This window comes from Stenotrophomonas sp. WHRI 8082 (genome assembly GCF_040223995.2).
Lineage (GTDB): Bacteria > Pseudomonadota > Gammaproteobacteria > Xanthomonadales > Xanthomonadaceae > Stenotrophomonas.
Genome location: NZ_CP167826.1, coordinates 1,912,672 through 2,143,357, shown reverse-complemented (window position 1 = coordinate 2,143,357; position 230,686 = coordinate 1,912,672). Strand labels below are relative to the sequence as shown.

Annotated in this window: 181 protein-coding genes, 1 pseudogene and 1 riboswitch (2 of these 183 running past the window's edge); of the genes and pseudogenes, 66 read left to right on the top strand and 116 right to left on the bottom strand. The window is 65.6% G+C overall.

All coding sequences use genetic code 11. The annotated features are described in order from the left end of the window. Both ABRP17_RS09330 and ABRP17_RS09325 read left to right on the top strand, forming a co-directional pair. Positions 1 to 237 carry the 3' portion of a 3-dehydroquinate dehydratase gene (locus tag ABRP17_RS09330; RefSeq protein ID WP_349986613.1) on the top strand. It extends 210 nt beyond the left edge of the window, so only the last 237 of its 447 coding nucleotides appear in the window; the start codon falls outside the window, past its left edge; the stop codon is at positions 235 to 237. A 285-nt stretch (positions 238 to 522) separates the two neighbouring features. Continuing rightward, positions 523 to 1,437, top strand: a complete 915-nt coding sequence (locus ABRP17_RS09325; protein WP_349986822.1) for a transposase — start codon at positions 523 to 525, stop codon at positions 1,435 to 1,437. Positions 1,438 to 1,507: 70 nt separating this feature from the next. Here ABRP17_RS09325 and ABRP17_RS09320 read toward each other — a convergent pair whose 3' ends face one another. From ABRP17_RS09320 to arfB, 3 genes are all read right to left on the bottom strand, one after another. Then, a complete protein-coding gene (locus tag ABRP17_RS09320) occupies positions 1,508 to 3,679 on the bottom strand; it encodes a M3 family metallopeptidase (RefSeq protein ID WP_349985711.1) in 2,172 nt (723 codons plus the stop codon). A gap of 114 nt (positions 3,680 to 3,793) precedes the next feature. Further along, positions 3,794 to 4,396, bottom strand: coding sequence for a lysophospholipid acyltransferase family protein (locus ABRP17_RS09315; RefSeq protein ID WP_372486745.1), 603 nt, complete (start codon positions 4,394 to 4,396; stop codon positions 3,794 to 3,796). Positions 4,397 to 4,399: 3 nt separating this feature from the next. After that, entirely contained in the window at positions 4,400 to 4,831 is a 432-nt protein-coding gene (gene arfB / locus ABRP17_RS09310; RefSeq protein WP_188325712.1) for an alternative ribosome rescue aminoacyl-tRNA hydrolase ArfB, read from the bottom strand. Between the two features lie 135 nt (positions 4,832 to 4,966). Here arfB and ABRP17_RS09305 point away from each other — a divergent pair, with 135 nt between their 5' ends. Further along, positions 4,967 to 5,488: a DUF2059 domain-containing protein gene (locus ABRP17_RS09305; RefSeq protein WP_188325711.1), complete on the top strand. Its 522-nt coding sequence runs from the start codon at positions 4,967 to 4,969 to the stop codon at positions 5,486 to 5,488. Positions 5,489 to 5,694: 206 nt separating this feature from the next. On the opposite strand, the gene ABRP17_RS09300 is transcribed toward ABRP17_RS09305, so the two are convergent. Then, on the bottom strand, positions 5,695 to 8,547 hold the full coding sequence (locus ABRP17_RS09300; protein WP_349985710.1) for a pitrilysin family protein: 2,853 nt from the start codon (positions 8,545 to 8,547) through the stop codon (positions 5,695 to 5,697). Positions 8,548 to 8,977: 430 nt separating this feature from the next. Here ABRP17_RS09300 and ABRP17_RS09295 point away from each other — a divergent pair, with 430 nt between their 5' ends. Further along, positions 8,978 to 9,451 (top strand): hypothetical protein, encoded by a 474-nt coding sequence (locus tag ABRP17_RS09295; RefSeq protein ID WP_349985709.1) that lies wholly within the window; start codon positions 8,978 to 8,980, stop codon positions 9,449 to 9,451. Positions 9,452 to 9,572: 121 nt separating this feature from the next. Beyond that, on the top strand, positions 9,573 to 10,052 hold the full coding sequence (locus ABRP17_RS09290) for a tRNA (cytidine(34)-2'-O)-methyltransferase (protein ID WP_192082454.1): 480 nt from the start codon (positions 9,573 to 9,575) through the stop codon (positions 10,050 to 10,052). Positions 10,053 to 10,383: 331 nt separating this feature from the next. Here the strand turns inward: ABRP17_RS09290 and ABRP17_RS09285 are convergent, their stop codons facing one another. Together ABRP17_RS09285 and ABRP17_RS09280 are read right to left on the bottom strand one after the other, a co-directional pair. Further along, positions 10,384 to 11,547 carry an acyl-CoA dehydrogenase family protein gene (locus tag ABRP17_RS09285; protein ID WP_349985708.1) on the bottom strand — a complete coding sequence of 388 codons (1,164 nt, stop codon included), beginning with the start codon at positions 11,545 to 11,547 and terminating at the stop codon, positions 10,384 to 10,386. A 47-nt stretch (positions 11,548 to 11,594) separates the two neighbouring features. After that, a complete protein-coding gene (locus tag ABRP17_RS09280; RefSeq protein WP_349985707.1) occupies positions 11,595 to 12,290 on the bottom strand; it encodes a polymorphic toxin type 15 domain-containing protein in 696 nt (231 codons plus the stop codon). A gap of 340 nt (positions 12,291 to 12,630) precedes the next feature. Here ABRP17_RS09280 and ABRP17_RS09275 point away from each other — a divergent pair, with 340 nt between their 5' ends. Continuing rightward, positions 12,631 to 14,307 (top strand): electron transfer flavoprotein-ubiquinone oxidoreductase, encoded by a 1,677-nt coding sequence (locus ABRP17_RS09275; RefSeq protein WP_188325705.1) that lies wholly within the window; start codon positions 12,631 to 12,633, stop codon positions 14,305 to 14,307. A 48-nt stretch (positions 14,308 to 14,355) separates the two neighbouring features. Beyond that, positions 14,356 to 14,739, top strand: coding sequence for a cytochrome c family protein (locus ABRP17_RS09270; protein ID WP_188325704.1), 384 nt, complete (start codon positions 14,356 to 14,358; stop codon positions 14,737 to 14,739). Between the two features lie 119 nt (positions 14,740 to 14,858). Here ABRP17_RS09270 and ABRP17_RS09265 read toward each other — a convergent pair whose 3' ends face one another. Next, the gene (locus ABRP17_RS09265; RefSeq protein WP_349985706.1) at positions 14,859 to 18,068 is read right to left on the bottom strand and encodes a response regulator; all 3,210 of its coding nucleotides are present in this window, start codon (positions 18,066 to 18,068) and stop codon (positions 14,859 to 14,861) included. Positions 18,069 to 18,185: 117 nt separating this feature from the next. Between ABRP17_RS09265 and ABRP17_RS09260 the strand changes: the two genes are divergently transcribed. Next, the gene (locus ABRP17_RS09260) at positions 18,186 to 18,824 is read left to right on the top strand and encodes a response regulator transcription factor (RefSeq protein WP_188325702.1); all 639 of its coding nucleotides are present in this window, start codon (positions 18,186 to 18,188) and stop codon (positions 18,822 to 18,824) included. 33 nt (positions 18,825 to 18,857) lie between these two features. On the opposite strand, the gene ABRP17_RS09255 is transcribed toward ABRP17_RS09260, so the two are convergent. The 10 genes from ABRP17_RS09255 to ABRP17_RS09210 form a co-directional block, all read right to left on the bottom strand. Then, positions 18,858 to 21,002, bottom strand: a complete 2,145-nt coding sequence (locus ABRP17_RS09255) for a phosphocholine-specific phospholipase C (protein WP_349985705.1) — start codon at positions 21,000 to 21,002, stop codon at positions 18,858 to 18,860. Further along, entirely contained in the window at positions 20,999 to 23,380 is a 2,382-nt protein-coding gene (locus ABRP17_RS09250) for a TonB-dependent receptor domain-containing protein (protein ID WP_349985704.1), read from the bottom strand. The genes ABRP17_RS09255 and ABRP17_RS09250 overlap by 4 nt, the downstream gene beginning before the upstream one ends. Before the next feature lie 81 nt (positions 23,381 to 23,461). Beyond that, positions 23,462 to 23,839 (bottom strand): type IV pilin protein, encoded by a 378-nt coding sequence (locus ABRP17_RS09245; protein WP_349985703.1) that lies wholly within the window; start codon positions 23,837 to 23,839, stop codon positions 23,462 to 23,464. Next, positions 23,836 to 27,537 carry a PilC/PilY family type IV pilus protein gene (locus tag ABRP17_RS09240; RefSeq protein WP_349985702.1) on the bottom strand — a complete coding sequence of 1,234 codons (3,702 nt, stop codon included), beginning with the start codon at positions 27,535 to 27,537 and terminating at the stop codon, positions 23,836 to 23,838. Before ABRP17_RS09240 ends, ABRP17_RS09245 begins: the two co-directional genes overlap by 4 nt. 9 nt (positions 27,538 to 27,546) lie before the next feature. Beyond that, entirely contained in the window at positions 27,547 to 28,110 is a 564-nt protein-coding gene (locus ABRP17_RS09235) for a PilX N-terminal domain-containing pilus assembly protein (RefSeq protein WP_188325698.1), read from the bottom strand. Continuing rightward, positions 28,110 to 29,090, bottom strand: coding sequence for a PilW family protein (locus ABRP17_RS09230; RefSeq protein ID WP_349985701.1), 981 nt, complete (start codon positions 29,088 to 29,090; stop codon positions 28,110 to 28,112). Before ABRP17_RS09230 ends, ABRP17_RS09235 begins: the two co-directional genes overlap by 1 nt. Then, positions 29,087 to 29,560, bottom strand: coding sequence for a type IV pilus modification protein PilV (locus ABRP17_RS09225; RefSeq protein WP_372486744.1), 474 nt, complete (start codon positions 29,558 to 29,560; stop codon positions 29,087 to 29,089). Before ABRP17_RS09225 ends, ABRP17_RS09230 begins: the two co-directional genes overlap by 4 nt. Then, the gene (locus ABRP17_RS09220) at positions 29,551 to 30,024 is read right to left on the bottom strand and encodes a GspH/FimT family pseudopilin (protein WP_372486743.1); all 474 of its coding nucleotides are present in this window, start codon (positions 30,022 to 30,024) and stop codon (positions 29,551 to 29,553) included. The genes ABRP17_RS09225 and ABRP17_RS09220 overlap by 10 nt, the downstream gene beginning before the upstream one ends. A 90-nt stretch (positions 30,025 to 30,114) precedes the next feature. Then, positions 30,115 to 30,453 carry a hypothetical protein gene (locus ABRP17_RS09215; protein ID WP_188325694.1) on the bottom strand — a complete coding sequence of 113 codons (339 nt, stop codon included), beginning with the start codon at positions 30,451 to 30,453 and terminating at the stop codon, positions 30,115 to 30,117. 17 nt (positions 30,454 to 30,470) lie between these two features. After that, a complete protein-coding gene (locus tag ABRP17_RS09210) occupies positions 30,471 to 30,602 on the bottom strand; it encodes a hypothetical protein (RefSeq protein ID WP_372486742.1) in 132 nt (43 codons plus the stop codon). Positions 30,603 to 31,173: 571 nt separating this feature from the next. Here ABRP17_RS09210 and ABRP17_RS09205 point away from each other — a divergent pair. Then, on the top strand, positions 31,174 to 31,782 hold the full coding sequence (locus ABRP17_RS09205; protein WP_349985699.1) for a response regulator transcription factor: 609 nt from the start codon (positions 31,174 to 31,176) through the stop codon (positions 31,780 to 31,782). A gap of 15 nt (positions 31,783 to 31,797) precedes the next feature. Here ABRP17_RS09205 and ABRP17_RS09200 read toward each other — a convergent pair whose 3' ends face one another. The 9 genes from ABRP17_RS09200 to ABRP17_RS09160 form a co-directional block, all read right to left on the bottom strand. Further along, entirely contained in the window at positions 31,798 to 32,469 is a 672-nt protein-coding gene (locus tag ABRP17_RS09200; protein ID WP_349985698.1) for a response regulator transcription factor, read from the bottom strand. Positions 32,470 to 32,580: 111 nt separating this feature from the next. Next, positions 32,581 to 34,965, bottom strand: coding sequence for an ATP-binding protein (locus tag ABRP17_RS09195; RefSeq protein ID WP_349985697.1), 2,385 nt, complete (start codon positions 34,963 to 34,965; stop codon positions 32,581 to 32,583). Between the two features lie 111 nt (positions 34,966 to 35,076). Continuing rightward, positions 35,077 to 35,778 carry a type IV secretion system protein gene (locus tag ABRP17_RS09190; RefSeq protein WP_349985696.1) on the bottom strand — a complete coding sequence of 234 codons (702 nt, stop codon included), beginning with the start codon at positions 35,776 to 35,778 and terminating at the stop codon, positions 35,077 to 35,079. Between the two features lie 51 nt (positions 35,779 to 35,829). Next, complete coding sequence (locus tag ABRP17_RS09185) at positions 35,830 to 39,768, bottom strand: autotransporter outer membrane beta-barrel domain-containing protein (RefSeq protein ID WP_372486741.1); 3,939 nt, start codon at positions 39,766 to 39,768, stop codon at positions 35,830 to 35,832. Between the two features lie 189 nt (positions 39,769 to 39,957). Beyond that, the gene (locus ABRP17_RS09180; protein ID WP_349985694.1) at positions 39,958 to 40,182 is read right to left on the bottom strand and encodes a helix-turn-helix transcriptional regulator; all 225 of its coding nucleotides are present in this window, start codon (positions 40,180 to 40,182) and stop codon (positions 39,958 to 39,960) included. Positions 40,183 to 40,235: 53 nt separating this feature from the next. Continuing rightward, positions 40,236 to 43,991 (bottom strand): autotransporter outer membrane beta-barrel domain-containing protein, encoded by a 3,756-nt coding sequence (locus tag ABRP17_RS09175; RefSeq protein WP_349985693.1) that lies wholly within the window; start codon positions 43,989 to 43,991, stop codon positions 40,236 to 40,238. Between the two features lie 520 nt (positions 43,992 to 44,511). After that, on the bottom strand, positions 44,512 to 44,874 hold the full coding sequence (locus ABRP17_RS09170; RefSeq protein WP_349985692.1) for a helix-turn-helix transcriptional regulator: 363 nt from the start codon (positions 44,872 to 44,874) through the stop codon (positions 44,512 to 44,514). After that, positions 44,793 to 49,271: an autotransporter outer membrane beta-barrel domain-containing protein gene (locus ABRP17_RS09165; RefSeq protein WP_349985691.1), complete on the bottom strand. Its 4,479-nt coding sequence runs from the start codon at positions 49,269 to 49,271 to the stop codon at positions 44,793 to 44,795. Before ABRP17_RS09165 ends, ABRP17_RS09170 begins: the two co-directional genes overlap by 82 nt. Before the next feature lie 702 nt (positions 49,272 to 49,973). Beyond that, positions 49,974 to 50,603 carry a hypothetical protein gene (locus ABRP17_RS09160; protein ID WP_188325684.1) on the bottom strand — a complete coding sequence of 210 codons (630 nt, stop codon included), beginning with the start codon at positions 50,601 to 50,603 and terminating at the stop codon, positions 49,974 to 49,976. Positions 50,604 to 50,990: 387 nt separating this feature from the next. Here ABRP17_RS09160 and ABRP17_RS09155 point away from each other — a divergent pair, with 387 nt between their 5' ends. Beyond that, positions 50,991 to 51,197 (top strand): hypothetical protein, encoded by a 207-nt coding sequence (locus ABRP17_RS09155; protein WP_188325683.1) that lies wholly within the window; start codon positions 50,991 to 50,993, stop codon positions 51,195 to 51,197. Positions 51,198 to 51,418: 221 nt separating this feature from the next. Here ABRP17_RS09155 and ABRP17_RS09150 read toward each other — a convergent pair whose 3' ends face one another. Next, on the bottom strand, positions 51,419 to 52,714 hold the full coding sequence (locus ABRP17_RS09150; RefSeq protein WP_192082445.1) for a chloride channel protein: 1,296 nt from the start codon (positions 52,712 to 52,714) through the stop codon (positions 51,419 to 51,421). A gap of 147 nt (positions 52,715 to 52,861) precedes the next feature. Here ABRP17_RS09150 and ABRP17_RS09145 point away from each other — a divergent pair, with 147 nt between their 5' ends. The 3 genes from ABRP17_RS09145 (at position 52,862) to pnuC (ending at position 56,952) form a co-directional block, all read left to right on the top strand. Then, entirely contained in the window at positions 52,862 to 53,998 is a 1,137-nt protein-coding gene (locus ABRP17_RS09145; protein ID WP_349985690.1) for a phosphotransferase, read from the top strand. 41 nt (positions 53,999 to 54,039) lie between these two features. Continuing rightward, positions 54,040 to 54,135, top strand: a riboswitch (TPP riboswitch). A 67-nt stretch (positions 54,136 to 54,202) separates the two neighbouring features. Continuing rightward, positions 54,203 to 56,374 (top strand): TonB-dependent siderophore receptor, encoded by a 2,172-nt coding sequence (locus ABRP17_RS09140; protein WP_349985689.1) that lies wholly within the window; start codon positions 54,203 to 54,205, stop codon positions 56,372 to 56,374. After that, entirely contained in the window at positions 56,371 to 56,952 is a 582-nt protein-coding gene (pnuC, locus tag ABRP17_RS09135; RefSeq protein ID WP_192096422.1) for a nicotinamide riboside transporter PnuC, read from the top strand. Before ABRP17_RS09140 ends, pnuC begins: the two co-directional genes overlap by 4 nt. Before the next feature lie 49 nt (positions 56,953 to 57,001). Here the strand turns inward: pnuC and ABRP17_RS09130 are convergent, their stop codons facing one another. From ABRP17_RS09130 to ABRP17_RS09120, 3 genes are all read right to left on the bottom strand, one after another. After that, entirely contained in the window at positions 57,002 to 58,357 is a 1,356-nt protein-coding gene (locus tag ABRP17_RS09130; RefSeq protein ID WP_349985688.1) for an EAL domain-containing protein, read from the bottom strand. Positions 58,358 to 58,567: 210 nt separating this feature from the next. Further along, positions 58,568 to 59,170: a mobile mystery protein B gene (locus tag ABRP17_RS09125; RefSeq protein WP_349985687.1), complete on the bottom strand. Its 603-nt coding sequence runs from the start codon at positions 59,168 to 59,170 to the stop codon at positions 58,568 to 58,570. Next, complete coding sequence (locus ABRP17_RS09120) at positions 59,170 to 59,649, bottom strand: mobile mystery protein A (protein ID WP_349985686.1); 480 nt, start codon at positions 59,647 to 59,649, stop codon at positions 59,170 to 59,172. Before ABRP17_RS09120 ends, ABRP17_RS09125 begins: the two co-directional genes overlap by 1 nt. A gap of 542 nt (positions 59,650 to 60,191) precedes the next feature. Here ABRP17_RS09120 and ABRP17_RS09115 point away from each other — a divergent pair. After that, positions 60,192 to 60,764 carry an Ax21 family protein gene (locus ABRP17_RS09115; RefSeq protein ID WP_188327152.1) on the top strand — a complete coding sequence of 191 codons (573 nt, stop codon included), beginning with the start codon at positions 60,192 to 60,194 and terminating at the stop codon, positions 60,762 to 60,764. Between the two features lie 166 nt (positions 60,765 to 60,930). Here ABRP17_RS09115 and ABRP17_RS09110 read toward each other — a convergent pair whose 3' ends face one another. From ABRP17_RS09110 to ABRP17_RS09085, 6 genes are all read right to left on the bottom strand, one after another. Then, the gene (locus ABRP17_RS09110) at positions 60,931 to 61,344 is read right to left on the bottom strand and encodes a hypothetical protein (protein ID WP_192082436.1); all 414 of its coding nucleotides are present in this window, start codon (positions 61,342 to 61,344) and stop codon (positions 60,931 to 60,933) included. Positions 61,345 to 61,864: 520 nt separating this feature from the next. Further along, positions 61,865 to 62,890: an NAD(P)H-dependent glycerol-3-phosphate dehydrogenase gene (locus ABRP17_RS09105; protein ID WP_349985685.1), complete on the bottom strand. Its 1,026-nt coding sequence runs from the start codon at positions 62,888 to 62,890 to the stop codon at positions 61,865 to 61,867. A 20-nt stretch (positions 62,891 to 62,910) separates the two neighbouring features. After that, entirely contained in the window at positions 62,911 to 63,429 is a 519-nt protein-coding gene (gene secB / locus ABRP17_RS09100; RefSeq protein WP_188325666.1) for a protein-export chaperone SecB, read from the bottom strand. A 110-nt stretch (positions 63,430 to 63,539) separates the two neighbouring features. After that, on the bottom strand, positions 63,540 to 63,977 hold the full coding sequence (locus ABRP17_RS09095) for a rhodanese-like domain-containing protein (protein WP_188325665.1): 438 nt from the start codon (positions 63,975 to 63,977) through the stop codon (positions 63,540 to 63,542). A 174-nt stretch (positions 63,978 to 64,151) separates the two neighbouring features. Then, entirely contained in the window at positions 64,152 to 64,580 is a 429-nt protein-coding gene (locus ABRP17_RS09090; protein ID WP_188327151.1) for a hypothetical protein, read from the bottom strand. Positions 64,581 to 64,627: 47 nt separating this feature from the next. Then, the gene (locus ABRP17_RS09085) at positions 64,628 to 65,095 is read right to left on the bottom strand and encodes a YiiD C-terminal domain-containing protein (protein WP_349985684.1); all 468 of its coding nucleotides are present in this window, start codon (positions 65,093 to 65,095) and stop codon (positions 64,628 to 64,630) included. Between the two features lie 35 nt (positions 65,096 to 65,130). Here ABRP17_RS09085 and ABRP17_RS09080 point away from each other — a divergent pair, with 35 nt between their 5' ends. The 3 genes from ABRP17_RS09080 to ABRP17_RS09070 all read left to right on the top strand — a co-directional run bounded on the left by ABRP17_RS09080 (position 65,131) and on the right by ABRP17_RS09070 (position 68,435). Beyond that, positions 65,131 to 65,952: a uroporphyrinogen-III synthase gene (locus tag ABRP17_RS09080; RefSeq protein WP_372486740.1), complete on the top strand. Its 822-nt coding sequence runs from the start codon at positions 65,131 to 65,133 to the stop codon at positions 65,950 to 65,952. 186 nt (positions 65,953 to 66,138) lie between these two features. After that, positions 66,139 to 67,137: a uroporphyrinogen-III C-methyltransferase gene (locus ABRP17_RS09075; RefSeq protein WP_349985682.1), complete on the top strand. Its 999-nt coding sequence runs from the start codon at positions 66,139 to 66,141 to the stop codon at positions 67,135 to 67,137. Then, positions 67,134 to 68,435 carry a heme biosynthesis HemY N-terminal domain-containing protein gene (locus ABRP17_RS09070; RefSeq protein WP_349985681.1) on the top strand — a complete coding sequence of 434 codons (1,302 nt, stop codon included), beginning with the start codon at positions 67,134 to 67,136 and terminating at the stop codon, positions 68,433 to 68,435. The genes ABRP17_RS09075 and ABRP17_RS09070 overlap by 4 nt, the downstream gene beginning before the upstream one ends. Before the next feature lie 125 nt (positions 68,436 to 68,560). On the opposite strand, the gene ABRP17_RS09065 is transcribed toward ABRP17_RS09070, so the two are convergent. Further along, entirely contained in the window at positions 68,561 to 69,856 is a 1,296-nt protein-coding gene (locus ABRP17_RS09065; RefSeq protein WP_349985712.1) for an acetyl-CoA C-acetyltransferase, read from the bottom strand. 93 nt (positions 69,857 to 69,949) lie between these two features. On the opposite strand from ABRP17_RS09065, the gene ABRP17_RS09060 reads away from it, so the two are divergent. Next, a complete protein-coding gene (locus ABRP17_RS09060; protein ID WP_192096434.1) occupies positions 69,950 to 70,837 on the top strand; it encodes a hypothetical protein in 888 nt (295 codons plus the stop codon). A 251-nt stretch (positions 70,838 to 71,088) separates the two neighbouring features. On the opposite strand, the gene ABRP17_RS09055 is transcribed toward ABRP17_RS09060, so the two are convergent. The 11 genes from ABRP17_RS09055 to glnA form a co-directional block, all read right to left on the bottom strand. Next, positions 71,089 to 71,715, bottom strand: coding sequence for a superoxide dismutase family protein (locus ABRP17_RS09055; RefSeq protein WP_188325659.1), 627 nt, complete (start codon positions 71,713 to 71,715; stop codon positions 71,089 to 71,091). A gap of 45 nt (positions 71,716 to 71,760) precedes the next feature. Beyond that, entirely contained in the window at positions 71,761 to 72,330 is a 570-nt protein-coding gene (locus tag ABRP17_RS09050; RefSeq protein ID WP_188325658.1) for a superoxide dismutase family protein, read from the bottom strand. A gap of 91 nt (positions 72,331 to 72,421) precedes the next feature. Further along, positions 72,422 to 73,885, bottom strand: coding sequence for a nitrogen regulation protein NR(I) (gene ntrC, locus ABRP17_RS09045; protein WP_372486739.1), 1,464 nt, complete (start codon positions 73,883 to 73,885; stop codon positions 72,422 to 72,424). Continuing rightward, positions 73,878 to 74,933 carry a nitrogen regulation protein NR(II) gene (locus ABRP17_RS09040; protein ID WP_192096442.1) on the bottom strand — a complete coding sequence of 352 codons (1,056 nt, stop codon included), beginning with the start codon at positions 74,931 to 74,933 and terminating at the stop codon, positions 73,878 to 73,880. Before ABRP17_RS09040 ends, ntrC begins: the two co-directional genes overlap by 8 nt. Before the next feature lie 52 nt (positions 74,934 to 74,985). Continuing rightward, on the bottom strand, positions 74,986 to 77,067 hold the full coding sequence (locus tag ABRP17_RS09035; RefSeq protein ID WP_188325656.1) for a PAS domain-containing sensor histidine kinase: 2,082 nt from the start codon (positions 77,065 to 77,067) through the stop codon (positions 74,986 to 74,988). Then, complete coding sequence (locus tag ABRP17_RS09030; protein WP_349985680.1) at positions 77,051 to 78,541, bottom strand: ATPase domain-containing protein; 1,491 nt, start codon at positions 78,539 to 78,541, stop codon at positions 77,051 to 77,053. Before ABRP17_RS09030 ends, ABRP17_RS09035 begins: the two co-directional genes overlap by 17 nt. A 137-nt stretch (positions 78,542 to 78,678) precedes the next feature. Then, positions 78,679 to 80,256 (bottom strand): metallophosphoesterase, encoded by a 1,578-nt coding sequence (locus ABRP17_RS09025; protein WP_349985679.1) that lies wholly within the window; start codon positions 80,254 to 80,256, stop codon positions 78,679 to 78,681. A 193-nt stretch (positions 80,257 to 80,449) separates the two neighbouring features. Next, on the bottom strand, positions 80,450 to 81,202 hold the full coding sequence (locus tag ABRP17_RS09020; RefSeq protein WP_349985678.1) for an N-acetylmuramoyl-L-alanine amidase: 753 nt from the start codon (positions 81,200 to 81,202) through the stop codon (positions 80,450 to 80,452). Between the two features lie 87 nt (positions 81,203 to 81,289). Continuing rightward, the gene (gene amt, locus ABRP17_RS09015; protein ID WP_192082408.1) at positions 81,290 to 82,720 is read right to left on the bottom strand and encodes an ammonium transporter; all 1,431 of its coding nucleotides are present in this window, start codon (positions 82,718 to 82,720) and stop codon (positions 81,290 to 81,292) included. 19 nt (positions 82,721 to 82,739) lie between these two features. After that, a complete protein-coding gene (locus ABRP17_RS09010) occupies positions 82,740 to 83,078 on the bottom strand; it encodes a P-II family nitrogen regulator (RefSeq protein WP_188325651.1) in 339 nt (112 codons plus the stop codon). Between the two features lie 314 nt (positions 83,079 to 83,392). Continuing rightward, positions 83,393 to 84,802 carry a type I glutamate--ammonia ligase gene (gene glnA, locus ABRP17_RS09005; RefSeq protein ID WP_188325650.1) on the bottom strand — a complete coding sequence of 470 codons (1,410 nt, stop codon included), beginning with the start codon at positions 84,800 to 84,802 and terminating at the stop codon, positions 83,393 to 83,395. 225 nt (positions 84,803 to 85,027) lie between these two features. On the opposite strand from glnA, the gene ABRP17_RS09000 reads away from it, so the two are divergent. After that, entirely contained in the window at positions 85,028 to 85,822 is a 795-nt protein-coding gene (locus ABRP17_RS09000) for an undecaprenyl-diphosphate phosphatase (RefSeq protein WP_188325649.1), read from the top strand. 72 nt (positions 85,823 to 85,894) lie between these two features. Further along, a complete protein-coding gene (locus ABRP17_RS08995; protein ID WP_349985677.1) occupies positions 85,895 to 86,713 on the top strand; it encodes an META and DUF4377 domain-containing protein in 819 nt (272 codons plus the stop codon). Between the two features lie 839 nt (positions 86,714 to 87,552). Here ABRP17_RS08995 and ABRP17_RS08990 read toward each other — a convergent pair. The 9 genes from ABRP17_RS08990 to ABRP17_RS08950 all read right to left on the bottom strand — a co-directional run bounded on the left by ABRP17_RS08990 (position 87,553) and on the right by ABRP17_RS08950 (position 96,874). Then, positions 87,553 to 88,161, bottom strand: coding sequence for a YbhB/YbcL family Raf kinase inhibitor-like protein (locus ABRP17_RS08990; protein ID WP_349985441.1), 609 nt, complete (start codon positions 88,159 to 88,161; stop codon positions 87,553 to 87,555). A gap of 11 nt (positions 88,162 to 88,172) precedes the next feature. Further along, entirely contained in the window at positions 88,173 to 90,242 is a 2,070-nt protein-coding gene (locus tag ABRP17_RS08985; protein ID WP_349985440.1) for a tetratricopeptide repeat protein, read from the bottom strand. 120 nt (positions 90,243 to 90,362) lie between these two features. Then, positions 90,363 to 91,355, bottom strand: coding sequence for a YheT family hydrolase (locus ABRP17_RS08980; RefSeq protein ID WP_372486993.1), 993 nt, complete (start codon positions 91,353 to 91,355; stop codon positions 90,363 to 90,365). Positions 91,356 to 91,413: 58 nt separating this feature from the next. Continuing rightward, positions 91,414 to 92,205 (bottom strand): 1-acyl-sn-glycerol-3-phosphate acyltransferase, encoded by a 792-nt coding sequence (locus ABRP17_RS08975; RefSeq protein WP_188325645.1) that lies wholly within the window; start codon positions 92,203 to 92,205, stop codon positions 91,414 to 91,416. 384 nt (positions 92,206 to 92,589) lie between these two features. After that, positions 92,590 to 93,024, bottom strand: a complete 435-nt coding sequence (locus ABRP17_RS08970) for a hotdog fold thioesterase (RefSeq protein ID WP_188325644.1) — start codon at positions 93,022 to 93,024, stop codon at positions 92,590 to 92,592. Between the two features lie 12 nt (positions 93,025 to 93,036). Further along, complete coding sequence (locus ABRP17_RS08965; protein ID WP_349985439.1) at positions 93,037 to 95,121, bottom strand: phospholipase D family protein; 2,085 nt, start codon at positions 95,119 to 95,121, stop codon at positions 93,037 to 93,039. Beyond that, on the bottom strand, positions 95,118 to 95,687 hold the full coding sequence (locus ABRP17_RS08960) for a YceI family protein (protein WP_372486991.1): 570 nt from the start codon (positions 95,685 to 95,687) through the stop codon (positions 95,118 to 95,120). Before ABRP17_RS08960 ends, ABRP17_RS08965 begins: the two co-directional genes overlap by 4 nt. 40 nt (positions 95,688 to 95,727) lie before the next feature. Next, positions 95,728 to 96,204, bottom strand: a complete 477-nt coding sequence (locus ABRP17_RS08955) for a histidine phosphatase family protein (RefSeq protein ID WP_188325642.1) — start codon at positions 96,202 to 96,204, stop codon at positions 95,728 to 95,730. Positions 96,205 to 96,241: 37 nt separating this feature from the next. After that, positions 96,242 to 96,874: a ParA family protein gene (locus ABRP17_RS08950; protein ID WP_192082798.1), complete on the bottom strand. Its 633-nt coding sequence runs from the start codon at positions 96,872 to 96,874 to the stop codon at positions 96,242 to 96,244. 126 nt (positions 96,875 to 97,000) lie between these two features. Between ABRP17_RS08950 and ABRP17_RS08945 the strand changes: the two genes are divergently transcribed. Next, positions 97,001 to 98,485 carry an AAA family ATPase gene (locus tag ABRP17_RS08945; protein WP_349985438.1) on the top strand — a complete coding sequence of 495 codons (1,485 nt, stop codon included), beginning with the start codon at positions 97,001 to 97,003 and terminating at the stop codon, positions 98,483 to 98,485. Positions 98,486 to 98,524: 39 nt separating this feature from the next. Here the strand turns inward: ABRP17_RS08945 and ABRP17_RS08940 are convergent, their stop codons facing one another. Then, entirely contained in the window at positions 98,525 to 99,160 is a 636-nt protein-coding gene (locus ABRP17_RS08940; RefSeq protein ID WP_349985437.1) for a tetratricopeptide repeat protein, read from the bottom strand. A 163-nt stretch (positions 99,161 to 99,323) separates the two neighbouring features. Here ABRP17_RS08940 and ABRP17_RS08935 point away from each other — a divergent pair, with 163 nt between their 5' ends. From ABRP17_RS08935 to ABRP17_RS08925, 3 genes are all read left to right on the top strand, one after another. Beyond that, positions 99,324 to 103,013, top strand: a complete 3,690-nt coding sequence (locus ABRP17_RS08935; protein ID WP_349985436.1) for an indolepyruvate ferredoxin oxidoreductase family protein — start codon at positions 99,324 to 99,326, stop codon at positions 103,011 to 103,013. Positions 103,014 to 103,251: 238 nt separating this feature from the next. Then, positions 103,252 to 103,467 (top strand): helix-turn-helix transcriptional regulator, encoded by a 216-nt coding sequence (locus ABRP17_RS08930; protein ID WP_249405709.1) that lies wholly within the window; start codon positions 103,252 to 103,254, stop codon positions 103,465 to 103,467. A gap of 2 nt (positions 103,468 to 103,469) precedes the next feature. Further along, positions 103,470 to 104,795, top strand: a complete 1,326-nt coding sequence (locus ABRP17_RS08925; RefSeq protein WP_192095559.1) for a type II toxin-antitoxin system HipA family toxin — start codon at positions 103,470 to 103,472, stop codon at positions 104,793 to 104,795. Here the strand turns inward: ABRP17_RS08925 and ABRP17_RS08920 are convergent, their stop codons facing one another. Beyond that, the gene (locus tag ABRP17_RS08920) at positions 104,796 to 105,413 is read right to left on the bottom strand and encodes a DUF938 domain-containing protein (RefSeq protein WP_349985435.1); all 618 of its coding nucleotides are present in this window, start codon (positions 105,411 to 105,413) and stop codon (positions 104,796 to 104,798) included. Positions 105,414 to 105,537: 124 nt separating this feature from the next. Here ABRP17_RS08920 and ABRP17_RS08915 point away from each other — a divergent pair, with 124 nt between their 5' ends. The 9 genes from ABRP17_RS08915 to ABRP17_RS08875 are packed head-to-tail and all read left to right on the top strand — an operon-like array spanning position 105,538 to position 117,898. Beyond that, positions 105,538 to 107,169 carry a metallopeptidase TldD-related protein gene (locus ABRP17_RS08915; protein ID WP_192082818.1) on the top strand — a complete coding sequence of 544 codons (1,632 nt, stop codon included), beginning with the start codon at positions 105,538 to 105,540 and terminating at the stop codon, positions 107,167 to 107,169. A gap of 33 nt (positions 107,170 to 107,202) precedes the next feature. Beyond that, positions 107,203 to 108,837 carry a TldD/PmbA family protein gene (locus tag ABRP17_RS08910; protein ID WP_192082804.1) on the top strand — a complete coding sequence of 545 codons (1,635 nt, stop codon included), beginning with the start codon at positions 107,203 to 107,205 and terminating at the stop codon, positions 108,835 to 108,837. Between the two features lie 21 nt (positions 108,838 to 108,858). Beyond that, positions 108,859 to 110,193, top strand: coding sequence for a TldD/PmbA family protein (locus tag ABRP17_RS08905; protein WP_192082805.1), 1,335 nt, complete (start codon positions 108,859 to 108,861; stop codon positions 110,191 to 110,193). Further along, entirely contained in the window at positions 110,193 to 110,900 is a 708-nt protein-coding gene (locus ABRP17_RS08900) for a DUF4159 domain-containing protein (RefSeq protein ID WP_192095552.1), read from the top strand. The genes ABRP17_RS08905 and ABRP17_RS08900 overlap by 1 nt, the downstream gene beginning before the upstream one ends. Before the next feature lie 16 nt (positions 110,901 to 110,916). Then, positions 110,917 to 111,900 carry a MoxR family ATPase gene (locus ABRP17_RS08895; protein WP_349985434.1) on the top strand — a complete coding sequence of 328 codons (984 nt, stop codon included), beginning with the start codon at positions 110,917 to 110,919 and terminating at the stop codon, positions 111,898 to 111,900. A gap of 7 nt (positions 111,901 to 111,907) precedes the next feature. Next, positions 111,908 to 112,804, top strand: a complete 897-nt coding sequence (locus ABRP17_RS08890) for a DUF58 domain-containing protein (protein WP_349985433.1) — start codon at positions 111,908 to 111,910, stop codon at positions 112,802 to 112,804. Continuing rightward, positions 112,801 to 113,922, top strand: a complete 1,122-nt coding sequence (locus ABRP17_RS08885) for a BatA domain-containing protein (protein WP_349985432.1) — start codon at positions 112,801 to 112,803, stop codon at positions 113,920 to 113,922. Before ABRP17_RS08890 ends, ABRP17_RS08885 begins: the two co-directional genes overlap by 4 nt. After that, positions 113,919 to 116,084: a hypothetical protein gene (locus ABRP17_RS08880; RefSeq protein WP_349985431.1), complete on the top strand. Its 2,166-nt coding sequence runs from the start codon at positions 113,919 to 113,921 to the stop codon at positions 116,082 to 116,084. The genes ABRP17_RS08885 and ABRP17_RS08880 overlap by 4 nt, the downstream gene beginning before the upstream one ends. Next, positions 116,081 to 117,898, top strand: coding sequence for a hypothetical protein (locus ABRP17_RS08875; RefSeq protein WP_349985430.1), 1,818 nt, complete (start codon positions 116,081 to 116,083; stop codon positions 117,896 to 117,898). The genes ABRP17_RS08880 and ABRP17_RS08875 overlap by 4 nt, the downstream gene beginning before the upstream one ends. A 43-nt stretch (positions 117,899 to 117,941) precedes the next feature. Here ABRP17_RS08875 and ABRP17_RS08870 read toward each other — a convergent pair whose 3' ends face one another. Beyond that, positions 117,942 to 118,424: a hypothetical protein gene (locus tag ABRP17_RS08870; RefSeq protein WP_349985429.1), complete on the bottom strand. Its 483-nt coding sequence runs from the start codon at positions 118,422 to 118,424 to the stop codon at positions 117,942 to 117,944. A 232-nt stretch (positions 118,425 to 118,656) separates the two neighbouring features. On the opposite strand from ABRP17_RS08870, the gene ABRP17_RS08865 reads away from it, so the two are divergent. After that, positions 118,657 to 121,146 carry a DEAD/DEAH box helicase gene (locus ABRP17_RS08865; protein WP_349985428.1) on the top strand — a complete coding sequence of 830 codons (2,490 nt, stop codon included), beginning with the start codon at positions 118,657 to 118,659 and terminating at the stop codon, positions 121,144 to 121,146. Beyond that, entirely contained in the window at positions 121,143 to 122,168 is a 1,026-nt protein-coding gene (locus tag ABRP17_RS08860; protein WP_349985427.1) for a ribonuclease H-like domain-containing protein, read from the top strand. The genes ABRP17_RS08865 and ABRP17_RS08860 overlap by 4 nt, the downstream gene beginning before the upstream one ends. Before the next feature lies 1 nt (position 122,169). Here ABRP17_RS08860 and ABRP17_RS08855 read toward each other — a convergent pair whose 3' ends face one another. Continuing rightward, the gene (locus tag ABRP17_RS08855; RefSeq protein ID WP_349985426.1) at positions 122,170 to 122,667 is read right to left on the bottom strand and encodes a hypothetical protein; all 498 of its coding nucleotides are present in this window, start codon (positions 122,665 to 122,667) and stop codon (positions 122,170 to 122,172) included. Positions 122,668 to 122,967: 300 nt separating this feature from the next. Here ABRP17_RS08855 and ABRP17_RS08850 point away from each other — a divergent pair, with 300 nt between their 5' ends. Continuing rightward, on the top strand, positions 122,968 to 123,222 hold the full coding sequence (locus ABRP17_RS08850) for an I78 family peptidase inhibitor (protein ID WP_223202946.1): 255 nt from the start codon (positions 122,968 to 122,970) through the stop codon (positions 123,220 to 123,222). A 70-nt stretch (positions 123,223 to 123,292) separates the two neighbouring features. Here ABRP17_RS08850 and ABRP17_RS08845 read toward each other — a convergent pair whose 3' ends face one another. The 5 genes from ABRP17_RS08845 to ABRP17_RS08825 form a co-directional block, all read right to left on the bottom strand. Then, a complete protein-coding gene (locus ABRP17_RS08845) occupies positions 123,293 to 125,131 on the bottom strand; it encodes a M56 family metallopeptidase (RefSeq protein WP_349985425.1) in 1,839 nt (612 codons plus the stop codon). A gap of 3 nt (positions 125,132 to 125,134) precedes the next feature. Then, positions 125,135 to 125,521 carry a BlaI/MecI/CopY family transcriptional regulator gene (locus tag ABRP17_RS08840; protein ID WP_188325620.1) on the bottom strand — a complete coding sequence of 129 codons (387 nt, stop codon included), beginning with the start codon at positions 125,519 to 125,521 and terminating at the stop codon, positions 125,135 to 125,137. Positions 125,522 to 125,616: 95 nt separating this feature from the next. Next, complete coding sequence (locus tag ABRP17_RS08835) at positions 125,617 to 125,982, bottom strand: hypothetical protein (protein WP_349985424.1); 366 nt, start codon at positions 125,980 to 125,982, stop codon at positions 125,617 to 125,619. 440 nt (positions 125,983 to 126,422) lie between these two features. Next, positions 126,423 to 127,853, bottom strand: a complete 1,431-nt coding sequence (locus ABRP17_RS08830; protein WP_349985423.1) for an XVIPCD domain-containing protein — start codon at positions 127,851 to 127,853, stop codon at positions 126,423 to 126,425. A 142-nt stretch (positions 127,854 to 127,995) separates the two neighbouring features. Next, positions 127,996 to 129,123 (bottom strand): SDR family oxidoreductase, encoded by a 1,128-nt coding sequence (locus ABRP17_RS08825; protein WP_188325619.1) that lies wholly within the window; start codon positions 129,121 to 129,123, stop codon positions 127,996 to 127,998. Positions 129,124 to 129,346: 223 nt separating this feature from the next. Here ABRP17_RS08825 and ABRP17_RS08820 point away from each other — a divergent pair, with 223 nt between their 5' ends. Next, entirely contained in the window at positions 129,347 to 129,691 is a 345-nt protein-coding gene (locus ABRP17_RS08820) for a hypothetical protein (protein WP_188325618.1), read from the top strand. Here the strand turns inward: ABRP17_RS08820 and ABRP17_RS08815 are convergent. Continuing rightward, positions 129,675 to 130,739 (bottom strand): DNA topoisomerase IB, encoded by a 1,065-nt coding sequence (locus tag ABRP17_RS08815; RefSeq protein ID WP_192095530.1) that lies wholly within the window; start codon positions 130,737 to 130,739, stop codon positions 129,675 to 129,677. The two genes, ABRP17_RS08820 and ABRP17_RS08815, sit on opposite strands and share 17 nt — an antisense overlap. Before the next feature lie 118 nt (positions 130,740 to 130,857). Between ABRP17_RS08815 and ABRP17_RS08810 the strand changes: the two genes are divergently transcribed. The 3 genes from ABRP17_RS08810 (at position 130,858) to ABRP17_RS08800 (ending at position 137,383) form a co-directional block, all read left to right on the top strand. Next, entirely contained in the window at positions 130,858 to 131,244 is a 387-nt protein-coding gene (locus ABRP17_RS08810) for an I78 family peptidase inhibitor (RefSeq protein WP_188325616.1), read from the top strand. 168 nt (positions 131,245 to 131,412) lie between these two features. After that, a complete protein-coding gene (gene gltB / locus ABRP17_RS08805) occupies positions 131,413 to 135,867 on the top strand; it encodes a glutamate synthase large subunit (protein ID WP_192081992.1) in 4,455 nt (1,484 codons plus the stop codon). 70 nt (positions 135,868 to 135,937) lie between these two features. Further along, entirely contained in the window at positions 135,938 to 137,383 is a 1,446-nt protein-coding gene (locus tag ABRP17_RS08800; RefSeq protein WP_192081991.1) for an FAD-dependent oxidoreductase, read from the top strand. A gap of 13 nt (positions 137,384 to 137,396) precedes the next feature. On the opposite strand, the gene ABRP17_RS08795 is transcribed toward ABRP17_RS08800, so the two are convergent. After that, positions 137,397 to 140,174: an ATP-binding protein gene (locus ABRP17_RS08795; protein WP_349985422.1), complete on the bottom strand. Its 2,778-nt coding sequence runs from the start codon at positions 140,172 to 140,174 to the stop codon at positions 137,397 to 137,399. 185 nt (positions 140,175 to 140,359) lie between these two features. Between ABRP17_RS08795 and ABRP17_RS08790 the strand changes: the two genes are divergently transcribed. Beyond that, the gene (locus ABRP17_RS08790) at positions 140,360 to 141,223 is read left to right on the top strand and encodes a methylglyoxal synthase (protein WP_349985421.1); all 864 of its coding nucleotides are present in this window, start codon (positions 140,360 to 140,362) and stop codon (positions 141,221 to 141,223) included. Between the two features lie 475 nt (positions 141,224 to 141,698). Here the strand turns inward: ABRP17_RS08790 and ABRP17_RS08785 are convergent, their stop codons facing one another. From ABRP17_RS08785 to ttcA, 3 genes are read right to left on the bottom strand one after another with little or no spacing between them, the layout of a single operon-like run. Beyond that, the gene (locus ABRP17_RS08785; protein ID WP_349985420.1) at positions 141,699 to 142,478 is read right to left on the bottom strand and encodes a SprT family zinc-dependent metalloprotease; all 780 of its coding nucleotides are present in this window, start codon (positions 142,476 to 142,478) and stop codon (positions 141,699 to 141,701) included. Between the two features lie 58 nt (positions 142,479 to 142,536). Next, on the bottom strand, positions 142,537 to 143,442 hold the full coding sequence (locus ABRP17_RS08780; protein WP_188325610.1) for a recombination-associated protein RdgC: 906 nt from the start codon (positions 143,440 to 143,442) through the stop codon (positions 142,537 to 142,539). 12 nt (positions 143,443 to 143,454) lie between these two features. Further along, on the bottom strand, positions 143,455 to 144,342 hold the full coding sequence (gene ttcA / locus ABRP17_RS08775; protein ID WP_192081988.1) for a tRNA 2-thiocytidine(32) synthetase TtcA: 888 nt from the start codon (positions 144,340 to 144,342) through the stop codon (positions 143,455 to 143,457). Positions 144,343 to 144,432: 90 nt separating this feature from the next. On the opposite strand from ttcA, the gene ABRP17_RS08770 reads away from it, so the two are divergent. After that, a complete protein-coding gene (locus ABRP17_RS08770; protein ID WP_188325608.1) occupies positions 144,433 to 144,636 on the top strand; it encodes a YdcH family protein in 204 nt (67 codons plus the stop codon). A 177-nt stretch (positions 144,637 to 144,813) separates the two neighbouring features. On the opposite strand, the gene plsB is transcribed toward ABRP17_RS08770, so the two are convergent. Continuing rightward, on the bottom strand, positions 144,814 to 147,444 hold the full coding sequence (gene plsB, locus ABRP17_RS08765; RefSeq protein ID WP_192081987.1) for a glycerol-3-phosphate 1-O-acyltransferase PlsB: 2,631 nt from the start codon (positions 147,442 to 147,444) through the stop codon (positions 144,814 to 144,816). Then, positions 147,444 to 148,394: a hypothetical protein gene (locus tag ABRP17_RS08760; RefSeq protein WP_372486941.1), complete on the bottom strand. Its 951-nt coding sequence runs from the start codon at positions 148,392 to 148,394 to the stop codon at positions 147,444 to 147,446. The genes plsB and ABRP17_RS08760 overlap by 1 nt, the downstream gene beginning before the upstream one ends. 496 nt (positions 148,395 to 148,890) lie before the next feature. On the opposite strand from ABRP17_RS08760, the gene ABRP17_RS08755 reads away from it, so the two are divergent. Beyond that, positions 148,891 to 149,691, top strand: a complete 801-nt coding sequence (locus tag ABRP17_RS08755; protein WP_349985418.1) for a serine protease — start codon at positions 148,891 to 148,893, stop codon at positions 149,689 to 149,691. A gap of 35 nt (positions 149,692 to 149,726) precedes the next feature. Next, positions 149,727 to 150,533: a serine protease gene (locus tag ABRP17_RS08750; protein WP_349985417.1), complete on the top strand. Its 807-nt coding sequence runs from the start codon at positions 149,727 to 149,729 to the stop codon at positions 150,531 to 150,533. 46 nt (positions 150,534 to 150,579) lie between these two features. Here the strand turns inward: ABRP17_RS08750 and pyrF are convergent, their stop codons facing one another. Together pyrF and ABRP17_RS08740 are read right to left on the bottom strand one after the other, a co-directional pair. Further along, positions 150,580 to 151,302 carry an orotidine-5'-phosphate decarboxylase gene (gene pyrF, locus ABRP17_RS08745; RefSeq protein WP_349985416.1) on the bottom strand — a complete coding sequence of 241 codons (723 nt, stop codon included), beginning with the start codon at positions 151,300 to 151,302 and terminating at the stop codon, positions 150,580 to 150,582. Further along, the gene (locus ABRP17_RS08740) at positions 151,299 to 152,225 is read right to left on the bottom strand and encodes a 5'-nucleotidase, lipoprotein e(P4) family (RefSeq protein WP_372486939.1); all 927 of its coding nucleotides are present in this window, start codon (positions 152,223 to 152,225) and stop codon (positions 151,299 to 151,301) included. The genes pyrF and ABRP17_RS08740 overlap by 4 nt, the downstream gene beginning before the upstream one ends. An 88-nt stretch (positions 152,226 to 152,313) precedes the next feature. On the opposite strand from ABRP17_RS08740, the gene ABRP17_RS08735 reads away from it, so the two are divergent. Beyond that, positions 152,314 to 152,964, top strand: coding sequence for a YceH family protein (locus tag ABRP17_RS08735; RefSeq protein ID WP_188325601.1), 651 nt, complete (start codon positions 152,314 to 152,316; stop codon positions 152,962 to 152,964). A 188-nt stretch (positions 152,965 to 153,152) separates the two neighbouring features. Here the strand turns inward: ABRP17_RS08735 and ABRP17_RS08730 are convergent, their stop codons facing one another. Beyond that, the gene (locus tag ABRP17_RS08730; protein ID WP_349985415.1) at positions 153,153 to 153,674 is read right to left on the bottom strand and encodes a GNAT family N-acetyltransferase; all 522 of its coding nucleotides are present in this window, start codon (positions 153,672 to 153,674) and stop codon (positions 153,153 to 153,155) included. 40 nt (positions 153,675 to 153,714) lie between these two features. Further along, on the bottom strand, positions 153,715 to 155,691 hold the full coding sequence (locus tag ABRP17_RS08725) for a UvrD-helicase domain-containing protein (protein WP_349985414.1): 1,977 nt from the start codon (positions 155,689 to 155,691) through the stop codon (positions 153,715 to 153,717). A 94-nt stretch (positions 155,692 to 155,785) separates the two neighbouring features. On the opposite strand from ABRP17_RS08725, the gene ABRP17_RS08720 reads away from it, so the two are divergent. After that, complete coding sequence (locus ABRP17_RS08720; protein ID WP_188325597.1) at positions 155,786 to 156,388, top strand: thymidine kinase; 603 nt, start codon at positions 155,786 to 155,788, stop codon at positions 156,386 to 156,388. 133 nt (positions 156,389 to 156,521) lie between these two features. On the opposite strand, the gene ABRP17_RS08715 is transcribed toward ABRP17_RS08720, so the two are convergent. The 5 genes from ABRP17_RS08715 to ABRP17_RS08695 form a co-directional block, all read right to left on the bottom strand. Then, positions 156,522 to 158,123: a glucan biosynthesis protein gene (locus ABRP17_RS08715; protein ID WP_188325596.1), complete on the bottom strand. Its 1,602-nt coding sequence runs from the start codon at positions 158,121 to 158,123 to the stop codon at positions 156,522 to 156,524. A 73-nt stretch (positions 158,124 to 158,196) separates the two neighbouring features. After that, positions 158,197 to 160,644: a serine/threonine-protein kinase gene (locus ABRP17_RS08710; RefSeq protein WP_349985413.1), complete on the bottom strand. Its 2,448-nt coding sequence runs from the start codon at positions 160,642 to 160,644 to the stop codon at positions 158,197 to 158,199. A gap of 17 nt (positions 160,645 to 160,661) precedes the next feature. Continuing rightward, entirely contained in the window at positions 160,662 to 161,225 is a 564-nt protein-coding gene (locus ABRP17_RS08705) for an ECF-type sigma factor (RefSeq protein ID WP_188325594.1), read from the bottom strand. A 68-nt stretch (positions 161,226 to 161,293) separates the two neighbouring features. Then, complete coding sequence (mutM, locus tag ABRP17_RS08700; RefSeq protein ID WP_188325593.1) at positions 161,294 to 162,106, bottom strand: bifunctional DNA-formamidopyrimidine glycosylase/DNA-(apurinic or apyrimidinic site) lyase; 813 nt, start codon at positions 162,104 to 162,106, stop codon at positions 161,294 to 161,296. Positions 162,107 to 162,419: 313 nt separating this feature from the next. Beyond that, positions 162,420 to 162,752: an EF-hand domain-containing protein gene (locus ABRP17_RS08695; RefSeq protein WP_349985412.1), complete on the bottom strand. Its 333-nt coding sequence runs from the start codon at positions 162,750 to 162,752 to the stop codon at positions 162,420 to 162,422. A 215-nt stretch (positions 162,753 to 162,967) separates the two neighbouring features. On the opposite strand from ABRP17_RS08695, the gene ABRP17_RS08690 reads away from it, so the two are divergent. Together ABRP17_RS08690 and ABRP17_RS08685 are read left to right on the top strand one after the other, a co-directional pair. After that, a complete protein-coding gene (locus ABRP17_RS08690; RefSeq protein ID WP_372486989.1) occupies positions 162,968 to 163,753 on the top strand; it encodes an ABC transporter ATP-binding protein in 786 nt (261 codons plus the stop codon). 110 nt (positions 163,754 to 163,863) lie between these two features. Then, entirely contained in the window at positions 163,864 to 164,706 is an 843-nt protein-coding gene (locus tag ABRP17_RS08685) for a phosphatase PAP2 family protein (protein ID WP_349985411.1), read from the top strand. Positions 164,707 to 164,774: 68 nt separating this feature from the next. Here ABRP17_RS08685 and ABRP17_RS08680 read toward each other — a convergent pair whose 3' ends face one another. Beyond that, positions 164,775 to 167,042 carry a TonB-dependent receptor domain-containing protein gene (locus ABRP17_RS08680; protein ID WP_349985410.1) on the bottom strand — a complete coding sequence of 756 codons (2,268 nt, stop codon included), beginning with the start codon at positions 167,040 to 167,042 and terminating at the stop codon, positions 164,775 to 164,777. 156 nt (positions 167,043 to 167,198) lie between these two features. On the opposite strand from ABRP17_RS08680, the gene ABRP17_RS08675 reads away from it, so the two are divergent. Further along, positions 167,199 to 168,224, top strand: a complete 1,026-nt coding sequence (locus tag ABRP17_RS08675; protein WP_349985409.1) for a TIGR00266 family protein — start codon at positions 167,199 to 167,201, stop codon at positions 168,222 to 168,224. A gap of 167 nt (positions 168,225 to 168,391) precedes the next feature. Next, the gene (locus ABRP17_RS08670; RefSeq protein ID WP_188325588.1) at positions 168,392 to 169,378 is read left to right on the top strand and encodes a patatin-like phospholipase family protein; all 987 of its coding nucleotides are present in this window, start codon (positions 168,392 to 168,394) and stop codon (positions 169,376 to 169,378) included. Between the two features lie 160 nt (positions 169,379 to 169,538). Here the strand turns inward: ABRP17_RS08670 and ABRP17_RS08665 are convergent, their stop codons facing one another. Then, positions 169,539 to 171,560, bottom strand: coding sequence for a hypothetical protein (locus ABRP17_RS08665; protein ID WP_349985408.1), 2,022 nt, complete (start codon positions 171,558 to 171,560; stop codon positions 169,539 to 169,541). 537 nt (positions 171,561 to 172,097) lie between these two features. Between ABRP17_RS08665 and ABRP17_RS08660 the strand changes: the two genes are divergently transcribed. After that, a complete protein-coding gene (locus tag ABRP17_RS08660; protein WP_349985407.1) occupies positions 172,098 to 172,502 on the top strand; it encodes a hypothetical protein in 405 nt (134 codons plus the stop codon). Positions 172,503 to 172,572: 70 nt separating this feature from the next. On the opposite strand, the gene ABRP17_RS08655 is transcribed toward ABRP17_RS08660, so the two are convergent. The 3 genes and pseudogenes from ABRP17_RS08655 to ABRP17_RS08645 all read right to left on the bottom strand — a co-directional run bounded on the left by ABRP17_RS08655 (position 172,573) and on the right by ABRP17_RS08645 (position 173,905). Further along, positions 172,573 to 172,884 carry a hypothetical protein gene (locus tag ABRP17_RS08655; RefSeq protein ID WP_372486938.1) on the bottom strand — a complete coding sequence of 104 codons (312 nt, stop codon included), beginning with the start codon at positions 172,882 to 172,884 and terminating at the stop codon, positions 172,573 to 172,575. A 342-nt stretch (positions 172,885 to 173,226) separates the two neighbouring features. After that, positions 173,227 to 173,407 (bottom strand): annotated as a pseudogene (locus ABRP17_RS08650) (transposase); the annotation flags it as partial. Positions 173,408 to 173,422: 15 nt separating this feature from the next. Next, positions 173,423 to 173,905, bottom strand: coding sequence for an Lrp/AsnC family transcriptional regulator (locus ABRP17_RS08645; RefSeq protein WP_188325584.1), 483 nt, complete (start codon positions 173,903 to 173,905; stop codon positions 173,423 to 173,425). 125 nt (positions 173,906 to 174,030) lie between these two features. On the opposite strand from ABRP17_RS08645, the gene phhA reads away from it, so the two are divergent. Then, a complete protein-coding gene (gene phhA / locus ABRP17_RS08640) occupies positions 174,031 to 174,924 on the top strand; it encodes a phenylalanine 4-monooxygenase (protein ID WP_349985405.1) in 894 nt (297 codons plus the stop codon). Between the two features lie 155 nt (positions 174,925 to 175,079). Here the strand turns inward: phhA and ABRP17_RS08635 are convergent, their stop codons facing one another. From ABRP17_RS08635 to ABRP17_RS08595, 9 genes are all read right to left on the bottom strand, one after another. Next, positions 175,080 to 176,183, bottom strand: a complete 1,104-nt coding sequence (locus tag ABRP17_RS08635; RefSeq protein WP_349985404.1) for a GDSL-type esterase/lipase family protein — start codon at positions 176,181 to 176,183, stop codon at positions 175,080 to 175,082. A gap of 213 nt (positions 176,184 to 176,396) precedes the next feature. Continuing rightward, positions 176,397 to 177,152 (bottom strand): 2-dehydro-3-deoxy-D-gluconate 5-dehydrogenase KduD, encoded by a 756-nt coding sequence (gene kduD, locus ABRP17_RS08630; protein ID WP_188325581.1) that lies wholly within the window; start codon positions 177,150 to 177,152, stop codon positions 176,397 to 176,399. An 84-nt stretch (positions 177,153 to 177,236) separates the two neighbouring features. Further along, positions 177,237 to 178,085, bottom strand: coding sequence for a 5-dehydro-4-deoxy-D-glucuronate isomerase (gene kduI, locus ABRP17_RS08625; RefSeq protein WP_123699973.1), 849 nt, complete (start codon positions 178,083 to 178,085; stop codon positions 177,237 to 177,239). 127 nt (positions 178,086 to 178,212) lie between these two features. Next, positions 178,213 to 179,274, bottom strand: a complete 1,062-nt coding sequence (locus ABRP17_RS08620; RefSeq protein ID WP_188325580.1) for a LacI family DNA-binding transcriptional regulator — start codon at positions 179,272 to 179,274, stop codon at positions 178,213 to 178,215. A gap of 39 nt (positions 179,275 to 179,313) precedes the next feature. Further along, positions 179,314 to 180,855, bottom strand: a complete 1,542-nt coding sequence (locus ABRP17_RS08615) for a family 43 glycosylhydrolase (protein WP_349985444.1) — start codon at positions 180,853 to 180,855, stop codon at positions 179,314 to 179,316. Positions 180,856 to 180,974: 119 nt separating this feature from the next. Next, positions 180,975 to 182,258 carry a TRAP transporter large permease gene (locus tag ABRP17_RS08610; protein WP_349985403.1) on the bottom strand — a complete coding sequence of 428 codons (1,284 nt, stop codon included), beginning with the start codon at positions 182,256 to 182,258 and terminating at the stop codon, positions 180,975 to 180,977. Position 182,259: 1 nt separating this feature from the next. Then, positions 182,260 to 182,805 carry a TRAP transporter small permease gene (locus ABRP17_RS08605; protein WP_188325577.1) on the bottom strand — a complete coding sequence of 182 codons (546 nt, stop codon included), beginning with the start codon at positions 182,803 to 182,805 and terminating at the stop codon, positions 182,260 to 182,262. Between the two features lie 10 nt (positions 182,806 to 182,815). Continuing rightward, complete coding sequence (locus tag ABRP17_RS08600; RefSeq protein ID WP_192081966.1) at positions 182,816 to 183,817, bottom strand: TRAP transporter substrate-binding protein; 1,002 nt, start codon at positions 183,815 to 183,817, stop codon at positions 182,816 to 182,818. Between the two features lie 37 nt (positions 183,818 to 183,854). Continuing rightward, positions 183,855 to 184,664, bottom strand: a complete 810-nt coding sequence (locus ABRP17_RS08595) for a 2-keto-4-pentenoate hydratase (protein WP_349985443.1) — start codon at positions 184,662 to 184,664, stop codon at positions 183,855 to 183,857. Between the two features lie 178 nt (positions 184,665 to 184,842). On the opposite strand from ABRP17_RS08595, the gene ABRP17_RS08590 reads away from it, so the two are divergent. The 5 genes from ABRP17_RS08590 to ABRP17_RS08570 all read left to right on the top strand — a co-directional run bounded on the left by ABRP17_RS08590 (position 184,843) and on the right by ABRP17_RS08570 (position 190,094). Continuing rightward, positions 184,843 to 185,841, top strand: a complete 999-nt coding sequence (locus tag ABRP17_RS08590; protein WP_349985402.1) for an alpha/beta hydrolase — start codon at positions 184,843 to 184,845, stop codon at positions 185,839 to 185,841. Beyond that, complete coding sequence (locus ABRP17_RS08585) at positions 185,838 to 187,460, top strand: carboxylesterase family protein (RefSeq protein WP_349985401.1); 1,623 nt, start codon at positions 185,838 to 185,840, stop codon at positions 187,458 to 187,460. The genes ABRP17_RS08590 and ABRP17_RS08585 overlap by 4 nt, the downstream gene beginning before the upstream one ends. A 152-nt stretch (positions 187,461 to 187,612) precedes the next feature. Next, positions 187,613 to 188,461: a rhamnogalacturonan acetylesterase gene (locus tag ABRP17_RS08580; RefSeq protein WP_372486936.1), complete on the top strand. Its 849-nt coding sequence runs from the start codon at positions 187,613 to 187,615 to the stop codon at positions 188,459 to 188,461. Positions 188,462 to 188,588: 127 nt separating this feature from the next. Continuing rightward, the gene (locus tag ABRP17_RS08575) at positions 188,589 to 189,173 is read left to right on the top strand and encodes a cysteine dioxygenase family protein (RefSeq protein WP_188325573.1); all 585 of its coding nucleotides are present in this window, start codon (positions 188,589 to 188,591) and stop codon (positions 189,171 to 189,173) included. Positions 189,174 to 189,275: 102 nt separating this feature from the next. Beyond that, positions 189,276 to 190,094, top strand: coding sequence for a hypothetical protein (locus ABRP17_RS08570; protein ID WP_349985400.1), 819 nt, complete (start codon positions 189,276 to 189,278; stop codon positions 190,092 to 190,094). A gap of 68 nt (positions 190,095 to 190,162) precedes the next feature. On the opposite strand, the gene ABRP17_RS08565 is transcribed toward ABRP17_RS08570, so the two are convergent. From ABRP17_RS08565 to ABRP17_RS08555, 3 genes are all read right to left on the bottom strand, one after another. Continuing rightward, positions 190,163 to 193,978, bottom strand: a complete 3,816-nt coding sequence (locus ABRP17_RS08565) for a LamG-like jellyroll fold domain-containing protein (RefSeq protein WP_349985399.1) — start codon at positions 193,976 to 193,978, stop codon at positions 190,163 to 190,165. Between the two features lie 47 nt (positions 193,979 to 194,025). Beyond that, a complete protein-coding gene (locus ABRP17_RS08560; protein ID WP_349985398.1) occupies positions 194,026 to 197,211 on the bottom strand; it encodes a TonB-dependent receptor in 3,186 nt (1,061 codons plus the stop codon). Between the two features lie 236 nt (positions 197,212 to 197,447). Next, positions 197,448 to 200,174: a TonB-dependent receptor gene (locus ABRP17_RS08555; protein ID WP_192095484.1), complete on the bottom strand. Its 2,727-nt coding sequence runs from the start codon at positions 200,172 to 200,174 to the stop codon at positions 197,448 to 197,450. Positions 200,175 to 200,460: 286 nt separating this feature from the next. Here ABRP17_RS08555 and ABRP17_RS08550 point away from each other — a divergent pair, with 286 nt between their 5' ends. Both ABRP17_RS08550 and eda read left to right on the top strand, forming a co-directional pair. Next, positions 200,461 to 201,480, top strand: coding sequence for a sugar kinase (locus ABRP17_RS08550; protein WP_188325568.1), 1,020 nt, complete (start codon positions 200,461 to 200,463; stop codon positions 201,478 to 201,480). After that, positions 201,467 to 202,105 carry a bifunctional 4-hydroxy-2-oxoglutarate aldolase/2-dehydro-3-deoxy-phosphogluconate aldolase gene (gene eda, locus ABRP17_RS08545; RefSeq protein ID WP_349985397.1) on the top strand — a complete coding sequence of 213 codons (639 nt, stop codon included), beginning with the start codon at positions 201,467 to 201,469 and terminating at the stop codon, positions 202,103 to 202,105. Before ABRP17_RS08550 ends, eda begins: the two co-directional genes overlap by 14 nt. 53 nt (positions 202,106 to 202,158) lie before the next feature. On the opposite strand, the gene ABRP17_RS08540 is transcribed toward eda, so the two are convergent. Further along, a complete protein-coding gene (locus tag ABRP17_RS08540) occupies positions 202,159 to 203,073 on the bottom strand; it encodes a transposase (protein ID WP_349986822.1) in 915 nt (304 codons plus the stop codon). Positions 203,074 to 203,527: 454 nt separating this feature from the next. Here ABRP17_RS08540 and ABRP17_RS08535 point away from each other — a divergent pair, with 454 nt between their 5' ends. From ABRP17_RS08535 to ABRP17_RS08525, 3 genes are all read left to right on the top strand, one after another. Further along, positions 203,528 to 204,013, top strand: coding sequence for a DUF4437 domain-containing protein (locus tag ABRP17_RS08535; protein ID WP_349986771.1), 486 nt, complete (start codon positions 203,528 to 203,530; stop codon positions 204,011 to 204,013). A gap of 59 nt (positions 204,014 to 204,072) precedes the next feature. Then, entirely contained in the window at positions 204,073 to 204,465 is a 393-nt protein-coding gene (locus ABRP17_RS08530) for a hypothetical protein (RefSeq protein ID WP_349986772.1), read from the top strand. Between the two features lie 115 nt (positions 204,466 to 204,580). Next, a complete protein-coding gene (locus ABRP17_RS08525) occupies positions 204,581 to 207,397 on the top strand; it encodes a TonB-dependent receptor (RefSeq protein ID WP_188325565.1) in 2,817 nt (938 codons plus the stop codon). A gap of 246 nt (positions 207,398 to 207,643) precedes the next feature. Here the strand turns inward: ABRP17_RS08525 and ligD are convergent, their stop codons facing one another. From ligD to ABRP17_RS08510, 3 genes are all read right to left on the bottom strand, one after another. Continuing rightward, on the bottom strand, positions 207,644 to 210,136 hold the full coding sequence (ligD, locus tag ABRP17_RS08520; protein WP_349986774.1) for a DNA ligase D: 2,493 nt from the start codon (positions 210,134 to 210,136) through the stop codon (positions 207,644 to 207,646). Between the two features lie 3 nt (positions 210,137 to 210,139). After that, positions 210,140 to 211,105, bottom strand: a complete 966-nt coding sequence (locus tag ABRP17_RS08515) for a Ku protein (RefSeq protein WP_349986775.1) — start codon at positions 211,103 to 211,105, stop codon at positions 210,140 to 210,142. 279 nt (positions 211,106 to 211,384) lie between these two features. Further along, the gene (locus ABRP17_RS08510; protein WP_188325562.1) at positions 211,385 to 211,789 is read right to left on the bottom strand and encodes a hypothetical protein; all 405 of its coding nucleotides are present in this window, start codon (positions 211,787 to 211,789) and stop codon (positions 211,385 to 211,387) included. Positions 211,790 to 211,939: 150 nt separating this feature from the next. On the opposite strand from ABRP17_RS08510, the gene ABRP17_RS08505 reads away from it, so the two are divergent. Further along, positions 211,940 to 212,287 (top strand): hypothetical protein, encoded by a 348-nt coding sequence (locus tag ABRP17_RS08505; RefSeq protein WP_349986778.1) that lies wholly within the window; start codon positions 211,940 to 211,942, stop codon positions 212,285 to 212,287. 60 nt (positions 212,288 to 212,347) lie between these two features. On the opposite strand, the gene ABRP17_RS08500 is transcribed toward ABRP17_RS08505, so the two are convergent. Next, positions 212,348 to 214,483, bottom strand: a complete 2,136-nt coding sequence (locus tag ABRP17_RS08500; protein ID WP_372486986.1) for a TonB-dependent receptor family protein — start codon at positions 214,481 to 214,483, stop codon at positions 212,348 to 212,350. A 158-nt stretch (positions 214,484 to 214,641) separates the two neighbouring features. On the opposite strand from ABRP17_RS08500, the gene ABRP17_RS08495 reads away from it, so the two are divergent. From ABRP17_RS08495 to ABRP17_RS08485, 3 genes are all read left to right on the top strand, one after another. Beyond that, positions 214,642 to 215,844: an amino acid aminotransferase gene (locus tag ABRP17_RS08495; protein ID WP_349986777.1), complete on the top strand. Its 1,203-nt coding sequence runs from the start codon at positions 214,642 to 214,644 to the stop codon at positions 215,842 to 215,844. A 136-nt stretch (positions 215,845 to 215,980) separates the two neighbouring features. Then, complete coding sequence (locus ABRP17_RS08490; protein ID WP_188325559.1) at positions 215,981 to 216,997, top strand: class 1 fructose-bisphosphatase; 1,017 nt, start codon at positions 215,981 to 215,983, stop codon at positions 216,995 to 216,997. Between the two features lie 82 nt (positions 216,998 to 217,079). Next, positions 217,080 to 217,787: a 2OG-Fe(II) oxygenase gene (locus ABRP17_RS08485; protein ID WP_188325558.1), complete on the top strand. Its 708-nt coding sequence runs from the start codon at positions 217,080 to 217,082 to the stop codon at positions 217,785 to 217,787. 1,076 nt (positions 217,788 to 218,863) lie between these two features. On the opposite strand, the gene ABRP17_RS08480 is transcribed toward ABRP17_RS08485, so the two are convergent. The 12 genes from ABRP17_RS08480 to gyrB form a co-directional block, all read right to left on the bottom strand. Continuing rightward, positions 218,864 to 219,433: a DUF6624 domain-containing protein gene (locus ABRP17_RS08480; protein WP_349986505.1), complete on the bottom strand. Its 570-nt coding sequence runs from the start codon at positions 219,431 to 219,433 to the stop codon at positions 218,864 to 218,866. Positions 219,434 to 219,480: 47 nt separating this feature from the next. After that, on the bottom strand, positions 219,481 to 220,596 hold the full coding sequence (locus tag ABRP17_RS08475; RefSeq protein ID WP_188325555.1) for a PA0069 family radical SAM protein: 1,116 nt from the start codon (positions 220,594 to 220,596) through the stop codon (positions 219,481 to 219,483). Positions 220,597 to 220,914: 318 nt separating this feature from the next. Further along, the gene (locus tag ABRP17_RS08470) at positions 220,915 to 221,658 is read right to left on the bottom strand and encodes a pyridoxine 5'-phosphate synthase (protein ID WP_349986507.1); all 744 of its coding nucleotides are present in this window, start codon (positions 221,656 to 221,658) and stop codon (positions 220,915 to 220,917) included. Positions 221,659 to 221,700: 42 nt separating this feature from the next. Continuing rightward, positions 221,701 to 223,161 carry a cardiolipin synthase gene (cls, locus tag ABRP17_RS08465; protein WP_349986509.1) on the bottom strand — a complete coding sequence of 487 codons (1,461 nt, stop codon included), beginning with the start codon at positions 223,159 to 223,161 and terminating at the stop codon, positions 221,701 to 221,703. Between the two features lie 111 nt (positions 223,162 to 223,272). Continuing rightward, entirely contained in the window at positions 223,273 to 223,686 is a 414-nt protein-coding gene (locus tag ABRP17_RS08460; RefSeq protein WP_349986511.1) for a biopolymer transporter ExbD, read from the bottom strand. A 3-nt stretch (positions 223,687 to 223,689) separates the two neighbouring features. After that, positions 223,690 to 224,115, bottom strand: a complete 426-nt coding sequence (locus tag ABRP17_RS08455; protein ID WP_057509019.1) for a biopolymer transporter ExbD — start codon at positions 224,113 to 224,115, stop codon at positions 223,690 to 223,692. 55 nt (positions 224,116 to 224,170) lie between these two features. Then, entirely contained in the window at positions 224,171 to 224,929 is a 759-nt protein-coding gene (exbB, locus tag ABRP17_RS08450) for a TonB-system energizer ExbB (protein ID WP_188325550.1), read from the bottom strand. A gap of 88 nt (positions 224,930 to 225,017) precedes the next feature. Beyond that, complete coding sequence (locus ABRP17_RS08445) at positions 225,018 to 225,575, bottom strand: energy transducer TonB (RefSeq protein ID WP_188325549.1); 558 nt, start codon at positions 225,573 to 225,575, stop codon at positions 225,018 to 225,020. A gap of 255 nt (positions 225,576 to 225,830) precedes the next feature. Next, a complete protein-coding gene (locus ABRP17_RS08440) occupies positions 225,831 to 227,051 on the bottom strand; it encodes a heme biosynthesis protein HemY (protein WP_188325548.1) in 1,221 nt (406 codons plus the stop codon). Positions 227,052 to 227,182: 131 nt separating this feature from the next. Beyond that, positions 227,183 to 227,989, bottom strand: coding sequence for a M48 family metallopeptidase (locus ABRP17_RS08435; protein WP_188325547.1), 807 nt, complete (start codon positions 227,987 to 227,989; stop codon positions 227,183 to 227,185). Between the two features lie 213 nt (positions 227,990 to 228,202). Further along, on the bottom strand, positions 228,203 to 229,057 hold the full coding sequence (locus tag ABRP17_RS08430) for a CPBP family intramembrane glutamic endopeptidase (RefSeq protein WP_188325546.1): 855 nt from the start codon (positions 229,055 to 229,057) through the stop codon (positions 228,203 to 228,205). A gap of 68 nt (positions 229,058 to 229,125) precedes the next feature. After that, positions 229,126 to 230,686: the 3' portion of a DNA topoisomerase (ATP-hydrolyzing) subunit B gene (gene gyrB / locus ABRP17_RS08425; RefSeq protein ID WP_349986515.1), read on the bottom strand. The gene runs 905 nt beyond the window's last position; only the last 1,561 of its 2,466 coding nucleotides appear in the window; the start codon falls outside the window, past its right edge; its stop codon occupies positions 229,126 to 229,128.

Sequence of the window (230,686 nt, the reverse complement as noted above, 5' to 3'; positions counted from 1 at the left end):
CCGGGTTCCTGCGCGGACAGCATGCGTCTGCAGCAGTTGCTCCCGCACCTGCATAACGCCTACGTGGAAGTGCATGACGATGGGGCGGTCGCCGAGCCCTGGTTGCCGGCGGGCATGGGGCAGCGGCTGGGGATAGCCGCAGGCTACGGTGCGCAGAGTTACGTGCTGGCGCTGGACATCGCGCTGGACCACCTGGGATTGGCTGAGCAGGCCAGGCGCGTGCACGTCGGCACGTGAGCGTGCGGAAAGGGTAGAGCCGACTTCAGTCGGCTGCCGTTGCCGTGCGCTGAAGGCAGCCGACTGAAGTCGGCTCTTATCTCTTCGAGATCTGGCACTTTAGGTGCCGAGAGCCCGGCGCGGGCGACCGTTCGGCTCTAGGTCTTCGCGATCGCTTGGTAGCAAGGATCCCCGCGCCGGTCTTCTCCCTGATCCGCCCGAACAGTTGATCGAGTTGGCGCTCGTAATGATAAGACTGGGCAAGCGGGGGGAGCTCTCGACCCTGTCAGCGTACCGGAGATTGCCATGTTTGGGATCGGGATCGACGTAAGTAAGGACCGTCTGGACGTTGCCGTGCACGAGCAGCAGTTCCGCCACTTCAGCAACAGCAAGCGCGGCTTTGAAGCATTGGTTCGCTGGCTGCAGAAGTGGCCGGCCAAGCAGGTCGTGCTTGAAGCGAGCGGAGGTTACGAGCAGGCAGCCCTGGATGCGCTTCATGAGGCCGGCCTGCCAATGGTGCGGATCAATCCAGGCAGGGCGCGCAGCTTCGCCAAAGCCACTGGGCAGCTGGCTAAAACGGACCGGATCGATGCGATGGTGCTGGCGCAGATGGCACACCTGTTGAAGCACACTCGATATACACCAGAAGCGCCATGGCAGCGAAAACTAGCTGAATTTTCACTGCGCCGGCGTCATCTGGTGCAGATGCGTAGCAGTGAAAAGCAGCGCATGCGTGCATTCAGCGAGCCAGCTCTCCAGGTGATGATGCACAGCCAACTGGAGTACTTGGACGAGCAGATCCGCGTGCTGGACAAGGCAATCGCCGAACAGCTCAGGAATCAGCCCAGTTGGAACAGCTTGGTGGAGATGAAAGGCGTGAGCACGGTTGTGATGACCACGCTTGCTTGTGAACTGCCGGAGCTGGGAAAGCTGAGTGGCAAGGCAATATCCGCCTTGGTCGGCGTAGCCCCCATGAACCGCGAGAGCGGCTCCTGGCAGGGGCGTCGACGCATCACGGGCGGCCGCGCGGTCGTACGGCAAGCGCTCTACATGGCCGCCTTGTCAGCCTGCCGGTATGAGCCGCAATTGCGTGACTTCTTTAAATCCCTGAAAGCAAAAGGCAAGCCGGGGAAAGTTGCCCTGGTTGCCGTCATGCGCAAAATGCTGGTCATCCTGAATGCCCGCAAACGCGACGCGGAGGCCATGATGGCCTCCGCCTGACAACACAGTTGCTACCTGACCGGGGGGCGCAACAGCAGAACGGCGGGGTTTCCCCCGCCGTTCGTTCACCTTACTTCAGCCCGCGGAACTCAAGCAGCGGTTCCACCGACGGGTCCTTGCCGCGGAAGTCGCGGTAGAGCTGGCTCAGCTCGACGCTGTTGCCGCGCGACAGCACCTTGTCACGGAACACCTGGCCGTTTTCGGCGGTGAGGCCACCGTGCTCGGTGAACCAGGCGAAGGCATCGTGGTCCAGCACTTCGGCCCAGAAGTAGGCGTAGTAACCGGCCGAGTAGCCACCGCCCCAGATGTGGTCGAAGTAGGTGGTGCGGTAACGCGGCGGCACCTGCGCCAGATCGACGTTGAACTTCTTCAAGGCGGCAGCTTCAAAGGCCGGCACATCCTGCAGCGGGGCGTCGGCCTTCTGCGTGTGCCAGGCCAGGTCAAGCAGCGCGGCCGACAGATACTCGGTCGTCGCGTAGCCCTGGTTGAAGCTGCGTGCCTTGAGGATCTTGTCGACCAGTTCCTGCGGCATCGGCTCGCCGGTCTTGTAGTTCTTCGCATAGTGGGCGAAGACCTTCGGGTCCAGCGCCCAGTGCTCGTTGAACTGCGACGGGAACTCGACGAAATCGCGCGAGGTGGCGGTACCGGCGATGGACGGGTACTTCACGTTGGAGAACATGCCGTGCAGCGCGTGGCCGAACTCATGGAACAGCGTGGTGACGTCGTCGAAGCTCAGCAGCGCAGGCTGGCCAGCAGCTGGCTTGGTGAAGTTGGCCACGTTGTACACCACCGGCTTGGTGCCGGTCAGGCCATCCTGTTCGACGAACACATCCATCCATGCGCCACCGGACTTGCTGTCACGCTTGAAGTAGTCGGTGTAGAACAGCGCCAGCGAGGTGCCGTCCTTGTCGAACACTTCGTACACCTTCATGTCCGCGTGGTAGGTCGGGATGTCGGTGCGCGGCTTGAAGGTGATGCCATACAGCTGGGTGGCGGCATAGAAGACGCCGTTCTGCAGCACGTTGTCCAGTTCGAAGTACGGCTTGATCTGTGATTCGTCCAGGTCGTACTTCGCCTTGCGCACCTGCTCGGCGTAGAAGTCCCAGTCCGATGCGGCCAGCTTGAAGCTGGCGGTCTTCGATGCAGCGCTCTGTTCGTCGATCACCTTCTGGATGTCGGCGGCCTCGGCGCGCGCCTTGGCGGTAGCCGCCGGCACGGTGTCGGTCAGCAGCTTCAAGGCAGCAGCCGGCGTCTTGGCCATCTGGTCGCCCAGGTTGTAATCGGCATACGTGGCGAAGCCGAGCAGCTTGGCCTTCTGCGCACGCAGCTGGGCGAGACGCTGCACGGTCTGCTGGGTGTCGTTGGCATCACCGCGCAGGGCACGGGTTTCCGATGCCTTCAGCACGGCCGCGCGCTCCTCGCGATCACTCAGTGAGCCCAGCACCGGCTGCTGGGTGGTGTTCTGCAACGGCAGCAGGAACTTGCCGTCCAGCTTGCGCGCGGTGGCATCGGCGGCGGCGGTGGCGATCGCATCTTCGCTCAGCCCGGCCAGCTTGGCCTTGTCATCCACCACCACGGCTGCGGCGGCGGTCGCCGCCACCAGGCGGGTGTGGAACTGCGTGGACAGCGTGGTTTCTTCCACGTTGAGCTTGCGCAGGCTGGCCTTGTCGGCGTCGTTGAGCTGCGCACCGGACCGCACCAGGCCATCGTAGTAGTGCTCGACCAGACGCGTCTGCACCGGATCCAGGCCCAGCGTGGCGCGCTGGTCGTACAGCGACTTCACCCGCGCGAACAGCTTCGGATCCAGGTTGATTTCATCCTGGTGGGCAGCCAGCTTGGGCGCCACTTCTTCCTGGATCTTCTGCCGCGCTTCGTTGGTATCGGCCTGTACCAGGCCGAAGAAGATGCGCGAGACGCGGGTCAGCGTTTCGCCGCTGCGTTCCATCGCCACGATGGTGTTGTCGAAGGTCGCCGGTTCGCTCTTGTCGGCGATGGCGCGCACTTCAGCCAGATGCTGGCGCATGCCCTCTTCGAAGGCGGGCAGGTAGTCGCTGTCCTGGATCTTGTCGAACGGCGGTGCCTGGAAGGGCAGCGTGCTGGCGCTCAGCAGCGGGTTGGTGGAGGCATCGGCCGGCTGCTGGGCCGGGGCATTCTGGGCTTCGGACACGGGGGTGGACTCCTTGCCGGAACAGGCGGCCAGCGCCAGGCTGATGGCGGCGGCCAGGATGACGGTACGCGACATGCAAAAGGCTCCTAGAGGGGCGATCAGGACCGACCGCCAGCCTTCCAGCCTACTCCCACGCCGTCGCGCCAGCATGTGCCGGACGTGGCGCGTGCGCTGCCGGGGCGTGGCCGCTCAGACGGTGCCGCGGGTCTTGCCCACCCACGGCCGGTACCACTCGCGGATGCTGGCCATGTCAGCCGCGTCATTACCGGTGGCGCGGAACAACGGCCCGAATCCGATGATCTTGTCCGGGTAGTGGAAATACGCCGCCAGGATCGGCACGTCCGCCATCCGCGCGATCTTCAGGAAGCCGGCCTTCCAGTTCGTCACCTTCTTGCGGGTGCCTTCCGGGGTGATGGCGTACCACATCTTTTCCGAGCGACGGATCACCGCGACGGCCTGTTCCACCGTCCCCTGCGGCGAACTGCGATCGAGCGGGATCACGCCCAGCTTGCGCAGCAACGGGCCCAGCGGCCACCAGAACAGTGAGGCTTTGCCCAGCACGCGCACGTCCAGGCCCAACGCCAGCTTCACCGCCATGCCCCAATACCCATCCCAGTTGGACGAGTGCGGGGCGATGATCATCACCACCTTGGGCACGTCGGGCAGCGTGCCGACCACCCTCCAGCCGCGCAGGCGCAGCGCACTGCGGGCGATCCAGCGGATGAAGGCATTCGGCTTTACCTGCGGCATGTTCGGCGGAACGGGTGGCAGCAGCGGTGAGGGGTGGTTCAAGGCTTACTCCCAGTTGCGGGTTGTGCGGCCGCGCTTGACCTGCGCGCGGCCTTTCTTGGCGTCCAGGCGACGCAGGGTCGACCCGTAGGTAGGTTTGGTGGCTTTACGCGGCTTGGGTACGCTGAGTCCGGCGCGGATGAACTCGGCCAGCCGCTCGCGCGCATCCTCGCGGTTGCGGTCCTGGGTACGGAAACGCTGCGCATCGATGACCAGCACGCCTTCGCCGGTCACGCGTCGGTCGCGGCGCACCAGCAAGCGCGCACGCAACGGTTCCGGCAGCGACGGCGAGCCGGCCAGGTCGAACCGCAGCTCCACCGCGGTCGATACCTTGTTGACGTTTTGGCCTCCTGCGCCACTGGCACGCACGAACCGCTCGACGAGTTCATCGTCGGGGATCACGAGCTGCGCGGAGATGACGACTGGTCCATTACCCATGTGCCCATTGTAGCGGCTGGCGGTGACGGTTGGCTGTCGACATCGCGGGCCGTTCCGCCGCGATCAGGGGCTCAACACGCCGCCTTCGCCAGATAGCCGGGTATGCTGGCCAGATCATCCATCCAGGACGTCCGCATGATCCGCTTCTCCCGCCACCTGCCACGCGCCGCCCTGTTGCTGGCCCTCGCGCTTGCGTCCCTGCCTGCGCTGGCCGCGCCGCCGTCCGATGGCGACATCAACCGCCTGCTTTCAGCCTCGCGTGCGCAGGCCATGCTTGATTCCATGCTGCCGCAGATCGAAGCGATGCAGCGCCAGCAGTTCGATCAGATCACCCAGCAGCGCCAGCTGAGCCCGCAGCAGCAGGAACAGCTGCAGCGCATCCAGGTACGCACCGGGCAGACGTTGAAGCAGGCCCTGTCCTGGCAGCAGCTGCGGCCGATGTACGTGGACCTGTACAAGCAGACCTTCAGCAAGGAAGACGTGCTGGCCATGGCGGAATTCTATGAAAGCTCCGCAGGACAGAGTCTGTTGGACAAGACCCCAGCGCTGATGCAGAACGTGATGGTGGCAATCCAGACCCGCATGCAGCCGCTCTTCGTCGACCTGCAGAAGGACCTGGAAACGATCGTCAACGAGCCGGTGCCGGCAAAGAAATAACCCCGCACGGTGTGTGACCGGTAGAGCCGACTTCAGTCGGCTGCCGCGTTACAGGTAGAGCCGACTTCAGTCGGCTGGGCCTTGAAAGGCAGCCGACTGAAGTCGGCTCTACCGATCCAATCCAACCCGATCCAATCCGATCCGATCCGGTCCGATCCGGTCCCATCCGGAGGCAGGGTGACGACCAAGGTCGCCACCCTGTTGCATTACTTCGCGGACTTCACCGGGTTGCCATCGGCGTCGATCACGCTGACCTCGCCCAGCTTCAGCGCGCGCACGGCCGCCTCGGTCTGCTTCAGGTCACCGACCACCACCCATGTCAGCGCATCCGGCTTGATCGCCGCGGCGGCCTGCTGCACCTGTGCCGGGGTCAGCGATTCGATCTCCGCCTTGCGCTGGAACACGTAATCGTCCGGCCGCTGGAACTGCACCATGCTGCCGATCGTGCCCAGTACCGAGCTCGCCGTTTCATACGCACCCGGCAGGCTCAGGGTCTGGATGTTGCGGATGCGCTGCACTTCAGCGGCGGTCGCCGGCTTGCTGCCATTGGCGAACTCGACGATCTCCTTGCGCATCTCCGCCAGTGCCGGGCCGGTCTTGTCGATCTGCACCGGCGCCATCGCCATCCACGGCCGCTGGCCGACGGTGCTGCTGGCACTGCTGCGCGCGCCGTAGGACCAATGCTTTTCCTCGCGCAGGTTCATGTTCAAGCGCGAGGTGAAGTCACCGCCAAGCACGCCGTTGGCGATATCGAAGCGGATCGAACCCGGGTCCACCGACGACGGCACGACCTGACCGGCGAACAGGTTCGCCTGCACCGCACCGGGCTGGTCGATCAGGAACACACGGGCGGTGCTGGGCAGCGCGACATCCACGGCCGCCTTGACCTTCGGCGCCGGGCCTTCCGCTTTCCAGTCACCCAACTGACGGTTGAGCAGCGGCACGATTTCCTTCAGGGTGGTGTCGCCGACCACGATCAGCGTGCCCTCTTCCGGACGCAGCCAATCGCGGTGGAAGTCCACCAGGTCGTCGCGGGTCAGGCTGGCGATGGCCGCCTCGTCACCGCTGCCGGTGAACGGAATCGCATACGGGTGACCCTTGCCGTACAGCAGCGGCGGCAACACGCGCATCGCCGAGGCGGTCGGGTTGGCCTTTTCCTGCTTGATACCGGCAATCCAGCTGCCCTTGACCCGGTCGATCTCCGACTGGTCGAAGCGCGGCTGGCGCAGCAGCGTGGCATACAAGCCCAGCGACGGTGCCAGGTTTTCCTTCAGTGCGGACAGATCCACCGTGCTGAAGTCCAATCCGGCGGATGCGCCCAGATCCGCACCCAGCGCATCGGCCGCATCGGAGAACGCCAGCGAACCCAGCTTGCCGGCTCCCTCGCTCATCAGGCCCATGGCGAAGTTCGCGGTGCCCGGCTTGCGGTCCTGGTCGGCACTGAACCCACCCGGGAACTGGTAGCTGAACTGCACGACGGGGATTTCATGACGCTCGGCCAGGATGACCCGCGTGCCATTCTTCAACGTAGCGCGCTGCAGGGCCGGGAACTTGAGCTCCGGGAACGTCTTGGTCTGCGGTACGCCCGCACTGCGATCGACCTGCGCGGGCAGCGTGCTGTACTTGGCATCCGCGGCCGGCAGCTCGAACGGCTTGGGGCTCTGCGAGGCGTCTTCTTCCAGCACCACGCGATCGCCGGGCTCGACGATCAGCGTGTGGCTGCCTTTGCCCAGCCACTTGCCACCGACGGTGCGCAGCTGCGCGACCGTGGCGCCGTCGATGTTCTTCAGCGAGTCGCGGAAGCAGCCGGGGTCGCCGGTGTAGACCGTGCATTCGGCCAGGGCGTCCGCCTTGCCACCGAAGCCCCCGATGCGCTCGATGCCGCGGATGAAGCTGGCGCGGAATGCGGTCTTGGCGCGGCTCAGCTCTTCAGCGCTGGGACCCTCGGCCACCAGACGGTCGATCTCTTCGTCGATGATCGCCTCGACCTTGGCCGGGTCCACGCCCTGCTTCACCGTCGCCATGACCATGAAGTTCGAGCCCAGCTGCGAGGCGTACGCGCCGGCGCTGATGTTGTCCACCAGCTTCTCTTCGTGCTCCAGGCGCTTGGCCAGACGCGATGATTTCGCACCGCCCAGCACCTGACCGAGCAGCTGCAGCTGGTCGACGTCGGCGGTACCGACTTCGGCGACGTTCCAGGCGCGGTAGATCCGCACCTGCGGCACCTTGTCGGTCATGGTCTCGCGGGTATCGGCAGGACGCAGGGCGACGTCCACCTGCGGCTGGGCCATCGTCGGGCCGGCCGGGATGCTGCCGAAGTACTTGGCCACCTTCTCTTTGGCGGTGGCCAGATCGATGTCACCGGCCAGCACCAGCACCGCATTGTTCGGGCCGTACCAGGTGCGGAACCAGTTCTTTACGTCATCCAGCGAGGCGGCGTTGAGATCGTTCATCGATCCGATGACGCTGTGGTGGTACGGGTGCCCCTTCGGATACAGCGCACGGTTGAGCTGCGTCCACACCTGTCCATAGGGCTGGTTCTCGCCTTGGCGCTTTTCGTTCTGCACCACGCCACGCTGTTCATCCAGTGCGGCCTGGTCGATGGCCCCCAGCAGGTGACCCATGCGGTCCGATTCCATCCACAGCGCCATATCCAGCGCCGTGGTGGGCACGTTCTCGAAATAGTTGGTGCGGTCGGTATTGGTCGTGCCGTTCTGGCCGGTGGCACCGACCTGCTTGAAGGGCTCGAAGTACTCGCCGTCGTGGTTTTCGCTGCGCTGGAACATCAGATGTTCAAACAGGTGAGCGAAGCCTGTGCGGCCTACCGGCTCGTCCTTGCTGCCCACGTGATACCAAACGTTGACCGCGACGATCGGCGCCTTGCGGTCGGTATGCACCACCACGCGCAGGCCATTGGGCAGGGTGAACTGCTCGAACGGAATGTCGACCTTGGCCACCGCAGCCGGCTTGGCGAACAGCGGGGCGGGCGCCAGCCCACCGAGCGCTGTGGTGAGAGCGACAGCAAGCAGTGCAGTGCGCGGGCGCAGTCGGGATGTCATTCCGGATCCTTGGTCATCTGAGTGAGGGCCGATGCTAGCGCGTTGGGCGCTACCCCGGCATCGGCCAGGCGTCACGTTCCGCTGCGGCTTAGGTAGAGCCGACTTCAGTCGGCTGCGGTGTGGGGTAGAGGCAACCGGTAGAGCCGACTTCAGTCGGCTGCGGTCCAAGGCAATCGGACTGAAGTCCGCTCTACCCGCGGACAGGTGTCCGGACGGCGGACAGCACAGCCACTCGCCAAGCCATTGAACTTAAACAACTAAAACATGGCACGGCGATTGCTGTGCCTTACCTGCACCAAGCCAGCGATCAAACTCAACCTGACTGAACGCTGAACGCAAGAAGAAAAACCCCGATTGTTCTTGCAACCCCAGTTTTGGTGTACTACCTTACTACCACACCACCGCCCACACACACTAAACAGGCCCCGCCATGAACACCAAGATCCTCGCCATCGCCATCGCCCTGATCGCCGGTACGGCTGTTGTTTCTCCGGTGCAGGCTGCTCCCTCCATCGCGACCCTGCAGGCCGTGCAGGTCCGCCCCGACACGGCGCAGCTGGCCCAGCAGGCATGGGAACGCAGCAGCACCATCCCGACGCTCGCTGCCGTGCAGGTGCGCCCCAGTGCTGACCAGCTGGGCGAACAGAATGTCGTGGTGCTGGCCGCAGCGGTCGCCGCGCCGATCACCACGCTGGCTGCCGTCGAAGTGCGCCCGAGCCTGGAGCAGAAGGTCGCCTTGGCCGCCGAGTTGCAGGCCGAGCGTTACACCGTCGCCCTGGCCACGGCGGCCAGCGCGTTTGCCAACAACGTGATCGTCAACCTGCCGGTCGTGCAGGTGCGCCCGAGCCAGAGCGAGCTGCAGGCGCTGGCGATGGAAACCGCGATGGTGCTGGTGCGTCCGTGAGTTCACGCATGATGGCTGTCGCTGCACCTCACCGGTTGTTGATCCCCTGAAAGCCGGGCTCCCTTGACCCGAAAGGACCCGGCCAGCCGCGAAGTTCCGCGCCGCGCATTACACTGCGTCGATGAGCCAGGTCCCAACGTTCCACGTCGTGCTGTTCCAGCCTGAAATACCGCCCAACACGGGCAACATCATCCGTCTTTGCGCCAACACCGGCGCGCAGCTGCACCTGGTCGAGCCCTTGGGTTTCGCACTGGATGACAAGCAGCTCAAGCGCGCCGGCCTGGACTACCACGAGTATTCGCGGCTGCAGGTCCATCCGGATCTGGACACCGCCCTCGCGCGCATCGCCCCGAAGCGCCTGTTTGCCCTGAGCACCCGTGCAAGCGTGCGCTTCGACAGCGTGCCCTTCGCCGATGGGGATGCGTTCCTGTTCGGTCCAGAGAGCCGCGGCCTGCCGCAGGACATTCTGGATGCGCTACCGGACGGGCAACGCCTGCGCCTTCCCATGCGCCCGGACAACCGCAGCCTCAACCTGTCCAACACGGTGGCGGTGGTGATGTACGAGGCGTGGCGGCAGCACGGGTTTGCCGGCGGGGTGTGAGGTCGGTCGAACGGGTGAGACCCCCTCGCGGTGGGCTGCTGCGAAAAGCGGATTACGTGTTGGGGGCCGGGCGGTGGGGCGGAGCGGGGGACGGCAAAAGCCGCTCCTGCGTGCCTCGTTTCGCGCCATCCGTGGCGCTCAACGCCCCCGCCCCGCCCCACCGCCCGGCCCCCTGACAGGTTCCGTGGCCGCCCGCCGCGTATGAAAAAAAGAGAAAAGCGGTAGCGCCGACCCGTGGTCGGTGAGCGCAGCGGGCCGTTGGCGGGAACATTCCGCCGACCATGGGTCGGCGTTGACGCGTCGGGCGCGCGCGAAGCAGCGCGGCTGATGCTCAGAACGCGTTGAGCCCGGTCAGTTCGCGGCCTATCACCAGTTGGTGCACGGTTTCGGTGCCTTCGTAGGTGATCACCGACTCCAGGTTCAAGGCGTGGCGGATGGCGGCGTGCTCGGTGGTGATGCCTGCGGCGCCCAGCAGGTCGCGGCACTCGCGGGCGATGTCGATCGCCATGCGGCAATTGTTCCACTTGGCCAGGCTGACCTGCTGCGGCTGCACGACGCCCGCTTCTTTCAGGCGACCCAGCTGCAGTGCCAGCAGCTGGGCGGTGGTGATCCGCCGCGCCATCTCCGCCAGCTTGATCTGTGCACTCTGGGTAGCCGCCAACGGGCGCCCGAACAGCTCGCGCTCCTTGGCGTAGGCGATGGCTTCGCGCAGGCATGCGATGGCTGCGCCGATCGGCCCCCAGCTGATGCCGTAGCGCGCCTGGTTCAGGCAGCCCAGCGGTCCCTTCAACCCCTTTACCCCAGCCAAGCGGTTGCCGTCCGGCACCCGCACATCATCGAAGAACAGCGCACCGGTCGATGAGGCACGCAGGCTCATCTTGCGCAGGATCTCCTGCACGCTGAAACCGGGCATGCCCTTCTCCAGCACGAAGCCCTGCACACCTTCGTCGGTCTGCGCCCACACGATCGCCAGATCCGCGATCGGCGCGTTGGTGATCCACATCTTGCTTCCCGTCAGGCGCCAGTCGTCGCCATCACGAACCGCACGGGTCTTCATGCTGGAAGGGTCGGATCCGCCATGGGCCTCGGTCAGGCCGAAGCATCCGATCAGCTCAGCGCGCGCCATCGCCGGCAGCCAGCGCTGACGCTGCGCCTCACTGCCGTAGGCGAAGATCGGATACATGCACAGCGAACTCTGCACCGACACGAAGCTGCGCAGCCCCGAGTCGCCACGCTCCAGTTCTTGGCAAATGAGCCCATAGGCCACCGCATCCAGGCCGCCGCCGCCCAGCTCCGTCGGAAGGGTCGCACCGAGCAGGCCGAGGCCAGCGATCTCCGGCACCAGCTCGATCGGGAATCGTGCCGCATCGAAGCAGTCACCGATGATCGGCAGCACCCGCTGGTCGACGAAGCGTGCCACGGCATCCTGCACGGCGCGCTCCTGCTCACTCAGCAGGGAACGGACATCGAACAGATCACACGGATCAAGACTCATCGAGCACACCGGCAGCGTCATGGGAGCAGGCTGCATTCTGCTCGTTATCACGTGTCACGCACCAGCATGCCATTCATGTGCGTCTCGGCCCGGACGGCTTCCGGCACGGACGATGCCGCCGCGTCCAGTTGCTGTACACGGGAGGGCAACCTACCCCGCATCAGGTTCCACTGCCGACCTATGGTCGAGTTCACCTGGCCATCGCCGAAGTCGGCGATGACATCATGGCCACCGGCGATACGATCGGGATTGTGCAGGGCATGCAGCGAGCGCATCTGCTTGTCTGCGTGGGACAGTGCCTGCGCGGTCGCGTCAGCTTCCCCGCACCCCGCATGCGTCAGTGCTTCGCTACGGGCCTGCACCAGTTTGCTGCGCCAGGAAGCGCGCGCGCGGCGGGCCACCTGCGGATCACGACCTGCCGGGCTGAAGCCGGCACGCGCCTGCAGATATTCCGCCACCGTCAATGCGTTCAGGCCTGCCTGCTGGCCAGCCAACTGCCGATCCAGCTCGACAAACTTCGCCGAGGGCAAGCGTTGCGTGGAGAAACGCAGACACGTGCAGGGCATCTGCGATGCGGTCCCACACCGCAGTCGGTCATGCAGGCGCAGCAGCAGACACGCCAGCACGGCGTACACCGATACCCCACGACAGTCCGCCGGCGTATCTGCTGCTGCGAGGAGGGGCGAGGCGATGTGCAGCGCATACGACGGCGATACATCGCGGACAAAGAGCTCCTGAGCCATCGCACGTCCCCCTAATCCCACTGGACATGACCAGCCTAGGAAGGAACGCTGTCGCGAGGGGCGATGCTGTGCTCAAAACGTCTGGGCTTCTGTACAAACGATCAGGTATGACAAATCGAGCCATGCGGCCTATCCCGTGGTCCTGTACGGCGTGGTCCTGTCACCCCGCTCAATCTATTGCGCTGCAGCATTCCCACGCCGACGCGCCCGGCTGGCCGACAGCCGCCACTACCGTTAACCTGATGGATTCAAACACCCGTTTCGCCGTGGCAGCACGCGCGTTTTCCAGGCAACCGTCGCCCCGTGTTGGAGGGCGGCCTACCCAAGAGTCAGGTTATCCATGAGCGCTGAAGCCATCGAACTGCCCGCCCGCGAAGTAATGGAATTCGACGTCGTGATCGTCGGCGCCGGACCGGCGGGATTGGCCACCGCCATCCGCCTGCGCCAGCGTGCCATCGAAGCTGGCAGCGAATTGTCCGTCTGCGTCCTGGAGAAAGGGTCCGAGCCCGGCGCGCACCTGCTGTCCGGCGCGGTGATGGATCCGCGCGCGTTGTCCGAGCTGTTCCCCGACTGGGCCGAGCGCGGCGCGCCGTTGAAGCAGAAAGTCACCCGCGATGAGTTCCTGTTCCTCAGCGAGACCGGTGCCCGCACCACACCCAAGCCGTTGCTGCCGGAATGTTTCCACAACGAAGGCAATTACATCGTCAGCCTGGGCGAAGTGGGCCGCTGGCTGGCGCAGCAGGCCGAAGCGCTGGAAGTGGCCATTTTCCCCGGCTTTGCCGCGGCCGAGGTCCTTTACGGCGATGCCGGTGAAGTGATCGGCGTGGCAACCGGTGACATGGGCATCGAGAAGGATGGCAGCCGGGGTCCGAACTTCGAACGCGGTATGGCGCTGCATGCCAAGTACACGGTCTTTGCCGAGGGGTCGCGCGGCCATCTGGGCCGCCAGCTGATCGCCCGCTACCAGTTGGACCAGGGCAAGGACCCGCAGGCCTACGGCCTGGGCATCAAGGAGCTGTGGCAGATCGATCCGGCCAAGCATGAGCCCGGGCTGGTGGTGCATGCCGCCGGCTGGCCACTGGATGGCAACACCTACGGTGGCGCCTTCCTGTATCACGCCGAGGGCGGCAAGGTCTCCATCGGCTACGTGGTCGGCCTGGATTACAAGAACCCCTGGCTGAGCCCCTTCGAAGAGTTCCAGCGCTTCAAGACCCACCCGGCCATCCGCAAACACCTGGAAGGTGGCAAGCGCATCGGCTACGGCGCCCGCGCGATCACCGCCGGTGGCCTGCTGTCGCTGCCGAAGACGGTGTTCCCCGGCGGTGTGCTGGTCGGTTGCGAGGCCGGGTATCTCAATGCCAGCCGCATCAAGGGCAGCCACGCCGCGCTGAAGACGGGCATGCTGGCCGCGGATGCCGCCTTCGATGCGCTCGCCGCGGGTCGCCAGCACGATGAACTGACTGCCTATCCGCAGGCCTTCGAATCGAGCTGGCTGCACGCCGAACTGCAGCAGTCGAAGAACTTCAAGCAGTGGTTCAAGAAGGGCCAGACCGTGGCCACCTTGATGACCGGTATCGAACAATGGCTGCTGCCCAAGCTGGGCATCCGCAACGCGCCGTGGACGCTGCGCCACAGCACGCCGGACCACGCCTGCCTGGAACCTGCCGCCCAGCACACCCGGATCGATTATCCGAAGCCCGATGGCGTGCTCACCTTCGACCGTCTCAGCTCGGTGTTCCTCAGCAGCACCAATCACGAGGAAGACCAGCCGAGCCATCTGACGCTGAAGGATCCGAGCATTCCGGTGCAGGTGAACCTGGCCGAATACGCAGGGCCGGAAGCACGTTACTGCCCGGCCGGCGTCTATGAATTCGTCGGCGCGCAGGGCCAGGAGCGGCTGCAGATCAACGCGCAGAACTGCGTGCACTGCAAGACCTGCGACATCAAGGACCCCACCCAGAACATCGTATGGGTGACACCGCAGGGCGGCGGTGGCCCCAACTATTCCGGCATGTGATGCAGACCGGGTATGGGTCCCCGCGAGGGGACCCACCCGGATTCCGCCATGCGCACCGTCTTCCTTGCCCCCTTGCTGCTGTCCCTTGCCGCGTGCGGCGCGCCGGTTCCGCAGGATCCTGCACAGGCCGCGGCGCTGGAGCGCGAACGCGCCTTTGCGCTTTGCGCGGGCTGCCATACGGTGCAGGCGGGCGGCATCCATCGCTACGGACCGAACCTGCACGGCGTACTCGGCCGACGCGCTGGCAGCCTGCCCGACTACGCGTATTCCGATGGCATGCGGGCGGCTGACATTGTGTGGAGCGCGGAAACCCTCGACGCATTCCTGCGCTCGCCCAGTACCCGCGTACCCGGTACGCGCATGTACAACGCGTTTCCCGATCCCGAACGGCGTCGGCTGGTCATTGAGTACCTGCAGCACAACGCGCAGTGACCCCGCCGCGTGCCACGTCAACCGGTAGAGCCGACGTGCGTCGGCTGCTGGTCCGGAGTCGCCCTCGGTAGAGCCGACTTCAGTCGGCTGCTGGTCCACGGTGCCGACTGAAGTCGGCACTACCCAGCCGGCACTACCGGGGGCGGGTCGGTGGGGTGCAGCCAGCGCAGCAGGCACTCGCGCAGGTGGGCCAGTGACAGCGGCTTGGTCAGCACTTCATCCATGCCCGCTTCGCGACAGCGGCGCAGGTCCTGCTCCAGCAGGCTGGCGGTCAGCGCCACCACCGGCAGGCGCGCCCCGCCCTGGCGCTGCTCGCGCTCGCGCAGCAGGCGGGTGAACGCGTAGCCATCCATCACCGGCATGCGGCAGTCCGTGATGACCAGATCGAATGCTTCACCCTGTGCGGAGGCAGCCAGCATCTGCAGGGCCTCCCGTCCGTCACTGGCAACGGCATGGGCCACGCCCAGCTGCTCCAGCCGCCAGGCCATCATGGCCTGCGCGGTAGGGTGATCTTCCACCACCAGCACCCGGGCCTGTTGCAGGTTGGCAGGCAACGGCGGCACGCTGTCCGGGCCCGGCAGCGCGGCGGCGATGTCGTCGTCACTGGCCACCGGCAGCTGCAGCAGCACATCCACCTCGGTACCGCTGCCCAGGGTGCTGTGCACCAGCAGGCGGCCGCCCATCAGCTGCACCAGGCGCTGGCACAGGGTCAGTCCCAGCCCCGTCCCGCCCACGTCACGCGTGACCGGCACGTCGCCCGCAGCGAACGGCTGGAACACACCCCGCACCTGACCCTGATCCATTCCCACACCGGTATCGATGACCTGCAGGCGCAGGTCCTGCAGGCTGGGCGAGCTGCCTTCCAGCACCTCCACCCGCAGCAGCACCGTGCCGGTGTCGGTGAACCGGATCGCATTGGCAAGCAGGTTGCCCAGCACCTGACGCAGCCGCAGGCCGTCCACCTCATGGGCGGTGGCCAGGCGCGAGTCGATGTCCAGCCGAAGTGCCAGCCCTTTGCGGGTCGCCGCTTCATCGAACTGCCGCTGCAGCGATTCCAGCAGAGGCTGCAACGGCAACGGCAAGGGATCCAGGCGCAGCGCACCGGCATCGATCTTGGCGTAATCCAGAATGTCATCGAGCATGCGCCGAAGCGACTGCGCGGCCTGCTCGGCCTCGGCCAGATGGACGCGCTGCTGCGGCTGCAGCGGCGAATGGGCCAGGATCTCCAGCATGCCCAGCACGCCGCTCATCGGCGTACGGATCTCATGGCTCATGGTCGCCAGGAAACGCGCCTTGGCATCGGCCGCCTGCTCGGCGGCGGCGTTGGCCTGGGCCAGTGCGTCGGCTTGGCGGTGGGCATCGGTGATATCCACCCAGTACCCGCTCCACGTCACCGTACCGGCATCGGTGGCATACGGCTGCGCCTGGCTGCGCACCCACCGCGAGGGCTCGGCGGTGGTGCGGAACTCCAGCGACAACGGCAGGAAATCGCGCGCCGCGTGGGCAATCGCGGCCTCCACCTGCGGCCGGTCGCGTGCGTCGATGCAGTCCAGCAGCGCCGCAGCCGACGCCATCGCCACCTCCTGCTGGATGCCGAACAAGGCCTGCATGTCGCCGGCCACGTACGGGAATCCCAACGTACCATCGGCGGTGCGGCGCATCTGGTAGACGATGGCCGGCAGGTTGCGGGTGACATCGGCCAAGCGCTGCTCCAATGCACGTCGGCCGGCGACTTCGCGCCGCAGCCGCCAGTAGCCGAGCGCATGCACCAGTAACGCCGTCAGCAGCACCAGTACGATCGGTACCGCCCAACGGGCCGCAGTGCGCCAGTCGGTCCCACTGCGGTATTCCACGGCCAGCCAATCGTTGCGCAGCGCTTCGCGTTCACGCGGGCCCATCTGTTGCAACAGGCGATCGAAGCGCGTCGCCAAGGGGGCGTACTCGCGTTTCACCGCCAGCGAAAGGTGATCGTCGAAACCTGCGGGCGCGGCCACCTGCAGCTGGCCGGGGAAACGCTCACGCAGCAGGCGATCGACGATGGCCAGGTTGCCGATGTACGCCTGCGCCTCACCATCCAGCAGCCGCTGCAGTGCCTGCTCGGCGCTGCGCGCGGCCAGGATGCGGGCCTGCGGTGCCTGCTGCAGTACCTGCGCACGCAGGCGTTCGGGATCGGACAGCAGCACGCGCTTGCCGGCAAGGTCACCCATCTGCAGCACGGTGCCGCTGCCGGGTCCGGTGACGATCACGTTCGGCACGCTGATGAAGGGCTGGCTGAACACCCAGTCGGTGCCGAGGTAATGCGAATCGGTGGGCACCCCCATCACCGCGTCGAGGCGGCCGCGGCGCATCTTCTCGCGCAGGTCGAACCAGTCATGGCTGCCCTCCACGTCCAGCGTGGCACCGGCCTGGCGCAGCCGCTGCAGGTACTCGCTGGCCAGCCCGCTGGGCGCGCCGCTGCCATCGGCGTACGACAACGGCGCGGCATTCGGCGCAAAGCCCAGCCGCAGCGGCGTGGACAGCGCGCGCCGCTCGGCCTGGTTGAGTGCCTGCCGTGCCGGATCGGACCATACCGGTACGCGCAGCCAGCGGGCCGCGCGCTCGGCGCGCAGGGAAACGGGCTCGCGGGCCATCGCCTCGTCCAGCGCTTCCACCAGCGGGGCTTTCGACAGCGGCACGCCGAAGTGCAGCGACTCCACCGGCAGATCACTGGGCCGCAGCAGGGCGACGTTGTCCAACCCATGGGCCTGGATGAGATGACCGGCGACGTAGGAGTTGCCGATGAACACATCGGCCTGGTCCTGCGCTACTTTCCGCAGCGCATCCAGGGTGGTCGGCACCGCCATCAGGCGCGCGCGGGGGAACCGTGAGCGGATCTTTTCCTGGGTCAGGAAGCCCTGCTCACTGACCACGCGCAGACCGGACAAATCCGGGTCGTCGGATGCACGCAGATCACCGGGACGTCCCACCACGGCCAACGGTGCGTCCGCATAGGCACCGGTGTAGGCCAGACAACGCGCCGGGTCACTGCTCGGTGCGACGTTCATCACAATGTCGATCTCACCGCGGCAGGCCGCCTCCAGGACCTGCGCCCAGCTGGGATAATGGCGGTAATGCAACGTCACCCCCAGCCCCGCAGCCAAGGAGGCCAGCACATCCGGTGCAAGGCCACGTACCTGCGCGCCCTCCACATACTCCAGCGGAGGCCAACCGCTGTCGTAGACCCCCACCGAAAGCTGGGGATGCGCTGCGATCCATGCCTGGGTGTCACCACCCGGCGAACGCGGGACGGACCACGCCGACGCCGTCAGCAGTGACAGGACGATGCCCATTCCCCACCGCCTGCCGTGAGCCAGGATCGTCCGCACCAGGTTCGTTCTCCATGAAATAGGGATATCGTCGATGCCTGCTTTCCACCCAACCCATGACACCCGGGGCCATACTAGAGCATGACGCTTCGCATCATCATCGCTGACGACCATCCGGTAGTACGGATCGGCGCCCGCTCGGTCATCCATGACAGCGGCGTCGGTGACGTCATCGCCGAAGCGGCCACCGCCCAGGATCTGCTGACCCATCTGTCGAACCTGCCCTGCGACGTACTGGTCACCGACTACTCGATGCCCGACAGCAGCGTGCCCGATGGCTTCGCCATGATCAGCATGATCCGCAGGCGTTATCCGCAACTGCCGGTGCTGATGCTGAGTGTATCCAGCAACCTGGCGATCCTGCGCATGGTGCGGGACGCCGGCGTGCTGGGACTGGTCGACAAAGGGTCGTCGATGGACGAACTGCCGGTCGCCATCCGCACGGTTCACCGCGGCCTGCCTTACATCAGTCACTCGTTGAAGGAACGCGTGGAAATGACCGGCAGCAGTGCCATGGTGGAAGGCGAGAGTCGCCCTTTGTCACCGCGCGAGGTGGAAGTGCTGCGCCTGCTGGGCAAAGGCATGACCGTGAAAGAGATCGCCAACATGCTCCATCGCAGTGCCAGCACGATCAGCCGGCAGAAGGGCGATGCGATGTTGAAGCTGGGCTTGAACAGCGACGCCGAGCTGTTCGACTACCTGCGCAACGGCCAGCTGTAAGACGCTGACCGCCGCAGGCGGTGACTCCCGGTTTCAACCTGCAGCGAAGCGCATCGGCTCGCTGCCGAATGCGGGATCACTGCTGGCGTGGCGCCCGTTCTCCGCACGCCCGGCCAACCGCTGGCGTGCCCCCTGCTGCTGCAGATGCAGGTCATACCAGCCACCGGTCGTAGTCGCCGCCCAGCGGATCTCTGCCTCTTCACCCACGGCCAGACGCAGCGTGCGCGTGGGCATGAGGTCCGCATACGCACCCCCACGCACATCCAGTGAAATCGTCTGCGGACCCGGGTTGCGCAGCTGCAGAACCATGTCATCTGCGACACGCTCGATGCGGGCTTCCACGGGCATGGCGGCCGCTGCATCACCCTGATAGTGCCGATGGAAGCCATTCGGACCCAGCGCCCACAGGTCATAGCCCTGCACCGCGTGCAGCGGCCAGCTGCCCTGCAGGTCGCGGCCAGGGGCCACGGTATAACGGCGCGGGATCGCCTCCAGCTGCAGACGGTCGTACACATGGATCACCGCCGCCGCGCCTTCGCTGGCCAGCGTCAGCTGCACCTCGGCGGCCACCGCATCGGTCTGGATGGCGATCGCCGGGCGATAGGGCACTGCACGCGAAGGTCTCACGCCGCGCTCCTGCCGCGCGGGCTGCAGGGCCTCGGGCAGCGACGGCAGCGTGCGACCCGGCAAGGCAGCCGCCCGCGAGGCTACCGCTGCGGTGTCGGGCAGCGCGCGTACGAACGGACGCGTATCGGACTGGGTGAAATCGAATGCCTGGGTCAGGTCGCCGCATACCGCGCGCCGCCACGGCGAAAGCTCCGGCGCCGCCACACCGAAGCGGCGCTCGATCAGGCGGATCACCGAGGTGTGGTCGTACACCTGTGAATCCACCCAGCCCCCACGGCTCCACGGCGAGATCACGTACAACGGCACACGCGGACCCAAGCCGTAAGGCCGGCCACGCAGTGCCGGTTCGTCATGCGTTTCGTTGCCCGGCGAAGGATGCCGGTGATACTCACCCACGGTGCTGATCACCGATGCACCGGCCCATCCCCCCTGCTGCGTGGCGTCCGCCGATGGCGGAGCGGGCGGTGGCACATGGTCGAAGAAGCCATCGTTCTCATCGAACATCACCAGCAGCGCGGTGCGGCTCCAGACGGTCGGATCGGCGGTCAATGCGTCCAGCACCTGCGACGTATAGGCCGCGCCCTGAGCGGGACTGGAAGGCCCCGGATGCTCGCTGCCGGCGGCATCGGCAATCAGGAAGCTGACCTGCGGCAGCCGGTTGTCCAGCACGTCCTGCCGCAACTGCGCCAGCCCGCGCGTGCTGACCCCACGTTCGCGCAGCTGCGGGTCGTGGCCCGGTGCGTCCCGCCATGCCGCGCGGAACGCCTGGAAGCCGGCGAGCGGGTTGTCGGTGAAGTTGTCCGCCATGTCCTGGTAGATCCGCCAGTCCACGCCCGCCTGCTGCAGGCGTTCGACATAGGTGGTCCAGGTGTACGACGCCGGGTTGCCGCCCAGCTCGGGGAAGTTGTCGTGCGAGTTGGCCACCGCCGGGCCACCGCCCTGCGCCTGCGGATCGTTGTGGCCGGTCCACAGGAACAGCCGGTTGGGATTGGTGCCCGCCTGCATGGCGCAGTGGTACGCATCGCAGACGGTGAAGGCCTCTGCCAGGGCGAACTGGAACGGCAGGTCGCTGCGGCGGTAATAGCCCATCGCATGGTCCTGCTTCGCCGCGGGCCAATGCGCCATGCGGCCGTGGTCCCATGCCTTCTGCGCATCGGGCCAGGTATGCGGCGTGCCTTCCACCCGCATGTAACCGAAGTGCGCGGCGGTATCCAGCGGGAACGGGGCGATGCCGTGCGTACCGGCCGCATTGGGCTGCAGCCACAGCGTGCGATGCGGCTCGCCGGGCTGCAGGCCGGGGGCCGGCACCACGAAGCGATCACCGAAGCCGCGCACGCCCGGCAGCGTGCCGAAGTAATGATCGAACGATCGGTTTTCCTGCATCAGCACCACGATGTGCTGCAGGTCCTGCAGGCTGCGCGTGCGGGCGTCCGGTGCGATGGCCGCCGCACGCGCGATGCTCGGCATCAACGCGGCGATGCTCGCTGCCACGCCACCCTGCAACAGGCGGCGGCGGCCGATGTCGGAAGGCGGCGTCGGCGCGTGGCTCATAGATCGACCCGCACCGAGAACCCCACCGTGCGCGGCGCGCCGATGAACGCGCTGTCGCTGCCGTCCACACCCGCCAGGTAGCGACGGTCGGTGAGGTTGCTGACGACGAAGCTGGCACCCACGCCCTTCAAGCGGGGCGACAGGTTCTGCAGGTCGAAGCCGATGTTGGCGTTGAAGACGGTGGCGGAGGGCAGCTTGTTGGCGTTGGAGGCATCCAGGTAGCGCGCACCCAGGTAACGGCCTGAAATGCCGGCATTCCAGCTGTCGCCCTGCCAATCCGCCGACACCACCAGGGTGTGGCGCGGTTGGCCGATCACCTGCGCGCCATCCACGATATCCAGCTCGGCGTCACGGGCCGCGTTGCCGCTGCCCAGGTATTCCGAACGGTTATAGGTGTACGCACCATTGACCCGCCAGCCGTTGTCCCAGCCATAGCCCAACGCGGCTTCGACGCCGGTGCTTTCCACGCCGCCGAAGTTCTCGTAGACGCCATCGGTTTCGTCGAGGTAATCGATGCCATCGGCCAACCGCGCCGGCAGATAGACGATGCGGTTGTCGAATTTGATGTTGTACAGGGTGATCGAGCCAGTCAACGGCCAGCGGCTGATGCGCAGGCCCAGCTCGATGTTGTCCGCGGTCTCCGGCTCGACGCGGGCGAAGCGCTGCGCATCGGTCTCGCCCAGCACCCCGGACGGAATGGCGGCGAAGTTCTGCGAATAGCCACCGAACAGCTCCAGCCCTTCCACCGGTAGCGTCCACGTTGCGCCCGCCGACAGCAACGGATCAGACTTCGAATCCGACCGCACGTTCTCGGCCGCACCGATACGGCGTTCCCGCTTCTGGTCGACGAAGAACTGCTTGACGCCCACGCGCGCACTGAATGGACCGAAGCGTGCCACGTCTTCCACGTAGTACATCTGCTCGTCCACGGTGTAGCGGTCTTCGAACTGCACCCAGTACGGCACGTGGTCGAAGCTGATGTCAGTGCCCACGTTGAGCAGGCGATGCCAGTCGCGGCGCACGCTGCGGTCCACGTTTTCCACCCACAGGCCGGCGCGCACGGTGTTGTCGATATCGCCGAAATCCTGCTTCCATTCCACGTCGGCGGTCAGGCCGGCGCGGTCGTTGTCGTAGTGCGAGTGGCGATACGACTGCACGCCCTGCACGCCCTGCACGCCCGCGTCGTAACAGGCCGGATCATAGTCGGCAGTGAAGCCCGCGCGCGGCGTGCAACCCGGACGCACCTGCGCCGCGCTGCCATCGGGATTGACGAAGTAGAACTGGCCCAAGGCCGAGCCGCCGTAAACCGTATCGCCACCGCGGTATTCCGATTCCGGATTGCCCACGCCATCTGCGCGCGCCTGCACCAGATACGGCGGCAGCCAGTCACCGCGGCCCTCCATCCGGTGCGCATAGCCAGCCACCGATGCCTTGAATCCGCTGCCGCCGTCGAATGCCGCACGCAGGTAACCGAACGTGTTTTCGCGCAGCGCGCGCGAGCCGGAACGAAAGTTCTGGTCGAGGTTCGGGATGCCGGTCAGAGTGCCGACCAGACCGTCACGTTCGGGGTTGGTGGCGAAGCTGGCAGGCGAGACGCTGGTGTACTCCGGTTCGTTGGCATCGTTGTACGACGCGTACCCGGTCAACGTCCAGCGGTCCAGCTCGGTGATGAACTTGGCCGCCACGTGGTCGTTGCTGGTCCGGCCACTGCCGTCGATCCAATCGCGCACTTCGGCCGACGAGGCGCTGATCCAGGCGCGGGTGTGCCCGGCCAGCAGGCCAGTGTCGTAGCGGGCGTAATACTTGCGCGCATCGTTATCGCCGCCACCGACGACGAAGCGCACGCGCTGCTCGTGCAGCGGATCACTGGTCAGGAAGTTCAGCGTGCCACCGAGGGCTTCGTTGGAACGCGACGAGATATCCGCCGTGCCTTGGCTGACCTCCACGGTTTCGAGATCCAGCGTGTCGATGTAGCGGTTGGCCAGCGAACCACCGCCGTAGCCCGATCCCCCGTTGGGCAGGCCATCGATGGTGGTGCCGATCTGCTGCGTATCGCGGTTGGTGACAAAGCCGCGCATGCTGATCTGCGTACCCCAGACCGATGAACCGGTGGCGTCTGCTTCACTGACGACCACGCCGGGCAACTCGTTGAGCGCGTTGTTGACGCTGCTCAGGATGGTCTGGCGGTTGAGGGTTTCTTTGCTGACCGTTGTCTTGGCGTAGCTGGTGGCCTGGCCGATCACATGCACCTGGTCGAGGGTACGGGCCTCGTCGGCCGGTGTGGGGGCGGCATCGTTGGCGTACGCATGCAGGGCGGGCAGCAGCATGACGGTGAGCAGAGAAGCACGGGGATAGCGGCTACGTCCGTAAGCGGGCATCGGGTCAGGTCATGGGGTGGGGTCCAGCGGAGTATTGGCGGGGGCGGTGACGTGGCTGTTACATGAAGTGCGATGTGTCCACTACCAGCAAGCGTCTGCCGCGGCCATGCGCTTGCCTGCGCGATCAAGCGTCATGACACCGCAGCGGCTGTCTGCTCGCGCGTCGATGGGCGTGGTACGCACCAGATACCCGCCCGTAGTGGGTACTGTCACGTCCAAGCGGTAGCCGACCAGTTCGCCCGCACAGGCAGGTGTCGGAGGATTCTGGTAGCTGAGCTGCCGGGTGTATAGCCGCTCCAGCACCGAAGCCTGATCCAGCATGCAGTGTTGGGCCAGCACTCGACGGGTTCTGATGATGTATCGGGTGTAGGAGGGAAACGCGATGGACGCCAGGATCGCCACGATCGCGCATACGATCATCAGCTCCAGCAGCGTGATACCCCGGTTGCGGCGCCTCACTGTGGTAGGCCTGCATCACCGCGCCAGCGCAGCTCGCGCCAACTGGCCCGACGCAGCCGGTTGCCGATCGGATTGGTTATCACACCGGACAGGCCACCATCCTCCAGCGACCCGCCCAGCCAGTCACCCAGGAAACCCGGACCGTTGGGGCCCTGTCCAACCAGAAAGCCCGATGACGGCACGGGATGTCCGTCCGCATCAATCAGGTCGCCAGGATTGCCCACCGCGCCATCGCCGTCCATATCGAAGAAGCTGTCGTCCAGTCGCCCGCCGGTAAACGGATCGATGGCCATGAAATAGCCTGACCCTGATGGATTGCAAGGGTTGCTGGCATCGGGAATGCGGGTCGTACCGACCAGCGTCCGGCCGCGGAACTGATTGGGCAACACCATGCGTTCGCCACGCGGCGCAGCGCCGGGTGAAATGAAGTCGATCACCCAACCATCCGCTCCCGGTTGGTCGTTCTTGTCCAGCGCCCGCCCCGTCGACGTTTCCGCAAGGATGCGTGTAGCCACCAGCCCCGAGCGCCCAGCGACGGTCTGTCCGCGGTCGCGGATGCCATACCAGGACTGCACGCCCATGTTGGCCAGATCACGCGTCTCCAGTAGTGCACCCGTACCGAAGAACACCCACGTCATACCGTCTTCCGGATTGCGGCCAACCAAGGGGGTTGCCGTGATGGGTTGCGGTGCGCCGCCGTACTGCGCGGTAAACAGACGCTGTGATTGCGAGCGGACCAGGTCCACGCGGAACAGACCCCCGGCGGCATTGCCCACGTAGGCCGTCTCGGCAAACCCATCACCATCGGCATCCCATGGCCGCGCACCGAACGCGCCACCACCGGCTCGATCCAGCACAGTCGTATGCACCTGCGCCGAATCGAGTGTGATGCTGTAGAGCCGAGACATATCATCGCCACCGTCTGCACCATTGCCCAGCACGACGCGCCAATCCCCATCGGCCACCTGCGCGATCAAAGGCTTGCCGATCACAGCGCCCATGCCTGCGAGGGCCTTGCCATCCAGCTCCCACATCAGACGGACGTCGCCTGGCCGGGTGATGTCGAGCGCGAAGACACCCGGCCCAGCGCGGCCGCGCGTTCCCACCAGGATCGTCTTCCAGCTGCCGCCGACATAGGCGTCCGCGACGGTGAGCTCGCCATCGAGCAGGTAACGGTGCTGGTAGCCTTGCCGGGCATACTGCTGCAGCCCCTCAAACGAAACCGAGCCTGGCATCACCGCGACGTTCTCGTCGCCACTTGCTGCATCGAAGCCATGCAGCATGCCGTCGTTCGCACTCGCGTACAACGCCGGCCTGCGCCCGGACAGCGATTGCACGAAAGCGGCGTAGCGGTCAGCGCCCTGGAAGCGTTTGCCCCAGTAAAGATTGGGATTGGGCGGACCGACGTACACGGGCGAAGAGTTGACGAAATCACCGAGTACGCCTGCACGCAGCCGGAAGTCCTCTTTACCCTCCATGCTGCGGTCTCCCAACAGATACTGCAGCACCCGCTCTTCACCCAATGCACTGCGCTGCTCTGCGCTCAGGGCACTCCAGCTTGCCGTTCCCAGCGCGCCACCCTTTGAGATGAGTATCTTCCGATCACGCCACGGGCGTGCATCCAGCCGCGTCGACGCGCTCCAGACCGCGGTAGTTCCCACCACTCCGGTACGCGCGTCGGCCTCGTATGCGCTGACATCTCCGCGCCAGCTCCCTGTCTGATAGGTCGCACTGTAGATGCGTCCATCGTCCCCGGGCTCACCGCCATTGGTCGAAACGGCAGAGCCGGCGCCCAGCTTGACCTGGGTGATTGCCCTGAAGGCCTGCTCCAGGCTGGCCACCATCCGTGTCGCATCGGAAGCGGCGAAGAAGTTGCGCGGACGACGTTCCCGCCTGTCATTGTTCACGTAGTCAACGCCATTCCACCACCACTCCGGCAGCAGCGGCGGCGCTTTTGGGTTATAGGTCTCGTAGCCACTGGGGACCTCGAAGCCGCCATACTTCGCAGCCAAAACATACTGGTTGTTGGTGAGCTTGTAATCGCCCTTCTCGACCACATCAACCCAATATGTCTGCAGGGTCTGCTTGCCGGGAAAGCCGTTGCGCGCGTCGTCCGGCCGGATGTCCGTCGTGTTGGCCAGATAGGCCAGGGCCGCGATGTAGGCAGAGTTCTGCTGCGCCGCCACACCGTTGTACCAGGGCGCAACCGCACGTGAGCTGGCTTGGGAAGCAGAAAGCCCTTCCATCAACCAGATCTGCTTCAACGCCTTCACCACATCCACCGACGTGTCCGATGAAACCCCTGCAGGTTTAGCAGGCTCTCCCCCCCTGTTGGTTGCTCCGGGCAGGTTCTTGTCGGTCCAGGTGTTGGTATCGCCGATGCCGAGCAGGGTATTGCTCTGGCACTGGTATCGGATCGGATCGTCCCATGCGGCGATGACGGGGAACCCGTCCGCCTGACGGTAGCGCGTCGTGGTGTTCTTCGATAGTTCGCTGAATTCCTTCACGTTACCCAGGCCGCGGATATAGCGCTGCGCGGCGTAGTACAGCTCGCTGACGTTGTCGTAATACTTCGGCGTACGACCCGTCCTCATCTGGCCAAAGCGGTTGAGATAATTGATCACGCCACTGTGCCGAACGCCACCCCCTGTAGAGGACGCGTCGGCCGGATCCGGATTGTCCAGCAGCACCCCCGTGACAGGGTCCCATTCGCGCGCCGGATTGATCGTCGGTGGCGTCAATGGATCGTGGGCAAAGGGACCAATGAACTTCTGCCGGGCCCGCAACACGCCGCCCTCGGCGGCGGTTTCATACCCGCCGGTATCGGCGGCGCCGGGCCCGCCGTTATTGAGATACCCAAAAATGGAGTAACGCAAGCGATCGCTGTTCTTCTGCAGCAGACCCTCTGGCTTGAAGCCGTTGGAGTAGGCCACACAGTTTTCTTCAAGACCAACGGACGGATCGCAGACCTTTACCCTGATGCTGACTTCATAGATGACCCCCTCGTCGCCTGGGTTGCTACCGCGTGGCGGCGAGAGCGTATGCCGCGTGTTGTCTGGATTGTAGGCGACCGATGATGTCGCCGTGTCCAGGTTTCTGGTGGACGAAAAATACATGCGTGCACCCAACCCGTACACACGCGCATAGAACGCCCTGTACTGCGCCGCAGTGGCCGCATTGACCGCGCGCTCGTTGGCAGCCGTGCCACTGGGCAGCCGCCGCGTCTCGAAATTGGCGGCCCGTCCTTGGATGGAGAAGTCGGCTTTCTCAAGCCACGTCTCTGTCGGCGTGTCACGCACCCTGTAGCCGCCGGTCAGGCCCTTGCGGAAGGGATCGATCGTCTGCGTGGCGGCCCAGTTCATGAAGCGGCCATCCCATAGCTTGCCAGCGCAGCCTGCTGCAGGGCGCAGCGATGCGGGTGCGAAATGACGCTGCGCTTCCTGCGCTGCATATACGTAGCGGTAGCACTTGCCAGGATCGAAGTAGCCCACATAAGCGCTGGTCGAATCGTAGTTCCCGAGGTTCGCCGCACTGATCAGCGTCGGAAACTCCACCGACGGCACCAGCACCAGATTGGCGGGCACCTGGATCTCCGCAGTCAGTGGTGTCTGTGCGACTTCCGCGTGCAATCCACCACTGCCCAGCGCCAGTGCCAGGGTCAAGCCCGCTACTGCGGCGGCGTATCCATATCTCAGCATGACTTCACCTCACTCACGTACGACGACGGTCTGCAGCACCACGCGTGCCCGCCCGTTGGCATCCGGGTTCGAGCCACGGGCCAGCACGCGGTAGTATTCCGCCTCTACCAGACCCGGTGACTCACCGTAGTTGGGCTCGTTACCCAAGCCCAGTTCGACATGTGTCTCGCGCCGGCCCATGTACTGCACTGAATACTCAGGCGCACCCGCGCTGATCCCGTTGCTCTGAACATCCGGCGCCACCTGCCAGCTTCGGCCGGCCTCGGTTGCGCCGCTGCTGATGGGCAGGGGACGGCACGCAGGGCTGCCAGGAAGCCCGCTTTCAGAGCAGTTCGTCCCTTCGCCACCAGCACCGAACCGTTTCAGCTGGATCGTCTTTTCGGCCGCCGCGAGTGCGGCCTCCGCGTTCTGCAGCGCCAGCGCGCGGTCGCGCATGGACGATGTCATCTGCTCCTGCAGTACGCCGGCATTCAAGCTCATCACTGCGACGATCGACAGCAGCAACAAGGTGATCAGGACGACAAACAGGGCGATGCCACGCTGTCCGCCGCGATTGCTTTGAACGGCGCGCATCAGCTGCGGGACCTTATCTGGAACGTGTGTTGGAAATGCCGCGCCGCCGTGTCGCCGGTGCGCCCCGGCAGTTGGGGTACGACAGAGAAGCGCACGGAGACGGCGGTCACGTTGTGCCACTCCGCATCCGGGACCTCGGCGGCCGTGACGTAGCGCGACCCACCCCGGACCAGGTACCTGAGCTGGAAGCTGTCGATGCCGGGCACGATCGCCGCAGCGCGTGCCGGTATACCGTCACGCACCACGCTGCGATACAGGGCCGCGCGCTTGTCCGGGCCGGTGCCCACATACCAGCGTACTTGTTCCGGTAGCGCCATCGCGGTATCAGGACCATAGCGCTGCATGGTCGCCAGCGGTGGCATGGCGCCCGCGCAGGCATTGGCACGGACGAAGTAATCCACGCAATTGGCGGGAGCGGCATGCCCGATGGCAGCGCCCGTTGCGGTCACGCGCAGCAGGGTGGTGACCTTGAAATCACATACGAGCAACGCATCGCCTACCGCCGGCGTGTCGACACCCGTTACCGGAATCGGATGCGCGGACTGTGCCATGTCGGTGACCGAGAGCTGCAGAGGAGTCAACGTCCACAGCCGGATGCCCTCTGTTCCGGCCAGCCGCTCGGCTTCAGCGGTTCCCGCGTCGAGGCCAGGCATCTGAAAGACCTGTCCACTGCTTGCCTCATCGGCCCCTCGTACCGGCTCGGACAGCGTCTGCCAGAACAGGTTGTCCCGTTGGGCGAGAAGATTGACCACCGCGTGCCGGTTGTCGCACAGCGTGTCGCCCGCGCCACGCAAGTCTTGGCCGATAAGCTCCATGGCGACCCTGGCAGCTTCCTGGGTCCGTGACACGCCTATCGTGCTGTGGGCATTGGCGGCCGAGTTCAGGTAAATGCTGCCGCATGCCATGATGAGCATCAGGCCAAGCGCGAGCGCCACCATGAGCTCGACCAGGCTGAGTCCACTGCACGCCGCGCGCCTCATGGCGTGAATCCCAGTTCGATCTCGACCACACCCGGATCCGTGCCCGCACCGGCGCGTTGGTCGTCCCACATGATCGACGCCATACAGGCGTCGGCCGTGCAGCGCACTGCACCGCACACCTGCATGGTGGCATCCCCCTGGCCGCTCAGCCCCTGCAACCAGCGACTGATGTCCTGCCGTGCCAGATCCCCGATCGGGGCCTCGTCATGCGTGCAGACCCTGCCCTTCGTATCATATGCACCCGACTGGAATCCGGCCGGGTTGGCACGGATTGCCTCGGCGAGGCTGGACGTGGCGTAGACGGCGGCCGTTCTGACCAGCGCCCCTTCATTGCGCTTCAGTGCAACCAACTGCGCAGACGCCGTAGCCAGCCCGCCGATGGATAGCAAGAGCACCGCCACCATGACTTCGATCAGGCCTGCTCCTTCCACGCCCCGCCTCGAACCCGCTCCCCGCGTCATCATCCGCACCCCTGATCCTCCTTCTGACGCTGGAGCGAGATACCACTCCCTATGACCACCCGATAACGCTTCAGTACCGCCGTGCTGCAAACCAGGATCGAACCCTCTGCCGGCATGCGGCCGCCCATGCTCACCAGCCCGGTCGATTGGAAGACGAGGCCACGTCGGAGCGCATCGGAAACCGTCACGTCACTCCTGTCCGGCATGTGACCAGTACGCAGCACAAGCCCCTTTCCTGTGGTGACGATCCACTGCTGCCAGCCGTCGGACGCGCATCCAGAGCGGTCTCGCGAACCGCACAGGACCACGCTGTCATTGCGGCGAATGGCCTCATGACGTGCAAACTCCATGTCGCTCAACAGGTCGTTGGTTGCACTGGCAATTCGCGTCTGTGCAATGAGCGCGGAGAAGGAGGGCATCGAGAGCGATACCAGGATCGCCAGCACCGCCAACGCGACCATCAATTCCAACAAGGTGAAGCCGGTGGTGAATCGGTTCGGGATAGCTCTACAGCTCATGCTTTGCTCTGATGAAAGAAGGCAGACTCCGTGCACAGCGGCGAGCTACCGCAACGTCGAGCGCCGATCCAGTGAAGTCGGAGTACTGGCATCGCCGTCGCGGACCACACGTGCTTCAAACTTCGGTGCGTTCTCGGCCTTGGTGTCGCCTGTCCCTACTGCAAGATCCCGTCGCTGCAGCAGCGTGGTGATGCGTTTGGTGGCAGCACCCAGGCGTGCATCGTCACCAATGAGAACCTGCAGGATCGCAGCGGTCGCCATCGTCATCCGCAGCTTGTCTTTGCCGGCCACCATCTCGAACTCTTCGTCGTTCATGGCCAGGTGGGTCAGCCATGCGTGGACGATCGTTGCCAACCGGTTGCGCAAGGGGTCAGTAGCGTCCATCGATGGACCTGACAGGCTCACCGTACCTGCCCCGTCAGCCCATCGCGGTCGGACACATCCTTCTGCAGGCTCATCCAACGCCCAAGCATCAGGCCCAGACACGCCGCTACCGCGGTCCATGCACCGGCTACAACCAGCAGTATCTTCAACACGGTTTCCATCTATTCCCTCACTCACTGGCCAGGAATCCGGCGCTGCCGACGGAGAATAGGAAGGACGCTCCGAATTAAGAATCGAAGAACCTCGAAATGCGTTGCGGCCGCGCCTCAGAAGCAGCGGATCCTGTCATGCGGGTGGAAATAGATGCTGCCGAATCCATCCGTCAGATCCACCCTTACCTGTCCTCGCTCGTTACGTCTGACACGTCCAACGCGGCATAGAAACTCGGCGCAGCCTGGAATGCACGCGAGTATCAGATCACCCGAACGCAAGTCACCCGCCTCGCAGGTGTGGGGCAGGACCTCCATGGTGTCGTTGTCGTGAACAGATGACATTTCGCGGTACTCCGGGGTGAAGCGTGCAGACAGATGACCAAGCGGGCGACGCTCGTCGTCCGCGTGCCCGCACGGTACCTCGCGCCTGTGGTCTGCAGTACCCATTCGAGACGATTCATTGTCGTGCAGCCCTGCATTTCGAAATCGTTCGGATCGCTTTTATCTGATCATGGGTGCGGCCCATGAATTAACAGATGGAGGGCGTCGCATGCGTTCTGATACAACCGTGATCGTGCTCGATCAGCATGCGCTTGTGCGCACCGGCTTGCGCGCGTTCTTCAACACGCTCTATGGCATCCGGATCACCGAAGATTTCCGTAGCGCCGGCGCATTGCTGGAGCACCTGCAGGATCATCATGCAGACGTGGTGGTACTCGACTGCTTCCAGGGCGAGCATGCCGCCAAAGCGCAGGCACTGCTCCAAGCCATACAGCACCGCTCCCACTGCAGGTTGGTGGTCTTCAGTTCCGATCTGACAAGCAGCGCACGTGCCATGTGCATCGCCGCAGGTGCAGATGCCTATGTTGGCAAGTGCGAGGTTTTGGACACGCTGGCATCCACGGTGCGGTCAGTCGTCGAGATGAGCCGGCCACGCATTCCCGGGGACGGCGTGGACTTTCTTGCTTCGGCATTGCACGAGCTCACGCCTCGGGAAAAGGAAGTGATGCAACTGGTTGCCGATGGCCTGTGTACGACCCAGATTGCCAAGGCGCTGGATCGTGCCACCAGCACGGTGAGTGCGCAGAAATGGAGCGGGCTGCGGAAACTGCAGGTCAGCAGTGAGAACGAGTTCCTGAAACTGCTGCCGCCTGATTTCCGCTGGCCGCTCCACTGATCGGAACGCGGAGGATCAGCCGGTCTTCTCGATCAAGGCGCGCACCTTGAACAGCTCGGCATCGGTACGGATCCCCAGTTTCTGATAGCCCGATTTCTTCTGCGTGCTGATGGTACTTACCGCACGCGAGAACTTGGCTGAGATTTCCGTCGTCGACATGCCATCGAGGATACAGCGCAGCACCTCATGCTCCCTCGGTGTAAGCGGTTCTGCAAGACCTTGCGGGAGGGCGTCGCGCTGGGCGCGCAGGCCGCTCAGATCGGCCAGTTGCTGTCGCATGGCGCCACTCAGGTAGGTCTTGCCACTGGTGACGGCCTGGATCGCCACGAGCAACTCATCGGCCCCTTCTCCCTTCGATAGGAATCCATTGGCACCAGCCTGCAGCGCCAGCGATACGGTCGCCGGGTTGAAGTGGGAGGACAATACCAGGATGGCGAGGTCGCCAAAGCGCGTGCGCAGCGAGCGCAGCAGGTTGACGCCGTCCACATCCTGCGGCCCCAGCGAGAAATCCACGATTGCCAGATCCGCTGGATTACCGGCTGCGCCGAGTGCGCGGATGAGATCGCGCGCACTGGTGTAGGTACCCACAATATCGATACCCTCCACGCCGGAAAGCCGCCCACGGATACCCTCTATGACGATGGGGTGGTCGTCGACCAGCACCACGCGAATCTTTTTCGGATGCATCGTCGATAATCCCGGAGTGAGCCGCCGCAGCGAGATTACCAGAGCGTGGTGATTCGACGCCACGGTATGGATGGAAGCCGGCTGCCTCCATTCACTTTGCCGTGCGTGACATTATCTTGTTGCTGCGTCCAATGCCGTACGCAGCGCGTCGACGAGGCTGTCGGGAGGCATGCCGCCTTCGCTTATTGTTGACTCCACCGCCTGCGCGCAGCGCGCCAACGCTGTCCAGCCCAACATCAACGCGGCCCCGTTGATCCGGTGTGCGTAGTGATGTGCCCGATCCAGATCGACATTGGCCAACGCAGCATCCAGCGCATTCATGTCCTCCCGCAGCAGTGCTTCATGGTCGATCCCGATCACTGTCGGCTCTACGGGCTCGATGCGGGGTGAACCGATCCGGACGGGCCACAGCTCCAGGATGCCTTGTAGCTCCTGCAGGCGCAGTGGCTTGCGCAGCACGCCGTCCATGCCGCATTCCAGGCACCGCGCCAGATGCTCTGCGCCGGTGGATGCCGAGATAGCCACCACCGGCAGATGCTCGGCCCGGGGCACCGCCCGGATTCGCCGTGTCGTCTCATAGCCATCCATGCCCGGCATGTGGCAGTCCATCAACACCAGATCGAAGGACTCACGTGCAAGGACCTCCAAGGCAGCCTCGCCACTTTCAACCAGAGTTGGCGCGACACCCAGTTCGTGCAGCTGCTGTCTGATCAGCGCCCGATTACCAGGATGGTCTTCGACCACCAATACCGTAGCGGGGGGCGCATGCTGCGCAGCAGCGGCCGTGGCCGTTCGAGCGCGATCGGTCTCGGCCGGCAAGGTCAGGCGCGAGGCCGCCTCGACCAGACTGACCGGGATCGCCAGCGCCACGGTGGTCCCGGTCTCCGGGATGCTGTCCAGCGTGATGCTGCCCCCCATCATCGTGACCAGCTCGCGGCAGATGGTGAGTCCCAGGCCGGTGCCGCCGAACTCACGCGTCGTCGACCCATCAGCTTGGGAGTAGGCCTGGAACAGGTGGTGCTGCTGGTCAAAGGGAATGCCCACCCCGGTATCCGTGATCCGGATCAGCAGCGTGGCGCTACGCGGATCCGACGGGCTCGATGGTTCAAGCCGGGCGTCCAGGTTGACGCATCCGCGCTTGGTGAACTTGACCGCGTTCCCCAGCAGATTGTTCACTATCTGACGCAGGCGCGTAGGATCGATCATCACCAAGCCATCGACCTGGTACTCCAGCCCGTAGTTGATCATCAAGCCTTTTTCATCTGCACGCGGGCGGATGAGGTCGACCGCCTGCTGCAGCAGCACGCGGACATCCGTGGGCAGCTTTTCCAACGTCAGCTTTCCTGCATCCAGCTTGGACAAGTCCAGGACGTTGTCCAGCAGGTCCATCAGCGCCTCGGCCGCGACCGTGGCACCGTCGGTAAAGCCTCTCTGCCTCTCATCGAGCGAAGTACGGCCCAGCAGCTCGATCGAGCCGAGCATGGCGTTGATCGGCGTGCGGATCTCGTGACTCATGGTCGCAAGGAAGCGTGCCTTGGTCTGTTCGCTGCGTACGGCGCGACGTCGCGCCTCGCGTGCCCGCCAGCCGAAGAAGGCCAACAACGCCACCGCCAGCAGCAACAGGGTCAGTTCCACGCGGCGGTAGTGAAGGATCGACCAGATGGTGGGCGCACCGTAATCTGCCTGGGACAGGTAACGTTCGTAGATCTCGTCGCTCTCGCGCGCGGTGATTGATCCCAATGCCTTGTCCAGAATCGTCAGCAACATTGGATTGCTGGCGCGCACCCCCATCTGCGCCCGGTAAGGCGGGATGTCCAGCATGCTGGCAATACCCAGCTGGCGCCCGTACTTGCGTCGCAGCAGCGGCGACAGGGTGGCTTCGGTGCCCACCGAAGCGTAGGCCTCTCCGTCCACCACTTTCCGCAGGCTGTCCTCGGGGCTGATGACCTCGATGGGTATAGCGCCGGGCCGACGATCGGTCAGGACTTTCTGGATATCAGGGCCGCCACGGATCGCCACACGCTTGCCCGTCAACGTGTCCGGCCCGAACGTCGAGGCGGCGTCGCCGCGCGTCACCAGAATCAATGGACTGGCGAAGTACGCCTGCGAGTAGCGGAGTGAGCGGTCCACCTCGGGACTTACCGTGGTGGGGCTGGCATTGGGAAACAGGTCCACGCGTCCCTGCAGGAAGACCTGCTGGGACTCTTCCCAGGTGCGCGTGGGAACGAGCTGGAAGGACAATCCGGTGCGCTCGGAAAGCGTCTCCAGATACGCCGCGATCAGGCCTTGGTATGTGCCGTCCACAATGTCTTCAAGGGGACTGACGTTCGGTGCGCCGGCATAGTAGACAACCGGATGCTCCGCAATCCACTGGCGCTCGGCCGCGGTGAAGCCAGGCGTGCTGGCCAAGGCCGGGAGGGTGAACATCAGCATCGCGACCGCGCTTGGCCAGCCGCGCCGCAATGCGATGGACCATCGCTGAAGTGCAGCAGTCACAGGGAGTTTCCTCTGGCGGGCCGTATATCCGACGTTGGCAGGACGAGGCGCTGCCGCAGGCAACCGGAACCATCGACGGGGTGCCACCGTAGCACGCACCACAATTCGAAATTATTCGAATTGATGTGAAGACGGAGAGCCTGCCGGCATCCCGGAGGACGGCATCCAGCGGAAGTCGGTGATGTACAGCCCCAAAGGGTTGGTCAGGTCCACGTCGTGGGCGGGAGCTACCTGCTGGACATTCACCTCTGCCGTCCACCGCAAGGTGAGCGGGTCGGCACCCTGAGGATCTGATGCGACCTCATTCCAGCGGATCTCGTAACGCTCTCCCGACTCTGCGGTGATTGAGATGATCTCCACCGTCAACGGCGGCGGATCGTGCGGGCGTCGGTATTGCGCCAACCAGCCCTTCAGCCTGGACAGCGCCCTTGGGCGGAGGACACGCATCGCACTGGCAAGATTCTGTTCACGCCGCGACGCGTCCGCAGGCACGGCACGCACCCACAGTATCCACGTCTTGAGAAAGTGCTCGATCTCCGGTGCGGCCGCGGTGTAATCGGCAGTCGCCCGCCCAAGCACGGCAACGCTGCCATCCGCATCGACCCGGGTGATGAGTGGCTTGGGCGGCGGTCGGTTTACCGACGCAGCCAGCCCGGCGACAGCCACCAAGGCGATAGCACCTATTCCTACCGCCGCCCAACGCCAGGCGCGGGCCTCTCGTTCTGCCTGCTTATGCTTCTGCTGGAGAAGCAGATAGGAGCTGAATATCTTCAAGTCGGTCGCGGCCTCGGTGTTGACGATCAGGGGAACCACCAGCAATGCGTGAGGCATCGGGCGCCCGGCGGGCACCCGATGCCTTGTGTTTCACCAGCTGTACTTCACGCCCATCTGTGCACCGTAGTTGCGGTACTCGTTCTTGCCGCGCAGCGTGCTCAGCTCGCCCCAACCCGTCCAGCCGCCGCCCATCTGCAGCTGCGCACCGGCCTTGAGCTCGTAGACATCGCTCGGCTGACCACCGGACAGGCCTACGCCGTTGAACGCCACCGCGTTGTCGCCTTCGCTGTGGATCCAGTTGGCGGCCACGAACGGCTGCACCCGGTTCCCTTCGCTGGAGGTGTCATGCCCGTACAAACGCACGCCCAAGCGGGTCTGCAGGCCGCCGGCATCGACCGTCTTCACCGTGGTGCCGTTGGTTTCTACGTGCTGGTCACCTTCCATGGAATAGTCCGTGTAGGTCACCTGCGCCTGCGGTTCCAGGTAGAAGGCCTTATCTGCTCCTTCATGCAGCTGCATCGCGTAACCGGCTTCGATGGAGGCCATCAGCGCCTTGCTGTCATAACGTTCGGTCGCCAAGGCATCGCCCTGCACCTCGTTCTTGAAGCGCGCCGTCTGCAGCCAAGCATCCAGGTAAGCCCCCTTCTCCGAATCGGCGCTTTGCATCCACGTGGCATACAGGCCCAGTGCCTTGCCATCCACTTCGCCCTTGGCACCGTAACCGGTGACGTTGGAGGTGGTCTGGCTGCTGGACGTGCCGGTGGCCAGCATGATGCCGGCCAATCCGCGGCTGTCATCGCCCCACTTGGCGAAGTCCGTACCCACCTGCAGCATCGACTGGCGGCTGGCCACGTCCAACTGGCCTTCGCCCGCATTGAACCGGGTGTGGTCTGAGGTTGTGCGGACCCATGCCGAATTGAGCGTGTCGTCCGACTTCAGGCGCTGCGCCAGGTTGGGCTCGCCCAGGCGCTCGTGCAGGGTCATGTCGAACATGCCCACTGCTGCGGCCTGGTTAGCCAGATAGGCGCCGGTTTCCGGGCGGTAGATCTTGGTCGGCGGCGGTACGACCGGGGGATCAACGATCTCCGGGTCCACCGGCGGGTCGATGACGATGGGGTCGGTCGGCGGATCAACCGGGTCAACCGGATCGACGGGATCGACTGGCGGATCAATCGGATCAATCGGATCAACCGGATCGACGGGATCGACTGGCGGATCGACCGGGTCAACGGGATCCACCGGATCGACCGGTGGCTCAACCGGCAACTCCGAACGCAGGTACCAGTCACCATCGGTCGGATCAGTCAGCCCGCCCTGATGCAGGAAGTACTCGTACGAGCCGCCCACCGCACGGCCCATCAGGTTGAACACACCCGCCGACTCACCATCCACCTGCACCAGCTGGATGCCATCGAAGGTCTCCGCGCCCTGCCCGCCCACGTTGTTGACCAGGATGCCGCTCTGCCCGGCGGTATTGCCCAGCACGTGCAGTTTGTCGGTCAGCGAGGCGTCGTCACCCAGCACGGTGTTCATCTGCAGCACCGCGTTGTCGGCCACGTAATCGCCGGTCACGGTCAGGGTCTTGAATGCCCCGTCGTCGTGGTTGAACGCGATGGTGCTGTTGCTGGCTGACAGGTCCCCCACACGGGAATCCCCGGTCATGTCCCACCGGCTGTCATCCAGGCGCAGGTCGTCGACGTTCTGTGCAGCGCCCTTCAGCGAGCTGCCCTCGGTCAAGGTGACATTCGAGGTATAGCCTTCGCTGAAATCCACGTTGCCCAGCAGCTCGGATCCTGCGGCGCTGAAGTTGACGGTGCCCGTACCGTCAAGCGCATCACGAAGCAGGCTGTTCGTACCACTGGCTGCACGCGTTCCACGCAGGGTAATGTCATTGGTCCCGTCCCCGCGCACCTGGAACGTCGTTGCCTGCGCCGCGTATACATCCGAGTTCTCAAGGCTGATCGCGGTCGTCTGATCTGCAGCGGCCACGGCCAGCACGGCGAGTGATGAGTCACCCAATGCCCGGATGGTGCCGCTATGAACGTCGATGGCGCCGCCCGTGTTTGCCGACAGGGCGTAGGAAGAGAGGGCGTTGGTCTCGACCAGGACCTCGTTAGCTTCGACCTTGGCGCCGCTCAGCGATACGATGCCGTGACCGTTCTGGCCACTGGTGAGAATCTCGACACCTTGCAGGTCCACTTGGCTGGCGGCCTGCGCCAAGACACCATAGGACTGATAGCCACCCGTGTTTATCTCGACATTCGACGCCCCGATTCGTGACCTGGAGCCGTCTGCCAGCAGGCCGCGCGAGCGCTCGCCGGTGGTGGAGATCGAGCTGTTGACCACGTCAGCCAAGCCGCCGGTCTTAACGTACACACCATGAGAGTCCCGACCGCCGACGGCGCTGGTAATGATGGAGGTGCCATCAACGGACACCTGCCCACCTTCTTCAGCCTGGATAGCGCGTGCGGCAGAGCCTGTGGTGGTGATCGTTCCGCCCAAGACCTCGACCTGGGCGCCCACCGACTGCACGCCGAAGGACCCCGTCCCCGCGGTAAGCACCTCGGTATCACGAAGATCCACGCGCGATCCGGTGCCTGAAGCCACCACGCCACGCGCACTTTCGCCCCGGGTCTCGATCCGGACAGTGTCCAAGGTCAGACTGTTGTTGCCACTGTAAGCGGCTGCCCCTTTGGACTGATCACCCGTGGTGAGGACGCTGCCCCCGGTCATCGAAACCTGCGATCCGTCACCTTCCGAATCCAGACCGTCCGAGAAATAGCCAGACGTTTCAATGGATGAGTTTTCCAAATTGATCTCGCCGCCGTTATCGGCCACGGCGCCCGAGGAGCCTATGCCAGATCGATCACCTTCGGTCCTGATTACCGTGGTGGACGCGTTGATCACGCTTCCTGCGTCCGACGCGCGCAGTGCCGCAGCGCCATCGCCGACCGTAGTGACCGTGGTAGGAGTGCCATCGGCGTTGGCGCTCAGTTCAACCAAGCCACCGCCGGTGGCATAGACACCGTGTGAGGCACCGCCTTCCGTGCGGATGTCAGTGCTTTCGATGGTGGACACACCGCCGCCCGCCTCAACACCGTGGGCGGCCGCGCCCATCGTCTCAATGAGCGAGTCCACCACGGTCATGGATCCAGAGTTGTATACCGATGCCCCCGAAGAGGTGTCGCCGTCCGTGTGGATCTGTACACCATCGAGCGTGGCGCGCGCATTTCCCCAAACGGCCACACCCACGGCACGGATGCCTGTGGTGCTTAGATTGCTGTCACTAATATCAAGCGTCCCGCCAGGCCCTGCCCCCGCTGCATGGCTGTGGAACCCATCGGTGAGTACAGTGACCCCAGTGGCCTGCAAAGACGCATCACTGGACCACAATCCCAACGCATCCTCGCCAGAGGTTGCAATTACCGGACCTACGCCATCTGCGCCTTGCTCGACCGTAATCTGCGCCCCGGCATCGGCCCAAACCCCGTGGGCATTCTTGCCAGTAGTGGCGATGCTGCCCCCGGTGAAACGCAAAGAGCTCCCGGCGCCCATTGCAAGAGCCCCAAGAGCCGCGTCGCCAGCAGTCTCCAAAGTGACGGCGGTCGCCTCAATGCGGCCTCCGTTGAAAGCGTTCATCCCCTCCGCAAATTCTCCATTGGACGTAAGAACCGTATTGGAGAGCGTGGCAGTGCCACCGTTGACGGCACGGACTCCTCCCGACTCATAGCCAGTGGCAGCGATGCTGCCACCATCGAACGCCACTGACCCGCCGTCTGCAAGGATCGCAACTGTGCCCTGCGCATCGACAGTCACCACGGTGTCACGCGCAATCAGCTCACCACCCTCCTTGGCAACCATCGGGATTCGGCCCGGGCTGGTGCTGAAGTAAGTCTGGCCTACGGTTTCCACCTTCGCAGCATCGGCTTCGACAACATTGTCGGCTAACGCCGTGCCCGTAGAGGCAAGCATTGCCCCCGCGATCGCAAGCGAAAGCGAGTGGCGCGATGGTCGATAATTGCAGTTCATTTGCGTGCCTCGGAAGTTGATTTTCTGAGGCAAAGTCTAGAAACACGCAGGAAACACTTGTATCGAATAACTTCGAATAGACGGATAACACATCGCCAGCTGTCATCAAGGCTCACTGAGAACAAAGCCCGCGTCAGCGGGCTTTGTTGGACGCTGCTCCAGGTCAATTAGTGCAGCTTCGAGAGTTTGCTAGTCAGTCCACTTCAGCACAGTTACTCCATTTATGTGAAGCGCAAGTTCCACCGCCGAGCTCACCTTGAGCTTGCGTAGAGCACTCTTCTTCTGCGTGCTGATCGTGGGAGCCGCCCGGCCAAGTCGAGCAGCGATCTCCTTCGTCCCATAGCCTCGAGCCAGAAGATCGACAACGGCCCTCTCTCGTTCTGTGAGAGCGTCGAGATGAATATTCTTCGACATTATGTTGCTCCAACGAAAAGGGGCGCCCTTCCCGGGACGCCCCTTCGGACCCCTTACCAGCTGTACTTCACGCCCATCTGCGCACCGTAGTTGCGGTACTCGTTCTTGCCGCGCAGCGTGCTCAGCTCGCCCCAACCCGTCCAGCCACCGCCCATCTGCAGCTGCGCACCGGCCTTGAGCTCGTAGACATCGCTCGGCTGGCCACCGGCCAGGCCTACGCCGTTGAACGCCACCGCGTTGTCGCCTTCGCTGTGGATCCAGTTCGCCGCCACGAACGGCTGCACGCGGTTCCCTTCGCTGGAGGTGCCGTGACCGTACAGGCGCATGCCCACGCGGGTCTGCAGGCCGCCGGCATCAGTACTCTGCACGGTGGTGCCATTGGTCTCTACGTGCTGGTCACCGTCCATGGAATAGTCCGTGTAGGTCAGCTGGGCCTGCGGTTCCAGGTAGAAGGCTTTATCTGCCCCTTCATGCAGCTGCATTGCGTAGCCCGCTTCGATGGAGGCCATCAGCGCCTTGCTGTCATAACGTTCGGTCGCCAAGGCATCGCCCTGCACCTCGTTCTTGAAGCGCGCCGTCTGCAGCCAAGCATCCAGGTAAGCCCCCTTCTCCGAATCGGCGCTTTGCATCCACGTGGCATACAGGCCCAGCGCCTTGCCATCCACTTCGCTCTTGGCACCGTAACCGGTGACGTTGGAGGTGGTCTGGCTGCTGGACTTGCCGGTGGCCAGCATGATGCCGGCCAGGCCGCGGCTTTCATCTCCCCACTTGGCGAAGTCCGTGCCCACCTGCAGCATCGACTGGCGGCTGGCCACGTCCAACTGGCCTTCGCCCGCGTTAAACCGGGTGTGGTCAGAGGTCGTGCGGACCCAGGCCGAGGCGAGCGTGTCGTCCGACTTCAGCCGCTGCGCAAGATTGGGTTCGCCCAGACGCTCGTGCAGGGTCATGTCGAACATGCCCACTGCTGCGGCCTGGTTGGCCAGATAGGCGCCGGTTTCCGGGCGGTAGATCTTGGTCGGCGGCGGCACGACCGGGGGATCAACGATCTCCGGGTCCACCGGCGGGTCGATGACGATGGGGTCGGTCGGCGGATCGACCGGGTCAACCGGGTCAACCGGGTCAACCGGATCGACGGGATCGACTGGCGGATCAATCGGATCAACGGGATCCACCGGATCGACCGGGTCAACGGGATCCACCGGATCGACCGGCGGATCGACAGGGTCGACCGGTGGCTCAACCGGCAACTCCGAACGCAGGTACCAGTCACCATCGGTCGGATCAGTCAGCCCGCCCTGATGCAGGAAGTACTCGTACGAGCCGCCCACCGCACGGCCCAGCAGATTGAACACACCCGCCGACTCACCATCCACCTGCACCAGCTGGATGCCATCGAAGGTCTCCGCGCCCTGCCCGCCCACGTTGTTGACCAGGATGCCGCTCTGCCCGACGGTACTGCCCAGCACGTGCAGTTTGTCGGTCAGCGAGGTGTCGTCGCCCAGCACGGTGTTCATCTGCAGCACTGCGTTGTCGGCCACGTAATCGCCGGTCACGGTCAGGGTCTTGAATGCCCCGTCGTCATGATCGAACGCGATGGTGCTGTTGCTGGCTGACAGCATTCCTACCAGCGAGTCACCCGTCATGTCCCAACGACTATCCGCCAAGCGCAAATCGTCGACGTTCTGTGCGGCGCCGTGCAAGCTGCTTCCGTCCGACAGATCAACAACTCCCGTATAGCCATCGCTGAAGACAATGTCACCGGTGAGCTCGGAGCGGGCAGCGTTGAAGCGGGTGGTGCCCAGGCCGGTCCCATCTTCGGATACATCATTTGCCAACAGCGAACCGGCCCCGCTCCATGCCTTGGACATGACAAGGTCAATGGTGGCATCTCCGTCCACCATGATCGCGGTGCCTGTACTGCTCAGGATTTCACTCCCGTGAGCATCCACTTGGGAACCTGCATTTGCCATCAGGCCGACACCGGATTCACCGGCGGCCACCAATGAACTGGCGTCAAGATCCAGCTTGCCATTGTCGACATAGGCTGCGTAGGACTCCGCCCCCGATGCGAGCACCGTGGTATCCACTGCGTTGATATCACCTGCGTAGTGGGCCAGCAAGCCGATCGATTCCGTGCCGCGCAACTCCACTTGAGTGCCGGTGAGGTTGATGGTGCCTTCAAGCAGACCCGGCACCCAGTCACCGTAGCCAGCCATGGCGCCATAGGCATTGTCCGCGGTCATCATGACGCTACCGCCGGTCATATCGACCAGGGAGCCAGCACCGAAGGATTCCACGCCGACACCACCAAACTGCTGGACCTCAACAGCAGTGTCCAACAAACTGATCCGGCTGCCATCTGTCGCGTTCACCGCACGACCGGTAGCGTTCGGCACGGTAGTGCTCACCTCCGACTGGCGCACCATAATTGTGCCTCCCTGCACATTGGCCGTGGAGCCCTCAGAAGCGAGAACACCCCAACCGCCCAGCGATTCAATGAAGCTGTCACTGACCTCCAGCGTGGCTCCGTCGAATGCACTCAGCGCGTCCTGCGCCTGGACAGTACTTCCGACAATATTGACCGTGCTGCCCTCGGCCATGACGCCCATGCCGAGCCGCACGTCCGGGATTTGGCCATCTGGACCAGAGACGAGATTGGTATAGAGGTTCTGAACTGAAACGTTATTCAAAGAGACGGCTGCGCCAGCTTTCGAGGTGACCGTTGCCAGACGTATGTCGGCAGCGGCGTTGCCCAAGCCGCCCTCACTGGTAAGTGTGCCGCCATCATGATTGATGATGCCACCTGCGCCGCTGGCCATCAGCGCTACGGCTCCATCGCCGTGCACGGTGACATCCACGTTGCGTGCATTCACCGTGCCGGCGTCGGTTGCAGAGATGCCATGAGCATTGGCACCAAACGTCTCAACCACCGTATCGACGAGCTCTACCGCGCCGCCGCTCGTAGCGTCAATGCCAACGGATTTGTTGCCGGAGGTGGAAATCACGCCGGACTTGAAGCTCGCCGTCGTCGCCAGACCGTTATCGACTCCACCATCGCCACCATTGGCAACCTTCAACCCAGTCGATCCTTGTCCACTGGTGACGATCGTCACGCCATCGAAGTTAGCCGTGGCACCCCAGAAGACATTCGCACCGCGTGCGGAGTCTCCCCCCGTCGTGATGCTGCCACCAACCATATCGACGGTGGCGCCCGCACGTCCTGCGCCGATACCGGAAAGGCCGCGGCCATTCATGACAATGTTCGTGTCCTCAAGGTTGACGACGCCGTTGGTATCCACCTGTACGCCGGCCCCGACGTTCGCGCCGCCGGAGTTTCCGTTGTTGACGATGGTCGCACCCACTACATTCACTTGACTCCTGCCAGCACGCACGCCGGCAGCGTCGTCTCCATCAACAGTGATCACTGAGCCTGATGCGGAAGAATCGCGCCCCACGTTAACCGTGCCGCCGCTGGAGGCGCGTACGGCCGATGCTTCACGCCCGGATGTGGAAATGCTCCCCCCATTGAAGGTGATCGAGGACCCCACTCCGGTGGCCAGAACGGCATCAGAGAACGATCCTGTCGTTATGGCAGTAACGCCTTCAGCCGTAATGATGCCTTCAAGGCTGGCCTTTACCGCACTCCAACCTTGGTTCGTCGTTTCGTAGGTACCCCCGCTGACCTCTTTCTGCTCGCCCTTGACGCTGAGCGGGTTGTTCGCAGCGGAGGCATGCACCGCCGGAAACATAAGGGCCGCGCCGACTGCTAGAGCTAAGGCGTGCCTGCTGGAATTGATGTTCGGATTCATGGTGGAAGCCTTCGGAGGAAAGTTGATGGCTTGCACTCTAGGTGCGCCCCCCTCCCATTCCCATCGAACTACTTCTAATTGCGTCGCCGACGCACGTTGGTCCGTGCACCCCTAGTGCGACTAAAACAAAGCCCGCGTCAGCGGGCTTTGTTAGATGCTGCCCCAGGTCAACTGGTGCGGCTTCGTCCAAACTTGACCAAAGCGGCATGAAGACGGTTGAGCAGCTGATCACCGCAGTGGATGTGCCGTAGCTAAAGTTCACTGGCCGTGGGGAGGCGGCGGCCGATGTGGACTATGTAACAGCTGGTAGCGCACGGAAGGAAACCGTTCGCATCTATGGCTCGCTATCCGAGCAGATGGCTAAGGCTATCCAAGCGCGGCAGACGCCCGCAAACGACAATGTGGTGACTGCTCTCAACGTACTCAGTCCAGTAATTGAGCTGAGCAAGGTAGCCCGTGATGGTCAGCGTTGACGAAAGGGAAAGAAACAAATCGCGAAGTGGTAGTGGGCGAAATTTGCTCAGCCATTAGGACCTTGAAACTTGGAGACGCCATTCAACTGAAGCGCAAGGTCCACAGCAGAGCGAATCTTGAGCTTACGTAGAGCACTTTTCTTCTGGGTGCTGATCGTAGGAGCCGCCCGGTCAAGTCGAGCAGCGATCTCCTTCGTTCCATATCCTTGCGCCAGCAGCTCGACAACGGTCCTCTCGCGTCGAGTGAGGGCATTCAGATCAAGCGTGTTTGTCCTGTTTTGACCCCAATGACGTGGGGCGCCCTTCCCGGAGCGCCCCTTCGGTCCCTTTACCAGCTGTACTTCACACCCATCTGCGCACCGTAGTTGCGGTACCCGTTCTTGCCGCGCAGCGTGCTCAGCTCGCCCCAACCCGTCCAGCCACCGCCCATCTGCAGCTGCGCACCGGCCTTGAACTCGTAGACATCGCTCGGCTGACCACCGGACAGGCGTACGCCGTTGAACGCCACCGCGTTGTCGCCTTCGCTGTGGATCCAGTTGGCGGCCACGAACGGCTGCACCCGGTTCCCTTCGCTGGAGGTGTCATGCCCGTACAAACGCACGCCCAAGCGTGTCTGCAGGCCGCCGGCATCGACCGTCTTCACCGTGGTGCCGTTGGTTTCTACGTGCTGGTCACCGTCCATGGAATAGTCCGTGTAGGTCACTTGGACCTGCGGTTCCAGGTACAGCGTGCTGTCGGCACCCTCATGCAGCTGCATCGCGTAGCCGGCTTCGATGGAGGCCATCAGCGCCTTGCTGTCATAACGTTCGGTCGCCAAGGCATCGCCCTGCACCTCGTTCTTGAAGCGCGCCGCCTGCAGCCAAGCATCCAGGTAAGCCCCCTTCTCCGAATCGGCGCTCTGCATCCACGTGGCGTACAGACCCAGCGCCTTGCCGTCCACTTCGCCCTTGGCACCGTAACCGGTGACGTTGGAGGTGGTCTGACTGCTGGACTTGCCCGTGGCCAGCATGATGCCCGCCAAGCCGCGGCTGTCATCGCCCCACTTGGCGAAGTCAGTACCCACCTGCAGCATCGACTGGCGGCTGGCCACGTCCAACTGGTCTTCGCCCGCGTTGAACCGGGTGTGGTCTGAGGTCGTGCGGACCCATGCCGAATTGAGCGTGTCATCCGACTTCAGGCGCTCCGCCAGGTTCGGCTCTCCCAGTCGTTCGTGCAGGGTCATGTCAAACATGCCCACTGCTGCGGCCTGGTTAGCCAGATAGGCGCCGGTTTCCGGGCGGTAGATCTTGGTCGGCGGCGGCACGACCGGGGGATCAACGATCTCCGGGTCCACCGGCGGGTCGATGACGATGGGGTCGGTCGGCGGGTCGACAGGGTCAACCGGATCCACCGGCGGCTCCACGGGATCGACCGGCGGATTGACCGGGTCAACCGGGTCAACCGGATCCACCGGAGTAACGGGGTCGGTCGGCGGGTCGACAGGGTCGACCGGGTCAACGGGATCAACCGGCGGGTCCACAGGGTCAACAGGATCGACCGGCGGGTCGATCACCGGGCAGCCCGGGCCACCGGCGTTTATCGTGCACGGATCCGGATCCACCGGCGGCTCAACCGGCAACTCCGAACGCAGGTACCAGTCACCATCGGTCGGATCAGTCAGCCCGCCCTGATGCAGGAAGTACTCGTACGAGCCGCCCACCGCACGGCCCAGCAGGTTGAACACACCGGCCGAATCGCCATCCACCTGCACCAGCTGGATGCCATCGAAGGTCTCCGCGCCCTGCCCGCCCACGTTGCTGACCAGGATGCCGCTCTGCCCGGCGGTATTGCCCAGCACGTGCAGTTTGTCGGTCAGCGAGGCGTCGTCACCCAGCACGGTGTTCATCTGCAGCACCGCGTTGTCGGCCACGTAATCGCCGGTTACGGTCAGGGTCTTGAATGCCCCATCGTCGTGGTTGAAGGCGATGGCGCTGTTGCTGGCCGACAGGTTACCTACGCGGGAATCGCCGGTCATGTCCCAAGCACTGTCTTGCAGGTCCATCAGGGCAACGTTCTGAGCGGCACCCTTGAGCGTGGTTGCCTCAGACAGATCGACAACCGCGTCGTAGCCATCACTGAACACGATATCGCCCACGAGCTCCGAGCGCTGAGCCTGCAGCACGCTTTGGCCCACTGACCCAGCACCGTTGGTCATCAACAGGCCGCCGCCTCCTTCGATACGAGAGTTCGTCACTTCGATACGGGAAAGACCCGAATCGCGCACCTCGATGGCCGCGGCCGAGCCGGTCAGGATCTGACTGTCGGTCACCCGCACCGAGTTGAGATCCGTGGCCCCCGCCGTGGAAAGGATGCCGCGCGCATCCGCGCCCAGCGCCCTGATATCACCGCCAGTGACGTCGATCGTTGCGCCCGAGTTGGCATTGATGCCCATGGAGCCGGCACCCGACGTCGCCACACCGATGTTGTTGGCGGTCAGCGTACTGCCCTGGTTGGCGAACAGGCCATGCGCACTGTCACCGGTGGTGGTGATGTCCACACGATCCAGCTCAATGCCAGAGCCTGCAATGGCCATCGCACCGAAGGACTGAAGCCCACTGGTCATCACTGCGGTGTTGGCCGCCGTGATCGTCGAATCCACGCCGTCACTGAGCAGGCCACGAGACCGCTCTCCGGTGGTCGTGATCGATGCATTGGCAAGTTCGGCCGAACCGCCGGTGGCCACATACACACCGTGCGCGTCCCGCCCCTCAAGCGCGGCGGTGTCGAGGATCGTGCCGTCCACCGTCACCTTTGCACCACTTTCCGCCGAGATCGCCCTGGCCGCACTTCCCGTCGTGGTGATTTCACCGCCTGCCAAGGAAATCAGCGAATTCGCGCCCTCGGCTTTCACCCCATAAGCGTCCTTGCCTTGGGTGCTGATTCCAGAGCCCACCACGGTTGTCTGGCCGCCCGACACGGTGCGCACGCCGTTGGAATAGCCCCCGGTGGTGGAGAGGGTGGAGTTGGCGATCGTCATCGTGCCATCCCCAACGCGCACTGCATCGCCCATCTCACCAGAGGTGGTCACGGTCATGCTGGTCGCGTTCATTTCGCCGCCCGTGTTCGCAAAAAGCCCCGATCCGTTGTAGCCGGACATATCGACAGTCGTGTTGGATGCAGCGACACGGCTCCCCGCGTCGCGGACATCAAGTCCATGCTGGGTGATGCCGCCGACCAACGTGATGGATGCATTGCGCACCTCCACCTGCCCGCCCGTGTTTGCGCCCGCACCGATCACATAGGCGCCCGTCCCAGCGATCTCCGTGCCGTCGATCTGTACCGTAGCCCCCTCCGCAGCCTCCGCTCCGTCCGAAGACTCGCCTTCGGTCCGAATGGAGCCACCGGTGAAAACAGCGCTGCTGCCAGTGCCTACGGTTTTGATGCCGTAGGCCACTCCACCTTGAGTGAGAATGTCGACATTCGTAGCGATCACCCTCCCCCCATCCTGGATATTGAGCCCATCGGCCAGGTTGGACAGGGTTTCGATGCGAGTGTCGGCAAGCTCTGCCGCCCCGTTTGCAGACGCCACCACGCCATGTGCATTGGCACCGAGCGTCGTGATCGAGCTCCCCTGCACGGCCAACGTCCCACTCTGCATCACCCGCAGTCCAAACGCATCAGCCTGGGTGGTCGTGAAGTCGCTCTCTGTGATGTCACCTGAACCTCCCTGCCACACATCCAGACCATGGCCCGCAGACTCGAACGACGAGCCGATGATCACACCATTGCCGCCCTGTAGATCCACGCCCTTGCTGCGTGCGCCGGTGGTTTTAACCTGCGCGTTGGTCATCTCCAGGAGGGCACCGTCGCGCGCACGGGCGCCGTGGGCCACCATCCCTGAGGTGGCGATCGAGCTGTCAGAGATCGTCAGCCGCGAGCCGGCATCGCCCGTGGCCACGCCACGTGACTGGGCGCCGGTCGTTTCAATCTGCAAGCCTGTACCCGTAAAGCTTGATCCCCCCAGCACGTGGACGCCGTCACTTACTTCTTCGGTCGTGGAGATACGAGCATTGGCGCCGGTCATGGTGGCCTGCTCCATGACGAGCATGGCATGACTACCGCGTCCGCTTGTCGCAATATCCACGTCAGAGAAGGCAACCGCAGATCCTTCAGTGATCGATTTCATACCCGCCGACTCTGTACCCGACGTGGAGAGGGACGCACCAGAGACAACCACCATTCCGCCAAGGCGCGCGTTCACAGCGTTGCTCTGGAATCCCACGGCGCTTGATTCGCCGCCGGTGAAATCGACACGGCTTCCGCTTCCCTCGGCATGGACACCGTGGGAGCTGTTGGCTCCATTGCCTGTGGCATGGACATCGGTCGCAGTGATCGTGCCGCCATTTACCGCTGACAGGCCGTGGCTCCAATCGCGCACGTCGCTGTCAGCGTCAATGTCCGACACCTCGCGGTGTACGCCATCGGCCACTACCGGCGTCGCGCTTGTGTTCCAGGAGGTCATCAAAAGCGCGCTGCTGACCGCGAGCGCTAAAGCATGTCGATTGGAGATCGAGGTTTTCATGTCGCCAGCCCGTTTTGAGAATTCAGGCTTCACGATATTTTCTGGTGCTTGAGGACGGTATCGAAGAACTTCTAAATGGTGCGCAGCCAAGGTAACGAGCATCGACCCATTGGGTCCACAGTCATTTTTCGGAGCCGCTGGCTGAAAAAAGTGGCCGCCCCCGAGAGCGGCCAATCCTGTCCTCCTTGATGGGTCGCAAAAAGGAAACAGGTAATTCCTCGGTAGTCTCGTCCCACCGGTTACCAAGGTAAAAGGGGCCGTTCAACGGCCCCTTCCCGCACCGCCCCGAGGGAGGGCGCATGCCGCGCAGCCATACTTCCAGGCTGATGACGGCTGCGAAGCATGCCGTTCGGGAAAGGCGGGATTACATATCAGCGCGTTCTCGCGCCATGTTCAACCGAAGGATTTCTATATTTCTGTCGCCTTCTGCACTAAGGAAACCACAGCGGCAGACCACGTACCCAATGCGAGCTGAGATATCGAAGTATCGCTATGGAGAAGCGGGCCGCAGGTAAGTAGGTTCGCTAGTCCGCGTCCATGGCGCGTCCTCTCACCCCTTCAATCCTTCCGAGTCAACCACCATGCGCGAAACGGGTGTCTTCCGTATCCATAGATCCACGTCCGGTGAATCCTCAAGAGTGGAATCGGGCAATGGAGTGTCTTCGTTTTACTGTCATCGCTGCGGAACAAGGAACATGCCAGGAGCCAGATCGATCTTTGAGATCAGTGGCGGAATGGTATTGACGTGCCTTCGCTGCAACACGCGACAGGCTGTAAGCCGTGCGCTGCTTGCAGCGGATGGTTGCAGCCATCGATTTACAGCAGCGGCCGAACAGGCGTGAGTCTGCTCCTGCTCGCTTAAGACAGAGAAAAGGGGTCGGCGCATGCGGCCCTCTTGCCCCCAAAAAGCTGCACCGGCACTTCTTCCGAGCTTATCGATAGTGATCCTCACTCTTCGTGTTTTCCTGCCTCCCACCCTGTCGGTGACAGGTACACGATCTGCCTGCGATCCGTCGCCGCCCGTTCGATGATTCGAGGAATCTCCGGAAACGCCTCCTGCACCTGGGGCAGCAGCGCCCAGCCGGCCATGTCAGCGATCCGATAGCGATAGGTCACGTCCGCTGTCCGATATTCCCCAAGCCGCAGGGGACCCGACCAGTCCACAATGCGCTCCAGCTCCTTTCTGCCCCAACACAGATCTCGCCCTGGCGCGCTGCTGCCTGTGCGCACGCGTCGCTCGGCGGCCGGCCGCTGGTGGATATAGGGGATAGCAGCATCGGTCAGCGTGTAGCGCTTCACGCGTGCATCCGGCTCCAGAAATGCGTCACCGCTGCCCATCCACTCTCCCCGGATCAGCCCGGCCGCCTCAAGTGCAACAAGAGACCCTTCTACGCCACGAAGGCGTTGCACAAGATCCACGTCGATCGGCCAGGCACGCAAGCCCAGACACAGATGCCCGTCCTGCTCGAGACGCCGCGTGATGGCATATGCGAAATTCTCCTCATTCGCTGTCTGCTGGTTGCTGCAGCCGGCCAGCAGCACGGCAAGCAGCACCGCGCATCCTTTGATAAGGCTCATCACGTCCTTGCTGGCATGGAAAGAAAAGAGGGCCGGCGGGGGCCGGCCCTACCCACTACTGCCCCAAGGGGATCAAGGCAGCAACGGCGCATTGCTGAACGAGAGACTGACCAGCGTTGACGCCGTACCGTCGGGAAACGGCGGGGAGTTCATCTCAGCGCACGGGCGCAGCCGATGCCATGGAAGCAGTTCGAAAATGCATGTGCGCTATACCCATGCATCACGAAGTCGTGCAGATTGAGCCGTGACGATACTGATCAGGCTTGAGTGCGAAGCGCAGTCGAGTAATTCCTCTAGGGGGTACGTGAGCCCTTCGCGGGGGTCACTGCTTTTTTCTTTTTTCTTGAAAGGAGCGGCATGGCACGAGGGCTGACATCGGAGGCCGTGATGTTCGTTGACCTGTCGATCGACGGTCAGTGTTACAGGGCAAGGGTCTGGAACTGCGGTGAGCACCGGTGGTGCCTCGTCGCTGCGGAGCTTCCGGACGGCACACGCCTCCCCGGATCCGGACGGGAAGGCTTATGTGTGGATGTGCTGCTGGAGGCGCATGAACGGGTGTCCGACTATCTGGCTTCCAGGATCAAGCGCATCTGATGACCCGCGGAAGGGCACGAAAACGTTCACGAGAAAAAAAAGGGGGCCGGTGACCTTCCTGGTCCCGGCCCCCACCCTTGGTGCGCAACCGCGCCGGCTCCCCTCCGGGGCTGCGGCGATCAAGGTCGCCTAGCAGACACCCGAACACGATGCTGCTCAATGGAAACACTTCGATATGAGCGCGGCGTGCGCTGGATGGCCCTTGTCCGAAACAGGTGTACCTACCGCGCCAGCTGATCCGCCAGGCCGCGATAGATCGGCGTACGGCAGACCAACCCGGAGACACTGCGGGCGATCAGCACCGTGGCCAGGATCGGCAGCAGCATGTCGCTGGTGTTGGTTAGCTCCAGTGAGATCACCGCAGACGTCAGCGGCGCCTGGGTGACACCGGTGAGATACGCGCACATGCCCAGCAGCACGAACGCAGTGGGATCCACCCCAGGCATCAGCACGGCCAGGTTGTGGCCCAGCCCTGCACCGACCGCCAGGGCCGGCGAAAACAGCCCGCCGGGAATGCCCGCAATGTACGAGGCCAGGTTGGCCATCAGCTTCATCAGGCCGAACTCGTGGCCGACCTCGGCATGCCCCTGCACCAGGCTGCGGGCCTGCTCATAGCCGGTCCCATACGCACCGTCGCCGAAGGCGAACGCGAGCAGCACCACGGTCAACCCGCACCCGGCCGCGAGCAGGATCGGATGCTGCGCGCGCAGGCGCCCCAGCCAGCGCGGCTTTCCGGCCACGGTGAGCAGCACGGCGCGCGCGAACAGGCCGCCCAGCAATCCCGCCACGACCCCGCACAGCACGATCGCTGCCCAGCCCTGCCCCAGCGGCAGACGCGCGGAGACGTGGCCGAAGTAGGTGTAGTTGCCGAGCAACCCCAGCGACACCACGCCGCCGACGATGACCGCCGTCAGCAACGTGCCGGAGAACCGATGTTCGAAGCGACCGCTCAGTTCTTCGATGGCGAACACGATGCCCGCCAGCGGCGTGTTGAATGCCGCCGCGATGCCTGCCGCGCCACCGGCCAGCAGGAAATGCGACAGCTCGCGCGGATCCTGGAAACCGAAGCGGCGCCCGAACAGGTACATCAGGCTGGCACCCACGTGCACGGTGGGCCCCTCGCGCCCCACCGACGCCCCGCCCAGCAGCGACAGACTGGTCAACGCCAGCTTGCCGACCGACACCAACGGCGAGAGGTTCACCGCGCGGAACTGCTCATCCGGCTTGTCCAGCGCCGCGATGACCTGGGGAATGCCGCTGCCGCGGGTGGGCTTGAGCACGCCGCCCGTGGCCCATGCCAGCAACGCGAAGATGCCCGGCGTCAGCAGCAGCGCCCACCAGGGCGAGTGCTGGATGATGCGCTGGAAGACCTGGAACGCCGCGTCACTGGCCTTGGCGAACACGATGGCGACCAGGGCGACGACGACCGCACCGCCCCACAGCGCCGCTCGACGACGCCAGCGCTCGCTGGTCAAGTGGGCCTGCAGCCAGTGGCGGGCCGTGTTGAATCTGGACATGGGGCCATTCTGCGCCGATGTCGAAGACGGGGACAGAGCCTGATCTGGCGGGAAGCCGCCTGCGGCAGCATCGGTCCGACGGCGTACCATGGGGCGCCGCGCGGGCAGCTTGCCGTGCGCATCATGCCCCGCGCCCGACCAATATCCATGCACACGTCCGACCACCACGTCCAAGGCCTCGACAACGACCAGGTCATCGCCGATTGGCCTGCGATCAGCGCCGCCGACGTCGCGTGGCTGAAAGGCCGGTACCCGCAACTGGCGGGCGATTGCGAGGTGGTCTGGCACAGCCCGCGTCCGTTCTCCGCCGCTGCCCTGCTGCAGAGCCCGCAGGGCCGGTTCTTCGTCAAACGCCACCACCATCACGTGCGCAGCGCAGCGGTGCTGGAAGAAGAACATCGCTTCATCGCGCACCTGGCCGACGCAGGCGTTCCGGTCGTGCAGGTGCTGCCAGACCATGCCGGCGCCACGGCGGTGGAGCACGGCGACTGGACCTTCGAACTGCATGCCGAGGCACCGGGCGAGGATGTATACCGCGATGTGCCGTCGTGGACGCCCCCGAACGATGTCGAGCAGGCCTGGCAGGCCGGGCGCATGCTGGCCACCCTGCACAACGCGGCCGACAGCTACCACGCGCCACAGCGCGGCACGCACGTGCTGGTGGCCCGCGACGAGCTGATCCGCGCCGAGGATCCGATTGCCCTGCTGAAGATGCAGCTGCCGCAGCGACCGGGGCTGGCCGACTATCTGGCCGGCAGGCCATGGGAAGCAGAGCTGCAGCGCGCCATCCTGCCGTGGCACTTCGGCGTGGCGGCGCGCTTGGCGTCGGTGCCGCATCGGTGGGGACACAACGACTGGCATGTCTCCAACCTGCTCTGGCACCAGCACGGCCGCGCCAACGCCGTGGCCGCCGTGCTGGACTTCGGCCTCGCCTCGCCCGCCAGCCACCTGTTCGACCTGGCCACGGCCATTGAGCGCAATGCCATCGCCTGGCTGGAACTGGAACGCGGCGGCGCGGCGGTACGTGGCGATATCGCGCTGGCCTTGATCGTCGGCTACCGCGACGCGCGCCCGTTGACGGCCGCGCAGGTGCATCTGCTGGCCGATCTGCTGCCACTGGTGCACCTGGATTTCGCGCTGTCCGAGGTGGAGTATTTCCACGGCATCACCGGATCCACCGCCAACGCCGACGTGGCGTATTACACGTTCCTGCTGGGCCATGCGGACTGGTTCAGAACCGCCCACGGGCAGGCCCTGCTGGCGACGCTGCGCGCGGCGGCCTGAGCGGCTGATTCGCTTCTTCGGCCAATTTGGTGTGAAATGACACCCTGAAGCGGGGGTGCCTGGGTTGACCAGGCTGAGAGAGTCCCTTGGAACCTGATCCGGTTTGCACCGGCGTAGGGAGCTTTGAGCTGCAAGCACATGGACCCGTCGGGTCACTGCGCGCGCGCCGTCGCTTCGTCTTTCTTCCTGTTGATGACGAATCGAATGAACCGCTGCCTGCGCCCTACGCTGTTGACCGTCGCCCTCTGTGCCGCGCTGCCGCTGCACGCTGCCGATGCCCCTGCCGATGCGGCCGACCGCACGCCGACCGAGCTGGCCGCCGTGCGCGTGCAGGCCCAGCAGGCGGCTGCCGCCACCGCACCATCAAGCAGCTTCGGCGCGGGTAGCTGGAAGGACACGCCGGCATCGGTGAACGTGCTGGATCGCACGGTGCTGGACAGCCGCCACGTGCGCACGCTCAGCGAGATCGCCGCCAACGATGCCTCACTGGGCGACAGCTATGCCCCGGTGGGCTACTACCAGAACATCGCCATCCGCGGCTTCGCCCTGGATACCGCCACCGGCTACCGCTTCAACGGACTGGCCACCGCCGGCGAGCAGCGCATCGCGTTGGAGAACATCCAGCAGGTCGAGATCCTGAAGGGTGAAGCCGGGTTGGCGGCCGGGGTAATGGCGCCGGGCGGCATCATCAACTACATCAGCAAGCGCCCGGCCGAGGTGCGCACGGTCACCTTGGGCACGGACACCGAAGGCACGCGCTACACCGCCGTGGATGTGGGTCACTGGCTGAGCCCCCGCTTCGGCGTGCGCCTGAATGCCGCATGGGAAGACAGCGGTTCGTATATCGACCATGCCGACGGCCGCCGCAACTTCTACTCGGTGGCCGCCGACTGGCTGATCAGCGACCGCAGCAAGCTGGAAGTGGATGCCAACTACCAGACCAGCGCGCAGCGCTCGGCATCGGGCTATCAGCTGCTGGGGGCGACTGCGCTTCCGCGCGGCGTGGACCGCGCGAAGATGTTGGGCTACCAGGCGTGGCAGCAGCCGGTGGGCATCGCCAGCACCAACCTCACCGCGTTGCATACCTACGATATCAACGCGCGCTGGCAGTCACGCCTGTCGGCCAGCCACAGCCGCTCGGTGATCGATGACAACGTCGCGTTCGCGTACGGTTGCTACTACGCCGAACAGTGCGCCGATGGCAGCGTGCCGGGCAACTACTTCGCGCCCAACGGCGACTACGACATCTACGATTACCGCAGCCCGGACGACACCCGCGTCAACCAGGAACTGCGTGCGGAGCTGCGTGGCCGCTTCGATACCGGCCGTGTCAGCCACGAGCTCAGCATCGGCGCTGACACCTTCCGCCGCACGGTGGACAAGCGCCAGAACGTCAACGAGTACATGGGTACCGCCAACATCGGTGACGCCCGGGTGCCGCAGTACGCGCCGTCGCCGCTGATGCCCGGCGCTTCCGCGCGCCGCCTTTACAGCAAGCAGGATGCACTGTTCGCACTGGACCGCATGCGCTTTGGCGATGACTGGCAGTGGCTGGTGGGTGGCCGCATGGTCAAGCTGGATGAGCGCGCCTACGACAAGCGCGGCACTCCGGAGCGGCACAGCACCCTGTCGCGGTTCCTGCCGCAGACCGCCGTCATCTGGAATGCAACCGATCAGGTCAACGCGTACGTGAGCTACGTGCGCGGCATTTCGCTGGGCCAGGAAGCGCCGTTCTGGACGTCCAATGAAAGCACCTTCCTGCCGCCGCTGCTGTCGCGCCAGCTGGAAGTGGGCGTGAAGTACGCATCCACCGATACGTTGACCCTCGGAGCGGCGCTGTTCCGTACCTCGCAGCCCTTCCAGTACGCCATGCCCGATGACAGCGATGCCGGCTTCACCTTCGTGCAACGCGGCCAGCAGACCCACACCGGCGTGGAGCTGACGGCGAACGGCAGACTGACCGAGCGCCTGCAGCTCAACGCCAGCGCCAGCGTATTGCAGGCGCGTGCGCGTGATGCGGGCACCCCGGCGTACGAAGGTCGCCAGCTGGTTAACGTGCCGAAGACCCGCGCCAGCGTGCACGTGGATTACCAGCTCCCGTTCGCTGCAGGGCTGGGCGTTACCGGCGGCTGGCGCTATGCGTCGGCCAACGTGGCCACGGTGGATGGCAGCGTGCGTGCGCCCCGCTACAGCGTGTTCGACGCCGGACTGCGCTACCAGCATGCGCTGCGCGATCGGCCGGTCACCTGGCGGCTTTCGGTGGACAACGTATTCGACAAATTCTACTGGCGTGACACGGGCAGCAGTGCCGGCGATTACTACCTGTTCGCTGGCGCCCCGCGCCAAGCCCGCCTGTCGGTCACCATCGCGCTATGAGCGCGGAATTGCTGGAATGGTCCGCCGCCGCGCTGAGCATGCTCGGTGTGTGGCTGATGACCCGGCGGCGGATGATCGGCTGGCCGATCGGCCTGGTGTCGGTGGCACTGTATGCCTTCGTGTTCGCCGAGGCCCGGCTGTACTCGGACACCTTGCTGCAGATCGTGTTCGGCGGCTTCCTGGTGTACGGCTGGATGAGCTGGCGGCACAGCGCGCAGGCGGATGGCCTGGTCAGCATCGTGCCGCTGCCCGCGCGGCGCCGCTTCATCGATCTGGGTGCCGGCGTGGCGGTGGGGCTGGCACTGGGTGCAGCCATGCATACCTGGACCAACGCCGCGCTGCCGTGGCTGGATGCCATGCTGGCCGCCATGAGCCTGGTGGCGCAGTGGTGGCAGGCGCGTCGCCACGTGGCCGCGTGGTGGATGTGGATCGTGGTGGATGTGGTGTACGTGGGGCTGTACCTGTTCAAGTCGCTCAATGTGACCGCCGCGTTGTACGCGGTGTTCATCGGCCTGGCCGTGCTGGGCCTGCGCCGCTGGAGCGCGGCAAGCAATGCCCCGGTAGCCTGCCCCCGGTAGTGACGGCCGCTGGCCGTCAGCCGCAGGCACCTTCGCCCCAACGCCATAGCTACTGGCCCTGCGGCATGTGCGCCTGATGGAACGCCTCGGCACTGACGGGGCGGCCGAACAGGTAGCCCTGGAATACCCGGCACCCCATGCCGGCCAACCACTCGCGCTGCTGCTCGGTCTCCACGCCTTCGGCCACGGTGGCGATGCCGAGGATTTCCGCGATCTCGATGATCTTGCGCACCAGCTCGCGCTGGCTCGGGTCATCACCCATGCCCCGCACGAACGTCTGGTCGATCTTCAGCTCGTCCAGCGGCAGCGCCTGCAGCAGGGAGAACGAAGAGAACCCCGTACCAAAGTCATCCAGCGACCACGAGATGCCATCCTGGCGCAGCGCGCCCATCTTCGCGGCCAGCACGGACAGATCCGTCGCCAGGGCCGATTCGGTGATCTCCAACCTTAGGCGATTCGGTGGCGCGCCCACTCTGCGCAGGGTCGCACGCACATCGTCCACGAAGCTGTCCGATGCCAACTGCAGCGGGCTGACATTGACCGACAGCATCCAGGCATCCACACCGGGCAGGGTCGACCAGTTCTTCAGGTGCACGCACGCGCGTTCCAACACCATCAGGCCGATATCGTGGATCAGGCCGGTTTCTTCGGCCAGCGGGATGAACTTGTCCGGCGACTGCAGGCCATGGCCTGGCCGGTCCCATCGCAGCAGCATCTCCGCGCCCAGCACGCGTCCGTCCAGCCCGACCTGCGGCTGCAGATAGGCACGCAGCTCGCGCTGGGCCAGCCCACGTACCAGCGCGGCGTACTGATCCATCTGCTCGCTCAGGTCTTCGCGGAAGATCGCCAGCACGCTGCAGGTCAGCACCATGGCGGTGAGGGTGTTCAGGCCGTGGCGCAGCCGTCGCACATCATCGGTAAGCAGCTCCAGCTGCGGCCCGAGACTGACCGGGCTGATGGCCAGCACCACCAGCGCGGCGATGCACATGCCAGGGAACAGCCAGCGCAGATAGACGCGCTCGCTACGGAACAGGAAGAAACTGGCCACGCCGATCGGCAGCAGGAACAGGTGGGTCGAACGCGCCGCCGCCGCCGTCGGGGTCTCGGCCAGGCTGACGAAGATCGTCATCACCAGCAGCACGTGCGCGATCAACACCAGCGGGATCCGGTCGCGCTTGCGGGCGATGCCCAGGCAGCCTAGACCGACCAGGATCAGGGAAAACAGCACGATGGCCAGCACGTCCATGCCGTGAGCGCCGTAGAACGCGCCCCAGATCACCCCATGCAGCACACAGACCACACCGCTCAAGCGCAGCAGGCGTTGGATGCGCGGCCACTGCGCATGGTCCGGGAACTTGCGGCTCAGCCACTCCCGGCTGCCGCGGGCGCTTCCTGTCTCGAGCATGGAATTCCCTTTTTTCTCGCCATGGTACTGGCCGAATGCGACAAGCGCTGAAGAGTTTTCACGGGGCGGGTGAGGAAGGGTTAAATACGTCTGCAGGTGCCCATCGGTGTCTCCGAAACCCCGCTTTCATCGGAATCCACCTCAGCAGGCGATCGCGGGACGCGCTCGCCTCATGAATCCAGCGTTGCGGGTGATCTGCTCAGACCATCCCTAGCTTCGGACGAATCCAAGGAGTGGCTGCCAGTTGCCAGCGTCAGCTTCCCGTACGGCCTGCAGGTAGCTTTCCCGCACGGTGCTGTTGTGCGGTGCTGGCCCCCACGAGAAAGGCTGCTCACCGCGCGACTGCAGGAACAGGTCAGCCATCAGTCGCGAGCTGCGGCCGTTTCCGTTAGGGAACGGGTGGATGACTGTCAGCTGGTGATGGAGGCGGGCCGCCTGCTCGTCCAGCGGGTACGTCTTGAACTCTTGCCAGGCACCAATGTTGTCGAAGAGCTGCCGGAGCTGCATTGCGATTTGATGCGGCGCTACGCCGATGTTGCGCTCAGTCAGCCTGTATCGGCCCGCCCACGCCCATACCCTGCCGAACATTTTCTCGTGCAGCTTCCGCAGGAAGGCATCACTGGGCACCACCACATCTTTCTTGCGTATCTCCCGTGCCGCCCAGAGCATGCCGCTGACGACGTTTGCGCCCTCAACGTCGTTGAGGTCGGCGCGTGTCGCGACCCATTTCAGCTTCAGCCCCTGCGCCTCATCCGGGTCCAGCGGTGTCTGGCCATCTTCGATCTCGAAATCGAATGCTTGGAGCTTGGCCACTAGACCCGATCCCCCCACAGCGCGCTGTCTGGGATCTCGTCCTCGGCCTGCTGGAGGAGGTGTTGGCGCAGGTCGGACGATACTGCCTGGTCCTCAAGCTCCATGTGGGCCGCTGCTCGGTTGATCGTGGCGCCGTACACCTTCAATCGCTGGCGATCGACGGTCTCTTGCAGGGGGGTGCGGGGGACCATGAGAACGACCAGCTCGCAGTCAAGGGCGTCAGCGGCTCGCCGCAGAGTTTCCACGCGCACCGTTCCGGAGCGTTCGCTCTTCTCCAGTTTGACCACAGAGCTTTGAACTACACCAAGGCGGTGAGCCAGGTCGGACTGCGACATGCCCAAGGCTTCGCGAATCGCGGCTATCCAGCCACCCCGAGGGATAGCCCGAAGCGCCGGCAAGCTATTCCGCAGAGCTTCCCCGCTCTTGTCCAGTTTTGAACGAGCCAGGCGACGCATCTTCAATGCGGGCGTAGTGGCCATGAATATTCCCTATAGCGAATTGGTGCTTGTGCAATGTATTCCTTATAGGGCATGCAATTCAATCAAAATAGTCCTTATAAAGAATTATTTTTCGTCGCATCTATTCCTTACGATGAATAAATTAGATGTTACCGGACTGCAGCCAAGGGGGCCGCCGGCGTGGCGAGACTGTCCCTGACTGCTTCGACACTTCCGGCGCCAATGGCACCCTTGAGTGCGTCGCTCCCCCCCAATGCCGCGGTGACCGCACCCGCTGCTCCGTGGACGATCGCCCGATATGTCCCGCCATCGGCCCATGCCTCGACCTGGCTGCGGGACCTTTCGCAGCAGCGACAATCCCTCTACATGCGCAGATTTCGACGGTAACCACCGCACGCCTCACGACAACCTGCGCAAGTTCCCTGAACAGGGCCCTCGTTTATGTACCAGTCAGTTCAATATTCAGGATTGATTGCGCTGGCAAACGGATAATTCACATCTGTCGAACGCGGCCTTTCAGCCTCGTCCGATCTACCAAAACTAGAAACAGGTGTATCCCGATGATCAAGAATTCGCTGCTCGCTCTGGGCCTCGCCGTTGCCATGCCGTTCGCGGCCTCGGCAGCTGATGGCCTGTCGTACAACTACGTGGAAGGTGGTTACGTGAACACCGATGCCCGCGGCGGCGATGCCGACGGTTGGGGCGTCAAGGGTTCGGTCGCGGTACACCCGAACTTCCATATCTTTGGCGACTACACCGCGCAGGAAACCGAGCGCACCAATGCTGACGTCGATCAGTGGCGCCTGGGTGTCGGCTACAACTACGGCATCGCGCCGACCACCGACCTGGTGGCCCGTGTCGCGTACCAGAAGTTCGATCCGAAGCGCGGCCTGGATTTCAACGGCTACTCGACCGAAGTCGGCGTGCGCACCGCGTTCACTCCGATGATTGAAGGGTATGCGCTGGCCGGTTACGAGGATTACAGCAAGAAGCACGGCATCAATCCGGACGGCGAGTTCTACGGCCGTGTCGGCGCCACCGCCAAGTTCAACCAGAACTGGGGCCTGAGTGGCGAAGTGAAGCTGGCCAAGGCCGGCGACCGCGAGTGGTTCGTGGGTCCGCGCTTCACCTGGTAAGAACGCCTGTCGTTAGTGCGTAATACGTTGTTGAAAAAATAGTAATGTGGTGCGTTACCGGTGTGTGCTCTCTCTCCCACACGCCATCGGAGCCCGGCCTTTTGGTCGGGCTTCTTTTTTTTGTGCGATGAGGTGCAGCAGTCGTGCAGCGCGCTGTGGACTGGAATCACCGCCGCCCGTGCAGGGCATCGGACGCGGTCTGCGCCAGCTGGCGCCCGGCGAAATACAGTGCCTCTTCTAGGTGATCGCCCAGCTGCTGCTCTGGGCCGGCATGGCGACGGGTGCGCTGCGCGGCGTGCAGTATCTGCAGCACACCGTGCAATGCCTGCAGGCTGCGACTGGCGATGGCCAGGTCACCGCAGCGCCCGGGTCCCAGCCCCTGCTCTTCCCACAGCGTGCCGTCGGCACTTTCGCCGTGATGCATCAAGGTCAGATGCGCGAGCAGTGCGGGAGTTGGATCCTGCATGCCCTGGGCTTCCAGGGTCTTTTCCAGCCGCTCCACCAGGTGCGCCGGGATATCCAAGACGGCATCGCCGATGAGGGCGTTGAGCCGTGCGCCGGGGGGTGAGAATGCGCCCATGTACCGTTACCTCGCTGCGGCCACCCGCGGGATGCGGGTGGCGGACGGTGCGGGTTGGCATACCGGGCACTTACTAGGTCAAAAATCACCGGCGGATCCGGGGATCCCCACGCACCGCCCGCCGTAAGACCGGCAACACGATGCATTCTCCGCCGGGCCCTTGCGGGCACAAACAGAGAGACCTAGTAAAGTGCGAACGGGATGCCAATCCCGACTGGACCTGTTGGGTCCAGCATCTTCATCGTGGGCAGGGGCACGCGGCTCGTCTATGAGCCGATGTGCAATGCGGCGCGTCAGTCGCCCGCCGAACGCGGCTCGGCGCTACCGATGAACTGGAATCCGGGCGGAAACACCGTCGCCTTTTTAACTTTTGCGCTGCGAAGTTTAAAAGTCATCGGCGCTTTTAAACTTTACTGCACCGCGCTGCGGAGAAGTTCGGTGGGTGCTCTGTAGCGCCGAGCCATGCTCGGCGACATGCATCAGGCAAGGGCGTGACGGCCGGCGGCCGTCACTACCGGGTTCAACGGAAGAGGGTGTCCGGGTATTCCGGCTTCTGTTCGCGGGCCAGCAGGGTACGCAGGCCTTCGGACGGGGTCTGTTCGCCGTGCAGCACGGCACGCACGCCATCGGAAATGGGCAGGTCGATGCCATAACGGCGCGCTTGGCGCATCACTTCGTCGGCGGTCTGCACCGATTCCACCACCTGGCCGATCTCGCGGATCGCGTCCTGCAGCGTCTGCCCGCGGCCCAGGGCAAGGCCCAAGCGACGGTTACGCGACAAATCGCCGGTGCAGGTCAGCACCAGATCGCCCAGTCCGGCCAGGCCCATCAGGGTCTCCGGCTTGGCGCCGATCGCCGCGGCCAGCCGCAGCATCTCGTTCAGGCCGCGGGTGATCAGGCCGGCACGGGCGTTGAGGCCCAGCTGCATGCCATCGGCGACACCGGTGGCGACGGCCAGCACGTTCTTCATCGCACCGCCCAGCTCGGCACCCAGCATGTCATCGCCGGTATAAGCGCGGAACGCGGGGCCATGCATGGCTTCGGCCACGGTCTGCGCAAACTCGGGCACGTCGCCGTGCACGGTGATTGCCGTCGGCAGGCCCTGGGTGACTTCCTTGGCGAACGACGGACCGGTGACCACGGCCAGCGGCACGTCATCGCCCAGGATCTCGCGCGCCACCTCATGCAGGAAGCGGCCCGAACCGGGTTCGAAGCCCTTGGTCGCCCAGGCAACGCCGGCACCGGCCGGACGCAGCGGCGCCAGCGCGGTCACCGTTTCATTGAACGCGTGCGACGGGGTGACCACGAGGATCCACGACGCGCCTTCCACGGCAGCGGCCATGTCGGTGGTCGCACGCAGCGACTCCGGCAGCGGGATGCCCGGCAGGTAACGGGCGTTCTCGTGGCGCTGGTCGATGGCTTCCACCATCGCCGCATCGCGTCCCCACAGCACGGTCTGGAGACCGTGCCGGGCGAGCAGGCTGGCCAGCGCGGTTCCCCAGGAACCGGCGCCGAGGACGGCTACTTTTTCAGCGTTATCGCTCATGCGCTGGGTCGGAACGCCGATCAGGCGTTGCCGGCCGGCTCGGAGTTGGCGAGCGACGGCGCTTCACCCTGCTCCTGGCGCTGGCGCAGGGTTTCCGCGTACAGGCCTTCGAAGTTGATCGGCTGCAGGAAGAACGGCGGGAAGCCACCGGCCTGGATCAGGTCGCTGACCAGCGAGCGCACGTACGGGAACAGGATGTTCGGGCACTGGGTGCCGAGCAGCACGTCCACCGACTGCGGGTCCAGGCCGACCAGGCCGAACACGCCAGCCTGCTTCACTTCCGCCACGTAGGCAGTGCGGTCTTCGGCCTTGCAGGTCAGGGTCACGGCCAGCACGACTTCAAAAGCGTTCTCGCCCAGGCGCTGCACCTGCTGGTTCAGGTTGAGCTGCAGTTCCGGCTGTACCTGATCGTTGAAGATGGCCGGAGCATTCGGCGATTCGAAGGAAACGTCCTTGACGTAGATCTTTTCGACGGTGAACGCGGGACCGGTGGCGGCGTCGACCGGTGCAGCTGCGCCGTTGGTGTTTTCTTCGGACATTTCCTGTTGCTCCAGATGAATTCGTTGAACGTAATGTTTAGACGATATGTTGCATCAACAGCGATGGGGGCGGGGCATGCAGCGCACAACCCCCCGTCATGCGATCAGCGTCAGTGACGGCCCTTGACCAGCGGCAGCTCCGCCTGCTGCCATGCAGGCAGGCCGCCGTCGAGCACGGATACCTGCTCGAAGCCGGCTTTTTTCAGCGTCTTGGCGGCAGCTTCCGATGCGGTGCCCGCACGGCACACCAGCACCACGGGGCGCTGCTTGGCCGCGGCCACCAGCTTGTGCTCGGGGCCGAACTGGCTGGCCTGCACGTTCTTGCTGCCAGCAATATGGCCTTTCTCGAAATCACTGCTGGAGGACAGGTCCACGACCACGGCGTCGCCGCCGTTGATGACCTGGACCAGTTCGCCGGGCTTGAGCGACTTGTAGCCACGGAACAGGCGACGGATTTCAGTGACGATGATGGCGGCGGTCAGGCCCACCAGGGCGATCGACAACATCGGGTTTCGGCCAGCAAAGGCCACCAACTCTTCGTAATTCACGCAGGTCACGGGTCGATAAGCGGGCGCCGATTGTCGCACAAGCCGATTCGGGCAGGGATTTTGCTGGTTTGTCGTCTTTATGGGCCGAGCTGCGTTCGGCGAGTAGTCACTGCTGACGGCCAGCGGCCGTCACTACCGGGCCAGCGGCCGCTAGTGCTTGGCCCGCGGCGGTCGTTACTGGCCTTCCCAGAGATCCGGCAGGCCGTTGGTCTGCCACCAGCGCTTGGCCTGGGCATCCCAGCGCCAGCGTTCAACCACACCGACGGTGCGCTCGGACTGGGTGTTGTTGTTGATCACGCCCACCAGGACGCGGCGCTCCACGGTGCCATCGGGCAACTGCGCGGTGGTGCTTTCGCGGTAGGACGACACGCGCAGCTGCGAATAGCGTCGCAGCTGGAATTCGGTAGGCGGATTGGCCTTGCGCTGCGCCGGGTCCAGATAGCCCAGGGCTTCGTCCATGGTGCCCCAACGGATCGTGGACCCGTAGGAGGTCTGGATCTCTTCCAGCTGTTTGCGCTGTTTGCGGCTGATATCAGCCGCCATTGTCGCCACCGAGGCCAGCAGCAGGCCGGTCAGAATCAAGAACTGGGTCAGTCGGCGCAGGTGCGGGTTCTTCAACGGTAGGCTCCCCAAGGCATCAGGGTGCCATCCTACCCTTTGGCGAAGGCGACGAAACGGCCGCTCAGCTCGGCGGCGGGCTTGCCATCGCTGCCCGGCTGCACGGCCACCACGCCGATGCGCGCCTTGCCGCGCTGCTTGAAGGTGGCCAGGAAGGTGTCCCAGTCACTGTCCGGGGCGATTTCCGCCTGTGCGTGCAGATCGCCATACACCGGCGCGCGGTAGCGCAGCTGGCTGTCGGCTACGTAGACCTCGGCCTCGAAGCCGGCCAGACGCAGGCGCAGGGTGACCAGCGCCCAGCCGGACAGGGTCATCGCCGAGGCCAGGCTGCCACCGAAGGCGTTGCCTTTGTCGTTGACGTTGACCGCCAAGGGCGCGCTCAGCTGCAGCTGGCCATCGGCATAGCCCTCCAGGCGGAGTTGCATGGCACGCACCGGCGGCATGCTGTCCAGCACCTCCTGCAGGACCAGCAGCGAGGATGAAACGGGTTCGGCGGACATCAGCAGTTACACCTGCAACAACGCGGGCCCGCATAATGACGGCAATGGATAAACGTACGAAACCGTGTGGTTGGACACTGGTGTCGCTGCGACCGCAGGGACAGCACGGCGCGGTGGGTGACGCCCTGGCCGATCCGTGCGCATTCATGATCGCGCTGTCGCCGTGGCGACTGCAACGGCGGCTTGGCGACCCTGCTTTGCGGCAGCTGCAGCAGGCCTTGCAGGCCTCCCGGGTGATCTTCACCAGCCCGGCAGCGGTGGTGGCGGCTTCCGGCGCACTCCCGCTTCAGGATGCGCCATCGCGGCCTTGGCTGGCGGTCGGTGAGGGCACGCTGCGCGCGCTGCGGGCGGTCGGCATCGATCACGCCATGGCTCCGCAACGGATGGACAGCGAGGGCCTGTTGGCGCTGCCGGCGCTAGCAGCGGTGCGCGGGCAGACGGTGGGGCTGGTGACCGCTCCCGGCGGACGCGGGCTGATCGCCGCACAACTGCAGGAGCGCGGAGCGCAGCTGGTGCGCGCCGATGTGTATCAGCGGGTGCCGCTGCGGGTGCCGCCGCGGGGGTTGGCGCGGCTGTCGCGTTCGCCGCAGCCGTGGGTGCTGGCGGTGAGCAGCGGCGAGGCGCTGGAGCGTGTATGGGCGCAGCTGACGCCGGACTGGCAGGCCAGGTGGCAGGCACGGATGGATGTGGTCGTGGCGAGCGAGCGATTGCGCGTCCAGGTGCAGGGGTTGGGTTTTGCGCACGTAGTCGTGGCGGACGGCCCCACCCCGCAGCAGATGGCGGCCGCGTGCCGTCAGCTCGCCCACCGGGCGATGCCGGGAGGGACGATGCCGGACGGGGCGATGGCGGACGGGTAGAGCCGACTTCAGTCGGCTGTCGTTCGCCCTATGTTCCGGCGGGTCCGGATCGACGTGCAGCCGGCTGAAGCCGGCTCTACCGGGCTGCGGCGGCGGCGGGCCGCTTGCTGCTTCTGCGTGCAACGGTGATGCTGTGCGCTGCGCCGCGTACCGTGTTGGTCGACGCGGCCGTTTGAGACGCCGTGCATGAACGAAACCCCCACTCCGCTTCCCCCGCGCCGCGCGCTGCGCTGGATCGCTCCGCTGATCATCGTGCTGCTGCTCGTCGCCGCGAGCGGCTGGGGCTGGCATGCCTGGCAGCAAGGGCAGGAACGGGCGCGTCTGCAGTCGCAGGCCGACGCGGTGCGCCTGCAGGGTCTGCTGGATACGGTCGATGCGCTGCGTCGCGATCAGCGCGCCACCAGCGCGCGCCTGCAGGATGCGGCCAGTGCCAACCGCGTGCTGCGCGATGAGGTCCTGGGACTCGGCCAGCGCAGTGCGCTGCTCGAGGAAAACCTGGCGCGGCTGGCGGAAACGACCCGCCAGGACAGCCAGGCCCTGCACCGTGACGAGGCCGAGCTGCTGCTCACCCAGGCCGCGCAGCGGCTGGACGCGGCCGATGATCTCGACGGCGCCCGCCGGCTGTATGCGCTGGCGGCGGCGCAACTGGATGACCTGCCCTCTGCGGACGCACTGAACCTTCGCCAGGCCCTGATGCAGGAGCGCAATGCGTTGGACGCGCTGGGTACCGGCCCGCGCGCGCAGGCGCGCCTGCGGTTGGCCTCGCTGGCAGAGTCCCTGCAGACCCTGCCGGTGCACGGGGCGGCGACGCAGGCCAGTGGCACGGCGACGGGCGATGCACGGCCGTGGTGGCAGATCGCCTTGGCCGCCTTCGTCGAAATAACGCCCAGCGCGGTCAACGGCCCGTTGACCGCTGCCGACCGTGCGGTCGCTGCCGATGCGCTGCAGCTGGAATTGACCCTTGCCCGCGCTGCCGTCGAGCGCGGGGATCGCCCCGCGTTGCGGCAGGCGTTGGACCGGATTGAACGCGGGATGACCGCGCTCTGGCCAGATTCACCGGCCCTGCGCAGGCAGCGTGCTGAACTCACTGCATTGCGCTCGGCGCCGCTGCGCCTGGACGCGCCGGAACTGGGCAGCACCCTGCAGCAACTGCGCACTTTGCGAGATGGAGAGACCCCGTTATGAAGCCGTTGCAATCCTTGATCGTGCTGTTGTTGGCCGTGGCGGTGGGCGTGATCGGCGCCCAGTGGCTGGGTGCCAATGACCTCCGCCAGTACGGCGAAGTGATCTTCCGTTATGGCGGCACCGACTACCGCAGCACGCTGCCGCAGGTGGTGTTGCTGACCCTGGTGGTGATGCTGGTGCTGTGGCTGCTGTGGAGCCTGATCGCCTCACCGTTCCGCGCTTGGGGCCGCTATCGCCGCAAGCAGGGGCGCGTCCGTCTGGTCGATGGCCTGCAGGCTTATGAACATGGCCAGTGGCAACGTGCCGAGAAGCTGCTCGACGGCGCCGCGCAGGATGAAGAGGTGACCGCCATTGCGCTGACCAATGCGGCACGCAGCGCGCGTGCGCGCGGCGACGATGTGACCAGCCAGGCTTACCTGCAGCGTCTGGCGACGACCGATGCGACCAGCCAGGCCCTGCTGCGCGCAGAGCAACAGCTGGCCGATGACCTGCCGGTGGATGCGATCAACACGCTGGATGCGGCCAACCTGCAGCCGCTGCCGCCCCGCGGCCTGTGGCTGCGCAGCGAAGCACTGGCGCGTGCCGGGCGGGCGCATGAGGCGTATGGCCAACTGGGTGCGCTGCGCCAGAGCAAGGTGCTGCCGGCCGATGCATTGACCACGCTGGAAGCCCGACTCGCCGCGCAGGCGTTGCTGGAAGCGGCGGACGTGAACGCGCTTGCGGCGCAGTGGGAAACCATGCCGAAGACGCTGCGCTCGGATCCGGCGGTGGTGTCGGCGTATGCCGCCCGCGCCGTGGCGCTGGATTGGGATGAGCCTGCATTGCTCGCGTTGGAACAGGCGCTGGACCAGCGTTGGAGCGATGAGCTGGTGGAACTGTATGGCGTACTGCCGGCATCACGCCTGGCCACGCGTGACGCCAACCTGGTGCGCTGGCGCCGGACCCACGGCGATTCGTCTGCGCTGCTGCTGGCACAGGGTCGCGTCGCCTTGGCACAGGGTCGCCATGAAGAAGCCGAAGTGCTGCTGCACGAAGCGATTGCGGGCGGTGCTGGGGCGTCGGCATGGGAAGCACTGGGTGCCTCGCTGCTGGCCCGTGGCGAACCCCAGCTGGCGGCTCAGTGCCTGACCAATGCGCTGCGTGAGCAGCGTGGCGAAGACAGCGTCGCCCTGGTGCGTACCGACGCGCTGGCAAGCGCGCCGCGTGCCACCGTGGAAGAACAGGTCATGACTCCGGTACCGCCGGTGTACGACGCCCGCGAACCACGCGACGAAAACGGGTTCCCGCGCGTTCCCTGATCCGCGCGCAGACCCCTACCCTCGCACAGACCCTTGGTAGCGCCGAGCCATGCTCGGCGGAATGCTGGATCGCGCTGCCGCTGCGCTCGCCGAGCATGGCTCGGCGCTACCACCCGGTCAGCCGGTCAGCGTTCGACGATCGCCACCACGCCCATGCCGCCGGCGGTGCAGATCGATACCAATGCGCGGCCACCGCCGCGTTCGGCGAGCTGCTTGGCTGCCGTGGCGATCACGCGGGCACCGGTGGCGGCGAACGGATGGCCCGTCGCCAACGAAGAACCCAACGGGTTGATCTTCTCCGGGTCGATGCGACCCAGCGGGGCATCCAGGCCCAGGCGATTCCGGCAGTAATCCTCGCTCTCCCATGCGCGCAGCGTGCACAGCACCTGGGCGGCGAACGCTTCATGGATTTCGTAGATATCGAAGTCCTGCAAGGTCAGGTCGTTGCGCTTCAGCATTTCCGGCACGGCCACGGTCGGGGCCATCAACAGTCCTTCGCCGTGCACGAAATCCACGGCGGCCACCTGCGAATCGCGCAGGTAGGCCAACGGCGTGTGGCCATGCGCGCGCGCCCACTCTTCGCTCGCCAGCAATACGGCAGATGCGCCATCGGTCAGCGGCGTCGAATTGGCGGCGGTCAGCGTGCCACGGCCGGACACGCGGTCGAAGGCAGGCTTCAACGTAGCCAGCTTTTCCAGTGACGTATCGGCACGCAGGATGTTGTCACGCTCCACGCCGCGGAACGGTGCGATCAGATCGGTGAAGAAGCCGCGTTCGTACGCGGCCGCCAGCTTCTTGTGCGACGACACGGCCCACTCATCCTGCGAATCGCGCGAGATGTTCCATTCCTTGGCCATGTCTTCGCAGTGGTCACCCATGCTCTTGCCGGTGCGCGGCTCGGCCACACCGGGAAACTCGGGCTTCAGTTCACTGAGCTTGAAACCGCTGGTCAAGGCACGCAGCTTGTCGCCGGTGCTTTTGGCACGGTTGGCAGCCAGCAGGCGTGCACGCAGCTTCTTGCCATAGACGATCGGCACATCCGAAGTGGTATCGGAACCGCCGCCGATGCCGGACTCGATCTGTCCGAGGGCGATCTTGTTGGCCACCGCGATGATGGTGTCCAGCGAGGTGCCGCACGCACGCTGCATGGTGATGCCGGGGGTGAGCGGGGACAGTCCGGATGAAAGCGCAGCCTCACGGCCCAGGTTCCAGTCACTGGAGTGCTTGATCACCGCTCCCATTGCTACTTCGCCGAGCTGTTGGCCGTGCAGGCCGAACCGTTCGACCAGGGCGCCGAGCGTACGTACGGACATGCCGAGGTTGCCGACGTCCGAATACGCGGTGTTCTGGCGGCAGAACGGAATACGGACGCCACCGAGGATGGCGACGGGTCGGGCGTTGGGCATGGACATACCTGGCATGGGATAGGGTGTCTGCAACATGGCCTGCACGAAGGCGCAGGCATAATGGTCCCAAGTGTAGCTGCCGCCCTGTGATGGGCCAACCGTGAAACCATGAGCAAAACCAACCCCGGCATGAACGCCCTCGGCGTGCTCGCCCTTGAGCTCGCCGACGGCGAGTCGCCCCGCCACGCCGCACTCACCGCCGAACAATCCGGTGAACTGGCAGAGCGCGTAGGTCGCGATCTGGCCAAGCTGGTGCCACAGGCCAGTGAACTGGACCTGGTGTTTGCCGCCGCCCATTTCGATCCAGCCGAAGTGCTGCGCCCGGGCTGGCCGATCCATCGGCGCCTGGAAGAACTGCAGATGCGCGCACCCGGCCGCAGCGAGGGCCCGCGCCTGCTGGCGTTCGGCGCGGATGCAAGCGGCGACGTGCCACTGCCTTTCCAGGCAGACCCCTCCTTGAAGGGGGGTGGACTGCGGGTGGTGCCGTTCCTGCTGACGGGCAGCGATGCGGCGACGACGGCCGCCGTGTCCGATGCGCTGGAGACGCTGCTGCTGGCGGAAGGAATGGCACACGCCGACACCGCGTTGCTGGCACAGAAGGCGTTTGGTGCCCGCGTGGAACACGCGCGCTATTTCACCGTGAATGACCTGGCGGCGATGATGTCGATGCAGTACGACAACCAGGGATTGGCTGCCCTGTGGCCGTTGATCGAGACGGCGATCATGGAGGCAGGCACCGATGAGTGGCTGGACGCCGCGCCGGAGCCGCTGCTGCGCTATACCCACGGCGAGGCGCGCATGGCGTTGTTCGATCCGGCCGGGTGGTGCGCGCACTATTCGCACGGCAAGAAGGACTGCGAGCGGCTGAAGGGTATCTATGAGCAGTACCTGATGCGCCAGCGGCAGATGGCGGCGGTGCTGGAAGCCCACGGCGTGCCGGTGCTGTTCGTGCACTGCGAGGCAGGCCAGGACGCGCGGGCGTTGTTGGAACGTTAGTTTTTTTGCGTGCTCGCGCCCCGTTCTCAGTGGAGGTGGCGGTGGGCATGCCATTGCAGGACACGCCGTGAACCCGTCCATGGGGGCTCATGTTCGGCTCCTGCCTCACAAGGTCCTGCAATGGCATGCCCACCGCCTCATGTCAGTTGGCTGGCTGCGCACGCGGTAGGGCAGGAAGAGCAGGAGCAGAAAAGGAACGCCGGCTTTCGCCGGCGTTCCTTTTTTCGGGTTGCTGCGTTGTTACGAGAGGCTTACTGCGCCTTGATGACCGCGCAGGCCAGACGGGCGCCGGCGTTGCCGGTGGGCTGGGTCTTGTAGTCGTCTGCATCGGCGTGGACGATCAGGCCGCGGCCGATGATGTCAAAGCCATCCCCCTTGCCGATGTTGACGTTGGTCGACACCGGTGCGTCGATGGTGGCGATGCCTTCGGCGTTGGCTTTGATGTTCGGCATGTCGCCGCCGTGATGCGGATCGCTGGCCACGCTGCCGTGATCCTGCGTGCCGGGATTGAAGTGGCCGCCGGCGCTGGCGCCGTCCGGTGCGCTGCAATCGCCTTTTTCATGGATGTGGAAGCCGTGCTCGCTGCCCGGCTTCAGGCCGCTGACCTGGCCGGTGACGTGCACGCGCCCGTCCACCACCTTGAAGCTGACCGAGCCTTTGGTTTCATTGCCCTGCGTCGGCGCAAGGTCGGCAACGGCAGTGGCCGCCGCGGCGGCTTCCATCATCGGCGGCGGTGCTTCAGCAGGCGTGGTGGTGGCGGTGGCTTCGGCAGGGGTGGCCGGCGCCATGCTGTCGGTGGCACTGTCGGGCTGCTTGTTGCAGGCGGTCAGGCCAAACGCGGCCAGCGCGACGAACATCGAGGTATGGATCAGGCGCATCGGGTGGTTCTCCAGATAGGTGAGTACGAAACCTGCAGCGAAGTCCTACTTCGTGATGCGGATGATGCCGCAGGCGATACGGGCGCCGGCATTGCCAGCCGGCTGGCTGCGATGGTCGTCGGGCTGGGCGTGCACGATGAGGGCACGTCCGCCGATGTCATTGGCAGCGCCTCCCCCCAGGGTGACGCCTCGCAGATGGATGTCGACGTTGGCACGCCCCTGCGCATCGGCGCGCAGGTTCGGCATGTCGCCCAGGTGATGCGGTCCCGTGCCCGGTGCGCCGTGCGGCTGCTGGGTAGGGTTGAAATGATTGCCGGCGCTGCTGGCATCCACGGCGCTGCAATCGCCGCGCTCGTGTACGTGGAAGCCAGGCTGCTGCAACGGCTGCAGGCCGCCGATCATGCCGGTGACATGCACGCCGCCCGCTTCCGGCACCAGGGCCAAGCGGCCGCTGACGATGCTGGCGGAGGCCGGTGACAGATTGCTCTCGGCCATCTGCGCCGTGCTGACCACGCTGACGGCCACGGGCGGCGCGGGAGGCGGGGACGGCGTGGTGCCGCAGGCTGCGAGGAACAGGCCAGCCGCAGCCGGCAGGATCAAACGGATTGAGGTCATGGTGGACTCCTTGCTGGGCACGTTACGGGCATCCCTGTCCATGGCGCATCAACGCCGCGTCGTACGGACGCGCAGGGACGGAAAAATGAGGTCAGCTGCGGCGGCGGCCGGCACCCAGCTTGCGGGTCAATGTGTTCCGGCCCAAGCCCAATCGGGCTGCGGCTTCGGCGCGGCGGCCGTGAGTGAGCTGCAATGCGGCGTCCAGCAAGGCATGGTCGACACGCTCGCGCACCTGGGCATGCAGGCCCTCAGCGCCCTCGGCCAGACGCTGTTTGGCCCATTGCGACAACAGCACTTCCCATTGGCCTGGATCGGTGACCGCCGGGCGCGCAGCGCTGCGCGTGCCGCCCCGGTTCACGGCCATCTCCACGTCGGCCACGCCGATCGTGTCGCTCGCCGCCAGCGCCGCCATGCGCCAGCACACGTTCTCCAGCTCACGCACGTTGCCCGGCCACTCATGTTCGCGCAGCGCCTGCAGTGCTGCTGCGGTGAGCCGCTTGGGGGGACCCTCCAGCTTGTGCGTGGCGGCCGCGAGGAACGTCATCGCCAACTGCCCGATGTCGTCGCGACGCTCGCGCAGAGGCGGCAGCTGCAAGCGCACCACATCCAGCCGGTGCAATAGATCGGCACGGAAACGCCCTTGTGCGACCAGCCCTTCAAGGTCCTGGTGGGTCGCCGCCACCACCCGCACATCGACGTGGATCAGCTCACGCCCTCCTACGCGGAAGAACTCGCCCTCCGCCAGCACGCGCAGCAGCCGGGTCTGCAGGGCGAGCGGCATGTCGCCGATTTCATCGAGGAACAACGTGCCCTTGTCGGCCTGTTCGAACCGGCCGATGTGGCGGCGCTGGGCACCGGTGAACGCACCGGCTTCATGGCCGAACAGCTCGCTTTCCAGCAGCTCGGCCGGAATGGCGGCCGTGTTCAGGGCCACGAAGGGCGCACCCGCCCGTGGCGATTCACGGTGCAGCGCGCTCGCCACCAGCTCCTTGCCGGTGCCGGTTTCGCCGGTGATCAGGACCGCCAAGGGTGCCTGCGCCAGCTTGCCGATGGCACGGAACAGCGCGCGCATCGCCGGGGTATCGCCCACCAGTTGCGGAGCCTGGTCCCGGGTGGCGGCATCGGCCGGCGACGGCGTGTCGGTCAACTCGGCTTCGGCTTCGCCATCAGGCAGCACACGGCGGGCCAGCGCGACGGCGTCGTCCAGATCGAACGGCTTGGAGAGGAATTCGTGTGCGCCACCGCGGAATGCACCCGCGGTGCTGGCCACATCGGTATACGCCGACATGACGATGACCGGAAGCTGCGGGTGCGCCGCTTTCAGTTTATCCAGCAGCACCAGGCCGTCATCGCCCGGCATGCGCACGTCGGTGAACAGCAGGGCAGGCACCGTTTGCCGGTCCAACGCATCGAGCGCGGCGGCGGCGCTGTCGAAGCTTTCGACGCGGTATCCGGCGTCGCGCAGGGCCGTGCTGAGAACGAAGCGCACGGCTCGGTCATCATCGACCACCCATACGCGGTGGCCGCCATGCGCGGTGTCAGGCAGATCAGCCATGCGCGGCGTCCTCACGTAAAGAAGGAGTGCTGATCGGAAGCAGCAACGTAAACACGGTATGCCCGGGTCGCGAGCGATAGGTAAGCGTGCCGCGGTGCTCGCGTGCCACCTGCTGTGCCAGTGCCAAGCCCAGGCCCGTGCCTTCCGCACGCCCGCTGACCAGCGGCAGGAACAGATGCTCGGCGAGCTCCTCCGGTACGCCCCGGCCGTCGTCGGCGATTTCCAGCCGCAGCGCCATCGGGTGCAACTGCTCGGCGATGCGCACGCCATGCTCCACGCGCGTACGCAGGGTGATGCCGCCGGCACCCGCCTGCATGGCGTTGCGTACCAGGTTCCACACCGCCTGGTTGAGTCGATCGGCATCGCCACTGAACTCGGGGATGCTGGGGTCGTAGTCGCGCTGCAGGCGCACTGCCCAGCCGGCTTCACTTTCTGCCAGGCGCAGGACCTGTTCCAACGCCGCATGGATGTTCAGTGCGGCGTGTGGCGCCGCCGGCGCGGGTGACAGCAGTTGATCCAGCAGGCTGTTCAGCCGCTCGATCTCCGTGCCGATCAGCTCCACCAGTTCACGCTCATCGGCATCCCGGTGATGCACCCGGCGCGCCAGCAGCTGCGCGGCACCCTTCAATCCCGCCAAGGGGTTGCGCAGTTCGTGGGCCAGTCCTTTCAAGGCGGCGCTGAGTGCGCTCGGCAGCGCGGTGGTCGGGTCGAGACCGGGGAACTCATCCACCGGATGCGCCTCCAGCAACCACCCGCCGTCATCCAGGCGGCTCATCCAGCCTTCGGCAAAGCGTGCGCCCTCACCCGGCATGCCCAGTGCCAGACGATGCAGGCGCAGGCTGTCGCGCTCGTCACGTGACAGGAAATGCGCCAACGCTTCGCCCTGCGTCTCCAGCGCGACCAGTGGCTTGCCGATCAACCTCCTACCACTAACCCCCAGCCAACGCGCAAACGCCGGGTTGCAACCGGTAATGCGACCTTCGGCATCCGCCCAGGCGAGGGGCGTGCCGAGTTGGTCGATAGCCGGCGCAGGAGAAGAAGCAGTCATTGCACCAATGTAGTGCATAACGGCGACGAGAGTGAACGTCAGCGCCGCCCCATCACGGCAGGAACAGCTGCGCGACCGCATCGCCGAAGGCACTCAACGAGAAGGGCTTGCCGATCATGTGCATGCCCGCCTCCAGGAATTCGGATTGATCCCGCGCTGCCTCGGCATAGCCGGTCATGAACAGCACCGGCAGCGTGGGTTGGGTCTGCCGGGCGATCTCCGCGAGCTGGCGTCCGTTGAGGCCCGGCAGCCCGACATCGGTGACCAGTGCATCCACGCGCCGGGATTGCAGGACTTTCAGCGCCGCATCTCCATCCTCGACTACCGTCACCGCATAGCCCAGTTCGGTCAGCACCTCGGTCACCAGCGTTCGGACCTGTGCATCGTCTTCCACCACGAGCAGCTGCTGTCCAGCACCGGTGGGCGTGGCGGTCTCGGGCGGCGCCTGCGGTGCGTCGCCGGCACCTTCGCCCGCGCTGTCGGCCACCGACTCGGGCAGGTAAAGACGGACGGTGGTGCCGCAGCCTACTTCGGAATCAATGCGCACATGGCCATCGGACTGCTGCATGAAGCCGTAGATCATCGACATGCCGAGCCCCGTACCCTGCCCGATCGGCTTGGTGGTGAAGAAGGGCTCGAATATCCGTTCGATCACATCCGGCGGTATGCCCTCGCCGGTGTCAGTCACCGACAGCACGGCATAGCATCCTGCGCGCAGCCGGTCTTCCCCGGTCCCAGCCTCGTCTTCTTCCACCACTTGGCGCCGGGTGCGGATCTCCAGCTGGCCACCTTGCGGCATGGCATCGCGCGCATTGATGGTGAGGTTGAGAATGGCGCTTTCCAACTGGTTGGAATCGGCGCGTACCAGGGGCACGTCGTGGCCCAGGTCCATGCTGAGCCGGATCTTCTCACCCAGGGTACGGCGCATCAGGTCATCGAGCGAATGGACCAGCTCATTCACCAACAGGCGCTGCGAGTTCAATGACTGGCGCCGCGAAAATGCCAGCAGGCGCTGGGTCAACGCCGCGGCCCGGTGTGCCGATGCCGAGGCCACGTCGATCCAGCGCTCCACGCCATCCACGCGCCCGCTCTCGGCACGCATCCGGATCAGGTCCAGCGCCGAGATGATGCCCGTCAGCATGTTGTTGAAGTCGTGCGCGATACCACCGGTCAACTGGCCGACCGACTCCATTTTGCGCGCCTGGTGCAGGGCCGACTCCGTCGATGCGCGCGCGACCACCTGCGCCTGCAACTCGGCGGTCCGCTCGGCCACTTTCTGCTCGAGCTCTTCGGCCTGGCGCTGCACGGCCTCCAGGGCGAGGGTCTTGGCGGTGACATCGGCGACGAAGATATGGAACCCGTCGACCCGGCCCGCGCTGTCGCGGCGCGGCAGGTAGCGGATATCGCACGCGCGGCGTTCGCCGCTGCGGGTAGGCCAGTTGACGCTGAACTGCACCGCCTCGCCGGCGAGCGCGCGCTCTGCGTAGGGCTTGCGCTGCTGCCACGTGGGCGCGTCGAGAATGTCGGGCAGGCGCCGTCCGACAATCTCCGTCGTAGGAGCGTCCAGCCACGCTTCGTAGGCTTTGTTGACGAACACATAGCGCAGTGACGGATCGACAAAAGCAATCAGCACCGGCAGCGCATCGGCGATCAGGCGCAGCTCCGCCTCACTACGCGCCAGGGTTTCCTGGTTCTGGCTCAGGCGTTGTACCTGGTCACGGATGACGTACTGCTTCTGCCGGGCGCGCAAAGCCGATGCGATCGTACTGATCAGGGTCGCCGCACCGACCGGCCGCTCCACCTCTACCAGATTGGAGTAGTGGCCAGGCAGGGGACGCGCCGGTGCGAGCCTGGATTTCGCCGCACGCAGCACGACCACCGGCACATCGGACCATGCCGGCTGGGCGTGCAGTGCGGCCTCCAGCATCGCCGCGTCGTCACCGAAGAGCGCTTCCTCGGTGAGCACGATGGCGCCGATGCTCGCGTCCAGCTGGGCGGCTGCATGGTCAGGTGTGGCACACCGCTTCGGCGTGGCCAGCTCTTTCTCGACCAGCTTGGCAATGGTCTCGGCGTCGCGTCCGAAGGGCGCAACGATCAGCACCGTTGGCGAATCGGAACTAGCGCTGGTCTGCATTGCTGTCCAACAGCGGTCCTGATTCACCCACGTACTGCGGCGTGCCGGTGAGGATGCCACTGAAGTCTTTCAGCGGCTCGCTCAGGCGCAGGCCTTCCGCATCGATCCGCAGCTCCCTGATGGAATCCTCGTGCGCGCCACTGCGGTTCTTGATGACAGAGATCGCCTTGCGTATGCGGCCGCCTGCCTCGAAGTAGCGGAACATGATTACGGTGTCGGCCATGTAGGACACATTGAGGTTGCCGGTCGACATCGACCCGACCAAGCCATTCTGCGGGTTGATGAAGAATGTCACCACGCCGCTCTGGTTGAGATAGGAGAGCAGCTCATGCATCTGCAGCATCAGCTGCTTTTCCTGCGGCATCGAGGACAGGTAGCCATTCAGGCTGTCCAGCACGATCAACTTGCAGTCCCTCTCTTCGACGCACTCCCGTATGGCCCAGGCAAACTCGCCCGGCGACAGCTCGGCCGGGTCCATTTGACGGAGCTCCAGCAGTCCGCTGTCTATGTGCGCCTGCAGGTCCATGCCGAGCGCCTTCGCGCGCGTAAGCAGGGTGCCGGTGCGCTCGTCGAACTCGAACACAGAACAGCGCTCTCCACGCTCGCAGGCGGTGGCGACGTACTTGAGCGCCACATTCGTCTTGCCACTGCCTGGCGGGCCGGTCAACAGCGTACTGGTGCCACGCAGCGGTCCGCCGTCGAGCAGGGCATCGATACCCGCAACGCCACTGGAGATCGGATCGCCGACGAAGGGCACGTGGTGGTCCGATGCGATCAACCGGGGGAAGATACGCATGCCGCCCTTCACCAGCGCCAGGTCGTGATAGCCGGCGATGAAGTTGACGCCGCGCAGCTTCTGCACCTGCATGCGGCGACGTGCGGCGCCGAAATCCAGAGTGACCCGCTCAAGGGAAATCACACCGTGACAGAGACTGTGCAGGTGCGCGTCGCGCTCACCACCGGTCAGGTCGTCCACCAGGAACACGGTGATGTTGCGCGGCGAAAAGTACTGCTTGAGCGCAAGGACCTGACGGCGGTAGCGCAGCGAATCCTGCGCCAGCAGGCGGAGCTCTGAAAGCGAATCGAACACGATCCGGGTCGGCTTCAAGCGCTCCACTTCGGCCTGGATCAGCTTGATGGTGCCGTCCAGTTCCACTTCCCACGGATGCAGCACGGACTGCTGCTGGCCATCGCCCAACACGTTCTGGGCAGCGGCCAGTTCGAACAGGTGCAACCCATCCAGTGACCACCCGTGCGAGTGCGCGACTTCGGCCAGTTCGTCTGCGGTCTCGGACAACGTAACGTAGAGGCAGCTTTCACCCAGCTCTGCGCCTTTGAGGAGGAACTGCAGCGCGAGCGTGGTCTTGCCGGAACCGGGCTGCCCCTCCAGCAGGTACAGCCTGGACGCGGGCAGCCCTCCCCGAAGAATGGTATCCAGCCCGGTTGTGCCGGTAGCGACGATGCTACGGTTCATTCAGCAGCCCCTGTGCTTTTTTTTGCAGTTTATGGGGCGTGATCACATTCCTGAGTGAGGAAAGTAAGACGTTGCCGAAGCCCTGTTCACGGAAATGATGACATCGTGAGAACAGGGCCTCGGTCGCCCTCGTCAGCTCATTTCGGCAGACAGCCAGCACCCTTGAAGAAGTCCTCACCCCGGAGCAGGGCCGCAGGGGTGTGGCCCCGGGATGAAGACCAGTAATAGACCGCGTAGTTCAGCCGCGTCGGATCGGCGATACCGCGATCTGTGTAGTAGATGGTCTGCTCCGTACTGCCTTGGTTCGTGTCGTTGGGGCCGCGGAATCGGAACCATTCGCCGCTGTCCACGCTGTAGCCTTCCACGAAGCTGTAATGGACGGCCGGAAAGTTCAATGGGCGCTCCCAGTGCAGCGTGAGATGGCCTTGGTCCACGTCCCATTTCCCCAAGCAGAGATCGGTCGGCGGATACTGGGCGTTACCGGAGTTGAAGCTGCCGGTGAATGTCGCCATCACCTGCCCACCCCGGGTGTCATACGCCGTGAGCACGTAGTCGTAATCGTGCTTGGGCGTCAACCCGTTCATCTGCTGGTTCGGCAGCCCTTCCCGCTCTGCACTTTCTCCGCTCAGCTTCACCTTGATCCAGCCGACGCGCAGGTCCCTACGCGTATTGCCGAAGGAAAAGAGCAGGGCCAGCTCTCCAAGGGGCGTGGGCTTCAGCACCACCTCAGGGGCGAACACCTTCGTCAGTTGCACTGTCTGCAAGGGGGTCCGGGACACCTTGTTGTCGTTTGCCTGATACACCGTCAGTTGGTTGGCGCGCAGATCCAGGTCTGCGGTCAGGAAGGTCTTGCGGAACGACGCACCGGAATCGAACACAGGCGTATCGCCAATGGGCTCTCTTACTCCCGCAACATGGGTGTGGCCATGGAATATCGCAAGCACCCGATGATCCGTGACGAGTTTTTTGAACTGCGCCCGTGCTGCCTCTGCTTCGGGGCCACTGCCAAACCCCAGGGGCGGACGGTGCATGTTGATGACGACGAATTTCCCTGCCGCCTTCGCTTTTTCAAGCACGTTCTCCAACCAGTGCAGCGAAGGGGTGATCCTGTAAACATAGTTGCGCAGGCCTACGGTGCTCTTGAAGTCGACCTGGTACGCGTAATGGTTGTGCAGTTGGATGAAGGTGATGTCGCCGATGGTCTTGCTGTAGGCCAAGCTACCGTCGTGATAGCGGAATAATCCGTCATCTCGGGTTCTGTAGTCGAACGCGTCGAGATCCCAGTGCTTCGTTGCCGCATCGAGGTGGGTGATCGAGTCGCGCGCGCACCCGTTGTTGGCACAGCCCGACTGGTCACGCAACCTGATGTTGTTGTCGTAGTCGTGGTTGCCCAGACCCCAGTAGCGGTTCGGGATCAATCGGTGGCCGAGGTCGCGGAGCATGACCTCCCACTCGTCGCCATGCCCATAGGCGGTGACGTCACCATTGAGAAATACAGGCGCGGCCTTCGGCTGTCGCGCCAGCCACAGGGCAATTGCTTTGCTCTGCGCCGTAAGGGTGGCCATCGGGTCACGGTTTTTGCCATCGTCAGACCATTGGTACTGGGTATCGGAGTGGACCAGGAAAGACTGATCCGCCGCACACGCGGATGCGGGGGCAAGCGAGATGAGCAGCGCAACGGCAAGGTGATGCGCTCGCGCGGTGAGAGGCTTCATGGTGAGGCGTCGTGTGCAGGGCGGAGCTGCCCTGCGCCAGTCTCTTGCGTGGCCTGGCCGTGGCCCATCAGGGGATGCCGGTGGATTCACCGGGCAAGCGCGCTGATGTGGGTCGGGAGGCGCTGCCAGGCGTGTGGGTGAGTCAGGGCGGGGAGAGGGGCAGCCGACTGAAGTCGGCTCTACCTGGTCGGCTCTACCTGGTCGTGGCCTGCTGCTGCAGGGAGTGCAGGATGCGGGCGTCTTCGGTGTCGAGCACGGCCGGCAGGTCATCGCTGCCGCGGAAGCGGCGATGAAAGGCGCGTGCTGCCGCATCACGGTCGTCCAGCGGATAGCCGAAGGTGGCCAGCGCCTGCCAGGCGTCGAAGCCGGCAGGCGGCATGCCGTCGGTGTCGCGCGGCCACACACCGAAGCCGGCCTGCGCCAGTTGCTGCCACGGGAAGAAGCGGCTGGGATCCTGTTTGCGCGACGGTGCCAGGTCGGCATGGCCGATCACCTGCGACGGCGGAATGCGCAGGCGGGTACTCAGGTCCTGCAGCAGCACGATCAGCGACTGGATCTGCGCCTCGCTGAAAGGCGTATCACCGTCGTTGTCCAGCTCGATGCCGATGGAGGCCGAGTTGAGGTCGGTGATGGTGCCCCAGCGCCCAGGACCTGCGTGCCAGGCGCGGCGATCGTCGGCCACCAGTTGATAGCGCGCACCGTCGGCGCCGATCAGGTAATGGGCACTGACCTTGCCGCCGCTGTTGGCGCTGCGCAGCGTATCCAGGCTCTGCTGCACCGAGTGCTGGTCGGTGTGGTGCAGCACGATGACCACCGGCATGCGGGCGTTGTGGTTGCTCGATGGCACCCACGTGGCCAGCGGATTGCGCTCTTCTACCGGTGCCCCAGAACAGGCGGCCAGCAGGGCACAGGAAAGCAACAGGGCGGATCGGCGGATGAGGGTCATGCCCCGATTGTAGGGCATGAAAAAACCGGCGGCCCCCGGACCGCCGGTCACGACGCAATGCGTGCGTCATCAACAGATCAGCATGGATCAGACTTCGTAGGCGGATTCACCGTGTGAGGTGACATCCAGACCGGTACGTTCGGCTTCCTCGGTCACGCGCAGGCCGACGACCGCCTTCACCACCAGCAGGATCAGCGTCGTCACCACGGCGCACCAGACGATGGTGAATGCCACGCTGACGAACTGCACCCAGACCTGATGCCCGATATCCAGGTCGGCCTTGGTGCCGCCCAGCGACTGCGCGCTGAACACACCGGTCAGCAGCGCACCGACGATGCCGCCGATGCCATGCACGCCGAACACATCGGCGGTGTCATCCACCTTCAGCAAGCGCTTCAGCCCCGTGACGCCCCACACGCAGAGCGCGCCGGACACCACGCCGATGACCAATGCGCCCATTGGGCCCACGGTGCCGCAGGCGGGGGTGATGCCGACCAGGCCGGCCACCGCGCCCGATGCGGCGCCCAGTGCGGACGGCTTGCCCTTGGTGATCGCTTCCACCAGCGTCCAGCCCACTACCGCCGCGGCGGTGGCCAGGATGGTGTTGAGGAAGGCCAGCGATGCGACCGTATCGGCGGCGGCGGCAGAACCGGCGTTGAAGCCGAACCAGCCGACCCACAGCAGCATCGCGCCGATGTAGGTGAACACCACGTTGTGCGGCTTCAATGCGGTCTGGCCGTAGCCGATGCGCTTGCCGACGAAGTACGCGCCGACCAGGCCGGCCACGCCTGCGTTGATGTGCACGACGGTGCCACCGGCAAAGTCGATCGCACCCAGCTCACCCAGATAGCCACCGCCCCACACGATGTGCGCCATCGGAATGTAGCTCAGGGTGAACCACAGGGCCGAGAACAGGATCACCGCCTTGAACTTGATGCGTTCGGCGAACGCGCCGACGATCAGTGCGGTGGTGATGCCGGCGAAGGTCGACTGGAAGGCGACGAACAGATAGTCGGGCAGGCCGGCGATCGGCGTGTTGCCCACCGAGTCCGGGGTGAACCCTTTGAGGAAGGCGAACTGGGTGAACGAGCCGAAGAACGGGTTGCCCTCGCTGAACACCGCGCTGTAGCCGTAGGCCACCCAAAGGATGATCACCAGCGAGAACACGACCAGGATCTGGCTGAGCACGGACAGCACGTTCTTCGAGCGCACCAGGCCGCCATAGAACAGGGCCAGGCCGGGCACGACCATCAGCAGCACCAGCAGCGTGGAGGTCAGCATCCAGGCCACGTCGCCATGGTCGTAGGCCGGTGCAGCCACGGTGGCCTCGGCGACCGGTGCGGCAGGTGCGTCAACGGGGAGCGGCTCGACGGCCACCTCTTCCGTCGGCACGGGCGTGACCTGTGCCTGGGCATGCGCCGTGCCCGGGAAGGCACCGACGGCCAGTGCGCTGAGCAGCATCATCAGGCACACCATATGAAACCGGGCTTGCCACCCGGCGAACAGTCGAATCTTCATGCGGGAGATCTCCGAGTGGTTACAGCGCGTCAGCGCCGATTTCGCCGGTGCGGATGCGGATGACCTGGTCGACAGGGGTGACGAAGATCTTGCCGTCGCCGATCTTTCCAGTGCCTGCCGCGTTCTGGATCGCTTCGATCACCGCGTCGGTGCGCTCGTCGGTCACCACGGTTTCGATCTTGATCTTGGGCAGGAAGTCGACGACATACTCGGCACCGCGGTACAGCTCGGTGTGCCCCTTCTGGCGACCGAAACCTTTCACTTCGGTCACGGTGATGCCCGACACGCCTGCGTCGGAGAGGGCCTCGCGGACCTCGTCGAGCTTGAACGGTCGGATGATGGCGGAGATCAGTTTCATGCGCATATCCCGATGGTGGATGGATCCACGGCGCGTGCATGCCGTGGCGTCAGGCAACCACGGGCCATCATGCTGATGGCCGTGGCTGTTGCGCCGAACGTGGTCTGGGCCCTGGTGGCTGTGTCTCTCTCCAAACACAGCCGGTGACGCGGGAGGGAGGAAGGCCCAGGACGCGCGTCCGGTCTCTCTTGCCCCTGGACGGGTGGAACAACTTCAGCAGCATCTGCAGGCTTCACCCTTTCCGGCTCCCCAGCCGGAAAAGATGCGGCGATGACGAAGGTGGGAGGGGTATCCTCCGCCACCGCCGCGCGTGCTCAGCTGGCGTAATACAACTGGTATTCCAGCGGATGGGTCGCCGCACGGAACTTGGTGACTTCCTGCATCTTCAGCGCGATGTAGCCGTCGATGAAATCGTCATCCATCACGCCGCCGGCCTTCAGGAACTCGCGGTCCTTGTCCAGCGCTTCCAGCGCCTGGTCCAGCGAGGAACAGACCTGCGGGATCAGCTTCTCTTCTTCCGGCGGCAGGTCGTACAGATCCTTGTCGCTCGGTGCGCCGGGGTCGATCTGGTTCTTGATGCCATCCAGACCGGCCATCATCAACACGGTGAAGGTCAGGTAGCCGGACTGGATCGGATCGGGGAAGCGCATTTCAATGCGACGCGCCTTCGGATTGGTCACGAACGGAATGCGGCACGAGGCCGAACGGTTGCGTGCCGAATAGGCCAGCATCACCGGTGCTTCGAAGCCCGGCACCAGGCGCTTGTAGCTGTTGGTGCCTGCGTTGGCGAAGGCGTTGATGGCCTTGGCGTGCTTGAAGATGCCGCCGATGTACCACAGCGCCATCTGGCTCAGGCCGCCGTAGCCTTCACCGGAGAACAGGTTGGTGCCGCCCTTGGACAGCGACTGGTGCACGTGCATGCCGCTGCCGTTGTCGCCGACGATCGGCTTGGGCATGAAGGTGGCGGTCTTGCCGTTGCGGTGCGCCACGTTCTTGATCACGTACTTCATGCGCAGCAGCTCATCGGCCTTCTGCACCAGGGTGCTGAACTTGGTGCCGATTTCGCACTGGCCGGCGGTGGCGACTTCGTGGTGCTGCACTTCGACTTCGATGCCGACCTGCTCCAGCGTCTTGCACATTTCCGCGCGCAGGTCGTGCAGCGAATCGGTCGGCGGCACCGGGAAGTAGCCGCCCTTGACGCCCGGACGGTAGCCGCTGTTGGCGCCGTCGTACTTCGCGCCGCTGTTCCATGCCGCTTCCTCGGAATCGACCTGGAAGAAGGTGTGGCCCATATCGTTGGCGAAGCGCACCGAATCGAAGATGAAGAACTCCGGCTCCGGGCCGAAGAAGGCCTGCTCGGCGATGCCGCTGGACTTCAGGAAGGCTTCGGCGCGCTTGGCGATGCCGCGCGGGCAGCGGCCGTACGGCTGCATGGTGGCCGGGTCCAGGATGTCGCAGCTGATGACGATGGTCGGATCAGCGTAGAACGGATCGACATAGGCGCTGGACGGATCCGGCAGCAGCACCATGTCCGATTCGTTGATGCCTTTCCAGCCGGCGATGGAGCTGCCGTCGAACATCTTGCCTTCTTCGAACAGCGACGCTTCGATGATGCTGACCGGGAACGTGACGTGCTGCTCGATGCCGCGCATGTCGACAAAACGCAGATCGACGAACTCGATCTGGTTGTCCTTGACCAGCTTCTCAACGTTTTCAACGGACATCGGGTGCAACCTCGGTTGGAATTGAATGCCTGAGGTTACTTCAGCACACACCGTGCCAACTTTTTTCTCATCACAAGCCCTTGATTTGCATGAGCGTGCGCTTGAAGGGTGCGTCGCATGCTGCACCATCGTGGTGCGTGTGTTGGCCCGTGCACTGGGTTGGTGCGTGGGCAGATGGTCTATCCTCTTCGGCACCTTTTGCCGTCAGCCATTGCATCCCACCCCATGTCCGACCTGCTCTCCGCCCTGCTGCTGGGCATCCTCGAAGGCGTTACCGAATTCCTGCCCATCTCCAGCACCGGGCATCTGCTGATCGCCCAGCACTGGCTGGGTGCACGCTCGGATTTCTTCAACATCATCATCCAGGCCGGCGCGATCCTGGCCATCACGCTGGTGTTCCGCCAGCGCCTGTGGACCCTGGCCACTGGCCTGCACCAGCGTGAGAACCGCGACTATGTGATGAAGCTCGGCGCGGCGTTCCTGGTCACCGCGGTGCTGGGCCTGCCGGTCCGCCTGGCCGGTTGGGAGCTGCCCGAGACGGTGAGCCCGGTCGCGTGGGCGCTGATCATTGGCGGCATCTGGATGCTGTTGGTGGAGGCGTATACCGCTCGCCTGCCTGATCGCGATCAGGTGACGTGGACGGTGGCCATCGGCGTGGGCATCGCGCAGGTAGTGGCGGGCGTATTTCCGGGCACGTCGCGCTCGGCATCGGCGATCTTCCTGGCGATGCTGCTCGGCCTGAGCCGTCGAGCCGCCGCCACCGAGTTCGTGTTCCTGGTCGGCATCCCGACCATGTTCGCCGCCAGCGCGTACGCGTTCCTGGAGCTGGCCAAGGAGGGCAAGTTGGCCACTGAAAACTGGACCGATGTCAGCGTGGCCTTCATTGCGGCCGTGATCACCGGCTTCGTGGTGGTGAAGTGGCTGCTGGGCTACATCAAGTCGCACAGGTTCACCGCGTTTGCGATCTATCGCATCGCGCTGGGTGCGGCGCTGCTGCTGTGGTTGCCGGCCGGCAACTGAACCCCCTCGCCTGCGCGTGACCCCATTGGCCACGCGCATCCGTTCTGAAACAGGTCATCCAAGGAGAATCCGATGAACCGCAAGCTGATCCTGTCCCTCCCCCTGATGCTGCTGGCTGCCTGCAGCGAGAACCCGGCGCCGGCCGGCAACGCCGACGACCTGGCGCGCGCGCCGGCCGCTGCGGCCGCACTGAAGACGGCGGCGCACCTGCAGGCGCAGCGCCTGCAGGGCCAGCACTGGCGATTGAAGGACGCCACCACCGCGGAAGGCAAGCGCATCGACGCCCTGTTTGCGCAGACCGACAAGCCGGTCACGCTCGACTTCACCGACGGTCGCCTGGCGGTGTCCAACACCTGCAATCGCATGAGCGGTGGCTACACCCTGGCCGATGGCACGCTGACCTTCCAGCAGATGGCGTCCACGCGCATGGCTTGCGAACCGGCCGTGATGGCACTGGATGAAGCGCTGAGCAGCCGGCTGCAAGGAGCGGTGAAAGCCGAGGTCGCCGACAATGGCGAGCTGACCCTGCGCCCGGCGAACGGCGATGTGCTGGTCTTCCTGCCCGAGGCCAGCGCGGAGACCCGCTACGGTGGCCCGGGTGAGACGATGTTCTTCGAAGTGGCGGCGCAGACCAAGCCGTGCCCGCACCCGCTGATCAAGGACAAGCAGTGCCTGCAGGTACGCGAAGTGCGCTTCGACGACCAGGGCGTGAAGCAGGGCGAGCCGGGTGCGTTCGAGAACTTCTACGACGGCATCGAGGGGTACACGCACGAAGCGGGCATCCGCAACGTGCTGCGCGTGAAACGCTTCAAGATCGACAACCCGCCCGCCGACGCTTCGTCGCAGGCGTACGTGCTGGACATGGTGGTGGAGTCGGCGGACGAGAAGTAAGCGAACGGGTGGACCCCCTCGCGGTGGGCTGCTTGAAGGCTGCGTGCTTGGGGCCGGGCGGTGGGGCTGTGCGGCGGACGGCAAAAACTGCGTCCATGCGTGCCTCGTTTCGCGCCATCCATGGCGCTCAACGCCACCGCCCAGCCCCACCGCCCGGCCCCCTGACAGGTTCCGTGGCCGCCCGCCGCGTATGAAAAAAGAGAAAAGCGGTAGCGCCGACCCATGGTCGGCGAGCGCAGCGGGCCGTTGGCGGAAACATTCCGCCGACCATGGGTCGGCGCTACCGACGAGAGCAAGCCGTCGGGTGGAAGGAGCCCCTGAGTCAGGGGCGGCCGAGAAGCGGCGGGGTGGGGGTGCTGGTGAGACGGGGCCCGCGGTTTGCGCAGCAAAGCGTGGGAGCGGCAGCGCGAATGCGATGACGTGGACCCGTGCCATGGATGGCACGAAACGAGGCCCGCATGGATGCGGCCCTTGCCGTCCCCCTCCAACCTATCCCGCCCCACCTGCACGCAGCCCTGCAGCCTTTGACGTTGCCTCGCCGGAAGGTTTCCGCCAACGGCCCGCTGCGCTCGCCGACCATGGGTCGGCGCTACCGATGTCCGCCTGCCCGACGTTTCCATGGCCGCCATGGACCTGTCGAAGGTGGGGCGGGATGGGTTGGCGGGGGCGTTGAGCGCCATGGATGGCGCGAAACGAGGCCTGCATGGATGCGGCCCTTGCCGTCCCCCGCCAACCCACCCCGCCCCACCTACACGCAGCCCTGCAGCCTTTGACGTCGCTGTTGCTGTTGCCGTTGCCTCGAGCGGGTGCCGGGCCGCAGGCCCGGCCATCCCCCCCCCTTACAGTGCGGGGTTCAACGTATACGTGCCATGCAACGTGGCTTCCGCCAGCACGTGACCCTGCATCGCACGATGCAGGTCGCCTGCCGTGAACGGCGTCGGAAGGTCAAGCGTCGCAACATCCAGGGCGAACACTCTGAAGAAGTAGCGATGCAGGCGCTCATCATTGAACGGCGGATACGGGCCGTCGTAGCCCAAGTAGGCACCGGCCATGTCCGGGTTGCCGGCAAACCAGCCGGTGAAATCGTTGAGTCCCTGCCGACTACCGGCCGGGCCGGCCGGATCGGCCTTGCCCTTCACCACGAAGCCGTCGCTGCAGCTGCCTGCGGCCAGTTCGCGCACGTCGGGCGCGATATCCGCCATTACCCAGTGCACGAAATCGCAGCGCGGCTGGTCGCGCGGAATGGTCATGTCCGTGCGGCCGACCGTGTCCGGCACGGTCGGCACGTCCGGATCCACGCAGACCAGGGCAAACGAACGGACGCCGTCCGGCACCTCGCTCCATGCCAGATGCGGATTGCGGTCCGGGGCGAACCCCTGCGCGTCGCCCGCGGCGAATTCGCGGTCGATCGGTGCGCCGTCGCGCAGGCTAGTGCTGCTCAGTTTCATGGTCTGTGCCCTCACGCTTCCGGATAACCCAAACGAACCGCAACCGGCGTCAGCAGCTCGATGGCCGACGACATCGCCTCGCGGTACGCACGCCAGTGACCGCTGGGCAGACGCGGCGGGCCGATGTGCTGGGCCGTCGGCAGCTCGGCGCCGAACACCCCGCTGAGCAAGGCGGCCATCGCGCGCGGATCGTTCTGTACCTCGTCGATGCGCACCAGCACGTGTGGGTAGAGATCCTGCTCGTTCAGCAGTGCGACCTGGGTCAGCGAGCGGGCAAGCCACTCGGCCGCCTCGGCCAGGCTGGGCAGGCCGATCTGCGCGGCCGAACCGTACGCAATCCAGTCCAGCAGCATGTCGCGCGGATCACGCAGCACGACCAACAGCCGCCCCTGCGGCAGCGCCGGGCGCATCGCCCACAACAGCGCGATGTCCCAGAACGGCAGCCAGTCGATCACGGTGTCGTTGGCCAGACCGCGGGCGGGCAGCAGCTCGCGCCAGCGCGCCACCAGTGCATCCGGCTCCAGTGCACCGCTCGCCAGTTCCTGCAGGGTGTTGTAGTTCTGGAAGGGGTCGCCCGGCGGGGTCGGTCCGAATCGATCGATGCGCACCAGGGGCGTGGCGGCAGTCAGCGCGCTCATGACACGCTCCGCGCCGGCGCCGGGCGCGCCCCACATGAACATCGGGCGCGACGCGATGTCCGCCGCCACCTCACCCAGTGCGGGCCAGCTGGACGGCGACTTGGCCTGCGGCGGCAAGGGCAGGCGTTGGCTCAGCAGCTCCGCGTGCAGGTCCAGCCACACCCGCAATGCCTCCTGCGGACGACCGGCACGGTCATGCACTTCTCCCAGCCAGGTACGCAGGTCCAGGCGCCGGTGGCCTTCGGCTTTATCGACGAGCGCCTGTACGCGTGCGGCCGCGGCGTCGGGGTCCCGCTGCACCAAACCATCCACCAAGCGGGTCTCGCCGCTGATGCGGCCCGGTTCCAGCGCGACGATGCGCTCGGCCATCGCTTCGGCGGCGTCGTGCTCACCGCGCATGTCATGCAGGCGCATCCGCGTCTCCATCGCCTGCACGTGCGCAGGCATGGCAGCAAGCCAGCGATCACCGACCGCAACGGCACCTTCGCTGCCGACCGCTTCCACCGACAGGCGCGCCAACCACAGGTTGTGCAGCTGATCGTTGTCGACCAGCACGGCGTCCAGCTCGGTGCGTGCTTCCTCATCGCGGCCCAGGCGCTGCCAGGCACCCAGCAGAAGCTGCAGCAGCTTGGGGTCACCCGCGTTTTCGGCCAGACGCGGACGCAGGTGCTCGAGTGCCTGCAGGGGTTGACCGGACTGCAGCGCCAGCTGTGCGGCGAACCGGCGCATGGCGATGCTGTCCTGGCCCGGCTGCGCGAGGGCCTGATCGACGATCTCCGCCGCCGCCGCAGGGTTCTCCTGTCGCAGTGCCAGTTGCACCAGCAGACCGTGCAATGCGGTCAATGCGGGATTGAGCGCCAGCACCCGACGGAAGGCCTGCTCGGCGAAGGCCAGCATGTCCTTGCCCATGTAAGCGAAACCCAACGCGTACAGGATGCGCGGATCGTCGGGCAACGCTCGGCTGGCGGTGGTCAGCTGGGCCAGCGCCTCGTCAAGGGCACCACGGCGCAGCGCGACCATGCCGCGCAGGGCAGCCACGTCCGGGCTGTCTTCGTCCACGCGTGCGGCCAGCCGAACCTGCTGGTCCGCCGCGTTTACATCATTGCGCGCCAACGCGAGATGCGCCTGCATCAGATACGCGGACAACTCGTTGGGATTGGCACCGCTGCTGCGTGACAGCGCGGCCTGCGCGTCGTCGAACTGGTGCATCGCCAACAGCAGGCCGGCATTCTGCAGGTGCAGGTCGGCATCATCCGGCGCCAGGTCCAAACCCGTCTGCATGCTGGCAGCGGCGGCCTGCAGGTTGCCCTGCTGCTGCAGCGCCAGAGCGTGCCAGCGATGGGCCTGCGCCTCGCGTGGCTCGGCAACGGCCCATGCACTGGCCAGCTGCACGGCCTGGTCGGCGTCCTGGCGACGCAGGGCTTGGAGGATCTGATCTTGCATGGCGGGTCCGGCTGGAGAGCAATCCCGCATTGTAACGGCCCCGGTCGCGCATGGCCGGAGCGCGGTGGCGGATCCCTTCACGCCCTGCCGCAGGAGGCGTCCACCCCCCACCGCATGCCGTCAGACCGGCAGCGCGGCCTGTGCCAGGTGCTGGGCGACCCAGCGTTCGGAGAACCCGTCACCGCGCCAGTTTTCCAGGAACCCGCAATGTCCGCCCCACTCGGCGGTTTCCAGGCGCGCCAAACGCGGCAGGTGCCAGTCGTTGAAGGTAACGAAGGGAATCACCGGATCGTCCTTGGCCATCAGGATATCGGCGGGCACCTGCAGGCCCGCCAAGCGTTCGCCCGCGATCGAGTAGCCGTCGAAGTACGCCTGCAGTGACCCGTAATCGGTGTGGTGCTCCACCAGCCAGGCGGTCAGTGCGCGTATATCCAGCCGCAGCACGCGCTCGTCCCAGTCGCTCAGGTCGGGATACAGATCCCGCTTGCGACGCAGCGATCCGGCCCATTTGCGGCGGAAGTACCAGTCATACATCGCCGGACCGTTTTCGATGCTGTCCATGGTCAGGCCAGGATCCAGCACGGGGCACACCGACGCGATGCGTTGCAGCGGAATACCGGCATCCGGCGCGCGCAGGGCCAGACGCAGCACGAAATTGCCGCCCAACGAATAGCCCGCGGCAACGAGCGGAAGATCCGGCCAGCGGCGGGCGATGTCCGCTGCGGCACAGACCACTTCCTCGATGCGGTTGGAGTGGAAGATGCCCGGATTGAGATGGTGGGTGTTGCCGTGGTCGCGGAAGTTCAGCCGCACCACATCGAAGCCCTCGGCCAGCATGCGGGCTGCCGTCATGCGCATGTAACTGGACTCGGCACTGCCTTCCCAGCCATGCAGCAGCAGCGCCATGCCCCGTGCCGGGCGGCCCTCGATCGTGCTGTGCCAGGCCTGCAGGCGGACGCCCTCGCCCGCGTCGACGATCAGCTCTTCATGACGCGCGCCGGTAGCGGCCAGCAGTTCCTGGCCACGGCGCAGGCGCAATTTGCTGGAGCTGAGCATCGATTGCAGGTGCGCGTTGCGCAGCCAGCGCGGCGGCTGGTAATCGGCCGCAGTCAGCAGTCCCGGCGGACCGGGATCGAACGACAGCGCGGGCGCGGGAACGGACACCGTCGGCTCAGGCGCCGCCCATCGCAGCAAGGATTCGTGCACGCGATGTCTCGGCGATGCGGCGTCGACCTTCGATGTCCTGGCTGCGGATCGGCTCAAGGAAATGCACTTCAGCGCGGCGCGCCGGCTCGCCCAGCAGGCGCAGGAAGTTGGCGAAGAAGCTTTCGCGCGCGCCAAAGGCCACAATGGTCTGTGCACTACCACCGGCGCCGTAACGCAGGGCCACCGGCTGCACCGGCACCCCGGTTTCCACCGCTGCCTGGAAGATGCGTGCATGGAACGGGCCCACGTCGTGGCCGCCGCGCGTGCGTCCTTCAGGGAACACGCCCACCCCCTTGCCTTCGCGCAGGCGTACGACCATCTGCTGCATCACCCCATCCAGCGATTCGGTGCTGCCGCGCTGGTGGAAAATGGTCTGCCCACGTCCCGCCAACCAGCCCACCACCGGCCAGCCGGCGATTTCGCGCTTGGCGACGAAGCCCATCATGCGCTGGCTGTGCAGTGCGCAGATATCGATCCAGCTGACATGATTGGCGACGAACAGCACCGCACCGCGCAAGGGCTGGCCGATGCGCACCAGGCGAAAGCCGAAGATCCACATCAGGCCGGCCGACCACCAGTTGACCACTTTGTAGGCCAACGGCTCCTGGCCGATGCGCAGCTCGCCCCACGGCGGCAGCATGCCGACCAGGATCAGCGGCAGGAAAACAAGCAGATGGACCAGCAGCAGCGGAACGCGGTACAGGTAACGGCACGCACGCGCCACGCCGCCACGTGAGGCCGGAGTGGGGGAATTCATGCGGGAACGATACCCGAGCGCCGCAGTGGCTGCCAGCGCGATGTGGCCAAACGCATTGCGCGAGCTGGCCATTGGCGGGCAACGGTGTGTTGCAGTATGCGGTGGGCACCGCTGTGGCTGCTCTTCAGGCCGCACCCGCGCGCCCTGCGCCCTGCGCCCTGCGGTAGAGCCGACCTCAGTCGGCTGGCAGCAACCACAACCGCAGCGTCCTGGTAGAGCCGACTTCAGTCGGCTGGCAGCAACCGCAGCCGACTGAAGTCGGCTCTACCAAGTGCAATCCCACGCCACCGGCAACGTGCGCCCACGTGCAGCCCTTCGCCGTCAGCGCCGTGCAACCTCGCGCGGCACAATGCGAACGCCGCCTGCGATATCCGGTGCGATGCCTCAGCCGTGACCGGCAGCGACCACGGCCAGCGTCAGCCGCGAGGTGCAGACCAGACGGCCCTGTTCGTCTTCGATGCGGATGTCCCAGATCTGCGTGCTGCGGCCGACATGGGTGGCGCGCGCGGTCCCGGTCACCACGCCCTCGCGCTTGGCGCGGACATGGTTGGCGTTGATCTCCAGCCCGACGCATACCTGCTGGGCATTGTCCACGCACAGGTTGCCGGCGCTGCTGCCCAGCGTTTCGGCCAGCACCACCGACGCACCGCCGTGCAGGATCCCGTAAGGCTGGTGGGTGCGTGCGTCCACCGGCATGGTGGCCTGCAGCCAGTCATCGCCTACCGCAGTGAATACGATGCCCAACTGCTGGATCACCGTGTTGGCGCTGAGCGAATTGAGCGTTTCCAGCACAACCGGCTGGCGGAAAATGGATGACATGCTGCTCTCCAGTCAGAGAATGGGCACCAGGCCGGCACCGAAGGCGGTGAGCATGCGGACCAGCAGCAGCTTGGGGCCGACATTCACTTCCGGGAAGTCACCGACCGCCGTATAGCAGGAACGGAAGTCCGGATGCTGCCGCGGCAGCGGTTCGGGACAGTCCGGGCCCGGCTGGAACTCGTAATCGGTGGCATAGCGCCACGGCCAGAAGTCCAGGATCGGTAACGCTTCGGATGCCTTGCCCATGCTGTAGTTCAATCCGGACAGCACCGGCGGCTTGCTGCGCGGTGCCACGGTCCAGGAATTCTGGGGATCGATATCACGCAGGATGCTGTCAGCCAGCCGCTGTGCGAACACCGGATCGTCGATGATCACCGCACCTTCGGTGTTGTAGTTTTCACTGCGTGGATCGAAGTTATGCGTGCCGATCACGCCGATCCGGCGGTCGACCACCAAGGACTTCGCGTGCAGCCCCATGCGGGCACCGGATCGCGTGACCGGCAGCGGTCGGTTGACCGCCCGGCTGCCCAGGAAGGAGGGCCGGGTTTCGGTACGCAGCAGGTCGCGCTCCACTTCGCTGCCCGATGCGCGACGGCGTTCGCGGGCATTCTGGTAGGCACTGCCGGTGCGCGGATGGCTGCGCGCTGCCGGTGTCTCGACGACCGGGCCGGCACCTGTCCCCTCGCCTGCATCGGCCGAGCGGGTGCTGCCACCACTGCCGGGCGGGCGCGCGTTGCTGCCTGCCGCGCTACCGCCGAGCATGCTGCCGCGCCGCCCCTCCGGGTAGTCTCCGGCGATCGGATCGGACATCAGGTTGCGGTAGTCCACCGGGGCATCCAGCGGAAACGGTTTGAACTCGAAGATGTTGAAGCCCAGCTCGCGCATGTTGCGGCGCTTGTACTTGTAGGACAGCGCATAGACGATCGGGTTGTCGGTAGCGGCCAGGCTGTTGGTCGACACCAGCACGCGCGGTGGATCAGGCTGCTGGCGCAGATCAGCGAACAGCTTGCGGGCCGGCTTGGACAGCACCAGGTACGGCGTCTGCAGCAGCACTTCGGACTGCGCCTCGGCGATCAACCGATCCAGCTGTGGCTCGGTGACGTGCTGGCCGTTGCGGGGATGCTCGGGGTTTTCGCGGCGGTGCTTGCGCGGCAGGTCGGCGACGTAACGCACCGATGCCACCGGCAATGCGGTATCGACGAAGCTGCGGGTGATCCACGCGGTGTCGGTGGCCTCGGCGATGACGCGCTGCACGCGCTCCGGTCGCCGGTAGTCGACCGGCGGCATCTGCGGTGGGCCGCTGTCGAGCAGGATCCGCCCGACGTCATTCAGGCGCTCGGCCGGCACGCTGCGCGGCGCGAGCCAGAACGCCTCGAAGTTGGCCGCCATGGTCCGCGCCTCCGGCCCCGCCACCAGCACGTCGCGGTCGCGGAAGTTGTACTCCGCATCCCAGTCGTAATAGTCGTCCTGGTAATTGCGGCCCCCGACCACACCGATGGCGTCGTCGATCACCAGCAGCTTGTTGTGCATGCGCTGGTTGAAGCGCCGGAAGCAGCACAGCACGCTGCCGGCGTAGTCGAAGTAATTCAGCCGGGCCTTGCCGAAGGTCGGGTTGTAGACGCGGAGTTCGAAGTTCTGGTGCGCCGAGGACAGCGCGCCAAGGATCTGCAGATCGGAGATGGCCGAGAGCTGGTCGATCAGCAGGCGTACCTTCACGCCGCGGCGGCTGGCGGCCAGCAGCTCGTCGAGGACCAGCCGCGCGCTGTCGTCCTTGTCGAAGATGTAGGTCTGCAGGTCGATGCTGCGGGTGGCGCTGCGCAGCAGGTTCAGCCGGGCGACCAGGGCTTCTTCGCCTTCATCAAGGATGGTGGCGTAGTGGCGGGGCTGGCCGGGTGCGGATTCGCTGAATGCCCGTCCGGCCAGCGCGCGCAGCGGTGATTCCTGCGCGCAACGGTCGGCCTGGTCGCACTCGACGACGGTGGAGCGTGCCTGCACGGCGATGTTGGCCGCACGCGCACGCTCGCTGTTGGACAGCGACGCACAGCCGCCGACCAGCAACAGCGTTGCCAGCGCCATCAGGCGCAGCATCAGATTCACGGTTCAGGCACCCCGGTCAGGCGCGCGCGCAGTACGAAGGTCACTCGATCACTCAGGGCAAACTGCCAGTTATCCATGCCGTAACGGCCGCGCAGGACAGTCCCACGGCTCACAACGTCGCAATCATAGCCGGGTCTGGCGCATTCCGCCTTCTCCACCCGCAGCACTTCCGGATGGCTGACCCCCCGCAGCATCAGGCGTCCTTGGATGTCACCGCCCTGGTCGACCCGCGCCGGATCATAGGGCAGCGAGTCGAACTCCACGACCGGGTGGCGCTCGGCATCGAAAAAGTCGGGCCCCCGCATCCAGCCGGTGTAGCGGACCTTGCCGGGTATCTCCACCGTGCGGGTGAACATCTTCAGGTGGACCTGGTGGCGCCCATCGGACAGCACCTCGATACGCCCTTCAAACTGCGGGAAATTGCCTTCGATGCGCTGGCCGAGGCGGCTGCGCACCTCGAAGCCCAGCTGGGAGCGGCCCGTGTCCAGGTACATCGGTGCGCGGTGGGTCACCTTCACCGCAGGCAGCGCAGATGGCTGCGCCGCCAACACCGCCGGCAGTCCCATCAATGCGAGCAGCAGCCCCCTCTGCCACACGGTCATCGGATCACGGCCACCAGAACGCGTTGAGGATGGCGACACCGGGTTCGATGCTGACGTCCTTCGGGAACTGCAGCACCGCGATACCGGCCGGCGGCATGCCGCGGTAGTCGCTGGTCTCGCCGGTGTTCAACAGGGCGACCAGGCGCTCCAGGCCGGGATTGTGGCCGACGATCATCAGGCGCTCTACGTCTTTGCGGTCATCGACCAGCCCGATCAACGTACCGGGCGTGGCGTCATACACCTTGTCTTCCAGCTTGTGCTCGAAGAAGCCGGTCACACCGACCACGGCTTCCAAGGTCTCGCGGGTACGGCGGGAGGGGGAACACAGTACGCAGTCGGGCTGCAGCTTGTTGTCTTTCAACCATTTGCCGGCGGCCTCGGCTTCGGCCAGACCTACCGCCGACAACGGGCGGTCAAGGTCGGCCTGGCCCGTGCTGGCCGGTTCGGCATGGGCATGGCGCAGCAGGATCAGTTCACGCATCGGAGTCTTCCCTTGTTGGAGGGGTGGCGGAGGCGGCTCATGCCTTGTCCAGCCAGTGCAGGAGGGGTTCCCAGTCGGCCTGGTGCTCGCGCACCTGTGCCGAGCGGTAGTCGAACAGGCTGCGGCCCATGCCGGTCATGACCACATAACTCTGGCTGTCACGCAGCTGGGTGATCACCGGGTAAGGCCACTCGGACAGCATCTGGATGGCCTGCTGCGAGGTCTGGGTCCATGGCTTGGTGCGGTTGAGCACCAGTCCGACCGGCAGCTTGCGCTTGTGCACCCGGGCCACTTTCGACAGGCTGTTGAGGAAGCCGACGATGGCTTCGATGTCCAGCGCGGAGGGCAGCACCGGCACTACCACGGCGTCGGCCGCGTCCAGGAAATGCGGGATATCGTCGGCCAGCGCACCAGCCGGGGCGTCGATGATCACCGTGTCGGTCCCATCGGGAACCTTCTGCAGCCATTGCTTCTTCTTGTAGACATCGAGCGGCAGTACGGCGCTTTCCAGCTCGGAACGGCGCTGTGCCCAGCGCGTGCTGGACCCCTGCGGGTCGGCATCGGCGATCACCGTGCGCCTTCCCTGCAGTGCCGCGTGCGCGGCCAGATGGGTGGCGATGGTGGTCTTGCCCACCCCACCCTTTGAACCGGCCACCAGAATGGTCTTCATGCAGGCCTCGCTTCCGGGAGAACGTCGCCCGAGCGTACACCGGTGCAGGTGATGGAGATAGTCGCGCGGCTGAACCACCCGGCCCGTGCCTTTGCTATGGTGGCGCCCCCGAAGGATCGAACCGGCATGAGCGAACTGCAGGACCTGAGCGCACTGATCCGCGCCAATACGCCCCTGATCGTCATCGAGACCCAGGACGAGGGTCGCATCATCGAATTGTTCCGGCAGACGCTGCTGCATGTGTGGCGTGCGTTGCATCGCTGGTCGATCACCGAGGGCCTGCGTCGCATCGACCTGGACCGCGAAGACGAGCCGGTGGGGCCGCCCGACGCCAGCGCGGCGCTGCAGATGATCCAGCAGGCCGACCAGCGCGGCATCTACCTGCTGCTCGATTTCCACCCGTACCTGGGCTACGCGAGCCACCAGCGCGCGCTGCGCGATCTGATCCAGCGTCGCCACAGCCAACCGCACGTGCTGGTGCTGATCGGCGCCAAAGTGACCTTGCCGCCAGAGCTGGAAGCCCTGGCCACACGCTTCAACCCCCGCCTGCCCGACGCCAATGCGCTGCTGAAGATGCTGCGCGAAGAGGCCGCCGGGTATGCGCGCGAGCACGGTGGACGGCGGGTGGAGGTGGACAGCGAGGCGGTGAAGAAGATCCTGCGCAACCTGCAGGGACTGAGCCTGGTGGATGCGCGGCGGATTGCCCGCCAGCTGATCTACGCCGACGGCGCCCTGGGTGATGACGACCTGCCGCAGCTGGCCAAGCTGAAGTTCGAGCTGCTCAACCGCAGCGGACACCTGTTCTACGAATACGACACGGCACGCTTTGCCGATGTCGCCGGTGCCAACCGTCTCAAGCGCTGGATCAGCCAGCGGCGCATCGCGTTCCTTGCCGGCGCTGCGCCGGCTGGCCTGGACCCGCCACGCGGGATGTTGCTGCTGGGCGTGCAGGGCTGTGGCAAGTCGATGCTGGCCAAGGCCACCGCCGCCGGGTTCGGCGTCCCCCTGCTGCGCATGGACGTGGGCGCGCTGTACAACAAATACCACGGTGAGACCGAATCCAACCTGCGCCAGGCATTGGCATCGGCCGAGCAGCTGGCGCCCTGCGTGCTGTGGATCGACGAGATCGAAAAGGGCTTGGCGACGGGGGGGGACGACGGTGGCGTGGCCCGCCGGGTGCTGGGCACGTTGCTGACCTGGATGGCCGAACGCAAGGCGCCCGTCTTCATCGTCGCCACCGCCAATCAGGTGCACGAACTGCCTGCCGAGCTGCTGCGCAAAGGCCGCTTCGATGAGATTTTCTTCGTCGACCTGCCCAGCCCGGATGTGCGCGTGGAGCTGCTGCGCCTGCACTTGGCGCGACGTCAGTTGAATGCCGACGATTTCGCCCTGCCGGCTCTGGCAGCGGCAGCGGACGGGTTCTCCGGCGCGGAGATCGAGCAGGCCATCGTGGCGGGCATGTACGCCGCGCATGCCGACCAACGCCCACTGGACACGCCGCTGCTGATGGCGGAGATCCGCGGCAGCCGCCCGTTGTCCGTGCTGATGGCCGAGCAGGTGAACGCCCTGCGCGAGTGGGCGTCGGCGCGCACGGTGAATGCCGACGATTGAGGCGCCGCCACCGTCGCCGTTACCCCACCGTCCTGCGCGTTACGGCCACGCCGGGGGATTGGCGGCCCACGCTTTCTGCACCTGCGCCAGGGTCTCGCGCTCGCTGTCGCGCCACGTTGGCAGCAGGGCGGCGTAGTTGGCCGATGTGCTCCAGCGCGCCGGCTCGGTGCGGACCGCCGCGGCGTACCACTTCACCGCATCGTCCTTCTGCCCGATCTGCCACAGCGCAAGAGCGTACGTCGGAGGCACCCACGACGGGTTGCCGCGCAGCCCGCTGGCCGCTTCCTGCCACTGCGCCAGTGCAGCGTCCGCCTGGCCTTGGCGGTACAGATCCCAGCCGTGGTTCCAGCGCACCATGCGGCCGGACGGCGAGGCCGCCGGTGCCGCCTGCAGCGCCTCGGCGTACAGCTGCTGGCCCAGCTCGGCGCGGCCCTGGCCAATGGCCACACCGGCCAACTGCACCGTGGCTTCCAGCGATTTACGCCCGCGTTCGCGCTGGCGCAGCAACTGACTGACCAACTCATCGCCTTCGCCCTGAACCACCTGCACAGGTGCAGCGGCGGCATCGGCGTCGAAATAGAACTCCTGCGGTGCAGGCAATGCGGGCGCGGCCCATGCAGCGGCCGGCCCCGAAGCCAGCAACATGCCGGCCAGGAACTTTCTTGCAAATGACATCGTGTTTTCCCCAGGTTGCAACAACAACCTCCCACGCCCCGATCCTAACCGGACTTCGGTCCCGGATGCGAGTACCGGCCCACAACGGCCCCACTGTTACAATCCGCGCCCTTCGGGTCTGCAGCCGCAGCGCCGATGCCAGCCGATCCGAACCAGGCCAGCCATGACCAGCACCGCGCAGCTCACCTCACCGGCGTCCGCCGACCTGCTAGACCGCGATTACACGCTCGACCACAAATACACCCGTGGCGAGGGACGGATCTACCTGAGTGGCGTCCAGGCGCTGGTGCGCCTGCCCCTGATGCAGCGCCTGCGCGACGAGGCGGCCGGGATAGACAGCGCCGGCTTCATCAGCGGCTACCGTGGCAGCCCGCTGGGCGGCTTCGATCTGGAACTGTGGCGCGCACGCCAGCCTCTGGAAGCGGCCAAGGTGAAGTTCACCCCCGGCCTCAACGAAGACCTGGGCGCGACCATGGTCTGGGGGACCCAGCAGACCAACCTGTTCCCCGGCGCCAACGTGCAGGGCGTGTTCGGCATGTGGTACGGCAAGGGCCCTGGCGTGGACCGCTGCGGTGACGTGTTCAAGCATGCCAATGCGGCAGGCACCTCGCGACTGGGCGGCGTGCTCGCACTGGCCGCCGACGACCATGCGTGCCGGAGCTCGACCCTGCCGCACGGCAGCGAAGACGAGTTCGTCAGCGCGATGATGCCGGTGCTCAACCCGGCCGGCGTGCAGGACATCCTGGACATGGGCCTGCTGGGCTGGGCGATGAGCCGCTATACCGGGCGCTGGATCGGCTTCAAGACGATCGCTGAAACGGTGGAGTCGTCTGCTTCGGTGGAAGTGAATCCGCTGGCACGGCGCATCCTGCTGCCGGATGATTTCGAGATGCCGGCAGGCGGTCTCAACATCCGCTGGCCGGACCCGCCGCTGGACCAGGAAATGCGCCTGCACCGCTACGCGGTCAGTGCCGCGCAGGCCTTCGCCCGGGTCAACGGCATCGACCGCACCGTGCTGGATTCACCGCGCGCGCGGCTGGGCATCGTCACCACCGGCAAGAGCTACCTGGACGTCCTGCAGGCGTTGGAATACCTGGGCCTGGATGAAGCGGCGTGCGCCGACATCGGCATCCGCGTGTACAAGGTCGGTATGACCTGGCCGCTGGAACCGCAGGGCATCGCGCGCTTCGCACAGGGCCTGGAAGACATCATCGTGGTGGAGGAAAAGCGTGCCTTCATCGAGCGCCAGATGAAGGAGCAGTTCTTCAACTGGCCGGCCAGCTGGGGCGCACGTCCGTCCATCGTCGGCAAGTACGACGAGGCCGGCGAGTGGATCCTGCCGTCCACCGGCGAGCTGACCCCGGCCACGATCGCCGGCGTGATCGGCCGGCGCATCCAGCGCTTCTTCAACAACGAATCGATCACCCAGCGCCTGCAGTGGATGAGCGAAAAGGAAGCGGAGCTGGCGCTGCCGCGCGCGGCCTTCCCGCGCATTCCGCATTACTGCTCCGGCTGCCCGCACAACACCTCCACCACCGTGCCCGAAGGCTCGCGTGCGCTGGGCGGCATCGGTTGCCATTACATGGTCACCTGGATGGACCGCAGCACCGACACGTTCACCCACATGGGCGGCGAAGGCGTGACGTGGGCAGGCCAGGCCGCGTTCACCGACACGCCGCACGTGTTCCAGAATCTGGGTGACGGCACCTACTTCCACAGTGGGTCGCTGGCGATCCGCCAGTCCGTGGCGGCCGGCGTCAACATCACCTACAAGATCCTCTACAACGATGCGGTGGCGATGACCGGTGGCCAGCCGGTGGACGGCCCCCTCAGCGTGCCGGACATTGCCCGGCAGATGCGCGCCGAAGGCATCCAGACCATCGTGGTGCTGTCGGACAACATCGAGGTATGGACGAAGCAGCGCGAGCAGTTCCCCACCGGCGTGGAGTTCCATGACCGCAGTGCGCTGGACGCGGTGCAGAAGCAGCTGCGCGAAGTGAAGGGCGTCTCCATCCTGATCTACGAACAGACCTGCGCCACCGAAAAACGCCGCCGCCGCAAGCGCGGCAAGCTGGTCGATCCGCCCAAGCGCGTGATGATCAATTCGCTGGTCTGCGAAGGCTGCGGCGACTGCGGAAAGAAGAGTTTCTGCGTGTCGGTGCTGCCGAAGGAAACCGAGTTCGGGCGCAAACGCGACATCGATCAGTCCAACTGCAACAAGGACTACTCCTGCACCACCGGCTTCTGCCCGAGCTTCGTCACCGTGCACGGGGGCAAGCCGCGCAAGGGCAGCAAGCGCGAGGCGTCCACCCTGCTCGACAACCTGCCGGCACCGCCTGTGCGAACCGCGCTGGAGCAACCCTGGAACATCCTGATCACCGGTGTCGGCGGCACCGGTGTGGTGACCATCGGCGCACTGCTCGGCATGGCCGGCCATCTGGAAGGCAAGGGTTCGTCCGTGCTGGACCAGACCGGGCTGGCACAGAAAGGCGGCGCGGTGACCACCCACATCCGCATCGCGCGAGCGCCCACCGACATCCATGCCGTGCGCATCGCAGCCGGCGAAGCCGACCTGGTGCTGGGCTGCGACATGGTGGTGGTGAACGACTACTGGGCGCTGTCCAAGGTGCGCGCTGGCCGCACCCAGGTGGTGCTCAACACGTACGAAGCGATGCCGGGCGGCTTCACCACACGGCCGGACATGCAGTTCCCCGCCGCCGACATCATCGCCGGCGTGCGCGTGGCCCTGGGTGGCGAACAACCGCTGCTGCTCGATGCCACGCAGCTGGCGACCGCACTGCTGGGCGACGCCATCGCGGCGAACCTGTTCATCCTTGGCTATGCGTGGCAGCAGGGCCTGGTGCCTCTGTCGTTCGACGCACTGATGCGCGCCATCGAGCTCAATGGCGCGGCCGTGGCAATGAACCAGCAGGCCTTCGCCTGGGGCCGCCTGGCCGTGGTCGATCCGCAGGCGGTGCAGCAAGCCGCCGGGCTGGTGCGCAATCGTCACACCGACACGGAAGACACGCCCGGCCCGCTGCATGCGCTGCCGCCGGGAGGGTGGGAAGGCAATGAAGGGGGCGCCACGGCCGCGCCGCGCAACAGCAGCGACGAGCGTGAACTGCGCGGCCTGCCAGGGCATGGTGGTGGGGAGTTGGCTTTCCTGCCGCTGGATGATGCCCGCCTGTCGCGCTCGCTGGATGAAATGATCGCGCGTCGCACGTCGTTCCTCGTCGATTATCAGGACCAGGCCTACGCAGACCGGTACCGCACACTGATCGAGCGCGTCCGCACGGCCGAGCAGGACACGCTGGGCGGCTCCACCGCGCTGACCGAGACCGTCGCCCGCTACCTGTTCAAGCTGATGGCCTACAAGGACGAGTACGAAGTGGCGCGGCTGTATACCAGTGGCGATTTCCAGCGCCAGCTGCAGCAGCAGTTCGAAGGCAACTACCAGGTGCGCTTCCACTTGGCGCCGCCGCTGTTCGCGAAGAAGGACGACCAGGGGCGTCTGATCAAGAAAGAATATGGTCCGTGGATGCTGAAAGCGTTCGGCATGCTGGCGAAGCTGAAGTTCCTGCGAGGCGGCCGGCTGGATCCCTTCGGCCGCACCGCCGAACGGGTGGGCGAGCGCCAGCTGATCAGCGACTACGAAGCCACCGTGCAATTGTTGCTGGACGGCTTGGACGACCATCGGCTTGCCTTGGCGGTGGAGATCGCCAGCATCCCGGAACACATCCGCGGCTATGGCCACGTCAAGGAAGCGCACCTGCACACCGCCAAGGCCCGCGAAGCGACCCTGCTGGCGCAGTGGCGCAACCCGCGCGCGCTGCATATCGTGCAGGTAGCCTGACGGTAGTGGGGTGCAGGTAGTGACCGTCTGAGCTGGCAATTAAGCAACCTATAAGTTGCATTTAGGAAGTGCAACTTATAGCTTGCATAGCGAGGAGCAGTTGATCTTCAGTCGCCGGTTTATGCAACCTATAAGTTGCCGTGGTCGAGCGAGAGGACTAGCATGGGTCCTCGCCCTAGAGACCCGCTCCATGGCCGCTGCAAGCGTTATTCGAACGCCTCATCAACTCGCTCCACTCATGCGCGCCTATCGCCTGAAGGCAGGGCTGAGCCAGGCCGCACTCGCGGCGCGCCTTGGAATTTCTCGTCAGGCGGTCACCGCGTTGGAGAAGGCCCCCGAGGCGGCAACGTTCGAGCGCCTGATGAAGGTCTGGGCCCTGCTCGGCATTGAGGTTTCGCTACAGGAGGCCGCTTCGGTTGCGGACAAGCGCATCACCACTGGCTTGGAGTGGTAGTCATGAGTCAACTGCGAGTCTGGATGAACGGTCTGGAAGTTGCGACGTGGGAGCAAGGGACGACCGCCCCCGCACAACTGACGTACACGGAGAGCTGGCTGGCATCGCCTATGCCCCGTCCAGTTTCTTTGTCTCTACCGCTGCTTCCCGCCGGTCAGAGTCACCGGGGCGACGCGGTGACGGACTACTTCGACAATCTCCTGCCCGATAACGCGGCGATCAGGGCGCGTATCCGGGATCGGTTCTCTACCCGTTCCACTGGAACGTTTGAATTGCTGCAGGCTATTGGACGCGACTGTGTAGGCGCCGTTCAACTGCTCCCTCCCGAGCAGCCTCCGCAGGGCGTCCAGTCGATCCGGTTCCGCGCACTTGATGAGGCAGGCGTGGCGAGAACGCTGCGCGGTGTCACGGCGTCGCCGATACCGGGCATGGCACAGATCGATGCGGACGATTTCCGCATATCCATTGCCGGTGCGCAGGAAAAGACCGGACTGCTATGGCATGAGGGTAAGTGGTGCATTCCGCTGTCGAGCACGCCGAGTACCCACATTTTCAAACTCCCTCTGGGACTGGTCGGCAACATGCGAGCCGACATGCATCAATCGGTGGAGAACGAGTGGCTATGCATGCATCTGCTGGCGGCGTTCGGCATCCGTGTCGCGTCAACCTCGATGCAAAGCTTTGAAGATCAGCGCGCACTTGTTGTCGAACGCTTTGACCGTAGGCTCTCCCTGCGGGGTAAATGGTGGCTCCGCCTGCCTCAGGAGGACATCTGCCAGGTCTTTGCTTTGCCGGCGTCAAAAAAGTACGAGAACGACGGTGGGCCGGGAATAATCCGGATCATGGACCTGCTCCGTCAGTCCGAGAGCCCCGATGACCGGGCTACTTTCTTCAAGACCCAGATACTCTTCTGGATGTTGGCGGCAACCGACGGGCATGCGAAAAATTTCAGCGTCCACATCGAAGCAGACGGACGTTTCCGCATGACACCCGTTTACGACGTCTTGTCGGTGTATCCCATCATGGGGCGAGGGCCGCAACAGCTGGACCCGTTCAAAGCTCAACTGGCCATGGCCGTCGTGGGCAAAAATCGTCATCGCCACCTGCTCAAGGTACGTCGCCGACACTGGAATGAAACCGCACATGCCTGCGGTATCAGTGCAGGTGCCGAGCCTTGGATACAGGAACTGCTGGAGAAGGTGGAACCGGTGATCCAGCAGGTAGAAGCATCTCTGCCAACCGGCTTTCCTGAAACGGTGTCTACGGCAATATTCAGCGGGTTGCGAGCGGCGGGGGCGCGCCTCGCTGCGATGCCCGCCGACGCCTGATCACCCCAGCCGCCACACCAGCAGCCGGTTGTTGGCCGGCATCGCCAAGTCTTCCAGCGCAACAAAGCCCTGCGCCACCGCCAGTGCCTGCACCGCCTCCGCATCGCGTAGGCCACTGCGCGGATCGCGGGCCTTCAGCCAGCCATCGAACTGGGCGTTGCTGTCACTGGTGTACGCGCCGCCGTAATTGAACGGACCGTACACCGCCAGCAAGGCACCGGGCTGCAGCAGCGCGGGCAAACCCGCGAACAGCGCCTGTACGTGGTCCCATCCCATGATGTGCAGGGTATTGGCGCTGAACGCCGTATCGAAACGCGGGATTCCGGCAGGCACGGCCAGCGGCGGCGACGGTGGCAGCTCGGCCTGCAGCGCGAACGGTGCCTGCAGATTGGGCAGCGCCGCCTCGGCCCGCCACGCCGCGATGCCTCGCAGATGGTCGGGGTGGTCGCTGGGCTGCCACTGCAGCCACGGCCAGCGCTGGGCGAAGTACGCAGCGTGCTGTCCCGTGCCACTGCCGATCTCCAGCACGTGGCGGCGATCGGCCATGAACGCATCCAGCGCGGCCGCGATCGGATCGCGGTTTCGTTCACAGGCGAGGGAGAAGGGTTTTTCGGTCATGGTTCGTGACGAAAGTGGCAGAACGCCATTGTGCCTGTGACACGACCATGACTGCAGTCACTTGCGTCATTGCATGCCGCTGGCGAAAGTCGGGTGTCAACTGAGTGCACGTGGGGTGGTGGCAGTGCGACGTCGTGATTTCCTGGCCTTCACCGGTGCCGGCCTGGCCGGCCTGATGCTGCCGCATGGCCGCGTGATCGCCGCCGAGCAGCTGCTGGAGCCGGGCGACCCGGTCATGGGCAAGCGCCTGGCCGACGCGGCGCTGCAGGCAGCACGCCAGGCCGGTGCCAGCTACTGCGACGTGCGCATCGGCCGCTACCTGAGCCAGGGCATCATCACCCGCGAGCGCACCGTCGAGAACGTCACCAACAGCGAATCGGCCGGCGTCGGCATCCGCGTGATCGTCGACGGTGCATGGGGCTTTGCGGCCACTCACCAACGCACGCCCGAGCAGGTCGTGCAGGCCGTCGCGCAGGCGGTGGCCATCGCGCGTGCGAATGCGCGCGTGCAGACACGCCGCGTCCAGCTGGCGGCCACCCCGGGCGTCGGCGAGGTCAGCTGGCGCACGCCGCTGAAGAAGAACGCCATGGCCGTGCCGGTGCAGGACAAGGTCGGCCTGCTGCTGGACATCAACGACGCCGCGCTGGGCGCCGGGGCCGACTATTTCAATTCGACGCTGTTCCTGGTCAACGAGCAGAAGTACTTCGCCTCCAGCGATGGGTCGTGGATCGACCAGGACGTGCACCGCATCTGGCTGCCCTTCACCGCCACCGCCGTGGACAAGGCCAGCGGCAAATTCCGCACCCGCAACGGGCTGTCCGCGCCGATGGGCATGGGCTACGAGTTCCTGGACGGCGACCGCAGCGGGCGTTTCGAACTGCCCGGCGGCGTGGTCGGCTACGGGCAGTCCTACGACGCACGCGAAGACGCCTTGGCCGCGGCGCGCCAGGCCCGCGAGAAGCTCACCGCGCCCTCAGTGAAGGCCGGCAAATACGATGTCGTGCTGGATCCGTCCAACTTGTTCCTGACCATCCACGAGAATGTCGGCCACCCGCTGGAGCTGGACCGCGTGCTCGGCTACGAAGCGAACTACGCCGGCACCAGCTTCGCCACGCTGGACAAGCGTGACGCCGGCTTCCGCTGGGGCAGCGACATCGTCACCTTCTTTGCCGACAAGACACAGCCGGGCAGCCTTGGCGCCGTGGCCTACGACGATGAAGGGGTCAAGACACAGCGCTGGGACCTGGTCCGCGACGGCATCCTTGTCGACTACCAGGCCACCCGCGATGAAGCCCATATCCTGGGACGCGAGGCCTCCCACGGCTGCAGCTACGCCGATTCCTGGTCCAGCGTGCAGTTCCAGCGCATGGCCAACGTGTCACTGGCACCGGGCAAGGCACCGCTGAGCGTGGCCGACATGGTCAAGGACGTGGAGAACGGCCTGTACTTCCATGGCCGCGGCTCGTATTCCATCGACCAGCAACGCTACAACGCCCAGTTCGGCGCCCAGTTGTGCTATCAGATCAAAGAGGGCCGCATCACCGGCATGGTCGAAGATGCGGCGTACCAGATACGCACGCCGGAGTTCTGGAACGCCTGCACGGCGATCTGCGATGAACGCGACTTCCGCCTCGGCGGCTCGTTCTTCGACGGCAAGGGCCAGCCGTCGCAGGTGTCGGCGGTCTCCCACGGTTCGTCCACCACCCGCTTCAACGGCATCAACATCATCAACACCGCGCGCAGTCTCGGCGCATGAGTCCTGTCCAACATCCATACGTGGAGAGCAGCCTTGCAACGACGTGACTTCCTCGCCCTCACCGGGCTTACCGCGGGTGGCCTGCTGGTGCCCTCCTTCTTCGGCAAGGCCATCGCCGCCGAACAACTGCAGACCGTGCTCGACCCGGCGCTGAAGAAGCGCCTGGCCGATGTTGCCCTGCAGGCGGCGCGCAGTGCCGGCGCCACCTACTGCGACGTGCGCATCGGTCGCTACCTGCGGCAGTTCGTGATCACCCGCGAAGACAAGGTGCAGAACGTCGTCAACACCGAATCCACCGGCGTCGGCATCCGTGTGCTGGTGAACGGGGCCTGGGGCTTCGCGGCGACCAATCAGTTGGCCGTTGCCGATATCGCCAAGGCCGCGCAGCAGGCCGCGGGCATCGCCCGTGCCAATGCGGGCATCCAGACCGCCCCGGTGCAGCTCGCTGCGGCGCCTGGCGTGGGCGAGGTGAGCTGGCGCACGCCGATCCGTCGCAACGCCATGGACGTGCCGATCAAGGACAAGGTCGACCTGTTGCTGGACGTCAATGCGGCCGCCATCAACGCCGGTGCCAGCTTCGTCAATTCGATGATGTTCCTGGTCAACGAGCAGAAGTATTTCGCCTCCACCGATGGGTCGTACATCGATCAGGACGTGCACCGCATCTGGGTGCCGATGACCATCACCGCCATCGACAAGGAAAGCGGCAAGTTCCGCACCCGCGAAGGGCTGTCCTCGCCAATGGGCATGGGCTACGAGTACCTGGACGGTGCCGCGGCGGGCAAGGTCATGACGCCCAACGGCGTGGTCAACTACTCCAGCTCGTATGACATGAAGGAAGATGCGATCGCCGCGGCGAAGCAGGCCCGCGAGAAGCTGAAGGCGCCTTCGGTGAAGCCGGGCAAGTACGATCTGGTCCTGGATCCGTCGCATACCTGGCTGACCATCCACGAATCGGTCGGCCATCCGCTGGAGCTTGACCGCGTGCTCGGCTACGAGGCCAACTACGCCGGCACCAGCTTCGCCACCCTGGACAAGCGCGAGCAGAAGTTCCAGTACGGCAGCGAGCTGGTCAACATCTTCGCCGACAAGACACAGGAAGGCAGCCTGGGCGCCGTGGCGTACGACGACGAAGGCGTGAAGTGCAAGCGGTGGGACCTGATCAGCGACGGCAAGCTGGTGGACTACCAGACCATCCGCGACCAGGCCCACATCCTTGGCAAGACCGAGTCCGATGGCTGCTGCTACGCCGATTCGTGGTCCAGCGTGCAGTTCCAGCGCATGGCCAATGTGTCCATGGCGCCGGGCAAGAAGCCGCTCAGCGTCGATGAACTGATCAAGGACGTGGAGAACGGCATCTACATCATCGGTGACGGCTCGTTCTCGATCGACCAGCAGCGCTACAACGCCCAGTTCGGTGGCCAGCTGTATTACGAGATCAAGAACGGCAAGATCACCGGGATGCTGGAGGACGTGGCGTATCAGATCCGCACGCCGGAGTTCTGGAACGCCTGCACCGCCGTTGCCGATGAGCGCGACTACCGCCTGGGCGGCTCGTTCTTCGACGGCAAGGGCCAGCCGGGCCAGGTCTCGGCGGTTTCGCACGGTTCGTCCACTGCCCGTTTCAATGGCATCAACGTCATCAACACCGCACGCAGCCTCGGCTGACCGGTCTGGAGCCCGATACCCATGAGCATCTTCACCGAACAGCAGGCCAAGGCCATCCTCGACAAGGTCATCGCCCTGTCCAAGGCCGATGAGTGCACGGCCACCCTGGCCGGATCCATCAACGGCAACATCCGCTTCGCCTTGAACAACATCTCCACCAGCGGCATCGTCAGCGATGCGTCGCTGGCCGTCGAAGTGGCGTTCGGCAAGCGCGTCGGCACTGCCTCCATCAACGAGTTCGACGACGCCGCGCTGGAGCGCGTGGTCCGCCGAGCCGAAGACCTGGCCCGCCTGGCGCCGGAGAACCCGGAGTTCATCCCGGCCATCGGCAAGCAGGAATACCGCCCGACGCCAACCTTCAGTGAATCCACCGGTGCGATCGATCCGGCGTTCCGGGCCAAGGTCGCCGCCGATTCCATACTGCCCTGCCGCCAGGCCGGGGTGATCGCCGCCGGCTTCCTCGAAGATGGCCATGGCTTCACCGCCACCGCCAACAGCAAGGGCAACTTCGGCTACCAGCGCACCAGCAACTTCGACTACACCTGCACGGTGCGCACCGAAGACGGCCGTGGTTCGGGCTGGGTCGGCCGCAACCTGAAGGACGCAGCGGACTTCAAGGCCGACCAGGACGTGCGCATCGCCATGCGCAAGGCCACCGAATCGGCTGAAGCCAAGGCGCTGGAACCGGGCAAGTACACGGTGATCCTGGAACCGGCCGCAGCGGCTGGCCTGATCAGCTTCATGATGCGGTTCTTCGACGCACGCACTGCAGACGAAGGCCGCAGCTTCCTGTCCAAGAAGGGCGGCGGCAACAAGCTGGGCGAGCAGGTCTACGATTCGCGGGTGAGCCTGCATGCCGACCCGTGGCACCCGGAAGCGCCGGTACTGCCGTGGGACGAAAGCGGGATGCCGCGCGAGAAGGTCGCGATCATCGAGAACGGCAAGATCGCCAGCCTGGACTATTCGCGTTTCTGGGCGCAGAAGCAGGGCAAGACCGCCAACGCGCGGCCGGGCAACCTGTTGATGAGCGGTGGCGACAAGAGCACCGCCGACCTGGTGCGCGGCACCCAGAAGGGCATCCTGGTCACCCGTACGTGGTACATCCGCATGGTCGATCCACAGACCGTGCTGCTGACCGGCCTGACCCGCGATGGCACGTTCTACATCGAGAACGGGCAGATCAAGCACCCGGTGAAGAACTTCCGCTTCAACGAGTCGCCGGTGATCATGCTCAACAACATCGACGAGCTGGGCAAGCCGGTGCGCGTGGCCGGTGATGAGTCCAGCTTCGTGATGATGATCCCGCCGATGCGCCTGCGCGACTTCACGTTCACCTCGTTGTCCGACGCAGTCTGATGGATCGCCGGGCCTGCCTGCGCTGGTTCGCCGCCGCCGCTTCTGCGGCAGCGGTCCCGGCATGGGCGCAGGCAGGCCCGCGCAGTTCACGCTACGACTTCTGGTTCACCCGCCTGCAGTACGACTCCGGCGACTGGGACGTGGATGCACGCATGCCATCCAACCTGATCACCTCGTTGATCGATTACACCTCGCTGCGGGTGGACCCGCAGGAACGCGTGGTCGCGCTTGCCGATCCGCGCATGCTGGAGGCACCGTTCTGCTACCTCGCCGGCCACACGCTGGTCGAGTTCAACGCCGCCGAGCGGCAGAACTTCGTGCGCTATGTCCGCAACGGCGGCTTCGTGTTCGTCGATGACTGCAACCACGATATCGACGGTCTGTTCGCCACCTCGTTCGAGGCGCAGATGGCGCGGCTGTTCGGGCCGAAGGCCCTGAAGAAGCTGCCCAACACCCATGCGCTCTATCGCAGTTTCTTTCAGTTTCCGGAGGGTCCACCGGCCACCAGCTTCGAGCTCAACGGCTGGGGCGACGACCTGGTGCACGACTACCTGAAGGGCATCGAGGTGGACGGTCGGCTGGGCCTGCTTTACAGCAACAAGGATTACGGCTGCGAGTGGGACTATGACTGGCGCAACAAACGCTTCCTGGCCGAAGACAACACCCGCTTCGGCGTCAACATCGTGATGTACGCGTTGAACCATTGATAGGACAGGCATTCCCATGAGCACCCCCGACCTCGATTCCCTGCTGCCGCGCCTGCATGAGCTGCGCAGCGCGCTGGCCCACGCCGTGGTCGGCCAGCACACCGTAGTGGAGCAACTGCTGATCGGCCTGCTGGCGGGCGGGCATTGCCTGCTGGAAGGCGCGCCCGGACTGGGCAAGACCCTGCTGGTGCGCTCGCTTGGCCACGCCCTGGAGCTGCAGTTCCGGCGCGTGCAGTTCACCCCTGACCTGATGCCCAGTGACATCCTGGGCACCGAACTGCTGGAAGAAGACCACGGCACCGGCCACCGCCATTTCCGCTTCCAGCAAGGGCCGATCTTCACCAACCTGCTGCTGGCCGACGAGCTCAACCGCACGCCGCCGAAAACCCAGGCCGCCCTGCTGGAAGCCATGCAGGAACGCACCGTCAGCTATGCCGGCACCACGTACACATTGCCGCAGCCCTTCTTCGTGCTGGCCACGCAGAACCCGATTGAACAGGCCGGCACGTATCCCCTGCCAGAGGCACAACTGGACCGTTTCCTGCTGCACGTCCTGGTTGAATATCCCAGCGAAGACGAAGAACGGCAGATCCTGGAACAGACCACTGGCGGCGCCACCGCCGGCGTACCGAAAGTGATGGATGCCGAGGCAGTGCTCGCCCTGCAGGCGGCCGTGCGGCAGGTGCATGTCAGCGCCGACGTGCTTGCCTGGATCACCCGCCTGGTGCGCGCAAGCCGACCGGGCGATGATGCGCCGGCCGCCATCAACCAGTGGGTGAAATGGGGTGCGGGACCGCGCGCTGGGCAATCGCTGGTACTGGCCGCGAAAGCGCGCGCCCTGTTGCAGGGGCGCTTTGCCGCCACCCGCGAAGACGTACTCGCACTGGCTGCGCCGGTGATGCGACATCGGCTGGTGCTGTCCTTCGCCGCCGAGGCCGAGCAGAAGCGTGCCGACGACGTGGTCGCCGCGCTGCTGCAGGCCGTTCCATTCCCCGGTTGACCCGCGCTTGAGCACCGGCTTGCCCCTGCTGCTGCCACCGGACCTGCGTGCGCGCCTGCGTGCGCTGCGCCTGCGGCCGCGGCTGGCCAGCGGCATGAGCGGGATCGGACAGCATGCCAGCCGCAGCCGCGGCGCGGGCCTGGAATTCGCGCAGTACCGTGCCTATGAACCCGGCGATGAACTGCGCCAGGTCGATTGGAAGCTGTACGCGCGCTCGGACCGCTTCTTCGTGCGCGAGTCCGAACGCGAAAGTCCGATCACGGTCTGGTTGCTGCTCGATACCACGGCCTCGGCCGGCCAGACCGACCGTGTCGATCCCGGCCGCAGCCGCCTGGATCACATGCGCCTGCTGGCCGCGTGCGTGGTCGAGCTGGCGCTGCAGCAAGGCGATCGTTTCGGCCTGCTGGCCATCGACGGTGAGGGCCTGCAACTGGTTCCCGCCGGCCACGGCGCGCGCCAGCGCGATCGCGTGTATCTGCAGCTGCAGGCCCTGCGCGCGCGCGGGGGATGGCCTGCCGCGGAACGGTTGCGGCCGTTGTGGGAACGCGTTCGTCCCGGCGACCTGCTGCTGTGCATCGGCGATGGCTTCGACGAGACCGGTGTCGTGTTGCTGGAGCAGTTGGCCCGTGCGCGCCGCGACGTGGTGCTGTTGCAGGTGCTGACCGCCGACGAACGCGACTTTCCGTTCGACGCCGGACATCGCTTCCGCGACCCGGAGACCGGCGAGGAAGTGCGGGGTGATGGTGCCGCGATCCGCAGCGACTACCTGCAGCGCTTCGCCGAAGCGCGCACTGCCCTGCAGTCCCGCTTGCAGGCAGGGGGCATCGCATCCGCCACCAGTTGGCTTGACCAGCCGCTCGACCAGCCTCTGCAGGCGTTGTTCGGCCGCGGGATTACCGCGTGAGCCTGCTGTTCCCACTCGGCCTGCTGGCGGTCGCGGCCTGGCTGCTGCCGCTGCTGATCCACCTCGCCCGCCGCCATCCCTACACGCCGGTGGATTTTGCCGCACTGCGCTGGCTGCGCGCACGGATTCGCCCGCGCCAACGTATCCGCTTCGATGACTGGCCCCTGCTGGTGGTGCGCCTGTTACTGCTGGCCGCGCTCGCCCTGCTGCTGGCGCGACCGGCGCTGACCGGGCCAGAACCTGCGCCGGCCGCGTGGACCGTCGTTGCGCCCGGACTGGATGCAGCCGCCCTGCGCAGCACGGAAGACCCGCGCAACTGGCACTGGCTGGCGCCCGGATTCCCCCCTATCGGACAGCCAGCGCCGCCAGGCGATGCCTCGCTGCCCAGCCTGCTGCGCGAACTCGACGCCCAACTGCCGACCGGCACAGCCCTGACCGTGTATGTGCCCGACCCGTTGCCTGGCCTCGACGGGGCGCGCCTGCAGCTGTCGCGCCCGGTGCAGTGGCGTCCGCAGCCGCTGGCCACTCGTACATCGCAAGCGGTTCCGGCGCCGCCTCGATTGCGCGTCAAAAGCGATGCACCCGCAGCGGCGCAACACTGGCTGACGGCCCTGCAGCGCGCGTGGGGGGCGCAGCCGTTGGCAGCACCGCTATCCGCTGACGCGCTGCCGGAGCCTGGTGAAACCGGGGTATGGAGCAGTGCCGACCCATTGCCCACCACATGGCAGGCCTGGGTGGACCAAGGGGGCAGCATCCTGTCACATGCCGCCCCCCCGGCAGGCGCCCGCCTGCTGCTCCGCGATGCACAGGGCGCGCCGCTGCTGTGGGAGCAGCGCTCGGGTCGCGGCCACGTGCTGTATCTGCCCGGGGAATGGGACGCGGGCCGCACCCTGGCGCTGCGCGACGATCACCTTCCACGTCAGCTGCTGCAGGCCTTGCAGCCGCCTGCGTCGCCCCGCCTGGGCGATGCGCTGGACCAGGCGCCACAGCGCGCGTCCCTGCCCCCGACCGTGCCGCCGGCGCGCGAACTTGCCCCCTGGTTGATGCTGGTGATCCTGCTGCTGTTCGCACTGGAGCGCTGGATGGCCAGCAGTGCGCGACGGAGGCGACCCGCATGAAGACGCTGCAACAGGCCTGGCAGCGCGCGCGTCGGCGCCGCGTGGTCATTACCCTGTCGCTTGGCCTGCCTTGGGCCGCGGCGGCCACCGCGCTGGCGCTGCGCGTGGCCGGGTTCGATATCGCCTGCGTGATCGCAACGGTCGCATTGCTGGTCACCGCGGGCGTGGCCATTACCCGCGCGCGCCGTCTGGACAGACGCTGGCTGCAGCGCCAGCTCGACGGCAGCGGTGCCAGCGAGGACAGCGCCGACCTGCTGTTCGCCGACGAAACCGCGCTCAATCCCCTGCAGCGGCGCCAGCGCGCGCATGTGCTGGCCACGCTTGAACGCGCCGTGCCTGAGCTGCGCCCACGCTGGCCGCGCGCTGCCATCGCACTGTGCGTGATCGGCGGCGGCGCCACGGCCCTGCTCGCGTTGGGCTGGCCACACGCGGGACCGTCACCGGTGGCGACCCCTGCCACGCAGGCGCCCCCCACCACAGCAGGCCCGCTGCGCCTGCAGTCCACCCGCCTGCGCATCGAAGCGCCCGCCTATACCGGCCAACCTGCGCGCACGCAGAACGCGCTCGATGCCAAGGTCGCCGCCGACAGTCGCCTGTCCTGGTCCGTACGCTTCGACCGGGCGCCGCGCACCGCGTGGCTGCAGTTCCATGATGGCCGCCGCCTACCGCTGCGCGAGCACGAAGGACAGTGGCAGGCACAGGACGTTGCCCGCACGCCGGTGCTGTACCGGATAGTCAGCGAACCCGCACTGGCCGACGCCCGCCTGCATCGACTCGACGTGGTCGCCGACCGCGCGCCCACGGTGCGGGTGATCGATCCGCCTTCCAGCCTGGTGCTGGGCACGCCTGGGCAGCGCCAGTGGACGCTGCGCTTCGAGGCCAGCGACGACCACGGCGTCGCCGCGCGGGCGACGCTGTCGATCACCACCACCGAAGGCAGTGGCGAGAACATCACCTTCGCCCGGCGCAGCGTGGCGCTGACCGGCACGGGCGAACCTACGGCCCGGCGCTTTGCCCACACCCTCGACCTGGCGGCCCTCGGCGCACAGCCGGGCAACGATGTGATCGCCCAACTGGAAGTGCGCGACAACCACGCACCGTCGCCGCAGATCGGTCGCAGCAACAGTGTGATCCTGCGCCTGCCCAGCACCGAAGCCGTGCGCGGTGCCGAACTTGAGGGTCGCATCAAGAAGACGCTGCCGGCCTACTTCCGCAGCCAGCGGCAGATCATCATCGATGCCGAAGCATTGATCCGTGAGCGGCGCCGCCTGGCCGCGGACGGCTTCATGACGCGCAGCGATGCCATCGGCGTGGACCAGCGCATCCTGCGCATGCGTTACGGCCAGTTCCTCGGCGAGGAAAGCGAGGGCGCGCCGAAGGCCCCGCCAACCAGCGACCTGCCCACCAGCGATGTGCCCGCTGCGGACACACACGACGACGATCACGCGCACGATCACGACACCCAGGCCGGCGCTGATGACGATCATGGCCATGATCACGGCGGTGCCGCGGCCGTACCGCAAGCGCCGCCCGTGTTCGGCAGTGCCACCGACGTATTGTCCGAGTACGGCCATACCCACGACCATGCGGAAGCGGCGACCCTGCTGGACCCGCAGACCCGCGCCACGCTGAAGGCAGCGCTTGACCAGATGTGGTCGTCCGAGGGCGAGCTGCGCCAAGGCCGCCCCGAGCAGGCCCTGCCACATGCCTACAAGGCACTCGGTTTCATCAAGCAGGTGCAGCAGGCCGAGCGCATCTACCTGGCCCGCGTCGGCCCGGAACTGCCGCCGATCGACGAGGGCCGGCGGCTGGGCGGTGATCGCGCAGGGCTGGCCAGCCGGGCGTTGCCGCTGACCGCGCGCACGCCACCGGATCCGGTGGTGGTGGAGGCCTGGCAGCGACTTGGCGACGGCGACCAGACGCCGGATCTGGATGCACTGGCGGCGTGGCAGCAGCGCAACAGCGCCTTCCTGCCCGACGCCCTTGACTTGGCCGCTGCCATTGAACAGCTGCGCATCGAACCGGGCTGTGACGCATGCCGGCAGCGCCTGCGTGCGCAGTTGTGGCGCGCGGTGCAACGTCCGCTACCCCAGGTGACACGGCGCAACGCCGCCGATGCGATGGGCCAGCGTTACCTGGATGCATTGGAGGCGCAGCGATGAGTGCATCCGCGTTGAACACCTGGGTCGCTGTCGCGCTGGCGCTGATCGTGCTGGTCGCCAGCGTGCGTCAGCTGCGCCGTCCCGCGGCCCGCCGCGGCCGCCAGATCGCCGTCATTGCGCTGCAGGTGCTGGCTGCAGGCCTGTTGTACGCCTGCCTGCTGCCCCCGACGCAGCGCGTGCCCATGAGGGGGCTGGTCGTGATCGGTGCAGACGCTGGCAGCGCCGGCGCACTGCCTACCGGCGGCACGCACGTGGTGCTGCCGGAAGCCGGTGACGTGGCCGGTGCAGCGCGCGTTCCTGATCTGGCCACCGCGCTGCGCCTGCATCCTTCTTCCCGCATGACCCTGGTCGGTGCGGGCCTGGCCGCACGTGACCGCGACACCGTGCTGCCTGCCGACACGCGCTGGCAGGCCGCGCCTGCCCCTACGGGGTGGGTGTCGCTGCAGCCTCCCGCCGACACCAGCCCCGGCGCGCGCTTCGAGCTGCAGGCACGGGCACACGGCGTTGCCGCCGCGCGGGCCGAACTGCTGGATCCGGCCGGTGCCGTGGTGGATCGCGCCTCGCTGCCAGCGGATGGCCGCGTGCAGCTCAGCGGCGTTGCCCGCGCCGAGGGTCGAAGCGTGTTCCAGCTGCGCCTGCTCGATGCGCAGGGCCATGTGGCCGACACCGTTCCAGTGCCGCAGCAGACGCTGGCCGCGGCACCGCTGCGGCTGCTGGTGCGGGCCGGCGCGCCCGGCGCCGAACTGAAGTACCTGCGGCGCTGGGCGACCGACGCCGGCATCCAGGTGCAGATGCAGGCGGACGCCGGTGCGGGCGTCAGCCTGGGCGATGGCAGCGTGGCACTGGACGCGGCCACGCTGGCGCGCAGCGACGTGCTGTTGCTCGACGAACGCAGCCTGGCTGCGCTGGGCGCGCCTCAGCTGGCCGCGGTGCGGGCGGCGTTGCGCGATGGGCTGGGCGTGCTGGTACGCAGTACCGGCGCGCCGTCGGCCAGCGCGCGCCAACGTTTGGGTGAGCTGGGTCTGCCCGTGCGCGGCGATGCCACCAGCCGGTCGGCGACGCTGCCCGGCGATGGGGATGCGACCATGCGGCAGGCGCGCCGCGGCCCCGTCGCCGCCGGTACCCTGCCCACCCGTGATGGCGAAGAGGCGGACCGCGAATCCCACACGGCGGCGCTGCCGGTGCTGGAGTCTCTGGCGCTACAGGTACCTGGCAGTCACGCGTTGCTGCAGGACCATCAGGGCAAGGCCATCGGCGGTTGGCTCGCTGTCGGCAAGGGCCGCATCGGGATGCTGCCGATCACCGACAGCTGGCGTTGGGTGCTGGCCGGTCGCGATGATCGCCACGGTGAGGTGTGGAGCACGGTAATGGCCACGCTCGCCCGTGCGCAGGCCGGCAGTGAAAGCCTGTGGTCGCCCCAGGCATTGGCGTGGGCCGGTGAGCGCCAGCCGCTGTGCGGCGTGCAGGCTCCCTTGCAGTCGCTGACCCGCGAGGGTGTGGCGGTGCCGCTGCGGGTTGATCCGGCGACGGGCGACGCGCGCTGTGCGGGCTGGTGGCCACGGCAGCCCGGTTGGCAGCGGCTGCAGCACGGCGATCGCACGCACTGGCGCTATGTGTTCGATCCGGATCAGGCCCGTGCGCTGCATCGACAGGCGGTGATGGATGCCACTGCGCACCGGCTGGCCACGACCGAAGCGACGCCGGTGCAGGCCAGCCAACGCGTGCCGGGGCCGCGCTGGCCGTGGTGGCTCGCGTTCGTCGCCTGTACGTCGCTGCTGTGGTGGTTGGAACGACGGCCGGCCCCTTCGGCGTAAGCGCGCTCCGGTCGCCTCATGGTGAAGGCACGACGGACACTGCCTATTCCTGTGGCGGTGCGCCGCACCCTTCCTGCTGCGCGCAGAACTGCAGCGCTCGCCGTTGCTGCTCAGCGCTCAGTTCCGGCGGCGGCCGGGCAATGGCCGACTGGATCTGGTCCGGCCCGCCGGTGATCTTGTTCAAGCCCTTCGCCGCTGCGGCCACCCCTTTGACCACACCCATCATCAGGTAGCCACCGCTCATGCTGACCTGCTCGGGCGACGGCGGCTCGCTCCAGTTACGGCTGAAGCGGTTGTCCTCCGCGCGCATCGGGTTCTTGAAGCGATACAGGTCCAGTGGCTGCTCGTCATCAGGCCGGAGCGCGCGCACTTCACCCAAGGTGGTGACATCGTTCTGTGCGGCCGACCCGCCGACACGTTCGACAGCGCCCGGCACCGTCACGGGATCCTCCACAGGCACGGACGCGGCCGCCGGTGCGGCCTGCTGCGCCTGCGCGCCCCCTGCCAGCAGCAAGACCGCCAGCATTGCGCCCTGCGTTGCACGTCGTGCCACCGCCCTCCCCCCGTGCCGCCTGTGTCCAACGGGCGAGGATACGGTCATGGGGCTTCAGATTTCGTTGGTGCGCGTGCGCGTGGCCGGCGCGCTGCACGGCGTATCGGGTCGCACTGCACTGAATGGTTCACGCCCTTCCGTCACGGTGTCTCACACGCTGAGACCCATCTGTGGTGCCATGTCACCCCCTGTAATCTGTGTTCCCATGGCCTACGAACTCGCCAAGCGCACCGCCGACGCCGAGCACCAGCTCGCCACCCGCGACGGCCTGCCGGCGCGCGATGGCGCCCTGCTCAGCACCCGCCTGCAGCGCCGTTACCACGACCGCATCACCGGCAGCTTCGCCATCCCCGGCCGCGAAGGCAGCTACGCGCCCATTCCGGACAGCGTGCCGCCTGCACTGGCTGCGGCCTTGAAGGCGCGCGGCATCGACCAGCTTTACAGCCATCAGGCGCAGGCCTGGGAGGCAGCGCAACGCGGCGAGCACGTGGCCATCGTCACCCCCACCGCCAGCGGCAAGTCGCTCTGCTACACCTTGCCGGTGATCAGCGCGGCCATGCAGCACAAGGCCAAGGCGCTGTTCCTGTTCCCGACCAAGGCGCTTGCGCAGGATCAGGTGGCCGACCTGCTGGAGCTCAACCGCGCCGGTGACCTGGGCGTAAAGGCGTTTACCTTCGACGGCGATACACCGGGTGATGCCCGCCAGGCGATCCGCCTGCACGGCGACATCGTGGTATCCAACCCGGACATGCTGCACCAGGCCATCCTGCCGCATCACACCAAGTGGGCGCAGTTCTTCGAGAACCTGCGCTACGTGGTGATCGATGAAGTGCACACCTATCGGGGCGTGTTCGGCAGCCACGTCACCAACGTGCTGCGTCGGCTGAAGCGCATCTGCGCGTTCTACGGGGTGCAACCGCAGTTCATCCTGTGCTCGGCCACCATCGGCAATCCGCAGCAGCATGCCGAGGCACTGATCGAGGCCCCGGTCACCGCCATCACCGAATCCGGGGCGCCCAGTGGGCCAAAGCAGGTACTGCTGTGGAACCCGCCGGTGGTCAACCCGGATCTCGGCCTGCGGGCATCGGCACGCTCGCAGAGCAACCGTATCGCCCGCATCGCGATCAAATCCGGCTTGAAGACACTGGTGTTCGCGCAGAGCCGGCTGATGGTCGAAGTGCTGACCAAATACCTCAAGGACATCTTCGACCACGATCCGCGTAAGCCGGCGCGCATCCGCGCCTACCGCGGTGGATACCTGCCAACCGAGCGCCGCGAGACCGAGCGGGCCATGCGCGCCGGGCAGATCGACGGCATCGTCAGCACCTCCGCGCTGGAACTGGGCGTGGATATCGGCAGCCTGGACGTGGTGATCCTCAACGGCTACCCGGGCAGTGTCGCAGCCACGTGGCAACGCTTCGGCCGCGCCGGGCGTCGCCAGCAACCGGCATTGGGCGTGATGGTGGCCAGTTCGCAGCCGCTGGACCAGTACGTCGTGCGGCATCCGGACTTCTTCGCCGAGGCATCGCCGGAGCATGCACGGATCGCGCCGGACCAGCCGCTGATCCTGTTCGACCACATCCGCTGCGCGGCCTTCGAGCTCCCGTTCCTGGTCGGCGATGGCTTCGGCCCGATCGACCCGGAGGTATTCCTGGAAGCACTGGCGGAAACCGAGGTCGTGCACCGCGAGGGCGAACGCTGGGAGTGGATCGCCGACAGTTATCCCGCCAACGCGGTCAGCCTGCGCTCGGTGGCCGATGGCAACTTCGTGGTGGTGGACCGCAGTGGCGGCAAACAGCAGATCATCGCCGAGGTGGATTATTCGGCGGCCGCGCTGACCCTGTACGAAGGGGCCATCCACATGGTGCAGTCCACGCCGTACCAGGTGGAGACGCTGGACTGGGAAGGCCGCAAGGCCTACGTCACGCGTACCCACGTGGACTACTACACCGACAGCATCGACTTCACCAAGCTCAAGGTGCTGGACCGTTTCGATGGCAACAGTGCCGGCCGCGGTGATTCCCACCATGGCGAGGTGCACGTCGTACGTCGCGTGGCGGGCTACAAGAAGATCCGTTATTACACCCATGAAAACATCGGCTACGGCCCGGTCAACCTGCCGGATCAGGAGCTGCATACCACGGCGGTGTGGTGGCAACTGCCGCAGGCCCTGCTGCTGCGAGCGTTCGCCAGCAAGCAGGATGCGCTGGACGGCTTCCTGGGCGCGGCGTACGCGCTTCACATCGTGGCGACCGTGGCGGTGATGGCCGATGCGCGCGATCTGCAGAAGGCGGTAGGCAACGGCGACGGCGCCTGGTTCGCCATCGCCGACCAGACCGGCCGCGGGCAACTGCGGGGCGAAGAAGGTGATCCGGCAGCGGTGGAGCTGCTGCAGCAGTTCGTACCGACGGTGTATCTGTACGACAACTTCCCCGGCGGCGTGGGCCTGAGCGAGCCGCTATGGATGCGCCAGCAGGAGCTGGTGCAGCGCGCGCGTGAGCTGGTGCAACGCTGCGACTGCAAGGCCGGCTGCCCCGCCTGCGTGGGCCCGGTGCTGGCCGCGCAGGAAACCGACGACACCACGCCGCGCGCGTTGGCGTTGCGGGTGCTGGATCTGTTCGATGCCGTGGCCTGCGAAGAAGTGCCCGATGTTGCCGTGACCGTGGTCGATCCGATGGAGCTGTTGGCACCGTGAGCCTGAGCCTGGACAAACTGCGGCTGCTGCGTCGACAGGCCGGGGATGCCAAGGCGGTGGCGCCTGCGCCTGCGCCCGCAGCAGTACCGGCCCCTCCCGAGCCGGCGCTTCCTGGCGCCGCAAACGATGCAAGGCAGCCTGCCGCCGCACGGTCGGTGTTCGCCTGGGTAGAACAGGAAATCCGCCACAAGGCAACGGGTGTCGCCATGGCCCCGCGCGCCGTCGCGGATGCCTCCAGCCTGCGCCGTCTGCTGGGCGTACGTGATCGCAGCAGTGACGCCGCACCGGCCAGTCGCGCACGCGCACTTGACCGCCACCTGCCGGGCAACGAGATCGCACCGGGCCTGCACCTGATCGAATCCTTCGTGCCGCAGGACATCCCGTCGGTACCGCTGTCACTGGCCTTCGCCAAGCGCGAGACCGAGCACGTGTCACCGCGTGACCTGATGTTCTTCGATACCGAAACCACCGGCCTGGCCGGTGGTACCGGCACGCGCGCCTTCATGATCGGCGCGGCGGACTGGCATGTGGATCCGACGCGCGGAGCGGGGCTGCGCATCCGCCAGTTGATGATCTCCACCATGGCGGCAGAAGCCGAGATGCTGCGTACCTTCACCGGTTGGCTGGCGCCGGGCACGGTGTTTTCCAGCTACAACGGCCGCAGTTATGACGCGCCCCTGCTGAAAACGCGGTACCGCCTGGCGCGACAGGGCGATCCGATCACCCCGCTGGACCATGTCGACCTGCTGTATCCAACGCGCCGGCGCTATCGCGGGGTATGGGAAAACTGCCGCCTGGCCACCATTGAGCGTCAACTGCTGAAGATCGTCCGCGAGGACGACCTGCCCGGGTCGGAAGCCCCGTCGGCGTGGCTGCGCTACCTGCGCGGCGGCGATGCGGTGAACCTGCGCCGCGTAGCCGAACACAACCACCAGGACGTGGTGACCTTGGCCCTGCTGATGCAGCGACTGGTGCACGAAGAAGCACAGGACCGGCAGACGCTCGCGCTGGCCGGCGGGTAGGTCAGTGCGGCTTGCGGCGGAACAACGTACGCAATCCGGCTGAAACAGGCTGTGGCGGCGCCGGACGTCCTGGACGATCACCGGGAACGACCGCTGCCGGCCCGTTCCGTCCCTCGATCCGTTTGACGATGTCCTGCTGCGCGATGGTTGATTCCAGATCGGTCGCCAGCGCTTCCACGGCCGCCAGCAGCCGCTGCATGTCATTGTCCGGATCGGTGTAGAACCAGTCGATGCGGAATCGCAGGGTCGATCCGAACTGCTCTCCGATGGGTGGCAATGCGAGGCTGCGCACCTGCATGGCGGCGCCCGCACGGGCCGCATCACGCACCCACCAGGATACGAATTCCAGACCGAGCAGGCCGCGTACGCCCTCCTCCAGCGCGAAGTCCATGCAGATGACCAGCTCATCCGCACGCCCGCCTGCGGTACGTTTCATCGCACCCAGTGGCAGATCCGCATAGGGCAGCAGCGAGAAGTCATCGGCGGTCAGATCGCCCACGTCCATCTTCTGAACCGACACCTCCCTGAGGCCCGGAATGCTTTCCAAGGCAGCATTGAGCCGGATGACCTGTTCCACCACGAGTGACCTTCCGTTCTTCGAAACGCGCAACCGCCAGCGTAATGGAAACGGCCTGCGTTCATCAGCCGATAGCGGTTTGACTCCCTGTTTACGCCGGATGGCGCCTGATGGGACAGTTCTTCATCCAATCGACCTGGGAGATCCACGATGCTATCGAACCGCTGGTTGTTGCTCGGCTCTTTGTTGCCGCTCACCGCATGCAGCAGTGCTGCGCCGGGCATGGATCCCCCCGCTGGCGATCCCAAGCCCCACGTCGCGGGCGGCGAGGGCCATCAGTGTCGTCCGGATACATTGGACGCGCTGGTGGGCAAGACCGCCAGCGAAGAAGTCATCGCGAAAGCCGTTCGGGACTCGGGGGCACGCAATGCCCGCGTAGTGAAGCCGGGCATGGCGGTGACGATGGATTTCCGCGAGGATCGGCTGACGATCCGCGTGGATGAGGCCAACAAGATCGAGGGCGCCAGCTGCGGCTGACGTTACGTTGCGACTGTGCCAGGGTCGGGGCCTTTCCGCAGACCGCGAAAAGGCCCTGCCCGCCTGTGTCTCAGAGTCGCTGCGCTCGCCCATCCTGCAGCGCCTGGGCCATGATTTTTTCGGCTTCGCGTGCCGCCCGTGCATGCGCCTGCGATTGCCGCTGACCCAGCGCAGCCTGCTCCGCGCCCAGTGAGGCTTGGCGTTGTGCCAGCGTGGCGAGTTCCGCATTCCCGCGCGCGTCTTTCGCGGCACGACTGGCCTCGAGAGAGGCACGTGCTGCTTCCGCAGCGGCATCGCGGTTGATGTCCATGCTGTGGCGGACGGCACGCAGCGCCTCTTCCCGCGCCACCATGGCGACAGCGCGCGCCTGCTCGCCGGTGCGCCGGCCCAGCTCACCCTGCTGTCGGCCGAGCTTCGCCTGCTCGGTCCCGATTCGCGCCGCATCCGCATAGGCCTCCTGCATCTGCAGCAGCAGGGTACGGTCACGTACCACGTAGCGCTCTGTTCCCTGACGGAACCAGAACGCCTGCGAATCGGTACCCAGATCCCGGCGTGCCTGTTTCACGTCGTCCATTGCACCGTGGGCGTAGCTCGCGTTGCCGTCGAGCAGCACATAGGCGCGGTCCGGGCGCTTACCCAGGTCCAGCTCGCCGTGGGTGATCATGCTGAGGCTGTCGTCATCACTACTCCGCATGATCGTGGTGGTGCTTGTCGTTTTCTCCTGCACTTTGGCAGGTGCGGCGGGTGCAGCCGGTGCTGCAGGGGCCGGTGGTGCGGCAGGCAGGTCGGTTGCGGGGGGCACGGCGGGGGCTGGCGGTGCGGCCGGTGCCGACGGGGGCGCTGGTGGCACGGGAGCACGTGGTGCAGCCGGCGCAGCGGGTGGTGCGGGCGGCGGCGGCGCAGCGACCAGACGCATCGGCAGCACGCCGATGGCCAGCACCGCAACAGTGAGCGCCACCGCGACAGCCTTCGGGCAGGCGTGCCGCTGCTGCAATGACAGCAGCCGGCGTTTCAGGCTGGCCGTGCTCGGCGCGGCGCTGGCAACGCCCAGGTGCGGCCGCGGCATCACGCCCAGTTGCAGCAACAAGCGCCCGTAATCCTGGCGGCGCTCGCTGCGCCCCTCGACAACCGCCGCGTCCACTGCTTCTTCGCGGGCCTGCGCATATTCCCGCACGGCCAAACGCAGCAGCGGATGGAAGAAGAACAGGTGCTGCGCCACGGCGGGCAGCAGTCCCCACTGCAGGTCGTGCCGCTGCAGATGCTGCAGTTCGTGGGTCAGTGCCAGGTCCAGTGCATCACCTTGCAGCGCACGCGCGCCAGCAGGCAACAGCAGCACCGGGCGCAACGGGCCGACCACCTGCGGTGCATCGATCTGTGCGCTCATCCAGAGCCGGGGGGCACGGCGCAGGCCATGTGCTTCGGCGGCGAGGTTCAGCGCCTCCACCAGCGTCTGGTCCGCGCACGGCTGTGCGGCGGCCAGCAGGGCCCGAGTGCGCCGCCGCTCGGCGGCCGTGCGCGAGGCCATGGCCAGCACACCGCTGATCCACAGCGCAGCAAGGACCAGCGCCCACCACGGCGCAGCGCCGATGGCAGCGCTGGACACCGTGTCGATAGCGCTGACCACCTGCGCTGTCGGCAGCGCCGGCGCATGGGCGTACGCGACGTCGGTACCGGCAATGAAGGTGTCGGCTGCCAGCGCAGGCGCGGGCAGCACCGCCAGCTGCAACGGCTGGGCCCAGAACAGTCCGGCCACTGCCTGCAGCGACACCAGCCACCACAGGCGGCAGCGCGTGGCCGCGCCCAGCGAAGGCACCAGCCGGCACACCGCCCACACCAGCCCAACCAGCAACGCGGTCTGCACGCTGGTCCAGGCCAGTCGCTCCACGATCGTGATCACGGTCGTCTCCATGGCTCAGCCCTCCTGCCGGCGTGATTGCAGCTGTTCGACCAAGGCTTCCAGCTCGGCCAGTTCATCGTCACTCACCTGCTCGCGCTGCGACAGGTAGGCCACGAACGGCGACACCGAGCCCTGCAGGGTGCGGTCGACAAACTGCGCGATGGCCCCTTGGACCACGCTGTCCTGTGCGGCGGTGGACTGGTAGCGGTACATGCCGTCAGCCTGCTGGCGACGCAGATAGTTCTTGCCGCGCAGGCGCTCCATCATCGTCAGCACGGTGGAACGCGCCAGACCGCGTGGCTCGCCGAAGCCCACCGCCACTTCACCGACGCTGGGCGTCCCGATTTCATCGATGTACTGCAGCAGGGCCAGTTCCTGGTCCCCGATCGTCTTACGGCGCATGACACGTCCTGGTTGACTACACGTGTCGCTACCGTGCCCGTAGCGACAACTGTAGTCAACCCCCCGAAGGTCATGGACCGACGAACGGTCCGGGGTCAGCGCCCTTCTACGAATGGGTCGTCATCACAGTCGATGGGCTTGCCGTCACAGGGCCACATGGCCGCCGCCACTTTCTGTCGGACTTCGAAATGGTCACCTGCCCACACCAGGAATCCGCCATGCACCAGCCCTCCGTGATCGAACGTGCGGTTGTCCAGAACCAGTTCTTGATCGGGATCGGCCTCTGCAACCCATCTGACGACGGGTACTCGATCCAGCTTGCGGACCTGTGCAAAGAGCTCACTCGCTCCCTGGTCCACATACTTCTTCATCACCTTCTCGTCCGGGAAGCCACCACGAGCAAGAATTGTCGCAGTTACATCCTCGGGTGCACGACCGTCCTTGGAAATGTAGGCCCGCATCCCGACTGTCCATGCCGGGCAGCCGTTCAATTGGGCCAAGTAACCGGTTGTGCCTCCGGTGCCGGCGAATGAGCGTATCCAATAACGAAAGCTTGACCCGCTGCGATCAGTGACCATGAAGTCGGATCGACCTCCTTGGGTTGGAATCGTAAAGATCTGGTGCTTGGATGAATCATCCTCTACGCACTGCAGATGCTTTAGCACAGCCTTTGCCTCCACCGGCAGTGTTCCGTGGATTCCCCCACGCCTGCCAGAGCCCGAAGCTGAAGGAAGTGGAGGCAGCCCGTCATCGCTATGAACAGCTCCGATAACAGGTTCTGGGGTTGACCCCGTCCCCATGGCGAGCGACGAAGCTGGCACACTCGCGAGAAACGAAGCGAAGCAGATGCTTACGATTGGCAGAGAGATTTTTGACGCTCGCGCGTGCTTTGTAAACATACTCAGTGTCCTCTCTGCATCACTGCGTTGGCCTGTTGCACAGCATCGCCTTGAGCATGAATCGGCGGGGCTTGCTCATGTTCCTGTTGCTGCAACTCCAGCTTCCGAAGACTGGTCTCCACACTAGTTCCAGTAACTTCGGCAGCATTTACCCCGACACGAAGTGAGGCGGGGTCTCCGGCCACCCCTTGCACAAGGAAGATCGTCTCCCCCGCGGCTCGATCTCCGACAGGATTGCTGCTTATCACCTGGTCTACGCGTGTGATTCCGCTGGATTTCGCTTCATGCAATAGCACCAAGCTGTAGTCATCCGCACTATCTGCATATTGCCCCCCCATATCATGAAGGCGCTGGCTTATCTGTTGTTGCAAGGCGTGGTCAGGATGCTCGGACTGTCGCGGATCGCGAATGGGTCCCAGATCGTTGGGTTGTGCGATGTGCTGATTTTGCTCCCTTGAGACTGAGGTCAGTACGTAGTGCCAACTGCCCTGTCCAGGCGTACCGCGGACCGTCTCGACAAACGCATCGTACTCGGAAGTCTGGATGGTCTGGCACCCTGCCGAGTAGGTGTTCTCGTCACCACCGCGATGAATCTTGAAGGTAGTGTTGAGGCGCTGCACGCCGTGGATATCTCGAGTGTCAAACCACCCGTCGCCATTGCTGTCACGCTCCACCGCATACGCCCCTGCTCTGACCGCAGCGGCCGTTGGACGTAGCGAAAATTCATCCGGGTGACCAGATCGAGGGTGTGTAGTGGCGCGCATCTCGACCGTTCCTTCTGCGAGCCGGCCAAGGTCCCTTATACGATCTGCGTTGACATCTTCGCCCTCCGTCTTGCGGCGCGTAATGACGTTGGTAAACCCCGGACTGGCGGGCGTCGTCTTCGCATGGCCATCGTACTGCGCAGACGGCTCGGTGTTGGCTTCGATGAACTCTCGCGAATGTCCCTGCCCACCAGCGTCCCTCCATAGCACCACAATACGATCATCGAACTCGCCTTGACCTCTTCGATCCGTTGTACGGGTTTCCTGGCGCAACCCGAGGATCACCCGATCCTGAGTCGCCATGGCTTCCCGCGCCGCCTGGTCGCCACGCAGCTCCACCATGCTTCCATACACGTCATGCTGCTGGGCTTGGCTCAGCGTGGCGGTTTCGGTAGACGCCGGCATCCGCGGCGGTCGCGACGCCGCGTGCAACCGCTCCAGCATCGGCGTGACGGTGGCCCTGTCCGCCGCTACAACGCCTCCCGTTTGCCCCAGCGCCGCAAGCTCCGGCGCCGCACGAACCGCGACATAGCGCTCCAGCGCTTCCTGCACGACGAGCGTCTGCGCCTCCCGCAGTGTCTGCAGCTGCGCGGCGGCCTCCAGTGCACGCTGCGAGCGCAGAAGCGCCACTACGTCATCCGCAGCGGCGCTGATGTTGATCTCGGTCATGCGTCAAACCTCCACCCCCCTGAAGCCGGAGCTTCACGCTAGCGACGCGGCGCAGGGGGTGGGTTTGACCAGGGGCACACTCTGGCGTGTTGGCGTCAGCTCCCTCTCGGTGGCGAGAGGAAGCCGACGGTGCCTGACGTGGTCAGCCGTGCGGGCCGCCCATCACCGGCAGCACCACGCCGCTGATATAGCTGGAGCAGCTGGGTGCGGCAAGGAAGACGTACGCGGGCGACAACTCTTCCGGCTGCGCGGCGCGGCCCATGTCACTGTTCTGGCCAAATTCGCCGACATCCGGTGCTTCTTTGTCGGCCGGGTTCAGTGGGGTCCACACCGGACCCGGTGCAACGCAATTGACCCGGATGCCGCGTGGCAGCAGCTGGCTGGCCAGCGCCTTGGTGAACGCGTGGATCGCGCCCTTGGTCGCCGAGTAATCGATCAGCGATTTGCTGCCGAACAAGCCCGTTTCCGAGCCCGAGTTGACGATGCTCGATCCTTCACCCAGATGCGGCAGCACCGCCCGCGCCATCTGGATGTAGCCACCGATATTGGTCTGCAGCGTTTCCTGCAGGTGCGCGTCGTCCAGGTCTTCGAGGCGATGGCAATGCAGCTGGAACGCGGCGTTGTTGACCAGGATGTCGATACCACCGAACGCCTTGGCGACCTGTTTCACTGCGCGGTTGCAGAACTTCGGATCGCGCACGTCACCGGCAATGACAATGCAGCGTCCCCCTTCCTGTTCCACATGCTGACGGGTGACGTCGGCATCTTCGTGCTCATCGAGGTGCAGTACGGCGACGTCGGCCCCCTCGCGGGCATACAACACCGCCACTGCTCGGCCGATGCCGGAGTCACCGCCGGTCACGATCGCGCGCAGTCCCTTCAGCTTGCCGCTGCCGACGTAATCCGGGGCGAGGAAGCGTGGCGACAGGGAAAGCTCATGCTCGTTGCCGGGCTTGGCGATGGTCTGGGCGGGCATCTTGGTCGGCTGCTTGCGTGCACCGGCCTGAGTGACTTTCTTCTTGGCGGCCTTCTTGCTGGCGCGAACGTCTTTTGCCTTTTCCTGATCCTGCAGACGGCGCTGACGTGCAGCAACGCGGGCGCCGCGCTCGTCGGTGGCGGCTGTCTTGCGGGTGGCGGTCTTGACTACCCGCTTGCGTACGGCGGTTTCGGCAGGGGCGGCTGCGGTGGCGCGGGTGCCCTTGCGGACCTTCGGGGAGGCTTTCTTTCGGGCGGGAGCTTTCTTCGTGGTGGTGGTCTTGGCGGTTGCCATGAGATCTCCTTTCGACACGGATTTACCAGCACGTGCCGCATGAGAACCGCGGGGCATTGCGCCGCGCTACCGGTGAAGCGGCACGTCAGGAACGTGCAACCAGTGTGGACATTCCGCCTTCCACTGCCAGTGAATGCAACGTGCCCACCGTGTGCAGGCGTTCATCCTGGCACCACGCGCGACACGGCACGCTAGGCACCTCAACGACACTGGAGCTGCACCGATGATCCGTTATCTGAGCGTGGCCGCGATGGCCGTTTCCCTGGCCGCCTGCAGCAGCACGCCACTGGCCCAGGTCCAGCCCATCGACGGCGTGATTTCCGGCCAGTGCCACTTGGACAAGGTGCAGGGCGCGGTTGGGTTGGCGGCCTCAGCGGCCACGGTAGAGCGGGCCCGCGTGGACAGTGACAGCCTGCAGGTGCAGGTGCTGCGCGGCACCCTTGAGCGCAGCGGCCCGACCGCCAGCGGCAGTGCGGATCCGGCGGCCGGTGCGGCGCATCAGGGCGGCGACCGGCTGACCATCGAAACCGGCCGCACCAACAACATCACCGCTATTTACTGCGGCTGAGTTTCTTGCTGACCCGGCGTGCCCTGCGCAGGTAGCGCAGGGTCGCCTGCTCCCACTGACGCGGCCCACGCAACCCGGCCAGCGCAGTCAGCTCACCGCGCTCCCAGCCGTCGAACACACTGGGATCGATGTACGCCTTGCGGCACACCGCGGGCGTATTGCCCAGAAGGTCCGCCACTTTGCACACCACCTCGCGTTGCGCGGCGGCCAGCGCCGTCTTGCTGGCCGGCTCCGGCAGCTCCGTTACGGCGAACACGCGGAGGGCTTCGACGGTGCCACCCCAGGTGCGGAAATCCTTGGCGGTGAACTCTTCGCCCATCACCTCGCGCAGGTAGTCGTTCACTTCACCGGAGTCCACCGGCTGCACGGTGCCGTCGTCGTCGCGATACTGGAACAGCGCCTGGCCGGGGAGCTGCTGAATCCGCCGCACCTGTTTGGCCAGTTGTTTGTCGCCGATCTCCACCTCGTGATGCTGGCCGGATTTGCCACGGAAACGCATCTGTACCCGGCCTCCGGACACCAGCGCCAGGTGACGATTTCGCAGGGTGGTCAGGCCGAAGGATTTGTTCTCACGCGCATAGGTTTCGTTGCCCACGCGCACCAGCGTGTCGGCCAACAGCGCCACGACAATGGCCAGCACTTTCTCCCGCGGGAAGCCGCTGCGCCTCAGATCCTGTCCCAGCCGCCGACGCAGCTTTGGCAACGCCTCACCAAAGGCAATGGTGCGATCGAACTTGCCGGCCCCGCGCACCCGCGCCCACTCGGCGTGATAGCGGTATTGCTTGCGACCCCGGGCATCGCGGCCGGTTGCCTGCAAGTGGCCGTTGGGCCAGCTGCATATCCACACATCGGTATAGGCCGGCGGCACCGCCAGCGAGCGGATGCGGGCCAAGGTCTCCGCGTCGCGCACAGCGTGGCCATCGGCATCGCGGTAGGCGAATCCCTTGCCGGCACGGCGACGCCGGAAGCCGGGCTGGCTGTCATCCACATAACGCAGGCCGGCGGCACGGGCGGCGGTTTTTTCAGGGGTTACGGGCGTCTGGCTCATGGCGGGCAGTGTGGCGGGGGCGAGTGCGAGGCGGCGTCAATAACGCAACACGAACACGTCAGCGGCCATCAGCCGGTATGCTCACGTATTCGTCACCCCGTACGCTTCTGGAGTCCGCATGTCGTTCCTGCAGTTCTCTCGCCCCTTCCTGATCCTGCTCCCCGCTACGCTGTTCCTGGCCGCCTGCTCGGCGCCGCCGATGGACGAACAGGACGCCGTTACCGCCCAGGCGCAACAAGCCGCCGAAAGCGCGACCGCGCCCACCGATGAAACCGGCAAGGCGACCGAAGCGCCGCCTGTCGGCAACTGTGATGCCACCCAGGTGCAGAGCCTGGTCGGCCAGCCGTTCACCGATGAACTCGGTGGCCAGGCCCAGCAGGATGCGGCGGCGCGTGACCTCCGCGTGCTGCGTCCCGGCGACATGACCACGATGGAATTCGTGGGCGAGCGCCTGAATGTGGAAGTGGACGAAAAGAACGTGGTCACCGGCGTCCGCTGCGGTTGATTTCCTGAGCGCTGGCAAGCACTTGCCAGCGCCTTGGTTGCGCGTGCAACCGTGTGTTGCGGCATTGCACCATCTATGATCTAGTCGAAGTATCCGGTGGCCTCCTGATACACGCTCCAAGGATTGGGCGGGGGCAAGTGTCGCCGCTCACCTGACGACGAGGCAAAGATGGCCCCCCGCAACCGCCAAGGGCTTTACAACCCGCAACATGAGCGCGATGCCTGTGGTTTTGGCATGGTGGCCCAGCTTGATGACCAGCCCTCGCGGCTGCTGGTGGACACCGCGATCGCCGCGCTTTCGCGGATGACCCACCGCGGTGGCGTGGCCGCTGATGGCGTGACCGGTGATGGCTGCGGCTTGCTGCTGCGCCGGCCGCAGGCGTTCCTGAAGGCCATCGCCAGCGAGGCCGGCATCCGCGTCGGCGAGCGTTTCGCGGCCGGCGTGGTGTTCCTGCCACACGACGAAGCCGCTGCTGCAGCGTGCCGCACTGCGCTGGAAGCCGAGCTGGTCAAGGCCGGAACCCAGCCGCGCGGTTGGCGCGTGGTGCCCACCGATGACAGCGTCTGCGGACAACTGGCGCGCGACACCCTGCCGCACATCGAGCAGATCTTCGTCGATGCCGGCGATGCACAGGACAACGCGGCCTTTACCTTGGCACTGTTCCTGGCCCGTCGCCGCAGCGAGCAGACGCTGCGCGAGCACGCCGATTACTACGTCACCACGCTCAGCCCGAATGCCATCAGCTACAAGGGCATGGTGCTGCCGGACAAGCTGTCGCGGTTCTTCCTGGACCTGCAGCGCAGTGACCTGGCCTCCAGCGCCATCGTGTTCCACCAGCGCTTCTCCACCAATACGCTGCCGCGCTGGCCGCTGGCGCATCCGTTCCGCATGCTTGCCCACAACGGTGAAATCAACACCATCGAAGGCAACCGGCGCTGGGCGCAGGCGCGCAGCAAGGTCTGGAAGACGCCGCGCTTCGACATCGGCGAGTTCGATCCGGTGATCTCCATGCACGGCTCGGATTCGCAGAGTTTGGACAACATGCTCGAGCTGATGGTCAGCGCGGGCATGGAGCTGATCCAGGCGCTGCGCATCCTGGTGCCGCCGGCGACCCAGTCGCTGGAGTTCAAGGATCCCGACCTGGCCGCGTTCTACGAATTCCATGGCCTCAACAGCGAACCGTGGGACGGCCCGGCCGGCATCGTGGCCTGCGATGAGCGCTATGCGGTGTGCACCCTGGACCGCAACGGCCTGCGTCCGGCGCGCTGGATGCTGACCTCCGACCGCCACTTCCTGGTGGCGTCCGAGGCGGGCGTGTGGGAAGTGCCGACCGAGCGCGTGGTGCGCAAGGGCAAGCTGGGCCCGGGCGAGATGATGGCCATCGACCTCAAGCGCGGTGACCTGTTGGATTCGGATGCGGTAGACCGCATCAACCGCGGTCGCGCACCGTACAAGCAGTGGCTGCAGCAGGGCGTGACCTATCTACAGACCGAGCTGATCGACCCTTCGTTGGTGGAGGAGCCGTTCGACGCGCGCACCCTGCGCAGTTATCACAAGCTGTACCAGCTCAGCACCGAAGAGGTGGAGCAGGTGCTGCGGCCGCTGGCCGAAACCGAACAGGAAGCCACCGGCTCGATGGGCGACGACACGCCGATGGCGGTGTTGAGCCAACGCAGCCGCCCGCTGTACGACTATTTCCGCCAGGCGTTCGCACAGGTCACCAACCCGCCGATCGACCCGCTGCGCGAAGACTGCGCGATGTCCCTGTCCACCCAATTGGGCAAGGAGACCAACATCTTCCATGCGGGCGCGGAGACCGTTAACCACGTCATCCTCAATTCGCCGGTGCTCAGCCAGCGCAAGCTGCGCCAGCTGCTGAAGATGGAGCAGTACGTCGATGCCAACCGACTGATCGATCTGTCCTACAGCGAGGAAGAAGGCCTGCGGGCTGGCATCGAGCGCATCTGCGCCGAAGCCGAGCAGGCCGCGCGCGAGGGCATCGTCATGCTGCTGCTGTCCGACCGCTACCCGGTCACGGACCGGCCGATGGTGCATGCCCTCCTCGCTACGAGCGCGGTACACCACCATCTGTGCAACACCGGGCTGCGCTGCGACGTCAACCTGATCCTGGAAACCGGCACCGCGCGCGACCCGCACCACATGGCCTGCCTGTTGGGCTTCGGTGCCACTGCGGTATACCCGTACCTGGCGTACCAGACGTTGTTCGACCTCGGCCGTCGCGGCATCCTGAAGCTGAGCAAGGGCGGCGAGCAGTCGCAGATTGGTCGGCGTTACCGCAAGGGCGTGTACAAGGGCCTGTCGAAGATCATTTCCAAGATGGGCATCTGCACGGTGGCCAGTTACCGGGGCGCGCAGTTGTTCGAGATCGTCGGGCTGGAGCCGGACGTGGTGGACCTGTGCTTCCCGGAAACGCCGTCGCGCGTGGGCGGTGTCAGCTTCGCACGGCTGGATGCAGAAGCCCGCGAGCTGACCGTGCAGGCATGGGATGACCAGGTGCAGCCGGACGTCGGCGGCCTGCTGAAATACGTGCACGGCGGCGAGTACCACATGTACAACCCGGACGTGGTCATGAGCCTGCAGCGCGCGTCGCGCTCGGGCGATCCGGCGCACTGGCAGGCGTACTGCGATGCGGTGCACGCCCGTCCGCCATCGGCACTGCGCGATCTGCTGCAACTGGTACCTGCGACGACACCGACGCCGCTGGATGAGGTGGCGCCGGCCAGCGAGCTGTTCCCGCGCTTCGATACGGCCGCGATCAGCCTGGGCGCGTTGTCGCCGGAAGCGCACGAAGCGCTGGCGATCGCGATGAACCGTCTGGGTGGGCGCAGCAACTCCGGCGAAGGCGGCGAAGATCCGGCCCGCTACGGCACGGAGAAGCGCTCCAAGATCAAGCAGGTGGCGTCCGGACGCTTCGGCGTCACCGCCGAGTACCTGGTCAACGCCGAAGTGCTGCAGATCAAGGTGGCCCAAGGGGCAAAGCCGGGCGAAGGCGGACAGCTGCCTGGCCACAAGGTCAACGAACTGATCGCACGGCTGCGCTATGCCAAGCCGGGCATCGGCCTGATCTCGCCGCCGCCCCACCACGACATCTATTCCATCGAAGACTTGGCCCAGCTGATCTACGACCTCAAGCAGGTCAATCCGACCGCATTGGTGTCGGTGAAGCTGGTCAGCCACGCTGGCGTGGGCACGATTGCCGCCGGTGTGGTCAAGGCGGGCGCGGACCTGATCACCATTTCCGGCCACGACGGCGGCACCGGTGCATCGCCGGTCAGTTCCATCCGGTATGCCGGCGTGCCGTGGGAACTGGGCGTCGCCGAAGCGCACCAGGCGCTGGTCGGCAACGATCTGCGCGCCCGCACCATCCTGCAGACCGATGGCGGACTGAAAACTGGACTGGACGTGGTCAAGGCCGCGATCCTCGGCGCGGACAGCTTCGGCTTCGGCACCGGCCCGATGATCGTGCTGGGCTGCAAGTACCTGCGCATCTGCCATCTGAACAACTGCGCCACCGGCGTGGCCACGCAGGACGAACGCCTGCGCGAGCAGTATTTCACCGGCCAGCCCGAACGCGTGGAGAACTTCTTCAAGCTGCTGGCGGAAGAAGTACGCGGCTGGCTGTCCTACCTGGGCGTGCGTTCGCTGCAGGAGATCGTGGGCCGCACCGAACTGCTGCGCCAGATCGATACCGCACCGCGCGAAGGCGTGCGCGTGGATCTGTCGCGCCTGCTGGTGGATGCCAGTTACGAGGGCAGCCACTGCGCGGCGCAGCGCCTGTACGAATCGCCGGACAGCCTGGCCACGCAGATGGATGGCCTGTTGGCCGATGCCATCGCCCACAAGCGCGGCGGCGACCACCGCTTCCTGATCCACAACACCGACCGCAGCATCGGCACCCGCCTGTCGGGCACCATTGCCCGCGCGCATGGCAACCAGGGCATGGCCGACGCCCCGCTGGAGCTGCGCTTCCGCGGCACCGCCGGGCAGAGCTTCGGTGCCTTCAATGTGGGTGGCCTGCACCTTGAAGTGGAAGGCGAAGCCAACGATTACGTCGGCAAGGGCATGGCCGGCGGCCGGTTGGTGGTGCGTCCGCCGCGTGGCGCGCGCTTCGAAGCACGCAGCACGGCGATCATCGGCAACACCTGCCTGTACGGCGCGACCGGCGGCGAACTGTTCGCCGCAGGGCGTGCGGGCGAACGGTTCGCGGTCCGTAATTCGGGTGCACTGGCGGTGATCGAAGGCGCCGGTGACCACTGCTGCGAATACATGACCGACGGCGTGGTGCTGGTGCTGGGCAAGGTGGGCCTGAACTTCGGCGCCGGCTTTACCGGTGGCTTGGCCTACGTGCTCGACGTGGACCGTGATTTCGTCGACCGCTACAACCACGAGCTGATCGACATCCACCGCGTGTCGGCGGAGGGCTTCGAGAACTATCGTCAGCACCTGCATCGCCTGATCAGCCGTCATCGCGAACTGACCGGCAGCATCTGGGCGCAGCAGATCATGGACGAGTTCCGCGATTACATCGGCAAGTTCTGGCTGGTGAAGCCCAAGGCCGCGAGTATTGAATCGCTGACCGAAACCCTGCGTCGCGCCGCATGACCGCGCCCTTTCCACTGGTGCTGCCGGTCACTGACCCGCCGCACCTTCACGCCGACAGGCAGAGCACGCCATGAGCCGCAAGCACGCATTCCAGTTCCTCGACCTGCCCCGGACGATGCCGCAGCGCATCCCGGTCGAACTGCGCACCTCCGGCGACTGGGGTGAGTTGTACGGCAAGTTCGGCAAGGAAGAAGCCCAGTTCCAGGCCGGCCGCTGCCTGGACTGCGGCAATCCGTACTGCAGCTGGAAGTGCCCGGTACACAACGCCATTCCGCAGTGGCTGCAGCTGGTGCAGGAGAACCGCATCGAAGAAGCCGCGACGTTGTGCCACAGCACCAATCCCTTGCCGGAAGTGTGTGGCCGCGTATGCCCGCAGGACCGGTTGTGCGAGGGCAGCTGCACGCTGGAAGAATTCGGTGCGGTGACCATCGGCGCGGTCGAAAAATACATTGTCGATACCGCGCTGGCCCGCGGCTGGCGCCCTGACCTGAGCGCAGTGGAGCCGACCGGCCGCACGGTGGCGGTGATCGGTGCCGGCCCGGCCGGGCTGGCCTGCGCGGATCGGCTGGCGCGCGCCGGCATCACCGCCGTGGTGTACGACCGCTACGAACAGATCGGTGGCCTGCTGCAGTTCGGCATCCCCAGTTTCAAGCTGGACAAGGACGTGATCCGCAAGCGCCGCGAGGTGCTGGAAGGCATGGGCGTGCAGTTCCGCCTGGGCGTGGAGATCGGCCGCGACGTCAGCGTGGACGACCTGCTGCAGCGGCACGACGCGGTGTTCCTGGGCACCGGCGCGTACCGGTATACCGATGGCGGGCTGGATGGGCAGGATCTGAAGGGCGTGCTGCCGGCCCTGCCGTTCCTGGTGCAGAACGCCCGCATCGTCAGCGGTGACAATCCCCAAGGGCGGCCGATCGCCGGCTGGGAAGATCAGATCGCGGTACCGGATCTCAACGGAAAGCGCGTCGTGGTGCTGGGTGGCGGCGATACCGGAATGGACTGCGTGCGCAGTGCGATCCGGCTGGGCGCAGCGAAGGTGACCTGTGCCTACCGCCGCGATGAAGCCAATATGCCCGGCTCGGCGCGCGAGGTCGCCAATGCCCGCGAAGAGGGGGTGCGCTTCCTGTTCAACCGCCAGCCGCTGTCCATTGAAGCCGGCGCGGACGATGAGGCCATCGGCGTGACCGTGGTGGAAACCCGGCTGGCCGAGCCGGATGCCAACGGCCGCCAGGCGGCGGTCGCGATCGAGGGCAGCGAATCGCTGCTGGAAGCGGACATCGTGATCATCGCGTTCGGCTTCTCGCCCAGTGCACCGGACTGGTTGTCCGCGCAGGGCGTGGAAGCGGCCAGCAATGGCCGGCTGCAGGTCGGCGGCAAAGACCGCCTGCCCTTCCAGACCGCCCATCCGCGGCTGTTCGCCGGCGGGGACGCCGTGCGCGGAGCCGACCTGGTAGTGACCGCGGTCGCCGAGGGACGCGACGCCGCCGCCAGCATCGTGCGCTTGCTGGCCAGCTGAGCGCTGACCAGCGCTAGGGTGTGAGGCGTTGCAGCTGCGCGATGCACGCGCGCAGGTGGATCGCCACCGCCATGCGTTGGGCCTCCTCTATGGGCGCGTCGCGTTCGCTGAGCTCGCGCAGTTCGGCGGACAACATTGTCATGCCGACGCTGCCCACGCCGCCCGACATGCGGTGCAATCGTTGCGCGGCGGCCTGCATCGATTCCTGCTGCCATTCGCGCTGCAGCGCCAACAGGTCGTCTTCCAGGCTGCTCCGCAGCGTCTGCGCCAGCGCGCGGGCGACCTCCTCGCTGCCAAAGCGGCCCGCCAGGACCGAAAGCGTCGGCACGTCGGCGCGGGCGCGGGCCGCCGCCGCATCCACCACCCCGGGCGCAACCAGCAGCGCGGGTGCGACCATCACGATCGCTGCCTGCAGTGTTGCCCTGCTTATCGGCTTGGCCAGCAGGTAGTCCACAGGCAGGTCGCGCAGGCCATCGGTATCGGCGCTCATGCCGATGATCGGGGTGCGTGGCAGCCCCAGCTGCGCTTCCCGCAGGCGGACCTGCCGCACCAGGCCTTGTCCATCCAGGCCGGGCATGCGCTCATCGGTGAACAGCAGCGCTGGCCGCGTGACCTGCCAGCGCTCCAGTGCAGCGACGCCATCGGCGACCACCTCTACGTCCAGCTCCATGCCACGCAGCCACCACTGCATCAATACCTGTTGAGTGGGATCGTCTTCGGCGACCAGCACACAGTGTGGTGCCGCCGGTTGGACAACGGCGCCTGTCGGTCCAGTGCGCAGCGCGGGTGCGTCGGAGCGCACCGGGCTACTGCGCGGAAGCTCCAGTTCGACCGCCACCACGGTGCCTTTCCCAGGCACGCTGTGCAGGCGCAGGTTTCCCCCCATCCGCTGCGCGAGTTGCCTGCAGATGCCCAGGCCGAGTCCGGTGCCGCCGTACAGCCGCGTAGTGGACAAGGTCGCCTGGGCGAAGGGCTCGAACACGGAATCCTGACGCTCGGGTGCGATCCCCACACCGCTGTCAGCGACCTCGACACGCACGCGTTGTGACGCGCCGACGTTGCCCACCCACTGCACGCGGAGCGTTACCTCGCCCTGCGCAGTGAACTTGATGGCATTGCCGACCAGGTTGAACAGGATCTGCCGCAGCCGCGTGCCGTCCACCTCCAGCCAGTCGGCTACCTCGCTGTCCACCCGCTGCTGGAACACCAGGCCCTTGGACAGCGCCACAGGGCGCAACAGCGTCTCCACGCCGATCAGCAATTGCCTGAGGTCCACCGGCGCTGCGTGCAGCATCATCTCCGCCGCGTCGCCCGCAGACAGCGAGCGCACGTCGTCGAGTATCCGCGACAGCATCGTCGAGGCATCCTGCAGCGAGGCGAGTGCGGCACGCTGTTGTCCATCGAGAGGCCCATCATCCAGCACCGCCAATCGCTGCTGTAGGGCATGGGTCGGCTCGTCCATCCCGCTGCCCAGCGCAGCAGCAAGGCGGGTGCGATCGTCCGCATCGGCGGCGGCGTGCGCCTGCGCGCGTTCAATGGCGCGTTCGCGCATCTGCTCGTCGGAGACGTCCAGCCAATAGCCGGCCCAATGCTGCTCGCCGTTCTGCTGCAGGGTCGGCCATGCGTGCATGGCAATGCAGCGCATGCCCCGCACACCGTGGGCGCTGAAGCGGAACGACACGGGTTGGATGCGCCGTGCGCCGCGTTCCAGGGTCGCCAGCACACGACGACGGTCTCGACCGCGCAGCGCAGCGAGCGCCCGCGAAGGATCCGCCTGCAGTTCGCCCGTCGATGCACTGAACAGCTGCGGTACGTCGCCCACCACCAGATCCATGCAGATCCGCCCATCACGCTGCCGTCGTGCGTGGAACACCACGACCGGCAGGTTGTCCGATATCTCATCGATACGGCGTCGCAGCCGACTGCGCCGCCGACTCTCGCGCCTGAGTTTCCAGTAGCCGTTGGCGTGCACCAGGCCGATCGCCAGCACCGCGAGCGCCAGTCCGAGCAGCGCAAGCGGCCGCTTCATCCCATCGGCATCCATCCGCAGCGCGGTCGCTGGCGTCCCTGCGGCGCGACCGATGACCGGCGCCAAGGCAGGCCACTGTTGATCAAAGGCCATCAACCATCGCGCGCAGCGGGGTTGCGCGGCGAGCACCAGGATGTCATCGAAGCCGGCGGGGGCGCCCACCACCAGCCCGACCGCCCGCGTGGCCCTGCGCGCGTGTTCGATGACAAGGGCGTTGCCCACGGCTGCATCCACCTGGCCTGACAGGAGCAGCGCGAGCGCCTGCCGTGCATCGGTACTGCGCTGTACGTGCGCATCAGGGGGGCGCCATCCGTGCGGCAGATCATCGATGACGGCGATGCGCCGTCCCTGCAGGTCATTGGCCTCCAGCACACTGATGCCCTGTCGGCGCGTGACGATGACATTGGGAACACGCAGATAGCCGCCGGAGTGCAGCCAGTGCGCAGGAAGATCACGGACGGGCAGGCCGATGGCGGCGTCCAGTTCATCCTGCGCGATACGGCGACGCAGTTCATCGGTGGGCAGCGCCTGCACCTTGAACGAGGCCTGGGGCAGCAACGCCAGCAGCAGCGGCAGCACACCACCGGGATTACGCGCCGAGCCTGATGACAGCGGTGCGCGGTCGTTGGGAAAGCCGAGGCGGATGACAGGCCGTTCGTCGTCGGCGCCCAGGCGCATGCCACACCCGGCGCTGGCGGCCGCATCGGTCTCCGGCGTGGCCGCGCGCGCCGGTACGGCCGCGAGCGATACGGCCAGCAGCATGGCCAGTCCAGACACGTACCCGGTGATGCCCCTGCTCCCCACCCCGATGTTCTCCCTGTCCGCGATCCATGACCTGCCGACGCTAGCAGCCTGCGCGTAGCGGGCCATCAGGATTGCTGCATAAGCGGCTCGGCGCGACGCCATCAACGGCATACACTTCGCCGACGCCACAGGAGAATGACCGTATGCGACTTGGCCTTGCAGCCAACCGGCTTCATCACCATGACGGCAACGCCGCACTTTTCCGCTGGCTGCGCGCCTGCCACGCCGGCATCGCCGAGTTGGAGCTGTCGCTGCATGCGGTGGGGCGCACCTTCGACGCGATCCAGCACTACGGTCTGCTGCAGGCTACCACGCAGCTCACGCGCTACCCCAACGGACGTGAGGGCGGCTTGATGAAGCTGGTGGCCGAAGTGGTCGGCATGGGGCCGGAACGCACGCTGGACGGTGCCATCTACCTGATCGACCCGGTCGACCCGTCATCGATCTTCCCCGAGGCCATCGCGCTCAAGCGGCAGTGCGTCATCCACGGCAAACCCTTCCTCTCCACCGTTGCCAGCGCCCGCGACTGGGTGGAAGTGGAACGCGTGCATGCGGGATGGACGGCCGATCCGGGTGCCGATGACCTGCATGCGTTCGGCCACCAGACGCTGGCCCTGATCGCCCACGACGCGATGAAGCCGGCGATGCTGGCATTCGCCGCCGAGCACTTCGACGTGTTGTCCCGTTTCGCCTCGCGCATCGGCACGGGAACCACTGGCCAGCGACTCAACGAACTGGCATGGAGCCGCGGCTGGCCCCTCGACCAACCGTGGGTGACGCGCTACCAGAGCGGCCCACTGGGCGGCGACGCACAGATTGCCGACCAGGTGCTGGAAGGCCATTGCCAACGTGCGATCTTCTTCGAAGACCCCCACGTCGCGCGCCAGCACGAAGCGGACATCCAGCTGTTGGAACGCGCCGTCACGACCGTCACCGATCGCGCCGTGTGCATCACCGCCCCCGCGGTCGCCACACGCTGGGCGATCGCCGCCGCACAGCGGCGATGACCCGGACCGGTGACGCCGTCGCCGCTGCGCTCGCCGAGCACGGCTCGGCGCTACCAGGTGCATAACGCACGAATTCCAATGGCACGCCCCACGCACGAATTCCCACGGTATGTGCCACACACCAATCCCCCGCGGTGCGTGCCAAGCACGAATCCCCACGGTAGCGCCGAGCCGTGCTCGGCGAGCGCAGCGGCGACGGCGTAGCGAACTAACTGGAGGAGAGCCCCCTTGTTGTTCAAGGGGGCGCGCCGAAGGCGCGGGGATAAGGTGACATGCGTGGGCAACTGCTTTGACGCCGCTTCGCCGCCGCTGCGCTCGCCGAGCACGGCTCGGCGCTACCCGATGCTTCGCGCTTGTTCCCTACGGCGTAGCGGACCGACTGGAGGAGAGCCCCCTTGTTGTTCAAGGGGGCGCGCCGAAGGCGCGGGGATAAGGTGACATGCGTGGGCAACTGCTTTGACGCCGCTTCACCGCGTCAAAGCAGTTGCCGCAGCATCGCCTTCAGCCGCCGTCCTTCGTCATGGAAATAGTCGCGCTGCTCCCGCCATGCCGGAAAACGCTGCTCCACTTCATGCCAGAACGCTGCGGAGTGATTCGCCTGCAGCAGATGGCAGAGCTCATGCACCAGCACATACTCGAAGGCGGCAGGGCGCCCCAGCACCAATGCGAGATCCAGCGCCATGCTGCCATCCGGTGCCAGCGACCCCCACTGCGAGGACATCACCTTCAAGCGGATCCGCGTGGGTGCGCGCGGCAGTCCAGGCAGGTAACGCGGCAGCCATTGGCCCACGTCGGCCCGTGTCTGTGCCTCGTAGAACTCACGCAGCACGCGACGCAGCGTGGCCGGCGTGGCGCGTACCGGCCAATGCACGCACGCACCCTCTGCATCGATCTCCAGCTTGGCGTAGCGCGCCTCCTGCCAACGCAAGGGCAACAGCTCGCCGCGCAGGGGCAACAGGCCGGGCTGGCCCGGAACCAGCGCAGGCGGCATGCGATCGGATTGAAAATGCAGCAGCTGCTTCGCCAACCAGCCCCGGTGATCTTCCAGGAAACGGTCTCCGGTCTGCAGGCTGGCACGCAAGGGCAGGGTCAGCCGTGCGCCACGCTCGTCCACGCTCAGCTTGATGCGGCGCGCGCGCGGGTCGCGCACGCGCAGGATGTCGATCTCCGCGTCCCCGATGCGCAGGCGCACGGTGTCCCGCTGCACCGAAGCGGTGGGCGCGGGAGACAACAGGCGGCGCAGCAACGGACTCATGGAGCCAGCATACGCCGCACGGCGTCAGCGGGGATGGACACGTACCGGGTCGCCCCGTTCAGTCGGCCTTGCTGAGCTTGAACGCCTCTTCCAGCAACAGGAACAGCCGACGGATTTCGGCGCTCTGCAGCGCAAAGCGTGCATCCAGCTCGGCACGGCGGCCGTCATCATCGGTGTGTTCCAGCTGATCCAGCGCACCGTCCAGGAACTTCAGCTTGCGCACGATCAGGTCATCGCCGATCACGAAGGACAGGTTGTCCTCGAACACCAGCGCCAGCTTGGTCACCTGCTTGCCGGCATCCAGATGCTTGTCGATCTCGTCGCAACGCAGTTCCTGGTGCTGGCACTTGACGACGGCGCCACCTTCCACCGGATCCTTCATCTCGCACTCTTCGCCCAGCGACAGACCGGTCGGCAGCGGCTCGCCGGCGATCCAGCCGGTCAGGATGGAACGCGGGGCCACCTCGGCATTCAGCGGCATGGCCGGGAAGCTGCCCAGCAGGCCACGGATATCGGACATGAAGTACTCGGCCGTCTTGCGGCTGGAGCAATCCACGGCGACGTAGCCATGCTTGAGGTCCAGGAACGCATCGTTGCGCGAGTTCTTGACGAAGGCGCGCGGCAGCAGTTCATGCAGCAGGTCATCCTTCATGCGCTTGCGTTCACGACCACCGGGACGACGCCCCTCGTTGGATTCGATCTCTTCCAGCTTGCGCTCGAGCAGGTCGTTGACCACCGCGCCGGGCAGCAGCTTGTCCTCACCCCCGACGGTCAGCCACAGGTGCTCTTCGATGCGATGGGAGAACTGCTCCTTTTCCTCGCGGCCGAACGGGGAGATGAAGCCGCGCGAGCTCATCTCCAGCGGACCGACCGGCTTGAGCAGGGCATTCGGCAACTGGGTGTCCACGCTGGAGAAATCAGTGGCGGTGGGGAAGCGGAAGAAAGTCAGGTTGCGAAAGAACATGGAATTCCGGATTCAGGAGTGAAGGACGCCACGGCCATCTTCGGCTGCGGGCGTCTCAGGAGATGCGTCGCACGGGCGACGCTCCAGGGAATGAAAATCAAACAGGCGCGGGTCCGCCAGCTGGGACGGCTCCACGGTAGCCAGTGCACGGGCAATCTGATCCACGCGACCGGGATGGTCGATGTCCCACTGCGCCAGCATCTGCCCCACCTGGCGACGCTGCAGGTTCGGCTGGCTGCCGCACAGGGTGCACGGAATGATCGGGAATCGCCGCGCCTGCGCGTACTCGGCGATGTCCCGCTCACGCACGTAGGCCAGTGGCCGGATCACCACGTGCTGGCCGTCATCGCTGCGCAGCTTGGGCGGCATGCCGGACAGCTTGGCATGGTGGAACAGGTTCATCAGGAACGTCGCCGCCATGTCATCGCGGTGGTGTCCCAACGCGATGCGGGTGAAGCCGTGGGTGGCGGCATGGTGGTACAACGCGCCGCGTCGCAGCCGCGAACACAGCGAACACTGCGTGGCGCCCTCTGGAATCACCCGGCTGACCACCGAATAGGTGTCCTGCTCGATGATCTGGTACGCCACGCCCAGGCCGGACAGGTACTCGGGGAGCACGTGGGCGGGAAAGCCCGGCTGCTTCTGGTCGAGGTTCACCGCCACCAGCTCGAACGGCACCGGGGCGCGACGCTGCAGGTCCAGCAGGATGTCCAGCAGGGTGTAGCTGTCCTTGCCGCCGGACAGGCAGACCATCACCTTGTCGCCCTCGCCGATCATGCCGTAATCGGCGATGGCCTGGCCCACCTGGCGGCGCAGCTGCCTGCCGAGCACGCGCACCTGCTGATCCGCATCACGGCGCACGCGCGGCAGGGGATCGGGCAGGGAGATGACAGCGCTCATCCTCCCATTCTACCGGCTGCCATCGGCACTTCCCCAGTCATGGTGCTGCCGGTTGCCCCGACGCTCACCTGCGCTGTGTATGCTCGGCAGGTGGACACTTACACACCCGCTGAAATCACCGAGCGCCTGGGCGCACTACGCGCGGAACACCGTGCGCTGGATGACCGCATCACGCACATGGCCGCCAACGGCAGCGACGACCTGGAGTCCAAACGGCTGAAACGGCACCGCCTGCAGCTGAAAGACTGCATCAGCCGGCTGGAGAGCCTGCAGATTCCCGACGAACCAGCCTGACGACGGCTGCCCTGGCATTCGGTAGAGCCGACTTCAGTCGGCTGCGGCGGCAAGCCGACTGAAGTCGGCTCTACCAACCCATGCCCACCGCCCGTGCCCAACCATCACGCCCACCGCGGCGTTTCCCAGGACCGTGCCCCAGCGACTCGCGAGGCCCAGCGCACGCATTCCGTGCGCTCAATCCTGCGGCGCGGCTTCTTCGGGCTTGGCGGCTTCCGGACTGACCCGCTCGATGGTGTGGCGCAACTCGCGGCCGAGGATGAACTTGGCATCCTTGGCCCAGCCGTCCAGCCGCTCATCGAACAACAGCTTGCTGTTTTCATCCGGCCATACCAGACGCAGCTCGCGCAGCTTCTGGATGAATCCACGGAACAAGGTCTTGTCGAAAAACTCCGGCGCGGCCGGTGCGTACAACAGGCTCAGGCGCTGGGCCGCCTGCTGGCAGAGACTCTCCAGCTCAGCGGCGCCGAGCGTGCCCGGACCGTTCTTGACCAGCACCGAAATGGCGATGTAATAGCGCTCGAAGGCCTGCTGCAGCGAATGGCCGATGGCGCGCAGGCGGAACACTTCGTCGGTCTGCCCGGTGTTACGCGCCAGCACGCCGCCTTCGTCTTCGCCCACCTGCTGCAGCAGCCCTTCGCGGATGAACAGATCGATGGTCTGCTCGATGCGCTGGCCGAACTCGTCTTCCGTCCACGGCAGGAACAGCTCGGCCTGCAGGAACGGATAGACCGTGCGCCCCAGCCGCACCAGACCCGCGCGGCCCATGCGGCGGTTGTTCTGGAAGCAGCACGCCACCCACGACGACGCCGTGAACAGGTGCAGCACGTTGTTGCGGAAGTAGCTGAGCAGCACAGCGGTATCGCCGCTGACACTGAGCACATCCCCCAGCGGATGGCGCACGCGGGTGAGGACGTTGATCTCCTCGGCGTGGGCGATGATCCGCGCAGGCGAATGCGGGGTCACCGTCACCCGGTCGGAGTACGGCATTTCTTCCAACAAGGTCTTGCACAGCTGGATCTGCGCGATCAGGTCGGCCTCGCCCATCGCGTGCTTGGGCGTGGACAGCAGAGCCAGCGCCAGCAGGTTGATCGGATTGACGTCGGCGGCGCCATTGATGCGCACCTGGATGCGTTCGGCCAGCGTATCGACCGTGCTCGCCAACCACGCCGGCTTTTCATCCTCGGCCACGGCGCTGCCATCCCAGTCGGGTGCCTTCTCGGCCAGTACGTCGTTCAACGCAATCGGTTCGCCGAAGTTCACCACCACTTGGCCGTAGTTCTGCTTGAGCACCTTTGGGATGCCCCACAGCAGCGACCAGATCGACTCTTTCTCTTTCGGCCGCCCTGTCAGTTCATCCAGATAGCTGCCGCCTTCCATCAGCTTTTCGTAGCCGATATAGATCGGCTGGAACAGCACCGGCTTGCGCGGCTGACGCAGGAACGCCTTCAGCGTCATCGAGATCATGCCGCCCTTCGGCTGCAGCAGGCGGCCGGTGCGTGAGCGCCCGCCTTCCACGAAGTACTCGATGGAGTAACCACCGGCGACCAACTGGGCGACGTATTCACTCAACACCGCCGAGTACAGCGCATTGCCACGGATCGAGCGCCGTATGAAGAACGCACCGCCCTTGCGCAGCAGCGTGCCGACGACCGGCAGGTTGAGATTAATGCCCGCCACGATGTGCGGCGGCACGATGCCGCGGTCGTACAACAGGTAAGACAGCAGCAGATAGTCCATGTGGCTGCGATGGCTGGGCACGTAGACCACTTCATGGCCCGGCGCGGCGGCCTTGAACTTGTCCAGGTGATGCACCAGCACACCGGCATAGATCCGGTTCCACACATGGCTGAGCATGAAGCTGGCCGAGCGCACCGCAGGGCTGGAATAATCGGCCGCGATCTCCCAGGCATAGGCATGCGCCTTCTTCCAGGCGTCAGCCGGTTTGCTGTTGTCGCGGCGTGCCTGGGACGCGATGGCTTCGCGCACCGGCTCGGCCTGCAGCACCTGGTCCACCAGCAGGCGACGGGTCGACAGGTCGGGCCCGATCACCGACTCGCGGATACGCCGGAAATGGGTACGCAGCACGCGCTGCAGCTTGCGCACCGTGCGTTCCGGGTCCAGCCCTTCATCGATGGTGGAGCGCAGCGAAATCGGCGGGGCGAAGCGCACGATCGTGCTGCGACCGTTCAACAGCACGGCGAGCAGGCGGCGGAAGCGGCCGACCAGTGCCCAGTTCTCCGAGAACAGCACGGCGAACCAGCCGCTCTGCTTGTCCGGTGCGCGACCGACGAAGATCGATACCGGCACCAGGTGCACGTCGAGCTCGTCGCGCACGCGATGCGCCTGCAGCACCTTGGCCAGCGAATCGGAATGGGTCTTGGCGCCGCGTTGCTCGGGGATGAGCGAATTGCTGGAGCTGCGTCGCGACAGGGCCACGTAAGCACGGCGGCGGCCGGTGGGGTCACCGGGCAGCGGCACCAACGGCGAAGGCAGCCCCGCCTGGCGGCAGGCCTTGTCCAGGATCAGCGCATTGGACAGGCCGTAGTCTTCCAGCACGTAGATCACCGGCCGACCGTCGTTGTACTGGCCGGGATCTTCCGGCTCGATATCCAGCGACAGCCATGGCTCGACCAGCCTACCCAGCAGTCGCGCCCACCACGGCCGGCGTCCGCCTGCGACGCGCGCAGGGGCAGGCGGCGGCAGCGAACCGTCGGTCGTCGGGGATACCGGCGTCGCGTCGGCGGCGGTCGGCTCGGGTTGTTCGCCGGGGAACGGCAGGGGGTTCTGTTTCGACATCGGCGCCATTATGGCTTAGCCGGAGGCATTGCATCTGCCCCGGTCTCATCGGCTGGCGCGATGCGGGCATCGGATTCAGCCTGCGCCGCGTCGGCGTTGCGCAGCAGGGCATCGGTGTCGGCCAAGGTGCGGGTGAGGTACCAGTGGCTTTCGCGCCGGGTGAGCGGGATCTGCAGGCTGACGGTCTGTCCGGCCAGCGGGTACTGCAACCGCACCAGAGCATTGTCGCCCTGCTGGGACAGCACTTCGCCCGTCAGGTCCCGCAGCGATTCGTCCACGTCCAGTCCATAGCTTGCCATCACCGCTTTCAGGACGCTGATGAAGGGGCCGAGTTTCTGCAGACTGCCTTCCATGCCGTGCTGCTGCAGGTGGCTGTCATCGCTTATGCCGGTGGCGCGCGCCGCGCCGGTCAACGCGGTGATGGCGGCCCGTGCACGCGCGCGATCGCTGATCGGGGCATCTGCAGCCCAGCCCGCCAAGGTTTCCACCGCTTGTATGTAATGGCTGCGCTGGCTGGCCGTGATCGTGTTCTCGTGGCGAAGGTACTGCACGCCGAACAGGCCCATGGACTGCGCTGCCTGGCGCACTGCGGTGGTCTGACCGGCCAGTTGCCGCTCGAAGCTGCGCTGCAGCTGCTGGTTGCCGTCCGGCGCCGACAACGCCTGCAACATGGGCAGCAACTGGTCATGCAACGGCAGCTCGGTCAGTGGCCAGCGGCTGTGCCCTTGGGCCCAGGCGTCCTGCAGGCGGCGGTACTGGGCCGGCGGCACGGACAGCCGCGCATAGGCCAACAGATCGTTGGCGGCCACGGCGCGGGCCATCGCCTGCACGGCGGCAACCGGTTCGGCGGGCGGCTTCGCCGGATCCACCGCGTCGCGTCCGCAGGCGGCCAACATGAGCAGCAGCATGGCTCCGCAAGCCCACGCCTGACGCTGTGTACGCCGTTTCATGATCGACATGTTTGTTCGGACTCCCCAGACCGGCCTGCATCTTGACCGGTCATGCATGGCGGCAGCAAGACAGGCGCGAACGGCGCCGTCCTGATTGTGAAAAACCATTGGATCACAAAGCGTGCCGGGCAGACGGGGTCCCGCACTGGCGGCGGCATGCGTGGGAAGGCGGTCGCGGGGATGACCCGGCATGAGCTGGCAACCGAATCACGGGTTGCGCGCACCGCATCACCGTCGCCGTTCGACCATCAAGCGGAGTGGGTTGCCGGTCGCTGGCCACCTGTGCGGCGGCACAGTGATCCCGTCCCTCCCCGCGCTGATGGCAGCTGATTGCGTCGTGGATGCATCACGCGGGTACGCATTGCACGCTGGTATGCATCTGCCGCTTCGACGTGTAGGGATGTGGCTGCGAGCACGAAGAGAGTGACCCCGTCCCCACTTTGGCTGGCCTCTTTACGGCTGAATGAGGGCGTCGGCATACCGCCGTCGTAACGGGAGTGTTCTCATGCGCCTTATCCCTGCCTGCCTCTTGGCCAGTCTGCTTGCCGGCCCCGCCCTGGCGGCTTCCCCCGAGCTGGCAAAGCCCGCGATCGTTGGGGGCGAAGATGTCCCCGACGGACGCTACCCGTTCCTGGCCAGCCTGCAGGTCGCCGGAACAGATGTACCCCGTAATGGCCACATCTGCGGTGCCTCCCTGATCTCGGCCTCCTGGGCGCTGACCGCCGCCCATTGCGTGCGGGGCGCATCCGCCTCCCGCTTGTTCATCCGCACCGGGGAAACCGACCTGGAGGCCGGCACAGGAACCAATCATCCGGTGGCCGCCATCCACATCCATCCGGCATACACGGGCGGTTCGAACGATATTGCCCTGCTGAAACTCACACGGCCCGTCCAAGGCATCACGCCAGTGCGTCTGCCGCGTGGCGAGGGCACCGGCTACGAAGTACCGGGTCGGCTGCTGACGATTGCCGGCTGGGGGCGGCTGTCTTCGAGCGGGAGCTCGCCTTCGCGCATGCAGCACGTCGAGGTGCCCTTCATCGATACCCGCGCCTGCCGGGCGCTGTATGAAGGGCGCGCTACGGTAGATCTGGACAGGGAAATGTGCGCCAGCCGCGCGGGCAAGGACTCGTGCCAGGGCGACTCTGGCGGCCCGTTGTTCGTAAAGACCGCCGACGGCAGCTGGTCGCAGTTGGGTGTGGTGAGCTGGGGTATCGGCTGTGCGCGCGGCGATTCTCCCGGCGTCTATGCACGACTGGCGTCCGCTGGCATCGATGCCTTCATCCACAGGGTGTGGACGCGTGATTGACCGCTCTTCCCATTTCCCTGCCGGAGGATTCCCTGATGCGTCGTACCCCGTTAGTGGTAACGGCCCTGTGTCTCACTGCGCTTTTCTCAGCTGCGGCGGCGGCCGCGCCTCGCATCATCGGCGGCGAAGACGCGCCCACCGGCGTCTATCCCTTCATGGTCAGCATCCAGGTCCTCACCGACGGTGCCACGCCACGCCAGCAGCACTGGTGTGGCGGCACCCTGATCTCGCCCTCTTGGGTGCTGACTGCAGCGCATTGCATGGGCGTAACGGTCGATCTGGCAGTCGTCCGTGTCGGCCAGACGAATCTGGGCCGCGACGAAGGCGTGGTGCATCGCATCGCGGAGATTCATCACCACCCGGACTACAGGGGGGGCGGCCCAGACGTTGCCCTGCTACGCCTGCAGAAACCTGTCAGCGGAATCCAACCGGTCCAGCTGTTGGGCTTGGATGGCAGTGCCTTCGAGCAGGACCAGCGCCCCGTCACCCTGATCGGATGGGGGGTCGTCGGACAGATCGGTGACGATTTCAAGACCGTGGATCCGCTGCAGCACGTAGAAACGCCGCTTGTCGCGATAGCTGAATGCAAGCGGCTATGGGACGGGGAGATCAGGGTGGACTTGCAGGCAGACCTCTGCGCCGGAGGGCGCTACAGGGACACCTGCTATGCCGACTCTGGGGGGCCGCTGCTGGTGCCTGCGCCGGGCGATGGCTGGTACCAATTGGCGGTCACGAGCCGGGGAAGCCCTCGCTGTGGTGAGCCCGGGCGGCCCGGCATCTTCACGCGACTAGCGGGCGCGTCGACCAATGCATTCATTGCCCACACCTGGGATGGCCGTTGATCCGATGATCCGTTGAACGCGGGGCGCACTGGGCGTCCCGCCGCGGTCAGCGACGCAGCGCCGTGTGGATTTCCTGCTGGATGCCGCGTGCAGCCGCCTGCGGATCCGCTGCCAGCCGGATCGGTCGCCCCACAACGATCGCATCGGCACCGTCGCGGAAGGCCTCGGACACCCCGACGGTGCGCTTCTGGTCATCGCCTGCCGGACCGCCGGGACGGATGCCAGGGCAGACGATGGAGAACCCGGCACCGGTCGCCGCGCGAATCGGCGCGGCTTCCTGGCCCGACGCAATGACGCCATCGATGCCCGCAGCCTGGGCGGCCAGCGCGCGCTCAACGACCACATCCACCGGCTCGCGGTCGATGCCCATCTGCGCCAGATCTTCCCGCCCCATCGAGGTCAGCACGGTGACCGCCAGCAGTCGCATGTCGCCCCCTGCAACCGCGGCACAGGCCTCCATCATCACCGGATGCCAGCCATGGATGGTGCAATAGCTCACCGGCCACTGCGAAAGCCGCTTGATCACCGCCGCAGCGGTGGCAGGAATATCGAAGAACTTCAGATCAACGAAGACCCGCTTGTCGCGGCGGGCCAATTCATCCAGTACCTGGAAGTACTCGCCCGACGCCAGCAGTTCCATGCCGATCTTGTAGAACCCCACGCTGTCGCCCAAGCGGTCAACCCACTCCAGCGCCTGCACACGGTCTGGTACGTCCAGGGCGAAAATCAGGCGTTCGTCATCGCGTAACGGCAGCAGGCCACGGCTCATGGGGCGTAGTCCAATGCGGCGCGCTTGGCGTCATGGCGCGCCTGGCGTGGCTGGCTGTAATCATTGTTGAACTGCGCCGGCTCCCAGCCGCCGTACGTGGGGTTGGGCAGCATCCACCAACGCTCACCGAACCAGTCGTGGTACTGCTCGAGCAGCGCGGCACGGCCTTGCGGGGTGTTGGCGGTGACTTCAACGAAATCGCCGAGCTGGTCGCCGAACTGCATCAGCACGCGGTACTGCTGGCCTGCCAGGCGGCGACGGCAGTTCTTCTCGCTGCCGGCCTGTTCGCAGCCTGGCACCACGGTGCCCAGGCCCAGAAACACGCTGTCATCTGCCACCGGCAGGCCGACGGCACGCAGATTGGCCAAGGTGGCGTCCTTCAGATGGACCGCGCGATTGGAGATGTAGACCAGGGTGACGCCTTTTTCTGTCGCGGCCTTGGCGAAGTCGACCACGCCCGGGACCGGCTTGGCCTTCTTTTCGGCCACCCACTGGTCCCACGTCATCTCATCGTATTCCTTGCCATCGCGAACCAGCCGCGCCTGGTACGGCGAGTTGTCCAGCACGGTCTCGTCCAGGTCCAGCACCACCGCCGGCTTGAGCCCCTTGGCCTCGTTGCCGCGCTCCTCCGGCACCAGTGCGTCCCAGTGCGCCTCCTTCAGCGCCGCATCCAGCCGATCGGCGGCCGCCCGGTAAGTCTGTTCGGCAGCGGCCTTGTACTCTTCCGACCGCTGCACCCACAGCACCGCGTTCAGGTTGTCGTTGGCACTGCTGTCCATGCTTGGCGACGCAGGCGCCACCGCTACAGGTGCCGCATCGGCAGCCGGCGCGTCGACGCGCTTGCAGGCGGACAGGCCCAACGTCGCCAGGGCGAGCAAGGACAGGGAGAGAGGGGCGATACGACGAGGCATTGGCTTCACCATGTACAGAACCGGCCCATTTTAACGGCAAAGATGTCAAAGGCAGGGGCTATGCTTGGTGGCTGTCCGCCTGACCAGTACGGAGCCTTCCATGACCGACGTCCTCGACACCCCCGCCCGCCCGCTGTTGGATGCTGCACAGGCGCGCCTGCTGGGCAGCCTGGTGGAAAAGGAGGCGACCACGCCGGACACCTACCCCTTAACCGTCAATGCGGCGCAGTCGGCGGCCAACCAGAAGACCGCGCGCGACCCGCTGATGAACTTGGATGCGGGCAACGTGCAGCATGCATTGCGGGCGCTGGAGACGATGGGCCTGGCCCGCCAGCACTTCTCTTCCCGCGCCGACCGCTACGAACACCGTCTCCAGGCTGCCCTGGATCTGACCCGGCAGCAGACGGTGCTGTTGGCCCTGTTGCTGCTGCGCGGCCCACAGACCCTTGGCGAACTGGTGACCCGTGCCGAACGCCTGCACCGGTTCGGCGACAGCGACGAAGCACGCCATGCGATCGAGCGCCTGCAACAGCGCGAGCTGATCGTGGTGCTGCCGCGTGCCGCTGGCCAGCGCGAAGATCGTTACATGCACCTGCTGTGCGGCGACGTGGACGGTGCGGCATTGTCGGCGCGCTTCGCAGCCTCTGGCGCCGCATCGGCGGCCAGCCAGGATCCGGGGTTGGCAGAGCGCGTGGCGCAGCTGGAGGCGACCGTGGCCGACCTGCAAGCGCAGCTGGACGCCCTGCGTTGACGCACTGCGGTGATGCACTACGGTAGAGCCGACTTCAGTCGGCTGCATCAGACATTCCGCCGAGCATGGCTCGGCGCTACCACGACACCGCGCGCGCCACGGGCATCGGCACCGCACGCATCACGGGCACGGCACCGCGCACGCCGCGGCATCGGCACGGCACCCGGCACTCAACACTCCGCCAACCATCAGCGTGCGCCCGGCGTGGCGAACCAGGTCACCCACTCCTCGCTGCCGGGCAGCTGCAGCAGGCCGCGCTGCTTCATGCCCAGCCGGCGCAGGATCGCTGCCGAGGCCAGGTTGTCCGGGTCGGTGATGCCATACAGGTCCTGCAGGCCCAGCGCGCCGCGCGCATGGCTGAACACCGCGCGCGCCGCCTCGCCCGCGTAGCCTTGGCCCGCGTACTCCTGCAGCAGTGCATAGCCGATGTCCGGCCCCGGCAGGCCATCGCGGCGCACCAGCCCGGCATTGCCCAGCCAAGCGCCATCGGCACTCCGCTCCACCGCGTACATGCCGAACCCGTGCAGCGCGTAGCTGGCCAGCACGCGCGTGGCGATGTAGTCACGCGCCTGCTCCTCGGTGCGCACGTCGCGATCACCGATGAAGCGCAGGAAGCCGGGATCGTTGAGCAGGGCCAGCGTGTTCGCTGCATCCAGCGCGGGGCTGATCAACCGCAGGCGGAGTCGTTCGGTTTCGATCTGCACGGACATTCCACGAACGGGAGAATGGCCGATTGTGGCCACCACTGACTCAATCAAACAAGGCCTGGATGGCCGCCAGCCCGGCCGATGCACGCTCTTTCTTGCGTGCCGCGTCGGCGACCGGATCGGCCCCATCGCGCTGCAGTTCTTCGGCCGGCAGTTCGGCGAAGAAACGGCTCGGCTTCAGCCGTACATGCTCGCCGAACTTGCGCGTCAGCTTGCTGTGGCTCATCCACAGCTGCACCTTGGCGCGGGTGATGCCCACGTACAGCAGGCGCCGCTCTTCCTGCAGCGTGCCCTCATCCAGGCTGACCTGGTGCGGCAGCACGCCGTCCTCGCAGCCAACGATGAAAACGTAGGGAAATTCCAGCCCCTTGGACGCGTGCAGGGTCATCATCCTGACCTGGTTGCCGCCATCGTCCTTGTCGTTGCGCGACAGCAGCGCCAGCTGTCCGGCCAGGTCGGCGGCGGTCGCACCGCGCGGGCCGCCCTCGAACCACTGCGCGAGTTCCTCGATGTTGTTGGCACGGCGCTGGTAGGTGGCCTCTTCCTTCGCCTGCTGGCGCAGCTCGCTCAGCAGCCCGGACTCCTTGGCCACCTTGCGGATCATGTCGCCGGAGGAAATCTCACGGGTCTGCGCACGCAGGTCGCGCAGGATGTCGGTGAACCGGGACAGGCTGTTGGCCGCGCGCGGTGCCAGCTGCTGCAGCGCGCCGAGCGCCTCGGCCGCCTGCGCCATCGGCATGTCCTTTTCAGAGGCCAGCTCGGCCAGCTTGGCCAACGTGCCCGCGCCGACATCGCGCTTGGGTGCCTGCACCGCGCGCATGAAGGCCGTATCGTCGTCCGGATTGACCAGCAGCCGCAGCCACGCCAGCGTGTCTTTGACTTCCTGACGTTCCAGGAACACCGTGCCACCGGACAGGTGGTAAGGCACCCGCGCCAGCTGCATCGCCTTCTCCAGCGGGCGTGACTGGAAATTGCCGCGGAACAGGATGCAGAAATCGCTCCACGGCACTTGCCGCGCCTGCGCGATGTAGGAGATCTCCGCGGCGACTTTCTCGGCTTCGTGCTCGCTGTTGCGGCATTCCCACACGCGGATGCGCTCGCCGTCGGCCTGGTCGCTCCACAGCTTCTTCAGGTGCTCGTGCGGGTTGTTGGCGATCAGCGCATTGGCCGCACGCAGCACCCGGTTGGAGCAGCGGTAGTTCTGCTCCAGCTTGATGATCTGCAGGGCGGGATAGTCGCGCCCCATCTGCTGCAGGTTCTCCGGATTGGCGCCCCGCCAAGCGTAGATGGACTGGTCATCGTCGCCCACGCAGGTGAAGTTGCCCTTCTCGCCAGCCAACTGCTTCAAGAGCCGGTACTGCGCGTCGTTGGTGTCCTGGCACTCATCGACCAGCAGGTAGCCGATGCGCTCGCGCCAGGCCACCGCGATGTCCGGGTTCTCCTCCAGCACCTGCACCGGCAGCCGGATCAGATCGTCGAAGTCGACCGCGTTGAAGGCGGTCAGCCGCAACTGGTAGCGCTCGTACACGCTCGCTGCTTCTTTTTCGCGGTTGCTGCGCGCTTCGCGCATCGCCTGTTCCGGCGACATCCCGGCATTCTTGGCACGCGAGATCAGGTTCTTCACGTCGTCGATGTCATCCGGCTTGGCGCCGTACATCAGGTCTTTCACCTGTGCATTGCTGTCATCGGCATCGAAGATCGAGAAGCCCCGCTTCAACCCCACCGCCGCGTGTTCGATCTGAAGGAACTTCAACCCCAGTGCGTGGAAGGTGCAGATGGTGACGTCCTCCGCATCCTGGTCGCGCAGGCGCTTGCCCACGCGCTCGCGCATTTCCTTGGCGGACTTGTTGGTGAAGGTGATGGCCGCGATCCGGCGTGCGGGATAGCGTCCGCAGCCGATCAGGTGGGCGATCTTTTCCACGATCACACGCGTCTTGCCACTGCCGGCGCCGGCCAGCACCAGCAAGGGGCCTTCGATATGCAGCACCGCAGCGCTTTGGGGGGGATTGAGACCGTGCATGTGGTGCTGATTGTAGCGGCCAGAGCTTGGGCTGCGGTGGGCCCACGCTGGCGGACAGGGGCGGAGCGACCACCTGAACAGATAGAATCTGCCCATGGCCAAGCTCTATTTCTATTATTCGGCGATGAACGCCGGCAAGACCACCACGCTGCTGCAGAGCGCGCACAACTACCGTGAGCGCGGTATGCGGGTGGCCATCCTTACCCCGCGCCTGGATGACCGGGCCGGTAGTGGCGTGGTCGCCTCGCGCATCGGGCTGAAGGCCGACGGCATGGCCTTCGAGCGCGACAGCGACCTGCAGCAGGTGATCCAGGCCGATCTGGATGCACACGGAAAGCTGGGCTGCGTGCTGGTGGACGAGGCGCAGTTCCTCACCCGCGCCCAGGTCTGGCAGCTGAGCGAAGTGGTGGACCAGCTGCGCATTCCGGTCCTCTGCTACGGCCTGCGCACGGACTTCCGCGGCGAGCTGTTCGAGGGCAGCCAGTACCTGCTGGCCTGGGCCGACGAGATGCAGGAGATCAAGACCATCTGCCATAGCGGCAAGAAGGCGACGATGACCGTGCGCGTAGACGAGAACGGCCATGCCCTGCATGACGGCCCGCAGGTGGAGATCGGCGGCAACGACCGTTACGTGTCGGTCAGCCGCGCAGAGTTCAAGAAGATCACCCGCGGCGAAGGCAAGATCGATCTGCTGTGAGGCGGCGCCGGTAGCGCGGTAGCGCCGAGCCATGCTCGGCGGATTCCGTCCGACATCGTGAGATCACGGAGACACGCCGCGCTTCGCGCTCGCCGAGCATGGCTCGGCGCTAGCGGTTCCCCGTTTACGGGGCTCAGTACAAGGTGCGTTCGGATGCACCGGCCGGTGGCGGGCTGTACTGGTACAGCCAGGTCTCGGTCAGCGTCTTGCCGCCGCTGCGCAGGAACAGCCGGATGTCGATCTGCGCGGTGCTGTCATCACCCGGCACCAGGTCGAACATCGCACGATAGCCGTCGATCTCGCGCAGGGGGCGCGCAGAGACGATCTCGACCTTGCCGCGGCTGGTCTGCACCACCGCTTCCACCTCGCCTTTGTCGATCAGGCTGGCCAGCTCGCCGCCGGCGAAATCCACGGCAAACCGCCATGAGAAATAGTCGCGCTTCTTGCCGATGATGCCGCCCAGCCCGGTGCGCGTGGCCACGGTGTGTGCCAGCGGCGGGCGTGCCGGCGGTTCGGCGCCCCAGTACAGGCGGTACCCGACCAGCAGCTCCTGCCCGGCCTGGGGCTTGGCCTTGGGGTTCCAGAAGGCGACGATGTTGTCGAAGGTTTCGTCCACGGTGGGGATTTCCACCAGCTGCACCGAGCCTTCGCCCCACTCGCCCTTGGGCTCCACCCACAGGCAGGGACGCTTCTCGTAGAACACGCCGTCATCCTGGTAATGGTCGAAATTGCGGTCACGCTGCAGCAACCCGAAACCACGCGGATTGCGGTCTACGAACATGTTGAAACGCAGCTCGCGCGGGTTGACCAGCGGCCGCCAGATCCACTCGCCACTGCCGCTCCACATCGACAGCCCGTCGGTGTCATGGATTTCCGGACGCCAGTCCCACGCCATGCGGCGGTCGTTCTCGCCGACCTGGAACATGCTGGTGCACGGGCCGATGCCCAGCCGTTCAATGGCCTTGCGCGGGTACAGCGCGCTGTCGATATCCATCAACAGCACATCGCCGTTGGTGATCGCGAAACGGTAAGCACCGGCGACGCTGGGCGAATCCAGCAGCGCATACACCACGATGGTGTCCGAATCGTCTGCCGGGCGCTCGAGGTAGTACGCGATGAAGTCCGGGAATTCCTCCGGGCCACCGGTACCGGTATCGATCGCCAGGCCACGCGCAGACTGCCCGTACTGCCCTTCCTTGCCAACGGCGCGGAAATAGCTGGCACCCAGGAACGCGGCGAAGTCACGGTCGGTGTCCTTGCGCGTGTTGAGGCGGAATCCGGCAAAGCCGAGGTCCGCCGGCAGCTGTCCGGCCTTGATCCCACTCTTGCCGTAATCGAACGCCGCGCCGTCGTAAGCCAGCTCCTGTGCCTTGCCATCGACCACGTCGAACATCCGCACCGGCGAGTGGAAGTACAGGCCCAGATGGAAGAACTTGGCCTGGAAGCGGCCCGGCTCGTTGCCCCACAGCGCATGGTCCTGGCGGTAGCGGATCGACTGGTACTGGTCCCAGTCCAGGGCTTCAACCGGTCCGGGCAACGTGCGCTTGTGTGTCTGGTAGGGGGCATTGGCCAGGGCACGCGCCTGACCCTTCAGGCTGGCGAAGTCGAACGGATGCGCCTCACCCAGCCGGCGCAGGCCGACCTGCCGGGTCCCCGCGGCGCCCACGTTCAGTGCAGGCAGACCGAAGGCGGCCAAGGCCAGGGAAGCATTGCGGAGGAAATCGCGTCGTTGCATTCGAGGCAGCCGGAGCTTGGAGGGATCCCGCATTATTCCAACAGATTCGTTAATTGGTAGCAGTCGGACGCGGTTAGTGTTCAGCTGGCCACGTCACGGCAGCCATCCGGGTATCCAATCGGCGTACAGCCTCGGACGGAATGCCGCGCTGGGCGATCAGCAGTTGCCGAGCCTCGCGCCATGCTCCCCTGGCCGCACCAAGCTCTCCGGCCTCGTAAGCGGCCTGTCCCAGGTCCAGCAATCCCTGCGCCAGCAGGGCGACATGGTCGGGCTGGCGCCAGATACGTACGGCAGCGCGATAGTGCACGAGCGACTGCTGCACATCACCCGTGCTTCGATACAGCTCGCCGAGCGCGTGCTCGGCCAATCCGGTTTCGCGATGATCCGGTCCCAGCGCGCGCTGCAGTTTCACCTGTACCTCGCGCAGCTCTTGGCCGGCCCAGGCCGCGCGCCCCTGTCGCATCGCCAGCAGAGCGCGCGCGCGGCGTACCGACAGGGTCTCCGGATGATCTGGGCCGAAGGCCTGCACCGCGGCTTGCCAGGCGAGTTCCAGCGCAGCGGCGGCCTCCGCAGGCCGTCCGGCGCGCGCCAGGGCTTGCCCCAGCTGGCGACGCAGGACGATGGTCTCCGGAGCCCCAGGAGCCGCGGTTGCCATCAGCCGCAGGGCCTGCTGGTAAGCCACCAGGGCATGCGCTGCGTCACCTGCTTCTTCATCCAGCGCGGCGAGGTCCGCCAACGACTCGGCGACACCGCGCGAGTTGCCGTGGCCATCGCCGTGCTGGTACAGCGACAGCGCCCTGCCGAACGCCTGGCGCGCACCGTGGACATCGCCCAGCTGCGCCTGGCAACGGCCGAGCTGGCTTGCAAACGCGGCCGCCGCGGCAGGCAACAGGCTCTGCTGTTCGTCCGCCAGCGGCCGCATCGCCTGCAGATGGGCGACGCACTCACGGTCGCGGCCCAACATGCGCAGCGCGCGTGCACGTTGGGTCACCGCATCCAGCTGCAGCACCGGCGGCACCACGGCCTGTGCCTGCAACAGGGCACGCTGCTCGTCCAGTATCTGCAGGGCCGCTTGATAATCCCCCAGGCCGATGCGCAGGCGTCCGATCACGCCGTACAGCTCGGCCAGCGCCACCGGCTGGTCACGCAGTTCAAGCTGGGCGCGCTGTCGGCCCATCTGCAGCAATTGGCGCACGTCGAAGCGTCCGTGGCCGCTGGCCGCCGCGCGGTCGAACAGGCCGACGCTGAAATCCTGCATGGCCTGCGCGCGCGCCATTTCAACCCGCGCCTGCTGCGCCTGCCAGAGCGCCACGGCGGACACGGTGAGCACCATCAGCAAGGCCGAACCGGCCCCGATCACGCCCCAGCGGTGGCGCTGCAGGTACTTGTGCAGGCGGTAGCGCCTTGTCGAGGCGCGCGCACGCAGCGGCTTGCCATCGATGAAACGGCGCAGGTCCTCGGCCAGTGCATCGACCGACCCATAGCGGGCCTGCGGGTCCTTGGCCATCGCCTTGTCCAGCAGCAGATCGAGATCGCCGCGCACCTGCCGGGCCATGCGCAAGGCCGCCAATGACGGACGCGCTGCCCCTGCGTCGGCCAGCTGCAGGCGGCGCGATGCCGACATCGGCTGCACCTCCAGAATGGAGCGCTCCCACTCACTGTCGGCTTGGCGCCGCAGCCGATAGGGCTTGTGCCCGGTGACCACCTCGTAGATGACCACGCCCAACGAATAGATGTCGGTGAGGGTGTTGACCGGCTCACCGCGCACCTGTTCCGGAGCGGCGTAATGCAGGGTAAAGGCGCGTGGCTCGCCGGGTCCTGGCCCCGCGCCCTCGTCGTCGCGGTCCAGCAGCTGGGCGATGCCGAAGTCCAGCAGCTTCACCGAGCCGTCGGCCGCGACCAGGATGTTGGAGGGTTTCAGGTCGCGGTGCACGACCAGGTTGGCGTGCGCGTGCGCCACCACCGAGCAGACCTGCAACATCAGCCGCAGCCGCTCCAGCAGCAGCGGCTGCGTACGTGCGCAATAGTCCGTGACCGGCTCGCCCTGCACGTAGTCCAGCGCGATGTAAGGGTGCCCGTCCAGGTCGATGCCGGCGTTGTGCAGCTGGGCCAGGTTGGGATGCTGCAGGCGGGCGAGGATCTGCCGTTCGCGGGCGAAGCGTGCATGCAGCCCGGGATCGGCGAGGCCGCTGCGCAGCAGTTTCAAGGCCACCTTGCGTTCGTACATCCCATCACAGCGTTCAGCCAACCAGACCTCGCCCATGCCGCCTTCACCAAGCAGGTGCAGCAACCGGTACGGGCCTATCCGCGTGCCTGCGCGCGCGCAGGCCGGTGCGGCGAATACCGGTTGAGCCATGAACTGCTCGCTTTCCTGCTCACGCGACAGCAGCTGCTGCAGCTCCGCGGCGAGCTCCGCATCGCGCTCGGCGATCTGTCCCAGGCGCTGTATCCGTGCAGGTGCCTCCATGTCCAGCAGCTGGTCCAGCCAGGATGAAAGTTCACGCCAGCGCTTGGCATCCATCGCGTCGTTGCCTGGGCTCAGTCTTCGCGCACGGCGGCCAACAGGAACAACCGCGCCTTCTGCCAGTCACGGCGGATGCTGCGCTCGGACCGCTGGCTCAGCTCCGCGATCTGCTGCTCGGTCAGGCCGGCGAAATAGCGCAGCTCCACGACCTTGGCCAGGTGCGCGTCCAGTGCACCGAGTTTCTCCAGGGCAACATCCAGCGCCAGCATGTCCTCATCCATGCGGATGCCGCTGCTGCTGTTCTCAGGCAGATCGACACGCTTGAGGTCACCGCCCCGCTTGCGCGCCATCCGGTTGCGCGCATAGTCGACCACCACGCTGCGCATGGCCGATGCGGCATAAGCGAAGAAGTGGGCGCGGTCTTCGAAGCGGGCGCCACTGCGGCTGCCCAGCAGTTTCAGGTAAGACTCGTGCACCAGCGAGGTGGCATCCAGCGTGCGGCCCTGCTGCCCCGCCAGCTGCCGCCGGGCCATGCCGTGCAGCTCCTGATAGAGGACGGTCAGCACACGGTCCAGCGCGGCCCGGTCACCGCCCCGCGCAGCATCCAACCACACCGTGATGTCGGATCCATCGTCCATCGCTGCGCCCGCGCCCCCGGAGACTTGAGGCGACTATAGCCCTCGACGTGATCTGTGCCTGAATCCATTCACCTTTGGCAGTGACTGCACCAGACACTGGCGCGCTGGCCGATCATCGCGTGCTTGAGCGGCCGCCCGCAGGTCTTGCACAGCTGGCCATCGCGTCCGTAGACCGACAGTTCCTGTTCGAAATAGCCTGGCGCGCCGTCGGGACTGATGAAGTCGCGCAGCGTCGTGCCGCCGCGGGTGATTGCATGACCCAGGATGTCCTTCACCGCCGTCGCCAGGCGCTGGTAGCGCTCACGCGAGACCTTGCCCGCTTCGCGCAGGGGGCTGATGCCTGCACGGAACAGACTTTCCGCTGCATAGATGTTGCCCACGCCCACCACCACCGCCTGATCCATCAGAAAGGTCTTGATGGGCGCCTTGCGACCGCGGCTGCGCTGGTACAGATAGTCGCCGTCGAAGTCGTCTTCCAGCGGTTCCGGGCCGAGCCCCTGCAGCAGCGGGTGGACCACGCCGGGGGGTTGCCACAGCAGGCTGCCGAAGCGTCGCGGATCGTTGAAGCGCAGCAGGCGACCGTTGTCCAGGCTGATGTCCACGTGGTCGTGGGCGCGCAACGGGGTATCGCCGGGCAGCACCCGCAGGCTGCCGGACATGCCCAGGTGCATCAGCGCACTCCCGGCATCGGTATCGAGCAACAGGTACTTGGCACGCCGACGCACATCGCGGATGCGCTGGCCGGGCAGCAGGCTGGCCACCTCGTCAGGGATCGGCCAACGCAGTTCCCGGCGTCGCAGGATCACCCCATGGACGGCGCGCTCCAGCAGATGCGGGGCAAGCCCACGGCGAGTGGTTTCAACTTCGGGCAATTCAGGCATGCGCAGATTCTACGCCCGCCCGCAGAGCGGTAGCGCCGAGCCATGCTCGGCGGCGCTATATAGCGGCGTCGGACGGTATCCGCCGAGCACGGCTCGGCGCTACCCCTTCTTTTTTTTCATTACGCGGCTGGCAGCCACCGGAACCTCTCAGCGGGCCGGGCGGGGTGGGGTCTGCAGGACGCTGAGCCGCATGGATGCGGCGATGCAGCCTACACGGACGTACTTGCGGCGTGTCCTGCAGACCCCACCCCGTCCGGCCCCATCCTGAGTGCAAGCCGCCAGCCGCGAGGGGTCTCACCGTTCGACCTCCCACTCACCGCGGCGGCGCAGCCAACTCCCGTGCATCCAGATACCCATCCCGGTTCGCATCCTGCTTGTGGAAGCGCTGTACCAGCGTCTGCAGGTGCTGCTCACGCGTGATCGGCCGGCCCTTGCCGCCCGGCAACTCGCTTGCGGTGAGCACACCGTCGCCATCCCGATCCATGTGGTCGAAGGCATACATCATCCACTGCACGTATTCCTGCTCGCTGACGCGCCCATCGCCGTCGCCGTCCATGCGCTGCAGATAGCTGCCCGTGTCCGTTACCTGCCCCGCCGCCGTTGGCGAGCCACTGCACAGCACCGCGCACAACGTCGCGATCGCCATGATTCCACTGCGCGCATGCGCCATGTCAGGTCCCAGGCCGGCCACCGGCCAGCAACAGCAAAGATGGCAGACATGATGGCCCGCCCCGTTGCAAACTGCATCCCTGTGCCACCGTATCGACCGCCCTTGCTGCCGGGAAAACCGCGTTGTCCAGCCTGACCTCCACCGCTGTTGCATCCGCCCAATCCGTCCAACCACCTGCCGATGCGCCGCCGCTGATCGAGCTGGACCGTGCCACCGTCGTGCGTGGCCAGGTGAAGGTGCTGCACGAGCTCACCCTGCGCATCGCGCAAGGCCAGCACACCGCACTGCTGGGCCCCAATGGCTGCGGGAAATCCACCTTCATCAAACTCATCACACGCGAGCTGTATCCATTGGCCCACGCCGACGGACACGTGTCGGTCCGCGTGCTCGGACAGAGCCGCTGGCAGGTTGATCGGCTGCGCGCGCAGCTGGGCATCGTCACCGGCGATCTCAGCAGCATCCTGTCCGAGATGACGGGCCTTACCGTGGAGCAGGCGGTACTGACCGGTTTTTTTGCCAGCTACACGCTGCCCGCTTTCCGCGAGATCAGCGCGGAAATGCGCGAGCGCGCTGCGCAGACCCTCGCCATGACCGGTGCGCTGGCGCTGCGCGAGCGCGCCTTTGCAGAGCTTTCGGCGGGCGAAACCCGGCGCGTGCTGATTGCCCGTGCGCTGGTCAACCGACCACATGCGCTGCTGCTGGATGAACCGTCCACCGGCTTGGACCTGGTGGCCCGCCAGCACCTGGTGAACACCATGCAGTCTTTGGCGCGGCAGAGCATCACCCTGGTGCTGGTGACCCACCACGTGGAAGAAATCATCCCGGAGATCGAGCGCGTGGTGCTGCTGCGCGAAGGCAAGGTGCTGGCAGATGGCACCCGTGCCGAACTGCTGTGTGATGCACCGCTGTCGGCTGCCTTCGGTGGTCCGATCCGCGTCACGCTGCAGGACGGCCGCTTGAACGCCATCGCAGGCTGAGCCTTCTCCCACACCCACCGACCGTGCAGCATCTGGCCGGATGCGCGTAGCCCCTGCGCCGGCCGTTGCGGACTGCGATCATGGTGCTCCGCTTATGCCCGAGCCCTGCGATGTCCTTCCTCCTGCGCCGCCCCGCGTCCCTGCTCTGTCTGTCGGTTGCTCTCGCCCTGAGCAGCTGTACCAGTCCGCCTACCCGCCCAGCGACGGCCGTGGAGGCCACGGTCACCACCCGCGCCGTCGGCTACCTGGCCGATCATGCCGTCCCTGCCAGCCTGGACCTCGTGCCCCCACCGCCCGTCGCGGGATCGGCCGGCTTCGCCTTGGACGAGCAGGTCAGCCGTGAGGCGCGTGCACTGCGCGGCACGGCGCGTTTCACCCAGGCCACGCGCGATGCGGAACTCGCTTTCCCGGTGGGTGCCAGTCAGTTTTCCTGCGCCATCGATCTGGACGTCGACGCACAGCGCACACCGGCGCTGTACCGCCTGCTGGAGCGCAGCCGCATCGACGCCAGTGCGGCCACGCGCGCGGCGAAGAAGCACCATCAGCGGCCGCGGCCCTTCATGGTCAACAACGAACCCACCTGCACGCCGGACGACGAAGAGGGCCTGCGCAAGAACGGTTCATATCCCTCCGGCCACACCTCGATCGGCTGGGCCTGGGCGTTGATCCTTGCGGAGATCGCGCCGGATCGGGCCGATGCCATCATCGCCCGGGGCCGAAACTACGGCGAAAGCCGCCTGGTGTGCAACGTGCACTGGCAGAGCGACATCCTGGAGGGACGCTTCATGGGCGCAGCGGCGGTGGCCAGGCTGCACGACAACGCGGCCTTCCAGTCGGATCTGCTGAAAGCGCGCAAGGAAATCGCCGCAGCCCGCAAGGCGGGACAGCACGCCAGCCGTGACTGCGCAGCGGAAGAAGCCGTGTTGAAGGTACGGCCCGCCAGCGCGCTCTGACGGCGATGCCGTGACAGGGGCTAGGGTTCCGCCCGCCATGCGGACGGAACCCGAACCTTGTCTGCTTATCAGAACTTCGCGGTGAACTCGACGCCGAACGTACGCGGCTCGTTGATGAAACCGGTCAGGTTGTTGAAGTCGATCGCACCGACCACGCGGACCTGGTCGGTCAGGTTGCGACCGAACACGGCCACGTCGTACTGACCGTAATCCCAGTTGTAACCCAGGCGCAGCCCCCCTTCCAGCGAGCTGCGGCTACGGAACTCCGGCGACTCGTACAGGAAGAAGTTGACGGGGCCCTTGTACGCCCAGTCGGTGTACACGTAGAACTCGCTGGCATCGTTGACCGGGAAGCCGGCACGCAGGGTCAGGTTGTGGATCCACTTCGGCGCCTGCGGCAGCGAATTGCCGTTGACCAGCGCGTAGGTGCCGCCGTTGATGACCGTGGTCGGATCGGTGATGGTGCAGCCGCCGCCGCAGATCGCCACCGCCAGGTCGGGGTCCTTGATCTCGGTGTCGTTGTAGCTGCTGCCCAATGTCAGCAGCACGTTGTCGGTCAGGTACGCTTCGAAGTCGAGCTCGAAGCCCTGGCCGATGGTCTTGTCCGCATTGAGCAGGGTGGCGGTGTTGTTGCTGCCGCCCACGGCGATCAACTGCTGGCCGTCCACGTTGTAACGGAACACGCTGAAGCCCAGGCGCGCACGACGGTCGAACAGGTCGGCCTTGATGCCGGCCTCATAGGAGATGACCTTCTCCGAATCGGCCTGGGTGACGCCACCGAAGGCAAGCCGGCCCTGGATCGACGGCGCGCGGAAGCCCTTCGCAACGCGGGCGTAGGCGTTGATGTTGTCGGTGAGCTGATACACGCCGCTCAGGTCCCAGCTGACATCGTCGACATCGCTGTTGGCAACGTAGGGGCCACTGACGGGTGTGCCGCCCGGTACGGCCTGCAGCACGCTGGCAGTGAAGTCCTTCTTGTCCTGGGTGTAGCGCACGCCGGCACGCAGCTTGAAGCGATCGGTGACGTCGAAGTCGCCGGACGCGAAGGCGGCCCACGCCTTGTTGCGCTGCTGCTGCACGGCATGGCCGGTCTGCGGATTGCCCGGGGTCAACGAGTCGTAGTTGAAGCTGTCGATGGTCACGTCTTCATCAAAGTAGAACACGCCCGCCTGCCAGTCGAAGCGACCCCATTCGTTGGATTCGACGCGGAATTCCTGCGTCCACTGGCGGTGACTCGGCAGGCCGTCAGCCGACTCGGACGGGAACGGAATGAAGCCCGGACCCGAGTTGCCGGCTCCAAGGAACGCCGCGCCGTAGCCGCCGTCGATGTCACCGTGGTTGAGCGATTCAGCGGTTTCATACCCGGTGATCGAGTGCAGGGTCACCCGGCCGAGGTCCCACTTCAGGCGCGCGCTGCCACCCCAGGTTTCCAGATCGGAGAAGTTCTGCCCGTCGGTGGACACTTCATCGCGGTCGAAATTTTCCACCAGCTGGTTGCTGCCCGGCTGGATGATGTTGGCGCGGAACAGGCGGGCGGTGCCGTTGAGTTTGCGCTTGTGCAGGTTGAACAAGCCTTCGAACGAGTCACCTTCGTACAGGAACTGCACGCGGGCGGCGGCCTCGTCGTAGCCTTCGAAGCCCTGCGCCGGCGCGTTGTCGCGCGTATTGGTGACCCAATCGTCGCGGCGCTGGTACAGCGCGGATACGCGCGCGGACCAGCGGTCGGTCAACGGACCACCGTAGGCACCCTGCGTGTTCCAGGTGTTGTAGCTGCCATAGGCCACCTTGACGTAGCCATCGGCATCCTGCGAAGGACGCGCCGAATCGAACTTCACCACGCCGGCCGGCGTATTGCGGCCGAACAGCGTGCCCTGCGGACCGCGCAGTACTTCCACGCCGGCCAGGTCGAACAGCGGGAAGCCCTTCAGCAGCGGGCTTTCCTGCACCACGTCGTCGTACACCAGCGAAACCGGCTGCGAGGCATTGAGATCGAAATCGGTGTTGCCCAGGCCACGGATGTAGAAGCGCGGGAAGGCACGGCCGTAAGACGATTCGATGTTCAGGCTGGGCACGCGTCCGGCGAGGAAGCGGATGTCATCGCCCGCCGAACCGAGTACATCGAGCTTTTCACCCTGGATGGCGGTGATCGCCACCGGTACGTCTTTCGCGTTTTCCACGCGGCGCTGGGCGGTCACCGTCAGCGCATCGAGGGCAACGGGATCCTTGCTGGCGGGGGCTTGCTGGGCAACCGCAGACAGCGGCAGCAGGGTGGAAAGCGCGAGAACGAGCGGACGCACGACCGGTCGGCGGTCGTGGACGGAACGGTTCGGGGACATGGCGGTAGGCTGTGTTGGGAGGGGTGGTGGAACGGCGCTACCAGATAATTGTTGCAATACAACACGCCGGCCGCAAATGCCGGTCGTTCATGGCCGCTGCCGGGCAACGCGGTGGACCGCTAGACTCGCGTTTTCCTCCCCTTTGGACGCGCAGCGATGAACCAGTGGTACTTCCATGTTCCCGGCCAGGCCGACCGCGTGGGCCCCTTCGATGATCAGGCCGCGCGCCGTTACGCGGACGCTGCGCCGCAAGCCTTGGCCTGGTGCCAGGGCATGAGTGGCTGGATGGCGATCCGCGATGTGCCGGAACTGCGCTCGGACGTTCCGGGGATGACCAGTGCGCCACCCCCGGTACCGGGCGGCGCAGCGCGCGGCCAGCGCGCCGATGACATCGACTTCCGCATCGTCGGCCATGAAATGCAGTTCGTTGAGATCGAGCTGGACCCCGGCGAAAGCGCGATCGCCGAGGCCGGCGCACTGATGTTCAAGGATTCGGCGGTGCAGATGGACACTGTGTTCGGCGACGGCTCGCACAGTGGCCAGGGCGGCGGATTCATGGGCAAAGTCATGTCCGCCGGCAAGCGCGTGCTGACCGGCGAGAGCCTGTTCGCCACGCTGTATACCCACACCGGCCACGGCAAGGCCAAGGTTGCTTTCGCGGCGCCTTACCCCGGCACCGTGCTGCCGATGAAGCTGGACGAGCACGGCGGGCGGCTGATCTGCCAGAAAGACAGCTTCCTGGCCGGCGCGCGCGGCGTGCAGATCGGCGTGCAGTTCCAGCGCAAGATCATGACCGGCCTGTTCGGCGGCGAGGGCTTCATCATGCAGAAGCTGGAGGGCGACGGCTGGGTGTTCATCCATGCCGGTGGCTGCGTGGTCGAGCGCGATCTGGCGGCTGGTGAGCGCCTGGACGTGGATACCGGCTGCGTGGTCGCCTACCACGCCAGCGTGGACATGGACGTGCGCCGCGTGGCCGGCATCAAGAGCATGGTGTTCGGCGGCGAGGGCGTGTTCCTGGCCACCCTGACCGGGCCGGGCAAGGTGTGGCTGCAGTCGCTGCCGTTCTCGCGTCTGGCTGGCCGGATGTGGATGGCGGCCCCGCAGGGCGGCGGCCAGAACCGCGGCGAAGGCTCGGTGCTGGGCGGGCTGGGCCGGATGCTGGACGGCGATAATCGCTTCTGAAGGGAATGACGCGCGCTTCCGGTAGTGACGGCCACTGGCGGTCAATCGTGTGCAGGACTGTGACGGCCAGCGGCCGTCACTACCGGCTGAATGCGAGCAGCGGCTGCTCCCGCAGTGGCTCTCCCCTTCGCTATGCTGGCGCCCTTTCCTGTTGCGTTGCCCAGCCGATGACCCTGTCCCGCACCCGTGTGATGTTGTCTGTTGCCCTGCTCGGCCTGCTGGCTGGCTGCGGCGGTGAAAACGCGCGCCCTGCCCCGCCGGCCACGCCCACCGTGGTGCCGTCCGCCAAACCGGTGAAGATCGGCATCGCGTTGGGCGGTGGAGCGGCCAAGGGCTTCGCCCATATCGGGGTGATCAAGATGCTGGAAGCCAATGGCTTCGAGCCGGTCGTGGTATCAGGCACCAGCGCAGGCAGCGTGGTCGGTGCACTGTATGCCAGCGGCATGGATGCGTTCGAGATGCAGACCAAGGCCGTGGCGCTGGATGAGGCCAGCATCCGCGATGTGCGGCTGTTCTCCGGCGGGCTGGTGCAGGGCCAGAAGCTGCAGGACTACGTCAACCAGCAGGTCGGCAACAAGCCGGCGGAACGGCTGAAGAAGCCCTTCGCCGCCGTCGCCACCAACCTGGAAACCGGTGAGCGCGCGGTGTTCGTGCGCGGCAACGTCGGCCAGGCCGTGCGCGCGTCCAGCAGCATTCCGGGCGTGTTCGAACCGGTGAAGATCGGCCAGAACAATTTCGTCGATGGCGGCGTGGTCAGCCCGGTGCCGGTGGATGCGGCGCGCCAACTCGGCGCCGAGTTCGTCGTCGCCGTGGATATCTCCAGCAAAGCCAGCGGCCGCACGCCGACCGGCATGCTCGGCATCGTCAACCAGTCCATCGCGATCATGGGCCAACGCTTGGGCGAGCAGGAACTGGCACGCGCGGACATCATCATCCGCCCGCGCGTGCTGGATATCGGCGCGTCTGATTTCAGCCAGCGCGGCAAGGCGATCCTGGAAGGCGAGAAAGCGGCCATGGCGGCGATGCCGCAGATCCGCGCGAAGATCGAGCAGATCCAGCGCGCCCGTGCGGCCGCCCTGCTGCCGCCGCCGAAGCCGAAGTGCGATGAGCCCTCGCGCGTGGGCAAGTTGATGGGCCGCAAGGCGGATTGCTGACGCGGTAGCGTGCAGCCATCATCCGTAGCGCCGAGCCGTGCTCGGCGGCTGTTGCCTCTGCCGCTGCGCTCGCCGAGCGTGGCTCGGCGCTACCGGGCATTGTCGGCCTTTCGTAGCGCCGAGCCGCGCTCGGCGGCCGTTGCCTCTGCCATACACCAGGTCAGCGCGGCTTGACGTGGCCTGCCGCCCGGCGCCGTTCCATGCGCTGGGTTTCCTTCGACTGGGCGTGGCGCTGCGCGCTGAGCTGCAACTGCTCCATCGCATCGTCCGGCAACCACAGCTGCTGGCTGCCGCGCGTCAGCGCCAGATACGCCGCGCGCACCGGACTGTGCTGCTGGCGTGTGTCATAGCCGGTGACGAAGCAGCAGGCGGACATGGACACCCTGTCGAACTGCAGGTTCTTCGCATGCTGGGCCAGGCACAACACGACCGTCGCGTCCTGTTCTGGAACGAGCGTGGCCAGCAGGCGCTCCAGCGCCGCACTGTCGAACCCACTTGAGAACAGCACCGGTATGTCCGCCAGCCCGCGCTCTTCGCAGGCCTCGACGAAGCGTTCCCAGCGGTGGGACGATTCGCCACGGCCGACGCTGCGCCACGCCTCGATCGGCGCCTGCGCCTCTTTGTGCAGCACACGTGCCGATGCCGGATGGACATGCACGCGGGCGCCCTGCTCCATCAACTGGTGCGCCTCCTGCAGCAGCCGCCACAGGCTGCCGTAGATGCGCGCCCCGTGTACGGGCACCTGTGACCAGGCCGTGTAGCGACGCACACCCGTAGCGCGGTCGCTCGCCCCCATGAAGCGTTCACTGGTGCCGCCCAGGTCGTCCAGCGCCAGCGACTGATTCACCAGTCCATCGACCTGGCTGCCCTGGCGTACCGATTGACTCATTTCCAGCATCTTCGATGACGACCAGCGCGAGGCGCGCCCGACCAGCCGCTGATGCGGATCGCCCAGGCTGACCACGCCCGGCGCATGGCGCGCCAGCACGTCCTTCCAGGCCGGGCTGAGCTCATGCGCTTCGTCCACCAACAGCATGCCCAGTTCCACCGGCGGCGCCACGCCCTGCAGCCACAGCCACTTGCCCAGGTGGCCGGTGTTGAGGCTCAGGCAACCGCCCTTCTGCACGGCAGGGTCGAACATGCAGCGCCACACGTGTTCGGCGGCCGCCACGTAGGGCGCGGCATCGAGCATCGCCCACGGCAGTGAGCGGTCGAAATGCACGGCCTGCACCTGCGCTGCGGAGGACGCGCACCAGCGGTTGATGCCGTCCAGCGCGGTCATCAGCACCTGCTCGGGCACGCGCTGGCCGATACCCTGCACACCGATGCGACGGGCGATTTCCCACAGCGGCACCGTGCTCAACCGATAGGTCGGCACGAAGCCCTTGCTGCGTCCGCTGCGCGCGGCCTGCTGCACCATCAGGTTGGCCAGTTCGATCTGGGTCAGCAGGCGCGTGGCGGCCTCGCTGGGCATGCGTGGGCGGAAGGCCTCCACCTGCCCCCGCGAAGGCGCGATGTAGGTGTAACGGCCGGGCCGCGCATCCATCAGCGCCAGCACCAGATGACTCTTGCCCGTCCCCGCGTAGGCCTCCAGATCGATCAGCTCGTCCGGATTGGCGGCGATGGCACGCAGCACACGGGCCTGTTCCGAGGTGTACAGGCCGTTGCGCTCGATGGCCGGTACCGCCGCTTGGCGATCCTCTTGGTCGGCTTCCGGATCGGCCTGCTCGTCCTCATCGTCCGGCGCCGCCGTAGCCGGGTAGCGGATGGTGTGCTCGGCCAGCGTGGTCAGGCACGCCGCCTGGAAATCGGCGCCAGGATAGGCGGCAGGCGACTGCACGATGAAGGCATCGACGACCTCGTCCGGTGCCAGCAGCACGCCATGTGCTGCCAAGTCCTGCAGCCATGCATCGAGATCGGGCTGTCCCGCGCCGCCCTTGCCGGCCAGCTGCGCGGCCACCGCACTGCCCTCGCCTGCCGCGAACAGCGCGCAGGCGTCGTGCAACAGGCGTTCAAGCTGGCCGACCGACTGCGGCTGGGTGCGGCACAGCGACGCGGCCAGCAGGCCGGCCTGTTCCAAGGGCGTCGCCGGCGGCGTGCCACGTGCCAGGTGCTGGGCCAGTGAGCGCCGTCGCAGCGGCAGGAAACGGGTGGTGAACGAAAGGTGCGCGGTATCGGGCATATCAAGGTTCGAAAGAGGTGCTGCAGCCAACGCCCCTGTTCGACGCTACCGCTGGCGACGATGCTCGGCTACCGCAGCCCCGCCGTCAAACGGGCTCATTCAAGTTGGGATTCAGGGCGGCGTGCGGGGAAGTCATCCAGTCGCGTCGTAGATGTACCCGTATGGGGCGGGACGATGACGAAAAGGCAGCCAAACCGTTGGCCTTATCGACCCTCAGTGCATGAGCCGTTAAGCGGTGCCGGACTTCGCAGTTTTCCTCATGGACGCAGGCACTTGGCGCTGCGCACGATGACCACGCTGGAGCCACGGGGCTGCAGCCGGGATTGCCATCCTGTTCGCGTTTTCCGACTGTTGACTCTGTTCTGCCCTGCGGGGCACGGCGGAGAATGCACTGCATCGCCTATCGGTTTCATGGCAGGCGATGCGGGGGATCCCTGATCCGCCGGTTAATGGTCGTAGACGCCCGGTATGGCAACCCGCATCGCCCGCCACCTGTTGCCCCTTCGGCGCAGGTGGCCTCACTGCGAGGTTCTGCCGTTGACTCCCGACCACCCCCTTACCTCCGCGCATCTTGCCTCCCTGCTGGGCGAGCAGATTCACGACGTGCCGCAGAAGTTCATCGAAACGCTGGAACGCCGTCTGCAGCAGTACGCCACCGAGCATCCTGCGAGCACACGCCTGACCCACCTGACGCTGGTGCCGTCGCTGCCCGCACCGGATACAGATCCGTCCGCAGAGCTGGAGCGCTTGGGTAAAGTGGCCGTACCGATCCGCGTGATGCAGGCACTGGACGCCGCGCTGGAGATCCTGCACGCCGAGCACATTGCACGCTGCGATGGCGATACCGCGTCGCTGCTCGGCGAGCATCTGGTGGATGGGCTGCTGGTCGCCGGGCGCGAATTGATCAAGGCCTCCGCCGGGCGGCAATTGGACGCGCGATGAGCGTGGGTGGCGCGGGACGAATGCTCTACGGGTGATGGCTGATCAGCTCAACGCTTGCCTGCTCTAGTTGTCACTCTTGGGCGGGGACCGGCGGAAACCAGTCGTTGAGTGTTTTTCCACCAATTCGAGACCGGATCGAGAGATAGGTAATTTCACCTTCAACGTATCTTGAAAGTTCCTCATTGACCTCACGAACCTTCTCGCCAAGTCCCTCGTCAAAACCGGCTTGACCTCGGGGCATGAAGCCGAGGCTCAGATCGATCCAGATGAAGCCTGTCGCAGGTTCGGGATTTATCTTTACAGAGATTGATTTTTCTTGCCCTGGCAGTCGTTCCATCTGATCGACATACCTTTGTAAATCAGGTTCGACTTGCTCCAGCACACGTATTCCGGCAGGCGTGATAGTCCTCTCTGCACGGAGACGCGGGGGCTCGGCCAAGACCGTGTAGGGCGCGACAAGGCTTGCAAGAAGAAGCAACGCCGTGTGTCGTAAAAGAATCCTATTCCTTAGATCCATTTTCGCTCTCCATTTGGACGTATTTTTCTAACGCAGTGACGCGCTTGCGGGCATAGTTGCAGTGACGGTGGACGCCTTTAAGGACGGTCTAGAAAGATCGCCCACATCGCTGGATTCGAGAACCGGGCGGCTCCCGCGCCTCACCTGCGCATTCGATTCTTGGGGAGCAGGATTCTGAAGATGCCCTTTGGATACCTCCAGACGGATCTATCCTTGGGCCGGCACGAACTGCCGACGGGTTATTACCAGATTGGACAGCAAACAGCGTCAGCACCTGCGCGCTGTTCTTGGCCAAGCCACGGTAACGCACCTTGGTGTAGCCGAACTGGCGCTTGATGATGCGGAAGGGATGCTTCACCTTTGCTCGCAAGCTGGCTTTGCGACGCTGCCGAGCACGCCACGCTTATTCCAGCTGCGCCAGCGGCAGCGCGCGGAAGGGCTTGACCGTGCGCAGCACGAAGCTGGAGTTGACGTCCGCCACGCCGGAGGCGTTGAGCAGCTTGTCCAGCAGGAAGTTGGAGAAATGCTCCAGGTCGCGCACATAGATCTGCAGCAGGTAATCCATGTCACCGGTCAGCGCATGGCAGGCCACGACCTCATCCCATTCCACCACACTGTCAGCGAAGCGGGCGATGGCGGCCTGATCGTGCTTTTCCAGCTGCACGCGGACGAATGCCTGCAGACCCAGACCGATCAGCTTGGGTGCCAGCCGCGCGCCATACCCGGCGATGATCCCTTCGCCTTCCAGCCGCTGCAGACGACGCAGGCAGGCCGAGGGGGACAGGTTCACCCGCCCGGCCAGCTCGGCATTGGGGGCGCGGCCGTCGCGCTGGATCTCCGCCAGCAGCCGTAGATCCGTGCGGTCGAACTGGACTTCAGCTGCCATTGCTGCCTCGCAACATGGGACGTGCGCAATGATATTGCGCCATGTCGGCTTGAGCGCGCAACTTTGCAACCCTGTTGCGCGTCCCCTGCCCTAGCATCGACACATACCCGTCAAGAGTGGAACCCATGGACCAGAGCATCCCCCGCCGCGTCGAGCACCAGCAGACCGACAAGGGCTATGTGCCGGTCTATACCACCGCCATCGTGGACCAGCCCTGGGACAGCTACAGCGCCGATGACCATGCGACCTGGGCGACGCTGTTCGAGCGCCAGCGCGCGCTGCTGGTCGGCCGTGCCTGCCAGGAGTTCCTTGATGCGCAGGATGCGATGGGCATGAGCGCCGACCGTATTCCGCGCTTCGAGCAGCTCAACGAGGCCTTGGCGGCGGCTACCGGCTGGACGCTGGTTGGTGTCGAAGGCCTGCTGCCGGAGCTGGATTTCTTCGATCATCTGGCCAACCGCCGCTTCCCGGTGACGTGGTGGATCCGTCGCCCGGACCAGATTGATTACATCGCCGAGCCGGACATGTTCCATGACCTGTTCGGGCACGTGCCGCTGCTGATGAATCCGGTGTTCGCCGACTACATGGAGGCTTACGGCCGTGGCGGCGTCAAGGCGCATGCACTGGGCCCGGACGCGCTGCAGAACCTGACCCGGTTGTACTGGTACACGGTGGAGTTCGGGCTGATCAACACATCCGAGGGACTGCGCATCTACGGCGCTGGCATCGTGTCGTCGAAGGGCGAGTCGCTGTACTCCCTGGAATCGGCCGCTCCCAACCGCATCGGCTTCGACCTGGAACGCATCATGCGCACGCAGTACCGCATCGACACGTTCCAGAAGACCTACTTCGTGATCGACAGCTTCGAGCAGCTGATGCAGGCCACGGCCCCGGACTTCACCCCGATCTATGCGGGATTGGCCGAGCAGCCGCAGCTGCCGGCTGGTGATGTGCAGGCTGACGACCGTGTGGTCCATAAGGGCACGGGCGAAGGCTGGGCGACGGGCGGCGACGTCTGAGGTTGTGGGTGTGCGGTGTGGGTGGTGCTGACTGGTTACCTCGGTTGGTTACCTCGACTGGTAGAGCCGACTTCAGTCGGCTGCTTCGCCATGGACGAACAGCAGCCGACTGAAGTCGGCTCTACCGGTCTGCTCTTCCCGGTTGGGTGTACCCGTCAGCGCGGGTATGCGAGCAGCACCACGAGGTCATGCTCGCCGCGCTGCTGCAGCGCGTGGTGACTGCCGGTGCGGGTCAGCAAGGAGTGCCCTGCACGCACGTCGTACTGCTTGCCATCCAGCACGTAGGATCCTTCGCCGCTGACGATGTAATAGATCTCGTCCTTGTGCTGCGGATGCAGGCCGATCCCTGCCCCTTTGTGCAGCACGCGTTTGCGCAGCACGAACGGCAGGCCCTCGGCGTCGGCGAAGAACGGGTAGGCCGTGGTCGGGCCCGCGCCGCCGTGCGGACCGGGCTGGAGGCGTGCGATGTCGTCCTCATGCACGACCTGCGACGGTCGCTGGGGGTCGGCCCCCTGCCCTGCAGCGCCGTCGACATCGCAGTCGATGTCGCGCACCAGCGCGGGCTTCAGTTCCGGCTGCAACGCCACCCAGTCGCGCAGCACCAGGCACGCCACGGCCGTCGCGCCAGCGGTGCTGAAATGGGTGCCATCGGCCTTCTGTTGTTCCGGCACGAACAGGAAGTACGGCTTGGCGCCCTGCTCGCCCAGCGCGCGGATCCAGCGCGTGGAACTGCCGTTGAGGTCGATCAGCGCGATGTCCTCGCGCGCGGCCAACTGCTTCATCGCCGCGGTGTATACCCCATGCGTGTCCAGCAGCGAACCGAAGTCGTACAGCAGCCGCGCCACCGGCGTGATCAAGATCGGCGTAGCGCCCTGCTCGCGTGCCAACTGCACGTAGCGCATCAGGAAGGTGGCGTAGTCGCCGGCAGGATCGGTGTAGCGCGTGGGGTCTTCGAACTTCGCATCGTTGTGGCCGAACTGGATCAGCAGCACATCGCCTTTGCGGAGTTCACCGGCGATGGCATCCAGCCGCCCTTCGGCGATGAAACTGCGGGTGCTGCGCCCGCCCTTTGCATGATTGCGCACCTCGATGCGCGCCGGATCCAGATAGCTCTGCACCATCTGCCCCCAGCCCGCCTGCGGCGCCCGCTCCGGCCCATACGGGGCCGCAGTCGAATCCCCGGCAATGAACACCCGCACCGGCGCCGCCTGCGCGGCAGCAGCGAACGACAGCAAGAACAGCAGCATCAGGCGCAGCATGATCTGGCTCCTTGGCATGCGTTACCGGCAAGGGCCGGCATTACCGGGGTAAATCTGGAGGAGAGCCCCCTGAGTCAGGGGTCGACCGCGAAGCGGTGGGGGTCTGGAGCGCCAGCGCGCTGGACACTGCAGGAGCAGTGTCCAACGTTGCATCGCGACGGCCCGAAGGGCGCCCGCCACGGATGGTGGGCGTCATGCGATGGTGCTAACGCGTTACCGCGCCAGCCAGCCACCATCAACCGGCAGCACCGCACCGTTGACGTAGTCCGACGCCGACGAGGACAGGAACACCGCCGCGCCGGCCAGGTCCTCCGGATTGCCCCAGCGTGCAGCGGGGATGCGGTCCAGGATCGACTTGTTGCGGTCTGCATCGGCGCGCAGTGCGGCGGTGTTGTCCGTCGCCATGTAGCCCGGTGCGATGGCATTGACGTTGATGCCCTTGCCTGCCCATTCGTTGGCCAGCAGCCGGGTGATGCCGGCGATGCCGCTCTTGCTGGCGGTGTAGGACGGCACGCGCACGCCACCCTGGAAGGACAGCATGGAGGCAATGTTGACGATCTTGCCGTGGCCCTGTGCGATGAAGTGCCGGCCGGCCGCCTGCGAGATGAAGAAGGCGGACTTGATATTGACGTTCATCACGTCGTCCCAGTCCTGCTCGGTGAAGTCCACCGCATCGGCACGACGGATCAGCCCGGCATTGTTCACCAGGATATCCAGGCCACCCAGGCCCTCGATGGTTTCGCGCACGACGCGCTCCACCGGCTCGATGCTGATCAGGTTGGCTTCGATCGCCAGGCAGCGACGGCCCAGTGCGGTGATCTTCGCCACGGTGTCGGTCGGCGGTGCGATGCCGGCCACGGCCACGTCGGCGCCTGCGGCGGCCAGTGCCACGGCGATACCCTGCCCCAGGCCGGTATTGCCACCGGTGACCAGCGCGACCTTGCCTTCCAGACTGAACGGATTAGCCATTGATGCATTCCTTTTGGGTACGTGCCTTGCCGGCACGGATGACGGACCGCCGCCGGCCACCGGGCCGACGGCGATGCGGATGCCTTACTTGAGCTGGCAGATGTCCAGCACGTGCATGTCGGTGTAATCCAGGTTCTCGCCACCCATCGCCCAGATGAAGGCGTAGTTGCTGGTGCCGGCACCCATGTGGATCGACCACGGCGGGGAGACCACCGCTTCGTTGTTCTGGATGACGATGTGGCGCTGTGCTTCCGGCTCGCCCATGAAGTGGTACACGCGGTCGTTCTGGCCCAGGTCGAAGTAGAAATACACTTCGCTGCGACGGTCGTGCAGGTGCGGCGGCATGGTGTTCCAGACGCTGCCCGGCTTCAGCACGGTCAGGCCCAGCAGCAGCTGCGACGACTGGCAGGTGGCCGGCACGATGTACTGGTAGATGGTGCGCTCGTTGCTGGTTTCCAGCGCGCCACGGTCCAAAGCCACAGCGTCCTTGATCGACAACGCCTTGGTCTCGAAGCGCGCATGCGCCGGGGTCGAGGCCAGGTAGAACTGCGCCGGGTTGGCCGCATCGTCCGAAGCGAACACCACGTCTTCGCTGCCCATGGCCACGTACAGGCCGTCCTTCGGACCCAGCGTGAACACGGTGCCGTCCACGGTGATGGTGCCGCTACCGCTGCCGACGTTGATCACGCCCAGCTCGCGACGTTCCAGGAAGGCGTGGCCGGCAGCCGAAGCAGGCTCGGTCTGCTTCGGCAGCGATACCGGACCGTTGACCGGGGCGGCACCGCCGAGCACGAAGCGCTCGTAATGGGTGTACTTCAGGGTCACCGCATCAGCGTTGAACAGGCCATCAAGCAGGTACAGGTCACGCAGGTCGTCATTGCTGGCGCCCTTGATGGCATCGGGATGGGTGGCGTAATGGGTCTTGCAGTACATGGCTTCTCCAGAGCAGGGGGCGGGCCGATGGGTCGGCTCCCGCGCGGTTCGATGGCTAGTCTAGCGGTCATGGACACCGGTGTCATTTTGCAGCGCAAGGTAGCGCTGCGACATGACGGGGGGTCCTTCAGTCGTCCTGTGGCGGCTGGCAGGAATCGCGCACGATCAGGTGCGGGCGCACGCTGGCGATCTGCATGGCGGGCTGGCCGTCAGGCTGAATCAGCATCGCCGCGGCGGTACGGCCGGTGTCCCGGGTGTGGCGGCGTACCGATGTCAGCGACGGCCACAGGCGCGAGGCCAGCGGGCTGTCGTCGTAGCCGATGATCGACAGCTCGCGCGGGATGTTGATACCTGCGCGCAGCGCCACCTTGTAGATACCAGCGGCCATTTCGTCGTTGCCGGTGAAGATCGCGGTCGGCCGCTTCTTGCCCAGCAGCAGCTTTTCCGCTGCGGCCACGCCGGATTCAAAGGTATAACCCGCTTCAACGATGCGGTCCTTCGGCAGCTCGATGCCGCGCTTTGCCAGCGCATCGATGAATCCCGAGGTGCGCTCGTGGGCGGAGCGATACGCGCTCGGTCCGGTGACCAGGGCGATATCGCGGTGCCCCAGTGACAGCAGGTAGTCGGCCGCTTCGGCCGCACCATCGCGGTCATGGGTGACCACCATCTGCGAGGTCTCATCCAGCGGCAGCGAGGCGATGCGGGTAAACCGGCAGCCGATCTCCTGCAGCGCGTCGGCCAGGGCCTGGTCTTCGGATGCGCGTGGCACCAGGATCACCCCATGCAGCTTCTGCTGCTGCACGAAGCGGCACACGCCTTCGATATAACCGGGGCTGCGGCTGTCACAGGGGTGCACCACCAGCTCGAAACTGGAGCCCCTAAGGGCATCGAGTGCGCCGTACTGCATGTCCACGATGTACTGCGCGGTGGGGTTGTCGTAGACCATGCCGATCAGGAACGAGCGGCGGAAGGCCAAGCCACGCGCCAGCGGGTCGGGCGTGTAACCGACCTCGCGCATCAGGGTTTCGACTTTCTCGCGCGTGTCCTTGCGCACCAGCGGCGAGTTGTTGATGATCCGCGAAACCGTTTTCTTGGACACCCCCGACAGTCGCGCGATGTCATTGATCGTGGCCGCCTTGCCCTTCATCACTGCCGGCTTGACGGCATCGTTCTTGTTGCGCACTGACATGTCTTCAACCCGAGGTGTCCGAAGATTCTAGCCGCGCGCTCAGTCGAGCGCGCGGTAGCGGAAATTGCGGAAGGTGACGGCGCCGTCGCCGGCGGCGTAGATCGCCGGCTTGAGGGCCAGGAACTTGCCTGCCACATTGTGATGGTAACCGGACACTTCCATCTGAACCGGGTACTTCACCCAGGTCCGGCCGTCGGTGCTGGAGTGGATGGTGACGATGTGGCGGTTGTTGGTGACCCGCAGCCAGAGCTTGCCGCCGGTGGTGCTGGGTGCCAGCCGGGTGGGGCGCTCCTCGCCGTAGCGGTGCATGATGAACTTCTCGCCATTGCTGCCCACGCCCACGTACAGGCGGTCGCTGTAGTACAGCAGGGCGCCGCCCACTGCGCCGGGCGCGACGTCCATCTCGACCTCGAACTGGTAGGCCTTGTCACCGGCGATGGCGGTCAGCGGGGAGCTGTCACGCGGGGTCTCACCCTTGCCCTGCAGCACCAGGCCCTTGCCGGTGAAGTCCAGCCGCTTGTATTCATCCTGGGCCGGATTGAAGAAGGACCACTGCGGGCCGAGTTTGCCGCCGGTGAAACGGTCCGACAGGGCCATGCCGTGCTGGCCGACCGTCTCGCCGGATGGCTTGCGCAGCGGCTGGCCGAGATCGCCGCCCTTGGCCACGAACCAGCCATCGGCGGTCCATTCGATGGGTTCCAGCAGGGCTTGGCGACCCAGCGTCCAGTACCCGTTCTCGTAGCCGTGGTACATCATCCACCAGCGTCCGTCGGTGCCTTCGATCACCGTGGCATGGCCACGCGACCACCACGGCTCCGCCGCTGACTGGGTCCGCATGATCGGATTGTTCGGTGCATTCACCCACGGTCCGTGGATCGAGCGGGAGCGTGCGGTGATGACCATGTGGCCGGTAGGCGGCCCGGCGGTGCCGCCCACGGCGGTGGTCATGTAGTACCAGCCATCGCGGAAATTGATCTTCGGGCCTTCCTGCGCATAAGCCTCCACGTCCCAGCTTTCCGGATACTTCCAGCCGTCGTAGACGTGTTTGGGCGTGCCCACCACGCTCAGGCCGTCGTCGGCCAACTGCACGTAGTCGCCGCCACTGAGGAACAGGTAGCGCTTGCCGTCTTCGCCGACAGCGTGACCGGGATCGATGTACTTCTCCAGTCCGATGTCGATCGGCTCACTCCACGGACCCTTGATGTCATCGGCCCACACCACGAAGTTGCTGCGCGTTTCACCGGTGCGCGCCGGGAAATAGATGTAGTAACGGCCTTCGTGCTTGATGATGTCCGGCGCCCAGATCGCACCGACATTCTTCGTGATCGCATGCCCCAGGGGCTGCCAGTTGACCAGGTCGCGCGAGTGCCACAGCGGCAGGCCGGGATAGGCGTCGAACGAAGACAGGGTCAGGTAATAATCGTCGCCGTCCTTGAGCACCGACGGATCCGGTCGGTCGCCGGCGAACACCGGATTGAGGAACGTGCCGTTGCCCAGGTCCGCCTGGCGCTGGTTTTCGATGCCGCGCGTCCAGTTCGTGGCGGCTACGGGGCCTGCCGCAGTGGCAAGCGAGGTGGCCATCAGCAGGCCACTGGTCAGCAGGATCTTCAACGTGTGCTTCAACTGCATCGTGGTCCCTCCCAGGATCATGATTTCAAGAACGGAAGGGGGACGACCGCCGGCCGCCCCCTTCGCCTGCATTACGCGCGCAGCAGGTGCGGCAGCCACAACGACAGACCCGGGAAGAAGGCCACGATGAGCAGCACGCCCAAGGCCGCGAACCAGAACGGCCAGATGCTGCGCATGCTTTCACCCACGCTGATCTTGCCGATGGAAGTGCCGATGAACAGCACCGAGCCCACCGGCGGGGTCACCAGGCCGAGGCCACCGGCCAATACCAGCACCAGGCCGAAGTGGATTGGATCGATGCCGTAAGCCTTGGCGACCGGCAGGAAGATCGGCGTACAGATCAGGATCATCGGCGCCAGGTCCATGAAGGTGCCCAGCAGCAGCAGCATGATCACGATCATCAGCAGCACCATGAACTGGCTGTGTGCGAAGGACTGCAGGAAGTCCACTGCGGCCACCGGCACCTGCAGGAACGCCAGCAGCCAGCCGAACACCGCGGCCGTGGCGATCACGAACAGGATCACGCCGGTGCTGCGCGCGGCATGGATGACCGTGCCGAAGAACTCGCGCCACGGCAACTGCCGGTACAGCACGGTGGTGACCAGCAGGGCGTACACCACGGCGATGGCCGCACTCTCCACCGCAGTGAAGATACCGGCGCGGATACCCACGAAGATCAACGCAACCAAGCCCAGGCCGGGCAAGGCGGAGAAGATGCGCAGGGCCACCGCGCGCCAGCCCGGGAACACCTCCACACCGTAGCCGCGACGACGCGCCACGATGTAGCCGGTGATCATCAGCGCCAGCGTCATCAGCAACGCAGGCACGATGCCGGCAGCGAACAGGTCGGCGATGGACAGGCCACCACCGGCAGCGGCCGAGAACAGGATCAGGTTGTGCGACGGCGGCACCAGCAACGCCACCAGCGCGGCGGTGATGCTGACATTGACCGCGAAGTCGCGGTCGTAGCCGCGCTTGACCATCTGCGGGATCATCGTGCCGCCCACCGCGGATACATCGGCGATCGCCGAGCCGGACACACCGCCGAAGAACAGCGAGGACAGGATCGACACCTGGCCCAGACCGCCGCGCATGCGACCGACCAGCGATGAAGCCAAGGAAATCAGGCGCTCGGAGATACCGCCGCGCATCATGATTTCACCGGCGAAGATGAACAGCGGAATGGCGATCAGCGAGGCCGAACCGGTACCGGCGGATATCTGCTGTACCAGCACGATGCTGGGGATATCCAGGTACAGCAGGGTGGCCAGGGCCGCAGCGGCCAGTGCATAGGCGACCGGCACACCCAGCAGCAGCAGGCCGGCAAACACCAGGAAAAGCAGGGTAATACCCATCTCAACGATCTCCTTCAGCGTCAGCGTCGGCCACGACGGCGAGCGGGTAGTGCACCCGCCACGCGCGGTTGAGCGCGAACAACACCATCAACGCACCGCCCAGCGACAGCGGCAGGTAGTTGATGCTCTGCGGCAAGTTGGCCCCTGCGGTCTTGATGTCCAGTCCGTCCTGCAGCAGCACCATCGCCCACACGGCGATGAACCCGCCCAGCACGGCGATCACCAGTTGCACGAAGGTATCCACTACGCGGCGCAGGCCAGCGCTCATGTAGGCGGCCAGCAGGAAAAACCCGAAGTGGCGATTGGTATGCACACCGCAGGCCGCACCCAGGCTCATCGCCGTGCTCAGCAGCAGCAGCGTTACCGGTTCGGTCCAGCTGGGCGAATCGTTCAACACGTAGCGTGCGAACACCTGCCAGCCCTGCACCACCACCAGCCCGAGCAGGGCGGCCACGGCGATGTAGATGGCGATGTCGGCAATGCGGTCCAGCAGGCGCTGGCCGGCACTCAGGGCGATCGGGGCGGTGCCCGTCGTCGTATCGGTCATGGCGGAATCCTCAGGCGAGATCGCGGATGCGGTTGACCATGGCGGCCAGCTCGGGCTGCTTCAGGTACTCCTGCAGCAGCGGATCAGCGGCCTTGCGGAATGCCGCCAGGTCCACCTCGTTGGTCTTGACGCCGAAATCGGTCACGGCCTTGCGCGCTGCGTCCTCCGATGCATCCCACTGCTGGCGCATCACGTTGACCGATGCACGGGCCGTGTCGAGCAGCAGCTGGCGATCAGCCGGTTGCAACTGCTCGAAGCTGGCGCGCGACATCAGCAACACGTCGGGGGCATACGAGTGGTCGCTCTGCGACCAGTAATGCGCGGCTTCGAAATGACGGCTGGAGTGGAAGCTGCGCATGTTGTTTTCCGCACCGTCGATCATGTGCGTTTCCATGCCCGAGAACGTATCGCCCAGCGACATCGGCGTCGGGTTCGCACCGAACAGACGCATCAACTGGATGAAGATGTCCGACGATGCCACGCGCAGCTTCAGGCCGCGCAGGTCGTTCGGCTCCACGATGGGGTGCTTGGTGTTGTAGAAGCAGCGTGCGCCCGAATCGTAGATGGCCAGGCCGACAAGATCGCGCGTCTCGAAGCTGCGCAGCACCGCGTCGGCCACGCCGCCGTCCAGTGCGGCACGCATGTGCGCCACCGAGTTGAACACATACGGCAGGCACAGGGCCTGGGTGAGCGGGAATGCATTGTTGAGTGCACCGGAATACACACGGGTGATGTCGATGGCACCAAAGCGCGCCATGTCGATCGCCTCGGACTCGCGACCCAGCTGGCCGGAGTGGTACTGGCGCAGGCGCAGGCGGCCACCGGTTTCGCGGGCCAGGGTCTCGCCGATCCACTTCACCGCAGTCACGGTGGGGTAATCGGCGATATGGACATCGGTCGCGGTGAGCAGGTGCCCACCGGCCACGCTGTCGCCGGCTTTGCTGCAGCCTGCCAGGACCGGCGCAGCAAGCGCGCCGAGGCTGGTGGCAAGGAAGTTTCTACGTGTGATCATCTGCGCCCTCCCGCGCGTGTTCACCTGGCCGGCGCGGTCATCCCGCTGCCACGGCCCGGCAGGCAATGTCTCCGAAACCAGCGAACCGCACCACTGCCGTCTGGCCTACGCTGATGTCGTGGATACCGGTCGCATTGCCGGTTGCGATGAGCTCGCCGCGCTTGAGCGGGCGGCCACGCTTGGCCGAGCGGGACAAGGCAAAGGCGATGGCGGTACGCAGGCCGCCGGGCAGACGCGTTGCACCACCGGTGCCGACGACCTCACCTTCGATCAGCGTCTCCGCGCGCAGCTCGCTGTCATCGCGGGTGGTCCAGTCGATGATTTCCGGCCCCAGCAACAGCCCGTTGTTGTTGCCGAAATCAGACACCACCACCAGCGGGCCGAGAATGTTGATGGTCGCCAGCGGGCTGCTGGCCACTTCCACGCCGATGTACAGGCGCGCCGGCAGCGCTTCGGCCTGCTCGGGCGTCCACTCCAGCTGATCAGCCGGTGCATCTTCCAGCAGTTCGATCACGTACTCGGCCTCGACCGCGGCGAAACCTCCTTCGAAGACCGGAATGTCGAGAACTGTTCCACCGGTAGCATTCTGCAGCCGATTGTTGAAGATCGGGCCCAGCAGGCGGTCATCGCCGGACACATCGCGGCGCTCTTCGGCGATGTAGCCGACCTTCCAGCCCACTACGTCATGGCCCCATTCGGCGATGGCCAGGTCCTGCACGTGGTACGCGGTGACCAGGTCGGCGGGGATCGTACCGGGGAAATCAGGCAGGGAAGCGCCTGCACGACGCGCGCCGGTGAAGGCGCTGGCGATGGCGGCCGGGTCGGCCGGTGCGGTTGGCAGGTCCATGTTGCCGGGTTCGTTGCTCAAGGAGGCTCTCCCTTTGGCGTTGTTGCGCTGCGCATCGACAGCGTTCGGATGACGTGTATATGGTAAACCGGTGTCATCTGGCAATGTGCAGTGCGTCAGAAGGCATCCCGGGGTCGGCCCGCAACGACCCGTCCTTCTGTCTGGAGCCTTGCGCCATATGAGATTGCCGTTGTTTCTGCTGCCGTTGTCGCTGATTTCCGCGATGTCGTTGTGCGTATCCGCCGCTGCAGCGCAGCGCGCCGTGTCACCGGTCGAAATGGCGGCCGACGAGGCACCGGGCGAGCGCATCCCGCTGTGGCCCGCAGGTCAGGTTCCGGGCGAACAGGGCACCGCCCGCCCGATGCATGTGGTCGAACGCAGCACCGACCCGGCCCGGCCTGACCGCTATGTCGACCAGGTGGACGCCCCGTGGGTGGTGGTGCATGCGCCTGCGCGGCCCAACGGCAAGGCCGTGCTGGTCATCCCCGGCGGCGGCTACCAGCGCGTGGTGATCGACAAGGAAGGCACCGAGCTGGTTCCGGACTGGGTGGATCGTGCGGGCTACACGTTGTTCGTGCTGCGCTACCGGTTGCCGCAGCAGGGCCGTGATCACCAGGCCGCACTGGCCGACGCGCAGCGCGCGCTGCGCAGGGTGCGCGCCATGGCCTCCGGCCGCGGGCTCGACCCGGATGACATCGCCGTGATGGGGTTCTCCGCCGGTGGCCACGTCGCCGCGCGGCTGGCAACCGGTTTCGATGCCGCCGCGTATCCCCCCGGCGACGCCCAGGATGCGCTCAGTGCCAGGCCGTCACGGGTCGTGCTGGTATATCCCGTGATCGACATGGGCACGCACGCGCACAGCGGCTCGCGGCAGCGCCTGTTGGGTGAGCATCCCGATCGTGCCCTGCAGGACACGTTCTCCCTGCAGACGCAGGTGCGCCGGGACATGCCGCCCACACTGCTGTTGCATGCAGCCGACGATGCAGTGGTCAGCGTGGACAACAGCCTGCTGATGGCGCGTGCCTTGGCCGATGCAGGTGTGGAGTACGAACTGCATGTGTTCGCCCACGGTGGCCACGGCTTCGGCATGCGGGCACCGGTAGATTCCACCACGGCCCTGTGGCCGCAGATCGCGCAGCGCTGGCTGCAGCAGCCGACTCGCAAGGAGCAGCCATGACCGACCTCGCCGACCTGCAGCGCCGCCGCTTCCTCAGCGACAGCGCACGCTGGGCCTTCGCCGCGGCGACGGCTGCCGCATTGCCCAGCGCCTTCGCCCAACCTGCGGCGCGGACGGACAACCAGGTGCTGGCCCGTGTCCGGGGCGGCCGCGTGCGGGGCCAGCGCGAGCAGGGCATCAACGTGTTCCGTGGCCTGCGCTACGGTGCAGATACCGCCGCGTACCGCTTCCAGCCGCCGCGCGCCGAGCTCCCTTGGCGGGGCATCGCCGATGCCCTGGAGTTCGGCAGTGCCGCGCCGCAGGGCGGCAAGGAGGGGCCGGGCAGCGAAGACTGCCTGTTCCTCAACGTGTGGACGCCTGCGCTGGGCGATGGCGGCAAGCGGCCGATTCTGTTCTATATCCACGGCGGCGGCTTCAACAACGGTTCCGGCAGTGATCCGCTGTACGACGGCAGCGCCCTATGCCGTCGCGGTGACGTCGTGGTGGTGACCGTCAACCATCGGCTCAACCTGTTTGGCTATCTGTATCTGGGCGCGATGGGCGACCCACGCTATGCCGCATCCGGCAATGCAGGTCAGCTCGATCTGGTGCAGGCCCTGCAGTGGGTACGCGAGCACGCCGCGACCTTCGGCGGCGATGCGGCCAACATCACCGTGTTCGGCCAATCCGGTGGCGGCGCGAAGATCGCCACGTTGATGGCGATGCCGGCAGCGAAGGGACTGTTCCAGCGCGCGTGGACGATGAGCGGGCAACAGGTGACGGCCGCGGGACCACGCGCCGCCGCGCAGCGCACCGACATCGCCATGAAGGCGGCAGGGGCAGACGACATCGATGCGCTGCTGCGCCTGTCACCGGCCGCGCTGCTGGCAGCGGGCAAGGCACGCGATCCGTCGCGTGTGGAGAACAGCAGCCTGTATCTCGGCCCGGTGCTGGACGACGTGGTCGTGCCGGTGCATCCCTTCTTTCCCGACGCCCCCGCGCAGTCCGCTCACATCCCGATGGTGATCGGCAATACGCGCGATGAGACCCGCGCGTTCCTCGGCAATGATCCGGCCAACCATGAACTGACATGGGGCACGCTGCCGGCGAAGCTGGAGCAGGAGCAGTACGTTGACCTGCGGCCGCAGCGCGTCATCGACGCCTACCGACGCATGTATCCGCAGTACACGCCGTCGCAGGTGTTCTTCGCAGCCACCACCGCAGGCCGTTCGTGGCGCGGGGCCGTGGAAGAACTGGAGGCGCGTGCGCGCCAGCCGGTCGGGGCCGCGCCCACCTGGGCCTACCAGCTGGACTGGGGCTCGCCGCTGGATGGCGGGCGGTTCGGGGCGTTCCATACGCTGGACATCCCGTTGGTGTTCGACAACGCCGGCCAGCCCGGCTCGCGCACCGGCGATGGTCCGGACGCGATGGCGGTCGCCGCGATGATGAGCAGCGCACTCATCCACTTTGCCCGCACCGGCGACCCCAACCATCGGGGCATCGCACGTTGGGAACCGTATGACCTGCCGCGCCGGCAGACCCTGCTGTTCGATACGCGCATCCAGCTGGCCGATGATCCACGTGGCGGCGAGCGCGAACTCTATCGGCAGGCGCCCTTCATGCAGCGCGGCACGTTCTGAGGCGCTGCTGCGCGTGTTTCCCGTTTCCGCCAACCGCTGCCGAGCATGGCTCGGCGACCACGGGATCTCGTTCCGTGGGTGATGACCGCAGGTCGTCGCGCTGTTGCCGCTGCGCTCGCCGAGCATGGCTCGGCGCTACCGGAGTTCCGTCGATGTCGAACCGTCGCTGCGTGTTGTCCCTGCTTGTTCTCTTCGCTGCGTTGCCTGCCATGGCGGGCGACAGGCCGCTGCCCGCGCCCATCCGGGCGAGCAAGATCATCCTGGTCGGGGACTCGACCACGGCGGTGCAGGGCGGGTGGGGGCCGCGCTTCTGCGGCGACCATGTCACCTCCTTCGCGGCCTGCATCAATCTGGCTCGCGGTGGGCGCAGTACGTACAACTACCGTGCTGAAGGGTCGTGGTCACTGGTGGAGTCGGAGATGCGCGCACCGGGTTATGCCGCCACGTGGGTGCTGATCCAGTTCGGGCACAACGACCAGCCGGGCAAGCCCGGACGCTCCACCGACCTGCAGCACGAGTTCCCGGACAACCTGCGGCGTTATGTGCAGGAGGTACGGGCCGCGGGTGCAGTACCGGTACTGCTGACACCGCTCACCCGCCGACAGTTCGCCGATGGCCGACTGATCGATGACCTTGCCCCCTGGGCCGATGCCGTACGGCGGGTAGCGCGCGAGCTGGATGTTCCGCTGGTCGACCTGCATGCGCGCAGCCGAGCGCTGGTGCAGGCGATGGGTCCGGTCATGGCGATGACACTCGCCCAGGCACCCGCCTCCCAGCCGCAGGTGGCGGCCGCGCTGTCGGGCACCACCGTAGATGCGGCCGCAGCCGCACCGGGCGCCGGTGCCGCTGCACAGAACGCGCTGATCGAGCCGATGGGCCAGGCCAAGCGAGCCTTCGACTACACCCACCTGGGAGACGACGGTGCGGCGGTATTCGCCACGGTGGTGGCCGAGGAGCTTGCGCGTACGGTGCAGCCGATGCGCCCGCTGCTGCTGCCGTGAGACGTCATCCGGCCAAGCGGCGGCGCCCGATGGGTGGATAACGACTGAAACCCGCACTTTTCGCTCATTTTCCAGCTGTAAAGGCCGTGCGAACGTTCTGCGGACCGATGTGGCCTAGACTGGGTGCATGCAAGTGCAGTCGATCCCCTCCGGTTTCCGTGGCAAAGACAAGTTGATTTCGGCGCTGGATGCGGCGGTCGACCAAGGCGATGCTGCGTCGATCACCGCGGCCCTGCAGCAGACGCTGCGCAGTGTCATCCGCGATCCGTCCATCGAGCTGCCGGCCTGCGTCCATCGTCCCGTGCAAGGCCGCTATGCGCGGCGCGAACTGCATCGCAGCCCTACGCTGGGCTACAGCGTGATCGCCATGTGCTGGGGCCCGGGGCAGGGTACGCCGCTGCACGATCACGACGCGATGTGGTGCGTGGAAGGCGTATGGCGGGGTGACCTGGTCGTCACCCCGTATGCGCTGCTGGAGCAGGACGGCGACCGTGCCCGGTTCGCCGCGCAGGCACTGCTGTATGGCGAACGGGGCAGTGCCGGCAGTCTGATTCCACCGCACGAGTACCACACACTGCGCAATGCCAGCAGCGAAGAGATCGCGGTGTCGGTGCACGTGTACCAAGGCCCGATGGAACGCAGCACAGTGTTCGAACCGATCGGCGATGGCTGGTACCAGGCGCGCGTGCACGCGCTGGACAGCGACGCCTGACCCGGCACCCGGCGGTGCGCCCGGCTGACTGATTTCTGCAAGCCTGCGTCCCATGGCGCTCTGTAGGATTTTTTACAGACACCGGAGGAGCGCACCAGCGCCATGGACCTTGCACATTGCCTGCTGGACCGACGCGACTACACGGCGGTCCAGTTCCAACAGCTGACACTGCCCGACCTCGGCGCGAAGCGACGCAACCTGGTATGCATCACATGCGGGCAGGAGGCGTTCTTCCGCAAGCCCAGTGCAGATGGGCGGGCCGCCTGTTTCGGTGCGCGCCCGCATGCTGCTGGCTGCAGCATGGCGGCGGAGGATGCGCTTCGCGTCGAGAGCGCGATCGGTCCCGATGAAGCGATCATCCGCAACACCGATGTCCTGGTGGTCGATTTCAACTTCGGCGCAGTGCAGGGCGCGCCGCATCTGCAGGATGGCGATCAGGCCGGCGCGCAAGGACGCGGGCGGCGGCACGTCGCCGGGGCTGGGGCCGGGCAGCGCGCGGCACGCCCCCATCGCAGGCTGAGTACGCTGCTCAAGCACCTGCGCAGCTCCGCAGCCTTCGGAGCTTCGAACCAGCCCATCGAAATCGGTGGTATCGCCAACCGGACGTTGCGCGACTTTTTCGTCGAGTTCTCCGCGCTGCATCCCCACCACTTCAGCCAGGTCGTCGGCTGCTGGGGCATGATCGCCGACGCGGGCGCCGGGAATGGCATCACCTGGCTGAATTCCGGCGGCCGGGGCGATATCAGCATCGGGATCCCGGACGCCATCGGCGCGGCGTTCACGCAGCGCTTCCGGGTGACCGATCTGGAAGATCTGGCCGGCGCCTATGTGCTCGCCATCGGCACGCCGTGGATCTCACAGCAGGGAAAGAAGTGCCTGATCGTGGACGACATCGAGTTCGTCACCGCCAGCCTTGCCTGAGGGGGCAAGGCTGGCGGCCGGGGATGACGGCAGGATTGACGGCCAGCGACCGTCACCACCCGTCCCCGTCAGAGAATGTCGACGCTGTTGTTCAGGCGCGTGACTTCCTCGCCATCGTCGGCCAAGGCCACGCGTACGCGCAGGTCACGGCGGTCGCCTGCAGGCAACGGCAGGGCGACGGTGGTCGTGCGCGGCTGCAGATCACTGGGCGCGTCCATCGCCGGCACTTCGATACGCGCGATCTCACGGCCACGCGCATCTTCCAGCACCGCCACACCGGTTCCCGTGCCCACATGCCCCAGGCTGTGGACGATCACGTGCACCTGCCTTCCATCGACCCGCACGTCGCCCCGGCCAATGCCCAGGTCAGGACGTTGCTCCACGGGGGAGCCGGCACGGATGCGCTCGAACTCGAACACTTCGGTCCTGCCCGGCTGGAACTGCAGCGGCGTGCTGACGCTGGTTTCCAGCACCACGTCGCGTTCGCTCACCTTGCCGTCGATCTTCCCGTCGCCGTTGGCGTCCACGCCGCTGCGCACCCGCCAGGTGCCGCTGGCCACGTTCCAGCCGGTCATGTCCGCGGTGATCGCCTGCTTGGCCAGGTTGTAGCTGGTGACGGTGAAGCGTTCGCGTGAGGGCGCATGGACCAGCAGCGCCACCTGTTCGGCCGCATCGTCGCGGTCGAAGCGCCAGCTCACCGTGTGCCCCGGCCAGCTCTGGTTGCGCTTCAGGGCGATACCCCCCAGGCGGGCACGCTGCAGGAACTCGCTCGGTGCCTCCACCCGGTCCGACCACCAGTGGCCGTCGGTATTCATGTACTCGCGCTGCGCCTTGGCCTGGATCCCCTCGGCGTGCAGGGCCTCGATGTACTTCACATCGCCGCTGGCCTGCCATGCCATCACGCTGGCGAAGCCGGTCTTGCCACTGTCTGCATCGGCAGTCAGCTTCGGATACCAGTCCTGCTGTCGCCCCAGCACCTCCACGTAGTTCTCGCCGAGGTTGGACAGCGCACCGGGTCCACCGCGCTCCACGCGGTAGTCCAGCGCTTTCAGGTACTTCTCATCGCCCGTCCAGCGCCACGCCGCCCAGAAGGTGTGCATGATGTCGCCGCTGCCGGACCCGTTGTTGAGTTCACCGCCGCGCACCTTGCCGGTGGCCCAGTTGATCTCGTTCGGCAGCGCCCAGCGGCCCTTGTCATCGGTGTAGGCGTGGGCGAGGTAGCTATCGGCCAGGCCGGTGACCAGGCGTCGGCTGCTCGGATCGGCATTGAACTGCCCGAGCAGGAAGGCGGGGTGCAGCACCGGGAACGAATACGGTTTCTGCCACTGCCAGTTCGGCTCGCGGTAGACCTTGTTGCCGCCGAACCAATTGCTGGAGAACAACAGGTGGCCCTGCGGGTTGGTCAGGATGATCTTCTCGTCGAAGGCCTTCACCGTCTCCATCAACCGTTCCACGGTCAGCGGATCACCCCAGTTGAGGTACAGCATGGCGCTGTTGGTGTTGATGCCTTCCTCGTAGGCGTGCAGCTCGTCGGTTTCGATGGTGCTCAACCCGTTGCTGAACATGCCATTGCGGTACACCGCGTCGGACAGCGCGGTCAGCGAGGCGTTCAACCGGTCCGGCTGCACACCCATCAGGGCCAGGCCCGGCCACTGCTGGGTCAGGTCCGAATCGTCGGAGATGCCGCCGCCGAAGTCACCGTACGGCACCTGGCGGTGTTCGATCCACCAGTCGATGAAGCGCCGCACATAGGCCAGGTCCTGGGTCTGGTTGAACGCCCACGCCGGCACGCCCTTGGGCACTTCCGGGGCAGTGAACGGCGGTCGTCCCTGGCTGTTGTAACTGATGTAGTTCCAGTACAGCCGGCCCAGCTGGTGATCCGGATCCACCCGCAGCAGGTCACTCAGGTCGGCGTACACGCGGGCGTACAGGCGCTGCCGCTTGGAGGTAGTGTGTTCCTCCACGAGGAAACCCCAGTTGTCGCGCACCTGGTTGAAGCGGTCTGCGACGTGCTCGGCGATCGCTTCGCTGCGCGGCTTGAACACCATGCGGATTTCCGCGCCGTCCAGCGCGCGTGCATCGAAGCCGGGAGCCGCCGAGGCGATGCTCAACCACAGGCTGTCGGCGGTGAGGATGCGGTCGCGCAGGTCCAGCCACAGCGTGCGCTTCTTGCCGGGTTGCACCGAGACCGATACATCGATCATGTCGCGGGCCGGCCAGATCGGATCCTTGATGCGGATGTTGAGCGGGATCAGGCCGTCATGGGTCGCCGGCAGGTCCAGCGCCGGCAGGTCGATGGCCACGCCATCCAGGCCGTCATGCATGTTCTCCCAGCTGTGCGCCCAACTGCGGATCAACGGCTGGTTGGCCGGTGCATCACCCACGCCGGACGGGATCAGCACGTGCACGATGGGCAGCGGCTGGGCAGGCAGCGTATCGGCACCGCGACGGCGCGAACCGGCACCCTTGGGCAACGCCATCACCGTGCTGCGTTCGGCCACGGGGTAGCGGCCGTCGATGTAGTGCCGCAGCGTGTCCAGGTTGGTGTAGTCAGGCAGGGCCTGGCTGTCCACCTCATAGGTCTGCTTGACGCTGCCGTCCGGCTCACTGCCTTCGTCCACGTGATAGGCCCAGATCTCCTGGATCGGGGTTTCCTGTTCCACGTTGCTGAAGCGCAGCACGCCACCCTGCTGGGTGGGGATGTCATCGACGCTGCGCACCACGCCGCGCGGGCGCTGCAGCACCGTCGTGGTCGCGCTTTGCGCATCGGCGCCGTGCGCCAAGGTGCCGAACGCCGCACCACGTACTTCGATGCGGTTCACCGGTTCGCCATCGGGCAGGGTCAGGTCCAGGTGCTGCCCGGCCTCTACATAGGTGTTCCAGTCCGGCAGCTGGAAGTAATCGTTGCGGCCCGGCAGGCGCGAGCGGTTGTAGACCCCCGGCCAGGTGGTTTCGGCGATGCCATCGGTGGCCTTCCACATCCACTGCTTGAGGTCCTTGGTATCGGCGAACTCGATCTTGCGTATGCGCGTGCCTGCGGCGGCCAGGGCCGGCGGAGCCGCACCTTCCCAACCGAAGCGATGCCGCCATGCACGCTGGTCTGCCGACGCCACGACGGCCTTCGCCGGTGCCTTGCCTTGCGCCAGTGCAGCCACCGCCGGTCCATCCAGCATGCGGTCGAAGACACGGATGTGCTGGAAATCGCTGCCGCGCAGGAAGTTGTAGCGGCTCTGCACCTGATAGGGCGCCATCACCCGCCCGGCCAGGCCCAACTGGTCCAGCGCGGCATCGTAGTCGCCCCTGGCATCGACCCGCGCGACTTCCTTTCCATCCACGAACAGACGCACCCCGTGGTCTTCGTCCCAGGCGAACGCCAGGTGCACCCACTGCGCCGGGGCCGGGTTCTGCGGCAGCGCGAACGACACCCGGGTGCGCGCCAGGTTGGCATCGGTGACGAACGCATCGAAGCCGTGTCCGTTCCAGTCGATGCGCAGCCACGCCATGTCCCAGCTGCTGTGGTCGGCATAGCCCACGCGGAAGATCACGAACGGTGCTTCACCGACGGCATAGCGCGATCGCCAGTCGAAGGCCAGCGTGCCGCGCTGCGCCAGGATGTTGCCGGGTGCATCCCACGACAGCACGCCATCGTCTTCCCACTGGATCGCCTTGCTGCGTGCACCGTCATCAACCACCTTCACCTTGTCGCGGAAGTTGGGTACCGGATCGCCCTGCGCCACCTCGGCTTCCAGGCCGTGGTTCGCATCCACGTGGAACAGCAGCGCGGGTGCCTCTGCGGCGAGCGACGGCGCAACGAACAGCGCGGTGGCCAGGGCCAGCAGGCGGCGACGGGGCAGGCGGGCGAGGGCAGTGGGACGGTGGGGCATGGAACCTTCCTTTCAACAGCGGGCGACGGTGGGCGCGTGGTGCAGGATCAGAACTTGTAACGCAGGCCGAGGTAGTACTGGCGCCCGGTCTGGGTGTAGCGGTCCGGCAGGGAAAGCGCGGAATCCACGTAGCGTTCGTCGGCGGTGTCCAGCAGGTTGATCGCCTCCAGGCTGACGGTCAGCTGCTTGTTGAACTTCCACGACATGTTGAAATCGACGTTCTCCACGCTGTACTTGCCGGTGACATCCGCCGTGGCGAGCGCATTGCCATCCAGGTCGCGGATGTTCTCCTGCGCCAGGATCTGGTTGATGTAGGCATCGCGGTAGCTGGTGGATACGCGCGCACTGAAGCGCCCGTCGTCGTAGTACAGGGTGGCGTTGTACGAATTGGGCGACAGGTTCAGCAGGTCGTTTTCCGTGTACGTGGTGACGATGGTGTTGCCGCTGCCGGAGCTGAAGAGGTACTGGATCTTCGAATCGACGTGGGTGTAGTTCAGCTGGATGCCGAAGTTCTTCCAGAAGCTGGGCAGGAAGCTGAAAGGCTGCTGGTACGTCAGCTCGTAGCCCTTCAGCGGGCCACCCGGCGTGTTGAAGTAGCTCTGCACGTTGAACAGCGTGTTCGGGCTGAAGCCGGCCGGCAGCAGGTCCAGCGAATAACCCATGTCGTCCCAGGTGGTCAGCAGGCGGGTACGCTGCACGTAGGTTTCGATGTCCTTGTAGAACACCGCGGCCGACAGCAGCGCACCTTCGCTGAAGTACCACTCCGCACTCAGGTCGTAGTTGGTGGAGCGGAACGGATCCAGCTTGGGATTGCCGAGGTTGATCGAGTAATACCGGTCTTCATCGAGGAAGGCGCTCGGCCCGCCGCTCACGCTCGGTGACAGGTTGGACAGGGTGGGGCGGGCCATCGTCTTGGCCGCACCGAAGCGCAGCACCACGCTGTCCGTCACGTCCCAGGCCAGGTTCAACGACGGCAACCAGTCGTCGTACTGATGGCCGACGCGGGTTCCCACCAGCAGGCGTTCGCCAGCGTCGGCGGTGGCGCTCGCCACGCCCAGGAACGGCTGGCAGGCCGCGGACAGATCGCCGCTGCTGGCCGCCTGGCATGGCGCGTAGCCATCCGCGGTGATCTGCGTCTGCACGTAGCGCATGCCGATGTTGCCGCGGAACGGCCGGCCCCACAGGTCGGTGTTGAAGTCGAGTTGCAGGTACGTCGCGTAGCTCTTCTCGTTGACGTCGAAATTGTTGTTCGACGAACCGAAGTGGCCCACACCGGCGAGGCGGTAGTCGCCCCCCAGGCTGCCGGTATCGCAGTTGCAGTAGATGTCCAGCAGCTCGGCGACGCGCTTGAAATCAGGGATCAACCAGCTTGACGGCGTGGCCGTGGCCAGCCCCTTGCCGAAGCCATTGAGCGTGCTGCTGAGGTCGCCGATGCCGGTGCCGCCGGGCAGGGCCTGGGCCAGCCGTCCGTAACTGATGTTGCGGTACTCCTGCGTGCTCATGTCGTAGTCCTTGTAGGCAAGACCACCACGCAGGGTGAACGTCGGCGAGACCGTGAAGGTCAGGTCGACCTTCGCCGTATCGAACTGGTTGTCGACGTAGTTGGGGTTCAACCGCACTTCGCTGATGTTGCTGCCGCGCGCGGTGCCATTGGCGTTGACCGGGGCGGTGCCATAGCCCAGCCACTGCCAGGCGTTGGGATCATTCAGCGCGAACGGGAAGCCCATCGACGGCAGGCCGGCATTGTTGCGTGCATCGAAGACGAACCCGTCCAGATTGCTGTTGTCGAAGCTGACCATCGAGAACACCGGGCGCTCGAAACTGGACGAAGAGTGGCCCACCAGCGCGTCGAGGCGTACCGCATCGTTGAAGCGATGTTCGAATTCGAGGCTGACCTGCTTGAACTCGGTGCTCTCTTCGATGGACGTCGATTCCGTGCGGAAGTCCACGTTGTCGAATACGCCGTAGACCAGGCGGTTCTGGTCGTCGACCTGGGCCTCGCGTACCGCGATCTGGGTCTTGCCACCGTACTGCGCGGTGCGGTGCAGGTTGGCACCCAGCGAATCCTCACGCTGGTCCTTGTCCAGCTTGGAGTACATCAGGTCCAGGTTGAGCAGGCTGTCGTCGCTGAACTTGAACTGCAGGGCGCCGGTGATGCCAAGGCGCTCGAGCTCATGTTCGGTGCGGACATAGCGCGGATAGCGCGGAATCCACGCGTTGGTCGCGGTCTCGTAGGCGGCGATGTTTTCCGCTGTCGCTGCGGGACGGTCCAGGCCGGTGCCGCAGTGTGCGGCATCGATGCCATAGCTGCCCCAGCCGTTGTTGCGGGCCTGGTTGGCCGCGCTGCCCACGCCTGCAGCCGTCTCGTTTGCCAAGGGATTGCGCGGCGTCTGCGGGTCATACCCCAGTGGGCTGCAGAAACCGTACGTCCCGTTGTTGGTCGCCGTGGGCTGGTTCGAATTGCGATGGTTGCCGTGCTCCCAACGGACCGGGTTGTAGCCTTCTTCGAAGATGGTGCGCTTGCTGTAAGCCACCGACATCAGCGCGCCCAAGCGGCCGTCGGCCCAGGTGTTGCTGAGCAGCGCCGATACGCGCGGGTCCTTGCTGCGCGACAGCTCGTTGAAGCCGTACTGGCCGTTGAGCGACGCCTGGAACCCGTCGAAATCGAACGGACGCGACGCACGCAGGTCGACCGTGGCACCGAGTGATCCTTCGTCGGTCTGCGCAGACTGGGTCTTGCTGACCTTGACCCGGCTGAAAAGCTCGGAGGCAAAGGTGTTGAAATCGAATCCGCGGCTGCGGTTGACGCCGGCGGTACCGCTGCCCGCGGTGGACAGCGCTTCCAGGCCGTTGATGCGCACGCGGGTGAAGTCCGATCCCAGCCCACGGACGGATATCTGCTGGCCTTCTCCGCCCTCGCGGTCGATCGATACACCGGCGATGCGCTGCATCGACTCGGCCAGGTTGAGATCAGGGAACTTGCCGATGTCTTCGGCATAGATGGCGTCGACCTGTTCGACGCTGTAGCGCTTTTCATCCAGCGACTGCTGCAGGCTTTCGCGGTACGTCGCCTTGACTTCCACCTTGTCCAGATCGACGGCGTTGGGTGCGCTGGCAGCGGCCTCCGGTGTCTGCTGCGCGACCGCGGTGCTGGTCAGTACCAGGCCGATGGAGAGTGCGAGCAGCGTGAACGGCGTACGGCCGGCACGGTGGCGTGGGTGTGACAGATCCATGTTGTAAGCCCCTCCCAGGGTGTCCTCAAAGCGTGCGTGTGTACTGCAGGCGATGAACCGGCCTCCACCGGATCACTGCCTCGGCGCAACGTCTTGCTGACACCGCAGGTCACGGGAACGTAGCAAAGCACTCACGGCGCAGCATCTTGCGCCGCAGCAGCAGGCCACGGTGTCGGGATCGTCGGCGTTGCACCTGGCGGCGGCGTGGTTGCCACGCCGCCGCTTCGGTCGGTGGATCAGAACTTGTAGCGCACGCCGAGCAGGAACTGGCGGCCGGTTTCGGTGTACTGCAGCGGCAGCTGGCCGGTGAGCGGCGAACGCACCCACTCGTCGGACGCTTCGTTGGTCAGGTTGACACCTTCCAGGGTCAGCTCGAGCTGGTCGCTGACCTTGTAGCGCAGCGAGGCGTCGATCATCGTGGTGCCGGTCATGCCGTGCACGCCGTCCACGTTGAAGCCGGTTTCCTGGCCCGGTGCCTGGGTCAGGTAATCGTCGCGGTTGGTGGCCGACACACGGCCGGACCAGGTGTCACCTTCATAGAACACCGTGGCGTTCCACGAGGTCGGCGACAGACCGGTCAGGTCGTTCTTCATCACGGCCTGGCCCTGGCCATTGAGGTACTGGATCTTCGATTCCACCCAGGTGTAGTTCAACTGCACGCCGAGGTTGGACCACTTGCCCGGCAGGAAGGTGAAGGGCTGGGTGTAGTTCGCTTCCACGCCATGCAGCTCGCCGCCGGGGGTGTTGAGCGGGATGCTGAAGGTGAACTCGTCGTTGACCGTGGCACCGGTGCCGTCCAGCAGGCTGGCCGGCAGGCCACTGGTGGAATACGGGCGCACATCGCGGGTGGTCTGCACGAAGGACTCGATGTCCTTGTAGAACAGGCCCAGGCCGAGCATTGCGCCTTCGTTGAAGTACCACTCGAAGCCGAGGTCGACGTTGGTGGCGCGGATCGGATCCAGGTTCGGATTGCCGCCGGCCACGGTGCGGGCGCCGCCGGCCACTGCCACGGTCACGCCGGGGGTCAGGTTGCCCAGGCCCGGACGGGTCATCACCTTCGCCGCGCCGAGGCGGATCAGGAAGTCCGGTGCCACTTCGGCGACCAGGTTGAACGAGGGCAGCGTGTCATCGTACTTGCGGTTGCTGGTGGTCAGCACCGGCACGCCACCGACGGTCGCGTAGCCGTTGGATTCCTGCTTGGTCTCCACGTAGCGCACACCGAAGTTGCCGGACAGCGGGATCGATCCGAGGTCGGTGGAGAACTCGCCCATCAGCCACACGCCGCGGTCTTTCTCTTCCACGCTGCGGCTGTTGTTCAGCCGCGGCGCGACGGCGAAGGTGCCGGTGTTGCTGTAGATGTCGAACAGGTCGGCTACCGCGTCCAGGTTCGGCACGACCCAGTTGGACGGATTGCCGGTGATGCCCTTCAGGCCTTCCTGCTGGGTGTATTCCGGCGGCACGATCAGGCCGCTGCCCGGGAAGGTCGGCACGGCCAGCTCGCTGGCGCGACGCAGTTCCACGGTGTTGAAGCTGTAATCCTTGGCCAGCACGCCGCCCTTCAGGCGGAAGCCCGGGCTGATGTTCCAGTTGAAATCCAGCTGCGCGGTGTCGAAGTCATTGTCCACCGACTGCGGACGCAGACGGATCTCGGCCAGGGTCCAGCCGTTCGGGTTGGTCGGGTCGATGCCGTAGTTGAAGGCTGGCAGGTTCTTGTTGCCGCGGTAGTCATAGCTGTACCCGTCGACATCGAACTTGTCCATGATGACCGTGGTCTGCACCGGGTTCTCGTGGGACGAACGCGAGGTGCCCAGCTTGCCGGTGATCTGGAAGGCTTCGCTGAAGCGGTGCTCCAGGTTCAGGCTGACCTGCTTGAAGTCGGTGCTCCACTCGTCGTGGCGGTTCTCGCTGCGGATGTCCACGTTGTCGAACGCGCCGTAGACCAGCGCGTTGTTGCGGATTTCGCCGTCGCGCACGATCGTCTGCGGCTTGCCGGCACCGGAGCGGCTGAAGGAGATGGCCTCGATGTAGTGCTCATCGCGGTCGGCATCGATCTTCGAGTACAGCGCGTCGAGCGACAGCTCGGTGCGGTCGGTCGGCTTCCACTGCAGCGAGCCGGTGACGCCCAGGCGCTCCTGCTTGTGCTCCATCTGCACGTAGCGCGGGAAGCGCGGGTGGAACACATTGGCTCCGCGCGCGGCGGCGAACGGCGAGCTGGCAGCGAAGCCACCGTTGCTCGGCCCGTTGGCCCAGCGGCCGGTATTGGAGCCTTCTTCCAGCGCCTGGCGCTCGGAGTAGGCCACCGACAGCAAGGCACCGAAGGTGCCGTCAGCGAAGGTATTGGAGATAAGCGCCGCCATGCGCGGATCCGCTTTCTGCGCCATGTCGTTGTAGCTGGCCTGGCCGCTGGCAGCGAAGGTGAAGCCTTCGTAGTCGAACGGACGCGCGGTGCGCAGGTCGACGGTGGCGCCCAGCGAACCTTCTTCCACGTCGGCCGAGGCCGTCTTGCGCACGATCAGCTGCGAGAACAGATCCGAAGCAAACACGTTGAAGTCGAAACCACGGCCACGGTTGGTACCACCGCTCTGGTCGCCGGCACCGACGGTCGCCAAGGCCTCCATGCCGTTGATACGCACGCGGGTGAAGTCCGGGCCCAGGCCACGCACCGAGATGCTGCGGCCTTCCCCGCCATCGCGGGTGATCACCACGCCGGGGATGCGCTGCAGCGATTCGGCCAGGTTGAGGTCGGGGAACTTGCCGATGTCTTCGGCGACGATGGCATCGACCACGCCGGCTTCGCTGCGCTTGATGTCCAGCGCCTTCTCCACGCTGGCGCGGTAGCCGGTGACAGTGACCGTATCCAGGTCCGTTGCCTGCTGTGCCTGTGCGGTGGCGCTGATGGCCAGACCGATGGACAGGGCCAACAAGGTAACCGGTGTCTTTTTGCTGCTGTTACGAGAAATCATGGCCTTTCCCTCTCCCAAAGGTCTGGTTCACAACGCAGTGTCAGCAAGATGACACCGCTGGTCAGGGCGGACGTTAACAGCACCTTCAGGATCGGGCATCTTGCACCGCAACAGATTCGTAATGTCCCTGAGACGCTTGCGGGACAATGGCTTGAATGAAGAGACGGGGTGGACGCGACAGCCCATGGGGCTAGAATGACACCGATAGCCAAGAGCCACGCGGGGTGCGTGGTTCCCTCCGGCGCGCTGCAACGCGATGCTGCGGTCCGGGCAACGAGGACATCTGATGAGTCGAGTGGTCTGTTTCGGGGAACTGCTGTTGAGGATGGGCGCACCGGGCAACGAGCTGCTGCTGCAGTCGCCGCGCCTGGAGGTGCACGTCGGTGGGGCGGAAGCCAATGTCGGTGTCTCGCTGGCGCACTTTGGCCATGACGTGGCGATGGCCAGCGTCGTGGCGGACAATCCGCTGGGCGCGCATGCACTGGGCGAACTGCGCCGTCATGGCGTGGACACGCGGGGCGTGCGCCTGCAGGCCGATTCCCGCATGGGTCTGTACTTCCTGACCACCGGTGCGGTGCAGCGGGCCAGCGAAGTGGTCTATGACCGCGCGGACTCTGCGTTCGCGCTGAGCAGCGCGGCGGACTACGACTGGTCCCAGCTGCTGCAGGGCGCGGAGTGGCTGCATCTTTCCGGCGTCAGCCCGGCCCTGGGTGCCGACGTGGCACAGGCGACGCTGGCCGCCGCACGTGCCGCACGCGCGCAGGGCGTCAAGGTGTCCTTCGACGGCAATTTCCGGCCGAAGCTGTGGCAGCGCTGGGGTGGCGATGCGAAAGCCATCCTGCGTGAGCTGTTCGCACAGGCGGACATCGTGTTCGCCGATTACCGCGATATCGAAGTGGTGCTGGGCCAACCGTTCGCGCAGGACGACGTGGTCGCCCGTGTGGACGCTGCCGCAACCGCCGCGTTTGCCGCGTTCCCGCACCTGCAGTGGATGGCGTGCACGCAGCGCCAGGCGCTGAGCGTGGACCACCATGCACTGGGTGCATTGCTGATCGGCCGTGATGGCACGCGCGCCCAGGCGCCGGTACGTCAGTTGCAGGGCATCGTCGACCGGATCGGCGGCGGTGATGCGTTCGCTGCCGGCATCCTGCATGGCATCATGCGCGGCTTCGATGCCGACGCCACTGTGCGCTTCGGTTTGGCCGCCGGTGGTCTGAAGCACTCGATCCCCGGCGATTTCAATCCCGTCAGCGAAGCTGACGTGCTGGCCCTGGTGGGCGAGGAGCGTTTTGATGTCCGGCGCTGATCCGCGCGTTCGCGCGGTACTGAAACTGGCACCGGTGATCCCGGTGTTCACCCCTGATGACGTGGACGATGCCGTGCAGGTCGCCCAGGCCTTGTTCCGCGGTGGCCTGCCGGTGGTGGAAGTCACCCTGCGCACGCCGCGTGCGATGGAAGCGATCAAGGCCATGGCCGAGGCCGTGCCCGACGCAGTGATCGGCGCGGGTACCGTGCTGACGGCCGCGCAGATGCAGGCGGTCAAGGAAGCGGGCGGTCGTTTCGCCGTGTCCCCCGGTGCGACGGAGCGGCTGTATGCCGCTGCGCGCGATACCGATCTGCCGTTCCTGCCGGGCGTAGCGACATCGTCCGAACTGATGCATGGATTGGAGCAGGGGCTGGATACGTTCAAGTTCTTCCCGGCCGTGCAGGCCGGTGGTGCGCCGTTGCTGTCGGCGTGGGCCGGCCCGTTCGGCGACGTGCGTTTCTGCCCAACGGGCGGCATCAGCGTGCAGACCGCGTCGCAGTTCCTGCACCTCCCCAACGTGCTGTGCGTGGGCGGCTCATGGCTGACCACCGCTGCCCTTCTGCAGAGCCGTGATTGGGCAGCGATCGAAGAACTGGCCCGGCAAGCGTCCGTGCTCGCGAGCTGAGGGTATCGGAGTAGAGCCGGCTGGATTGTGCCGACGGGGTAGCAACTGTGTTGTCAGGCGGAGGCCATCATGGCCTCCGCGTCGCGTTTGCGGGCATTCAGGATGACCAGCATTTTGCGCATGACGGCAACCAGGGCAACTTTCCCCGGCTTGCCTTTTGCTTTCAGGGATTTAAAGAAGTCACGCAATTGCGGCTCATACCGGCAGGCTGACAAGGCGGCCATGTAGAGCGCTTGCCGTACGACCGCGCGGCCGCCCGTGATGCGTCGACGCCCCTGCCAGGAGCCGCTCTCGCGGTTCATGGGGGCTACGCCGACCAAGGCGGATATTGCCTTGCCACTCAGCTTTCCCAGCTCCGGCAGTTCACAAGCAAGCGTGGTCATCACAACCGTGCTCACGCCTTTCATCTCCACCAAGCTGTTCCAACTGGGCTGATTCCTGAGCTGTTCGGCGATTGCCTTGTCCAGCACGCGGATCTGCTCGTCCAAGTACTCCAGTTGGCTGTGCATCATCACCTGGAGAGCTGGCTCGCTGAATGCACGCATGCGCTGCTTTTCACTGCTACGCATCTGCACCAGATGACGCCGGCGCAGTGAAAATTCAGCTAGTTTTCGCTGCCATGGCGCTTCTGGTGTATATCGAGTGTGCTTCAACAGGTGTGCCATCTGCGCCAGCACCATCGCATCGATCCGGTCCGTTTTAGCCAGCTGCCCAGTGGCTTTGGCGAAGCTGCGCGCCCTGCCTGGATTGATCCGCACCATTGGCAGGCCGGCCTCATGAAGCGCATCCAGGGCTGCCTGCTCGTAACCTCCGCTCGCTTCAAGCACGACCTGCTTGGCCGGCCACTTCTGCAGCCAGCGAACCAATGCTTCAAAGCCGCGCTTGCTGTTGCTGAAGTGGCGGAACTGCTGCTCGTGCACGGCAACGTCCAGACGGTCCTTACTTACGTCGATCCCGATCCCAAACATGGCAATCTCCGGTACGCTGACAGGGTCGAGAGCTCCCCCCGCTTGCCCAGTCTTATCATTACGAGCGCCAACTCGATCAACTGTTCGGGCGGATCAGGGAGAAGACCGGCGCGGGGATCCTTGCTACCAAGCGATCGCGAAGACCTAGAGCCGAACGGTCGCCCGCGCCGGGCTCTCGGCACCTAAAGTGCCAGATCTCGAAGAGATAAGAGCCGACTTCAGTCGGCTGGTCTTGGGGTGCACTTTAGGACAGCCGACTGAAGTCGGCTCTACCCCATCGGCTGCTCTCCGCGCGGATCAACGGCAGCCGACTGAAGTCGGCTCTACCCCACCGCCGCTACCCTTCGGCGCGACTGCATCGGTGCGCGCTGCGCACCGGTGATGTGTGTCTGCATGCCTTCTGAAGCAGAAGGCTTCGCCGTACCGTGTCCCTCCCTCCTGATGGCACGTTCCCATGAAACCACTTCAGCTCCTTGCCGCGTCCCTCATCGCCGCGGGCCTGACTGCGTGTTCCGCCGCACCCTCCGCATCATCTGCCTCCGCCGACATGGCACCGGCGGTAACGCTCGATGATCACCTGGTGTCACTGCCGGCCGACCAGCTGCGCTGGCAGGACGTCCCCGGTACAGACGGGGCGGTCAGCTATGCCAATACCCAAGGCGATATCCTGAGCGCCGGCAAAGGTTTCTATTCGGCATTCGTCCGCTTCAAGGCCGGAACCGACAACGGCCTGCACACGCACACCCAGACGCTGCCGACGGTGGTGCTGAGCGGCACGTTCTATGCCCGCATCGACGGTAAGGAAACGCTCTATCCGGCCGGGTCTTTCTACAACCTTCCCGCTGCGCTGGTGCATGAAAGCGGCTGTAAGGCTGGCGAAGACTGCCTGCTGTTCCAGTACCAGTCGAACAACTTCGATCTCAATCCGGTCAAATCCTGATCGCCTGACGGTGCGTGCAGGGCCAGCAGTCAACCCCGCGCTGGCCCTACACTGTGCGCATGGCAACGTTTAAAACCTTCCTGTTTTCCCTGCTTGCGCTAGCCGGTGCGCTGCTCGCGCTGGTGCTGGTCACCACCGTGGCCAGTTGGCTGCCGCCGTTGATCGGCGTGCATGCGGGCGGCGCGGTGCAGTTGGGTTGGGACCTCGCGTTCACCGTGCTCGGCGGCATTGCCGCGGTGGCCTTTGCCAGCTACCACGCACCGTGCTGGCCGCGTTCGCACGGCACGGGCATCTGGTTGCTGCTGGCGATCGCCTCGCTATGGGCGGCATGGGACATGGGCAACGAGTTCCCGCGCTGGTTCGTACTGCTGCTGGTGATCTCGCTGCCGCTGCAGCTGGGCATCGGTCTGTGGGCCGGCGCAAGAAAGTGGCGCACCGCAACATCCCCTTAACAATTCACCTCTAGTCTCTTGGCCGCCGGCTACCGGCACGGCTGCGCACGTTTTCTGCACGCTACACAGCGGACAGGCGCGCGGCACGCACTCACAGAGCAATGGGGATCATCCGATGCGCAACATCCTGCGGGAGACGCCGACGCGCGTCCCCCATGCGAAGCTTTTGTCCCGCGCCGTGCGCGCCGTGCTGATCAGTGGCATCGCCAGCCTGCCGATGCAGGCAGTGGCCGATGAAGCAGTGACGGTGGCCACCAGCGCCGATACCAGCGCCGCCCTGCAGCAGCTGGATACGGTCACCGTGACCGGCGGCTACGCCCGCAGCCTGGAGCGCGCGGTCGACCTCAAGCGCAGCAACATCGGCTTCTCCGACTCCATCGTCGCCACCGACGTGGCCGACTTCCCGGAGCAGAACCTCGCCGAGGCGCTGCAACGCATGCCGGGCGTGACCATCGAACGCAACAAGGGCCTGGGCAGCAAGGTCAGCGTACGCGGCCTGCCGTCCGAGTTCACCCACGTGTCGATCAACAACCTCGCCACGGCCTCGGGCAGCGGCGGTCGCGACGTGCAGTTCGATATCTTCGCATCGGATGTGGTGCAGACCGTCACGGTGCAGAAATCGCCGACGGCGGCAGACGAAGAAGGCGGTATCGCCGGTTCGGTGTACATCGAAACCGCCAGGCCGTTCGACTACGCCGAGCCGAAATTCAGTGCATCGGCGGAAGCGGCGAACAATTCGATCAACGGCAAGACCGATCCGAAGATCTCGTTCCTGGCCAGCGACACCTGGGGCGACTGGGGCGGCCTGGTGTCGTTCTCCAAGGCAAAGCGCACCAACCGCACCGACTCCAACTCGGGCATCAACTTCCGCCCGATGGGGCGCTTCCTCGAAGCGTCCGGCACGCGGGGCACGCAGGCCGCTGCCGTGCTGGCACGCGATGCCGGCATCGTCATCAACAACCGCATGGACAAGGACGCGACCAACCGGATCATCTTCCAGGACAAGGTCGGCGACCGCATCTACCTCAACGAGCAGGACCAGTGGGGCGCGACCGCATCCCTGCAGTTCAAGCCCAGCGAGGCGTTCTCGGTGAGCTTCGATGCGATGCTCGGCGGCTACGATACGCATGAAGATGAGTACGATGCCGCTGCGTATTCGGCGTCCAGCCGCAGCACGCTGGACACGATCCATTCGTATGATGCCGACACCCTGTCCCAGTACGGCATGGTGGTCCTGCGCGATGTGTCCTACACGGCCACCCAGCATGAAATCCTGAGCAAGGAACGCTTCGCCAACACCGACTACCGGCAGTTCAGCAGCAAGCTCGACTGGACCGTCGGTAGCTGGGACATCGATGCTCTGGTCGGCTATTCCGGCGCACGCCGCGACTCGGACTACGCCAACCTCAAGCACGTGGCCTACGCACCGTCGCGCACGCGCTGGACCGCCAACGGCGGTGAGACGCTGGCCAGCGCGGCGTCCAATGGGTTCGACATGTACAACTCGCCCGGGAAGTACCTGTTCGAAGCCTATGAGACCGAAATCGAGCACGTGAAGGACGACAAGTACGCCGCGCAGCTGGACTTCCGCCGGTCGATGGAACTGGCGTTCTTCCCGGCGCTGACCAGCGTCAAGTTCGGTGCGCGTTACACCGACAAGTCCAAGGACCGCGAGTTCGGCAACACCAAGATCCAGGGCCCGACCGCCGGCAGCGCAGCGTGGGTCAACACCCGCACGTTGGCTGACAGCAATCCGGGTTGGATCAGCGACATCGTCCCCGGCGGCGGCTACAAGCCGAGCAATCTGGACTGGCAGCAGGTGTCCAACAGCTACGCACGCAACACGTTCCGCTATGCGGGTTTCACCACCCCGCTGGATCCGGGCCAGTTCTACCAGGTCGATGAAAAGACCCTGGCGCTGTATGCCATGACCGATTTCTACTTCGATATCGGCCGCGTACCGGTGTACGCCAACCTGGGCGTGCGTTCGATCGACACCAAGGTGGATTCGGCCGGTTTCCACCCGGTGCAGAATGCCGATGGCAGCAGCGGCTACACGCCGACGCCGATTTCCAGCAGCGGTGATTACAGCGACCTGCTGCCCAGCTTCAACATGACCGCCGAGATTGCCGATGGATTGGTGCTGCGCGCGGCGGCGTCGGAAACGCTGATGCGTCCGTCGCTGACCGACATTGCCTACCGCCGCACCGTCAGCTGGTCCAGCTTCCGCTTCATGGACGGCAATCCGGCCCTGAAGCCAACGACCGCCAAGCAGTGGGAAGTGGGCCTGGAGAAGTACCTGGAGAACGGCGGACTGCTGTCGGCATCGTACTTCTCCAAGAAGATCGACGGCGTGGTGCGGCAGTCGTTGACCGGCATCGTGCCGAACGTAGAAAAGCTCAACGCCAACGGATCGTTGGATGGGTACTACGACTTCGAGGTCTACCAGCCGGTCAATGCCGAGGGTTCGTACAAGGTCACCGGCGTGGAGCTGGTCGCCCAGCTGCCGCTGTCGATGCTGCACCCCGCACTGGAAGGGTGGGGCATCAATGCCAACTACACCCAGCTGGACAACTCGCTGACCGGTGCATCCGACATCGACATCCCGACCCCGCCGGAAGGGCTGGCCGAGAAAGCGTACAACTTCACCCTGTACTACGAGAATGATCGCTTCGACGCGCGCGTGTCCTACAACTACAAGGACAAGTACGTGGAGTACATCCACCTCAACATGTACCCGGTGTACCGCGATGCGTACGGGCAGACCGATGCCTCGATCGGCTTCCGCTTGAACGACACCTGGAAGCTGAGCCTGGATGCGATCAATGTGTTCGACGAAGAAACGTCGGGCTACACGATCGATAAATCCTTCCCCACGCAGTACGAGTTCTCCGGCCGCCGCATCGGTCTGGGCATTCGCGCCGATTTCTGAAGCGTGCAGTGACCGGCGGCACTCGTACCCCGCCTGGTAGAGCCGACGTCAGTCGGCTTTCCCGAACACCACGCCTGGTAGAGCCGACTTCAGTCGGCTTTCCTGATTACCACGCCAAGAGCAGCCGACTGAAGTCGGCTCTACCAACGGCAGGGTTCCGGAGTTCCGTGCCAGTGACGGGGTCCCCTACCGGTGACAGGTCCCGTATCAGTAACGAAGTCCCGTATCAGCGGCCAAGGGCCCGCGCTACAACGTCGGCAGGCCCTGCTTCATCGTGGTGATCCCTTCCCAGGGATCACCATTCAGGCGCTTGGCCCGCGCCAATGCCTTGTGCATCGGGAACGCATCAGCGGCCGCCACGCGGCCCAGCTCTTCCCAGCGCAATGGCACCGCCACGCCCGCGCTTTCGCGTGCACGCAGTGACCACGAACAGACGCTGGTCGCCCCGCGCGCGTTGCGCAGCCAGTCGATGAAGATCACGCCATTCCGCTTGGCCTTGCTCATCGTGGCCACGTAGCGGTCCGGCGCATGCTGCGAAAGCGCCTGTGCGAATGCCTCGCAGAACGCCTTTGCTTCTTCCCACTCAGCGGCGGGCTGCAACGGCACCACCACATGCAGTCCCTTGCCGCCGGACAGCCGTACGAAGCTGTCCAGCCCCGTTTCCTGCAGGCGCGCGCGGATGTCCCGCGCGGCCGCCTTGATGGCGGCCCAGCTCACGCCCTCCCCCGGATCCAGATCGAACACCAGACGATCTGCGCGCTCCGGATCCTGCACGGTGGCACCCCAGGGATGCAGCTCCAGGGTGTTCATCTGTACCAGTTGCATCAGCCCGTCGACATCATCGACGTAGACATAGTCCTCGCGGCCGCTCTTCTGCTGCAGAGGCACGGCGCGTACCGCGCTGCCCAATCCCTGCCCATGATGCTTCTGGAAGAAGCAGGCCTTGCCGACGCCATCCGGGCAGCGCAACAGGGACAGCGGGCGATTGCGGATCTCCGGCAGGATCCACGGTGCCATCGCTCGGTAATACGCCGCGACCTCGCCCTTGGTCAGCTTCAGCGCGGGATACACCACGCGTTCGGGATGGCTGATAGCCAGCGACGGCTCAGCGGCTTTCTTCTTCGGCGCAGGCACCTGGGGGCTGGCGAGGGTCTTGTCCGTGCGCAGCCGCTTGAAGCTGGCCTGGCGCAGGAGTCCCTCCTTGGCCCAGCCACGAAACGCCACTTCGGCGACCAGTTCGGGCTTCACCCAGTGCACGCTGGAGGCACGGAACGGCACGTGGGCAGGCAGCTCGACGGAGGGCGTTTCGCTGCCCAATGCCTGCAGTCGCCGGGTAAGCGTGCGCAGCTTCTCGTCATCGAATCCGGTTCCCACGCGTCCAACGTAGCGCAGGCCGCCCGTGTCCGGCGTAGCCATCAGCAGCGAGCCGAAGCCCTGCCGCGAGCCCTTCGGCGCGGTGTAACCCACCACCAGGAACTCGTCGGTGTTCTCGTGTTTGATCTTCACCCAGCTGCGGGCACGGTTCGTGACGTAGGCCGCGTCCACCTGCTTGCTGATGATGCCCTCGAAGCCGGCCTTGCCACTGGCAGCGAACACCTCCGGCCCATGGTCGATCACGTGATCGCTGTAGGCCAACGTGCCGGGTGTGTCGCCGATCAGGTCCTTCAGCACGGCTTTCCGCTCCTGCAGCGGTGCCTGGCTGATATCAACGCCAGCGACGCCCGGCAGATCGAATACCACATAGCGCAGGGGTTGTTTGGCGCTGCCGTCGATCACCCGCTGCAGTGCACTGAAATCACTGCGTCCCTGCGCGTCGAGCACGACCAGCTCACCATCCAGGCGGGCATCGCGCACCGGCAAGGCAGCGATGGCCGTGCTGACTTCCGGGAAGTCGCCCGTCCAGTCCAGTCCGTTGCGCGAGCGCAGGGTGACCTTTCCGTCGTGCAGGTCGGCCAGCAGCCGATAGCCGTCCCATTTGATTTCGTGCAGCCATCGCTCTCCGTCCGGCGCGCTGTCGCGGTGATCGGTCAGCTGCGGCGACCATTCGTGGGGATACGGGGTATCCCGTGCGCCCGGCAGCTCCAGCGCGCGGCGACGCCAGCGGGTATCTGCCTTGCGCGCGACAGCGGGGGATTTCTGCTTGGCCGACGTGGCAGGTCTGGTGGACTTGGCGGGCTTGGCTTTCGTGGCCTTTGCTTTCTTCACTGGCGCGTCCTCCAGCAGATCGTCGGCGTCCGCATCGCGGGCATGCGCATCGTCGCGCTTGATCAGCAACCACTGCGGCTGCCGTCCTTTCAGCGCCGTGCGCACCAGCTTCCACGCACCCGTCAGCCGTTCGCCATGCAGTACGAAGTCCAGCTTGCCGTCTGCCACCGCCTGCAGGGGATCGCCTTCACAACCCCACACCCCGTGGTCGTACACATCGACATGGCCGGCGCCGTAGTGTCCTTTGGGGATGTCGCCCTCGAAGCTGGCATAAGACAGCGGGTGGTCTTCCACCTCCACCGCCAAGCGCTTCTCGCCCACCCGCAGGGACGGGCCCTTCGGTACCGCCCAGCTTTTCAGTACGCCGTCCATCTCAAGGCGGAAGTCGTAATGACGGTGGCTTGCATGGTGCAACTGCACGACGAACACCGGCCGTTTTCCGCGCTTGCCGTTGGCCGGCGCGTCGTCGGGCTCGGGGGTGTCATCCTGGCTGGCGCCCAACCGGCGCTTGCGACGGTACTGGTGCAGCGACATGGCTCATCCCGCCTTGCGCTGCGGCGCCGCTTTCTTCGCGGATTTCTTCGCCGCTTTCTTGGCCGGCTTGGCCGTACTTTTTTTCGTTGCCGTCTTGGCCGCCGCCTTCGTGGCTTTCTTCGCTGGCGCCTTCTTTACTACCTTGTCCGTGGCCTTCTTCGCCGGCGTGCGTTTGTTCGCATCCAGGCTCTTCTGCAGCAGCGACATGAAGTCCACCACGTTGGTGCTGGCATCCTCGCGCGGGGCCGGCTCGTCTTCCACCGTGGTGGTACCGCCGTCTTCTTTGATGCGCCGGGTAAGCACGCCCTGCAGACGCTCGCGGAACTCATCGTGGTACTGCGTGGGGTCCCACTCACCGGCCATGGATTCAATCAACTGCTCGGCCATCGCCGTTTCCTTGCTGGTGATCCGGTAATCCGCCAGCTTGCCGCTGGGCAGCTTGAAATCAGCAGGATCCACCAGCTCCTGTGGATAACGCAGGATCATCAACACCAGTGCGTCGTCGTTGGGCATCACCGCGCACAGGTATTCGCGGGTGCGCACCACCACCTTGGCGATGCCGACCTTGCCGGTGCTGCGCAGGGTCTCGCGCAGCAGCACGTAGCCCTTCTCGGCTTTCTTGCCGGGCACCAGCAGGTACGGCTTTTCGAAGTAGCGCGGGTCGATCTGGCTTGCGTCGACGAAGCTTTCCACTTCGACGGTTTCATGGCTCTCCGGCGCAGCGGATTTTATATCGCCGTCCTCAAGCACCACGTAGCTGCCCTTGTCGTACTCGAAGGCCTTGACGATGTCTTTCCACGGCACTTCTTCGCCGGTATCTGCGTTGACACGCTCGAAGCGGATTGGCTTCTTGTCGCGCGAATCCAGCATGCGGAAGTGCAGGTCGATCTTGCGCTCGCCCGACATCAGGGACACCGGCACGTTGAGCAGGCCGAAAGAGAGGGTACCGGTCCAGATCGGGCGGGCCATGGGACGCACCAGGGTGACAGGGGAAGCCAGCTTCGGCGTGCGCGCGTGAAACGGCTGTGTCCACCGCGGAGAGGAACCCGCTGCGACCGCGCAGGTAGTGATGGCCGCTGGTCATCAGGCTGTTCCTCTGGCGGGCCATTGCCGCTGCGCTCGCCGAGCGTGGCTCGGCGCTACCAAAGGGTCGCCCGCGGGCCCCGGCGTTGTAGCGCCGAGCCATGCTCGGCGGACTCTGTGCCGGACGTTGTAGCGCCGAGCCACGCTCGGCGGAATCTGTACCGGTTACTGCAGCAACGGGCGGACGGCAGAGGCGGGCATGTGGTCCAGCGCCAGCCAGGCATCCTCCACCACCTCCCGGGCCTTTGGCCAGCGCAGGCGCGATTCGCCACGCATCTGCTCCCAATGCGCTTCCAGCGCGTCTTCGGTCTGTTCATCACTGCCACGCGGCCAATTGGCGGCGTGGGTCGTCAATGCAAACGCGTAGGCGGGGCACAGATCGCGCCAGCTGCGGTGCGCCTGACGGCGACGCACATCGTAGTCGTTGAGCATGTACTGCAGGTAATCCTGCGCTACCGCCTGCGGGTCTTCGCGCTGCTGCCGCCGCGCACGGCGCTGGGTCGGGCTGCCGCCAAGCGGATCGCGGCGGGCATTGAACACGGAGGGTGCGGGACGTTCCAGGCGGTGCATGGCGCGGCTCCTGCGGTGCAGTCGGGCGGCCAGATCTAACGGCGTCGCCGTTACCCACCTGTGAGAGGCATGTAGAGGAACCGGCAGCCAAGGTTCGCGGTGGCTTTACCTGCATAGCGCTGTAGTAGCCCCTCTATCAGGAGAGCAGCCATGAACCGAGATACATCGCGCGATCCGCTGCGCCAAGCCACTCCCCCGATCCCCGGCGAACAGCATGGCAAGCACGACAACATGGAGGCGGAGGACCGCGGTACCGGTGCGCCGTTCATCGACGCCGTCGCAGAGGCCGATGATCACCTGCCCGTGAAGCATGAATGCGAGCAGGCCGCGCAGGACCGGAAAGACTGCGGCGACCGTCATCGAGGCGGCCAGGAGAGCCCGCTCAAGCGTCGCGAGCGCAAGCAGCACGCAAGCGACAATCAGGATCAAGCGCTGGAAGGAACCTTCCCGGCCAGCGACCCGACGTCACCGTTCGTGCCGGCGAAGGCGCCGGACTGATTTATCGCAGTTGTGGGGCTGACGGCCAACGGATCTGACGGCCAGCGGCCGTCACTGCCCTCAGCGCCACGACCACTGCAGGCCCAGGCTGCCACGGCGATCCGGGCCGGGTTCGTAGAAGCGACCATTGCCGTCGTTGACGATGACCGAGCCGATGTAACGCTGGTCCAGCAGGTTATCCACACGTGCGAATATCCGCAGATCCCCGCCCGGCAAGGTCCAACGGCGGCCAGCCTCCAGGTTCACCACGGCATAGCCGGGGGCGCGTTCAGTAGCCAGGTCATTCACCACCGTGTCGCTGCTGCCGGTGACTTCGGCGGCCCACTGCCATGCGGCGGGCTGCCACTGCAGGCGGGCGAAGGCCTGCTGCCGCGGCACGCCGGGCAGGCGGCTGCCGGCCTCGACCGGGGTGTCGGGCACGGCGCAGCCACTGCCGGCGCAGGTCAGGTAGCTGCTGCGCACCTGCGCCTGCAGCCACGTCCAGGCCACCTGCAGTTCCAGGTCCTGTGCCAAGGGCTGACGCCACGACAGCTCTGCGCCCTGCCGCCGGGTGCTGCCGATGTTGCGATACGTGCTGCGGCCATTGGTGTTGCTGGCCACGGCCAGTTCGTCGTCGGTGTCGGCGCGGAACACACTGACCTCCAGCTGCTGCCCGTTCTGGGCGTGCCATTTGCTGCCGATCTCCAGGTTGCGGCTGCGGGCAGCAGACAGGCCCAGGGCCAGCCCGGCCAGGCCGTCGTTGCGGTAACCCAGCTCGTTGAAGGTGGGCGTTTCAAAGCCGCGACCCATCGCAGCGTGCAGGCGCCACTGCGGGTTCACCTCGAAGCTCACGCCCGCCACCGGCGTGGTGGCCTGGTAGCGCCGGCTGCCGCTGTCGTCCGGGTTGCGGCCGACGATGTAATGGTCGTCCGATCGGAATCGCACACTGCTGTGGCGCGCGCCGGCCAGCACGGACCAGCGCTCGGTCCATTGCCACCACGCCTGCACGAACTGGTCGACGTTGGTGACGGTATCGCGCTGGTCGCGACGCAGCGCACCGCGCACGCCCAGCTGATTGCCGACGAAGTTCTCGTAGCCGGTACGGTGCTGCCGCTGGCGATCGACATTGGCACCGGCGGTGATGTCCAGCGCGCGGCCGGCCAACGTACCGTTCCAGCCCCAGCGCGCGTCCAGCCCGCCGAAGTCACCGTCCAGGTCGATGACCCCGCCAGCATGCAGCGGATTGGCCTGCGGACCCGGCGGAATGGCCAGGAACTGGGTGACCTCGCGCTGGCCGGCATACCCGGTCAGGCGGAAGCGGTGGTCATCGCGTTCGCCGCTGTAGACCAGTCCGGCCTGCGACTGGCGTACGGATTTGCGCGTGTTGTACAGGTGGGCCACCGAGGTCGCCTGGCGCGGATCCTCCGCCACCTGCGCACGGGTCAGGCCGAGCGGATCCTGCGCGTCGGGCGCGTCCAGATGGTTGACCAGCAGCTCCAGCCGGTCCTCGCCAACGGCCATGCCCAGCCGCGCGTTCAACGATTCGCGGCGCGCGCGGCTATGGTCGCGCCAGCCGTCCGTGCGGAAGTGGTTGGCCGCGATGTTGTAATCCACCGGGCCCTGCACGCCGCGCAGGTGGGCGCCCACGCTCAAGGTGTTGTCGGCCCCGTAGTTCATCCGCAGCCGCCAGGGATCGCCCTCGCGGCCGCGCGCGGTATGCACCTGCAGCACCCCGCCGGAGGAGTTGCCATACAGGGCGGAAAACGGCCCACGCAACACCTCGATGCGCTCGGCGCCCAGCAGGCTGGCATGCGACAGCTGGCCTTGGCCATCGGGCATCGTGGCCGGTACACCATCGACCAGCACCCGCACCCCCCGCACGCCGAACGTCGAACGGGCGCCGAAGCCCCGGATCGACAGCTGGGTATCCTGGGCCAGGTTCTGCCGGTCCCGCGCCAGCACCCCGGGGACACCGCCCAACGCTTCGGACAGCTGGGCCTGCGGACCACTGCGGTCATCGTCGATCCACACGGTGGTGGAGCTGGACGGCAAGGCGAATGCGTCAACACCGTTCACCCGGGCGGCCTCCACTTCCACCGCCGGCAGGCTGCGCGTCGGCGCTTCCTGCGGGGTCTGGGCCAGTGCGAGAGAGGGCAGCAGCAGGCTGCAGGCGGCGGACAGGCGGCAACGCGCCGGAAGCAGATTCATCATGTGGATCGGGGGGATAGCGAAGATCAGGCACCATCCTACGGTGCATGGCGTGAGGATGAATGCCGCGCCCCCGGCCCCCTTTGTTACGATGGCGTGGTTGCGTCCGGTGCGGACGCGACGCTGCTGCGTGCTTTCTTCCTCCCCCTCAACGAATGAGTACCGCCGTGTCCTTCTTTGCAAACGTGGAACTGGTCCCGGGCGACCCGATCCTGGGCCTGACCGAGGCGTACAACGCCGACAGCCGTCCGACCAAGGTCAACCTGGGTGTGGGCATCTACTACGACGAGAGTGGCCGCATTCCGCTGCTGCGCGCCGTCAAGCAGATCGAGCAGAAACTCGCCAATGAAGCCAAACCGCGCGGCTACCTGCCCATTGATGGACTGCCGGCGTACACCCAGGCCACGCGTGAGCTGGTGTTCGGCAAGCAGTCGCCCCTGCTGGCCGCCGGCCGCGTCGCCACCACCCAGACCGTGGGCGGCAGCGGTGCGCTGCGCGTGGGCGCCGAGCTGTTGAGGACGCTATTGCCGCACGCCACCATCGCCATCAGCAACCCCAGCTGGGAAAACCACCGCGCCGTGTTCGGCGCTGCGGGCTTCGAGGTTGTGGAATACGCGTACTTCGACGCACAGACCCACGGCGTGGATTTCCCCGCGATGCTGGCCGACCTGCAGAAGCTGCAGCCGGGCACCGTGGTGCTGCTGCATGCGTGCTGCCACAACCCGACCGGTGCCGACCTGACCGTCGCGCAGTGGACGCAGGTAGCCGAGGTACTGAAGGAACAGCAGCTGTTCCCCTTCATCGACATGGCCTACCAGGGCTTCGACAAGGGCATCGAGCAGGACGGCGCGGCCGTGCGGATCATCGCCGAAGCCGGCATCGACAGCTTCATCGTGGCCAACTCGTACTCCAAGTCGTTCTCGCTGTATGGCGAGCGCGTGGGTGCGCTGTCGATCGTAGCCCCGGATGCTACCGCCGCCAAGGCCGTGCAGTCGCAGATCAAGCGCATCATCCGCACCATCTATTCCAGCCCGTCCAACCACGGTGCGGCCCTGGTGGCCGGCGTGTTGAACAGCCCGGAGCTGCGCGCGCTGTGGGAAGCGGAACTGAGTGAGATGCGCGAGCGTATCCATGCCCTGCGCCACGGGCTGGTGGATCGTCTGGTCGCCCTGGGCGCACCGGAGTTTGCCTTCATCAACGACCAGGCCGGCATGTTCTCGTACTCCGGCCTGAGCCGCGTGCAGGTGGAAAAGCTGCGCGATGAGTACGGCATCTACGCCGTCGGTACCGGCCGCATCTGCGTGGCCGCACTGAGCCAGAGCAACCTGGACTACGTCGCCCAGGCCGTGGCCAACGTCGCCAAGGCCTGACCCGACAAAAAGGGGACGGAGGGGATTAAGTCGTTATCGGCTCGCACGAGCCGATAACGACTTAATCCCCTCCGTCCCCTTTTTTGCATCCGGGCGGCGACAATAGACGCATCTTTCCGTCGCTCGAGCCCTGCCCATGTCCCGTACGTCGTTGACCCGGTATCTCATCCAGGAACAGCATGCCGGCCGCATCAATGCCGACCTGCGCCAGCTGATCGCCGTGGTGGCCCGCGCCTGCACCAACATCTCCATCGCGGTCAGCAAGGGTGCCCTGGGCGGCGTGCTGGGCGAGGCCGGTACCGGCAACGTGCAGGGAGAAGCGCAGAAGAAGCTGGACGTCATCAGCAACGAGATCCTGCTGGAAGCCAACGCGTGGGGTGGCCACCTGGCCGCCTGTGCATCGGAAGAAATGGACCATTCGCAGCCCGTGCCGGACATCCATCCGCGCGGCGACTTCCTGCTGTTGTTCGATCCCCTCGATGGCAGCTCCAACATCGACGTGAATGTATCGGTGGGCACCATCTTCTCCGTGCTGCGCTGCCCGAAGGGCGTGGAGCTGCCGGGCGACGACAGCTTCCTGCAGCCGGGTACCGCGCAGATCGCGGCGGGCTACTGCATCTACGGGCCGAGCACGCAGATGGTGCTCACCGTTGGCCACGGCACGCATGCGTTCACCCTGGACCGTGAGAGCGGCGAGTTCCTGCTGACCACCCAGGACATGCAGATCCCGGCGGCCACGCAGGAGTTCGCGATCAACATGTCCAACCAGCGCCATTGGGAAGCCCCGATGCAGGCCTACGTGACCGATCTGCTGCAGGGCAAGGAAGGCGCGCGCGGCAAGGATTTCAACATGCGCTGGATCGCCAGCATGGTCGCCGACGTGCATCGCATCCTGACCCGCGGCGGCATTTTCATCTATCCGTGGGACAAGAAAGATGCGTCCAAGGCCGGCAAGCTGCGCCTGATGTACGAAGCCAATCCGATGGGTCTGTTGGTGGAACAGGCGGGCGGTGCCGCCTCGACCGGTCGCGCGCGCATCCTGGACATCCAGCCGGACCAGCTGCACCAGCGCGTGCCGGTGTTCCTTGGCTCGCGCGATGAAGTCGACGCCGCGGTGAAGTACCACCAGCAGCACGACGCGCAAAACGCTTGATTCGCCGCACGCTCATGACGTTGGCGTGACATCCCCTTCGCCAGTGGGCACCATCAAGGTTCCACTGGCGAGGGATCCACGCATGCACGTGCAGGAACCAGTAGATTTCATTGAAGTGATCCACAACGCCGTCCCCGCTGATGTATGTGCGGCGATCGTGTCGCGGGTCCGCGCAAGTGACCGCCTGCAACCGGGTGCGGTAGGCAGCGGGGTGTTCCCGGAACTCAAGCGCAGCAAGGATCTCCGGATCAGCGGCCAGCCCGATTGGTCGGATGTGGAAAACGTCCTGCAACAAGCGGTTTTCGCCGGGCTGCAGACTTATCTACGCCGTTATCCACAGGCATTGATCGCGCCGTTGATGTTGCAGATACAAGACAGCAACGGCCAACCGAAGCGCCTCACGGCTGAAGACTTCCCGCAGATGGACGGGGCTGCCTTGTCGGATCTGGCACGCACCTGCCTGCGTCCGGGCGCGATCAACCTGCAATGGTACGCAGCAGGCGAGGGCGGCTATCCCTACTGGCATTGCGAGCTGTACCCGAAGGACCCGCAGGCTGAAACGCTGCACCGGCACCTGCTGTGGACGCTCTATCTCAACGATGGGTTCGAGGAGGGCGAAACCGAGTTCCTGTTCCAAGGCCGGAAGATCGCACCGCGTACCGGCAGCCTGCTGATCGCGCCCACCGCGTTCACCCACACCCATCGCGGCAACCGTCCACAGGGTGGAGACAAGTTCATCGCGACCAGCTGGATCCTGTTCCAGAGCGCGCAGCAGCTGTTCGGCAGCTGATCCGCGACGCCTGGGTCCTCATCTCCCCGGGTGCTGAACGCACACGTGTCCACCTTTCCCTTGGCCGACATGTGCAGCGACACCCGGGGAGATGAGGATTTCGGCAGATCGAGCATCATGCTCATGGGTGAACCTTCCGTGGGTCTGTGCGCTGTCGTCTTGATTGATGGAGACGATCTAGATTTGGCTTGTTACTGCATGAAACCTATGGTGCACGACGATCGCGACAGAGCCTTTCAGAAATCGCTCATTGCGTAGCCCACCGACGTCATGTCACTTCGCTCGCCGAGCAGGGCGCGGCGCTCCCGTCGGCGGCGCAACGTCCATCACTCGCCTGGCGTTCCGCCACATGCACCCGCATCTGCAATCCTATTGCGCGCAAGGCACCCATCACCGTACGCAAGGTCAACGTGCGTCTTCCACCCAACTGCCGATGTACCACCCCGGCAGGCAATCCGCACTCTCGCGCGATTCCCCGCAGTCCCTCTTCACCTGCGACATAGGCCAACGCTTCCCCAAGAATGGCCGCATCGCCCTGGCTCTCCACGATGCACTCGTTCAAGTAATCCACAACTGCCTGCGGGGTACGCGGACGGTCGAAATGGCCTGCCGCTTCCATCTCCGCGTGCGTCATGGTGGCCCGCGGTGGCGTCATCGTGGCCCCCATGCACTCAGTTCGGGGGTCCGGAAAGACACGCGCGCAGGGCGCCGGAGCTGCAATGACATCGGTAGGACCTCGCAAGGCGAACGGCCACCTGCGCCGAAGCACGAGGTGGCGGGCGGTGCGGGTTGGCGTACCGGACTATCTGAGAGCTCAAAACCGGCGGATCGGGATCCCCGCGCACCGCCCGCCGTATGACCGGCAGTGCAGTGCATTCTCCGCCGTGCCCGAAGGCCACAACAGAGGCAATTGCTCTCAGGTAGTAACAGGACGCCAATCCCGGCTGGCACATTCGGCACCAGCCCGGTCATCGTGCGATGTGGCGTCCAAGGGCGTCCATCAGGAAAGCTGCGGAGTCATCCTGCGTGACCTGCGTAAGGCGGGGGGCGACAGGATTTTCAGGTGACGCCGGTCATCAGTCGATTGCCCGCGCCGGCGCGCACATTTCGCTGGCTGCTTCGACATACTCCGACAATGTGCCAAGACCCGCAGCCGCTCGGCGGCTATCCACCTGCGGCGCCTCTTCGATCTCATCCGGGTACCACCTCTGTCCCACACAGCTGCCCTGAGTGCCGTATCGCTGTGGGCTGTGGGTCCTGTCCCAGAGGTAAGCATACTTGCGGGCGTCTACTTCGCCTGATCCGAGTAAAGGCAACATCAGGGCCAGTGCTTGGCGCTGCACCTGGGGGGCACGATAGGCATGCAACGCCAGCAAGGCGGCTGCATCGGCGGCCGGTTTTCCGACGACCGATACACGTGGCCAGCCGGATGCGGCCATGATTGCCGAGAGCCGACTGGAATGTGCGGCGTCCGTGGACAGCACATGGGCGACGTCGACGGGCTGCGTACTGCGGACCTGTTGATCCGCCTCCGCCATCGCGATGAGTTCGCTGGCCAGCTCAGATGCGTATTCGCTTCCCCACGTGGGATAGCTCGTCATGCCGAACAATGCGAACAGCAGCAGGTGACGCTTCGTCCTTGTCATACATCGTCCTTGGTTGCCGAAGGCGTCGGGCAGAGCACGCCGGCTCTCTAGAATAAGGTGCCCTGTGCTTCATCTTTCACTTTGATCAATAGCGGCGGCACAAACCGCGTGCAATCCAGCTTCGGCCAATGGCTGTTCTGCGCATCAAACCCCAGCCGCCTGCGCGCCAGCTTGAATCGATTGTTCAACAGGTCTGCATAGACGCCCTGGCCGCGCATGCGCGTGCCGAACTGGCTGTCGTAGTCCTTGCCGCCGCGCAGCTGGTTGATGGTGCTCATCACGTGCGCGGCACGGTCGGGGTAGTGCGCTTCCAGCCAGTCGCGGAACAGCGGCGACACTTCCAACGGCAGCCGCAGCAGCACATAGCCGGCAGTGCGCGCGCCGGCATCGCGTGCTGCCTCCAGGACGGCTTCCAGCTCGGCATCGTTCACCCACGGAATCACCGGCGCCACCATCACCCCGACCGGGATGCCCGCGTCGTGCAGCCGCCGCATGGCGCGCAGACGGGCACGCGGTGCAGCGGCACGCGGCTCCAGTTTCGATGACAACACCGGGTCCAGCGAGGTCACCGAGAAATGCACACTGACCAGGTTCTTTTCCGCCAGCGGCATCAGCAGATCGATGTCGCGCTCGACCAACGCGTTCTTGGTGATCAGCGAAAACGGGTGCTGTGTTTCCAGCATCACTTCGATCAGCTGGCGGGTGAGTTTGAACTTGCGTTCGATCGGCTGGTAGGCGTCGGTGTTGATGCCCAGCGCGATCGGCTGCGGCACGTAGCCCGGCTTGGCCAGTTCCTTGCGCAGCAGCTGTGCAGCGTTGGTCTTGGCGAACAGCTTCGTTTCGAAGTCGAGGCCAGGCGACAGATTCAGATAGGCGTGGGAGGGACGCGCGAAGCAGTAGCTGCAGCCGTGCTCGCACCCGCGGTAGGGGTTCACTGACTGACTGAAGCCTACATCCGGGGAGCTGTTACGGCTGATGATGCTGCGTGCGGTCTCCGTGCGCACTTCCGTCCGCAGGCGGGGAGTCAGGAACTCCTCGCTTTCATCCGGCTCCCAACCGTCGTCCACCGCTTCGCTGACTGTGCTCTCGAAGCGGCCCGCGATGTGGGAGGTAGCACCACGGCCTTTGATCGCGATAGGGGGAAGGGAATCAGGGCGACCCATGGGAATTTTCTACTGAAAGTGCGATTAGTATTATTGCTAACCACAGCATATGCAATGTGCTGGAATTCAGGTGGCTGTAGGCGTGGAGCGGGTTGGGGCTGGAGGTTGCCCCCATGGTTATCCACAGGACATACGGTCATGTCAGGACAACGCGCAGGACATTGCAGGCCACGCGATGCGCTGCCGAGGGTAGGGGATCTGGGTCTCAGGGGATGCGACATGAGACGTTGTGACAGCAAGCCGCCGTCATGACCGGGTGTGCATGTTTCACGGGGCGGATGGTTTCCGCCGACCCTGGGTCGGCGCTACCAGAGCGGGTCAGAGCCTGGCCAGGTAGGCCTTTACCGTGGCATCCAGGCCGTCGTACAGCGCTTCGCTGATCAGGGCATGGCCGATCGAGACTTCCATCACGTCAGGTACGGCGGTCAGGAAGGCGCGCAGGTTGGCCTGCGACAGGTCATGGCCGGCGTTGACGCCCAGGCCCACGGCCTGAGCGCGGCGGGCTCCGGTCGCGAACAGCGCCAGCATGTCGGTGGCATCGCCAGCGGCATGGGCTTCGGCATACGGTCCGGTGTACAGCTCGATGCGGTCGGCGCCCACGTCGGCGGCCCGTTCCAGCAGCGGATTGCCGGCATCGACGAACAGGCTCACGCGGCAGCCCATCGCCTTCAGCGACGCGATCAACGGCCTCAACTGGTCTGCATCACGCTCGAAATCAAACCCGTGGTCGGACGTCAGCTGGCCATCGCCATCGGGCACCAGGGTGGCCTGCGCGGGGCGGGTGGCCTCGCACAGCGGCAGCAGGCCCGGGTAGCCATCACGTGGCGGGGCGAACGGGTTGCCTTCGATGTTGAACTCGACGCCGCGTGCCTGGGTCAGCGCGGACAGCGCGTGCACATCTTCCGCCGTGATGTGCCGCCGGTCAGGCCGCGGATGCACGGTGATACCGTGCGCGCCGGCGTCCAGGCACGCCTGCGCGGCGCGCAGCACATCCGGATCGTGGCCTCCGCGCGAGTTGCGCAGTACGGCGATCTTGTTCACGTTGACGCTGAGACGGGTCATGGCGGTAAGGCACGGACAGAGGGGCGCAGTGTAGCGCCGCTGTCACAGCAGGGGCGAGGCCAGGCGGGCGAACGCCTCGGGCAAGCGGTGCCGCCACAGGCCGCGGTTGCGTTCGTTGTGCACGCGCGTCGCACTGGAAAACTCGTGCTCCAGGATGCCGGCCAGCTCGGCGACGCGCCCCTTGTCCCGCAGCAGCATCGACAGCTCGAAGTTGAGGCGGAAACTGCGGTGATCGAAGTTGGCGGTGCCCACGATGCACACGTCGTCGTCGGCGATGAACGCCTTCGTATGCAGCATGCGCGGACCGTACTCATGGATCTTCACCCCGGCCTGCAGCAGTTCGTCGAAGTAGGAACGCGCGGCCTGGGTGACGAACCACGAGTCACTCATCTTGGGCACCAGCAGGCGCACGTCCAGACCACCGAGTGCGGCCGAGGTGAGCGCCATGCGCGCGGCCTCGCCGGGCACGAAGTAGGGCGTCACCAGCCATACGCGGTGCTTGGCCTCGTGGATGGCCGCTACGTGCAGGCGGTGGATGGTTTCCCAGCCCGAATCCGGGCCGGACACCAATACCTGCGCGTTGATGCTGCCATCGGCCCGGGTCGACATTTCACGTGGCCACAAGCGCAGCTGATCGAACTGTTTGGCGTCCTGCCCGCTGGCATACAGCCAGTCTTCCATGAAGACCAGTTGCAGGCTGCGCACCACGTGCCCTTGCAGCCGCATGTGCAGATCGCGGTAGGCGTTCGGGTCGCGCTGCTCGTTCTCTTCGTCGGTGATGTTGATGCCGCCGGTGAAGGCCAGCACACCGTCGATCACCACCAGCTTGCGGTGGGTACGCAGGTTCAACCACGGCCGCTTGAAGGGCTTGAGCAGTTGCCGCGGATGGAACCACACCGCCTCGCCACCGGCATCCAGCAGCGGCTTCAGGAAGCGCGCACGGATCTTGCCCGCACCTACTGCATCGAGCAGCAATCGCACCTGCACACCGCGCTGTGCAGCAGCCACCAGCGCATCGCGCACGGCGGTGCCGGTGTGGTCGGGTTCGAAGATGTAGTACTCCAGGTTGATATGGTCCCGCGCTTGGGCGATGCCTTCCAGCAGGGCCGCGTAGGTCGCTGCACCGTCGACCAGCCATTCCACTTCGGTGGCGCTGCTGGGCGCCAGGCCGGTGGTCGCCTGGCCGATCGCCGCCAGCTCGGTACAGTCGGCGTCCGCCGGGCAGACGGTGCTGTAATGCTCCATGCCCGATCGCGAACGGCCGCGGCGCAGGCGCTGCCGATTTACTTTCTGCGGGCCGAGCAGGTAATAGATGAACAGCCCGATATAGGGCAGCGCCGCCAACGACAATATCCAGCTCAGCGTGGCAACCGGTTCGCGTTTCTGCAGCATGATCCAGCCGATCAGGCCGATCAGGTACAGCGCGTAGGTAATCGCCAGCGACGTGCCGAGGTGGGGAATGGTGTCCAGCCAATGGCGGAGGGCGTCGAAGGAAGCAATCATCGGCGGATGATACGCGAGCGAAGGCGGGCGTCAGATCCCGGACAAAAAAAAACGCCTTCGTTTCCGAAGGCGTTTTCCAGTCGCGTCATGAGTGCGGACTGCGTAGTGCGCTTACTGCTGTACGAAACCGATCTTCTTCATCTGGGCGTTCTTCGCGCTGGCCAGGATCTTGGCCATCACGTCGTACTCCGAGTCCGGGCTCGCGTCGATCCGCAGTTCCGGCTGGTTCGTCGGGTCACGCTGGACCTCCTGTTCCATCCGCTGCTGCAGTTCGGTCACGGCGACCGGGCTGTTGTTCCAGAACACCTGGTTGCTCGCATCGACGCGCAACTCGACCGGCGGCGGCGGTTCAACCGTCACCGGTGGCGGGTTGAGCACCTTCTGCGGCAGGTCCACGGCGATCGGATAGGTCATGATCGGCGCGGTCACGATGAAGATGATCAGCAGAACCAGCATCACGTCCACGAGGGGCGTGACGTTGATATCGGCCATGGGGCCTTTGCCACCACCAGAACTGAATGCCATGGCTTACTGCCCCTTCTCTTTGGTCGCAACGAAGCCGACGTCCAGCATGCCCTGTTCCTGCGCGACCTTGGTCAGCTCATTGATGACACGCATCTTGGTGGTGCGGTCACCACGCAGGTTCAGCGGCGGCTGCGGGGTCTGCTGGGCGGCGGTGGAGAGGCGGGACTCAAGCGTCCCGCGATCGATTTCCTCGTCGTTCCAGTAAACCGAACCGTCTTCCTTGACCGCCAGCGTGATCGGACCCTTACGATCATTTGCATCGTCCGGGTTCTGGATCAGATTGGCTTCGGGCAGCTCGACCTTGACCTTGTGGGACATCAGAGGCGCCGTGATGATGAAGATGATCAGCAGCACCAGCATCACGTCCACGAGGGGCGTAACGTTGATGTCGGCCATGGGGCCGCCGCTGTTACCACTACTGAAAGCCATAACGGGCTCCGTCTAGATCGGTGTGAACTACCTTCGTGCCGGGTACAGCGCGTCCTTAGCGGACGCGCGAACCGGTAGCGAAGAAGTCATGCAGGTCGTGTGCGAACGTATCGAAACGGCTGATGGTCGCGCTGTTGATCTTGCTGAAGAAGTTGAAGGCGAACACGGCCGGGATAGCCACGAACAGGCCGATCGCGGTCATGATCAGCGCTTCACCCACCGGGCCGGCGACGGCATCGATGGAGGCCGAACCGGTTGCACCGATCTTGATCAGCGCGCCGTAGATGCCCCACACGGTACCGAGCAGACCGACGAACGGAGCGGTTGCACCGACGGTGGCCAGCAGGGTCATGCCCGACTGCAGGTTGTTGCTTTCGCGGGTCACGGCCTGACGCAGGGCGCGGTCGACGAATTCCGAACGGCTCAGGGTCTCACCCAGGCCACCGGTTGCGCCGCCTTCGGCACGCTGGTGATGGGCGGCAGCCTGTGCGGCGTCCAGGGCGATCTTCGAGAAGGGCTCCGAAGCCGGCTGCTCTTCCATGGCACGGATGGCGTCCTGCGCGTTCGGGGTATCCCAGAACAGGCTGGTGACCTTGTCAGCAGCAGCCTTCAGGCGGGCAGCACGGAAGATGTTGATGACAGTCCAGTACCAGGACATGGCCGACATGACGATCAAGGTGATCAGCACGACCCAGGAGACTGCGAAGTCGCCCGGCTGGCTGGTCATTTCATGGATGAGGTGCTCGAAGCCCATCTGCGACAGGGCGTTGGAGTTGCCCCCAGCAGCAGCGGCGATGAAAATTTCCTGCAGCATGACGCTTACCTTTGTTGTGTGTGGTGTTGAAGGGTGTAGCTGGACTAACGAACTGTCAGCAGAGGTGGCCCGGGGGCCACCCGGCGTATCAGCTCAGTGCAAAGTTGACCGGTACGCGGACGCGGCCCGCGGCTTTCTTGCCGCCCGATTCTGCTGCGTTGAAGCGCCACTTGCGTGCGGCCTCCATTGCAGCGCGATCCAGGTCGCGGTTACGGCTGGATTTCTCGACCGTGACATTGGTGACGTTGCCTTGGGCATCGACATCGATGATCAGGATCACTTCACCCTGGATGCCCGCACGGAATGCAGCCGGCGGATAACGCGGGGGATTCATGTTCTTGGACGAGATATCCACGCTGGCCTCGATGGAGGTCGGCGGTGCCGGCGGCGCAGGCGGCGACGGCGGGGTGACGATATCGGTCGGACGCGGATCCGGAATGTCGACCACCGGCGCCTGCGGCGGCGGGGGAACGGGCGACGGTTTCGGCGGCGACAGATTCTTCACTGGCGGCGGAGGGGTCTCATCCGGCGGCGGCGGCGGCGGCGGCGGCGGTGGCGGCGGCGGCGCGTCGACGATGGTCACCATCACATTGCGTTCTTTTTCCGCAGCAGCCTTGGGGGCCACGGCAGGAATCAGAAGCATCATGAAGGCAGCCAGATGCAGGGCGATTACAAACGCGATCCCGAAGATCCGGGGCCAGCTCAGCCCTTTCTCTGCAGTTTGTTCGTAGCGGTGAAAGACTAGTTGTTCCGTCATGCGCCAAGAGCTCAATTGTGGGGCCGGGTTACCGGGGAGCGGTAACCCTGATCAGCGGTGCATGACACCGCAGGAACCTCCAAGCTTATACCAATCCTGAGTGCCTGCGTACGCTTTGCGCAGGCATTCAGGCGTTATTCCTACTTACTTCAGGTTGATGATTTTATCCGCATCCGCGGCGTTCTTCAGGCCACCCTTGGCCTTGGCCTGACGTGCTGCTTCCTTGGCCTGGGGAATCTTCCCCTCACTGTGCAATACACGCGCCAGATTCAGGTACGTCTCGCCGGTGGGCGACAGCGGTGCGGCCTTCTGCCACGCCTCGATCGCCTTGTCGACCTGCTGCGGTTCGGAATAGTAGTAAGACTGGGCCAGGGCCAGGTAAGCCTGGTTGTCCGGCTTCAGGATGCCCTTCTCAAGTCCTTCGTTGATGACCGAGATTACTTCTTTTTCTTTGTTTTCGCTGTTGGCGTAGATCGAATACAGCTGCTTGTATTCGCGTTCGTCGGTCAGCTGGCCGGCAGCACGCAGCTTTTCCATGATCGCGGCGGCCTTGTCCATCTGCTCTGCCTGCATGTACATGCTGGACAGATTGATCTGCGCCTTCTTGTCGGTCGGGTTCTTCGCCGCGATCTGCTCGGCTTCCTTGACCGCGTCACCGGTCTGGCCGGCTTCGGACAGTGCAGCCATCAGCAGCTGGTTCCACTGGTCCTTCGGCTCGGGGGATGCGGCAATGGCTTCACGCAGCACCGGGATCGCATCGGCATAGCGCTCCAGCTGGTACAGCGCCTGGCCCTTGGCCATCAGGTCTTCCGGCTTCTTCGAACCGCTCTCGGCGAAATACTTGTCGATCAGGGTCAAGCCCTGTGCCTGCACGGCCTTGTCGTCGTCCTGCAGCTGCAACTGGGCCAGCATCAGCATCGACTGGAAGTGACCGTTGTTATCCAGGCCATTGAGGTCCAGCACCTGCTGCAGGTACTTCTTCGCCGTGGCGACGTCATCGGTCTGGTAAGCGGCCTGCGACGCCAGCTGCAGGGCGAGCGATTTATCGTATTCGTTCGCCGCCGAATTGCCGATGATGGACTGCGCTTCGGTCAGCGTCTCCGGGTACTGCTGCTCGTTGTAGCTGTCGATCAGCTTCTGCAGCTGCTTCCCAAGCTTCGGCGAGGACTTCACGCCCGGTTCCTTGCGGGTCGCGTTCGGGTAGAGCGGCGCAGCCGTTTCGGCCTTGCTGCTGCCACGGCGCTCGCGCTGCTCGGAACGGTCGGCGGAGCGCGTCTGCGCGAAGGCATCGGTGACTACGGCGCCGCTCACGGCAGTCGCGATCAGCATGGTCAGCAGGGCTTGCTTGTGGTTACGGAGCATCATCTTTCACCTCGATCGGACCGCTTAGCGGCAGCAATGACGTACGTCAGAAAAATCTGAGCCGCCAAACGTATCAGAATTATGGGACGTGAGAAATCGTTTCCTGTGCTGCATCACAGCATTTTCATCGAAGCTCAGCTACAGCGCGGCTTGCGTCCGGCCGCCTGCGCCTGCTGATAGACGCCCTGTAATCCAGGCGCATCGCGCTGCAGTTCACGGATCCGATTGGCGGGGTCCGGATGGGTGGACAACCATTGGGGGCTACGTCCCGCGCTCGCCGACATCATGTTCTGCCACAGGTTGACGGCCTGCGCGGGATCGAACCCGGCCTCGGCCATCAGCTTCTGGCCGACCACATCGGCTTCGCTTTCCTGGGTACGCGAACCGGGCAGCAGGAACAGGGTCTGCGCGCCCATGCCGCCGAACTGATTGACCGCGCTCGCTGCGGTATCCCCATAGGCAGCGCCGGCCAGTGCGCCGACCACAGACAGACCCGTCTGCGCGCCCATCTGCCGGGTGATGCGCTCTTCATGGTGGCGCGCGATGACGTGGCCGATCTCATGACCGATGACCGCGGCAAGCTGGTCCTGATTCTTGGCCACGGTGAAGATGCCGGAGTTCACGCCCACCTTGCCGCCTGGCAGCGCGAAGGCATTGGGTTCGTTATCGGCGAAGACCGCCGTTTCCCACCGTACGCCACGGTACTGAGCAGGCAGCTGAGCCACCAGGGCCGTGACCACGCATTGCACATAGGCGGTCTGCTTGGGGTCTGTGCTGACCTTTTCCTTCTGCTTGGTCTCCGCAAAAGCCTGGGCACCCAGCTGATCGAGCTCGGCCTGGGATACACCGCCCACGACCTGACGGCGCCCGGTCGGCGAGGTGGTGGTGGCGCATGCGCTAAGCAGTGCGGTGATCGTAAAAGCCAGCAGAAGTCGTTTCATGGATCCATTCCCCGTGTTCATGCACTGAGTGTCCACGCCGCAAGCTTAATTTTTCGTCAATCCCTGCACGGTAGGCGCGGCACAGGCTCGATGGCGTTGTCCGTCGTACTTCGCGAACGGTGATGGCATCCGCCGAGCGTGGCTTGGCGCTGCCGCTTCGTCGGCGCAGAAGGGGGCTGCTGTTGTATCGCCGAGCCGCGCTCGGCGGATGCTTCAGTGGGTGCCGAACAGCATCAGCATGCTCAAGGCCACCGCATTGTTCAGCGCATGCGCGGCAATGGGCGCCCACAGGGTTCCTGTGCGCTGGTAAAGCCAGCAGAACGCGGCACCCATGCCACCGTAGATCAGCCACAACTGGGCGATTTCAGCGGGCCCGTTCGCACTGGTTCCCGGTATCTCGTGCACGAGCGCGAAGGCCAGACTGCTCAACACCATGCCCAGCACGGGCTTGCCGGCCTGCCACAGGCGGCCGAACAACACGCGGCGGAACAGCAGCTCTTCGTAGGCCGGTGCCAGCACGACAGCGAACAGCATCAGGAACACAGGGAACTGATCCACCGCGCGGGTCATCAGGTCCAGGTTTGTCGGAACCGGCTCGATACCGGCGCGCTTGGCCAGGAAGGCAATGCCGTTGCTGAAGATGATGACCAGCACCGCGACGAACAGGGTCCAGCCCCACGTGGACAGCTTGGCGGCCGCGTGCCGTGAGGTTTCACGTTCCACACGCGTGGCGGGGCGTCGCCAGAAGTAAAGAATCAGGGCCGCACCGCCGGTCGCCACCAGCGCCATCAGGATCTGGGCCAACGGCCCCGGCTGACCGAGCAGGGCAGCCACTGCGTTGGGATCCGGCGCGTCAGCCTTCTGGGAAGCGGCCTCCATGCCCACCATGACCCCGCGGTACAGCCCCCACACAAGTCCTGCCATCAGGCTGATGCCAAACAGGATCAACCCGGCCAGACCCACATCGATCAGAAATCCGGCGAGCGGTGAGCCGGCCTTGCGCGGTGCGGCGGGTGGCGGTGCGGCCGCAGGCAGCGGCGGCGGTGGGACCTGGGCAGTGACGGACATCGGCAACCTGGCAGCTGAAGGGGGCTCCGCCCCGTGCGCGTTGCACGGGGCGATCTCTTCGGATTGTGTCAGATATCCAGGTTGTGCACTTTGAGCGCATTGTCCTCGATGAAGTCGCGGCGCGGCTCGACCACATCGCCCATCAAGGTGCTGAAGATCTGGTCAGCCGCCACCGCATCTTCGATGCGGACCTGCAGGAGACGACGCGTATCCGGGTTCACCGTGGTATCCCACAGCTGTTCCGGATTCATTTCACCCAGACCCTTGAATCGCTGGATCTGGCGACCGCGCTTGGCTTCATCTAGCAACCAGGCCTGCGCCTGCGCAAACGAGGTCACTTCGATCGACTTGGCACCGCGAGAGATGACAGCGCCCTCGCGCACCAGACCGTGCAGCAGCGATGCCGCCTGGTAGATCGCGCGCAGCTCGCCACCGTCGAACGCGGCCAGCGGCAGCACCTGGATGTGCACTTCGCCCATGTGGCGGCGCGTCACCAACACGGCAGCGGGGCGCTGATCGTTGGGTTCCTGCAGTTCCAGGGTGAAACGCGCCGAACCGAGGCTGCCTTGGTTGAGGCGTGCTGCCAACGCATCCAGGCCGTCTTCGGGCGCTGCATTGCGCAGGTGTTCCAGATCCATCGGAATGAAGTCGACAAGTGCGGCAAGCAGCTGACGGTCATAGCGGTGGGCGTTACGGGAGATCGAGTCCAGCGCGCCGGCGTAGCTGAGCAGCAGCTTTTCCAGCGCGACGCCTTCGATGCCGTGCTCGCCGCTGGCCGGCACCAGCGTGGCATTTTCCACCGCGCTGCTGGCCAGGTACGCATCCAGCGCCGGATCGTCCTTGAGGTAGAGCTCGGTCTTGCCCTGTTTGATCTTGTACAGCGGCGGCAGGCCGATGTAGACGTAACCGCGCTCGATCAGCTCCGGCATCTGCCGGTAGAAGAACGTCAACAGCAGCGTACGGATGTGCGCACCGTCGACGTCGGCGTCGGTCATGATGATGATCTTGTGGTAACGCAGCTTGTCCGGGTTGTATTCGTCCCGGCCGATGCCCGTGCCCAGCGCGGTGATCAGCGTGCCCACCTGGTCCGAGGCCAGCATGCGGTCGAAACGGGCACGCTCCACGTTGAGGATCTTGCCGCGCAGCGGCAGCACGGCCTGGTTCTTGCGGTTGCGTCCCTGCTTGGCGGAGCCACCTGCCGAGTCACCCTCGACGATGAACAATTCCGACAGTGCTGGATCCTTTTCCTGGCAATCGGCCAGCTTGCCGGGCAGGCCGGCAATATCCAGCGCGCCCTTGCGGCGGGTCAGATCGCGTGCCTTGCGTGCCGCTTCACGCGCACGGGCCGCATCGACGATCTTGCCGGCGATGGCCTTGGCTTCGTTCGGATTTTCCTGCAGGAACGCTTCCAGACGCTGGCCGAATGCGTTCTCCACCGCCGGACGGACATCCGAGCTGACCAGCTTTTCCTTGGTCTGGCTGGAGAAGCTGGGATCCGGCACCTTGACCGACAGCACGGCAATCATGCCTTCGCGCATGTCATCGCCGGTCAGGTTGATCTTGGCCTGTTTGGCAATGCCATTCTGTTCGATGTAGTTGTTCAGCACGCGGGTCAGCGCGCCGCGGAAG

Coding starts and splice junctions, on each gene's coding strand:
- ABRP17_RS09325 (WP_349986822.1), top strand. CDS start 523: ATGTTTGGGATCGGGATCGACGTAAGTAAGGACCGTCTGGACGTTGCC.
- ABRP17_RS09320 (WP_349985711.1), bottom strand. CDS start 3,679: ATGTCGCGTACCGTCATCCTGGCCGCCGCCATCAGCCTGGCGCTGGCC.
- arfB (WP_188325712.1), bottom strand. CDS start 4,831: ATGGGTAATGGACCAGTCGTCATCTCCGCGCAGCTCGTGATCCCCGAC.
- ABRP17_RS09305 (WP_188325711.1), top strand. CDS start 4,967: ATGATCCGCTTCTCCCGCCACCTGCCACGCGCCGCCCTGTTGCTGGCC.
- ABRP17_RS09300 (WP_349985710.1), bottom strand. CDS start 8,547: ATGACATCCCGACTGCGCCCGCGCACTGCACTGCTTGCTGTCGCTCTC.
- ABRP17_RS09295 (WP_349985709.1), top strand. CDS start 8,978: ATGAACACCAAGATCCTCGCCATCGCCATCGCCCTGATCGCCGGTACG.
- ABRP17_RS09290 (WP_192082454.1), top strand. CDS start 9,573: ATGAGCCAGGTCCCAACGTTCCACGTCGTGCTGTTCCAGCCTGAAATA.
- ABRP17_RS09285 (WP_349985708.1), bottom strand. CDS start 11,547: ATGAGTCTTGATCCGTGTGATCTGTTCGATGTCCGTTCCCTGCTGAGT.
- ABRP17_RS09280 (WP_349985707.1), bottom strand. CDS start 12,290: ATGGCTCAGGAGCTCTTTGTCCGCGATGTATCGCCGTCGTATGCGCTG.
- ABRP17_RS09275 (WP_188325705.1), top strand. CDS start 12,631: ATGAGCGCTGAAGCCATCGAACTGCCCGCCCGCGAAGTAATGGAATTC.
- ABRP17_RS09270 (WP_188325704.1), top strand. CDS start 14,356: ATGCGCACCGTCTTCCTTGCCCCCTTGCTGCTGTCCCTTGCCGCGTGC.
- ABRP17_RS09265 (WP_349985706.1), bottom strand. CDS start 18,068: ATGGGCATCGTCCTGTCACTGCTGACGGCGTCGGCGTGGTCCGTCCCG.
- ABRP17_RS09260 (WP_188325702.1), top strand. CDS start 18,186: ATGACGCTTCGCATCATCATCGCTGACGACCATCCGGTAGTACGGATC.
- ABRP17_RS09255 (WP_349985705.1), bottom strand. CDS start 21,002: ATGAGCCACGCGCCGACGCCGCCTTCCGACATCGGCCGCCGCCGCCTG.
- ABRP17_RS09250 (WP_349985704.1), bottom strand. CDS start 23,380: ATGCCCGCTTACGGACGTAGCCGCTATCCCCGTGCTTCTCTGCTCACC.
- ABRP17_RS09240 (WP_349985702.1), bottom strand. CDS start 27,537: ATGCTGAGATATGGATACGCCGCCGCAGTAGCGGGCTTGACCCTGGCA.
- ABRP17_RS09235 (WP_188325698.1), bottom strand. CDS start 28,110: ATGCGCGCCGTTCAAAGCAATCGCGGCGGACAGCGTGGCATCGCCCTG.
- ABRP17_RS09230 (WP_349985701.1), bottom strand. CDS start 29,090: ATGAGGCGCGCGGCGTGCAGTGGACTCAGCCTGGTCGAGCTCATGGTG.
- ABRP17_RS09215 (WP_188325694.1), bottom strand. CDS start 30,453: ATGGACGCTACTGACCCCTTGCGCAACCGGTTGGCAACGATCGTCCAC.
- ABRP17_RS09200 (WP_349985698.1), bottom strand. CDS start 32,469: ATGCATCCGAAAAAGATTCGCGTGGTGCTGGTCGACGACCACCCCATC.
- ABRP17_RS09185 (WP_372486741.1), bottom strand. CDS start 39,768: ATGAACTGCAATTATCGACCATCGCGCCACTCGCTTTCGCTTGCGATC.
- ABRP17_RS09180 (WP_349985694.1), bottom strand. CDS start 40,182: ATGTCGAAGAATATTCATCTCGACGCTCTCACAGAACGAGAGAGGGCC.
- ABRP17_RS09175 (WP_349985693.1), bottom strand. CDS start 43,991: ATGAATCCGAACATCAATTCCAGCAGGCACGCCTTAGCTCTAGCAGTC.
- ABRP17_RS09160 (WP_188325684.1), bottom strand. CDS start 50,603: ATGAGCCTTATCAAAGGATGCGCGGTGCTGCTTGCCGTGCTGCTGGCC.
- ABRP17_RS09155 (WP_188325683.1), top strand. CDS start 50,991: ATGTTCGTTGACCTGTCGATCGACGGTCAGTGTTACAGGGCAAGGGTC.
- ABRP17_RS09150 (WP_192082445.1), bottom strand. CDS start 52,714: ATGTCCAGATTCAACACGGCCCGCCACTGGCTGCAGGCCCACTTGACC.
- ABRP17_RS09145 (WP_349985690.1), top strand. CDS start 52,862: ATGCACACGTCCGACCACCACGTCCAAGGCCTCGACAACGACCAGGTC.
- ABRP17_RS09140 (WP_349985689.1), top strand. CDS start 54,203: ATGAACCGCTGCCTGCGCCCTACGCTGTTGACCGTCGCCCTCTGTGCC.
- pnuC (WP_192096422.1), top strand. CDS start 56,371: ATGAGCGCGGAATTGCTGGAATGGTCCGCCGCCGCGCTGAGCATGCTC.
- ABRP17_RS09130 (WP_349985688.1), bottom strand. CDS start 58,357: ATGCTCGAGACAGGAAGCGCCCGCGGCAGCCGGGAGTGGCTGAGCCGC.
- ABRP17_RS09120 (WP_349985686.1), bottom strand. CDS start 59,649: ATGGCCACTACGCCCGCATTGAAGATGCGTCGCCTGGCTCGTTCAAAA.
- ABRP17_RS09110 (WP_192082436.1), bottom strand. CDS start 61,344: ATGGGCGCATTCTCACCCCCCGGCGCACGGCTCAACGCCCTCATCGGC.
- ABRP17_RS09105 (WP_349985685.1), bottom strand. CDS start 62,890: ATGAGCGATAACGCTGAAAAAGTAGCCGTCCTCGGCGCCGGTTCCTGG.
- secB (WP_188325666.1), bottom strand. CDS start 63,429: ATGTCCGAAGAAAACACCAACGGCGCAGCTGCACCGGTCGACGCCGCC.
- ABRP17_RS09085 (WP_349985684.1), bottom strand. CDS start 65,095: ATGTCCGCCGAACCCGTTTCATCCTCGCTGCTGGTCCTGCAGGAGGTG.
- ABRP17_RS09080 (WP_372486740.1), top strand. CDS start 65,131: ATGACGGCAATGGATAAACGTACGAAACCGTGTGGTTGGACACTGGTG.
- ABRP17_RS09075 (WP_349985682.1), top strand. CDS start 66,139: ATGAACGAAACCCCCACTCCGCTTCCCCCGCGCCGCGCGCTGCGCTGG.
- ABRP17_RS09070 (WP_349985681.1), top strand. CDS start 67,134: ATGAAGCCGTTGCAATCCTTGATCGTGCTGTTGTTGGCCGTGGCGGTG.
- ABRP17_RS09065 (WP_349985712.1), bottom strand. CDS start 69,856: ATGCCAGGTATGTCCATGCCCAACGCCCGACCCGTCGCCATCCTCGGT.
- ABRP17_RS09060 (WP_192096434.1), top strand. CDS start 69,950: ATGAGCAAAACCAACCCCGGCATGAACGCCCTCGGCGTGCTCGCCCTT.
- ABRP17_RS09055 (WP_188325659.1), bottom strand. CDS start 71,715: ATGCGCCTGATCCATACCTCGATGTTCGTCGCGCTGGCCGCGTTTGGC.
- ABRP17_RS09050 (WP_188325658.1), bottom strand. CDS start 72,330: ATGACCTCAATCCGTTTGATCCTGCCGGCTGCGGCTGGCCTGTTCCTC.
- ntrC (WP_372486739.1), bottom strand. CDS start 73,885: ATGGCTGATCTGCCTGACACCGCGCATGGCGGCCACCGCGTATGGGTG.
- ABRP17_RS09040 (WP_192096442.1), bottom strand. CDS start 74,933: ATGACTGCTTCTTCTCCTGCGCCGGCTATCGACCAACTCGGCACGCCC.
- ABRP17_RS09035 (WP_188325656.1), bottom strand. CDS start 77,067: ATGCAGACCAGCGCTAGTTCCGATTCGCCAACGGTGCTGATCGTTGCG.
- ABRP17_RS09030 (WP_349985680.1), bottom strand. CDS start 78,541: ATGAACCGTAGCATCGTCGCTACCGGCACAACCGGGCTGGATACCATT.
- ABRP17_RS09025 (WP_349985679.1), bottom strand. CDS start 80,256: ATGAAGCCTCTCACCGCGCGAGCGCATCACCTTGCCGTTGCGCTGCTC.
- ABRP17_RS09020 (WP_349985678.1), bottom strand. CDS start 81,202: ATGACCCTCATCCGCCGATCCGCCCTGTTGCTTTCCTGTGCCCTGCTG.
- amt (WP_192082408.1), bottom strand. CDS start 82,720: ATGAAGATTCGACTGTTCGCCGGGTGGCAAGCCCGGTTTCATATGGTG.
- ABRP17_RS09010 (WP_188325651.1), bottom strand. CDS start 83,078: ATGAAACTGATCTCCGCCATCATCCGACCGTTCAAGCTCGACGAGGTC.
- glnA (WP_188325650.1), bottom strand. CDS start 84,802: ATGTCCGTTGAAAACGTTGAGAAGCTGGTCAAGGACAACCAGATCGAG.
- ABRP17_RS09000 (WP_188325649.1), top strand. CDS start 85,028: ATGTCCGACCTGCTCTCCGCCCTGCTGCTGGGCATCCTCGAAGGCGTT.
- ABRP17_RS08995 (WP_349985677.1), top strand. CDS start 85,895: ATGAACCGCAAGCTGATCCTGTCCCTCCCCCTGATGCTGCTGGCTGCC.
- ABRP17_RS08990 (WP_349985441.1), bottom strand. CDS start 88,161: ATGAAACTGAGCAGCACTAGCCTGCGCGACGGCGCACCGATCGACCGC.
- ABRP17_RS08985 (WP_349985440.1), bottom strand. CDS start 90,242: ATGCAAGATCAGATCCTCCAAGCCCTGCGTCGCCAGGACGCCGACCAG.
- ABRP17_RS08975 (WP_188325645.1), bottom strand. CDS start 92,205: ATGAATTCCCCCACTCCGGCCTCACGTGGCGGCGTGGCGCGTGCGTGC.
- ABRP17_RS08970 (WP_188325644.1), bottom strand. CDS start 93,024: ATGTCATCCATTTTCCGCCAGCCGGTTGTGCTGGAAACGCTCAATTCG.
- ABRP17_RS08960 (WP_372486991.1), bottom strand. CDS start 95,687: ATGGGACTGCCGGCGGTGTTGGCGGCGCAGCCATCTGCGCTGCCTGCG.
- ABRP17_RS08955 (WP_188325642.1), bottom strand. CDS start 96,204: ATGCGTGAACTGATCCTGCTGCGCCATGCCCATGCCGAACCGGCCAGC.
- ABRP17_RS08950 (WP_192082798.1), bottom strand. CDS start 96,874: ATGAAGACCATTCTGGTGGCCGGTTCAAAGGGTGGGGTGGGCAAGACC.
- ABRP17_RS08945 (WP_349985438.1), top strand. CDS start 97,001: ATGAGCGAACTGCAGGACCTGAGCGCACTGATCCGCGCCAATACGCCC.
- ABRP17_RS08940 (WP_349985437.1), bottom strand. CDS start 99,160: ATGTCATTTGCAAGAAAGTTCCTGGCCGGCATGTTGCTGGCTTCGGGG.
- ABRP17_RS08935 (WP_349985436.1), top strand. CDS start 99,324: ATGACCAGCACCGCGCAGCTCACCTCACCGGCGTCCGCCGACCTGCTA.
- ABRP17_RS08930 (WP_249405709.1), top strand. CDS start 103,252: ATGCGCGCCTATCGCCTGAAGGCAGGGCTGAGCCAGGCCGCACTCGCG.
- ABRP17_RS08925 (WP_192095559.1), top strand. CDS start 103,470: ATGAGTCAACTGCGAGTCTGGATGAACGGTCTGGAAGTTGCGACGTGG.
- ABRP17_RS08920 (WP_349985435.1), bottom strand. CDS start 105,413: ATGACCGAAAAACCCTTCTCCCTCGCCTGTGAACGAAACCGCGATCCG.
- ABRP17_RS08905 (WP_192082805.1), top strand. CDS start 108,859: ATGAGCATCTTCACCGAACAGCAGGCCAAGGCCATCCTCGACAAGGTC.
- ABRP17_RS08900 (WP_192095552.1), top strand. CDS start 110,193: ATGGATCGCCGGGCCTGCCTGCGCTGGTTCGCCGCCGCCGCTTCTGCG.
- ABRP17_RS08895 (WP_349985434.1), top strand. CDS start 110,917: ATGAGCACCCCCGACCTCGATTCCCTGCTGCCGCGCCTGCATGAGCTG.
- ABRP17_RS08880 (WP_349985431.1), top strand. CDS start 113,919: ATGAAGACGCTGCAACAGGCCTGGCAGCGCGCGCGTCGGCGCCGCGTG.
- ABRP17_RS08875 (WP_349985430.1), top strand. CDS start 116,081: ATGAGTGCATCCGCGTTGAACACCTGGGTCGCTGTCGCGCTGGCGCTG.
- ABRP17_RS08870 (WP_349985429.1), bottom strand. CDS start 118,424: ATGCTGGCGGTCTTGCTGCTGGCAGGGGGCGCGCAGGCGCAGCAGGCC.
- ABRP17_RS08865 (WP_349985428.1), top strand. CDS start 118,657: ATGGCCTACGAACTCGCCAAGCGCACCGCCGACGCCGAGCACCAGCTC.
- ABRP17_RS08850 (WP_223202946.1), top strand. CDS start 122,968: ATGGATCCCCCCGCTGGCGATCCCAAGCCCCACGTCGCGGGCGGCGAG.
- ABRP17_RS08845 (WP_349985425.1), bottom strand. CDS start 125,131: ATGGAGACGACCGTGATCACGATCGTGGAGCGACTGGCCTGGACCAGC.
- ABRP17_RS08840 (WP_188325620.1), bottom strand. CDS start 125,521: ATGCGCCGTAAGACGATCGGGGACCAGGAACTGGCCCTGCTGCAGTAC.
- ABRP17_RS08835 (WP_349985424.1), bottom strand. CDS start 125,982: ATGCGGGCCTACATTTCCAAGGACGGTCGTGCACCCGAGGATGTAACT.
- ABRP17_RS08830 (WP_349985423.1), bottom strand. CDS start 127,853: ATGACCGAGATCAACATCAGCGCCGCTGCGGATGACGTAGTGGCGCTT.
- ABRP17_RS08825 (WP_188325619.1), bottom strand. CDS start 129,123: ATGGCAACCGCCAAGACCACCACCACGAAGAAAGCTCCCGCCCGAAAG.
- ABRP17_RS08820 (WP_188325618.1), top strand. CDS start 129,347: ATGATCCGTTATCTGAGCGTGGCCGCGATGGCCGTTTCCCTGGCCGCC.
- ABRP17_RS08815 (WP_192095530.1), bottom strand. CDS start 130,739: ATGAGCCAGACGCCCGTAACCCCTGAAAAAACCGCCGCCCGTGCCGCC.
- ABRP17_RS08810 (WP_188325616.1), top strand. CDS start 130,858: ATGTCGTTCCTGCAGTTCTCTCGCCCCTTCCTGATCCTGCTCCCCGCT.
- gltB (WP_192081992.1), top strand. CDS start 131,413: ATGGCCCCCCGCAACCGCCAAGGGCTTTACAACCCGCAACATGAGCGC.
- ABRP17_RS08800 (WP_192081991.1), top strand. CDS start 135,938: ATGAGCCGCAAGCACGCATTCCAGTTCCTCGACCTGCCCCGGACGATG.
- ABRP17_RS08795 (WP_349985422.1), bottom strand. CDS start 140,174: ATGCTGCTGGCCGTATCGCTCGCGGCCGTACCGGCGCGCGCGGCCACG.
- ABRP17_RS08790 (WP_349985421.1), top strand. CDS start 140,360: ATGCGACTTGGCCTTGCAGCCAACCGGCTTCATCACCATGACGGCAAC.
- ABRP17_RS08785 (WP_349985420.1), bottom strand. CDS start 142,478: ATGAGTCCGTTGCTGCGCCGCCTGTTGTCTCCCGCGCCCACCGCTTCG.
- ABRP17_RS08780 (WP_188325610.1), bottom strand. CDS start 143,442: ATGTTCTTTCGCAACCTGACTTTCTTCCGCTTCCCCACCGCCACTGAT.
- ttcA (WP_192081988.1), bottom strand. CDS start 144,342: ATGAGCGCTGTCATCTCCCTGCCCGATCCCCTGCCGCGCGTGCGCCGT.
- plsB (WP_192081987.1), bottom strand. CDS start 147,444: ATGGCGCCGATGTCGAAACAGAACCCCCTGCCGTTCCCCGGCGAACAA.
- ABRP17_RS08760 (WP_372486941.1), bottom strand. CDS start 148,394: ATGTCGATCATGAAACGGCGTACACAGCGTCAGGCGTGGGCTTGCGGA.
- ABRP17_RS08755 (WP_349985418.1), top strand. CDS start 148,891: ATGCGCCTTATCCCTGCCTGCCTCTTGGCCAGTCTGCTTGCCGGCCCC.
- ABRP17_RS08750 (WP_349985417.1), top strand. CDS start 149,727: ATGCGTCGTACCCCGTTAGTGGTAACGGCCCTGTGTCTCACTGCGCTT.
- pyrF (WP_349985416.1), bottom strand. CDS start 151,302: ATGAGCCGTGGCCTGCTGCCGTTACGCGATGACGAACGCCTGATTTTC.
- ABRP17_RS08740 (WP_372486939.1), bottom strand. CDS start 152,225: ATGGTGAAGCCAATGCCTCGTCGTATCGCCCCTCTCTCCCTGTCCTTG.
- ABRP17_RS08735 (WP_188325601.1), top strand. CDS start 152,314: ATGACCGACGTCCTCGACACCCCCGCCCGCCCGCTGTTGGATGCTGCA.
- ABRP17_RS08730 (WP_349985415.1), bottom strand. CDS start 153,674: ATGTCCGTGCAGATCGAAACCGAACGACTCCGCCTGCGGTTGATCAGC.
- ABRP17_RS08725 (WP_349985414.1), bottom strand. CDS start 155,691: ATGCACGGTCTCAATCCCCCCCAAAGCGCTGCGGTGCTGCATATCGAA.
- ABRP17_RS08720 (WP_188325597.1), top strand. CDS start 155,786: ATGGCCAAGCTCTATTTCTATTATTCGGCGATGAACGCCGGCAAGACC.
- ABRP17_RS08715 (WP_188325596.1), bottom strand. CDS start 158,123: ATGCAACGACGCGATTTCCTCCGCAATGCTTCCCTGGCCTTGGCCGCC.
- ABRP17_RS08710 (WP_349985413.1), bottom strand. CDS start 160,644: ATGGATGCCAAGCGCTGGCGTGAACTTTCATCCTGGCTGGACCAGCTG.
- ABRP17_RS08705 (WP_188325594.1), bottom strand. CDS start 161,225: ATGGACGATGGATCCGACATCACGGTGTGGTTGGATGCTGCGCGGGGC.
- mutM (WP_188325593.1), bottom strand. CDS start 162,106: ATGCCTGAATTGCCCGAAGTTGAAACCACTCGCCGTGGGCTTGCCCCG.
- ABRP17_RS08695 (WP_349985412.1), bottom strand. CDS start 162,752: ATGGCGATCGCGACGTTGTGCGCGGTGCTGTGCAGTGGCTCGCCAACG.
- ABRP17_RS08685 (WP_349985411.1), top strand. CDS start 163,864: ATGTCCTTCCTCCTGCGCCGCCCCGCGTCCCTGCTCTGTCTGTCGGTT.
- ABRP17_RS08680 (WP_349985410.1), bottom strand. CDS start 167,042: ATGTCCCCGAACCGTTCCGTCCACGACCGCCGACCGGTCGTGCGTCCG.
- ABRP17_RS08675 (WP_349985409.1), top strand. CDS start 167,199: ATGAACCAGTGGTACTTCCATGTTCCCGGCCAGGCCGACCGCGTGGGC.
- ABRP17_RS08670 (WP_188325588.1), top strand. CDS start 168,392: ATGACCCTGTCCCGCACCCGTGTGATGTTGTCTGTTGCCCTGCTCGGC.
- ABRP17_RS08665 (WP_349985408.1), bottom strand. CDS start 171,560: ATGCCCGATACCGCGCACCTTTCGTTCACCACCCGTTTCCTGCCGCTG.
- ABRP17_RS08645 (WP_188325584.1), bottom strand. CDS start 173,905: ATGGCAGCTGAAGTCCAGTTCGACCGCACGGATCTACGGCTGCTGGCG.
- phhA (WP_349985405.1), top strand. CDS start 174,031: ATGGACCAGAGCATCCCCCGCCGCGTCGAGCACCAGCAGACCGACAAG.
- ABRP17_RS08635 (WP_349985404.1), bottom strand. CDS start 176,183: ATGCTGCGCCTGATGCTGCTGTTCTTGCTGTCGTTCGCTGCTGCCGCG.
- kduD (WP_188325581.1), bottom strand. CDS start 177,152: ATGGCTAATCCGTTCAGTCTGGAAGGCAAGGTCGCGCTGGTCACCGGT.
- kduI (WP_123699973.1), bottom strand. CDS start 178,085: ATGTACTGCAAGACCCATTACGCCACCCATCCCGATGCCATCAAGGGC.
- ABRP17_RS08620 (WP_188325580.1), bottom strand. CDS start 179,274: ATGTCAGTGCGCAACAAGAACGATGCCGTCAAGCCGGCAGTGATGAAG.
- ABRP17_RS08615 (WP_349985444.1), bottom strand. CDS start 180,855: ATGGCCACCTCGCTTGCCACTGCGGCAGGCCCCGTAGCCGCCACGAAC.
- ABRP17_RS08610 (WP_349985403.1), bottom strand. CDS start 182,258: ATGGGTATTACCCTGCTTTTCCTGGTGTTTGCCGGCCTGCTGCTGCTG.
- ABRP17_RS08605 (WP_188325577.1), bottom strand. CDS start 182,805: ATGACCGATACGACGACGGGCACCGCCCCGATCGCCCTGAGTGCCGGC.
- ABRP17_RS08600 (WP_192081966.1), bottom strand. CDS start 183,817: ATGATCACACGTAGAAACTTCCTTGCCACCAGCCTCGGCGCGCTTGCT.
- ABRP17_RS08595 (WP_349985443.1), bottom strand. CDS start 184,664: ATGGACCTGCCAACCGCACCGGCCGACCCGGCCGCCATCGCCAGCGCC.
- ABRP17_RS08590 (WP_349985402.1), top strand. CDS start 184,843: ATGAGATTGCCGTTGTTTCTGCTGCCGTTGTCGCTGATTTCCGCGATG.
- ABRP17_RS08585 (WP_349985401.1), top strand. CDS start 185,838: ATGACCGACCTCGCCGACCTGCAGCGCCGCCGCTTCCTCAGCGACAGC.
- ABRP17_RS08580 (WP_372486936.1), top strand. CDS start 187,613: ATGTCGAACCGTCGCTGCGTGTTGTCCCTGCTTGTTCTCTTCGCTGCG.
- ABRP17_RS08575 (WP_188325573.1), top strand. CDS start 188,589: ATGCAAGTGCAGTCGATCCCCTCCGGTTTCCGTGGCAAAGACAAGTTG.
- ABRP17_RS08570 (WP_349985400.1), top strand. CDS start 189,276: ATGGACCTTGCACATTGCCTGCTGGACCGACGCGACTACACGGCGGTC.
- ABRP17_RS08565 (WP_349985399.1), bottom strand. CDS start 193,978: ATGCCCCACCGTCCCACTGCCCTCGCCCGCCTGCCCCGTCGCCGCCTG.
- ABRP17_RS08560 (WP_349985398.1), bottom strand. CDS start 197,211: ATGGATCTGTCACACCCACGCCACCGTGCCGGCCGTACGCCGTTCACG.
- ABRP17_RS08555 (WP_192095484.1), bottom strand. CDS start 200,174: ATGATTTCTCGTAACAGCAGCAAAAAGACACCGGTTACCTTGTTGGCC.
- ABRP17_RS08550 (WP_188325568.1), top strand. CDS start 200,461: ATGAGTCGAGTGGTCTGTTTCGGGGAACTGCTGTTGAGGATGGGCGCA.
- eda (WP_349985397.1), top strand. CDS start 201,467: ATGTCCGGCGCTGATCCGCGCGTTCGCGCGGTACTGAAACTGGCACCG.
- ABRP17_RS08540 (WP_349986822.1), bottom strand. CDS start 203,073: ATGTTTGGGATCGGGATCGACGTAAGTAAGGACCGTCTGGACGTTGCC.
- ABRP17_RS08535 (WP_349986771.1), top strand. CDS start 203,528: ATGAAACCACTTCAGCTCCTTGCCGCGTCCCTCATCGCCGCGGGCCTG.
- ABRP17_RS08530 (WP_349986772.1), top strand. CDS start 204,073: ATGGCAACGTTTAAAACCTTCCTGTTTTCCCTGCTTGCGCTAGCCGGT.
- ABRP17_RS08525 (WP_188325565.1), top strand. CDS start 204,581: ATGCGCAACATCCTGCGGGAGACGCCGACGCGCGTCCCCCATGCGAAG.
- ligD (WP_349986774.1), bottom strand. CDS start 210,136: ATGTCGCTGCACCAGTACCGTCGCAAGCGCCGGTTGGGCGCCAGCCAG.
- ABRP17_RS08515 (WP_349986775.1), bottom strand. CDS start 211,105: ATGGCCCGCCCGATCTGGACCGGTACCCTCTCTTTCGGCCTGCTCAAC.
- ABRP17_RS08510 (WP_188325562.1), bottom strand. CDS start 211,789: ATGCACCGCCTGGAACGTCCCGCACCCTCCGTGTTCAATGCCCGCCGC.
- ABRP17_RS08505 (WP_349986778.1), top strand. CDS start 211,940: ATGAACCGAGATACATCGCGCGATCCGCTGCGCCAAGCCACTCCCCCG.
- ABRP17_RS08490 (WP_188325559.1), top strand. CDS start 215,981: ATGTCCCGTACGTCGTTGACCCGGTATCTCATCCAGGAACAGCATGCC.
- ABRP17_RS08485 (WP_188325558.1), top strand. CDS start 217,080: ATGCACGTGCAGGAACCAGTAGATTTCATTGAAGTGATCCACAACGCC.
- ABRP17_RS08480 (WP_349986505.1), bottom strand. CDS start 219,433: ATGACAAGGACGAAGCGTCACCTGCTGCTGTTCGCATTGTTCGGCATG.
- ABRP17_RS08475 (WP_188325555.1), bottom strand. CDS start 220,596: ATGGGTCGCCCTGATTCCCTTCCCCCTATCGCGATCAAAGGCCGTGGT.
- ABRP17_RS08470 (WP_349986507.1), bottom strand. CDS start 221,658: ATGACCCGTCTCAGCGTCAACGTGAACAAGATCGCCGTACTGCGCAAC.
- cls (WP_349986509.1), bottom strand. CDS start 223,161: ATGATTGCTTCCTTCGACGCCCTCCGCCATTGGCTGGACACCATTCCC.
- ABRP17_RS08460 (WP_349986511.1), bottom strand. CDS start 223,686: ATGGCATTCAGTTCTGGTGGTGGCAAAGGCCCCATGGCCGATATCAAC.
- ABRP17_RS08455 (WP_057509019.1), bottom strand. CDS start 224,115: ATGGCTTTCAGTAGTGGTAACAGCGGCGGCCCCATGGCCGACATCAAC.
- exbB (WP_188325550.1), bottom strand. CDS start 224,929: ATGCTGCAGGAAATTTTCATCGCCGCTGCTGCTGGGGGCAACTCCAAC.
- ABRP17_RS08445 (WP_188325549.1), bottom strand. CDS start 225,575: ATGATGCTTCTGATTCCTGCCGTGGCCCCCAAGGCTGCTGCGGAAAAA.
- ABRP17_RS08440 (WP_188325548.1), bottom strand. CDS start 227,051: ATGATGCTCCGTAACCACAAGCAAGCCCTGCTGACCATGCTGATCGCG.
- ABRP17_RS08435 (WP_188325547.1), bottom strand. CDS start 227,989: ATGAAACGACTTCTGCTGGCTTTTACGATCACCGCACTGCTTAGCGCA.
- ABRP17_RS08430 (WP_188325546.1), bottom strand. CDS start 229,057: ATGTCCGTCACTGCCCAGGTCCCACCGCCGCCGCTGCCTGCGGCCGCA.